The sequence below is a fragment of the Novosphingobium sp. Sphag1I genome (assembly GCF_056279125.1).
Genome location: NZ_JBWBQS010000010.1, coordinates 1 through 210561, shown reverse-complemented (window position 1 = coordinate 210561; position 210561 = coordinate 1). Strand labels below are relative to the sequence as shown.

General features: G+C 61.7%; 182 protein-coding genes, 6 tRNA genes and 2 pseudogenes. 101 read left to right on the top strand and 89 right to left on the bottom strand.

The window, feature by feature from the left end; translation table 11 throughout:
- Positions 1-237: 237 nt before the first annotated feature.
- The 3 genes from ACZ9HU_RS13685 to ACZ9HU_RS13675 all read right to left on the bottom strand — a co-directional run bounded on the left by ACZ9HU_RS13685 (position 238) and on the right by ACZ9HU_RS13675 (position 537).
- Positions 238-312, bottom strand: a tRNA-Gly gene (locus ACZ9HU_RS13685).
- Positions 313-349: 37 nt separating this feature from the next.
- Positions 350-424, bottom strand: a tRNA-Gly gene (locus ACZ9HU_RS13680).
- Positions 425-462: 38 nt separating this feature from the next.
- A tRNA-Gly gene (locus ACZ9HU_RS13675) sits at positions 463-537 on the bottom strand.
- Positions 538-786: 249 nt separating this feature from the next.
- On the opposite strand from ACZ9HU_RS13675, the gene ACZ9HU_RS13670 reads away from it, so the two are divergent.
- Together ACZ9HU_RS13670 and ACZ9HU_RS13665 are read left to right on the top strand one after the other, a co-directional pair.
- Positions 787-1695 carry a tetratricopeptide repeat protein gene (locus ACZ9HU_RS13670; protein WP_476105711.1) on the top strand — a complete coding sequence of 303 codons (909 nt, stop codon included), beginning with the start codon at positions 787-789 and terminating at the stop codon, positions 1693-1695.
- A gap of 3 nt (positions 1696-1698) precedes the next feature.
- Positions 1699-2304 (top strand): LON peptidase substrate-binding domain-containing protein, encoded by a 606-nt coding sequence (locus ACZ9HU_RS13665; protein ID WP_476105710.1) that lies wholly within the window; start codon positions 1699-1701, stop codon positions 2302-2304.
- A 3-nt stretch (positions 2305-2307) separates the two neighbouring features.
- Here ACZ9HU_RS13665 and ACZ9HU_RS13660 read toward each other — a convergent pair whose 3' ends face one another.
- Positions 2308-2715 (bottom strand): hypothetical protein, encoded by a 408-nt coding sequence (locus tag ACZ9HU_RS13660; protein WP_476105708.1) that lies wholly within the window; start codon positions 2713-2715, stop codon positions 2308-2310.
- Positions 2716-2804: 89 nt separating this feature from the next.
- On the bottom strand, positions 2805-3614 hold the full coding sequence (locus ACZ9HU_RS13655) for a metallophosphoesterase family protein (protein ID WP_476105707.1): 810 nt from the start codon (positions 3612-3614) through the stop codon (positions 2805-2807).
- 192 nt (positions 3615-3806) lie between these two features.
- Between ACZ9HU_RS13655 and ACZ9HU_RS13650 the strand changes: the two genes are divergently transcribed.
- Positions 3807-4235: a VOC family protein gene (locus ACZ9HU_RS13650; RefSeq protein ID WP_476105706.1), complete on the top strand. Its 429-nt coding sequence runs from the start codon at positions 3807-3809 to the stop codon at positions 4233-4235.
- A 21-nt stretch (positions 4236-4256) separates the two neighbouring features.
- On the opposite strand, the gene nhaA is transcribed toward ACZ9HU_RS13650, so the two are convergent.
- Positions 4257-5432, bottom strand: a complete 1176-nt coding sequence (gene nhaA, locus ACZ9HU_RS13645; protein ID WP_476105705.1) for a Na+/H+ antiporter NhaA — start codon at positions 5430-5432, stop codon at positions 4257-4259.
- A gap of 88 nt (positions 5433-5520) precedes the next feature.
- Here nhaA and ACZ9HU_RS13640 point away from each other — a divergent pair, with 88 nt between their 5' ends.
- The 5 genes from ACZ9HU_RS13640 (at position 5521) to ACZ9HU_RS13620 (ending at position 11746) form a co-directional block, all read left to right on the top strand.
- A complete protein-coding gene (locus tag ACZ9HU_RS13640) occupies positions 5521-6969 on the top strand; it encodes a glycosyl transferase family protein (protein WP_476105703.1) in 1449 nt (482 codons plus the stop codon).
- Positions 6970-7307: 338 nt separating this feature from the next.
- Positions 7308-8237, top strand: a complete 930-nt coding sequence (locus tag ACZ9HU_RS13635) for a hypothetical protein (protein ID WP_476105702.1) — start codon at positions 7308-7310, stop codon at positions 8235-8237.
- A 70-nt stretch (positions 8238-8307) separates the two neighbouring features.
- On the top strand, positions 8308-9219 hold the full coding sequence (locus tag ACZ9HU_RS13630) for a sulfite exporter TauE/SafE family protein (RefSeq protein ID WP_476105700.1): 912 nt from the start codon (positions 8308-8310) through the stop codon (positions 9217-9219).
- Complete coding sequence (locus ACZ9HU_RS13625; protein ID WP_476105698.1) at positions 9216-9968, top strand: TIGR02186 family protein; 753 nt, start codon at positions 9216-9218, stop codon at positions 9966-9968. The genes ACZ9HU_RS13630 and ACZ9HU_RS13625 overlap by 4 nt, the downstream gene beginning before the upstream one ends.
- A 101-nt stretch (positions 9969-10069) precedes the next feature.
- Positions 10070-11746 carry an ATP-binding protein gene (locus ACZ9HU_RS13620; protein WP_476105728.1) on the top strand — a complete coding sequence of 559 codons (1677 nt, stop codon included), beginning with the start codon at positions 10070-10072 and terminating at the stop codon, positions 11744-11746.
- A 1-nt stretch (position 11747) separates the two neighbouring features.
- Here ACZ9HU_RS13620 and ACZ9HU_RS13615 read toward each other — a convergent pair whose 3' ends face one another.
- The 3 genes from ACZ9HU_RS13615 to ACZ9HU_RS13605 are packed head-to-tail and all read right to left on the bottom strand — an operon-like array spanning position 11748 to position 16608.
- Positions 11748-13172: an MATE family efflux transporter gene (locus tag ACZ9HU_RS13615; RefSeq protein ID WP_476105697.1), complete on the bottom strand. Its 1425-nt coding sequence runs from the start codon at positions 13170-13172 to the stop codon at positions 11748-11750.
- Positions 13169-13909 carry a 7-carboxy-7-deazaguanine synthase QueE gene (locus ACZ9HU_RS13610; protein WP_476105694.1) on the bottom strand — a complete coding sequence of 247 codons (741 nt, stop codon included), beginning with the start codon at positions 13907-13909 and terminating at the stop codon, positions 13169-13171. The genes ACZ9HU_RS13615 and ACZ9HU_RS13610 overlap by 4 nt, the downstream gene beginning before the upstream one ends.
- Entirely contained in the window at positions 13909-16608 is a 2700-nt protein-coding gene (locus ACZ9HU_RS13605; RefSeq protein ID WP_476105692.1) for a valine--tRNA ligase, read from the bottom strand. The genes ACZ9HU_RS13610 and ACZ9HU_RS13605 overlap by 1 nt, the downstream gene beginning before the upstream one ends.
- A 114-nt stretch (positions 16609-16722) precedes the next feature.
- Here ACZ9HU_RS13605 and ACZ9HU_RS13600 point away from each other — a divergent pair, with 114 nt between their 5' ends.
- The 4 genes from ACZ9HU_RS13600 to ACZ9HU_RS13585 are packed head-to-tail and all read left to right on the top strand — an operon-like array spanning position 16723 to position 20186.
- Positions 16723-17835, top strand: a complete 1113-nt coding sequence (locus ACZ9HU_RS13600) for an ABC transporter permease (RefSeq protein WP_476105690.1) — start codon at positions 16723-16725, stop codon at positions 17833-17835.
- Positions 17832-18665: an ABC transporter ATP-binding protein gene (locus ACZ9HU_RS13595; protein ID WP_476105688.1), complete on the top strand. Its 834-nt coding sequence runs from the start codon at positions 17832-17834 to the stop codon at positions 18663-18665. The genes ACZ9HU_RS13600 and ACZ9HU_RS13595 overlap by 4 nt, the downstream gene beginning before the upstream one ends.
- A gap of 7 nt (positions 18666-18672) precedes the next feature.
- Positions 18673-19611: an MlaD family protein gene (locus ACZ9HU_RS13590; RefSeq protein ID WP_476105687.1), complete on the top strand. Its 939-nt coding sequence runs from the start codon at positions 18673-18675 to the stop codon at positions 19609-19611.
- Positions 19608-20186, top strand: a complete 579-nt coding sequence (locus ACZ9HU_RS13585; protein ID WP_476105685.1) for an ABC-type transport auxiliary lipoprotein family protein — start codon at positions 19608-19610, stop codon at positions 20184-20186. Before ACZ9HU_RS13590 ends, ACZ9HU_RS13585 begins: the two co-directional genes overlap by 4 nt.
- A 166-nt stretch (positions 20187-20352) precedes the next feature.
- On the opposite strand, the gene ACZ9HU_RS13580 is transcribed toward ACZ9HU_RS13585, so the two are convergent.
- From ACZ9HU_RS13580 to ACZ9HU_RS13555, 6 genes are all read right to left on the bottom strand, one after another.
- The gene (locus tag ACZ9HU_RS13580; protein ID WP_476105682.1) at positions 20353-20940 is read right to left on the bottom strand and encodes a hypothetical protein; all 588 of its coding nucleotides are present in this window, start codon (positions 20938-20940) and stop codon (positions 20353-20355) included.
- 118 nt (positions 20941-21058) lie between these two features.
- Positions 21059-21754, bottom strand: coding sequence for an ATP12 family chaperone protein (locus ACZ9HU_RS13575; RefSeq protein ID WP_476105681.1), 696 nt, complete (start codon positions 21752-21754; stop codon positions 21059-21061).
- Positions 21751-21975: a hypothetical protein gene (locus tag ACZ9HU_RS13570; protein ID WP_476105680.1), complete on the bottom strand. Its 225-nt coding sequence runs from the start codon at positions 21973-21975 to the stop codon at positions 21751-21753. The genes ACZ9HU_RS13575 and ACZ9HU_RS13570 overlap by 4 nt, the downstream gene beginning before the upstream one ends.
- Positions 21972-22622 carry an HAD-IA family hydrolase gene (locus tag ACZ9HU_RS13565; RefSeq protein WP_476105677.1) on the bottom strand — a complete coding sequence of 217 codons (651 nt, stop codon included), beginning with the start codon at positions 22620-22622 and terminating at the stop codon, positions 21972-21974. Before ACZ9HU_RS13565 ends, ACZ9HU_RS13570 begins: the two co-directional genes overlap by 4 nt.
- Positions 22619-23218, bottom strand: a complete 600-nt coding sequence (locus ACZ9HU_RS13560) for an FMN-binding negative transcriptional regulator (RefSeq protein ID WP_476105676.1) — start codon at positions 23216-23218, stop codon at positions 22619-22621. Before ACZ9HU_RS13560 ends, ACZ9HU_RS13565 begins: the two co-directional genes overlap by 4 nt.
- Complete coding sequence (locus ACZ9HU_RS13555; protein ID WP_476105675.1) at positions 23218-24552, bottom strand: RluA family pseudouridine synthase; 1335 nt, start codon at positions 24550-24552, stop codon at positions 23218-23220. The genes ACZ9HU_RS13560 and ACZ9HU_RS13555 overlap by 1 nt, the downstream gene beginning before the upstream one ends.
- Before the next feature lie 317 nt (positions 24553-24869).
- On the opposite strand from ACZ9HU_RS13555, the gene rpsU reads away from it, so the two are divergent.
- From rpsU to gatB, 5 genes are all read left to right on the top strand, one after another.
- Positions 24870-25076, top strand: a complete 207-nt coding sequence (gene rpsU, locus ACZ9HU_RS13550) for a 30S ribosomal protein S21 (RefSeq protein ID WP_168603737.1) — start codon at positions 24870-24872, stop codon at positions 25074-25076.
- Between the two features lie 231 nt (positions 25077-25307).
- Complete coding sequence (locus tag ACZ9HU_RS13545) at positions 25308-25847, top strand: FKBP-type peptidyl-prolyl cis-trans isomerase (protein ID WP_476105673.1); 540 nt, start codon at positions 25308-25310, stop codon at positions 25845-25847.
- A 123-nt stretch (positions 25848-25970) separates the two neighbouring features.
- Positions 25971-26273 carry an Asp-tRNA(Asn)/Glu-tRNA(Gln) amidotransferase subunit GatC gene (gatC, locus tag ACZ9HU_RS13540; RefSeq protein ID WP_476105671.1) on the top strand — a complete coding sequence of 101 codons (303 nt, stop codon included), beginning with the start codon at positions 25971-25973 and terminating at the stop codon, positions 26271-26273.
- Complete coding sequence (gene gatA / locus ACZ9HU_RS13535; protein ID WP_476105669.1) at positions 26273-27754, top strand: Asp-tRNA(Asn)/Glu-tRNA(Gln) amidotransferase subunit GatA; 1482 nt, start codon at positions 26273-26275, stop codon at positions 27752-27754. Before gatC ends, gatA begins: the two co-directional genes overlap by 1 nt.
- A gap of 1 nt (position 27755) precedes the next feature.
- A complete protein-coding gene (gene gatB / locus ACZ9HU_RS13530; protein ID WP_476105667.1) occupies positions 27756-29255 on the top strand; it encodes an Asp-tRNA(Asn)/Glu-tRNA(Gln) amidotransferase subunit GatB in 1500 nt (499 codons plus the stop codon).
- Between the two features lie 249 nt (positions 29256-29504).
- Here the strand turns inward: gatB and ACZ9HU_RS13525 are convergent, their stop codons facing one another.
- Complete coding sequence (locus tag ACZ9HU_RS13525) at positions 29505-32366, bottom strand: M16 family metallopeptidase (RefSeq protein WP_476105666.1); 2862 nt, start codon at positions 32364-32366, stop codon at positions 29505-29507.
- A 153-nt stretch (positions 32367-32519) separates the two neighbouring features.
- Between ACZ9HU_RS13525 and ACZ9HU_RS13520 the strand changes: the two genes are divergently transcribed.
- The gene (locus tag ACZ9HU_RS13520; protein ID WP_476105664.1) at positions 32520-34286 is read left to right on the top strand and encodes a M28 family metallopeptidase; all 1767 of its coding nucleotides are present in this window, start codon (positions 32520-32522) and stop codon (positions 34284-34286) included.
- Positions 34287-34452: 166 nt separating this feature from the next.
- On the top strand, positions 34453-37032 hold the full coding sequence (gene clpB, locus ACZ9HU_RS13515; protein ID WP_476105662.1) for an ATP-dependent chaperone ClpB: 2580 nt from the start codon (positions 34453-34455) through the stop codon (positions 37030-37032).
- A 38-nt stretch (positions 37033-37070) separates the two neighbouring features.
- Here the strand turns inward: clpB and ACZ9HU_RS13510 are convergent, their stop codons facing one another.
- A complete protein-coding gene (locus ACZ9HU_RS13510; protein ID WP_476105661.1) occupies positions 37071-37697 on the bottom strand; it encodes a glutathione S-transferase family protein in 627 nt (208 codons plus the stop codon).
- A 118-nt stretch (positions 37698-37815) separates the two neighbouring features.
- Here ACZ9HU_RS13510 and mtnP point away from each other — a divergent pair, with 118 nt between their 5' ends.
- On the top strand, positions 37816-38682 hold the full coding sequence (mtnP, locus tag ACZ9HU_RS13505) for an S-methyl-5'-thioadenosine phosphorylase (RefSeq protein WP_476105659.1): 867 nt from the start codon (positions 37816-37818) through the stop codon (positions 38680-38682).
- Positions 38683-38729: 47 nt separating this feature from the next.
- Here mtnP and desA read toward each other — a convergent pair whose 3' ends face one another.
- Positions 38730-40118, bottom strand: coding sequence for a syringate O-demethylase (gene desA / locus ACZ9HU_RS13500; protein ID WP_476105657.1), 1389 nt, complete (start codon positions 40116-40118; stop codon positions 38730-38732).
- 45 nt (positions 40119-40163) lie between these two features.
- Positions 40164-40859: an alpha/beta fold hydrolase gene (locus tag ACZ9HU_RS13495; protein WP_476105654.1), complete on the bottom strand. Its 696-nt coding sequence runs from the start codon at positions 40857-40859 to the stop codon at positions 40164-40166.
- 184 nt (positions 40860-41043) lie between these two features.
- Between ACZ9HU_RS13495 and ACZ9HU_RS13490 the strand changes: the two genes are divergently transcribed.
- From ACZ9HU_RS13490 to ACZ9HU_RS13480, 3 genes are all read left to right on the top strand, one after another.
- Positions 41044-41919 carry a methylenetetrahydrofolate reductase gene (locus tag ACZ9HU_RS13490; RefSeq protein WP_476105651.1) on the top strand — a complete coding sequence of 292 codons (876 nt, stop codon included), beginning with the start codon at positions 41044-41046 and terminating at the stop codon, positions 41917-41919.
- 74 nt (positions 41920-41993) lie between these two features.
- Positions 41994-42866: a formyltetrahydrofolate deformylase gene (gene purU / locus ACZ9HU_RS13485; RefSeq protein WP_476105650.1), complete on the top strand. Its 873-nt coding sequence runs from the start codon at positions 41994-41996 to the stop codon at positions 42864-42866.
- 17 nt (positions 42867-42883) lie between these two features.
- On the top strand, positions 42884-43276 hold the full coding sequence (locus ACZ9HU_RS13480) for a dihydroneopterin aldolase (protein WP_476105649.1): 393 nt from the start codon (positions 42884-42886) through the stop codon (positions 43274-43276).
- 114 nt (positions 43277-43390) lie between these two features.
- On the opposite strand, the gene ACZ9HU_RS13475 is transcribed toward ACZ9HU_RS13480, so the two are convergent.
- Positions 43391-44257 carry a LysR family transcriptional regulator gene (locus tag ACZ9HU_RS13475; RefSeq protein ID WP_476105648.1) on the bottom strand — a complete coding sequence of 289 codons (867 nt, stop codon included), beginning with the start codon at positions 44255-44257 and terminating at the stop codon, positions 43391-43393.
- Between the two features lie 321 nt (positions 44258-44578).
- On the opposite strand from ACZ9HU_RS13475, the gene ACZ9HU_RS13470 reads away from it, so the two are divergent.
- Positions 44579-45283 (top strand): CoA transferase subunit A, encoded by a 705-nt coding sequence (locus ACZ9HU_RS13470; RefSeq protein ID WP_476105647.1) that lies wholly within the window; start codon positions 44579-44581, stop codon positions 45281-45283.
- A gap of 5 nt (positions 45284-45288) precedes the next feature.
- Positions 45289-45924, top strand: coding sequence for a CoA transferase subunit B (locus ACZ9HU_RS13465; RefSeq protein WP_476105645.1), 636 nt, complete (start codon positions 45289-45291; stop codon positions 45922-45924).
- 60 nt (positions 45925-45984) lie between these two features.
- Here ACZ9HU_RS13465 and ACZ9HU_RS13460 read toward each other — a convergent pair whose 3' ends face one another.
- The 7 genes from ACZ9HU_RS13460 to ligK form a co-directional block, all read right to left on the bottom strand.
- Complete coding sequence (locus ACZ9HU_RS13460) at positions 45985-47601, bottom strand: DHA2 family efflux MFS transporter permease subunit (protein ID WP_476105643.1); 1617 nt, start codon at positions 47599-47601, stop codon at positions 45985-45987.
- A 10-nt stretch (positions 47602-47611) separates the two neighbouring features.
- Positions 47612-48808: an EmrA/EmrK family multidrug efflux transporter periplasmic adaptor subunit gene (locus ACZ9HU_RS13455; RefSeq protein WP_476105641.1), complete on the bottom strand. Its 1197-nt coding sequence runs from the start codon at positions 48806-48808 to the stop codon at positions 47612-47614.
- A gap of 4 nt (positions 48809-48812) precedes the next feature.
- Positions 48813-50285 (bottom strand): efflux transporter outer membrane subunit, encoded by a 1473-nt coding sequence (locus ACZ9HU_RS13450; RefSeq protein ID WP_476105639.1) that lies wholly within the window; start codon positions 50283-50285, stop codon positions 48813-48815.
- 185 nt (positions 50286-50470) lie between these two features.
- A complete protein-coding gene (locus tag ACZ9HU_RS13445; protein WP_476105637.1) occupies positions 50471-51400 on the bottom strand; it encodes a LysR family transcriptional regulator in 930 nt (309 codons plus the stop codon).
- A 67-nt stretch (positions 51401-51467) separates the two neighbouring features.
- A complete protein-coding gene (locus ACZ9HU_RS13440) occupies positions 51468-52346 on the bottom strand; it encodes an amidohydrolase family protein (RefSeq protein WP_476105636.1) in 879 nt (292 codons plus the stop codon).
- 70 nt (positions 52347-52416) lie between these two features.
- Positions 52417-53478: a 4-oxalomesaconate tautomerase gene (locus ACZ9HU_RS13435; RefSeq protein ID WP_476105634.1), complete on the bottom strand. Its 1062-nt coding sequence runs from the start codon at positions 53476-53478 to the stop codon at positions 52417-52419.
- A 284-nt stretch (positions 53479-53762) separates the two neighbouring features.
- Positions 53763-54437, bottom strand: a complete 675-nt coding sequence (gene ligK, locus ACZ9HU_RS13430; protein WP_476105633.1) for a 4-carboxy-4-hydroxy-2-oxoadipate aldolase/oxaloacetate decarboxylase — start codon at positions 54435-54437, stop codon at positions 53763-53765.
- A 113-nt stretch (positions 54438-54550) separates the two neighbouring features.
- On the opposite strand from ligK, the gene ACZ9HU_RS13425 reads away from it, so the two are divergent.
- The 7 genes from ACZ9HU_RS13425 (at position 54551) to ACZ9HU_RS13395 (ending at position 61311) form a co-directional block, all read left to right on the top strand.
- Positions 54551-55726 carry a LysR family transcriptional regulator gene (locus tag ACZ9HU_RS13425; protein ID WP_476105632.1) on the top strand — a complete coding sequence of 392 codons (1176 nt, stop codon included), beginning with the start codon at positions 54551-54553 and terminating at the stop codon, positions 55724-55726.
- Between the two features lie 81 nt (positions 55727-55807).
- On the top strand, positions 55808-56647 hold the full coding sequence (locus tag ACZ9HU_RS13420; protein WP_476105631.1) for an NAD(P)-dependent oxidoreductase: 840 nt from the start codon (positions 55808-55810) through the stop codon (positions 56645-56647).
- A gap of 23 nt (positions 56648-56670) precedes the next feature.
- Positions 56671-57696, top strand: coding sequence for an amidohydrolase family protein (locus tag ACZ9HU_RS13415; RefSeq protein WP_476105628.1), 1026 nt, complete (start codon positions 56671-56673; stop codon positions 57694-57696).
- Positions 57697-57752: 56 nt separating this feature from the next.
- Positions 57753-58193 carry a protocatechuate 4,5-dioxygenase subunit alpha gene (gene ligA / locus ACZ9HU_RS13410; protein WP_476105627.1) on the top strand — a complete coding sequence of 147 codons (441 nt, stop codon included), beginning with the start codon at positions 57753-57755 and terminating at the stop codon, positions 58191-58193.
- Positions 58194-58204: 11 nt separating this feature from the next.
- Positions 58205-59047 (top strand): class III extradiol dioxygenase subunit beta, encoded by an 843-nt coding sequence (locus ACZ9HU_RS13405; RefSeq protein ID WP_274175819.1) that lies wholly within the window; start codon positions 58205-58207, stop codon positions 59045-59047.
- Positions 59048-59104: 57 nt separating this feature from the next.
- Positions 59105-60055, top strand: coding sequence for a Gfo/Idh/MocA family oxidoreductase (locus ACZ9HU_RS13400; RefSeq protein ID WP_476105625.1), 951 nt, complete (start codon positions 59105-59107; stop codon positions 60053-60055).
- A 263-nt stretch (positions 60056-60318) separates the two neighbouring features.
- Complete coding sequence (locus ACZ9HU_RS13395; protein ID WP_476105624.1) at positions 60319-61311, top strand: aldo/keto reductase; 993 nt, start codon at positions 60319-60321, stop codon at positions 61309-61311.
- A 37-nt stretch (positions 61312-61348) separates the two neighbouring features.
- On the opposite strand, the gene ACZ9HU_RS13390 is transcribed toward ACZ9HU_RS13395, so the two are convergent.
- The 5 genes from ACZ9HU_RS13390 to ACZ9HU_RS13370 form a co-directional block, all read right to left on the bottom strand.
- Entirely contained in the window at positions 61349-61777 is a 429-nt protein-coding gene (locus tag ACZ9HU_RS13390) for a transcriptional repressor (protein ID WP_172341092.1), read from the bottom strand.
- 121 nt (positions 61778-61898) lie between these two features.
- Positions 61899-62342: a Ros/MucR family transcriptional regulator gene (locus ACZ9HU_RS13385; RefSeq protein WP_476105620.1), complete on the bottom strand. Its 444-nt coding sequence runs from the start codon at positions 62340-62342 to the stop codon at positions 61899-61901.
- 173 nt (positions 62343-62515) lie between these two features.
- The gene (locus ACZ9HU_RS13380; protein WP_476105619.1) at positions 62516-62992 is read right to left on the bottom strand and encodes a GNAT family N-acetyltransferase; all 477 of its coding nucleotides are present in this window, start codon (positions 62990-62992) and stop codon (positions 62516-62518) included.
- A gap of 21 nt (positions 62993-63013) precedes the next feature.
- The gene (gene tsaB / locus ACZ9HU_RS13375; RefSeq protein ID WP_476105727.1) at positions 63014-63706 is read right to left on the bottom strand and encodes a tRNA (adenosine(37)-N6)-threonylcarbamoyltransferase complex dimerization subunit type 1 TsaB; all 693 of its coding nucleotides are present in this window, start codon (positions 63704-63706) and stop codon (positions 63014-63016) included.
- An 11-nt stretch (positions 63707-63717) separates the two neighbouring features.
- A complete protein-coding gene (locus ACZ9HU_RS13370; RefSeq protein ID WP_476105617.1) occupies positions 63718-64293 on the bottom strand; it encodes a NifU family protein in 576 nt (191 codons plus the stop codon).
- A gap of 136 nt (positions 64294-64429) precedes the next feature.
- On the opposite strand from ACZ9HU_RS13370, the gene ACZ9HU_RS13365 reads away from it, so the two are divergent.
- From ACZ9HU_RS13365 to ACZ9HU_RS13350, 4 genes are all read left to right on the top strand, one after another.
- Positions 64430-67315, top strand: coding sequence for a M16 family metallopeptidase (locus tag ACZ9HU_RS13365; protein WP_476105616.1), 2886 nt, complete (start codon positions 64430-64432; stop codon positions 67313-67315).
- A gap of 259 nt (positions 67316-67574) precedes the next feature.
- Positions 67575-68945: a class II 3-deoxy-7-phosphoheptulonate synthase gene (locus ACZ9HU_RS13360; RefSeq protein ID WP_476105614.1), complete on the top strand. Its 1371-nt coding sequence runs from the start codon at positions 67575-67577 to the stop codon at positions 68943-68945.
- Between the two features lie 63 nt (positions 68946-69008).
- Positions 69009-69530: a hypothetical protein gene (locus tag ACZ9HU_RS13355; protein WP_476105613.1), complete on the top strand. Its 522-nt coding sequence runs from the start codon at positions 69009-69011 to the stop codon at positions 69528-69530.
- Positions 69527-70159 (top strand): LysE family translocator, encoded by a 633-nt coding sequence (locus ACZ9HU_RS13350; protein ID WP_476105612.1) that lies wholly within the window; start codon positions 69527-69529, stop codon positions 70157-70159. Before ACZ9HU_RS13355 ends, ACZ9HU_RS13350 begins: the two co-directional genes overlap by 4 nt.
- A gap of 220 nt (positions 70160-70379) precedes the next feature.
- On the opposite strand, the gene ACZ9HU_RS13345 is transcribed toward ACZ9HU_RS13350, so the two are convergent.
- From ACZ9HU_RS13345 to ACZ9HU_RS13325, 5 genes are all read right to left on the bottom strand, one after another.
- Positions 70380-71354, bottom strand: coding sequence for a quinone oxidoreductase family protein (locus ACZ9HU_RS13345; RefSeq protein ID WP_476105611.1), 975 nt, complete (start codon positions 71352-71354; stop codon positions 70380-70382).
- A gap of 116 nt (positions 71355-71470) precedes the next feature.
- Positions 71471-73087: a SulP family inorganic anion transporter gene (locus ACZ9HU_RS13340; protein ID WP_476105610.1), complete on the bottom strand. Its 1617-nt coding sequence runs from the start codon at positions 73085-73087 to the stop codon at positions 71471-71473.
- A 45-nt stretch (positions 73088-73132) separates the two neighbouring features.
- Positions 73133-74017, bottom strand: a complete 885-nt coding sequence (locus ACZ9HU_RS13335) for a transglutaminase family protein (RefSeq protein ID WP_476105609.1) — start codon at positions 74015-74017, stop codon at positions 73133-73135.
- A 7-nt stretch (positions 74018-74024) separates the two neighbouring features.
- Positions 74025-76463 carry a circularly permuted type 2 ATP-grasp protein gene (locus ACZ9HU_RS13330; protein WP_476105725.1) on the bottom strand — a complete coding sequence of 813 codons (2439 nt, stop codon included), beginning with the start codon at positions 76461-76463 and terminating at the stop codon, positions 74025-74027.
- Positions 76464-76509: 46 nt separating this feature from the next.
- On the bottom strand, positions 76510-79869 hold the full coding sequence (locus ACZ9HU_RS13325) for a transglutaminase family protein (protein ID WP_476105607.1): 3360 nt from the start codon (positions 79867-79869) through the stop codon (positions 76510-76512).
- A 132-nt stretch (positions 79870-80001) separates the two neighbouring features.
- On the opposite strand from ACZ9HU_RS13325, the gene alr reads away from it, so the two are divergent.
- Positions 80002-81087: an alanine racemase gene (gene alr / locus ACZ9HU_RS13320; protein WP_476105605.1), complete on the top strand. Its 1086-nt coding sequence runs from the start codon at positions 80002-80004 to the stop codon at positions 81085-81087.
- 48 nt (positions 81088-81135) lie between these two features.
- Here alr and ACZ9HU_RS13315 read toward each other — a convergent pair whose 3' ends face one another.
- On the bottom strand, positions 81136-83586 hold the full coding sequence (locus ACZ9HU_RS13315; protein ID WP_476105603.1) for a TonB-dependent receptor: 2451 nt from the start codon (positions 83584-83586) through the stop codon (positions 81136-81138).
- A gap of 305 nt (positions 83587-83891) precedes the next feature.
- Here ACZ9HU_RS13315 and ACZ9HU_RS13310 point away from each other — a divergent pair, with 305 nt between their 5' ends.
- On the top strand, positions 83892-84923 hold the full coding sequence (locus ACZ9HU_RS13310) for an AI-2E family transporter (protein ID WP_476105601.1): 1032 nt from the start codon (positions 83892-83894) through the stop codon (positions 84921-84923).
- On the opposite strand, the gene ACZ9HU_RS13305 is transcribed toward ACZ9HU_RS13310, so the two are convergent.
- The 5 genes from ACZ9HU_RS13305 to ACZ9HU_RS13285 form a co-directional block, all read right to left on the bottom strand.
- Positions 84914-87223, bottom strand: coding sequence for a putative bifunctional diguanylate cyclase/phosphodiesterase (locus ACZ9HU_RS13305; protein WP_476105600.1), 2310 nt, complete (start codon positions 87221-87223; stop codon positions 84914-84916). The two genes, ACZ9HU_RS13310 and ACZ9HU_RS13305, sit on opposite strands and share 10 nt — an antisense overlap.
- A gap of 140 nt (positions 87224-87363) precedes the next feature.
- Positions 87364-88242, bottom strand: coding sequence for an HpcH/HpaI aldolase/citrate lyase family protein (locus ACZ9HU_RS13300; RefSeq protein WP_476105598.1), 879 nt, complete (start codon positions 88240-88242; stop codon positions 87364-87366).
- Between the two features lie 136 nt (positions 88243-88378).
- Positions 88379-88822 carry a chemotaxis protein CheW gene (locus tag ACZ9HU_RS13295; RefSeq protein ID WP_476105597.1) on the bottom strand — a complete coding sequence of 148 codons (444 nt, stop codon included), beginning with the start codon at positions 88820-88822 and terminating at the stop codon, positions 88379-88381.
- Between the two features lie 104 nt (positions 88823-88926).
- Positions 88927-89415: a flavin reductase family protein gene (locus ACZ9HU_RS13290; protein ID WP_476105595.1), complete on the bottom strand. Its 489-nt coding sequence runs from the start codon at positions 89413-89415 to the stop codon at positions 88927-88929.
- Between the two features lie 119 nt (positions 89416-89534).
- Positions 89535-91832 (bottom strand): ATP-dependent helicase, encoded by a 2298-nt coding sequence (locus ACZ9HU_RS13285; protein WP_476105594.1) that lies wholly within the window; start codon positions 91830-91832, stop codon positions 89535-89537.
- A gap of 142 nt (positions 91833-91974) precedes the next feature.
- Here ACZ9HU_RS13285 and ACZ9HU_RS13280 point away from each other — a divergent pair, with 142 nt between their 5' ends.
- Positions 91975-92316, top strand: coding sequence for a hypothetical protein (locus ACZ9HU_RS13280; protein ID WP_476105592.1), 342 nt, complete (start codon positions 91975-91977; stop codon positions 92314-92316).
- A 121-nt stretch (positions 92317-92437) separates the two neighbouring features.
- Complete coding sequence (locus ACZ9HU_RS13275) at positions 92438-93730, top strand: MFS transporter (RefSeq protein WP_476105591.1); 1293 nt, start codon at positions 92438-92440, stop codon at positions 93728-93730.
- 212 nt (positions 93731-93942) lie between these two features.
- Here ACZ9HU_RS13275 and rsmD read toward each other — a convergent pair whose 3' ends face one another.
- On the bottom strand, positions 93943-94503 hold the full coding sequence (gene rsmD, locus ACZ9HU_RS13270; RefSeq protein ID WP_476105589.1) for a 16S rRNA (guanine(966)-N(2))-methyltransferase RsmD: 561 nt from the start codon (positions 94501-94503) through the stop codon (positions 93943-93945).
- The gene (locus ACZ9HU_RS13265; protein ID WP_476105587.1) at positions 94500-95546 is read right to left on the bottom strand and encodes a pseudouridine synthase; all 1047 of its coding nucleotides are present in this window, start codon (positions 95544-95546) and stop codon (positions 94500-94502) included. The genes rsmD and ACZ9HU_RS13265 overlap by 4 nt, the downstream gene beginning before the upstream one ends.
- A gap of 131 nt (positions 95547-95677) precedes the next feature.
- Between ACZ9HU_RS13265 and ACZ9HU_RS13260 the strand changes: the two genes are divergently transcribed.
- A complete protein-coding gene (locus ACZ9HU_RS13260) occupies positions 95678-97384 on the top strand; it encodes an AmpG family muropeptide MFS transporter (RefSeq protein WP_476105585.1) in 1707 nt (568 codons plus the stop codon).
- A gap of 251 nt (positions 97385-97635) precedes the next feature.
- On the opposite strand, the gene ACZ9HU_RS13255 is transcribed toward ACZ9HU_RS13260, so the two are convergent.
- Genes ACZ9HU_RS13255 through trpB form a run of 4 tightly spaced genes read right to left on the bottom strand, consistent with a single transcriptional unit; the run spans position 97636 to position 101856 of the window.
- Positions 97636-98952 (bottom strand): bifunctional folylpolyglutamate synthase/dihydrofolate synthase, encoded by a 1317-nt coding sequence (locus ACZ9HU_RS13255; RefSeq protein ID WP_476105583.1) that lies wholly within the window; start codon positions 98950-98952, stop codon positions 97636-97638.
- Positions 98953-98975: 23 nt separating this feature from the next.
- A complete protein-coding gene (gene accD / locus ACZ9HU_RS13250; RefSeq protein WP_476105582.1) occupies positions 98976-99830 on the bottom strand; it encodes an acetyl-CoA carboxylase, carboxyltransferase subunit beta in 855 nt (284 codons plus the stop codon).
- Positions 99827-100627, bottom strand: coding sequence for a tryptophan synthase subunit alpha (gene trpA, locus ACZ9HU_RS13245; protein WP_476105580.1), 801 nt, complete (start codon positions 100625-100627; stop codon positions 99827-99829). Before trpA ends, accD begins: the two co-directional genes overlap by 4 nt.
- Positions 100624-101856 carry a tryptophan synthase subunit beta gene (trpB, locus tag ACZ9HU_RS13240; protein ID WP_476105578.1) on the bottom strand — a complete coding sequence of 411 codons (1233 nt, stop codon included), beginning with the start codon at positions 101854-101856 and terminating at the stop codon, positions 100624-100626. Before trpB ends, trpA begins: the two co-directional genes overlap by 4 nt.
- Before the next feature lie 324 nt (positions 101857-102180).
- Here trpB and ACZ9HU_RS13235 point away from each other — a divergent pair, with 324 nt between their 5' ends.
- Both ACZ9HU_RS13235 and ACZ9HU_RS13230 read left to right on the top strand, forming a co-directional pair.
- On the top strand, positions 102181-102654 hold the full coding sequence (locus ACZ9HU_RS13235; RefSeq protein ID WP_476105577.1) for an outer membrane protein: 474 nt from the start codon (positions 102181-102183) through the stop codon (positions 102652-102654).
- Between the two features lie 206 nt (positions 102655-102860).
- Positions 102861-103328, top strand: coding sequence for a hypothetical protein (locus ACZ9HU_RS13230; protein WP_476105575.1), 468 nt, complete (start codon positions 102861-102863; stop codon positions 103326-103328).
- Positions 103329-103348: 20 nt separating this feature from the next.
- Here ACZ9HU_RS13230 and ACZ9HU_RS13225 read toward each other — a convergent pair whose 3' ends face one another.
- From ACZ9HU_RS13225 to radC, 6 genes are all read right to left on the bottom strand, one after another.
- Complete coding sequence (locus ACZ9HU_RS13225) at positions 103349-103993, bottom strand: phosphoribosylanthranilate isomerase (protein WP_476105574.1); 645 nt, start codon at positions 103991-103993, stop codon at positions 103349-103351.
- 4 nt (positions 103994-103997) lie between these two features.
- Positions 103998-104501 carry a GNAT family N-acetyltransferase gene (locus ACZ9HU_RS13220; RefSeq protein ID WP_476105573.1) on the bottom strand — a complete coding sequence of 168 codons (504 nt, stop codon included), beginning with the start codon at positions 104499-104501 and terminating at the stop codon, positions 103998-104000.
- 4 nt (positions 104502-104505) lie between these two features.
- On the bottom strand, positions 104506-105183 hold the full coding sequence (gene pyrF, locus ACZ9HU_RS13215) for an orotidine-5'-phosphate decarboxylase (RefSeq protein ID WP_476105571.1): 678 nt from the start codon (positions 105181-105183) through the stop codon (positions 104506-104508).
- Positions 105184-105193: 10 nt separating this feature from the next.
- Positions 105194-105514 carry a lipopolysaccharide assembly protein LapA domain-containing protein gene (locus ACZ9HU_RS13210; protein WP_476105570.1) on the bottom strand — a complete coding sequence of 107 codons (321 nt, stop codon included), beginning with the start codon at positions 105512-105514 and terminating at the stop codon, positions 105194-105196.
- 90 nt (positions 105515-105604) lie between these two features.
- Positions 105605-106918, bottom strand: coding sequence for an adenylosuccinate lyase (purB, locus tag ACZ9HU_RS13205; protein ID WP_476105569.1), 1314 nt, complete (start codon positions 106916-106918; stop codon positions 105605-105607).
- Positions 106919-106987: 69 nt separating this feature from the next.
- Positions 106988-107701: a RadC family protein gene (gene radC / locus ACZ9HU_RS13200; RefSeq protein ID WP_476105723.1), complete on the bottom strand. Its 714-nt coding sequence runs from the start codon at positions 107699-107701 to the stop codon at positions 106988-106990.
- Positions 107702-107856: 155 nt separating this feature from the next.
- On the opposite strand from radC, the gene ACZ9HU_RS13195 reads away from it, so the two are divergent.
- From ACZ9HU_RS13195 to ACZ9HU_RS13155, 9 genes are all read left to right on the top strand, one after another.
- Positions 107857-111015, top strand: coding sequence for an intermembrane phospholipid transport protein YdbH family protein (locus ACZ9HU_RS13195; RefSeq protein WP_476105567.1), 3159 nt, complete (start codon positions 107857-107859; stop codon positions 111013-111015).
- Positions 111012-111335 (top strand): YnbE family lipoprotein, encoded by a 324-nt coding sequence (locus ACZ9HU_RS13190; protein WP_476105566.1) that lies wholly within the window; start codon positions 111012-111014, stop codon positions 111333-111335. The genes ACZ9HU_RS13195 and ACZ9HU_RS13190 overlap by 4 nt, the downstream gene beginning before the upstream one ends.
- Positions 111335-111730: a YdbL family probable chaperone protein gene (locus tag ACZ9HU_RS13185; protein ID WP_476105564.1), complete on the top strand. Its 396-nt coding sequence runs from the start codon at positions 111335-111337 to the stop codon at positions 111728-111730. Before ACZ9HU_RS13190 ends, ACZ9HU_RS13185 begins: the two co-directional genes overlap by 1 nt.
- Before the next feature lie 323 nt (positions 111731-112053).
- Positions 112054-112374, top strand: coding sequence for an AtpZ/AtpI family protein (locus ACZ9HU_RS13180; protein ID WP_476105563.1), 321 nt, complete (start codon positions 112054-112056; stop codon positions 112372-112374).
- A 101-nt stretch (positions 112375-112475) separates the two neighbouring features.
- Complete coding sequence (locus ACZ9HU_RS13175; RefSeq protein WP_476105721.1) at positions 112476-113237, top strand: F0F1 ATP synthase subunit A; 762 nt, start codon at positions 112476-112478, stop codon at positions 113235-113237.
- 62 nt (positions 113238-113299) lie between these two features.
- The gene (locus ACZ9HU_RS13170) at positions 113300-113527 is read left to right on the top strand and encodes a F0F1 ATP synthase subunit C (RefSeq protein ID WP_168603674.1); all 228 of its coding nucleotides are present in this window, start codon (positions 113300-113302) and stop codon (positions 113525-113527) included.
- Positions 113528-113681: 154 nt separating this feature from the next.
- Positions 113682-114173, top strand: a complete 492-nt coding sequence (locus tag ACZ9HU_RS13165; RefSeq protein ID WP_476105561.1) for a F0F1 ATP synthase subunit B family protein — start codon at positions 113682-113684, stop codon at positions 114171-114173.
- Entirely contained in the window at positions 114166-114732 is a 567-nt protein-coding gene (locus ACZ9HU_RS13160) for a F0F1 ATP synthase subunit B family protein (protein ID WP_476105560.1), read from the top strand. The genes ACZ9HU_RS13165 and ACZ9HU_RS13160 overlap by 8 nt, the downstream gene beginning before the upstream one ends.
- Positions 114733-114812: 80 nt before the next feature.
- Positions 114813-115001, top strand: coding sequence for a DUF4169 family protein (locus ACZ9HU_RS13155; RefSeq protein ID WP_476105558.1), 189 nt, complete (start codon positions 114813-114815; stop codon positions 114999-115001).
- A 10-nt stretch (positions 115002-115011) separates the two neighbouring features.
- On the opposite strand, the gene gloB is transcribed toward ACZ9HU_RS13155, so the two are convergent.
- The 3 genes from gloB to rpsA form a co-directional block, all read right to left on the bottom strand.
- Entirely contained in the window at positions 115012-115770 is a 759-nt protein-coding gene (gloB, locus tag ACZ9HU_RS13150) for a hydroxyacylglutathione hydrolase (RefSeq protein ID WP_476105719.1), read from the bottom strand.
- 28 nt (positions 115771-115798) lie between these two features.
- Positions 115799-115993, bottom strand: a complete 195-nt coding sequence (locus tag ACZ9HU_RS13145; RefSeq protein WP_476105557.1) for a hypothetical protein — start codon at positions 115991-115993, stop codon at positions 115799-115801.
- 156 nt (positions 115994-116149) lie between these two features.
- Entirely contained in the window at positions 116150-117853 is a 1704-nt protein-coding gene (gene rpsA / locus ACZ9HU_RS13140) for a 30S ribosomal protein S1 (protein ID WP_476105556.1), read from the bottom strand.
- A gap of 389 nt (positions 117854-118242) precedes the next feature.
- Here rpsA and ACZ9HU_RS13135 point away from each other — a divergent pair, with 389 nt between their 5' ends.
- The gene (locus ACZ9HU_RS13135) at positions 118243-118686 is read left to right on the top strand and encodes a hypothetical protein (protein WP_476105555.1); all 444 of its coding nucleotides are present in this window, start codon (positions 118243-118245) and stop codon (positions 118684-118686) included.
- A 5-nt stretch (positions 118687-118691) separates the two neighbouring features.
- Here ACZ9HU_RS13135 and ACZ9HU_RS13130 read toward each other — a convergent pair whose 3' ends face one another.
- From ACZ9HU_RS13130 to aroA, 3 genes are read right to left on the bottom strand one after another with little or no spacing between them, the layout of a single operon-like run.
- Positions 118692-119321 carry a (d)CMP kinase gene (locus tag ACZ9HU_RS13130; protein ID WP_476105554.1) on the bottom strand — a complete coding sequence of 210 codons (630 nt, stop codon included), beginning with the start codon at positions 119319-119321 and terminating at the stop codon, positions 118692-118694.
- On the bottom strand, positions 119318-119605 hold the full coding sequence (locus ACZ9HU_RS13125; protein WP_476105553.1) for a CBU_0592 family membrane protein: 288 nt from the start codon (positions 119603-119605) through the stop codon (positions 119318-119320). The genes ACZ9HU_RS13130 and ACZ9HU_RS13125 overlap by 4 nt, the downstream gene beginning before the upstream one ends.
- Positions 119602-120906 carry a 3-phosphoshikimate 1-carboxyvinyltransferase gene (aroA, locus tag ACZ9HU_RS13120; RefSeq protein ID WP_476105718.1) on the bottom strand — a complete coding sequence of 435 codons (1305 nt, stop codon included), beginning with the start codon at positions 120904-120906 and terminating at the stop codon, positions 119602-119604. The genes ACZ9HU_RS13125 and aroA overlap by 4 nt, the downstream gene beginning before the upstream one ends.
- Before the next feature lie 239 nt (positions 120907-121145).
- On the opposite strand from aroA, the gene ACZ9HU_RS13115 reads away from it, so the two are divergent.
- From ACZ9HU_RS13115 to ACZ9HU_RS13060, 12 genes and pseudogenes are all read left to right on the top strand, one after another.
- Positions 121146-121463: an FYDLN acid domain-containing protein gene (locus ACZ9HU_RS13115; RefSeq protein WP_476105551.1), complete on the top strand. Its 318-nt coding sequence runs from the start codon at positions 121146-121148 to the stop codon at positions 121461-121463.
- Positions 121464-121617: 154 nt separating this feature from the next.
- A tRNA-Ala gene (locus ACZ9HU_RS13110) sits at positions 121618-121693 on the top strand.
- A gap of 24 nt (positions 121694-121717) precedes the next feature.
- Positions 121718-121793: transfer RNA gene (locus ACZ9HU_RS13105), tRNA-Ala, on the top strand.
- Positions 121794-121967: 174 nt separating this feature from the next.
- On the top strand, positions 121968-123431 hold the full coding sequence (gene ffh / locus ACZ9HU_RS13100; RefSeq protein ID WP_476105550.1) for a signal recognition particle protein: 1464 nt from the start codon (positions 121968-121970) through the stop codon (positions 123429-123431).
- A 27-nt stretch (positions 123432-123458) separates the two neighbouring features.
- Positions 123459-123818: pseudogene (rpsP, locus tag ACZ9HU_RS13095) on the top strand (30S ribosomal protein S16); the annotation flags it as partial.
- 5 nt (positions 123819-123823) lie between these two features.
- The gene (rimM, locus tag ACZ9HU_RS13090) at positions 123824-124327 is read left to right on the top strand and encodes a ribosome maturation factor RimM (RefSeq protein ID WP_476105548.1); all 504 of its coding nucleotides are present in this window, start codon (positions 123824-123826) and stop codon (positions 124325-124327) included.
- 9 nt (positions 124328-124336) lie between these two features.
- Positions 124337-124507 (top strand): hypothetical protein, encoded by a 171-nt coding sequence (locus ACZ9HU_RS13085; RefSeq protein WP_476105546.1) that lies wholly within the window; start codon positions 124337-124339, stop codon positions 124505-124507.
- A gap of 301 nt (positions 124508-124808) precedes the next feature.
- The gene (locus ACZ9HU_RS13080) at positions 124809-125588 is read left to right on the top strand and encodes a TIGR04222 domain-containing membrane protein (RefSeq protein WP_476105545.1); all 780 of its coding nucleotides are present in this window, start codon (positions 124809-124811) and stop codon (positions 125586-125588) included.
- 52 nt (positions 125589-125640) lie between these two features.
- On the top strand, positions 125641-126390 hold the full coding sequence (trmD, locus tag ACZ9HU_RS13075) for a tRNA (guanosine(37)-N1)-methyltransferase TrmD (protein ID WP_476105544.1): 750 nt from the start codon (positions 125641-125643) through the stop codon (positions 126388-126390).
- Positions 126387-126767 carry a 50S ribosomal protein L19 gene (gene rplS, locus ACZ9HU_RS13070; protein ID WP_476105543.1) on the top strand — a complete coding sequence of 127 codons (381 nt, stop codon included), beginning with the start codon at positions 126387-126389 and terminating at the stop codon, positions 126765-126767. The genes trmD and rplS overlap by 4 nt, the downstream gene beginning before the upstream one ends.
- 142 nt (positions 126768-126909) lie before the next feature.
- Complete coding sequence (locus ACZ9HU_RS13065) at positions 126910-129183, top strand: S9 family peptidase (protein WP_476105541.1); 2274 nt, start codon at positions 126910-126912, stop codon at positions 129181-129183.
- An 84-nt stretch (positions 129184-129267) separates the two neighbouring features.
- Positions 129268-130293, top strand: a complete 1026-nt coding sequence (locus ACZ9HU_RS13060; RefSeq protein WP_476105539.1) for an aspartate-semialdehyde dehydrogenase — start codon at positions 129268-129270, stop codon at positions 130291-130293.
- Positions 130294-130368: 75 nt separating this feature from the next.
- Here ACZ9HU_RS13060 and ACZ9HU_RS13055 read toward each other — a convergent pair whose 3' ends face one another.
- Complete coding sequence (locus tag ACZ9HU_RS13055) at positions 130369-131040, bottom strand: hypothetical protein (protein ID WP_476105537.1); 672 nt, start codon at positions 131038-131040, stop codon at positions 130369-130371.
- A 229-nt stretch (positions 131041-131269) separates the two neighbouring features.
- On the opposite strand from ACZ9HU_RS13055, the gene ACZ9HU_RS13050 reads away from it, so the two are divergent.
- Positions 131270-131569: an EF-hand domain-containing protein gene (locus ACZ9HU_RS13050; RefSeq protein ID WP_476105535.1), complete on the top strand. Its 300-nt coding sequence runs from the start codon at positions 131270-131272 to the stop codon at positions 131567-131569.
- Positions 131570-131751: 182 nt separating this feature from the next.
- Positions 131752-132534 (top strand): alpha/beta fold hydrolase, encoded by a 783-nt coding sequence (locus tag ACZ9HU_RS13045; protein WP_476105716.1) that lies wholly within the window; start codon positions 131752-131754, stop codon positions 132532-132534.
- A gap of 33 nt (positions 132535-132567) precedes the next feature.
- On the opposite strand, the gene ACZ9HU_RS13040 is transcribed toward ACZ9HU_RS13045, so the two are convergent.
- From ACZ9HU_RS13040 to ACZ9HU_RS13005, 8 genes are all read right to left on the bottom strand, one after another.
- A complete protein-coding gene (locus ACZ9HU_RS13040; protein ID WP_476105533.1) occupies positions 132568-133344 on the bottom strand; it encodes an energy transducer TonB in 777 nt (258 codons plus the stop codon).
- Between the two features lie 69 nt (positions 133345-133413).
- Positions 133414-134403: an FAD:protein FMN transferase gene (locus tag ACZ9HU_RS13035; protein WP_476105531.1), complete on the bottom strand. Its 990-nt coding sequence runs from the start codon at positions 134401-134403 to the stop codon at positions 133414-133416.
- A 2-nt stretch (positions 134404-134405) separates the two neighbouring features.
- On the bottom strand, positions 134406-135350 hold the full coding sequence (locus ACZ9HU_RS13030) for a DUF4198 domain-containing protein (protein ID WP_476105529.1): 945 nt from the start codon (positions 135348-135350) through the stop codon (positions 134406-134408).
- Between the two features lie 31 nt (positions 135351-135381).
- Positions 135382-135867 (bottom strand): DUF2271 domain-containing protein, encoded by a 486-nt coding sequence (locus ACZ9HU_RS13025; RefSeq protein WP_476105528.1) that lies wholly within the window; start codon positions 135865-135867, stop codon positions 135382-135384.
- Positions 135868-135879: 12 nt separating this feature from the next.
- On the bottom strand, positions 135880-136503 hold the full coding sequence (locus ACZ9HU_RS13020; RefSeq protein WP_476105527.1) for a PepSY-associated TM helix domain-containing protein: 624 nt from the start codon (positions 136501-136503) through the stop codon (positions 135880-135882).
- The gene (locus ACZ9HU_RS13015) at positions 136500-137243 is read right to left on the bottom strand and encodes a tetratricopeptide repeat protein (RefSeq protein WP_476105525.1); all 744 of its coding nucleotides are present in this window, start codon (positions 137241-137243) and stop codon (positions 136500-136502) included. Before ACZ9HU_RS13015 ends, ACZ9HU_RS13020 begins: the two co-directional genes overlap by 4 nt.
- Before the next feature lie 2 nt (positions 137244-137245).
- Positions 137246-139588, bottom strand: a complete 2343-nt coding sequence (locus ACZ9HU_RS13010; protein ID WP_476105523.1) for a TonB-dependent receptor — start codon at positions 139586-139588, stop codon at positions 137246-137248.
- A 138-nt stretch (positions 139589-139726) separates the two neighbouring features.
- Entirely contained in the window at positions 139727-140791 is a 1065-nt protein-coding gene (locus ACZ9HU_RS13005) for a nucleoside hydrolase (protein ID WP_476105521.1), read from the bottom strand.
- Positions 140792-141036: 245 nt separating this feature from the next.
- Between ACZ9HU_RS13005 and ACZ9HU_RS13000 the strand changes: the two genes are divergently transcribed.
- Positions 141037-142299 carry an HD-GYP domain-containing protein gene (locus ACZ9HU_RS13000; RefSeq protein WP_476105520.1) on the top strand — a complete coding sequence of 421 codons (1263 nt, stop codon included), beginning with the start codon at positions 141037-141039 and terminating at the stop codon, positions 142297-142299.
- A gap of 6 nt (positions 142300-142305) precedes the next feature.
- Here ACZ9HU_RS13000 and ACZ9HU_RS12995 read toward each other — a convergent pair whose 3' ends face one another.
- Positions 142306-143223, bottom strand: coding sequence for a LysR family transcriptional regulator (locus ACZ9HU_RS12995; RefSeq protein WP_476105518.1), 918 nt, complete (start codon positions 143221-143223; stop codon positions 142306-142308).
- Between the two features lie 270 nt (positions 143224-143493).
- On the opposite strand from ACZ9HU_RS12995, the gene ACZ9HU_RS12990 reads away from it, so the two are divergent.
- The 6 genes from ACZ9HU_RS12990 to ACZ9HU_RS12965 all read left to right on the top strand — a co-directional run bounded on the left by ACZ9HU_RS12990 (position 143494) and on the right by ACZ9HU_RS12965 (position 152666).
- Positions 143494-144921, top strand: a complete 1428-nt coding sequence (locus tag ACZ9HU_RS12990; RefSeq protein WP_476105517.1) for an adenosine deaminase family protein — start codon at positions 143494-143496, stop codon at positions 144919-144921.
- Positions 144922-145028: 107 nt separating this feature from the next.
- Positions 145029-147452 (top strand): TonB-dependent siderophore receptor, encoded by a 2424-nt coding sequence (locus ACZ9HU_RS12985; RefSeq protein WP_476105515.1) that lies wholly within the window; start codon positions 145029-145031, stop codon positions 147450-147452.
- 66 nt (positions 147453-147518) lie between these two features.
- The gene (locus ACZ9HU_RS12980; protein WP_476105512.1) at positions 147519-148670 is read left to right on the top strand and encodes a purine nucleoside permease; all 1152 of its coding nucleotides are present in this window, start codon (positions 147519-147521) and stop codon (positions 148668-148670) included.
- A complete protein-coding gene (locus ACZ9HU_RS12975) occupies positions 148667-150025 on the top strand; it encodes an 8-oxoguanine deaminase (protein WP_476105511.1) in 1359 nt (452 codons plus the stop codon). The genes ACZ9HU_RS12980 and ACZ9HU_RS12975 overlap by 4 nt, the downstream gene beginning before the upstream one ends.
- Positions 150022-151383 carry a uracil-xanthine permease family protein gene (locus tag ACZ9HU_RS12970; RefSeq protein ID WP_476105510.1) on the top strand — a complete coding sequence of 454 codons (1362 nt, stop codon included), beginning with the start codon at positions 150022-150024 and terminating at the stop codon, positions 151381-151383. The genes ACZ9HU_RS12975 and ACZ9HU_RS12970 overlap by 4 nt, the downstream gene beginning before the upstream one ends.
- A 59-nt stretch (positions 151384-151442) precedes the next feature.
- Positions 151443-152666 (top strand): NAD(P)/FAD-dependent oxidoreductase, encoded by a 1224-nt coding sequence (locus ACZ9HU_RS12965; protein WP_476105509.1) that lies wholly within the window; start codon positions 151443-151445, stop codon positions 152664-152666.
- 207 nt (positions 152667-152873) lie between these two features.
- On the opposite strand, the gene ACZ9HU_RS12960 is transcribed toward ACZ9HU_RS12965, so the two are convergent.
- Both ACZ9HU_RS12960 and ACZ9HU_RS12955 read right to left on the bottom strand, forming a co-directional pair.
- Entirely contained in the window at positions 152874-153611 is a 738-nt protein-coding gene (locus tag ACZ9HU_RS12960) for an enoyl-CoA hydratase/isomerase family protein (protein ID WP_476105507.1), read from the bottom strand.
- A 51-nt stretch (positions 153612-153662) separates the two neighbouring features.
- The gene (locus ACZ9HU_RS12955; protein ID WP_476105506.1) at positions 153663-154883 is read right to left on the bottom strand and encodes a polyhydroxyalkanoate depolymerase; all 1221 of its coding nucleotides are present in this window, start codon (positions 154881-154883) and stop codon (positions 153663-153665) included.
- A 145-nt stretch (positions 154884-155028) separates the two neighbouring features.
- Between ACZ9HU_RS12955 and ACZ9HU_RS12950 the strand changes: the two genes are divergently transcribed.
- The 3 genes from ACZ9HU_RS12950 to ACZ9HU_RS12940 all read left to right on the top strand — a co-directional run bounded on the left by ACZ9HU_RS12950 (position 155029) and on the right by ACZ9HU_RS12940 (position 158100).
- The gene (locus tag ACZ9HU_RS12950) at positions 155029-155682 is read left to right on the top strand and encodes a glutathione S-transferase (RefSeq protein ID WP_476105504.1); all 654 of its coding nucleotides are present in this window, start codon (positions 155029-155031) and stop codon (positions 155680-155682) included.
- A 104-nt stretch (positions 155683-155786) separates the two neighbouring features.
- A complete protein-coding gene (locus tag ACZ9HU_RS12945) occupies positions 155787-157118 on the top strand; it encodes an alginate export family protein (RefSeq protein ID WP_476105503.1) in 1332 nt (443 codons plus the stop codon).
- Between the two features lie 49 nt (positions 157119-157167).
- Positions 157168-158100, top strand: a complete 933-nt coding sequence (locus ACZ9HU_RS12940) for a DUF808 domain-containing protein (protein ID WP_476105502.1) — start codon at positions 157168-157170, stop codon at positions 158098-158100.
- 29 nt (positions 158101-158129) lie between these two features.
- Here the strand turns inward: ACZ9HU_RS12940 and ACZ9HU_RS12935 are convergent, their stop codons facing one another.
- Both ACZ9HU_RS12935 and ACZ9HU_RS12930 read right to left on the bottom strand, forming a co-directional pair.
- Positions 158130-158525 (bottom strand): PilZ domain-containing protein, encoded by a 396-nt coding sequence (locus ACZ9HU_RS12935; RefSeq protein WP_476105499.1) that lies wholly within the window; start codon positions 158523-158525, stop codon positions 158130-158132.
- A gap of 106 nt (positions 158526-158631) precedes the next feature.
- Entirely contained in the window at positions 158632-160233 is a 1602-nt protein-coding gene (locus ACZ9HU_RS12930; protein ID WP_476105498.1) for a methyl-accepting chemotaxis protein, read from the bottom strand.
- 235 nt (positions 160234-160468) lie between these two features.
- On the opposite strand from ACZ9HU_RS12930, the gene ACZ9HU_RS12925 reads away from it, so the two are divergent.
- Together ACZ9HU_RS12925 and ACZ9HU_RS12920 are read left to right on the top strand one after the other, a co-directional pair.
- A complete protein-coding gene (locus ACZ9HU_RS12925; protein WP_476105497.1) occupies positions 160469-160684 on the top strand; it encodes a hypothetical protein in 216 nt (71 codons plus the stop codon).
- A gap of 13 nt (positions 160685-160697) precedes the next feature.
- Positions 160698-161684, top strand: coding sequence for a DUF6976 family protein (locus ACZ9HU_RS12920; RefSeq protein WP_476105496.1), 987 nt, complete (start codon positions 160698-160700; stop codon positions 161682-161684).
- A gap of 60 nt (positions 161685-161744) precedes the next feature.
- Here ACZ9HU_RS12920 and ACZ9HU_RS12915 read toward each other — a convergent pair whose 3' ends face one another.
- On the bottom strand, positions 161745-163160 hold the full coding sequence (locus ACZ9HU_RS12915; protein WP_476105495.1) for a glutamate ligase domain-containing protein: 1416 nt from the start codon (positions 163158-163160) through the stop codon (positions 161745-161747).
- 55 nt (positions 163161-163215) lie between these two features.
- On the opposite strand from ACZ9HU_RS12915, the gene ACZ9HU_RS12910 reads away from it, so the two are divergent.
- From ACZ9HU_RS12910 to fabG, 3 genes are read left to right on the top strand one after another with little or no spacing between them, the layout of a single operon-like run.
- On the top strand, positions 163216-164028 hold the full coding sequence (locus tag ACZ9HU_RS12910; RefSeq protein ID WP_476105492.1) for an LD-carboxypeptidase: 813 nt from the start codon (positions 163216-163218) through the stop codon (positions 164026-164028).
- Between the two features lie 53 nt (positions 164029-164081).
- Positions 164082-165017 carry an ACP S-malonyltransferase gene (gene fabD, locus ACZ9HU_RS12905; RefSeq protein WP_476105490.1) on the top strand — a complete coding sequence of 312 codons (936 nt, stop codon included), beginning with the start codon at positions 164082-164084 and terminating at the stop codon, positions 165015-165017.
- Between the two features lie 3 nt (positions 165018-165020).
- Positions 165021-165761, top strand: coding sequence for a 3-oxoacyl-[acyl-carrier-protein] reductase (gene fabG / locus ACZ9HU_RS12900; protein WP_476105489.1), 741 nt, complete (start codon positions 165021-165023; stop codon positions 165759-165761).
- A 51-nt stretch (positions 165762-165812) separates the two neighbouring features.
- On the opposite strand, the gene recF is transcribed toward fabG, so the two are convergent.
- Positions 165813-166895 carry a DNA replication/repair protein RecF gene (gene recF, locus ACZ9HU_RS12895; protein WP_476105487.1) on the bottom strand — a complete coding sequence of 361 codons (1083 nt, stop codon included), beginning with the start codon at positions 166893-166895 and terminating at the stop codon, positions 165813-165815.
- 200 nt (positions 166896-167095) lie between these two features.
- Here recF and ACZ9HU_RS12890 point away from each other — a divergent pair, with 200 nt between their 5' ends.
- Entirely contained in the window at positions 167096-167299 is a 204-nt protein-coding gene (locus ACZ9HU_RS12890) for a PspC domain-containing protein (RefSeq protein WP_476105486.1), read from the top strand.
- 226 nt (positions 167300-167525) lie between these two features.
- On the opposite strand, the gene ACZ9HU_RS12885 is transcribed toward ACZ9HU_RS12890, so the two are convergent.
- Together ACZ9HU_RS12885 and ACZ9HU_RS12880 are read right to left on the bottom strand one after the other, a co-directional pair.
- Positions 167526-168272, bottom strand: a complete 747-nt coding sequence (locus ACZ9HU_RS12885) for a queuosine precursor transporter (protein WP_476105484.1) — start codon at positions 168270-168272, stop codon at positions 167526-167528.
- A gap of 91 nt (positions 168273-168363) precedes the next feature.
- Complete coding sequence (locus tag ACZ9HU_RS12880; protein WP_476105483.1) at positions 168364-171180, bottom strand: TonB-dependent receptor; 2817 nt, start codon at positions 171178-171180, stop codon at positions 168364-168366.
- Positions 171181-171419: 239 nt separating this feature from the next.
- Here ACZ9HU_RS12880 and ACZ9HU_RS12875 point away from each other — a divergent pair.
- From ACZ9HU_RS12875 to ACZ9HU_RS12865, 3 genes are all read left to right on the top strand, one after another.
- Positions 171420-171496, top strand: a tRNA-Arg gene (locus ACZ9HU_RS12875).
- Positions 171497-171746: 250 nt separating this feature from the next.
- Positions 171747-172760 carry a Rieske 2Fe-2S domain-containing protein gene (locus ACZ9HU_RS12870; protein ID WP_476105482.1) on the top strand — a complete coding sequence of 338 codons (1014 nt, stop codon included), beginning with the start codon at positions 171747-171749 and terminating at the stop codon, positions 172758-172760.
- Positions 172761-172856: 96 nt separating this feature from the next.
- On the top strand, positions 172857-173867 hold the full coding sequence (locus ACZ9HU_RS12865) for a LysR substrate-binding domain-containing protein (RefSeq protein WP_476105481.1): 1011 nt from the start codon (positions 172857-172859) through the stop codon (positions 173865-173867).
- On the opposite strand, the gene epsC is transcribed toward ACZ9HU_RS12865, so the two are convergent.
- Positions 173864-174835, bottom strand: a complete 972-nt coding sequence (epsC, locus tag ACZ9HU_RS12860) for a serine O-acetyltransferase EpsC (protein WP_476105479.1) — start codon at positions 174833-174835, stop codon at positions 173864-173866. The genes ACZ9HU_RS12865 and epsC overlap by 4 nt on opposite strands.
- A 459-nt stretch (positions 174836-175294) precedes the next feature.
- On the opposite strand from epsC, the gene katG reads away from it, so the two are divergent.
- Positions 175295-177556, top strand: coding sequence for a catalase/peroxidase HPI (katG, locus tag ACZ9HU_RS12855; protein WP_476105477.1), 2262 nt, complete (start codon positions 175295-175297; stop codon positions 177554-177556).
- A gap of 66 nt (positions 177557-177622) precedes the next feature.
- Here katG and ACZ9HU_RS12850 read toward each other — a convergent pair whose 3' ends face one another.
- Positions 177623-179401, bottom strand: coding sequence for an IlvD/Edd family dehydratase (locus tag ACZ9HU_RS12850; RefSeq protein ID WP_476105475.1), 1779 nt, complete (start codon positions 179399-179401; stop codon positions 177623-177625).
- Positions 179402-179587: 186 nt separating this feature from the next.
- Here ACZ9HU_RS12850 and ACZ9HU_RS12845 point away from each other — a divergent pair, with 186 nt between their 5' ends.
- The 4 genes from ACZ9HU_RS12845 to ACZ9HU_RS12830 are packed head-to-tail and all read left to right on the top strand — an operon-like array spanning position 179588 to position 183764.
- Complete coding sequence (locus ACZ9HU_RS12845; RefSeq protein ID WP_476105472.1) at positions 179588-180718, top strand: fumarylacetoacetate hydrolase family protein; 1131 nt, start codon at positions 179588-179590, stop codon at positions 180716-180718.
- Positions 180715-181473: a D-xylose 1-dehydrogenase gene (gene xylB / locus ACZ9HU_RS12840; RefSeq protein ID WP_476105469.1), complete on the top strand. Its 759-nt coding sequence runs from the start codon at positions 180715-180717 to the stop codon at positions 181471-181473. Before ACZ9HU_RS12845 ends, xylB begins: the two co-directional genes overlap by 4 nt.
- Complete coding sequence (locus ACZ9HU_RS12835; protein ID WP_476105467.1) at positions 181473-182330, top strand: SMP-30/gluconolactonase/LRE family protein; 858 nt, start codon at positions 181473-181475, stop codon at positions 182328-182330. The genes xylB and ACZ9HU_RS12835 overlap by 1 nt, the downstream gene beginning before the upstream one ends.
- 21 nt (positions 182331-182351) lie before the next feature.
- A complete protein-coding gene (locus ACZ9HU_RS12830) occupies positions 182352-183764 on the top strand; it encodes a sugar porter family MFS transporter (RefSeq protein ID WP_476105465.1) in 1413 nt (470 codons plus the stop codon).
- A gap of 59 nt (positions 183765-183823) precedes the next feature.
- On the opposite strand, the gene manD is transcribed toward ACZ9HU_RS12830, so the two are convergent.
- Entirely contained in the window at positions 183824-185032 is a 1209-nt protein-coding gene (gene manD, locus ACZ9HU_RS12825) for a D-mannonate dehydratase ManD (protein ID WP_476105464.1), read from the bottom strand.
- 112 nt (positions 185033-185144) lie between these two features.
- Here manD and ACZ9HU_RS12820 point away from each other — a divergent pair, with 112 nt between their 5' ends.
- Positions 185145-185903 carry a FadR/GntR family transcriptional regulator gene (locus tag ACZ9HU_RS12820; protein ID WP_476105463.1) on the top strand — a complete coding sequence of 253 codons (759 nt, stop codon included), beginning with the start codon at positions 185145-185147 and terminating at the stop codon, positions 185901-185903.
- Here ACZ9HU_RS12820 and ACZ9HU_RS12815 read toward each other — a convergent pair.
- The gene (locus ACZ9HU_RS12815) at positions 185900-186682 is read right to left on the bottom strand and encodes an IclR family transcriptional regulator (protein WP_476105462.1); all 783 of its coding nucleotides are present in this window, start codon (positions 186680-186682) and stop codon (positions 185900-185902) included. The genes ACZ9HU_RS12820 and ACZ9HU_RS12815 overlap by 4 nt on opposite strands.
- A gap of 227 nt (positions 186683-186909) precedes the next feature.
- On the opposite strand from ACZ9HU_RS12815, the gene ACZ9HU_RS12810 reads away from it, so the two are divergent.
- Positions 186910-189870 carry a TonB-dependent receptor gene (locus ACZ9HU_RS12810; RefSeq protein ID WP_476105461.1) on the top strand — a complete coding sequence of 987 codons (2961 nt, stop codon included), beginning with the start codon at positions 186910-186912 and terminating at the stop codon, positions 189868-189870.
- Positions 189871-189937: 67 nt separating this feature from the next.
- Here the strand turns inward: ACZ9HU_RS12810 and ACZ9HU_RS12805 are convergent, their stop codons facing one another.
- Positions 189938-191116, bottom strand: coding sequence for a rhamnogalacturonan acetylesterase (locus ACZ9HU_RS12805; RefSeq protein ID WP_476105460.1), 1179 nt, complete (start codon positions 191114-191116; stop codon positions 189938-189940).
- A gap of 120 nt (positions 191117-191236) precedes the next feature.
- Here ACZ9HU_RS12805 and ACZ9HU_RS12800 point away from each other — a divergent pair.
- The 5 genes and pseudogenes from ACZ9HU_RS12800 (at position 191237) to bglB (ending at position 198742) form a co-directional block, all read left to right on the top strand.
- Positions 191237-192807 (top strand): annotated as a pseudogene (locus ACZ9HU_RS12800) (alpha-N-arabinofuranosidase).
- Positions 192807-194234 (top strand): rhamnogalacturonidase, encoded by a 1428-nt coding sequence (locus ACZ9HU_RS12795; protein ID WP_476105714.1) that lies wholly within the window; start codon positions 192807-192809, stop codon positions 194232-194234. The pseudogene ACZ9HU_RS12800 and the gene ACZ9HU_RS12795 overlap by 1 nt, the downstream one beginning before the upstream one ends.
- Before the next feature lie 96 nt (positions 194235-194330).
- Entirely contained in the window at positions 194331-194645 is a 315-nt protein-coding gene (locus ACZ9HU_RS12790) for an L-rhamnose mutarotase (RefSeq protein WP_476105457.1), read from the top strand.
- Between the two features lie 11 nt (positions 194646-194656).
- Entirely contained in the window at positions 194657-197623 is a 2967-nt protein-coding gene (locus ACZ9HU_RS12785; protein ID WP_476105455.1) for a beta-galactosidase, read from the top strand.
- 72 nt (positions 197624-197695) lie between these two features.
- The gene (bglB, locus tag ACZ9HU_RS12780) at positions 197696-198742 is read left to right on the top strand and encodes a beta-galactosidase BglB (protein ID WP_476105713.1); all 1047 of its coding nucleotides are present in this window, start codon (positions 197696-197698) and stop codon (positions 198740-198742) included.
- 64 nt (positions 198743-198806) lie between these two features.
- On the opposite strand, the gene ACZ9HU_RS12775 is transcribed toward bglB, so the two are convergent.
- Together ACZ9HU_RS12775 and ACZ9HU_RS12770 are read right to left on the bottom strand one after the other, a co-directional pair.
- Entirely contained in the window at positions 198807-199595 is a 789-nt protein-coding gene (locus ACZ9HU_RS12775; protein ID WP_476105454.1) for a rhamnogalacturonan acetylesterase, read from the bottom strand.
- Positions 199592-201076 carry an MFS transporter gene (locus tag ACZ9HU_RS12770; RefSeq protein WP_476105452.1) on the bottom strand — a complete coding sequence of 495 codons (1485 nt, stop codon included), beginning with the start codon at positions 201074-201076 and terminating at the stop codon, positions 199592-199594. The genes ACZ9HU_RS12775 and ACZ9HU_RS12770 overlap by 4 nt, the downstream gene beginning before the upstream one ends.
- Positions 201077-201218: 142 nt before the next feature.
- Here ACZ9HU_RS12770 and ACZ9HU_RS12765 point away from each other — a divergent pair, with 142 nt between their 5' ends.
- Entirely contained in the window at positions 201219-202547 is a 1329-nt protein-coding gene (locus tag ACZ9HU_RS12765; protein WP_476105450.1) for an oligogalacturonate lyase family protein, read from the top strand.
- Positions 202544-203767, top strand: coding sequence for an SGNH/GDSL hydrolase family protein (locus tag ACZ9HU_RS12760; RefSeq protein ID WP_476105449.1), 1224 nt, complete (start codon positions 202544-202546; stop codon positions 203765-203767). Before ACZ9HU_RS12765 ends, ACZ9HU_RS12760 begins: the two co-directional genes overlap by 4 nt.
- A gap of 34 nt (positions 203768-203801) precedes the next feature.
- On the opposite strand, the gene ACZ9HU_RS12755 is transcribed toward ACZ9HU_RS12760, so the two are convergent.
- The 3 genes from ACZ9HU_RS12755 to ACZ9HU_RS12745 all read right to left on the bottom strand — a co-directional run bounded on the left by ACZ9HU_RS12755 (position 203802) and on the right by ACZ9HU_RS12745 (position 209921).
- Positions 203802-206477, bottom strand: coding sequence for an exo-rhamnogalacturonan lyase family protein (locus ACZ9HU_RS12755; RefSeq protein ID WP_476105446.1), 2676 nt, complete (start codon positions 206475-206477; stop codon positions 203802-203804).
- A complete protein-coding gene (locus ACZ9HU_RS12750; protein WP_476105443.1) occupies positions 206474-207058 on the bottom strand; it encodes a DUF6250 domain-containing protein in 585 nt (194 codons plus the stop codon). The genes ACZ9HU_RS12755 and ACZ9HU_RS12750 overlap by 4 nt, the downstream gene beginning before the upstream one ends.
- A gap of 64 nt (positions 207059-207122) precedes the next feature.
- Positions 207123-209921, bottom strand: coding sequence for a TonB-dependent receptor (locus ACZ9HU_RS12745; RefSeq protein WP_476105442.1), 2799 nt, complete (start codon positions 209919-209921; stop codon positions 207123-207125).
- 394 nt (positions 209922-210315) lie between these two features.
- Between ACZ9HU_RS12745 and ACZ9HU_RS12740 the strand changes: the two genes are divergently transcribed.
- A partial coding sequence (locus tag ACZ9HU_RS12740; protein WP_476105441.1) for an aldehyde dehydrogenase family protein occupies positions 210316-210561 on the top strand: 246 nt, incomplete at its 3' end.

Sequence of the window (210561 nt, the reverse complement as noted above, 5' to 3'; positions counted from 1 at the left end):
TTCGAACCATTCAGCGGAGCCGCTTGCGGCGCAGCGCATCAAAGATTTCAGAGGGTTCGCCTCGGCGCAGGCCGTGACTAGGCCTGCAATCGCATTGTTGTCGTAAAGGCGGGAGCGGGCGAAGGGATTCGAACCATTCAGCGGAGCCGCTTGCGGCGCAGCGCATCAAAGATTTCAGAGGGTTCGCCTCGGCGCAGGCCGTGACTAGGCCTGCAATCGCATCGTTGTCGTGAAAATTGGAGCGGGCGAAGGGATTCGAACCCTCGACCCCAACCTTGGCAAGGTTGTGCTCTACCCCTGAGCTACGCCCGCTCGGGCGGGTGCGCCAAATGGCAGCACCTTAAAAAACTGGAGCGGGCGAAGGGATTCGAACCCTCGACCCCAACCTTGGCAAGGTTGTGCTCTACCCCTGAGCTACGCCCGCTCGGGCTTGGCCATGCGGACGCATGACCGGGTGAAACTTGGAGCGGGCGAAGGGATTCGAACCCTCGACCCCAACCTTGGCAAGGTTGTGCTCTACCCCTGAGCTACGCCCGCTCTGGCGTTTCGGCAATGGAGCGGGGCGCTCCGTTGCGGGGTGAGGCGGCCCTTTAACGACGCTCTTTCACCTTGCCAAGCACAATCTTTGCATCTTTTCATTTTCATGGCGGAAAATTGAAAATTAGTCGGCCCGCCATCACCTCTGCTATGGTGAGAAAAGCGCTTTATCCCTTCACAAATGACGCGAAAGGTCCACATAGGGGCCAAGGCGTCCGGTCGGGCGCATCACGAATATGGAGTACCCCGGTGGCAAGTCTTGGCCTGAGCATCGAAGAACAGAAAGCCGTTGATCGCTTCCGCAAGGCGGTGGTCGAGCCTTCGATGACGCAATTGGTGATTCTCGATTTCTGGGCCGAATGGTGCGGGCCTTGCAAGGCGCTGACCCCGGTGCTGGAAAAGGTCGCGGCCGAATATGCCGACAAGGGCGTCGTTCTGGCCAAGGTTAATGTGGACGAGGAAGGCTTTATCGCCGGCCAGTTTCAGGTCCGCTCGATCCCGACCGTCTATGCGATTTTTCAGGGGCAGCCGATTGCCGACCTGACCAATGCGCGCGGCGAATCGCAGTTGAAGGCGATGCTGGATCAGTTGCTCAAGCAATTGCCGATCCAGCCTGCGGGCGACCCCAAGCCTGATCTTGAACCGCTGCTGGCCATGGGTGAGGAAGCGCTGGAAGCAGGCGATGGCGAACGTGCCGTCAATATTTTTGCGCAGATCGTTGAAATCGCGCCTGACAGCGCAGCGGCCCATGGCGGGTTGATTCGCGCGCTGGTGCTGGGCGGACAGGTGGAGGAAGCCGAGGGCGTTCTGGCCTCGCTCGATCCGGCCATCGCGGGCGATCCGGCGGTGGAGCGGGCCAAGGCGGCGCTCGAACTGGCCAAGGATGCGCCTGAGGATGGCGAACTGGCCGGTTTGAAGGCGGCGGCTGAAGCTGCGCCCGATGACCATCAGGCAGGCTTTGATTATGCCAGCGCGGCCTTTGCCGCCGGTGATCGCGATGCGGCGGCGGCCACACTGCTGCGTCTGATCGCGGCGGACCGGACGTGGAACGAGGGCGCATCGCGCACCAAATTGCTTCAGATTTTTGAGGCCATCGGTCTTGAGGATCCCTGGGTTTCGGCCCAGCGTCGCAAGCTCTCCACCATCCTGTTCGGTTGATTGATGCGGGTCTCGATCTTTCCTCTTTCGGGGGCGATGCTCTATCCGGGGCTCAGCCTGCCGCTGCATATCTTTGAGCCGCGCTATCGGGCCATGGTGTCCGATGCGCTGGCTCGGGATCGGCGAATCGGCATGATCCAACCGCAAAGGCCGGAGGAGGGCGCCCCGCTCTATGATGTGGGGACGCTGGGACATATTCAGGAGGTCGAGGCGCTGCCCGATGGGCGGTTCAACATTGTGCTGGTGGGCGAGGCGCGTTTTCGCATCCTGCGCGAAATGACGGTTGTGACGCCTTTCCGTCAGGTCGAGGCCGAATTGTTGCCCGACCCCGAACATCAATCGATCAGCGCGGTCGAGCGCGCCATGTTCGAACGTGAGGCGCGCCACTTTGCCGATGCGCAAGGCTATGCGGTCGATTGGGAGCAGGTGACGCGATTGGACGATCAATCGCTGATCAATGGTGTGGCCCAGATCGCGCCTTTTGATGCCGCGTCAAAGCAGGCGCTGCTGGAAAGCCCCGATCTGGCGATGCGCTGTGAATTGCTGGTGCAATTGATGCAATTTTACGGTCGCCGCGATGGTGACGATGGCGCCGCCACGCTTCAGTAGAAATCAGGCCCGAATCAACAGGCGGGTTTCATCCAGTTCGATCACGGGCACTTCCCACGGGTGCGCGGCGATGATGGCCTCCAGCGTTTGATCGACTGCCTGCTGCGGCGCATCATCGGGAATATGGATCGTCAGGATAACAGTGGGCGAGAGACTGCGCGCGCCAGCCGCGCCCAATGTCGGCGTTGCGCCGGCGGTCGGTTCGAAATTTTCCCAACCAGGATGCAATTCGACCACGCCGCGATAGAGGCCGAAATCGCCAAGCGGATTGTCACCCCGCACAATGGCCAGCATCCCACCCAACGCCGGATCATCCTCGACCGATTCCCCGGCCATCAGGCGCGACAAAGTGGACGCGGCAACCGGGCAATAAATCCGCAGGCGTTGAACCTTGCGCAGAGCAAATCCCATGGCGGCCTCTCCATCATCATGGCGTTGAACGTTTGGTCAGAGGCGTCTGCCCAAGCAAGCCTGACGCCCCTTTTTGTGCGCGGAACACATCAACCTGAATAAGAAATGCCGATTTTGCCGTCCTCGACTGTGGTGGAAATCAAGGCTCGCTCGGCTCCCTCCAGCAGGATCGCGGTCAATTGGCCCGATTGATAGGCGCCCGTGTCGATCCCGATCCGGTTTCGACGAAATTCCGGCGCCGGGATAATCGTGTGGCCATGAACCACCGTGCAGCCATGAGACTGCTCGCTCGACAGAAATGGTTCGCGGATCCAGCGCAGGTCGGAAACGGATTGCTCGTCCAGCGGGATGCCGGGACGAATGCCCGCGTGAACAAAGGCATAGTCGCCGATCAGGATGCTCTTTTCAAAGCTTTTGATAAAGTTGACCCATTCATCCGATACGACCTGATTGAGCAGCGCATGCAGTTCTTCCCACGAGGCTTCGGCATAGGCCTTCTCGTCCACGCCAAAGCTGAGAATGGTTTCGCGTCCGCCATGCTGGACAAAATGGCGAAGAACCTCAAGCCGTTCGAGCGAATCCAGCAGCATCTCTTCATGGTTGCCCATCAGGATGTGCATGGCCTTGTTCGCCGCGCGGCGTTCGCTTTGCCATTGCCGCGCCAAGGAAAGGACCCCAAGGCTGGCCGGGCCACGATCGATCAGATCGCCCAACAGAATGATCGTTGTATCGGCGGGGCCGCGTTTTTCGTCTTCGGCTTCGATGGCGCTCATCAGCGCTTCGAACAGGTCGAGCCGACCGTGAATGTCGCCGACGGCAAAGACGCGCTGACCATCTGGAATACGCGACGTGTTGGTCGAGGCGGGGCCGCCGAACAACTTGCGCAACGCACCTAGCATAGTCTTGTTCGCCTCATATTTTGTGAAACTCAGGGCATTAAGGGTGACGCAGGTAAGGGTCAAGTTTATCAAGAGGGCGTGGCAGCCGATCCATCATCTTGGGCGGGGGCGGAATTTACGTCTTGCCCAACGGGTTATCCGACCGGCATGGTCGGATCAGCATGTGATTGGCGATTATTGGAGTTTTGAGCCGTGACCAAATTTTTGCACACGATGATCCGTGTGACCGATCCGGATGCAACCATTGCGATCTTCAATTTGCTGGGGTTGCAGGAAACCCGCCGCTTTTCCAGCGAGCAGGGGCGCTTCACCCTTATCTATCTGGCCTGTCCCGGACAGGATTACGAGGTTGAGCTGACCTATAACTGGCCCGCCGAGGATGGCAGCGCGGAAACCTATACCGGCGGGCGCAATTTTGGCCATTTGGCGTTTCAGGTCGAGGATATTTACGCCACGTGCCAGACGTTGGCCGATGCCGGCGTGATTATCAATCGCCCGCCGCGCGATGGTCACATGGCCTTTGTCAAAACGCCGGACGGCATCAGCATCGAATTGCTTCAGAACGGAAAGCTGCCGCCTCAAGAGCCTTGGGCCAGCATGGGCAATACTGGCACATGGTAAAGGATTCGAGGGCGGCAGGGGTCAATCCTGTCGCCCCAGTTTCAATAGAGCGCCGCCGATCAATCCTGAAACAATCGATCCGGCCAGAATGCCCATCCGTATGGCATTTTCGCGCATGGGATCGGGGGCAAAAGCCAGCGAGCTGATAAACATGCTCATGGTAAAGCCAATGCCGGCAAGATGCCCCGCGCCCAGAGCCTGAAGCCAGCTGACGCCATCGGGCCTGCGCGCGATCCCCAAGCTTTCGGCAAGCCAGATTGCCCCAAAGACACCAATCGGTTTGCCCAATACCAAACCGGCGCCAATGGCCAAAGGCAATGTCAGGTCCGCCCCCAGCAATCCCGCGTCTATCCTGACGCCCGCATTGACGAGGCCAAACAGCGGCACAATGAAAAAGCCGCTCCACGGGGTCAGGGCATGTTCAAGGCGGAGCAGGGGGCTGTCATGCCGTTGATCAAGCGCAATGGGCACGGTCAGCGCGGCCAGAACGCCCGCTACGGTTGCATGAACGCCAGAGTGCAGCACGCACCACCACAAGACGCAGGCCATGATCAGATAGGGCCACACCTTAGTGCAACCCAGCCGATTGAGCGCAAAACCCGCCGCCAGAACCGCAAAACTGATGCCGAGCCACATCAGGTCAACATGCGCGGTATAGGCCAGCGCAATCACAATTACCGCGCCCAGATCGTCGACAACCGCAACAGTCAACAGAAACAGCCGCAGCGAGCGAGGAACGCAGCGCCCCAGCAGTGCGATAACCCCCATGGCAAAGGCAATGTCCGTGGCCGAGGGAATCGCCCAGCCACGTTGCAGATCGGCATGGCCTTGGGAAATGAGCAAATAGACAACCGCAGGCACGGCCATACCTGCGGTTGCGGCCAGCACAGGCAGCCTGCGTTCCTGGGCATGGGCCAGGTTGCCGATTAAAATTTCCCTTTTAACTTCAAGGCCTACGGTAAAAAAGAATATAACCATCAGTCCATCGGCAATCAGATCACGGATGGAGTGAATATGCGGAAAAAAATCACCCAGCCGTGGCTGATTCAAAAATCTCAGCCAATGTTCTGAAAATGGCGAGTTACTTATGGAAATAGCGGAAATGGCCGCAAAGGCCAGCAGGATGCCCGCCGCAATTTCTTGCTGCCTGGAAATATTTTGTACAAATTTCCAAATTTGACTGAAAATAAACTTCAAGCAAGTTCTGCCTTAAGAAATGACATTGCGTGGATTAGAGAATCTAACTAAGTATTTACATATAGTGCCAACGGGGGTTGTCTCTTTGATGTCCTATGCCGCATGGGGTGGCTGGACTTTGGTCGAATGGTTGTTGTTGATCGAACGGGAATTGCTGCTTTTCGCGCTTTTCTGGTTCGTGATCGGCATGGTGGACGAGTTGGCAATCGATGTCATCTGGTTTTGCCTTCGCCTTCGTCCGGGGAACGGTACGCCGCATTTGCCTCGCACCATTTCGAATGGGCGTCTGGATGGACGCATAGCGATCTTTGTCGCCTGTTGGCGCGAGGCTGACGTGATCGGCACAACCGTTGCCAACATGCTGCATAATTGGCGCGAATCCGACTACACGCTGTATGTCGGTTGTTATGCCAATGATCCGGCCACCGTTTCGGCGATCACGGCCGTGGCCGGAACGGATCCGCGGTTGCGTATCGTTATTCACGATAAATTCGGCCCGACGACCAAGGCGGATTGTCTTAATCGCGTTTATCGCGCGATGTGTGCGGACGAACAGCGGTTGGGCTTCCGTTTCAAGGGCATCGTGCTGCACGACAGCGAGGATATGGTCCATCCCCTGGAATTGAAATTGATCGACCGCGCGCTCTGCGATGTGGAATTTGTCCAGTTGCCGGTTCGACCAGAGTTTCCCGCAGGCCCGCATTGGGTGGCGGGCCATTATTGTGATGAATTTACCGAATCCCATACTCGAATGCTTCCGGTACGTGATGCCTTGGGTGCGGGCCTGCCCGCCGCAGGTGTCAGTTGCGGATTTGCCCGCGACATCATTGAAACTATCGGTGAAATAAGGGTTCTTGAGGGTGTCGAAGGACCATTTGCTGCCGATTGCCTGACCGAGGATTACGAGTTGGGCATGCTGATCCCGCAATTGGGCGGGCGCAGTTGCTTTTTGCGATGCCGGGATGCCGATGGCAACCTTATCGGCACGCGGTCCTATTTCCCAAACACCGTGCTGACCTCGGTCCGTCAAAAAACGCGCTGGATGCATGGCATCAGCCTTCAGGGCTGGGACAGGCTGGGCTGGAATGGCCGCTTTGTCGATATCTGGATGTCGATCCGCGATCGTCGCGGCCCGCTGATCGCACTGGTGCTGTTTGTCGCATACTTGCTGGTCGTGCTCGAAGGGACGCTTACAATATTGCGACTGTGGTATGGCAGGGAAATGCCGCAATTGCCGCCTGCTTCGGATGCGATGCGCTACTGTATGCAAATTTGCGCTCTCGGCCTCTTTTGGCGGTCCTTTATGCGGGCCGTGTTTACCGGGCGCGAATACGGGTGGAAACAGGGATTGCTTGCGCCTCTGCGCCTGCCTGTTGCCAATATTGTGATGATATTGGCCGCGCGCCGTGCGGTGCTGGCCTATTGCCGCAGCCTTGCCGGGGCAAAGGTCGTTTGGGACAAGACGGAACATGTTGTCCATCCCGCTCTGGCTTCCACTATCCAAGCGGCCAAGGGCCCTGTTGAGCAGGTTGCCTGATGCCCGAATTTGCCGATTTGCACGGTCGCCTTGCGCAACCCAGAAAGCGTGGGCAACCGCTTGTCATTTTCCTTTCCGTACTGATGGTCTGGATGGGCGTGCGTACGCTTACCTGGCAGCATTTGTCGCTGGCCATTCATGACAGCAAGCCAAGCGTTAAAGCCCCGATCAGGCCCCGTATCAGCCTCAAGCGATGGCAGAATGCACGAAATACGTCGTTGATTGGTCATGCAGCCCCGATTGCCGATGTGCCATGGCATCCGGCTCTATCGCCGCTCCGTATGGATTTGCCGCAGGCGCCCTTGCCGGAACCACAGGCATTGGATTTGCCCGACCCCATGACCGAGGTCACATCTTCGGCAAGAGTAAGAGGGGCCGCCGCCCAGCAAATGCTCTATCTGGCCGTCATGGCCCAATTGCCATTGCCGTTTGATATGCCGCCTAAGCGCAATGAGGCGAAAAAAGACCCCTCGGTCGTCAAACGGCCTCCCTCCGTTTTACGTCTTTCGGCCAATGGCGGGCCGGTGTCGAAAGATGCAGCCATGGTGCCGCCACGCACGCAAGACTTGCTGGCATTAGGACAGCGCCAAACCTTATTGGCGCCCCGGTGGTCGGGCGACGGCTGGTTGTTGATGCGTCAGGGTGGCGCCAGCAACGCACTGTCAAGTGGCGGAGCGCCCTATGGCCCGACCTATGGCGCCAATCAGATCGGCGCTGTTCTGCGATACCGTTTGGTGCCCGGCTCGCCACTTAAGCTGACGGCCTATACACGCGCCTATGGTGCGCTGAACGGAACGGGTGAGAAGGAGGTCGCGGCGGGCCTTTCGCTGCGCCCGGTGCCGTCGGTTCCGATCATTGCCATGGCCGAAATGCGGGCCAGCCAGTTCCAGTCCGGCCAGACACATTTGCGCCCCTCGGTCAGTCTGGTGACGGAAATGCCACCGGTTGCCTTGGGTGGAAAGGTCGAAGCGGAAACCTATGTTCAGGCCGGTTACGTTGGCGGTCTGGCCGCCACGCCCTTTATCGATGGACAGATCCGGGTCGAACATGTCGTCAACCGGCCCGATGGCGCACAGGTCCGATTGGGCGTTGGCGCATGGGGCGGGGCGCAGGAGGGCGCCAATCGTCTGGATGTGGGGCCGACATTGCGGGTCGGCTTGCGCAGTGGCCGGGTGGGCGGACGTCTGGCCATCGATTACCGCTTGCGGGTAAAGGGTAATGCCATGCCCAGTTCCGGCCCCGCCGTGACGCTGTCCGCAGGTTTTTGACGCGCCTGTGCGGACTTGGGTGCGGGCGGGGCTTTCCCCTTTGGCAAACTGGCGCTAGCGTGGGTCTGCCATGGATGTCTATCTTCCCATTGCCAATCTTTCGGTCAACGGTCTGATTATTGTCGGGCTTGGGCTGCTGACGGGTATGCTTTCGGGCATTTTCGGCGTGGGGGGTGGGTTTTTGACCACGCCTCTGCTGATCTTTTACGGCATCCCGCCCACGGTCGCTGCCGCCTCTGCGGCCAGCCAGGTTACCGGGGCCAGTGTTTCGGGCATGCTGGCACATCACAAGCGTGGCGGGGTTGATTATCGGATGGGCGGCGTTCTGGTTGCCGGCGGCATTTTGGGTACGGGTATCGGCGCGTTGCTGTTCAGTTTGCTTCAGGCGCTGGGACAGATCGATACGGTCATCAACCTGCTTTATGTCTCGATGCTGGGCGGGATTGGCGCGATGATGGCGCGTGAAAGCATCCAGACCTTGCGCGCAGGGGCCGAAGGTTCGCGCCCGGTGCGCAGCCGCAGGCATCACCCGATGGTGGCGCGATTGCCGGGGCGTTGGCGGTTTTATCGGTCGGGTCTTTATATTTCGCCGCTGGCACCGCTGTTGCTGGGCGTGTTCACCGGCATTCTGACCATGCTGATGGGGATTGGCGGGGGCTTTGTCCTTGTCCCGGCCATGCTGTATATTCTGGGCATGAGTGCACAGGTCGTGGTCGGAACCAGCCTGTTCCAGATCCTGTTCGTCACGATGGCGACCACGATGATGCATGCGTTGACCACGCGGGCGGTGGATATCGTGCTGGCGGCGCTCTTGCTGATCGGATCGGTGTCGGGGGCGCAACTGGGCGCGCGTTTTGCCACTACGGCCAGCCCTGTTAAGCTGCGCCTCGCTCTGGCTGCCATCGTACTGGCCGTGGCGGCGCGCATGGCGCTGGGCCTGACATGGCGGCCTGATGAGATTTTCACGGTGAGCCTGCTGTGAAGCGTCTGCTTGCCCTTCTTGCCTTCTTCCTGCTGACCGGGGCCAGCGAGCCGGTGTTGGTCACCGACATTTCGCAGCACCGGATCGAATTGCGCCAAGGTTTTACCGGGGCGCAATTGCTCTTGTTCGGGGCGATCATGTCGCCCGACGGGGCCAGCGCGGCGCGGGACTATGACGTCGTTGTCGTTCTGGAAGGGCCGGCGCGCCAGATGGTTTTGCGGGAAAAGCAAAAGGTAGCCGGCATGTGGGTCAACGCCGAATATACAACGCTTCGTTCGGTGCCCAGTTTCTATGCCGTGGTGGCCAATCGTCCGATCCGCGAGATTACCGATCCGCGCACGGCGGCTATTTACCAACTGGGCCTCGATTCGCTGCAACTTTCGCCCAGCGACAGTATTGATCCGGCCCGCGAAACCCATTTTGCCAAGGGCTTGGTGGATCTGATGCAGCGGCAGGGCCTGTTTCATCAGGATGATCATGGCGTGACCATCAATGGTCAGGTGCTTTATTCCGCGCGTATCAACCTGCCTTCCAGCCTTCAGCCCGGCACCTACACGGCCGAAACCTTTGCCGTGCGCAAGGGGCGGGTGGTGGCCTCCGCCACCGCGCGGGTGGAGGTGGGCAAGGAAGGGTTTGAAAAAGCGGTTGCCGATTTCTCGCAAAAAGAATCGCTGGTTTACGGGCTGCTGGCGGTGGCTGTCTCGGTGGCGATGGGATGGATGGCCGGGCGCCTGTTTGCCTTGATTTGAAAAAGGCAAAAACTAAGCTTAATATTAACCTATTGCCCCCATTTTCGAAGCACAATGACAGGGGTTCGCATCTCGACAAAGGCGCGATTGGCATGAATGACATGGCCAATCATGTCTATCACGTGCATCGTACAGATCAGAGCGATCTGGGCGGTGCTGTTTCCGCGCCGGCAAATGCGACACAGCCCATTGGCGTTGTTCTGGAAATTTCAGGGTCCGGCGGTCTGATCGCCTTGGATTTGCAGCGGTTGGGCGAATGTGCATCGGATGCTGACCCCTCGGTCGCTCAATCGGGCCTTGTCGGCAGCCAGATTCGTATCATCACCGGCAATATCTGTCTTTTGGCCAGCGTGCGCGACCAGAAACAAGGGCGGCGCGGCGATGAAGGCATCGTGGCCAGCGTCGATTTTCTGGGTGAGGGGAAGGTTGATCCTGCCTCTGGCGCATTGACCAGTTTCCAGCGCGGGGTGACGCAATATCCCTTGCCGGGCGCCTTGGTCTATCCGGCGGCGACGGCGGATTTGCGGCGCATCTATTCCGGCGATGGCCGCGCCACCGTCGCCATCGGCCGCGTGCATCCCACCCGCGATATCAACGCCAGCCTGTATGTGGACCCATTGCTGGGCAAGCACTTCGCGCTTTTGGGTTCAACCGGCACGGGCAAGTCCACCGCGCTGGCCTTGATCCTGCACCGGATTTGCGAGGCATCGCCCCATGGCCACATTCTGATGATCGACCCGCATGGCGAATATGCCAGCGCGTTTCGCCATACCGGGCTGATCCTTGACGTATCGAACCTGCAATTGCCCTATTGGCTGATGAATTTTGAGGAGCATTGCGAAATCCTCCTCTCCAGCAAGGGCGAGAACCGGCAGATGGATGCTGAGATTCTCGGCAAATGCCTGTTGGCGGCGCGCCAGAAAAACCGTCTGGCCGAAGCTTTGGGCGGGCGGATTACGGTGGATTCGCCAGTGCCCTATCTGATCAGCGATCTTCAGGCGATCCTGCATCAGGAAATGGGCAAGCTGGAGAAATCCACAACGACCGCGCCCTATATTCGACTTAAAACAAGGCTTGAGGAATTGCGGGGCGATCCGCGATTCAACTTCCTGTTTTCGGGCATGCTGGTGGGCGACACGATGGTCGATGTGCTCTCGCGCATGTTCCGCCTGCCTGCCGGTGGACAGCCGATTGCGATTATCGATGTGTCGGGTGTGCCGTCGGAAGTGACCTCGACTGTGGTGGCTTTGCTCTCACGGCTTGTTTTCGACTTTTCGATCTGGGCGCGTGAGGAAGAGACGCGGCCTATCCTGCTGGTCTGTGAAGAGGCGCATCGCTATGTGCCCAATGAAAAGAACGCCGATGGGTCATCGGTAGGGCGCATCCTGTCGCGCATTGCCAAGGAAGGGCGCAAATATGGCGTCTCGCTGGGGTTGGTAACACAGCGCCCCTCCGACCTTGCCGAAGGCGTGTTAAGCCAGTGCGGCACGATTATCGCCATGCGTTTGAACAATGAGCGTGATCAGGCCTTTGTCCGTGCGGCCATGCCAGAAGGCGCGCGCGGTTTTCTGGATTCCATCCCGGCCTTGCGCAACCGCGAATGCATCATCTGCGGCGAAGGCGTGGCGATCCCGATGCGCGTCGCCTTTGACGATCTGGAGGAGGTCAAGCGGCCCGCCTCGTCCGACCCATCCTTCAGCCGGTTGTGGCGCGAAGGGGGCGATGATCACGACATGGTGCGCCGCACCGTCCAGCGCTGGCGCACCCAGGGGCGTTAAATCAGCCTTTCTTTGACGTAATCTTGCGCCAGTTGCCGCGCAGATAGATCGTGCTGGTCATCACCACCGCCACCACGGCGCTGAACGGATAAGCGTACCACAGCGCTTCGGCGCCGAGATAGGGGAACGCCGCGAAGTAAAAGCCCACGCGCGCCGGATACATCGCCACAAACATGATGACGAGCGGGATGATCACCGCGCCATAGGCCCGCATCGTGCCGGTCAGGATCATCATGATGCCGAACAAAACGAAGGATACCGACACGATCGGCTGCATATGCTGGGCAATCGGGATCGAGGGGCTGCCCGGAACAAGGAACATTTCCAGAAGCGGCGCATCGAAAATCACGATCAGCACGGCTAGCGTCACCGTCACGCTTTCATTCACGATCAATCCGCGCATCGTGATCTTGCTGACGCGCTTGTGCAGTCCCGCCCCGACATTTTGCGCCACCATGGCCGAAACCGCGCTGGCAATGGCAAAGGCGGGCATTTGCAGATAGTTCCACAATTGCATCGAGGCGCCATAGGCCGCCGCCGTCGCCACGCCTTCGCGGTTGACCAAGCCCACCATCACCAAACCGGCAGACGACACCAGCAGCATCTGCGCGCCCATGGGCAGGCCCTTGGCGATGATGAAGCGCAATTCCTCCCCACGCGGGCGCAGATAGGCCCATTCGGCCCCGCGCAGGCGCAACGGCAGATCGCGCAGATAGATCCACCCCAGCATCAACGCCGCGCCCGCGAAATTGGCCGCCGCCGTTGACCATGCCGAACCGGCAATGCCCATCGCCGGGATCGGGCCAAACCCGCGAATCAACAACGGATTCATCGTGATGTCGATAATCACCGTCAGGATCATGGCAAACAGCGGCACCTTGGCATCGCCAACCCCGCGCATCCCCATCGACAGCATGATGGAAAGCGACCCGAACGGCATGGTGATGAACACCACGCGCAGATAATCCAAGGCCTCGATCCGGCTTGCCTCTGGCGTGGCCATGAGATGCAGGAGCTTGGGCGCCAACACCGAACCGATCAGGCCGATCAGCACCGAAAGCGCGACGCAAAAGCCAGTGCCGGAACCAAACGTAATGCGCGCCGCATCCATGTTGCGGGCTCCGAAATACTGGCCCACGCGCACGGTCGTCGCCATGCCGAAACCGAACACTGTGGCCATCAACAGGAACATGATGATGTTCACATTGGCCGTCGCGGCCAGCGCGCTTTCACCGATCAGCCGCCCGACCCAGATCGAATTGATCGTACCGTTGAGCGTTTGCAGCAGATTGGACAAAAGCGTCGGGATCGAAAACATCAGCAATGTTTTCAAAATCGGCCCCTGCGTCAGGTCTCCGCGCATGGGGGCACTATGGCCGTGAGGGCGGGTTTCTGTTGCGGGCGCTTCGGTTACAATCTCACTCATGTGCCTCTGGTGTCGCCAGAAAGGTGAATATGCAAGCGGTCTGTCATCGCATAGCCGCGCATCAGACATTGATCAGTAAGCCATACCATTCGTCCGCGAAGGGTATCCGGGTCGCGCCCCTCTGGCATCAGGAAGATGCGGTCGGCGGGCAGGGCGTGTTCGGCGGCCAATGCGGCGACTTCTTCGACATCATCCGGGCGGGCCACCACGAATTTGAAGAAGGCTTTGGGATATTGGGCAAAAAAGCGCAAAGCCTCGGGGCGGATGGCCAGATCGCGCGGGTTGCCGGAATGGCTCAGCTTGGGGCTGACATTGTACTGATGCACCAGCGCGGCGAGCGATTCCGAGGGCACAACCGAGCCATTGGTTTCGATCTCGACATGATATTGGCCCAGCGTCGACAGATGATCGATCATCCGTACAAGGGCCGGGGCCTGAAGCAAAGGCTCGCCGCCGGTGATGACGAGTCGGTTTTGGCCAAAGCTGTGAATCAGCGCCGCGACTTCGGCCTCGGGCAGGGACAGTTGATTGTCGCGGCGGTCAAAGGCGATCCCGTCCTTATGGGGCCGGTTGTCGCCTTCAAAACGCCACGTATAGGCCGTGTCGCACCATTGGCACGCCAGATTGCAGCGCGACAGGCGCAGGAAGACAGAGGGGCGCCCGATGGACGCCCCTTCACCTTGCAAGGCTGCAAAGATTTCCGGTTTACCCGGAGTGATCGTTGCTAAGCTGAGCATTACCCCAACCGTGCCAGCGCGGCGGCAAGGCGGGTGGCCTCGGCGCTGTGATGGGCGTGGTCGGCGCGGGCCTTGTCGATGGCCTCGGGCTTGGCCTTTTCGACAAAGGCCGGGTTCGACAGGCGCTTGTCGAGCGAATCGCGCTCCTTTTCGGACGCGGCCAAAGCCTTGGCCAGACGCGCCTTTTCCGCCGCCACGTCGATCAACCCTTCGAGCGGGACGAGGATATTGGCATCGCCCGCGCCCACCTGCATCGCCGCACCCGCAGGGGCCGGGGCAAAGTGGATCGCATCCAGACGCGCCAGACGGTCAATCGCCACCGGATTGCGGGTGATGATGCCGCGCGTAGCCTCGCTCGGTTCGGGCAGATAGGCCGTCAGGCGCGAACCCGGCGCAAGACCCAGTTCCACCTTGGCGGCGCGCAGATTGCCGATCAGCGCGATCAGCCATTCGACCTCACGCTTGGCCTCGGCGTCCACTTCGGCCTGCGGGGCGGGCCATGCCGCCACGATCAACTCGTTTTCACGCGTGCCCAGTTTACTCCACAGTTCTTCGGTGACAAAGGGCATGAAGGGGTGGAGCATGACCAGAATTTGATCCAGCACCCAACCGGCGACAGCCTTGGTTTCCTCGTCGAACGAACCCTTGATCAGTTCGATGTACCAGTCGCAGAAACCGTCATAGACGAAGCGATAAATCGCATGGGCCGCCGCGTCGAAACGCAGGTCTTCCATCGCCTTGTCCAGAGCGGCGACGGTTTCGACGACTTCGCCGATGATCCATTTGTTGACCGCGCTGGTGGCCTTGGGCGCGGCGATCGAGGTGGACCCGACAATGCCGTTCGACTGACAGAAACGCGCCGCGTTCCAGAGCTTTGTGGCGAAGTTGCGATAACCTTCGACGCGCTTTTCATCCATCTTCACATCGCGGCCCTGCGATTCCATCGCCGCCATGAAAAAGCGCAAAGCGTCCGCGCCATATTTGTCGATCAGGCCCAGCGGGTCGACCACATTGCCCTTGGACTTGGACATTTTCGCGCCATCGGCGGCGCGAACCAGGCCGTGCAGATAGAGCTTCTTCCAAGGCACTTCCTTCATGAAGTGCATTCCCTGCATCGCCATGCGCGCATCCCAGAAGAACAGGATGTCAAAGCCGGAAACGAGCAGGTCGTTGGGGTAATGCTTTTTCAGCAGCGGCGCGTCTTCATCCGGCCAGCCCAGCGTGGCGAAGGGCCACAGGGCCGAGGAGAACCATGTGTCGAGCACGTCGGAATCGCGGGTCAGCGCCTTGTTGCCCGCCAGAGCCTGCGCTTCTTCCTCGGTTTCGGCGACGAAGACCTGACCGTCCTCGGCATACCACGCCGGAATGCGATGGCCCCACCAAAGCTGGCGCGACACGCACCAAGGCTGGATATTTTCCATCCAGTTGAAGAAGGTCTTTTCCCAGCTCTTGGGCACGATTTCGATGGCGCCCGAACGCACCGCCTCGATGGGCTTTTGCGCCAGAACGGCGGCATTCACATACCACTGATCGGTCAGCCAGGGTTCGATCACCACGCCGCCGCGGTCGCCAAAGGGCGTTTGGATGGTGCGCGGTTCGGCGTCGTGCTCGACCTCGTTGCCTTCCTTGTCCTTGGTGACATGGGGAATGAGGAAGCCCAGAGCCTTCATCTGCTCGACCACCATGCGGCGGGCCTCGAAACGCTCCACGCCAAGGTATTGCGCAGGGACCAGTCCGTCGGCGGTCTGCACCACATTGGCATCGGCGTCGAACATGTTGAGCATGTCATTGGCCGCGATCCCGGCGCGCTTGCCCACTTCAAAGTCGTTGAAGTCATGGCCCGGCGTGATCTTGACCGCGCCGCTGCCCAGTTCGGGATCGGCGTGTTCGTCGGCCACGATTTTGAAACGGCGGCCGGTGATGGGCTGGAGGATCTCCTTGCCGATCACGCTTTTGTAACGCTCGTCTTCGGGGTTTACCGCGACGCACATGTCGGCCAGCATGGTTTCGGGGCGCGTGGTGGCGACCTCGATATAATCCAGCCCGTCATCGCGGGTGACGCCATCGGCCAGCGGATATTTGAAATGCCAGAAGCCGCCCTTGACCTCGCGGGTTTCCACCTCAAGATCAGAAATCGCGGTTTTCAGCTTGGGGTCCCAATTGACCAGACGCTTGTCGCGATAGATCAGCCCCTGATTATAGAGATCGACAAAGACCTTCACCACCGCCTTGGTGAAATGCGGGTCCATCGTGAACTGCTCGCGCGACCAGTCCATCGAGCAGCCCAGACGGCGCAACTGGCCGGTGATGGTGCCGCCGCTCTCGGCCTTCCATTCCCAGACCTTTTCGATGAAGCCTTCACGCGTGTAATTGGTGCGCTTGTCGCCCTTGGCCTCCATCTGGCGCTCGACCACCATTTGCGTGGCGATGCCGGCATGGTCGGTGCCCACGACCCACAGCGCATCCTTGCCGCGCAGGCGCTCGTAACGGATAACGATGTCCTGAAGCGTGTTGTCCAGCGCGTGGCCGATATGCAGCGAACCTGTCACGTTGGGCGGCGGGTTCACAATAGTATAGGGCGCCGCATCGGGGCGCTCCGGGCGGAACAGATTGTTCGCTTCCCAATGGCCATACCATTTCGCTTCGATCCCGGCGGGGTCAAAGGTCTTGTCGAGCATGTTGGCGGTTTCGTCGGTCATGTCATATCCAGCTATTTGGCAGCGGCCTTTGCCAGCATGGCCCCCCTTTCGCAAGACTTGGTGCCGTAAAGCCCCCTTGCAGGGGCCGAGTTTTTCGCCCACAAGGTTGAATTCATGGCACCCGATTGCGAATTCCTGTTGGCCACGGATGCCGATGGCACGTCCACTCTGACCCTGTCAGGCGTGTTGACGATTGCCAGTGTGGGCAAGATTGACCACGCGCTGCGCCGGGAAAAGCCCGAATTCAGCCATTTGGATATATCGGCTGTGTCCGAACTGGATACGGCGGGGGCGTGGCTGGTTTGGCGCCTTGCCCGTGATGCCCATGCCGACGTGACGGGCAGCACCGAAAAGGCCGAGCGTTTGATCAACGCGGTCAAATGTTGCAGCGGGGACGCCCCCATCGCGCCGCCGCGCGCGCCGCCCTTGGTGCGAATCGTCGAGACGGTGGGCGTGGTGATGATCGGCCTGTGGCGTGGCACGGGATCCATTCTGGCCTTTCTGGGCGCGCTGGTTTCGGCATTGGGGCATGTGATCCGCCATCCTTCGCGGATGCGCTGGACCGCGCTGGTGCGGCAAACCGAATTGGTGGGCATTGACGCTTTGGCGATTGTCGGCCTGATGAGCTTCCTTGTCGGCGTTGTGATCGCACAGCAGGGCGCGGTCCAGCTTCAGCAATTTGGCGCCGAGATTTACACGGTGAACCTGACGGGGCGTATTTCGCTGCGCGAACTGGGCGTGCTGATGACCGCGATCATGGTCGCGGGCCGTTCCGGCAGCGCCTTTGCCGCGCAGCTTGGCACAATGAAGCTGACCGAGGAAATTGACGCCATGCGCACGATCGGCGTTTCGCCGATGGAGGCGTTGGTGGTGCCGCGCGTGTTGGCGGCGGTATTGATGATGCCTTTGCTGGGGCTTTATTCGGCCTTGGTGGCGATCATCGGCGGCGCAACGATCAGCGCGTTTACTCTCGACATTCCGTTCTTTAACTTCCTGTCCCGCATTCAGGAGGTCGTGCCGTTGATCGACCTGTGGGTGGGCATGATCAAGGGGCCGGTCTTTGGCCTGATCATTGCGATGACAGGCTGCTATCAGGGCATGCAGGTCAGGGGCAGCAGCGAGGAAGTCGGCCTGCGCACCACGCAGGCGGTGGTGCAGGCGATCTTTGCCGTGATCGTGATCGACGCTTTCTTTGCCGTGTTCTTTTCGGAAGTGGGCTGGATATGAACGGGGCCGTTTCCGATTTCGCGATCCGTATCGAGGGTCTGGAAAACCGTTTTGGCGACCATGCGGTCCATCAGGATCTCAGCCTTGATGTGCGCCGGGGGGAAATCATCGGCGTGGTGGGCGGATCGGGCACCGGCAAATCGGTGATGATGCGTTCGATCATCGGGTTGCAGACGCCTAACCACGGCCGGATCGAGGTTCTGGGCCATGAAATGGGCACGCCGCATGAACCGGGCCAAGCCGATATTCGCAGCCGATGGGGCGTTTTGTTTCAGGGCGGTGCGCTGTTTTCCACGCTGACCGTGGCGGAAAATGTCGAGGTGCCGCTCAAAGAATTCTATCCCGACATGGATCCTGAACTGCGCCACGAAATCGCGCGGTATAAGATCAGCCTGACGGGATTGCCCGATGATGCGGCGGCCAAATATCCGTCCGAATTGTCGGGGGGCATGAAAAAGCGTGCCGGTCTGGCCCGCGCTTTGGCGCTGGACCCGGAACTGCTGTTTCTGGACGAACCGACGGCGGGGTTGGACCCGATTGGGGCGGCGGCTTTCGATAATCTGACGCGCGAATTGCATGAAACGCTGGGGTTGACGGTGTTTCTCATCACCCATGACCTTGATACATTGCATGAAATTTGCGACCGCGTGGCGGTGCTGGCGGATAAAAAAGTCATTGCGGTGGGCACGATCCCTGAATTGATGGCCAGCGATCATCCCTGGATTCACGAATATTTTGGCGGGCCGCGTGGCCGCTCTGCGCTGATTTCGCGCGAGGGTGAAGCGACCAAAGACCTTGGGCTAGACAGCCCCAATCCGGCAAAGGCATAGAAGAGCGATGGAAACACGCGCCAATCATATCTGGGTGGGGGTGGTCACGCTGGTCCTGTTGGGGCTGGCGGCGGGATTTGCCCTGTGGCTGGCGCATCTGTCGCGCCATGAACGCAAACCCTATGACATCTTCTTTCGCCAATCGGTGGATGGTTTGGCCAAGGGCACGCCGGTCAATTACAAAGGCGTTCCGGCCGGACAGATCACCGAAATCGAACTGTCGCCCGATGATCCCAGCGTCGTGCGGGTGCGAATCAACATCGACCGCGAAGTGCCTATTCTTCAGGGCACGACCGCGACCATTCAGGGCAGCTTTACCGGCGTTTCGAATATTCAGTTGGCCGGCGGCAAGACCGGGCAGCCCGCCATCACGGCGCCCGGCCCCAATGGCGTGCCGGTGATCCCGACCAAGCTGTCGGGCCTTGGCGATCTGTTGTCCAGCGCACCGCAATTGCTCGAACGCATCGGGACGCTGACGGATCGCCTGTCGAACCTGATGTCGGACAAGAACCAGAAGAATATCGAAGGCATTCTGGCCAATACCAACCGGATGACGGCCAACCTTGCGGACGCGTCACCCCAGATTAAACAGGTCCTCACCGATCTGGATTCGGCCCTGTTGCAGGCCAAGGATTCCATGGCCGAGTTTCAGAAGCTGACCGCCAATTTCAACACGCAGTTGGATGCCAATGGCGATTCTGTGGTGTCGCAGCTCAATAAGACCCTGCGTTCGGCCCAGAGTGCGGCTGATGCGTTGAAATCGACCTTGGGCCAGACCGATCCGGCCATTCGCCGCGTGCGCGAAGAAACGCTGCCGCAGGCCGAAAGCGCGGTGCGTGAATTGCGCGCCACCAGCCGGGCCTTGCGCGAGCTGACCGAAAAAATTGACAATCAGGGCGCCGCAGCTGCGCTCTCACCACCCAAGCTGCCGGAGTATCACCCATGAAGAAGATCGCCGCTCTGATCGGGGTGTTGATGCTGGGCGCCTGCGTCAAGGTGGGGGCAGGGGGCAAGCCGCCCAAGCAGCTCTTCACCCTGCCGCCGGTTTCGGCGCCTGCGGGGGCGCTGGTGACGGCGACGCCGATCACGACGCTGTCCGTGGCGGAGCCGGATACGGAACGTGCCCTAGGCCTGACCCGGATTGCGGTGCGGGTGAATGACAACAGCATCGCCTATATGAAGGAAGGCCTGTGGAGCGAACGCCCCGCGCGCCTCTTGCGCAATCACATCGCCGAAGTGATCCGCGCCCGAGGCTGCCGCCTCGTCCTGATCGACGCCGAGGATGGCGGGCAGGCGGGGCAGCATCTTGGCGGGCGTCTGATCTTCATGGGCTATGACGATAAGACCCGCTCTGCCGTGATCCGCTATGACGCGCTGTTGACCAAGCTGGACGGCACTCTAGCCCAGCGCCGGTTCGAGGCGGTGGAAAAGGGCGTTGCGCCCAAACCGGAAGCAGTCGCCGAGGCTTTGGGCCGGATGTCGGACAAGCTGGCCGCCGAGGTTGCCGATTGGGTTGAGTGAGTGGTTTTCTGGGTTTTCCAGATGCCTCCGGCGGGCAAAGGGCGGGGGCCCTTTGCAATCCCGATATTGTCGGCGTGGCGGGTGGTGGGCTGCGTGGCGGTTGGTTTTTGCGTAGGGTTATTAAGCCGCTTCGCGGGAAGAAAAGAGACGTTCCGGACGCGGTGCCTTAGGAGACGTTCAGGGCTAAAGCATCATGAAGCTTAAAGCTCACTTCCCTCGCGTACAACGTGCCTTCAAGTCCAACATTAGTATCCCAGCAGACTTCGAAATCACCCGGCTGTGGGCCTCCGCAAGTAATCCACTCGCCGAACCTCGACGTAATTCGCCTTATTCCCAATCCTGCAATGCTCGAAGTGGCATCACCCGTCAGGCTCACGCCAGTGACGCCCGAGAGATGAATTTCCACCAGCACGTGCCGATCTAACACGAAATACCCATTTTCATCAATCGCATCGGTCATTCTAAACGCCCTCAGCACGATTGACGCTTGCCCGCCGGCAAGTTCTAATTTTTCCAGAGTGGCGTCATGAAATGACGGGACAAAGCCAAACCAATTGGCCACCTCCCGACCTCCAGCGAGGCCGAGGAAAGTATCGTTGTCGGTTATCCAATAGATCTCATTTGTCGCAGGCATAGCGATGTTTACCGTGGCTTGATCCTCGAGACAACGTCCGCTCCCCCTAACTTTCCGGACTTCCCGCCGCCGCGAAGCGGCTTTAAATATCAGCCATTCCGCGCCCAAGCACATCGCCACAACTGACGCGCAACCAAGACAGTAACGGGATTGCAAAGGGACAAGTCCCTTTGCCCGCCGGAGGCACTTAAACGCACCCGCCGGAGGCATCTTAAAACGCCCGCCAAGGACAAACCCCCTACCCCCGCGCCATCCGTACAAATTCAGCCGACAGGGCAAAGGCTTTAGCCCTCTTTTCGCGGCGTTCCTCGGCTTCCCAATCGCGGCCCCAGAGATCGGCCTGCCATTCTTCCTCAAGGGATGCCGCGGCCCAGAGCGCCTCGATCTCAGCGTCCGCTTCTAAAGCCTCCAACGCGATTAACAGCGAAGCGGCAAGGCTGGACATGTTGCGCAGGGCGGCAAGGGTAAAGGCATCCGCCGCCTCCAACCGGGCGCGCAGGACGGCCAGGCTTTCGGGCGGCTGGGGCTGGTGCATGATCCCGCTGACGCGCTGCATGCGCAGGCCGTGGCGCTGTTCTGCGGCGGTCAGGACCGGCTCCCAAACCTCGTTCTGCTTTTCGAACAGCGCGTCTTCGGGATCGGCGCGATAGCACAGCGTGTCGGTTTCGGCATAGGGCAGCAGCGAGGCAATCGCCTCGTCCCGTTCGCGCCCGATCACGTCCAGCGCATAATCGGCCATATCGCGCAGCACGAAACTGGCCGGATCGATTTCCTCACCCTGCGCCGCCCATTCCGCCGCCAAAGCCTCGGCCAGCGCGCGGGTGGGGACCAGTTGGGGCTTTCCGCCCACGGTCTTGATCGGACGACCATCCAGCGTGACCTGCCATGCGCCATCGCGCTCGGCCACGGAAACTTCCTTGTAAAACCGCTTCATTGCATCCCGTCTTGCTTTTTCCAGCGTTTCACCAAACGGCTGGGGAATATCAGTGCGTAATAGACCCCGCCCAGCAGGATCAGCAGCCCGACCAGTCGCGGCAAATCAACCTTGCCGCCCATGATGGCCGCGCCGACCATGGCCAGCAGCACGCCGACGAAACGCACAATCGTCAAACGCTTAAAGCGCGCCTTGGCCAAGGTTTCCGGGTCGATCCTCATCCCAGTAACTCCCGCAAATGCGCCGGATCGCGGGCCACGGCATCGGCGCCGGCGGCCATCAACTGATCCACGCTGTGATAACCCCAAGCCACGCCCAGCGCCCGCACCCCTGCGGACCGAGCCATGGCAATATCGAAACTGGTGTCGCCGATCATCACGCTGTTTTCCGGCATGGCCGCAGCCTCGAACAGCGCAGCCTCCAGCATGGCCGGATGCGGCTTTGACGGATGGCGGTCGGCGGTTTGCAGGGATACGAAATGATCCGTCAGATCATGCATCGCCAGACAATGCGCCAACCCGCGATCGCTCTTTCCCGTGGCCACGGCCATGGCCCAGCCATCGGCGCGCAATCCGTCGAGCAGGCTGCGAATACCATCATACAAAGGTTCGCCGATCCGCCCCTGATCACGCGCGCTGCGATAGGCGTATTTATATTCCTCGACCAAGGCGGCCTGCTGTTCCGGCTCTGCATCGGGCAAGAGGCGGCGCATGGCCACCGGCAGGCTGAGGCCGACAATCTGGCGCACAGCCTCTCGCGAGGGTGGCGTCAGGTCGAGCCGCGCAAAGGCATCGATCATCGCGGCCTGAATATCATGCTGTCCATCGACCAGCGTGCCGTCGCAATCAAACACGGCCAAACGTGTCATGCCAGCCCCCGCATCATCGCTGCCATGGCGCTGCTACCGGCTTCTTCCAGTCCGGCGGCGACCTGTTCGCGCAATTGCGCCGATTTGTTTTGCGACAGCTTGAAGGTCGGGCGCCATGCCTGCACCTCCATCTCAAAACCGACAATCGCGCCCATCAATTTGTCGATGTAGGCTGGATCGGATTTCTCCATCGTCCATGCCGGTGGGGGCAGTTTGGCCTCTTCCTGCGCCGACAGGTTCTCCAGCAGCCCATACAGCCCATCGCGATCCATCCGGCGAACGCGGCCCTCCATTTCAAGCGCGACATAGTTCCATGTCGGCACCTGATTGGGATCTTCGCCATACCAACGCGGCGAAACATAGGCGTCCGGCCCATTGACCACGGCCAGCGCCACCATGCCATCGATATGGCGCGTCAACGCATTGCCGCGCGCCAGATGGAATTGCACAGCCCCATCGCCCGTTGAAACCAACGGAACATGCGCCACACGCGGCCCATCGGGCGTGGTGGCAAAGATCATGGCAAAACCGATCTCGCGGATCAGTTGTTCGAACAGCACAGGATCATCATGTCGAAAGGCCGCGTTGGGATGCATTAACGACGGCCTCGCGGCGCAGTGGGTTTCCCGGCGGGTTTACCGGCGGGCTTTCCCGCAGGTTTGCCCGCAGGCTTACCCGCCGGGCGCCCGGCGGGCTTGCCGGCCAGTTTGGGCGCAGGCTTGGCGGCCGACTTGACCGTGGGCTTGCTGCCCAGACCTTTTTTGGGGCCGGACTTTTTGGGGGCCACGGGTTTGCCGGGCACCTTGCGCGAATCATTGCGCGCGCGGCCCGTGTCGAGGCGGCCGCGGCGTTCGCCCTTGCGCTCCTTGCGGTAATCCTTGGCATGGGCCTTGGCCGCCGCCTTCTTTTCCTCACGGCTCCATTCGCCGGTCGGATCTGGGATATATTCGCCTTCCGATTCCTCAAAGCCGAGCTGGACAAGGCTGGCCGCCATGTGATCGGGCAGGGGCGCCTCGACATCCAGCGGTGTGCCATCGGGATGATCGATGATCAGGCGGCGCGCATGCAGGTGCAGCTTGCGGCTGATGCTGCCCGAAAGGAAGGCGTCGGGGCCGCCATATTTGCCGTCGCCCACAATCGGGTGGCCAATGGCCGCCATATGGACGCGCAACTGGTGCGTGCGGCCTGTCAGAGGTTGCAGTTCGACCCAGCAGCAGCGATTGCCCGCGCGGTCGATCACGCGATAACGGCTGCGCGAGGGTTGACCATGTTCGGATTGGTCGACCATCATCTTTTCGCCGCCCGATCCGGGCTGTTTGGCCAAAGGCAGGTCGATCAGTCCTTCATCGATCGAAGGTACGCCAACCACCAAGGCCCAATAGACTTTCTTGGCCGTGCGCCCGGAAAAGCGCTTGGAGAAGAAAGCCGCGCTGCCCGGCGTGGCGGCGACCAGCAGCACGCCCGACGTGTCCTTGTCCAGACGGTGGACCAGACGCGGGCGCGGGCCGTTGGGCGCATAGGCGTCGAGCAGGCCATCAACGTGCTCAAACGTCCCGCTGCCGCCTTGGGTGGCAAGGCCGGGCGGCTTGTTGATGACGATGGCGCTGGGGTCGCGATGCAGAACGATGGAATCGGCCAGTTCGAGCTGCGCCTCGGTCAAAGGCTTGCGGGCGCGCACGCCCTTGCCGCCGCCGATACCCACGATGCTGTCGCCGGGTGGCACGCGCAGGGTCTGGCCCTTGGCCACGCGGTCTTCGGGCGCGGCGCGTTTGCCATCGACGCGGATCTGGCCGGTGCGGGCCCAGCGGCTGATCGTGGCAAAGCCGATCTGGGGCAAATGGCGCTTGAACCAGCGGTCGAGGCGGATGCCGTCGTCATCGCGACCAACGACAAATTGGCGGACCTGATTGGATGGTGTTTCTTGACTCATAGGCCGCCCCCTAGCTTATGGAGGCCATCGCGTATAGTCCGAGCCCCGGTATACTGGCTTTTGTCGTACAGGAAATGTGCGTTGGCGGTTGCCATGGCCCTGATTATAGGCCTATGAGCGCGCCGCACGTCGCTATTGGCGAGTCTCGTTTGGTGGATCACAGCTTGCCTTTGGCTTGCGACTCTGCTAGCGGGCCGCAAATCTTGCCGTCCCCACAGGGATTCGGCGCAAGTTTCGTTGCAATCCCTTGGGTGAACCCCCGCTCGATCGAGACTGGGTGGGGCTCTGGCCGACAGATATTTGAGGTGGTTCTTTTTATGCAGATTCTCGTCCGCGAAAACAATGTCGATCAAGCCCTGCGCGCTCTCAAGAAGAAGCTGCAGCGCGAGGGGGTGTACCGCGAGATGAAGCTGCGTCGCCACTATGAAAAGCCCTCGGAAAAGCGCGCTCGCGAAAAGGCCGCTGCTGTACGCCGCGCCCGCAAGCTGGAGCGCAAGCGCGCCGAGCGTGACGGCGCCAAGTAAGGCGACGTTGGCCTGAGACAGGCCGAATCAAAAAAGCCCGCCGGTCCGGTCGCTTTCAGGGCGGCCAAGACCGGCGGGTTTTTTGCTGTCTGCTGTTCGCGGCATCTTTAGGCAATTTCATGGTCTTTAAGACCTGTGTTGCGCTTGCACAGACCAAGGCGCGCCTGTAGGGAGGCGCGCAAGAGTTTTGGCCCCAACAGGCCGATTGATCGCATAGGACAGGATTACACCATGACCGAGATCACCCGCGTTCCCCTGCTGCCGCTGGCCAAGGGTTCGGTTTCGAAGCTGTGGCTGGGCACGCTGGCTGCCGTGCTGGTTGGCGGTACGGTGGCAATCGCCGCCAAGCCGCCGATTGTGGGCGTCAAGACGCTCAAGGCTGGCGAAGGCCCCAATCCCACCGTCGCGGATCTGGTGATGGTCAATTATGTCGGCAAGCTGGATAATGGCACGGTGTTCGACCAGAACAAGAACGTCATCATGCAGATGCAAGGCACGATCCCCGGTTTTGCCAAGGCGCTGGCCCAGACGCAGCGTGGCGGCAAGTATGTCGTGAATATCCCGGCCAAGCTGGCCTATGGCGACAAGGCTGCTGGTCCGATCCCCGCCAATTCGAACCTGACGTTTGAATTGGAAGTCATCGATTTCCGCAACCGTGCCGAGCTGGAAATGCAGCAGCGCATGATGGAACGCATGATGCGCGGTCAGGGCGGCGGTGCCGGTGCGGCTCCTTCGGCAGAAGCCCCTGTGGCTCCGGGCGGGGCGGAATAATCCGGCTTGCTTGAAGCGCCGCGCTTGCGGTGCTAGCGAAGTTACGGCGCGAGGGGCGGAAATGCCCCTCGCTTTGTTTGTGGGCCGGGTTTCCGGTCTGGATTTAATGGCAAAGGTTGTTGCATGTCGGTCGATACCGCCACAGTGGCCCGGATCGCCAGTCTTGCCCGTATCAAGGTAAGCGAAGGCGAATTGGAAGCGATGGTTCCTGAACTCAATGGCATCCTCAATTGGGTGGAACAATTGGGCGAAGTGAATGTCCAAGGGGTTGAGCCGATGACGGCGGTGATCCCCAATACGCTGCGTTTGCGCGAAGATATCGTGAATGCCGATCCGTTGACGGGCGGCGGTATTCGCGATGCGGTGCTGGCCAATGCGCCGGCGGCCGAACATGGATTTTTCGGCGTGCCCAAGGTGATTGAATAATGACTGGTTTGACCGATCTGGGCCTGATCGCGATCCGCGATGGCGTGGCCAAGGGCGAATTTACCGCTGTTGAAGTGGCCCATGCGTTTAACAGCGCTGTTGCCGATGCGCAGGAAGCGTTGAACGCCTTTATCGTGACCACGCCCGATGCGGCGCTGGCGGCGGCCGAAAAGGTCGATGCGACCCGCGCTGCGGGCAAGGAATTGGGCAAGCTGGCGGGCGTGCCCATTGGCATGAAGGATCTGTTCGCCACCAAGGGCGTGCAGACCTCGGCCGCATCGAAGATTCTGGAAGGCTTTAAGCCGCAATACGAATCGACCGTTTCGCAAAAGCTGTGGGACGCGGGCGCGGGTATGTTGGGTAAGCTCAACCTGGACCAGTTCGCGATGGGTTCGAGCAATGAGAGCAGCGCCTTTGGCCCCGCGATCAGCCCGTGGCGCCGCAAGGGCGACACGGCGGCGTTGACGGCGGGAGGTTCTTCGGGCGGTTCCTCGGCGGCGGTGGCAGCGCGTTTGTGTCCTGCGGCGACCGGCACTGACACCGGCGGTTCGATCCGCCAACCTGCGGCCTTCACCGGCATTTCGGGCATCAAGCCGACCTATGGCCGCTGCTCGCGCTGGGGCATTGTGGCTTTCGCGTCCAGCCTCGATCAGGCCGGGCCGATGGCGCATAGCGTTGCCGATTGCGCGCTGATGCTGGAGGCCATGGCCGGGTTCGATCCCAAGGATGCGACCTCGCTCGATATGCCGGTGCCCGATTGGTCGGCGTTGTTGAACGCTGATCTTAAGGGCAAGAAGGTCGGCATTCCGCGCGAATATCGCATCGAGGGCCTGAACGCCGATGTGGCGAAGGCTTGGGATGATGGCATTGCATGGCTCAAGGATGCCGGGGCCGAGGTGGTGGACATCTCGCTGCCGCATTCCAAATATGCGTTGGCGACCTATTACATCATCGCCCCTGCCGAGGCTTCGTCTAACCTCGCGCGTTATGATGGCGTGCGTTATGGCCTGCGCGAACTGCCCGATGGCGCGAACCTTCAGGACATGTATGCCGCCACCCGCGCCGCCGGTTTCGGGGCCGAGGTCAAGCGCCGCATCCTGATCGGCACCTATGTGCTCTCGGCGGGCTTCTATGACGCCTATTACACGCAGGCGCAGAAGGTCCGCACGCTGATTTCGCGCGACTTTGAAGAAGCCTTCAAGCAGTGCGACGTGATCCTTGCGCCCACCGCGCCGACGCCTGCCTTTGCGCTGGGCGAAAAGAGCAATCCGCTCGACCTGTATCTGGGCGACGTGTTCTCGGTGCCCGCTTCACTGGCGGGCCTGCCCGCGATGAGCGTGCCCGCGGGCCTGTCGAGCGATGGCCTGCCGCTGGGCTTGCAGATCATCGGGCGGCCTTTCGATGAACAGGGCGTGCTGAACGCAGGCCTTGCGATTGAACAGCGGGCGCAGTTCTCGGCCAAGCCGGAAAAGTGGTGGTAATATGAGCAATTATCGTATTCAGGGCGCAACGGGCGAATGGGAGGTCGTGATCGGCCTTGAAGTCCATGCGCAGGTCACCAGCAACGCCAAGCTGTTTTCGGGCAGCGCCACGGCTTTTGGCGCCGAGCCGAACAGTCAGGTTTCGCTGGTTGATGCGGCGATGCCCGGCATGTTGCCCGTGCCGAACATGGAGTGCATCCGTCAGGCGGTGCGCACCGGCATGGCGATTGAGGCGGCGATCAACAAGTGGTCGCGCTTTGACCGCAAGAACTACTTCTATGCCGATTTGCCGCAGGGCTATCAGATCAGCCAGCTCTATCACCCGCTGGTGGGCGAGGGATCGCTGACCATCGAGGCGGATGAGAAGGCGGGTATCCCTGAGCCCAAGGTCATCGGCATCGAGCGCATTCACGTCGAGCAGGACGCGGGCAAGCTGATGCATGATCAGCACCCGACCATGTCCTATGTTGACCTCAACCGCAGCGGCGTGGCACTGATGGAAATCGTCAGCCGCCCTGATATGCGTTCGCCCGCAGAAGCAGGGGCTTACCTGTCAAAGCTGCGCCAGATTGTTCGCTATGTCGGTTCGTGCGACGGCAATATGGATCAGGGCTCGATGCGCGCCGACGTCAACGTGTCGGTGCGCCGCCCGGGCGAAGAATTCGGCACGCGCACGGAAACGAAAAACGTCAATTCGGTGCGCTTCGTGATGGCCGTGGTCGAATCGGAAGCCAAGCGTCAGGTCGCGTTGATCGAGGACGGCGGCAAGGTGGTGCAGGAAACGCGCCTCTATGACCCGGACAAGAATGAGACGCGGTCGATGCGGTCCAAGGAAGACGCGCATGACTATCGCTACTTCCCCGATCCTGATCTGCTGCCGCTGGTGCTGGACGATGCCTTCCTTGAGGAATGCCGTGCGTCCTTGCCCGAACTGCCCGATGCCAAGCGGGCGCGTTATGTCGATGGGCTGGGCCTGTCGGCCTATAATGCGGGCGTGCTGACCAATGACGTCGATACGGCGCGTTGGTTCGAGGCGCTGCTGGCGGCCACTGCCGCTGCCCAGAACAAGAGCGAGGCCGATGTTGCCAAGCAGGCGGCCAATTGGCTGCTGTCGGAATTCTTCGGCGCGTTGAACAAGCTGGGCAAGGATCTCTCGACCAGCCCGATTTCGCCCGAAGGTGCGGCCGAACTGCTGGCGCTGGTCGGCAATGGCACGATTTCCGGCTCCATCGCCAAGCAGGTGCTGGAAAAGATGCTGGAAACGGGCGACGCGGCGGGCGTGATTGTCGAGCGCGAAGGCTTGAAGCAAAACTCGGACACCGGCGCGATTGAGGCGGTGATCGCCGAAATCCTGACCAAGAACGCGGATAAGGTCGAGCAATATCGCGGCGGTAAGGAGGCCCTTTTCGGCTTCTTCGTCGGCCAGACCATGAAAGCGATGCAGGGCAAGGCCAATCCGCAGATCATCAATGAACTGCTGAAGAAAGCTTTAGCTTCGTAAAAGGGGTTTGCCGCTGGCGGGTTAAGGGCCTTGGCCCTTAACAATCCCCGTACTGTATGTGTTGCGCTGTAAGTTCGACTGAGGTTGAATGGCGCGACGTTAGAATTTTAAAAGCCTGCGGCGCAGATTAGATGGCGCCGCAGGCTTTTAATATATTAGCTTTGTAAATTGTGCTGGCCCGCAATCAAGGCACTACCTCGTAATCGGGATTGCAAAGGGACCAAGTCCCTTTGCCCGCCGGAGGCAAATTTACTTGCCCCCCGACACCTCCACCGGCAACCCGACATCCTTCAACTGCGCCTCGACCTTGGCCTTGTCGCCCACGACGACGAAGGTCAGACCATCGGGCTGGAGATATTCCGCCGCCTTGGCCTCCAGCGCTTTGGCATCGATGCTGCGATAGAGCGCGGGCAGCTTGCGGTAATAGTCGTCGGGCCGCCCAAGACGTTCATTGGATGCGATCGCGCCCAGCACTTGCCCATTGGTTTCAAACTTGTTGGGCAGGCCGCGGATATTGCCATCGGTCACGCGCTGCAATTCCTCGGCACTGACGGGTTTTGCCCCCGGAAAGGCCTTCATATCGGCAATCATCGCCTTGATGGAATCGCCGGTACGGTCGGTCTGGACCGGCGCGAAGAGGATCATGCTGCGCGCGCCCAGAGGCTGGCGCACGGCGGTCGATACGCCATAGGACCACGCCTTTTCCTCGCGGATGTCGAGGTTGAGGCGCGAGAGGAACCCGCCGCCCAGCACTTCATTGGCAAGGTCGAGCGCCTCCTGACCCGGTGCCCGGCCATCAACCGGCAAGACCTTGCCTGCAACGATCATGGATTGCGGCGAACCGGGGCGGTCGATCAGCACGATGCGCGGACGCGGCGTGGGGGCCGCCGCCGTGATCGCCTTGACCGGCTTGGGGCTGGCCGGAGCCTTCCACGCGCCCAGCGCCGCCTCCAGCTTGGGCAGCAATTCCTCCATCGTGATATCGCCCACCACCGTCACGCGGGCCAGATCAGGGCGAAGCCACTGGTCATGCGCGGCGCGCAAATCCTGCGTGGTCAGCGCCTTGAGCGAGGCCGCATTGCCCAGCCCGTCCGAAGCATGGCCATAGGGATGGCTCGGCCCAAACAGCAACGGATTGATCGCCCGCAGCGCCACACCGCGCGGATTGGCCATGGTCTGGGCCAGCGCCGCCAGACGCTGATCTTTGACCCGCGCCACTTCGGCGGGGTTGAACGCGGGATGCAGCAACACATCGGTCATCAGCGAGAGCGAAGGCGCCAGATTGGCCGACAGCGCCGAAAGCGTGATCGAACTTGTGTCCAGACTGCTGCCCGTCTCGATGCTTGCGCCCAGACGCTCCTCTTCCTCCAGCACCTGCACCGCGCTGCGGTTCACCCCGCCGGTGGCGTCCTTGACGGTCCCTTCCTTCAGGATCGAGAGCATCAACCCCTGCGTGCCCGGCGTGTTGAGCGAGTCGGCGGCAACGCCTGCATCAAACCCGATACTGACCAACACTTTGGGCACGGCGGTGCGGCGGGCCAGCGTGACCGGCATGCCGTTGGACAGCGTTGCGTGCTGAACCGTGGGAAAGGCAAGTTCGCCCACCGGCGCAACCTCGGGCGCTTTGCGCGGGGGGGATTGCGGGACGGGGGGGACGGGCGCCTTGGCGTCGGGCTTGGGCGCGGGGCGCGTCGCCTCATCGCCCCAACCGCCCAGCAATTCGCCCTTCTGCTTGCGCTCGCCCGGCGTAACGGCGATGGCCAGAACGGGGCGCTTCATCCAACGCCCGGTCGCCGCCTTGATCTGCGCCGGGGTCAGGGCGGCCAGTTCGGCCAGATCCTTTTTATACTGCGCCGGATCGCCCGAATACATCAGCCCCTCGGCTAGCGTGGTGCCTTTGCCGCCAAATCCGCCGACAACTTCGAGCGATCCGATTTCGGCGGACACCGACCGGGTGGCGGCCCGCTTGACTTCATCGGCATTCGGTCCGGTGGCAAGAAACCGCGCAATTTCCGCGTCCAGTGCCGCCTCGGCCTTGGCACGCGGCACGCCCGGTTTCACATCCATCGAGATTTCAAGGAAGCTGACCTGTTCATGTGCCTCGAATTCGGCGCTGACCGAAACGGCCACCTGCTTGCCCCGCACCAGCGCATTGTCCAGCCGCGAGGACGCCAGCCCGCCAAGGACGCTCATCCCCACATCCAGCGCGGCGGCATCTTTGTCATTCATGCCCGGCGCGGACCAGATACGCATGATGCGCGTGGTGGCGACCTTGTCCTGCAATTCAATCCGCTTGGGGGCTTTGAGCGTTACCGGCCCTGCGACCACCGGCTTGACCGCCGGACCCGTTGGGATGTCGCCGAAATACCTTTCGACCAACGGGCGGGCCGTCGCCACATCCACATCGCCGGTCAGCACCAGCACCGCATTATTCGGCCCATAGTGATCGGTGAACCAATGGCGCACATCGGTCAGGCTGGCCGCGTCCAGATCGGCCATCGAACCGATGGTCTGGTGGCGATAGGGGTGGCCGACCGGAAACAGCCCGTCGGTTTCGGCATAGCGCAAAAGGCCATAGGGCTGGTTGTCGCCCTGACGCTTTTCGTTCTGAACCACGCCGCGTTGCTTATCCAGCTTGTCCTGCGTCACCGCGCCCAGCAGGTGCCCCATGCGGTCGCTTTCAAGGAAAAGCGCCAGCGGCAAAGCCCCGGTCGGCACGGTTTCGACATAATTGGTGCGATCGTACCATGTGCTGCCATTGGTGCTGGTCGAACCGACCGCCTCCAGAGGCACATCGAAATTGGGGACGTTCTCGCTGCCGCCAAAGAAGAGGTGTTCGTAGAGATGGGCAAAGCCGGTCTTGCCGCGCGGCTCATGCTTGGATCCGACGCGGTAATAGGTGGTCACGCCAATGATCGGCGCCTTGCGGTCGGTATGGACCAGAACCGTCAGGCCGTTCGACAGCTTGAAGCTTTCGTAGGGAATATCGACCTTTTTCACCAGTTCCGAAAGCGGGGCCGGGGCCGGAGCATTTGCGGTCTGGGCAAAAGCGGGCTGAACGCAAAGGGTGAGGGCAAGTGCCAGAAGCGGCGCGGAAATCTGGTGACGCATGGTGTTTCCCATCTTTGGATACACTATGGGTAGTTTCATCCCCGACCTGTCGCAAGGATGAACCTTGCGAATTTTAGGGGCTTTGGGCCGCTTGCCTGTTCAGAATTCGGCCTTATGCTGACATGCATGTCAATTTCCCGAAATGAGAGATGCATGCCTGCTGTTGCGAAGTTTTCCGCCTGCCTGATCCCCGCGCTTTTGTTGGTCAGCCCCGCCCGTGCCATTGAATCGGTCGAGGCCACCGAGGCGATGTATGAAGAAGCCGGTGCCCCGGTTGCCGCCATTCCTGCGGCCAAGCCCGAAGCCCCGATCCGCGCCGAAGCGGACCTGCCGCTCGACCCGCGTTTTTCGGCAGAGCGTATCAAATCCGACATCGCCTTTTTTGCCGATGACCTGCTCGAAGGGCGCGATGTGGGCAGCAAGGGGCATGAGATCGCCGCCCGCTTTGTGGCCCAGCGTTTCGCCTCGCTGGGCCTGACGCCGATGGGGGACATCGGGGCGGATGGCAAGCGTGGTTGGCTGCAACGCATTACGTTCCAGAAGACCTCCTATGCCGATGGCCCCGCAGGCATGGAAATCACCGGCCCCAAGGGCAAAGTGAATTTCGAACATGGCAAGCAGGTGATGGTGTCGGCCAGCGCCAATGAGCCGAAACTTGATATCACCGCGCCTCTGGTATTCGTGGGCTATGGCATCGACAATGATCTGATCGGCATCAATGATTACAAAGGGCTGGACGTAAAGGGCAAGATCGTCGTCGTCCTGCGCGGCTATCCCACCGGCATGGCCAGCGAGGAGGGCGCGCATCTGTCTGCCACCAAGGCGCAGATGGCCCAGGCCCATGGCGCGATTGGCGTGATCACGGTGGCCACCAATGCCTCGGCCAAGGTGCGCCCTTGGGAACGGGCGCTGCAATATGCTTTCTATCCCAATTACGCATGGGTGGGTCAGGACGGCAAAGCCAATGAGGCGGCCCCCGGCATCCGCCTTGCCGGATCGGTGAGCGATGAGGCCGCATCGGCGCTGCTGGCGGGCGGCCCGCGCACGCTGGCGCAAATCCGGGCTGAGGCGGATAAGGTGGGCGGTCGTCCCAAGGGCTTTGCCCTCAAGACCACGCTTCACGCTTTTGTGAACAGCAAGTCCGAGCGCGTCACCAGCCCGAACATCGTCGCCATGCTGCCGGGCAGCGATCTGAAGGATCAGACGGTGGTGCTGTCGGGCCACCTCGATCACCTAGGTATTGCCGCACCCAAGCCGGGCGATGCACCGGACAAGGACCGCATCTATAATGGCGCGATGGATAATGCAGCGGGCAGCGCAACCACGCTTGAGGTTGCCCGCGTCCTGTCCGAGGACAAAAAGGGGCCGCGCCGCTCGGTGGTGTTCCTGATCTCTACGGCCGAGGAAAAGGGCCTGCTGGGCGCGGATTATTACGCCAACCATCCCACCGTTCCGGCTTCCAGCATTGTGGGCAATGTCGATCTGGACATGCCGGTGCTGCTCTATCCCTTTACCGATGTGGTGGCCTATGGCGCGGATCATTCGACGCTGGGGCCGATTGTGGCCAATGCGGTCAAGCCGATGCAGGTGAGCCTCTCGCCCGATCCGATCCCGGCCGAAACGATCTTTGTGCGTTCGGACCACTATCGCTTTGTGCGCAAGGGTGTGCCGGCCGTGTTCCTCGCCACCGGCTATGCCAATGGCGGGGCGGCGGCCAATGAGGCGTTTCTGGCCAAGACCTATCACCAGCCCAACGACGATATGAATCAGGCATGGGACTGGCGCGCGGGCGCCCGTTTTGCCGAGGCCAATTATCGCATCACCCGCGCCATGGCCGATGGCGATACGCCGCCGCTGTGGTTCAAGGGTGACTTCTTTGGCGACACCTATGCGCCGGGTGCGTCGAGGGCCGTCAAGTAAGCCCGCGCGGCGTTTGAGCGTTCGTTGAGCGATGATCTTTCTCATCGCTCAACCGGATTGTTCCGTATCAAGGAACGGAAGAACATGGGGCGGTAATTTCTTGTTGCAAGGGCTTGTGTGGCGATTTTGTCACACTACCTTGTGAGGCAACGGAGGAACCGACCCCATGAACCTCGAAAAGTTTACTGACCGCGCCAAGGGTTTCCTGCAAGCCTCGCAAACCCTGGCGATCCGCCTGAACCATCAGCGCATCACGGCGGAACATATTCTGAAGGCCCTGCTGGAGGACAGCGAGGGCATGGCCAGCGGGCTGTTGCAGCGCGCGGGCGGCAACCCGGCGATTGCCAGCGCCGAGGTGGACAAGGCTTTGGCCAAGATCCCGGCGGTGTCGGGATCGGGCGCGCAAGCGCAACCGGGCCTCGACAATGATGCCGTGCGCGTTCTGGACAGCGCCGAACAGATTGCCACCAAATCGGGCGACAGTTTCGTCACGGTCGAACGCATCCTTGTCGCGCTGGCTCTGGCCACCACCACGGCGGCGGGACAGGCGCTGAAGGCCGCCAATGTGACGCCGCAATCGTTGGAGGCAGCGATCACCCAATTGCGCGGCGGACGCACGGCGGACAGCGCGGGCGCGGAAAACGCCTATGATGCGATGAAGAAATATGCCCGCGATCTGACGCAGGCGGCGCGAGATGGCAAGCTGGACCCGGTGATCGGTCGTGACGAGGAAATTCGCCGCACGGTGCAGATCCTTGCCCGCCGGACCAAGAACAACCCCGCGCTGATCGGTGAACCAGGCGTGGGCAAGACTGCGATTGCCGAAGGGTTGGCGCTGCGCATTGCCAATGGTGATGTGCCCGACAGTTTGAAGCATCGCCGCCTGATGTCGCTCGACATGGGCGCGCTGATCGCGGGTGCCAAATATCGCGGCGAGTTTGAGGAGCGCCTCAAGGCTGTCCTCGACGAGGTGAAGGGCGCGGAAGGCGAGATCATCCTGTTCATCGACGAGATGCACACGCTGATCGGCGCGGGCAAAAGCGAAGGTGCGATGGATGCGGGCAATCTGCTCAAGCCCGCTCTGGCGCGCGGCGAATTGCACTGCATCGGCGCGACCACGCTCGATGAATACCAGAAGTATGTCGAGAAAGACCCAGCGCTCCAGCGCCGGTTCCAGCCCGTTTTCGTGGGCGAACCGACGGTGGAGGATACGATCTCGATCCTGCGGGGCCTCAAGGAAAAGTATGAGCTGCACCATGGTGTGCGGATCGCCGACAATGCGATTGTCGCGGCAGCCACCCTGTCGAACCGCTATATCGCCGACCGATTCCTGCCCGATAAAGCCATCGACCTGATGGATGAGGCCGCCAGCCGCATCCGCATGGAGGTGGAGAGCAAGCCGGAGGAAATCGAGAATCTCGACCGGCGGATCATCCAGTTGAAGATCGAGGAAATGGCGCTGGCCAAGGAATCGGATCAGGCGTCCAAGGATCGGCTGGCCACCTTGCGCGAGGAACTGGCCAATGCCGAGCAGAAGTCGGCCGAACTGACCACCCGTTGGCAGAACGAGCGTGACAAGATTGCCGCCGAGGGCAAGATCAAGGAGCAGCTTGATGCCGCCCGCATCGAGCTGGAACAGGCACAGCGTAAGGGCGATCTGGCCCGCGCGGGTGAGCTGTCCTATGGCCGCATCCCCGAACTGGAGCGGCAATTGGTCGAGGCGCAGTCTCAGGCGCAAAACGCCATGCTGCGTGAGGAAGTGACCGCCGACGACATTGCCGCCGTGGTCAGCAAATGGACCGGCGTGCCCATGGAGCGCATGCTTCAGGGCGAGCGGGAAAAGCTGCTGCGCATGGAAGAGGTGATCGGCAAGCGCGTGATTGGCCAAAAGGATGCGGTCGTGGCCGTCTCCAAAGCCGTCCGCCGTGCCCGCGCCGGTTTGCAGGACCCCAACCGTCCTCTGGGCAGCTTCCTCTTCCTCGGCCCGACGGGCGTGGGCAAGACCGAGCTGACCAAGGCGCTGGCCGGGTTCCTGTTCGACGATGACAGCGCGATGGTGCGCATCGACATGAGCGAGTTCATGGAGAAGCACGCCGTTTCGCGTCTGATCGGCGCCCCTCCGGGCTATGTCGGCTATGATGAAGGCGGTGTGCTGACCGAGGCGGTGCGGCGGCGGCCCTATCAGGTCGTGCTGTTCGACGAGGTGGAAAAGGCGCACAGCGATGTGTTCAATGTGCTGCTTCAGGTTCTCGACGATGGCCGCCTGACCGATGGGCAGGGGCGCGTGGTGGATTTCACCAACACGCTGATCATCCTGACATCGAATCTGGGCAGCCAGTTCCTTGCCAATCTGCCCGATGGGGCCGATGTGGAAAGCGTCGAGCCGCATGTGATGGAAGTGGTGCGCGGCCATTTCCGCCCTGAATTCCTCAACCGCCTGGACGAGATCATCCTCTTCCACCGGCTGGGTCAGGAGCATATGGCGCCCATCGTCGATATTCAGGTGGCGCGGGTGCAGAAGCTGCTCAAGGATCGCAAGATCACGCTCGACCTGACCGAGGCGGCCAAGCGCTGGCTGGGCCGGGTGGGCTATGACCCGATCTATGGCGCGCGGCCGTTGAAGCGCGCCGTTCAGCGCTATGTGCAGGACCCATTGGCCGAAAAGCTGTTGGGCGGCGAAGTGCCCGATGGCAGCACGGTCAACATCGACGAGGGCGATGGCGCACTGAACATGAGCGTGGCGTAATGGGAAAGGGCCGGGGGTTGAATCCCGGCCCTTTTTCGTCAGCTTGGCGGGATGAATTCCTGCTGGATTGCCTGAAATTCGGGGCGGGCCTCGGCGCGGGCGCAATGGGCGGTCAGCGCGGAATAGTCGGCCAGCGATACCAGCCAGCCATAGGCCTCGGACACGAAGCGCCCCACCACCGCGACGGCAATGTCGTCATGGCCCGGCGTTTCGCCATACCACCAATCGCCATCCCGCGCCGCACATTCGGCATCCAATGCGGCCAGCCCATCGCGGATCTGCCCTTCGCTGCGGGTGGAGAAGAAGGGATCGACCCCGCCGCCAAATTTGCGCATGTAGAAATAGGAGACCGCCTTGTCCGCAATCGAGGTGGCCGTGGCGATACGCTTTAACGCCGCGCGCCGCGCCGGGCCGGATGGGGCGATCAACGCCTTGTCGCGGCCGTGGGTTTCGTCGAGATAATCAAGGATCGCCCCGCTCTCGATCAACACCTCGCCATCGTCCAGCACCAGTGTCGGCACCCGCTTCAAGGGGTTGAGGTGGGCGAATTTGTCGCCATCGCCCATCACTGAAAACGGGCTGTGTTCGAACGCCATCCCGTAAATCGTCATCGCAATGCCGACGCGGCGGACAAAGGGGCTGTCGAACTGGCCAATCAAAAGCATATGGGTTTCCTTTCGCGCGCAGACTGCACAGGCGGGCCGTGATTGGCAAGTGCAAGGAATTTTGACGAAAAGCGCAATCCGTCCTAGTCAGCGCGCAGGATACAGGAGTTTGAGCCTTATGAGCGCATGGCATATCGGGGTGATTGGCGGATCGGGTCTGGCCGAGGGGATCGGGCTGGAAAATGCGCAGGAGATCGCCGTCGAAAGCCCGTTCGGCGCGCCCAGCAGCAGCGTCACCACTGGCACACTCGACGGCGTGCGCATGACCTTTCTGCCGCGCCACGGACCCGGCCACGCCATCCCGCCCAGCGAGGTCAATTACCGCGCCAATATCGACGTGCTGAAACGCTGCGGCGTTACGGATCTGGTCTCGCTCTCGGCGGTGGGGTCGCTGCGAGAGGAATATGCGCCGGGCCATTTCGTTTGCGTCGATCAGATGATCGACCGCACCGAAGGCCGCGCGCGCAGCTTTTTTGGCACAGGCATGGTGGCCCATCTGGCGCTGGCCGATCCGGTGTGCCCGCGTCTGGCGGAATTGCTGGCGATTTCGGCCCATCATGCGGGCGGCACCGTGCATCCGCGCGGCACCTATATTGCCATCGAAGGCCCGCAATTTTCCACCCGCGCCGAAAGCCGGATGTATCGCGGATGGGGCGCCGATGTGATCGGCATGACCGGCTTTCCCGAAGTGCGTTTGGCGCGCGAGGCTGAGCTTCCCTATGCGATGCTGGCCATGGTGACCGATTATGACGCCTGGCGCGACGAGGAGGCGGGTGTCGAGGCCCATGAGGTTTTCGCCACGATGAAGGCCAATGCGGCGCTGGCCCGAGCGGCGGTGCGTGAATTGGTCCGCCTCTTGCCCGAAACCCGCGAGGCAAGCCCGATTGATCGCGCGCTGGATGGCGCCTTTGCCACGGCCCCGGCGCAGCGTGATTCGGCTTTGCTGGCGCGGTTGGATGCGGTGGCGGGCCGCGTACTTCGCTAAAAGAAAAACCCCCGGCCTTTGCGGGCCGGGGGTTTCTGCACCAAGCCTTAGGCCTGACGGTTGCGCCAGCTGTCGGCATAGGCGTCACGCGCCACTTCCGAATAGGGCACCGAGGCGACCACGGCCTTGATTTCGGTCTGAACGTGACGCTCGACGGTGGGCTTGCGCGTGCCGCCATCGGGTTCACCCCACAACAGCGTGACCTGCGTGCCGGGCGTGGCGACGCTTTCATCCACCATGGCCAGCGTCAGGAACTTGCCCTCGTTGGCGGTGTAACCGATCCAGGTGGACAGGCCGACCAGCTTGCCGTCCTGAAGCACCTGATCGAACGGGTGCATGGAATAGACTGCGCTGGGATATTCCATATACTTGGCGCGGTCGCCCTTTGACAGGGCCGAGGATTGGACGCGCATAACGTCTTCATTGTCCAGAGCCAGCGTCACCTTGCGGCGGTGCGGACCCGCAGCCTTGGCTTCCAGCGCCTCGCGGCCGATGAAGTCATGGTCGAACTTCACAAACGGGCCATAGCCCAGATCCCACGGGGTCAGGTAATAGCCTTCGATGCTGTCGGGCACATAGGAACCGCCGATCGAGCACTTGGCTTCGTAGCTGTTGGCGCTGGCCCATTCGCGGAAGCCCTTGGAACCTTCGCCGGTGTAGGTGGCGGGCAGCGGCGAGGGGATCCAGCCCGATTCCAGCGTGTTCGACGAATAGGTGCGACCACCGCACAGCGTCAGGCCAAATTCCTTGCCCGCTTCGACCAGCGCGCCGTGGACGGCGGCGTAATCTTCCCACGGACCGAACAGTTCATAGCCCGGCTGACCCGCCATGCCGTGACGCAGCGCGCGCACCTTCGCACCGCCGAATTCCAGCGTGGTCATGTGGAAGAACTTGAGATCCGGCGCGGCATAGCCCAGCGCCTTGGACAGCACGGCCATCGCGTTGGGGCCTTGCAGCTGGAAGCGGTAGCTCTTGCGCTTGCCATCGGTGCGCATGGCCCAGCGTTCGTCGCGCTCGACCTTGACGTCCCACTTGCCGGTGGCGGCGTGATATTCGACCCATTCGATGGCGGGCGCGCGGCCGACCAGATTGAACAGGTTTTCACCCAGATAGAACAGGATCACGTCACCGATCACATAGCCTTCGGGCGTGACGGGCACGAATTGCTTGGCGCGGTCGGGGACAAAGCCCTTGAAGCTGTTGATTCCCAGATAGTTGAGCATGGCAAAAGCATCGGGGCCCGACACTTCCAGATCAACCATGTGGTACGACTGGTTGAACAGCACGGCGGTCTTGGCCCAAGCCTGCTGTTCGGTGCGCCAGTTCGAATATTCAGCCGGAACGCCGGGATAGACGTTGGGGCCAACCTGCGCGTTGCGCAGCATTTCGACAATGTCGCCGCTGGCATCGAGGACTTGTTGCAGGCTTTGGGTCATTCTTCTCTCCTTGGGGTCAATCTTGCAGCGAAGGTTGCGTGTTGGTCAGGCAGGCTGGTGGAGCCAGTCCGCGATGATGTTGTTGAAGGCTTGCGGCCTTTCAATGGGCAGGAAATGGCCAGCCTCGGGCACGATTTCCAGTGTGGCGCCGGGGATGGCGTCGGCAATGGCTTGGGCCTGTTGGGGCGGGCTCCATGCGTCCAGTGCGCCAGTGCAGGACAGGACGGGCATGGATAGCGTCGGCAGGAAATCCTCCAACGCCGGGCGCGAGAGCAAGGCCTCAATCTGCGCTTCGAAGGCGGAAAGGCCCTGTTCCAAGCACATGGTGGTCAGCGGCGCCATCAGGGCCGGGCGATTGTCGGGCGCAATCATCGGGGGCAGCCAGTCGGAAACCAGCGCCGCCATGCCATGCTCACGCCCCTTGTCGCGCAGGGCGTAGCGCTTTTCGGCCTCACCGGCGCCAACGGGATGTGTGCCGGTGGAAACCAGCGCCAGTCGCTCGACGCGGTGCGGGGCAAGGCGGGCAACCTCGATCGCCACGCGCGCGCCCATGGAATGGCCCAGCAGAGCAAAGCGTTCCGGCGCATCGGCCAGCAATTTTTCCGCCATGGTGACCAGCGAGGAAACCGCCCCCCAACCGGTCAAAGCGCGCGCAAACGGAAAAGCGGCGCATTGCGCGGCAAAGACCCGCGAATCGCAGATCAGGCCGGGAACCAGCAGCAAAGGGAGGTTTTCAGACATCGTCACCCGTATTTTTCTCGTCCATGAAAAATTCATCTATACGAAATTATCGGTCGGCGCTAGAGAGTACTTCCATGTTGCACACATTTCGTTTTAGTAAGTGTCGCATACAAAATGGATGGCCGGGATGACGCAGGCGCGAAAGCCTTCATCCGCGGGCGTCAAAGAGAAAGGGCAGAGGACTATGGTGGCCATTTCGCAGATTCATCCCAATTGGGAGCGGGCGCCGAACGGCATTACCGACGGATTTTCCTTGGAAATCACGGCAAAGGATGGCGATTCGCTGCGCGCGGCCGCGCCTAACATTCCTGCCGAGACGCCGATCGCCGTCACCTTCCTTCCCGGCGAAGAAGCCCCGGCGCGAATCGCGGCGGCCAAGGCTGTGCGCGCGTTGGGCTTTGAACCGATGCCGCATTTTTCCGCCCGCCGCATCGCCAGTCAGGCTGAGTTCGAAGATTACCTCAACACCGTCGTTCAGGAAGCGGGCGTAAAGCGCTGCTTCGTTATCGCGGGCGACCCGGAACAGGCCGCTGGCCCCTATAATGACTCCAGTGAACTGATCGCGACCGGCTTGTTTGAAAAGGCCGGGATCAAGGCGATCGGCGTGGGCGGCCACCCGGAAGGGCATCCCAACATGACGCAGGAGCAGTGCTGGGAGGTGCTGGCCCGCAAATGTGTCGATATTGATGCGCGCGGCATGGCGCCTTTGGTGGTGACGCAATTCGGGTTTGATCCCGATGCGGCTCTCAACTGGCTGGAGCAACTGCGGTTGCGCGGGATCACGGCGCCGGTGCGGATCGGCGTTCCGGGGCCGGCGGGCATCAAGACGCTGATGCGCTTTGCCGCGCGTTGCGGGGTGGGCGCCTCGGCCAGTGTTCTGGCCAAATATGGCATTTCGATCACCCAGCTTTTGGGCAGCGCCGGGCCGGACAAGCTGGTCGATGCGCTTGCCAAGGGGCTGGATGAACGGCATGGACCGGTCCGGTTGCATTTCTATCCCTTTGGCGGACTGGAAAAGACCGTGGCGTGGATCAACGGATATCGGGCATCGCGGGGCTAATAAGCGCCTGCACGCGAAGGAATAAGCGCTGGCGCGCGCGACGCGCCGGCGGGAGAGAGAAAGGATCAATGCAAGTGACCACGTCTGACCACGACACTGTTTGTACGCTCAGCCTGTCCTGTGCCGACCAACCCGGCCTTGTGGCCAAGGTGGCGGGCTATCTGGCGGGGCGCGGGGGCAACATCCTTGACGCACAACAGTTCAATGACCGCATCACTGACCGCTTTTTCATGCGCGTTGTCTTTGCCTTGCCGCAGGGCGATTCGGCCGAGGAATGGCGCGCCCATTTCGGCGATCTGGCGGCTGAACATGGCATGGATTGGCGCCTGCGCGTCAATGGCGAAAAGCAGAAGGTCGTGCTGATGGTCAGCAAGTTTGACCACTGCCTTGGCGACCTGCTTTATCGGTGGCGCATCGGCGAAATCGACATGGATGTGGTGGCCATCATCTGCAACCATGATCGCAAGCATATCACGACCAGCCTGATCGGTGATCTGCCTTTCTATCACTTGCCGATTACCAAGGACACGAAACCGCAACAGGAAGCGCAGATCAAGGCCATCGTGACCGAAACGGGGGCCGATCTGGTGGTGCTGGCGCGTTATATGCAGATCCTGAGCGATGATCTGGCAGGGTTCCTGTCGGGTCGTTGCATCAACATCCACCACTCGTTCCTGCCCGGCTTCAAGGGTGCCAAGCCCTATCACCAGGCCTATGAGCGCGGGGTCAAGATGATCGGTGCGACGGCGCATTACGTTACCGCCGACCTTGATGAAGGTCCGATCATTGTGCAGGACGTGGGTAACATCACCCACGCCCACGCGCCCGAAGATCTGGTCCGTCAGGGCCGCGACATCGAACGCCGCGTTCTGGCCGAGGCGGTCAAGGCCCATCTGGAGGACCGCGTGTTCCTCAATGGCCATCGCACCGTGGTTTTTCCGGGCTGATACAGGAGGCGGGGCGTATGGAAAGTGTGATCTCCCTGCGCCCCGCGCAGTCGGCGGCTTCCGAAGTCGCCGAAACGGTGGTGCGCCTGTCGGGTTTTGAGGTGATGGCCGCCGTCGGCGTCAATCATGGCGAAATCGGGCGGCGGCAACCCTTGGTAATCTTTGCCGAACTGGGCCTTGGCGTCGGCGCGATTGATCGTCTGGAGCAGACCGTCGATTACCGCGACGTTGGCGCGGCGGCGGAACATCTGGCGCGCACCCACATCGACCTGATCGAAAGCTTCGCCCGGCAATTGGGTGAGGCTTGTCTGGGGATGGGCAGCGTCCTTTGGGCGCGGATACGGATTGATAAGCCGGAGGCGGTGGACAATGGTATGGCGTCGGTATCGGTGATGGTGCGGGCGGTTTAACGGGGCACATTTGCCTCCGGCGGGTTAAGGGCGGGGGCCCTTAACAATCCCGATAATGAATGGCGCTTGGATCTCGGCCTTGCGTGAGTTTGCCGCGCCGCAGGCAAAACTCCTTTAACGAGGATCAATCCGCAACCCCGCCGCCCGCCTGAACAGTTCCAGCACCAAAGGATCGCTTTCTTCGGCGCGAATGGCGGCCTGAAATTCGATCCCGCGCTTGGGCCGTGGCCAGACCTCTTGCAACCGCCCGCCTGCCACCGCATCACGCGTCATGGTTTCGGGCAGGAGGGCCATACCTTGCCCGGCGATGATGATGTCGATCAACATGCGGGCATTGTTGCAGGTGCGGATCGCGGGCAATGTTTCGCCAGCCAGTGTTTCGAGCATAACCTGATGCAGAGGCGATTGGCGGGGCAAGGACCATATGGGTGGCACCGCACCCTTGCGCATGGCCTGCGCCGTGGCGGGCGAGGCCAGCCATTGCAATTCAACCGCCCCGATGGATGCTGTTTGCAGACCCGGACTGGCCGCAGGGCCAGCCAGAAAGACCAGATCGCTGGTCGCCCCCAACAGGTTTTGCAGCAATTGCGCGGTCAGACTGATCGTGATGTCCAGCGTCAGTGCGGGCATGTCGCGCTCGATTTCGGCCACAAATCCGGGCAGGCACGAAGCCGCCGCGATTTCCCCTGTGCCGATGCGCACCACGCCGCGTGCCCCCGCCAGATTGTCCGAGGCCAGCGTCCGTTCCAGCGCCGCCCACAAAGGTTCGGTATCGCGCACCAATTGCCGACCGCGCACGGTCAGCAACATCCGCCGTCCCTCACGTTGAAACAGGGCATAGCCGATCTGCGCCTCCAATTCGCGCACCCGGGCCGAAATGGTGGGTTGGGTGGTGTTCAACCTTTCCGCCGCCGCCGCGAAAGTGCCGAGGCGGGCGATCCAGAGCAGGGTTTCGAGGTGGTAGAGGGCGATACGGTTCAATTTATGCCTCCGGCGGGCAAAGGGCGGGGGCCCTTTGCAATCCCGTTAATGGGTGGTGCTTTGTTTGCGATGATGTGTCTTTCTGCGGAGCGTTTTATAGCCTGCGGCGCGGCAAGTTCACGCAACGCGCAACCCATGACGCAACAAGGACAGTACCGGGATTGTTAAGGGCCCCCGCCCTTAACCCGCCGGAGGTAACTTATCTTCCTCACCCTAAAACATCACCATCACCTATCAATACCCCAAAAAAAATATCATTAGAACGCATCAATTTCATCCGATACACTCCCCTCGAATTAATCCCGAGAGAGAGGGAGCTGTATGGCAAGCAAGGTTTATCCCAGCGCAGAGGCCGCGCTGGACGGGTTGTTGCGCGATGGTTTGTTGATCGCCAGCGGGGGCTTTGGCCTTTGCGGCATTCCCGAACGTCTGCTCGATGCGATTCAGGCCAGCGGGGTCAAGGATCTGACCTTTGCCAGCAACAATGCGGGCATCGACAATGAGGGCATCGGCAAGCTGCTGCGCACGCGGCAGGTGAAGAAGATGATCTCGTCTTATGTGGGCGAGAACAAGGAATTCGAACGTCAGTATCTGGCGGGCGAACTGGAGGTGGAATTCACTCCGCAAGGCACGCTGGCCGAGCGCCTGCGCGCGGGCGGGGCGGGCATTCCGGGCTTTTACACCAAGACGGGCGTGGGCACGCTGGTGGCCGAGGGCAAGGAAACCAAGGTCTTTGACGGACAGGAATATGTGCTGGAGCAGGGCATTTTCGCTGATCTTGCCATTGTGAAGGGTTGGAAGGCCGACACCACCGGCAATGTGATCTTCCGCAAGACGGCGCGCAATTTCAACGTGCCCGCCGCCACCGCCGGGAAAATCACCGTGGTCGAGGTCGAGGAGATTGTCGAGCCCGGCCAATTGGACCCTGACGCGATCCATCTGCCCGGTGTCTATGTTCAGCGCATCGTGCTGGGCAGCTATGACAAGAAGATCGAATTCCGCACCACCCGTCCGAAGGAGGCCTGAGCACAATGGCTTGGAACCGCAATGAAATGGCCGCCCGCGCCGCGCGCGAACTTCAGGACGGCTTTTATGTGAACCTTGGCATCGGCATCCCGACGCTGGTGGCCAATTACGTGCCCGAAGGGCTGACCGTGACGCTGCAGAGCGAGAACGGCATGCTGGGCATCGGCCCGTTCCCCTATGAGGGCGAGGAAGACGCCGACCTCATCAATGCTGGCAAGCAGACGATCAGCGAACTGCCCCATTCCGCCTATTTCGACAGCGCGCAGAGCTTTGCCATGATCCGTGGCGGTCATATTGACCTCACCGTCCTTGGCGCGATGGAAGTGTCGGAAAATGGCGACATCGCCAACTGGATGATTCCGGGCAAGATGATCAAGGGCATGGGCGGCGCGATGGATCTGGTCGCGGGCGTCAAGAAGATCATCGTGGTGATGGAGCATTGCGCCAAGGATGGCAGCGCCAAGTTCATCCCCTCCTGCACCCTGCCGCTGACGGGGCGCAATGTGGTGGACATGATCGTGACCGATCTGGCCGTGTTTGCCCGCCCCGATCACAACAGCCCGTTCAAGCTGGTCGAACTGGCCCCCGGCGTGACGGCGCAAGAGGTCCGTGAAAAGACCACCGCACATTACGTCGATTAAGGCGCGTCCAAACGCCAAACAAAAAGGCCGGGGTGGATCAAACCGCCCCGGCCTTTTTGTTTAATCGACAACCACCGCGCCACCCTGCGGCGGCGCAGGTTTACGCGTACACCACAAGAGCGCGAGCATGGCCAGACAGCCCATTCCGGCAAACCAGAAGATGTCGAGCGAGGACATCAGGTACGACTGGTTGATCATCTGACCCGTCAGCGATCCGGTGGCTTGCGCCTTGCTCATGCCCATCGTCTGCAAATGGTTCATGGCCTGAACATAGGCGGGATTGCCGTTATTGGCTGCCTCGGCCAGACGGCTTTGGTGCAGCACTTCGCGCCGATCCCAAAAGGTCGTGGTGATCGATGCGGCAAAAGCGCCCCCGGTGATACGGGCAAAATTGGAAATGCCCGTGGCCGAAGGAATGCGATGTGGGCCAAGCCGGTCAAAGGACAGTGTCGTCATCGACATGAAGAACGTGCCCATTGCCGTTCCCTGTACGATCGAGGGCAGGACAAAGTGGAACAGGTCGGTGTCCGGCGCAAATTCGGTCCGCATGAAATAGGACGCCGCAAAGGCAATCAACGCATAGGTCGCAACATAGCGCAGATCGATCGTGCCCGCCGCCCGCGCCACCACCGGCGCAAGGAAAAAGGCCACCATACCGGCCGGCGCCGATACCAGCCCCGCCCATGTCGCCGTATAGCCCTGTTGCGTTTGCAGCCAGAGCGGCATCAGCAGGTTGCTGGCAAAGAAGAAGCCATAGCCCAGACAGAAGCATAGCGTGCCAATGGCAAAGTTGCGGCTCTTAAACAGGGTCAGGTCAACCGCGGGATGTTCCTCGGTCAATTCCCAGATCAACCAGGCGAAGAAACCGACCACCGCCACGACGGCCAGCACGCAGATGAAGGTCGAATTGAACCAGTCCTCGTCCTTGCCAAGGTCGAGCACGACCTGAAGCGAGCCGACCCACAGGATCAACAGCGCCACGCCGCCCCAGTCAAAGGGCAATTTCACCGGCGGCGTATTATACGAGCGCATCCGCGCCATCAGCACGCCCACCGTGATGAAACCCACCGGCACGTTGATCAGAAAGATCCAGCCCCAGTGGTAATTGTCCGAAATATACCCGCCAAGGATCGGCCCCAGCACCGGCCCGACCAGCGCCGTCATCGACCAGATCGACAGGCCCACGGTCCGCTTTTCCGGCGGGAAAATGGCCAGCAGCAATGCCTGACTGCCCGGAATCATCGGGCCGGACACCGCGCCCTGCAATAATCGGAACACGATCAGCGAGGGCAGCGACCACGCAATCCCGCAAAGGAACGAGGCCATCGTAAACAGCGCGACCGAGGCGATAAACGTGTTCACCACCCCAAACCGCCGCATCAGCCAGCCCGTCAGAGGCACGGTGACACCATTGGCCACGGCAAAGGCGGTGATCACCCATGTCGCGGTGCTGCTCGCTTCGCCCAGGTTGCCCGAGATCGTGTTGAGCGCCACATTGGCGATGGTGGAATCCAGCACCTGCATAAATGTGCCCAGCGCCAGCGCAAAGGCCGCGGTAAACAGCGCCGCGCCGTGAAGTGGCGGCGGCGTTGCGGCGATGGGGCCTTCATCGGGTTCGTCGATGGCGAAGTCACTCGCGTCCAGATCCGGCGAATCTGGAGGAAGGGTTTTGCTCATGCTTTTTGCCTCAACGCCCGGCGTTGGCTGCGATGATCTGGCGAATGCGCGCCTCGACCGCAGGGCTGACCGTATCGATGGGTTCGCTGGCTTGCGCCACGGCGGGCAAGGCGGTCACGGGCTGGCCGGTGCCTTGCGAGGTATCGACCTCGACATTGACCGACAGGCCAAGACGCAGCGGGTGCGCGTCCAGTTCCTTGGGGTCAAGCGCGATGCGCACCGGTACGCGCTGAACCACCTTGATCCAGTTGCCGCTGGCATTTTGCGCGGGCAACAGCGCAAAGGCCGCGCCCGAACCCGCCGACAGGCCGATGACCTTGCCGTGATAGGTGACCTTTTTACCATAGGCGTCGGAATGCAGGATTGCCGGTTGGCCAATGCGCAGATCGGCCAGTTGGGTTTCGCGGAAATTGGCGTCTACCCAAACCTTGCGCAGCGGCACGATCGACATCAGCGGCGCGCCCGGCGCAACCTGCTGGCCGACCTGTGCGGCGCGCTGGGCCACAACGCCATCGACCGGCGAGGCCAGTTGCATGTGCGAACGGGCGATGGCGGCGCGCTTGACCGCGGCAATGGCGGCCAAGACGGCCGGATTGTTCGCGACATCCGCCCCGGCCACGGCGCTTTGCGCATCGGCGCGGTGGCTGCGGGCCAGATCGAGATTGGCCTGCGCCATCCGTACGGCTTCGTTGGCGTGGGCGACTTCTTCGGCCGAGATGGCGCCCGAACCCACCGCCTTTTCGCGGCGGACAAGGTCGCTCCTGGCGGCGGCAAGGCGCACTTCGGCCTGGGCAATTTCGGCGTCCGCCGTGCCGACCTTGGTAAAGCCGGAACGCACCGTGCGCGCCGCGCGTGCCAGTTCGGCCTCGGCCGCGGCCAGTTGGGCATCGGCCAGCGCGGGGTCTAGATCGACCAGAACCTGCCCCGCCTTGACCGCCTGCGTGCTTTCCGCGTGAACGGCAATGACGGTGCCGGCGTCACGTGCGGTAATCTGGGTCACGTTGCCCGCCACATAGGCGTCGTCGGTTTCCTCGGTCGCGGCCGACATCATCGTATAGGCGCCGTAACCGGCCGCGCCGATCAGCACGGCCACCCCCAGCAGCAGGAAGCCCTTGCGACGCGACGCGCTCTTGGCTGGGGCGGGGGTGAAATCGTCGGCCATGGTGGAGGCATCGTCCTTGTCGAATGAATGATTTTGCTGGTTCATGGATTTACCTTTTGGCGACAACGGCAGGCGTTGCGCCCGGTTCCTGATCGGGCAACGGGGTGAAACCGCCGCCCAGCGCGACCAGCAATTGAATGCGCTTGATGGCGCCATCGGCGGCCAGATCGACCTGGGCCTGTCGCGCGGAAAGCAGGCGTTCGCCCGCGCTCAACACGTCCAGATTGGTCGACAGGCCCGATTTCAGGCGAACCTTGTCCAGCGAGACGGTCTTTTCCAGCCCGGTGCGAATGTCGGCCTGCTGCATCGCGTCGCGGCGGTTGGTTTCAACACCCGACAGGGCGTCGGCGGCATCACGCACCGCGTCCACCACGGCTTTGTTATATTGCGCGATGGCAACATCCGCCCCGGCGACGGCCTGACGATATTGTGCGCGCAAGGCCCCGCCGGAAAAGATCGGGAGGTGTACCGCCGGACCAAACCCGCCGGTCAGCGCGCTGCCCGTAAACAGCGATCCGATGCCCAGCGCCTGCGCCCCGACAAAGGCGCGCAGGTTGACGTTGGGATAGAATTCGGTCTTGGCGATCCGCTGGCCCACCATGGCCAAATTCACCTGTTCACGCGCGGCCAAAAGGTCGGCGCGGCGGGCCAGAAGATCGGCGGGCAGCGCTTCGGGAACAGGCAAAGCCTTGTCCAGCGCCAGCGTCGGGGTGGTCAGTTTGGCACCATAATCCGGCCCCCGTCCGACCAAAGCGGAGAGCGCGTGCAGCGCCACCAACCTTGCGCCTTCGGCTCGGGTCAACGCCTGTTCCGCCTCGGATTGCAGGGTGCGGGCGCTGGCAATGTCGAATTCATTGCCAAGGCCGGCATCACGGCGGGCCGTAACGATCCGCAGCGATGCGGCGCGCGATTCGACAAATTCGCGGGCGATGCGGGCCTGCGCCTCGGCGCGGGCGAAATTGACATAAGCCTGCGCCACGCTGCCCGAAATGGACACGCGGGCGGCGGCCAGCTGCAATTCATTGGCTTTGGTAAAAGACTTGGCCGCGCGCACCAATTCCCTTTGCCGCCCCGCCAGATCGAGCGACCAGTCCAAATTGGCCTGCGCATTGGAAATCCACGTCCACGATCCGCCCAATGGCGCGGGGTAGATGTATTTGTTCGACAGGCGCTGATCCATGGCCGAAACATCGGCGGACACCTGCGGCATCCGCTGCGCCTTGGCCGACGCGATCAGGCCGCTGGCCATGCGCAGGCGCGCGGCGGCTTCATCAAGCGACGGATTGGCGGCAAGCGCATCGGCCATGATCCGGTCCAATTGCGGATCACCCATCGCCAGCCACCAGTCGGGGGAAACCGGGACCACAGGTGTTTCCGCAGCGTTCAGGCCAAGTTGCGCGCCATCGCGGGGCGCGAGTTGGGGCTTGTCATGAGGCAGGCCGGCGCATCCGGCCAATGTCGACATCGTCAAAGCTGTTGCCAACAAACGCTTGGCCCGCAGCTTTGTGGGGGAAATGGTCATGTGTAGCTTTCGTTTATCTTTCCGACGGCATTCCGGAACCGGCGGAAAGTCTTGCAAGGTGAAGTGAAGGGGGGCTCCACCTGATACTGACAGTTGTGTTATAGTGCGGCGCAGCGTCAAGGATTATCCGCCAATGCGGCATAATAGTGTTTCTGAACTGCGTATAATGAATGTTCATTATGCGCTCACAATCGCGGCACATTGCTCCATTTGGGCAAGGTCAGATGCGGGCGCAGAAAGTCGAGCAGAGCGCGTACCCGCGCCGGGCGTGCACGGCCGGGCGGTGTGACCAGATAGATCGGGCCGGGCGGTGTGCTCCATTCCGGCAGCAGTTCGACCAGCGTGCCGTCGCGCAAATATTCCCAGACGAAATATTCCGCCATCAACCCAATGCCCACCCCGGCCACCAGTGCGGGCACGATCGCTTCGGCATGATTGGCGCGATATCGCCCGTTTACCCGAACGGTGACGGGGTCTTCATCGCCGCGTGCGAATTGCCATTCATGGCTATTGGCGATGTGGCTGGGCAGGACCGCCGGATAGCGCACCAGATCCTGCGGCGTCCGCGGCATGCCCAGCCGTTCGATCAATTCCGGCGCGCCAACCAGCGGGCGGCGCAGCGAGGACAGCCGGACGGCGCGTAAACTGGCGGAATCGCCGTGGATGCCGACCTGGATGGCGGCGTCAAAACCTTCGGCCACCAGGTCGACCCGGTTTTCGGTCAGAACCAGATCGACCTCGATTTCCGGATTGGCCTTCAGGAATTCGGGCAGGACGGGGGCGATGATCTGAACGCCTACCGCGCTGATCGAGGCGATGCGGACAAGGCCACGCGGCGTTGCGGCCTCGTCCAGAATGTCGGCCTCAATCGCGGCACCATCGCCCAGAATGCGCGTGGCCCGTTCGAGCGCCAGACGCCCGGTTTCGGTCAGCGACAATTTGCGGGTGGTGCGATGGAAAAGGCTGGCGCGCATGCGCGCCTCCAACCGGGTGACGGCCTTGGACACGGTGGTCTTGGCCAGGCCCAATTGCTCGCCCGCGCGGCTGAAGCTGCCGCATTCGGCCACTTTGGCGAAAATGGCCCATGCTTCAAGATCTGGGAGCGTTTGCGGCATTCACACTTATTGCCGCAAGGGAGAGGTGGAGGGAAGGGGGCTTTATGGGCCACCTTCCCTCAAAACATCACAGTTCTTCGGGCCAGTACAGGCGCATCGGATTGGTGACGAGCAGCTTTTGCTGAAGCTCTGCCGTGGGCGCAATGCGCGGGATCATGTCGACGATATGGCCATCATCGGGGATCGCCTTTTCCATGTTCGGGTGCGGCCAGTCCGTGCCCCAGATGCAGCGGTCCGAATAATCGGCCACCAGCGGCGCGACCGCGCGGGCGAAATTGTCCCACGGATCGCCCGCGGCCAGATCGAGACGATCCGGGCAGGTCGGCTTGAACCAGATGTCGTCACGGCTGTCGAGCAAAGACCGGAAAGCCTTCATATCGGCGCCATCGGGGCCCTGGGTCACATCGGGGCGGCCCATGTGATCGACCACCACCAGACGCGGCAGGGCGGCGATAAAGGGCCGCATTTCCTCAAGGATATCGGCCTCGAAATAGATGACGATGTGCCAGTCCTTGGGCAGGCGGTGGGCCACCTCTAGGAACTTGTCCTTGGGCGCGTCATCGACGAGGCGCTTGAGGAAGTTGAAACGGATGCCGCGCATCCCGCCTTCATGCAAGGCGGCGATCTCCTCGTCCGAGATGGCCGGATCGACAACGGCAACGCCGCGCGCCTTGCCGCCCGACACGGCAATGCCGTTCAACGTGGCGGCATTGTTGGTGCCGTGGCACGATGCCTGAACGATCACATTGCGCGAAAAGCCCAGATGGTCGCGCAGGGCGAACAGCTTGTCCGGCCCGGCGTCTTCGGGAAGGTACTTCGCCTTGGGGCTGAAAGGGAATTGCGCCATCGGGCCAAACACATGGCAATGCGCGTCAATCGCGCCCGGCGGCGGGGTATAGGTGGGCTTTGACGGGGCCGAATGCCAGCTGGTGATACGTTCAGACATTGATCTCTCCTAATTCAGCCGAAAACGGTGTGAATGAATGCGTTCATCCGAACACCGTCATCAAATGTGTTCATCCGAACACGGTGCCGTCCATCAGTTTGCGGGCAGTGCGCAGCAGGGCGGCGGTTTTTACATCGCCATTTTCGTCAGTTTCCAGAACGCAGGTCATTTCGCCCGTGGGGTGTTCGACGCTCAGGGTCTTGCGCGCACCATCGGGGATCTGCGCGACCTCGGCGGCGGGCGATCCCGGCAGCAGGCATGCCGTGGCCACCGACACCGCACCCAGTACGCCGATCGTGGCATGGGCGCGATGCGGAATAAACGAACGCACCGTCACCGCGCCACCATTCTTGGGCGGGGCCACGAGCATCATCTTGGGGACCGACTTTTCCTTTACATCGCCAAGGTTCATCCGTTCGCCCACGGCCAGACGGATGGCCTCGATCCTGGCCTTGAGTTCGACATTGGCGTCCAGCCAGTCGCGGTCCTCATAGCCGGTGATGCCGACGTCTTGCGCCTTGAACACAACGCAGGGCATACCATTGTCGATCAGCGTGACGGCAACGCCATTGACCACATCCACCGTATTGCCGGTGGGCAAAAGCGCGCCGCAGGACGAACCGGCGGTGTCGCGAAACTCTAAAGGCACGGGGGCGTGGCTGCCGGGAACGCCGTCGATTTTGGCATCACCTTGATAGCTGACCACGCCGCCGGGGGTCTGGACTGTGGCCACGGCTACTTGCCCGGTATTCTCCATAAAGATGGCCACGCGGGTTTCATCGCCGGTGGGCGTGATCAGGCCGCGTTCAATCGCAAAGGGGCCGACACCAGCAAGGATATTGCCGCAATTCTGTGCGTCCGTCACAATCGCCTGATCGACGAAAACCTGAAGGAACAGGTAATCGACATCAATGCCGGGGCGCTCGGACTTGCTGACCACGGCCACCTTGCTGGTCAGCGGATCAGCCCCGCCCATGCCGTCAATCTGCACCGGATCGGGCGATCCCATCACGCCCAGCAAAAACGCATCGCGCGTGGCGGTGTCCGCAGGCAGGTCGGATTTCAGGAAATAGCCGCCCTTGCTGGTGCCGCCGCGCATCCACATACAGGGGGAGGAGAGGTTGGTGGGCATGGGGTTGGTTCCCTTTGAGATTTCTAGAAAGTTTGAAGATGCGGGGGACTAGCCCCTCGCGCTCCCATTACTGTCTTTGTTGCGCCACGGGTTCGGCGTTGGGCGTCAGACGCGGCGTTTGAATTGTAAAGCCTGCGGCGCCAGGCACCGTTAACTCGCCGCGCCGCAGGCTTTCAATATATGTTCAAGCCGCCACCTTGGCCACCAAAGCGCCACCCCAATAACGGGATTGCCAAGGGACGAGTCCCTTGGCCCGCCGGAGGCACCCTTTTGGCGCCCCAAAATCAAACGTACTTCAAACCTTCTTTCTCCAACCGCTCACGCATGTTGTAGATGTCGAGGCCCAGCACGCCCGCCGCCAGCTTTTCGCGCTTGGCCGCTTCGTTGGCTTCGCGGGCCTGCGCGGCCTTCAGCACTTCGGCGGCTTCCTCGCGGCGCACGACGCAGACGCCGTCGTCATCGGCCACGATCACATCGCCCGCGTTGACCAATTGGTTGGCGCAGATGATGGGGACGTTGACGCTGCCCAGCGTATTCTTGACGGTGCCTTGGGCGTAAACAGCCTTGGACCAGACGGGGAAGTTCATGTCGGTCAGGTCGCGCACGTCGCGCACGCCCGCGTCGATGACCAGACCACGGCAACCGCGCGCCTGTGCGCTGGTGGCCAGAAGGTCGCCGAAATAGCCGTCTTCGCAAGGGGAAGTGGGGGCAAGGACGAGGATGTCGCCTTCTTTCAACTGTTCAATGGCGACATGAACCATCCAGTTGTCGCCCGGCGCGGCGCTGATCGTCACGGCGCTGCCGGCGATGCGGGCGCGGGGATAGATCGGGCGCATATAGCTGGCCAGCAGCCCCTTGCGGCCTTGCGCTTCGTGGACGGTGGCGACGCCGCATGCGGCGAGGCCGTCGATGACATCAAGGGGTGCGCGCTCGATGTTCTGAACGACGATGGCGGACATGATGATCCTCTCTGGATGGTCGATAATTGGGTGGCATGCGACATGCGCCGGGGCGCGGCCAGCCTCCAATGCGAAGTTGTCTATGGTCATAAGTTTCTGCTAAAAGCGTGGACATGATTGAAAATGGAATTGGTGACCGACCGCTCAACATCCGCCATTTTGCCGCGCTGGCCGCGACGGTGCGGCATGGCAGTCTGACGCGCGCCGCCCGCGCCGTAAACCTGACCCAGCCCGCGTTGACGCAGGCCATCGCGGGCCTTGAGGCGAGCATCGGCGTGACCCTGTTCGAGCGCAGCGCGCAGGGGATGACGGCGACCGAGCCCGCGCTGCTGATGGCCCCGCGCGCAGAGGCCGCCATCGACCACATCGGCAGCCCGCGCGTTACCGGAACCCAGCTTCGCGCCCTGCTCGCTCTGGCGCGTGCGGGCAGTTATGCGGGGGCGGCGGAGGCGACGGGCCTGTCCTCGGCCTCGCTCCATCGCGCCGTTGCCGATTTGCAGGTGGCGCTGGGGCAAAGGCTGGTGGATCGTCGTGGCCAGCATGTGGCCCTGACCCCGACCGGGCAGCGGCGCGCGCGTGGATTTGGTTTGGCCATGGCCGAATTGCGCGCCGGATTGGCCGAAGTGGCGACGTGGCAGGGCAAGGCGGCGGGGCGCATCATCGTGGGTGCCATGCCTCTGTCCCGTGCCCGTTGGTTGCCAGAAGCGATCAGCCGGTTTGCCCGCGAATATCCCGGTGTCGGCCTGATGGTGGTGGAGGGCAGTCACGGCGAATTGTCCGGTCCGTTGCGTGATGGAGAAATCGACCTGATGTTGGGGGCTCTCCGCGAAGGGGCCGAGGCCGAAGGTCTGGCGGGCGAGGAGGTGTTCGCCGACACGCCCGTACTGGTCATGCGCAAGGGGCATCCGCTGGAAGATGTGGCCGAGCCGGGGGCAAAATTGGCCGAGTATCCGTGGATCTTGCCGGGTTCGGAGACGCCGTTGCGCCGACATTGGCAGGCGATGTTGCGCGACCTTGGCGCCGAGCCGCCGCGCGTGGCGATCGAATGCGGTTCTGTGATGACGATCCGTCAATTGCTTCTCGACAGCGAAAGCCTGACCTTGCTCAGCCGGGCGCAGGTTTCGGTCGAACTGGATGCCGGTGTGTTGATCGCGCGTGAACTGGCATCCGGCTTTTCACGCAATATTGGCATCACCACCCGTGCGGGGTGGCGGCCCACATCGACCCAAGAGGCGTTTTTGGCGATGCTCCGCGATTGCGGCAGGAAGCAGGCGCAGCAGGTTTTGTAAAAACTTATGATGCCGGACGCCTTTCAATTGGCGCGCGCGCGAGGCTTGACGGCATGCCAGTGGGATAAAGGAGATTCGTTCGTGTCACATACTATTTCCCTGATCGGCTATGGCGAGGCTGGCAGCACCTTTGCCCGCGCGGGCGGTTGGGGCGAGGGGAGTGACGGCGCGGGCGGCAATGCGCGCGCAGGCGTGTGGGATTTGCGTGCCGAACGCCTGGCTCTGGCCGCAGACGATGGGTTGATGGTCGCGCGTGATGCGCAAGAGGCTCTGGCCGGGCGTGAGATGGTCCTGTCGCTGGTGACGGCCGACAGCGCCTTGCCCGCGGCGCAGGAATATGCCGCATTCCTGCCCAAAGGCGCGATCTGGGCCGATTGCAATTCGGTGGCGCCGGGCACCAAGCGTGAGGCCGCCGCCGCGATTGAGGCGGCGGGCGGTTGCTATGTCGATGTGGCGGTTCTGGCCCCGGTTGATCCGGCGCGGCTGAATGTGCCGCTGCTGCTGGCCGGGCGCGAGGCGGCGCGGGCCGAGGTTCTGCTGCGCGAGGCAGGTTTCAACAACATCCGCATCGTGGGCGATGAAGTGGGCCGGGCCAGCGCGATCAAGATGATCCGCAGCGTCATGGTCAAGGGGGTCGAGGCGCTGACCGCCGAAATGATGCTGGCGGCGCAGCAAGCGGGCGTGGTGGAAGAAGTCCTCACCAGCCTGGACGCCAGCGAGAAGGCTTGGCCCTGGGCCAGGCGGGCGGCCTATAATATCGAACGCATGGTCACGCATGGCGTGCGCCGCGCCGCCGAAATGGAAGAATCCGTCAAGACCCTTCAGGGGCTTGGCATCGAGCCGATGATGACCAGCAGCACTGTCCTGCGCCAGCGCGATATGGCGGGGCGCAAAGACCGTCTGATCGAAGAACAAGATTGATCGAGGGAAAGGAGTAAATCCCCGTGAGCCTGATTATTGACTGTCATGGCCACTACACCGTTCTGCCCAAGGGGCATGATGCGTGGCGTGAGGAACAGAAGGCCGCCTTCAAGGCTGGCGTGGCGGCACCTGCCTATCCGAAGATCAGCGACGATGAAATCCGCGAGACGATCGAGGCAAACCAGCTTCGTTTGATCAAGGAACGTGGCGCGGATCTGACCATCTTTTCGCCGCGCGCCAGCGCGATGGCCCCCCATGTCGGCGATCAGAGCGTGGCCGTGCCATGGGCGCAGGCCTGCAACGATCTGATCGGGCGCGTGGTCGATCTGTTCCCCGGCGTGTTTGAACCGGTCTGCATGCTGCCCCAGTCGCCTGAAGCCGATCTGACCAACTCGATTGCCGAGCTGGAACGCTGCGTCAACGAGATGGGCTTCATCGGCTGCAACCTGAACCCCGATCCGGGCGGCGGCCATTTCAAGCATCCGCCGCTGACCGATGAATATTGGTTCCCCTTCTATGAAAAGATGGTCGAACTGGACGTTCCGGCGATGATCCACGTTTCGGGTTCGTGTAACCCGGCGATGCATGCCACGGGCGGCTATTACATTGCGGCCGACACAATTGCTTTCATGCAATTGCTCGAAGGCGATCTGTTCAGCCGTTTCCCGACGCTGCGCTTCATCATCCCGCATGGCGGCGGCGCGGTGCCCTATCACTGGGGGCGTTATCGTGGTCTGGCCGACATGCTGAAAAAGCCGTCGCTTGACACCCATCTGATGAACAACATCTTTTTCGACACTTGCGTCTATCACCAGCCCGGCATCAACCTGCTGGCCGATGTGATCGACAATAAGAACATCCTGTTCGGGTCGGAAATGGTGGGCGCGGTGCGCGGGATCGATCCCACCACCGGTTTCTATTTCGACGACACCAAGCGGTATGTCGATGCTCTGGAAATCAGCGACGCCGAGCGTCACGCGATTTTCGAAGGCAATGCCCGCCGTGTGTTCCCGCGTCTGGACGCCAAGCTGAAAGCGCGCGGCCTTTAATCAATGACTTGCCCCCGTTCGGCACACCGAACGGGGGCGGGTTTGGGAGAATGAAGATGGCTGAAAACCCCACACAGAATATTCATGAATATCTGGCCGAATTTGACGATATTCCCGGCACCCGTATCTATACCGCGCAGCGCGCGCGTCGCGGATATTGGATCAACCAGTTCGCCATGAGCATGATGAAGCCGGAAAACCGCGAGCGCTTCAAAAAGGACGAGCGCGCCTATCTGGACGAATGGGACATTTCCGAAGAAGGTAAGCAGGCCCTGCTGCGGCGCGATTATAACGCGCTGCTCGATCTGGGCGGGAATGTCTATTTCCTTTCGAAGCTGTTTTCGGCCGACGGCCTGCCCTTTGCCGAAGCGGTCAGCACGATGACCGACATGACCTGGCCTGAATATCGCCAGATGATGCTGGATGGCGGCCGTTCGCCCGAAGGCAATCGCTCGATCCGTGAAAATCAGGCGGCTGCTGCCGCGTCCAAGAACTAAGGGGCAAGAAAATGGCCAAGATTACCGCCGGTGTCGGCTCCAGCCATGTGCCCTTGTTGGGCGTGGCCGTGGATCAGGGCAAGGACCGCGACGATTACTTCGGCCCGATCTTTTCGGGCTATGACTGGACCCGCGAATGGGAAAAGGAACAGAAGCCCGATGTGATCGTGCTGGTTTACAATGACCATGCCAGCTATTTCGACATGAACATCGTGCCGACCTTCGCCATCGGTTGCGCCGAGCGTTATGGCATCTGCGACGAGGGCTGGGGCCCGCGCCCGGTGCCCGATGTCGAAGGCCATCCCGATCTGGCGTGGCACATTGCCCAGTCGCTGATCCTTGATGATTTCGACATGACGATCATCAACAAGATGGACGTTGACCATGGCCTGACCGTTCCGCTCAGCATGATGTTCGACAAGCCTGCCAAGTGGCCGGTCAAGGTCATCCCGCTGGCGGTCAACGTCGTCACCTATCCGGTCCCCTCGGGCAACCGCTGCTGGGCGCTGGGCGAGGCGATCAAGAAGGCGGTCGAGAGCTTCCCTGAAGACCTGAACGTTCAGATCTGGGGCACGGGCGGCATGAGCCACCAGCTTCAGGGGCCGCGTGCAGGTCTGCTCAACCGCGAATGGGACAACCGCTTCCTTGACCTGCTGGAAAGCGACAATGACGATGTGCGCCACATCCCGCATATCGAATATCTGCGCGAAACCGGCAGCGAAGGCATCGAAATGGTGATGTGGCTGATCATGCGCGGCGCGCTGGGCAAGAAGGTGAAAACCCTTCACCGCCATTACCATATCCCGTGCAGCAACACGGCCATTGGCCATATCGTGCTGGAACCGGCCGATTAATTCGAAACGCCGGGCCGCGCATGTGGCCCGGCGCATTTTTCAATGGAGTATCCTCTCATGCGTATTGCCCTTGCTGGCGCTGGCGCCTTTGGCGAAAAGCACCTCGATGGTCTGAAGAACATCGACGGCGTGGAAATCACCTCGATCATCAGCCGCACCGGCGAACAGGCCGCCGCGGTCGCCGCCAAATATGGCGCCAAACATTCCTCGACCGAGCTGGACGATGCGCTGGCCCGTGACGATGTGGACGCGGTGATCCTTTGCACGCCGACCCAGATGCATGCATCGCAGGCCATCGCCTGCATGAAGGCGGGCAAGCATGTGCAGGTCGAAATCCCGCTGGCCGACAGTTGGGCCGATGCGCAGGAAGTTCTGAAGGTTTCTCAGGAAACCGGCAAGACCTGCATGGTGGGCCACACGCGCCGCTTCAACCCGTCGCACCAGTATGTGCATAACAAGATCACGGCGGGCGAATTCAACATCCAGCAGATGGATGTGCAGACCTATTTCTTCCGCCGCAGCAACATGAACGCCAAGGGCGAGCCGCGTTCGTGGACGGACCACCTGCTGTGGCACCATGCCGCGCATACGGTGGACCTGTTCGCCTATCAGGCGGGCAAGATCGTGGCGGCCAATGCCATCGAAGGGCCTTATCACCCGACGCTGGGCATTGCGATGGATATGTCGATCCAGTTGAAGGCGGAAAGCGGCGCGATCTGCACGCTCTCGCTCTCGTTCAACAATGATGGGCCGCTGGGCACGTTCTTCCGCTATATCGGTGACACCGCGACCTATATCGCGCGCTATGACGATCTGGTCGATGGCCGCGAAAACGCTATCGACGTGTCGAAGGTTGATGTGTCGATGAACGGCATCGAATTGCAGGACCGCGAATTCATCGCCGCCATCCGCGAAGGGCGCGAGCCCAATTCGTCGGTGGGCAAGGTGCTCGATTGCTATCGCGTGCTGGGCGAGTTGGAAGTGCAGTTGAACGCGATGAAGAAGTAAGAAGGAGGATGCGAGGGACTCGTCCCTCGCGCTCCCATGACTGTATTCGTTGCGATTGTGGTTCGGCGTTTTGTGTCGGACGCCATGTTGAATAGGAAAGCCTGCGGCGCCAAAGAGGGCAACCTCGCCGCGCCGCAGGCTTTTTTCATATCCATGCCATTTCCAATGCCGTCCCTTCGACAAACCCGGTAATGGGATTGCAAAGGGACGAGTCCCTTTGCCCGCCGGAGGCATAAAACCCGCCATTGAATAAGGACCCCTCAATGCCCATCACCCGCAAACTTGGTGGCAAGGATCTGAACCCCGTCGGCCTTGGCTGCATGAATGTCAGCTGGGCCTATGCCGCGCCGCCGCCGCCCGAAGAATCGGCCAAGTTGCTGCATCTTGCGCTGGATCTGGGCTATCAGCACCTCGACACCGCGCGTCTTTATGGCGGCGGCAAGAATGAGGAACTGCTGGGCGCGACGCTGAAAGGGCGTCGTGGTGAGTTCTATCTGGCCAGCAAGATGGGCCTGATCGCTGATGGTCAGCGCCGCTATGTCGATTGCAAGCCTGAGACGATCAAGGCCGAAATCGAAAAGAGCCTGAAGGCGCTGCAGACCGATCATATCGATCTCTATTACATGCACCGCCGTGACTTTACGGTTCCGATCGAGGACAGCGCCGGGGCGATGGCTGATCTTATCGCCGAGGGCAAGATCGGCGGCTATGGCCTGTCGGAAATGAGCGCGGAAACGCTGCGCAAGGCCCATGCTGTTTGTCCGGTGACGGCGGTGCAGACGGAATATTCGCTGTGGACGCGTAACCCTGAATTGGGCGTATTGCAGGCTTGCGGTGAATTGGGCGTGGCGCTGGTGGCGTTCAGCCCGTTGGCGCGTGGCACTTTGGCCAATGGTGTGCGCGATCCGGCAGCGCTGGAGGAAAAGGACCTGCGCCGTACCCATCCGCGCTTTAATGGCGATAATTGGCCCAAGAATCTCGCGCTGGTCGACGGTTTCAATGCCATTGCGGAACGGGAAGGGGTGACGCCCGCGCAATTGTCGCTGGCATGGGTGCTCTCGCGCGGAGACCATGTGCATGTGATTCCCGGCACCACCAATCCGGCTCATTTGCGTGAAAACATCGCCCGTCCTGATTGGCGGCCATCGGATGCAACGCTCGCCGAGCTGGATGCACTGATCAATCAGAATACCGTTTCCGGCCCGCGCTACCCCGCCGCGATGCAGGCGACGATGGATACCGAAGAATTTGCCTGAATAAAGAAAGGGCGGGGATTGGACCCCGCCCTCATTCTTACTTTTTGGCTTCGCGTTCCAGCTTGACCCCAAACAATTCCAGTCGGTGATCCACCAGCCGATAGCCCAGCCTCTCGGCGATCTGACGCTGAAGCGCTTCGAGTTCGGGATCGACAAATTCGATCACATGCCCCGTTTCCACATCGATCAGATGGTCATGGTGTGCTTCGGGCGCTGCCTCGTAACGGGCACGACCATCGCCGAAATCGTGACGGTCCAAAATGCCCGCTTCTTCGAAAAGGCGCACGGTGCGATAGACGGTCGCGATCGAGATGCCCGGATCAACCGCCGTCGCGCGCGCGTGCAACTGATCCACATCGGGGTGGTCATCGCTTTCCGACAGCACTTTGGCGATCACACGGCGTTGCTCGGTGATTCGCAGTCCACGCTGCTGGCAAAGGGTTTCGATGTCGATTTGTTGGTGCACTGGGGGTCCGTGTCTTTACAAAAGTAATGCCCTGCCGACTATGGAGCCGACAGGGCAAAACTTCAACCTGCTATGGCGTGATAAACGGGGGCAAAACCGCCGTAATAAGCCATAAGTCCTATCAGGCGGCAACCTTGGGCTTGCGGCCGCGCTTGACGCTGGGCTTGCGGCCCAGACCAATCGACTTGGCCAGCTCGCGACGCTTTTCCGCATAGTTGGGGGCAACCATCGGATAATCGGCGGGCAGGTTCCAACGCGCGCGATACTGTTCCGGCGTCAGGTTGTAATGCGTCGCCAGGTGACGCTTGAGCATCTTGAGCTTCTTGCCGTCTTCGAGACACACAATGTGATCAGGCTTGACCGAGGAGCGGACCGACACAGCCGGTTCGGGCGGCGTTTCCACCGGAGCCGAAGGCTGGCCAAGGCCGGACAGGGCATTGAAAACATTGGTGATCAACGAAGGAAGATCGTCAACAGTGACGTTATTGTTGCTCACATGCGCGGCAACAATGTCCGACGTCAAGGTGATCAGGGTTTCCTTCGAATCGACTTCGATTGTGCTCATGGGATGTAGCCTTCTCTTTTGCTTATGACCCGATTGTCTGTTTTTGCTTGCTTTGTTTATGCAGCTCCATCCCAGCTGCATCAGGTACTATTGGAACTTTTTTGACCGCTATTCAAGATACAGAATTAAGAAATCTGTTTCTTCTTTCAAATGCAATTGCGCATTCGTTTTGGTCAATTGTTCTGTTCATCTGGCAGAAAGGAAAACGTGACGGCATCGATCCTGTTGCCATCTGAACAGCGGTAATACTTAGGTCGAACACCGATGGGTGCGAATCCTGCGGCGCGATAAAGATATTCGGCTGGATTACCTCTGCGCATTTCAAGCATCACCTTGATGACGCCCGATCTTTTCATGTCGGCGATTGTTCTTGATAATAATGTTGCGCCAAGGCCGCGGCGACGCCAGCGCGGGGCAATCGCGAAAAGCAGCAGTTCAGCCTCGTCAAAAACCTGCCGGACCAACGCGAAGCCTGCCGCTTCTTCGCCTTCTTTGGGGTGGGCGCCATCGGGCGCAATCAGCCAGTAATGGGTGTTGCCCACCGCCAGAGCGCCCTCGATCTGCATGCGGTTCCATGCTTCGCCCCAGAACGGGTCGAATGCTGCATCCATTACCTCCATAATGCGGTCAACATCGTCTTTGAGCATCATGGTGGTAGAAATTCCTGCGAATCAGGCTGCTGAAATTTTGGGCTCATCCGGCAAACGCCCACCGGGAAGGCGGGCGTCAGGAGCGCGACCGTAAAGCGGGCTGAGATCAGAAGTAAAATGAATTGAATTTAATCTGTACACTTCGCGCGCGTCGGGCCAGATCTGCAAAGCGTTACCTTGCGCGCCGCCATTGGCCACTCGTCTGGTCAGCAATGCTTCGGCCTGACTTCCCGCGATCAGTGTTTCGCAACATATCGCGGCCGCTTCGGGCTTTTGCGAAAGCAGGCTGTCCAATGCCTGTCCATCAAGGTCGAAGCTCTGGGTGAACCATTCGCCGTGGCCGCCGGTGGTCGCCACGCGCACCGGCCCCTGTTCGCGATGCACAGCCATGGCCGCAATCAGCGCCAATGTGGGATAGCCCAAAACGGGCGCGCCCCATGCCAGGCCCAGCGCCCGCGCCGCAGCAAGGCCGATGCGCAGGCCCGTGAAGCTGCCCGGCCCACGCCCGACGGCAATCACCTCGGCCTGACCGCGATTCGGCAAAGCGGCGATCATCGGCACCAGCGCTTCGGCATGGCCGCGCCCCAATTGGCGATATTCACCCGCAATCAGCGCGCCATCTTCAAACAGGGCCACCGAACAGGCCTCTGTCGTGCATTCAATGGCCAACCAGCGCGCCTGATGAAAATCGGGCGCGTGATGGTCTGGCGACATTGGCGGCAAGGTCACGCTGCGCGTACCTCGGTCACCTCGGGCACATAATATTTGATCAGGCTCTCGATCCCGTTCTTCAGCGTTGCCGAAGACGAGGGGCAGCCCGAGCAGGCGCCCTGCATTTGCAGGAACACCACGCCATCGCGGAAACCGCGATAGGCCACATCGCCGCCATCATTGGCGACAGCAGGGCGGATGCGGGTTTCGATCAGATCCTTGATCTGGTCGATAATGTCGGCGTCTTCTTCACGATCGCCGGGAAAGTCTTCTTCGGCCGGAACGCTGATGCCGGCGGCCGAACCGGCGGCAAACAGCGGGGCTTCGGAAATGAAATGGTCAAGCAGCATGGCCACAACCTGCGGCTTCAGATCGCTCCATGCCACGCCTTGTCCGGCCGTCACCGAAATGAAGTCGCGCCCGAAGAATACGCCCGTCACATCACCCAGGCTGAACAGCGCGGCGGCCAGCGGCGAGGCTTCGGCCTGCTCTTCATCCAGAAATTCGCGGGTGCCGGCCACCATGACCTGCCGACCGGGCAGGAATTTGAGCGTGGCGGGGTTGGGGGTCGCTTCGGTCTCGATAAACATGGTGCCGATTTAGGGACGTTAACGGCCATCCACAAGGGTTGAAAATCTATTTGTCGGTCAAATGCCGAAGTTTTGCCGATCAAAAGCTTTCGCTGTTCACTGGCCTTTAAGGATGGGGCTCCCTATAGCTTGCAATATGAGCCAAATCTCCCGTGCGCCTCGCCTGCTTTCGCTTGTCATCTCTTTGGCGTTGATCGGCGCCCAGCCCGGATTTGCCCGCACCGCTTCGGTCCTGCCGCCTTTGCCGCCACAGGATGCGCCATGGCTGTATAAGGGCAGCGATGTCCCCCATGACCGCGAATGGTATTTTGGCGAACTGGCCAATGGCGTGCGCTGGGCCGTGCGCAACAATCAGGTGCCGCCCGGACAGGTTTCGATCCGCGTTCGTGTCGATGTCGGCGCCATGCATGAAAAGCCGCAGGAAGCAGGCTTTGCCCATCTGATCGAACATCTTGTCTTCCGCCAAAGCCGCTATCTGCCGCAGGCCGCGGCCATTCCCACATGGCAACGCCTTGGCGCGACCTTTGGCAGCGATACCAATGCCGAAACGACGCCGACGGCCACGACTTATAAGATCGACCTGCCCGATGCATCACCGGCAACGCTGGATGAAAGCCTCAAGCTGATTTCGGGCATGGTCTTTGCGCCCAACCTTTCGGAAAGCGATATTCGTATCGAGGCCCCGATCGTTCTGGCCGAAAAGCGGGAGCGTGGGGGCACATCGGAACGCCTGATGATCGCCATGCGCAAACTGATGGCCGAGGGCCAGCCATTGGCCTCGCACGTCACGGTTGGCGATGTCGACACAATCACCGGCGCGCGCCAAAACACGCTGCGCGCCTTTCACCAGCGTTGGTATCGTCCCGAACGGGTGACGGTGGTGGTGGCCGGCGACGCCGATCCGCGTTTGACGGCAGCACTGGTGTCCAAATGGTTCAGCGAATGGAAGGGCGAAGGCCCCGCAACGCCCAGCCCGGATTTCGGTGCGCCCACAACGCCCGCCGGCGCGGACCCCGCCAATCCGGTGGGCGCGGCGCAGGTAATGGTCGAACCCACCGTCCCGCGATCACTGATCTATGCCGTTCTGCGCCCTTGGCATGAAAAGCAGGATACGGTGGTCTATAATCAGGGGCTGATGCTGGACCAGTTGGCTCTGGCCATCCTGAACCGCCGTTTGGAGGCGCGCGCGAGGGCGGGGGGCAATTTCCTGTCCGCCCGTGTGGATCAGGAGAACGAATCGCGGTCGGTCGATGGGACTTTCGTGACCGTTTCGCCCCTTGATGGCGATTGGCGCAAGGCGTTGACCGAGGTGCGCGGCATTATCGCCGATGTTTTGGACCGCGCGCCCAGCGTCGAGGAAATCGCCCGCGAGGCCGCCGAAATGAACGTCGTGTTCGAATCGCAGGTGCAACAGCGCGCCCTTCTGCCCGGTGGCAAACTGGCCGACGATCTGGTGCAGGCGGTCGATATTCATGAAACCGTTGCCTCGCCCGCTGTGGTGCAGGATATTTTCAAGAAATCCCTGCCGCTGTTCACGCCGCAGGCGGTGCTGGACCATGCGCGCAAGCTGTTCACCGGCAAGGTGATCCGCTCGCTCTATGTCACGCCGGAAAGGGGTGAGGCGAGTTCGGAGGAGTTGCGCGCCGCGCTTCTGGCCAAGGCTGTGCCCGATGAGCGCGCGCGCGCCGCGCTCAAACCGATCAGCTTTGCCGATCTGCCCGCCATTGGCGCTCCTTCTGCGCCGCCCGCTATTCGCCCGACCGGGATGCTGGATGTACAGGAATTGACCTTTGCCAATGGCGTAAAGGCGCAATTCTGGCCGACCAAGGATGATCCGGGCCGCGTTATCGTCAAGGTCCGCTTTGGCGCCGGGTGGCAGGCGTTCAAGCCGCAGGATAATGCCTATGCCTTGCTGGGCAATCTGGCGCTGGTCAGTTCGGGCGAGGGGCCGCTGGGTCAGGAAGAGCTGGACCGCATTTCGACCGGGCGCAAGCTGGGCTTTGATTTCCGCATCGATGACGGTTCGTTCCAGTTCACCGGCGAAACCCGCGCCGAGGATCTGGAGGATCAGCTCTATCTGTTTGCCGCCAAATTCGCGATGCCGCGTTGGGATGCGGCGCCTTTGTTGCGCGCGCGGGCCGCAGGCAAGATCCAGTTCTCGTCCTATTCCTCCAGCCCGCAAGGCGTGATGGAGCGTGACCTGCGTTATCTGCAACGCGGCAATGATGGGCGCTTTGCCGTGCCCACGCCCCAGCAATTGGACAAGGTGACGCCCGAAGGTTTCCGTCAGGTATGGGAACCCATTCTGGCGCAAGGTCCGATCGAGGTGCAGGTCTTTGGCGATTTTGAGAGTGAAAAGGGCATAGAGGCGCTGCAAAAGACCTTTGGCGCGCTGGCAGCCCGCATGCCGCTGACGCCCGCTACGACGCAGGGCTATGGTTTCGCCACGCCCAGCATGACGCCCAAGGTGATCACCCATGATGGCGACGCCAATCAGGCCGCCGCCGTCGTGACTTGGCCGACCGCCGGCGGGGTCGAGGGTGTGACCGAAAGCCGCCATCTGGAAGTCCTTAGTCAGGTCTTTGCCAATCGCCTGCTTTCGGCGATGCGTGAAAAGACCGGGGCCTCCTATGCGCCGCAGGTTTCGGCGGATTGGCCGCTCGATCTGCCCAGCGGGGGCACGATGTCGGCCAGCGCGCAGGTGACGCCGCAAATGGTCCCGCTGTTCTTTGAAACGGTGGACAAGATCGCGCAGGATCTGGCCACGCGCAAGATCCCGGCCAGCGAACTGGCGCTGGTGACCGAGCCGTTGCGCCAACAGGTGGCGCGGGCATCATCGAGCACCGCCTTTTTCATGAGCCAGATCGAGGGCGCCACGCAGGACCCGCGCCGGTATAATCAGGTGCGCGGGCTGATGGCCGATTATGTCAATGTGAAGCCGGAGGAGTTGCAGGCCTTGGCTGCGCGCTGGCTGACCAAGGATCGCGCATTCCGTGTGGCCATCATGCCAGAGCGCAAATAAGCGCGAAATTCGCCATGCCGGTGGGGGCAAAAGGCCCTCATCGGCGGAATTTCCGTTCAAACTGATCGAAAAGAGCGGCTTTCTATTCGCCGCATAGACCTGTATGGGCAGCGCCTTGCTTAACGCAGGGCAGAATCGCGCAAGCGTTGGCTCTGATGGTCGGCAGGATCTATTTCGATCCATGTACTAAATGGTACATGTTTTGGCAAATCTGTTTTTGGCAGGGCCGCAAAATGATGCGGCGTGTGGAGTAAGGATAGTGGCAAGCAACTGGACCCCGGAAAGCTGGAAGAACGCCGAAGCACGGCACCTTCCCGTCTATCAGGATGCCGAAGAACTCGGCCGGGTGGAGCAGACGCTGGCCAACTTTCCCCCGCTGGTGTTTGCAGGCGAGGCGCGGGCATTAAAGGCTGATCTGGCCAAGGTGGCGTCGGGCAATGGTTTCCTGCTTCAGGGCGGCGATTGCGCGGAAAGCTTTGCCGAATTCCACCCCAATGCGATCCGCGACACGTTCCGCGTGCTGCTGCAAATGGCGGTTGTGCTGACCTTTGCCAGCAAGCAGCCGGTGGTCAAGGTGGGCCGCATCGCGGGCCAGTTCGCCAAGCCGCGCAGCGCGCCGACGGAAAAACTGGGCGATCTGGAACTGCCCAGCTATTTCGGCGATATCATCAACGGCAGCGATTTCACCCCGGAATCGCGCCGCAATGATCCCCAGCGCATGCTTCAGGCCTATGGCCAGTCGGCGGCCACGCTCAACCTGCTGCGCGCCTTTGCCAGCGGCGGTTATGCCAACCTGCGTCAGGTGCATAAGTGGACGCTGGAACATATCGACCGCAGCCCCTGGGGCGAACGTTTCAGCGCCATGGCCGACAAGATCGGCGAAGCGCTGGACTTCATGGCTGCCTGCGGCGTCGATCCGCAGAGCGTGCCCCAGCTTCAGGGCACCAATTTCTACACCAGCCATGAGGCGCTGCTGCTGCCTTATGAGCAGGCGTTGACTCGTCAGGATTCGCTGACGGGCGAATGGTATGACTGCTCGGCCCATATGTTGTGGATCGGGGATCGCACGCGCTTTGACAATTCGGCGCATGTCGAATTCCTGCGCGGCGTGGGCAATCCGATTGGCGTGAAGTGCGGGCCGTCGCTGGCGCCTGAACTGCTGCTGCGTTTGCTCGATCAGCTCAATCCGTCGCGTGAAGCGGGGCGCATCACGCTGATCGCCCGTTTCGGCCATGACAAGGTCGAGGCCCATCTGCCCGCTCTGGTGCGCGCGGTAAAGGCCGAGGGGCACCCGGTTGTGTGGTCGTCGGACCCGATGCACGGCAATGTCGTGAAATCGGACAGCGGCTACAAGACCCGTCCGTTCGAGCGTATTCTCAAGGAAGTGCGCGACTTCTTTGCCGTGCACCGCGCCGAAGGCACCCATGCCGGCGGCATCCATATCGAGATGACCGGCAAGAATGTGACCGAATGCACCGGCGGCCTGATCGATGTGACCGATGCTGCGCTGGCCGATCGTTATCACACGCATTGCGATCCCCGTCTCAATGGCGCGCAATCGATCGAACTGGCCTTCCTTCTGGCCGAGGAGCTTAACAGCGAGGCGCAAGAGCGCCGCGTGGCAGCCTGATAAAGGGAGAGGGGGCCACAACGGCCCCCTTTCTTTTTGCGGCGTTGACAGTAACGTTTTGGAATGACCGAGACAAAATCCTCTCCGCTTTACGCGGCCTTGATCGTGCTGACCGTGGTTCTGGCCGGGATCGTCCATGTGGCCATGCTCTCTGCGCAAAGAGAGAGCATTCAAGCCGCATTGGCCGCCGCCGAGGCGACCACGATGGTTGAAGCGATGAAGGCGCGTGAAACGGTGCTGATCGCGCAGGCCAATCAGGGCGGGCTGGACGGCGACGTTCGCGCTGGCGCTCTGGGCGAGGCGACGCGTTTGCGTCAGGGCAAGGTCACCGGACAGCCCGGCGCGCCGCAGGAGGCCGGGATCGACGCGATCTCGACTCGCATTTCCGGATTGCGTGATCAGGCGGGCGCGGCATCTTCGCGCAGCGGTTGGCTTGGGCTTGGCGAAAGCGTCATGTTGTTGGCGATCCTGTTGCTGGTCTTGTCGCAGATGATGGCGGCCCCGGTTTTGCTGTGGTCTAGCGCGGTTCTTGGCGCGATGGGTGTGGTTGTTTCGGCGGCGGCCGGATTGGGAGTGTTGACATGACTTTGCATCTTTGGGGCCTCTATTGCGTTACGGTTTTCCTGATCAGCGCCTCGCCCGGCCCCAACATGCTGCATATCATGAGCCGCAGCGTCGAACTGGGTCTGCGCGGTTCCTTTCCGGCAATGGCGGGATGCATGACCGCCCTGTTCGTGATGATGACGGCCAGCGCGCTGGGCCTTACCGCTTTGCTTTTCGCGCTGCCCGGTGCGTTTGAGGTGCTGCGCCTGATTGGCACGGCCTATCTCGTCTATCTGGGCTTTAAGGCATGGCGCGCGCCGGTCAGCGATGACAATCAGGAAGCGGTCGAGTTCGCCCGCCCCGGCCTGTCGCGCTGGGCGGTCTATCGCGGGGGCTTCACCATCGCCATCTCGAACCCCAAGGCGCTGCTTTTTGCCGCCGCCTTCCTGCCCCAATTCATCGACCCGGCCCAGCCCAAGGGCCTGCAACTCTCGATCCTGATCAGCACTTTCGCGGTGATCGAAACCTGCTGCTACTTCACCTATGCCGTGGGCGGGCGCGGCCTTGCCGGTTGGCTGCGTCGCCCCGCGGCCCAGCGCTGGTTCAACCGCGTGACGGGCACGGTGTTCATGGGCTTTGGCGCGATGTTGTTGCGGTCGCAGAAGGCTTGAGTGGGGTTTAGAAAGAGGGATGCCTCCGGCGGGCAAAGGGCGACGGCCCTTTGCAATCCCATTCATGGGTGGTGTTTGATTGGTGGCGCCACTCTAATCCGCGAAGCGGTTTAATGGCCTGCGGCGCGGCGAGCTTGCGCCGGATACCCTGCATCGACAGTATCGGGATTGCAAAGGGACGAGTCCCTTTGCCCGCCGGAGGCATAATCCCCTAAACCCATCAGGGCATTAAAACCGTCGCCCCCACCGTATTCCTCGCCTCCAGCGCCCGGTGCGCTTCGGCGGCATCGGACAGGGCAAAACTCTGCCCCACGGGCACTTTGACCGCGCCGCTTTCCAGCATGTCGAACAGGCGGGCGACCCCGGCCGCGCTTTCCGCCGGCGTGGCGTAATAGTCCCACAGGCGAGGGCGCGTGACATAGAGCGATCCGGCCGAAGCCAATGCGCCAAGGGCCACGCCCGTCACTGGCCCGCTGGCATTGCCAAAGGACAGGATTGTGCCGCGCGGCCGCACCGAAGCCAGCGAGATGGGCCATGATGCCGCACCAACGCCGTCAAAGCTGGCCGCAACCCCGCCGCCCGAGATTTCCCGGATTTCGGCTGCTACATCCCCGGCGCTGGAAATCAGCACAGCTTCGGCGCCAGCCTCGGTTGCGAGGGCCACTTTGCTCTCGCTGCCCACGGTGCCGATGACGCGCACGCCGATGGCCGTCAGCCATTGAACAAGGATTTGGCCGACGCCGCCCGCCGCCGCATGGACCAACGCCCATTCACCCGCCTTGAGCGACACGGCCCGTTCGGCCAGAAATTCGGCGGTGCATCCCTTGAGCATGGCCGCCGCCGCCGTCTGGGCGGAGATGCCATCGGGAATGCGGAACCAACCCGAAGCGGGCGAAATCCGCGCCGTGGCATAGGCGCCCAGCGCCGGGCCAAAGGTGGCCACCCGGTCGCCCGGCTTGAACGCGGCGACATCCGCACCAACCGCCTCGACCACACCGGCCGCCTCGCTGCCCAAACCGGAGGGCAGGGGGCAGGGGTAGAGACCCGAGCGATAATAGGTGTCGATGAAATTCAGCCCAACCGCTTCGTGGCGCACCAGAATTTCGCCAGGGCCGGGTTCGGGCAGGTCGACCTCATGCCAACGGATGACTTCCGGGCCGCCGGTCTGGGCGAAATAGGCTTGCAGCGCTTTCATCGATCAATCGTCCTCTGGGCCGGCAAAGCCCGGTAAATAGGCAACTTTTTGACTATTGGCCAAAATCAGCCTTTTGGCCAGCGCGCCTGTGAAATTTTCCTCGACGGGGCGGCGTTTTATATCGCGCTATCCTGCCACGATGCGCCGCTGCGCGCCACGGCGTCGGCCACGGAAAAGGTCGAATCCTGCGCCAGTTGCGCCATGCCCGCCGCCATCAACACATCACGAACCCGATCATGGGCGCGGGCCAACACGACACGCTGGCCATCTTGCTGACGTCCCAGCACAAATTCGCCAAGAGCATCGATGGCGGTCGCGTCCAGATCATTTGATTCTTCAAGGCTGAGCACCACCACCGGCGCGTTGGAGGCGGCAGCGCGGGCGGCAATGACGCCCAGCACGCTTTCCGCATTGGCGAAAAACAGGGGCGCATTGGGCCTGAACAGCGCAATGCCGCGAGGCGGGGCTGCATCCTCGTGGCGGGCAATATCGACATAGTCATGGCTGTCGCCCACCCGGCCCAGTGTGCTGACCGATGGGTGGGCCAGATCATAAAGCAACATGGCGATTGAAAGCGCGATGGCCGCCAACATGCCGTTCAGCACGCCAAGCGTCAGCACTCCCATGGTGGCCGCCACCGCAACCCAACCATCCCGCCGGATCTGAAACAGCCGCAGGATGGGGGCGGGATTGAGCGCATGGGTCAGCGCCGCAATCACCACCGCGGCCAGCACTGGTTGCGGAATCCGCCCAATCGCGGGCGCGGCATAGATCGCGAGAGTCAGCAGCGCCAAAGCCGCGATCACAGCGGCCCACCGACTTTGCGCACCCGCCGCCGCATTGGCATTGGCCGCCGAAAAGCCCGCGCCCACCGGCATCCCCTGCGCCAAACCGGCCGCCAGATTAGCCAGACCCAGCGCGCCCAATTCGCGATTGGCGCTGATCCGGTCCCCATTTTGCAGCGCCAGCCCTCGCATCGTGCCCCAGCTTTCGGCAAACAGGATCAAGGCAACCGGCGCAGCGATCTGGGCCAGACGGGGCAGCATGGCAACCGGCGGCATTGCGAAATCGGGCCACGTCAGCGCGACTTGTCCCGCCAGCGCAACGCCCCAAGCGGCCGGATCGAACCACCAGCCCAGCATCAGTCCGGAGACGATCACCATTAACGCACCGGGCCAATGCGGCACGCGGCGCAGCGCCAAAAGCGCGCCCAGTGCGGCAAAGCCGAGCACCAGACTGGGCCAATTGGTTTGCGGCAGCGCCAGCGCGATCTCGCCCAGCAAGCGCCACATGGGGGCCTCCGGAACCGCAATACCCAGCAGATGCGGCAATTGCCGCGCAATAATGGTGATCGACAGGCCCAAGGCAAATCCGCGCAACACCGGACGGGAAATAAACCCGGCCAGGCTGCCCAACCGCAGCAGTCCCATCGCAGCAAAGCCAAGGCCGGTCATGATGACAAGAGCGGTTGCCGCCGCGCCTTTGTCGACCACACCTTCGGTGGACAGGCCGATCAGGGCGGCACCCAGAATGGCCGCAGACGAGGAGGTGGGCGCAATCACCGCATAACGGCTGCGGCCCAGCACGGCATAGGCCAGCGCCCCCGCGACCGCCGCGACAATCGCCCGACCCGGCGCCAATCCCGCCATCCCGGCATAGGCGACCGCTTCGGGCAACAGCAGGCCGGCAAGGCCAAGGCCCGTTAACAGATCGCGTTTGGGAAACCTCTCCATCGCGCCATGCATGGCCGCGACAGGGGTTAAGTCAAGCCGGAGGGGTCAATCTTCCACCGGTTCGACATCGACCGATACCGCCAGCCTTTGCCCCGCGCCGCCCATGAAAACGCCGTCGATGGGGGCAATGTCGGAATAATCGCGGCCCATCGCGACAAAAATATGGTCCGTGCCCGCCAAAACGTCATTGGTAGGGTCAAAGCCGACCCAGCCGATTTCCTCGCCACACCACAGCGCCGCCCAGGCATGCATCGCATCGGCCCCGACAAGCCGCGGCTGGCCCGGCGGTGGCAGCGTGCGCAAATAGCCGCTGACATAGGCGGCGGGAATGCCATGGGCGCGTGCCGCCACGATCATGACATGGGCGAAATCCTGACAAACGCCCCGCTTTTGCTCAAAGGCATCCTCGGCCGTCGTGGTCACGCTGGTTGCGGTGCCGTCATAGGCAAAATCGCGATGGATCGCGGCCATTAACGTGTGGCCGGCCATCAGCACGCTGGTATCGGGTTCGAAATGTTCCTCGGCCCATCCGGCGATGGCGCTGGATGGCGGGGCCATGGGCGATGCGAAAAGATAGGAGGCAGGCCCCATGGGCGAGAGGTCTGGCGTGGCGAGCGCTGCTGCGCGAATGCTGGCAATGCTGGGCACGACGGCCATGTCCAGCGCAAAGCCGGGTTCGGCCACTTCGACCTCGAAATGGCTGTCGATGGTCAGTTTGGACAGCGCATTGCGCATGTTCAAACGGTGGCGATGGACGATCCACGGGCCTTCACTTTCCTCGACCTCGGCGGGGGCGGGATCAAAGGTCAGTCGGAAATTTTCCACCTTTTGCCCCGGCCAGTCCGAGGGTTTGAGCCGCAGGTTGAGCCGCGCCAGTCGCACCACGCCGTCATAGCGCAGGCTGGAGGTGTGATGGATGCGATAACGCATGAATGTGTCAGCCTTGCAGCGGCGTACGGCCCGCAACGGCCGCGTCGAATTGCAGGAAATAGCGCGATGAAATCGAATCCGAAAGCGAGAGCAGGCGCGTTTCGATCTCACCCAACTTGGCCTCGTCAAACTGATCGACCGTCTGGCTGATCAATGGGGCCAGAACCGCCCGGACATCGCGAAGGGGCGCTTCGGGCAAGGCGTCTTCACGCAGCGTGGGAAGGGCGGTGATATGCCGCTCGATCGTCAGCACCTGATGGACCAGACTGCGCGGATTGTCCGGGTCGAGCAGAAGCAGGTCATAGACCGGATCGCGCAAGGGCGAGGAGAGATAGCGTGAACGATAGGTGATCTGACTGTCGAAAATGTCGAGCAGCGTGTTGAGTCGGTCGCTCTCCTCCCCCGCACCGGCCAATTGACGCGCCACCCGGCACAGCGAGAGTGCGCGTTCAATGCGCCGCCCCATGTCAAGGAAGCGCCACGCCGGACCACGCACCATATCTTCGGCGCCAAGCCCGGAGAGCGAGGCAAACCGCTCCACCAACTCGCGCGCCACGCGCAGCAAGGCGCCCGGACGATGCGATTCAAGCGGTGGCAAGGGACGGCTGGCGATGCGCCAGAAATCCGGCGCAAAGCGATCGCGCAGCGATTGGCCGACATTGCGCTGTGTATTGAGCAAGGAAGCCACACCGCCGGGCAGGCGATCTTCGGCCAGAGCCGCGCGGCAGGCCAGATTGGGGGCAAGAGCCGAACTGGACGGTGCCAATGCCCCCCAACTGGTCAACAAGTCGACCAGTCTGGCGCGTACCGCAGGGTGCCCACTGGCGCCTGCATCCACTTCGATGCCGCCGCCCAGAATCGAGCGGATGACCCGCACCGTCATTTCCGCCCGTTCACCATAACGGCCAAACCAGAACAGATTATCGGCCGCCTGTGCCGCCAATACGCCGCCATCGCGCCGTATCGGGGGCGTTCCGGTCAGCGTGACGCGGTTGAAACGGTCCTCATCCTCTTCATCCACCACGCAAACATCGGCGGACAAATCGCCTTCGCCCATCAATGTGCTGGCGATTTTGCCCGAAGAGGACAGGCGGGCAAAGCCGCCCGGCATGACCACCCATTGCCCGTCATCGCCCCGCGCGACAAAGGCGCGAAGGGTGAAGGGGCGCGGTTCGAAACGGTCCTCGATCAACGCGGGGGTGGTCGACAGGTTGATGATTTCCTGCGCGCAATAATCCATCGGGCGGCGGGCCATGGCGGCAAGCAAGGCATCGCGCCGCTTTTCCGACAATTGTGCGCCATAGGTGGGCTGGATCCCGGCAAGAGCTTCGACCCTTTGCCCAAAGGCGGGCGTAATCATCAGTTCACCCAGACGCTCGCGCACCAGATCGGCCTCGGCCTCGCCCCCGCACCACCACGTCGCGACATTGGGCAGCAGCGGTTCTTCGTCCAGCAAGGTCTTGAACAGGCGCGGCAGGAAGGCGGCAAAGGCGGGCGCCTCAACCACTTCGACGCCGGGCCAGTTGGCCATGGCGACATGTCCCCCGGTCCAGCAATCGGCCAGATCGGGAACGCCCATCGTCGAGCGGGAATCGAAATTCAGCGGGTCTAGCGAATTGGTGTCGATCCAGCGCCACAGGGCATCGACCCTTTTCGGCCCGCCAATCGTGCGGACATAAAGCTTGCCGTCAATGACCGACAAATCGCGCCCTTCGACCAATGGAAAGCCCAGATAGCGCGCCAGATGCGCCTGTTCGGGATAGGATTGGTTAAAACGCCCCGGCGTCAACAGTGCGATACGCGGCGATTCACGCGGGCAATCGGCCGAAAGCCCCTGACGCAATTGTCCAAAAAAGCCCGCCAGCCGCCGCGCATGAATATCGGACAGGAGCGAACCCGTCCCCCTTGACAAGGCCAGCCGGTTTTCCAGCGCATAACCCACGCCATTGGCCAGACGCAGGCGGTCACCGAGCACGCGCCATTGGCCATGCGGCCCACGCGCCAGATCAACGGCATAGACATGGATATAATGCCCCCGGCGCGGGGTGACCCCGCCCATGGCGCGGGCAAAAAAGCGGCTGCCTGCGACGACGGCGGCGGGAATATGACCGTCGCGGACCAGTTTTTGCGGGCCATAGACATCGGCCACCACGCTTTCGAGCAGGCGTGCCCGCTGGATCAGTCCAGCCTCGACATTGGCCCACTCCTTGGCCCCGATGATCAATGGCATGGGGGTGAGCGGCCAGCTGCGTTCTTCCACATCGCCGGTCATGCGGAAACTCATGCCCATGTCGGCAATCTGACGCGCCAGCAATTCCTGCGCCGAAAGGCCGGAATCCTGCGCCAGATTATGCAGCCCTCCCGCCATGGCGCGCCATTTGGCGGCCACTTCGGGCGGGGCATGGCGGAACAGGTCGCCCGCGTCCACGTCAACCGGATAATCCATCAACCGATCAACCGGCTGGGCCTTCTTGGGTGCTTTGCTGGCCAATTCAGTCCAGCCACCCCGGTCGGCGCAGGTCGAGCGTCATCGGGAATTCACTGGGCCATTCCTTGGCCGGGATGGGCGTGAACCCCGGCGTATGCCCAATGTCGGAGAAGCGAGCCTTGCGGCGCCCTTCGGCCTCATAGGCATTGATCGGCACCGTATCGTAATTGCGCCCGCCCGGATGCGCGACTTCATAGACCGCACCGCCCAGACTGCGCTGGTTCCAGGTGTCATAGATGTCAAAGGTCAGCGGCGCATGGGGCGGCATCATGGGATGGAGACAGTTGGATGGCCACCATGCCTTGTAACGCACCCCGCCAACCCCTTCGCCCGGCGTGCCGGTGGGGTTCATCGGAATGCGGCGCCCGTTACAGGTGATGATATGGCGCCCCGCGACAAGCCCGGTCGCGCGCACCTGAAGCCGCTCGGTCGAGGAATCGACGAAGCGCACCGTCCCGCCAATTGCGCCGGTTTCACCCAACACGTTCCACGGTTCCAAAGCATGGGCGATTTCCAGTTGCACCCCGCCGCCCTCGGTCGTGCCGTGGATGGGGAAACGGAACTGGCGCTGCGCCTCGAACCACACGGGGTCGAAATCATAACCCGCACGGCGCAGGTCCGATAGGACATCGAGGAAATCCGCCCACACGAAATGGCCCAGCATGAAGCGGTCATGCAATTGCGTGCCCCAGCGGACCAGCGGCCCGCCCTGTGGTTCGCGCCAGAACCATGCGGCCAGCGCCCGGATCAGCAATTGCTGGGCAAGGCTCATCTTCGCGTCTGGCGGCATCTCGAAGCCGCGGAATTCGACAAGGCCAAGGCGGCCGGTGGGACCATCGGGGCTGAACAATTTGTCGATACAGATTTCGGTGCGATGGGTGTTGCCCGTCACATCGACCAGCAGGTTGCGGAACAGGCGATCAACCACCCATGCCAAAGGCTGGGGCTGATCCGGTCCGGGCACCTGCGCCAGCGCGATTTCCAGTTCGTAGAGGCCGTCATGGCGCGCCTCGTCGATGCGCGGCGCCTGACTGGTCGGGCCGACGCACAGGCCGGAGAAGAGATAGGAAAGCGAAGGGTGCCGCTGCCAATAAGTGACAAAGCTTTTCAGCATGTCGGGGCGGCGAATGAACGGGCTGTCCAGCAGGCTTGGCCCGCCCAACACGATATGGTTGCCACCGCCCGTGCCCACGGCACGACCATCGACCATAAATTTGTCCGCCGTCAGCCCGACTTCACGCGCCACGTCATAGAGCGTTTCGGTGATATGGACCGATTCCCGCCACGATCCGGCGGGCTGGATATTCACCTCGATAACGCCGGGGTCGGGCGTGACCTTCAACACCATCAGGCGCGGGTCGGAGGGCGGGGGATAGCCCTCGATCCGCACCGGCAGCCCGCTTTCCTCGGCCACGCGTTCCACCGTGGCGATCAGGTCGAGGTAGTCTTCCAGCGTTTCCACCGGCGGGATGAAGACGCAAAGGTGGTCGCGGCGTGCCTCTACCGTGATAGCGGTGCGCACGACGCCTTCGATGGCGACCTGTTCAACATAGCCGGTGTTGAAGGATTGCGGCGGTGTGTCGGATACACGCTGGAACGGACCCTGCGTACGGGCGGCGGCCTCGCGCTCGCCCGCCAGGCCATAGAAATCGGGCAGGGGGGCGCGTTCCTCTGCCGTATCCTGCGGGTTGATGAAGGGATATTGCGCCGCCGTCACATAGGGCAGCGAAGACAGCGGCAGGCGATAACCCAGCGCCGCGTCGCCAGGCACCGCAAACAGCGCCCCGCGCCGCAAACGCCACTTTTCCGAACGCCAACGGCGGATCGGCACCTGCGCGGCCTGCCACCAGCGCTGGATCGGCAGGACATAGCCCACCGGCTTGTTCAGCCCCCGCTGGAACGTGCGCATAAAGCGCGAGCGTTCCTCCGGGTCATCCAGTTCCGGATCATCGGGCGAGAGATTGTCGGGCAGTTGCGCCTCGCGCACGATCCATTCGATCGCGTCTTCATAGACGGGCTGCACAAATTCCTCGTCCACGCCCAGCGTCGTTGCAACCCCGCGCAGCACCACTTCCGCGCTTTCCGGCGCCACATCGGGCAAGGGCGTTTCGCGCGGCAAGGTTTCGCCCGCGATCAGCGAGGCATCGCGCCACACCGGCACGCCATCCTTGCGCCAATAGATCGAATAGCCCCAGCGCGGCAGGCTTTCCCCCGGATACCATTTGCCCTGACCATGGTGCAGCATCGATCCGGGCGCGAATTCATCGCGCAAACGGCGGATCAGGCGGTCGGCATAGGCGGCCTTGGTCGGGCCGACGGCGTCACTGTTCCATTCGGGCGCTTCGAAATCACCATCGGCGATGAAGGTCGGTTCGCCGCCGATCGTCATGCGCATATCCTGCGCGACAATATCCCGGTCCACCTTGTCGCCCAGCGCCATCAGCGCGTCCCAGCGTTCGTCGGTAAAGGGTTTGGTGATGCGCACCGCTTCGTGGATGCGGTGAACATTCATCTCGAAATGGAAATCAACCTCGGCCGGTTCGGCAAGGCCGGAAATGGGCGCGGCGCTGCGGTAATGGGGCGTGGCGCAAAGGGGGATGTGCCCTTCGCCCGCCAACATGCCGCTGGTCGCGTCCATTGCGATCCAGCCCGCGCCCGGCACATAGGCTTCGGCCCATGCGTGGAGGTCGCAAACGTCTTGCGATACGCCCTTTGGCCCGTCGACCGGGATGACATCGGGCGTCATCTGAATCGAATAGCCCGACACGAAACGCGCGGCAAAACCCAGACGCCGCAACAGGTTGACCAGAAGCCATGCCGAATCGCGGCACGAGCCGGAGCCGATTTCCAGCGTTTCCTCTGGCTCCTGAACCCCCGGCTCCATGCGGATGACGTAATTGACCGCCTGATAGACCGCCTGATTGACCTCAACCAGAAAATCGACCGTGCGCAACTTGGTGTCGGCGTAACGTTCATAGAGTTTATCGAACAGCGGCCCTTGCGGTTCGACATCGAAATAGGCGGCCAGATCTTCCTTCAGCGCGTCATCATAGGTGAAGGGGCGTTCTTCGGCATATTCTTCGACAAAGAAATCGAACGGATTGATGACCACCATATCGGCCAGAAGATCGACCTGAATACTGAAATGATCGACCGGATCGGGAAATACCAGCCGCGCCAGCCAATTGCCATGCGGATCCTGTTGCCAATTCAGGAAGTGGTTTTCAGGGCTGATTTTCAGCGAATAGTTCGGGATCTGTGTCCGGCTGTGCGGGGCCGGACGCAGGCGGATCACCTGCGGGCCCAGACGGATCGGTTTGCTGTAGCGATAGCGGGTGAGGTGGTGCAGGCCAGCTGTGATCATGGCAGCGAGTGTGCGCGAAAGGTTTGTGCGCTGCAATATCCAAATGCGCGCACATTAAACATAAACATACGCGGTTGCGCTTTGGTTCCCTCTGGTCCAGCAGGGCGCGATCAAGGCTGGAGTGACAGGCAAGTGCAGGCGCAGATGGCCCCCGCGCCGGGGGTTTTGACGATTGATCTTGGCGCGCTGGTGGAAAACTGGCGCCGTGTGGGCCGCGAAGTCGCGTCGGCAAAGGTCGCAGCGGTGGTTAAGGCCGACGCCTATGGTCTGGGCGCGGCGCGGGTGGTGCCGGCGTTGGTGGCGGCGGGGTGCCAGACATTCTTCGTCGCCAACCTGGTTGAGGCTCTGGCTATCCGCGAACTGGTGCCCGCCGATGCCGTGCTGGGCGTCCTCAATGGTCTGCATCCGGGTGGCGAGGAATTTGCCGCCAAGGCCGCCATTACGCCCGTTTTGAACAGCATGGAGCAGGCGAGGCGCTGGCAGGCATTTGCCGCGCCCGCCTTTCTTCAGGTCGATACCGGTATGGCGCGTCATGGTGTCAGCATGGAGGAGGCCGCCAGTTTGGCGCAGGATGGCGATTTTCGCGCCGCGGTGCCTTTACTGGCCATCATGAGCCATTTGTCCTGTGCCGATGAACCCAACAGGGCGGAAAATGCCGCGCAACTGGCCTGTTTCGAACGGGCGGCGGCGTTCTTCCCCGGTGTGCCGCGCTGTTTCGCCAATTCGGGCGGGGTGCAATTGGGGGCGGCCTATCATGGCGACATGGTGCGTGCGGGCCTTTGCCTTTACGGCGCGGAACCCGGCGATGGGCACGGCGATCCATTCCTGCCGGTGGTCAAGCTGAAGGCGCGTGTCCTGCAAACCCGGATTGTTCCGGCGGGAACGGGGGTGGGTTATGGCCAGACTTGGCATGCGCCGCGCGAAACGCGGCTGGCGTTGCTCTCCATTGGTTATGCCGATGGTTTTGTGCGCAGCCTGTCCGGGCGCGGGGCGGTTTGGGCCAAGGGCGAGCTTTTGCCCATTGTCGGGCGTGTGTCGATGGACGTGACGGTCGTGGACGCTACCGCTTTGCCCGATGGCGCCTTGCAGGAGGGCGATCTGGTCGAAATCATCGGACCCCATCGTCCCATTGAAGCGGTGGCGCAGGAGGCCGGGACGATTGCCTATGAAATCCTGACCCAATTGGGCGGGCGGTATCAGCGCGTCTATCTATCCTGAAAAAATCCGGCGCGGGTGGATCGCCCGCGCCGGACAGTCAGGGTTTGGTTAAAACTCGAACTTCACCGTCGCGCCATAGGTGCGCGGATCGCCCAGATTGGCGGCAATCAGGCCGGTGTTGCCGCTGGCCACGGTCAGCATTTCGACATAATTCGTGCCGGTCGCATTACGCACCCAGCCATAAATGTCCAGCCCGCGATCCTGACGCCAACCAGCGCGGAAATTGTGCAGCGAATAGCCCTTCACCCAAGTGTAGATCGAAGCCGAAGCATTCGAGGACCAGCTGGAGCGATAGGAGGCATCATAGCCGACATAGGCCGAGCCTTCCTTGCCGAACAATTTGGCCGGAATGTTATATTCGCCGCCCCAGCTCAGCGCATATTTCGACACGCCCGGCAGGCGCTGGCCCGAAATGTCGCAGGAGGCCGGGCTGAGCGCGCCGGGGACGCCGGCCGCGCCCGGTGTGCCGGTGGTCGTCGTGCCGCCCGACAATTCCGGCGGGCAGGGGGCGGTGGTGAACTTGCGATATTTCGCGTCGGTCAGCGCCGCGTTCAGGTAAGCGCTGAAGCGGTCACTGGGGCGAACCGAGAAATCGCCTTCGAGGCCCTGCGTGCGTACGGCCTCGGCATTGGCCAGATAGCCGCGCAGCACACCCAGCGCGCCATTGGTCACCTGCGCCTGGAAATTGTCAATGTCGGTGCGGAAGGCGGCAAGGTTGACGGTGACCTTGCGGTCCAGCCACTGGCTCTTGAAGCCCAGTTCGAAATGGTTGACCGTTTCGGGCTTGACCGTCGCGGCGGCCAGAATGGGCTGGCCATTGGCGTCCGAGGGTACGCCGTTCAGGTTGACCCCGCCCGACTTGAACGTCTTGGCATAGGTGGCATAGGCGCGCACATCGCGGCCCAGTTGATAGGCCAGCGTCAGGTCATAGCTGAAATTCCATGCCGAATAGCGCGCCGGGAATTGCTGAGACGACAGCACGCCCGCCTGCGCGCCCAGCAGCGAGTTGGAACCGGTGCCCGAATTAGGGAAAATCTGAGTTCCGGCGGAATTGGTGACGACCGAATTGTACCAGCCCTTCTTCTGGTCATAGTTCAGGCGCACGCCCGGCTGGATGGTGAAACGGTCGGTCACTTTCCAGCTCAACTGGCTGAAAGCGGCAAGGCTGGTGTTGTTGAGCCGGATGTCATTCTTGGCGGTCAGGCCGTTGAGGATATCGGGAACGCAGGTGGCCGACGACCCCGTCGGGCAGATTGCGTTGATCTGTGTGCTGGACAACAGGAAGCGGCTGGCGGCGGTGCCCTGTTGCTGGGTGCCGGTGGTGTGGACGGCCTGATTGAAGGCGAAAAGGCCCACGTTCCAATCGAACTTGTCGGTCGACAGGCTGTAGCGGAATTCCTGCGTGAACTGTTCCTGCTTGGTCGGGTTCTGGCTCAACGTGGTGATGGGCAGGCCGGTGTAATCGCGGTCATTCGACGGGTTCCAGTCCCAGAAACGCCATGCGGTGATGCTGGTCAGCGTGCCGGGGCCGACCTGCGCCTTGACCTTGAGCGAGGCGCCGCCAATGCGGTTGGTGGCGCGAAGTTCGCTGTCCAGATCGGTCAGGCGGGCATAAGGATTGGTGCTGGGCGGGGCATAGTTCAGCGCGGCGGCCAGCGCGGGAAACTGGCGGGCGCTGGAACGCTGGGTGCTGCCATAGCCGTAATAGACCGTGGCGCAGCACGAGGGGTTCTGTTCATTGTAATCGGCGGCCAGCGTGACATCGACAGTACCCGACGGGCGCCACAGGATTTGCCCGCGCAGACCCAGATTGTCCTGCGACTGGACCCAGCTTTTCGTGGTGGTGTTATAGATCGTGCCGTTGCGCCCGGTCGATGACACCGCGATGCGCGCCGCCACCGTGTCGGACAAAGGCCCCGACACGGCCAATTTCAACTGACGATAGCCGTAATTGCCGACAGAGACTTCGCCCCGGCTTTCAAAGTTGAAGGTGGGCGCGCGGCTGGTGATGTTGATCGCGCCGGCGGTGGTGTTCTTGCCATACAGCGTGCCCTGCGGCCCGCGCAAAACTTCGATCTGGCCCGCGTCGAGGAAGTCGAATGTGCTGGCCGCAGCCCGGCTGAAATAGACGTCGTCGACATAGATGCCGACGCCCTGTTCGATGCCGTCATTCGTCAGGCCAAACGGCGCGCCAAGGCCGCGAATATTGGCCGCCGAATTGCGCGGGTTGGACGAATAAAACTGAAGCGTCGGGGCCAGTTGTTGCAGGCGGTTGACGTTGAACGCGCCAGTGCGTTCCAGCGTCAGCCCGCCCAGAACAGAGATGGCAACCGGCACGCTCTGCGCGCTTTCGGTGCGGTGGCGGGCGGTGACGACAATGTCGCCGGGGGCTTCGGCCTGCACCTGATCATCGGCGGGCGCTGTGTCGGCGGCAAGGGCCGGGGTGGCGAAAAATGCGGCGCTGGCCACGCTGGCAAGGAAAATCTGGCGCAGTTTCATACTCGATCCTTTGTCTTGGCAACGCGGCCACCATCAGGCGCGCGTTGTTCAGGCGTTGGTGATCGGGAATGCGCATGGCCGTTATCAGGCCTTGCGAATGTCCCCCCATGTGCTCGTCCAATTAATTTCTATCAATTAGGTAGAGTTGAATCGCTCTTAAACTCAATCATAAAAATAGACATTCAAGGAAATCTGTTCACCGCCCAAGTCTGGCTAAACGTCATCGCGCTGTTGCCCTATGCCTCCAGACCTTTATGCAGAGGCAGGAAGGGCCAAACAGGAGAAGGCTATTGCCACCGGCGCGCATGTTTCTTTTGGGGCTGATTGTGGCCATTTCGCTGGCTTTTGGCTGGCTGGTGGCGCCATTTGCCGGGGCGGTGTTGTGGGCGGTGATTGTCGCGGTGTTGTTTGACCCGCTGCACCAACGGTTCAAGGCATCGATGCCGGGGCATCCCGACCGCTGCGCTGCGATAACATTATGCGTCGTGGTGGCGGTGGTGGTTCTGCCGGCTCTGGCTCTGGGCGTGGCTTTGGTGGAGCAGGGCAGTGCGCTCTATGTCAGCGTCGAGTCGGGGCAGATTGATCCGCTGCGCCTTTTGGCCGGACTGCAAATGCGCATGCCACATTGGCTTCAGGGGCAATTGGGCGTGTCGGGACTGGCCAGTCTTGAGGATATTCGCGATTGGCTGGGGCGACAGATGAGCGACCTTTTGCGCAACATTGGCCCGCAATTGCTCAGCTTTGGCCAGAGCACGCTGGGCCTGTTCCTGCAATTGGGGGTGATGCTTTATCTGGCCTATTTCCTGATCCGTGACGGGCGGGCGCTGGGCGAAAAGATTGCGCGGGCGGTGCCGCTTGACCCCGCGATGACCGATCTGTTGATCAGCAAATTCCTGCAGGCGGTGCGCGCGACAATCAAGGGCAGCCTGATCGTGGCCGTGTTGCAGGGCACGATTGGCGGGCTCAGTTTCTGGATTCTGGGCTTGCCCGGCGCATTGCTGTGGGGCGTGGCGATGGGGGTGTTTTCACTTTTCCCTTCGGTCGGCACGGGCCTCGTCTGGGTGCCGGTTTCTGTCTATCTGCTGGCCAGCGGATCGGTATGGCAGGGCGCGGCGCTGGCGGCGCTGGGCTTTTTCGTGATCAGCAGTGTGGACAATCTGGTGCGGCCCATTCTGGTCGGGCGCGATACGCGTGTGCCCGATTACGTGATCTTGATCACCACGCTGGGCGGGTTTGAACTGATGGGGTTCAATGGCTTTGTCATGGGGCCGGTGATTGCCGCCCTGTTCATTGCCATATGGCAGGTGGTGGGCGAAAGCCGCGCCGATCAGGCCTGACGCATGGCCAGTTGATCGTGTTCCAGCCCATGCTTGTCGAGATATTCGATGACCTGCCGCGCGGGCATGGCGCGGGCATAGAGATAGCCCTGTCCGGTGTCGCACCCCATGTCGATCAGGAACTGCTGCTGCTCAAAGGTTTCAATACCCTCGGCAATCACCTCCAGACCAAGGCAATGGCCCAGATTGACGACGATGGAGGCAATCGCCTCGGCATCATTTTTGGTCCCGATCTGGCCGATAAAGGATCGGTCGATCTTGAGCAGATCCACCGGAAATTGGGTCAGATGCGAAAGCGATGCATAGCCGGTGCCGAAATCATCAAGCGCAATGCGCAATCCGTGCTGGCTCAACCGCTTGAGGGCATTTTCAACGTCAAGTGCGCCCTTGTCGAGGAGCACATCCTCGGTCACTTCGATCTGGAGGCATGATGGCGGCAATCCGCGCGCCTGCAACCGGGTCAGGACCGTCTGGACAATGCCGTCGGGACGGAAATCGGCGCTGGTCACATTGACGGCCACATGGCCGAATGCGACGCCCGCGGCCATCCAGCGCTCGATATCATCCAGCACCATGTCGAGCATAGAATTGCTGAGCGCCGCGCTCAGGATGGGGTCGGCAAAGGCGGCTTTCAACGCATCGGGCGCGCGCAAATTGCCATCCCGGTCCCGCCAGCGCAGCAGGGCTTCAAAACCGATGTGATGCCCGCGGCGCAAACAAACCTTGGGCTGATAATGAGGCACAATCGTTCGGCGTTTCAGCGCAAAGCGTGCGGCCGAAATCATCGCTTGATGGCGTTCGACCTCATCCATCATCGCCGGTTCAAAGATCTTCATCTGCGCGCGCCCGGCCGCCTTGGCGGCGTAAAGCGCGATGTCGGCGGCCTTCATCACTTCGGAACGGGCGGGGCCATCATGAGGGATGAAACTGGCCCCGATGCTGGCGCCGCATTCCAGCACGCGGTCGCCATGCAGGATCGGTTCGCGCAATTCCTCGTAAATACGCGCGGCAATCTGTTCCAATTCACCCGCGCCACGCGCCGCAACAATCATCGCGAATTCATCGCCGCCCGTGCGCGCCACCAGATCGCCCGGATTGACCGCCGCCCGCAATCGCGCCGCCAGTGCGCGCAGCAGAACGTCGCCGCCATCGTGGCCCATTGTGTCATTGATCGCTTTGAAATTGTCGACATCAACAATCATCAACGCGCTGACGGGCTCGGCGCCGTACGGGGGCTTCGCCTTCATCAGGGCGGCATCCAGCCTTTCCTGCAACACGGCGCGGTTGGGCAGGCCCGTTAATGTGTCGTGCTGAGCCATCCAAATCGCGCGTTCTTCGGAATGCTTCTGGCTGGTGATATCGCGGGCCACCACAATCAGCCGCCCCGATGCATCCGAAGTTTCATTGACGATCGTATCGTACCAGAATTTTCCACCATCCGACCGACTGTAGCAAGTGGTGAAGCTGGCCAATTGCCCATGTCTGGCGCGGGCCAGAGCCGCCATGGCGGCGGGGCGATCCTTTTCCTCCAGAATCGACAGGAAGGACCGCCCGACCAGAACCGCTTCACAGCCCAGTTCTTCAGGTTGCCGATTGCTGAAGACGACCTTGTAATCCTTGTCCACGATCAGCGTCAGATCGGGGTTGGATTGCAAAATCGTTTCGTTCAACGCCTTGCTTTGCTTCAGTTCGGCCGTTGTCGTCATCCACGATGCCAGCATCCGGTGCAGTCTGAAAGATGCCGAAAAGATCGCCATCATGAAGATGGGCAACTGGATGGTGATGATGGCCATGATGGCGTCACCGGACAACAAACCGCCAAGCGCACAAGGCGCCAAAGTGGCAAAGGTCATGGTCGCCGCCAGGCGCGGGGTGCCGAAATTGCGCAGGCAAATGCCGCCAACCATCGCCGCCGCTGAAATGCAGGCCACCGTAGCCATGGCCCAATCGCCGCTGGTCAGGCACAACAGGGCACCAAGACCGACCGACGTTGCCCACATCACCGACAGAATGGCGGCAATGCCGTGCAGATGGGTGGGTTTGTCAAAATCCCGATCGCGCGACATCATCAACACGATGATCCGGCCAATCCCGAGCACGATTTCAAACAGCAGCCAGCCAAATACCGGCGCTGACGGTATGCGGAACGCCGCCACCGCCGCCACTGCCACGCTGTTGAGCACGCCGCCAATGAAGATGGCCAGAGATCCGAACAGGCCATTGGCCATTTGCGCAGCAATAGGGGCCGAGACTTTCTCCTCGGTGCTGAGCAGCCAATGAGTGAGTCTGTTGATTGGCACGCTGCGCTAAGCCCATTCTGTTTGATCCCAAGGGAAGGGCTTAGCGTGAAAGTGTTAATACAAAGGTGATGAATGCGTAAGTTTAACCAATCCAAAGAGCGCCTTCAACGGTCGCGATCCTTGAAACTGGTTAAGTTTCCTTACGTTCTTGCCGCTATCCTGCGCGCCTGAGCCAAAAGGCTTTGCGCGGAATCGCGGTGCAGCAATTCCACCATCCGCCCATCAACCTTGATCGCCCCCTTGCCGGCATTTTCGGGCAGATCGAATGCGGCAATGACTTTGCCCGCCCATTCCAGTTCAGCCGCCGATGGGCTGAAAATGGCATTACACGGTTCGATCTGGGCCGGGTGGATCAGGGTCTTGCCATCAAATCCGAACATCAGACCCTGTTCCGCTTCGGTACGAAAGATGTCCAGATCGCGAAATTCATTGCAGACCCCATCAAGGATCGACAGTCCATGCGCCCGCGCCGCCGCCACGGCCAGCGACAGGAACGGCTGAAGAAAGGTCCGTTTGGCATCGGGCCGGGCACGCAATTCCCGCGCCAGATCATTCGGCCCGATCACCCAGAGCGCCAGCCGCGTTTGCCGCGCCAGCGAGGCGATGGCATCCAGCCGCAGCACCGAACCGGCCGTTTCAATCATCGCCCACAATTGCAAATCCGATGGCGCATTGGTCAGAGCCTCGTGATAGCGCAGCACGTCCTGCGGGCTGGAAACCTTGGGCACCAACAGCGCATCGGCCCCGGCCCGCGCCAGCGCGTCCAGATCATCACGCCCCCATTCGGTGTCAAGGCCATTGATCCGCACCGCCACCTCGCGATGGCCAAACCCGCCGGTATAGAGGGCGCGAACCGCGGCCTCGCGTGCTGCTTCCTTTTGGTCGGGGGCGACCGCATCCTCAAGGTCGATAATGACCACATCGGCGTCCACCTCACGCGCCTTGGCCAATGCCTTGGGGTTGGAGGCGGGCATGAACAAGGCGCTGCGGCGCGGGCGGTCGGGGCTGAGAGCGGGCATCAATGATCCTCTGCTGGTTCGGCCATGGCTTGGGTTTATGCCGCGACCTTTCTGGGGCTGAACAGCGGCAATTTTGTTCACAACACTTTGTGCGTCAAGCAAGCTTTAAGTCGCGGATGCAGAGTAACCCATCCGATTACTGACCCGCAGCGCGGATCCAGTCGCGCCCCACCAGTTGATCCAGATTGAGGACCAGCAGCATCCGGTCGCCCACCGGGGCAAGCCCGTCGATAAAGGATGTCATCTCCTCAATCCCCAAGGCGGGGGGCGGTTGCAGCCTGTCCTCCTTTAACGTCAAAAGGTCGGACACGGTTTCGACGATCAACCCGGCCTGTACCGGGCCCACCTGTACCACGATGATGGCGTGCCGTTCGGTGGTCCGTGTCGTGCCCCAACCCAATCGTGCGCCCAGATCGAGTATGGGCAGAATCGCGCCGCGCAGATTGGCCACGCCCGCCAAACAGGATGGTGCGCCCGGCAATCGGGTTACCGGCGACCACGCGCGGATTTCGCGTATCGCGGCAATGTCCAGCCCGAACAATTGACGTGACACTTCAAAGGTTATCAACTCGCGCGTCATAAATCCCTTCACCCGTCCGCTTTCGCGTGTGACGCATCAAGGGTTAACGGCGCAACGCCAGATGGGTTCAAATTGGCGCTGACGCCATGCGCGTGAATTGTGGGTCAGAGCGCGGCGAAACCGCCGTAATTTCCGCGATGAAACAACAGTGGGTCGCCCTCGCGGCCCACATTCAACCGCTGTACCGCGCCCAGAACAAAGTCATGATCGCCCGCATCCAGCGTGGCATGGATCTGCGCCTCGATCGTGATCAGCGCGCCGGAGAGCAAAGGCAGGCCATCGTTCGAGAGCGTGTATTCCACCCCGGCAAATTTATCACCGCGCCCGGCCAGTTGCCCGCAAAGCGCGGCCTGATCGCTGCCCAGAACGTTGACGGCAAACTTGCCCGTCGCCGCAATCGCCTGCCAACTGGCCGAGGTGCGCGTGGGAAGGAAGCCGACCAGCGGCGGATCGAGCGAGACCGAGGTGAATGTTCCCACGACCATGACCAGCGGCGCGCCATCAGCGTCGCTGGACGTGATGGCGGCAACGCCGGTGGGGTAATGGCCCAGCACACGGCGATAATCTGCCGCTTCAATGGCCGCTTGCGTCATGATCTGTCCTTAATCCCACCGTTAATCTCGTTACCCTGCCGTGCCAGAGCGCGCGCGATGCTGCAAGTGCGTGATGGGGCGGGGCCTCATGGAAATTGCTTATAAACGCCTGTCGGAGATCATATGCGTTTGACGAAACTGTCCAGCACGCGCTTGAACCCGCCGCTGTCGAATTCGATCTCCAGCTTGTTGCCTTCCTGCGCCTTGACCGTGCCGTTCCCGAATTTTTCGTGGAACACTTGGTCGCCAATGCGGATGTCAAGGCGCGGGGCGGCGGCAAAACTGGCCGCGCTGCGGGTGCTTTCGGCGACTTTGCGTGCGGGGGCAAAGGTGGTCTGGCTGGCCCGTTGCCAACCGGGACCGCGCGTGTCCATGCGTTGGGGTTTGTTTTGCGCGACATGGGCAAAGGGATCGTCCCGCTCGCTCCATTGCGCGCGCCACAGGCTGGCCCCGCCGGTCATCGTGCTTTCGCTGTTGATATGGGCGGGGGGCAATTCGCCGATGAATCGGCTGGGCAGCGAGGACGTCCATTGCCCATAGATACGCCGGTTGGCCGCGTGCAGGATCGTGCAGAACCGCCGCGCCCGGGTGATCGCCACATAGGCCAGACGCCGCTCCTCCTCCAGACTGGCGAGGCCCCCTTCGTCCAGAGAACGCTGCGACGGAAATACGCCTTCTTCCCATCCAGGCAGGAATATATGGTCAAATTCCAGGCCTTTGGCCGCATGGATGGTCATGATCGTGACCTTTTCGGCGTCATTATTCGCCTCATTGTCCATGACCAGAGAGACATGCTCAAGGAAATCGCCCAGCGTCTCGTAATCTTCCATCGCGCGGGCCAGTTCCGACAGGTTTTCCAGACGCCCCGCGCTTTCCGCGCTGCGGTCGGCCTGAAGCATGGCGGTATAGCCCGATTCGTCCAGCATCACGCGGGCCAGTTCGGCGGGCGTCGCCGTTCTGGCCAGATCGCGCCAGCGCGCCATGTCGCGCATCAGCGCCAGCAGCGTATTGCGCGCCTTGGCCGGTAATTCATCCGTATCGGCCATGGCCAGCGCGGCGGCGGCCAGCGGCATGTCATGTGCGCGGGCAAAACGGTGCAGCTTTTCCAGCGTTTTGTCGCCAAGCCCGCGCTTGGGCGTGTTATAGATCCGTTCAAACGCCAGATCGTCGGCCGGTTGGGTGATGATGCGCAGATAGGCCAGAGCATCGCGGATTTCGGCGCGTTCGTAAAACCGGAAACCGCCGATGATGCGATAGGCAAGGCCGATGGAAATAAACCGGTCTTCAAACTCGCGCGTCTGGAACTGCGCACGCACCAGAATGGCGATCTTGTCGAGCGGCAGGCCCTCGCGCTCCAGCCTTTCGATTTCCTCGCCCACGCGGCGGGCTTCCTCGGGCGCGTCCCACACGCCGATCACGCGGACCTTGTCGCCGCCGGTCGCCTCGGTCCACAATTGCTTGCCAAGACGCTCGCTGTTTTCCTTGATGAGGCCGCTGGCCGCGCCAAGGATATGCGGGGTGGAGCGATAGTTCTGCTCCAGCTTGATGACTTTCGCGCCGGGAAAATCTTTCTCAAAACGCAGGATATTGGCCACCTCGGCCCCGCGCCATGAATAGATCGACTGATCATCGTCGCCTACGACGCAGATGTTGTGCCGCCGGCCTTCAATCCCCTGCGCCAACAGGCGAAGCCAGAGATACTGGACCGAATTGGTGTCCTGATATTCGTCCACCATGATATATTTGAAACGGCGCTGATATTCCTCCAGCACGTCGCGGTGCCGCCGGAAAATGTCGAGCATATGCAGCAGCAGATCGCCAAAGTCGCAGGCGTTGACCGCCTTCAGCCGGTCCTGATACAGCCGATAGAAATGCGCGCCGCGCCCGTTGGCATAGGCTTCATTTTCAACGGCATCCAGATCGCCCGGACCAAAGCCCCGGTTCTTCCAGCGGTCAATGCACCCGGCCAAAGCCTTGGCGGGCCAGCGCTTTTCATCCAGCCCCTCGGCCTGAATCAACTGCTTCAAAAGGCGCAACTGATCATCGGTGTCGATTATCGTGTAATTGCTTTGCAAGCCCGCCAGTTCGGCATGGCGCCGCAGCATCTTGGCCGCAATGGCGTGAAACGTGCCCAGCCACGGCATGCCCTCGACCGCAGGGCCGATCAGATGGCCCACACGTTCACGCATTTCGCGCGCGGCCTTGTTGGTAAAGGTCACGCACAGGATCTCGGATGGCCAAGCCAGCCTTTGTGCAATGATCTGCGCCATGCGCGCGGTCAGCGCCGCCGTCTTGCCCGTGCCGGCCCCCGCCAGCATAAGCACCGGCCCCTCTGTCGTCAGCACGGCTTCGCGCTGGGGCGGGTTCAGTTTGGCCAACCAAGGGGCGTCATGGGCGGGGGCGGAGGGCATGGTCATGCGGAACGCCTAGAGAACATGGCGCCATGGCGCAAGACTATTGCCCTCCATCATGGAACAATTGGCCGCAATCTGCCTTTCAACCATCAGGTGCCGATGATCCCCATCGGTGGACAGGGGGCAAACCGGAAAGGACGCAGTAATGAGCAAGTTCCTGATTTCTGGTCTGGTTGCCGCCATGGCTGCAACCGCCGCAGGCGCCATGCAGCCCGACCAGCCCGCATCGGCCAAGATGCAGCTGGCGCAGGCCGCCCCCGTTGAAATTCAGGCCAATCCGCGTGGTTCATTGGCGGCGGCTGTGAATACTCCCAACCCGGCCACCGCCAATACGCCCGTGGCGCCCGCCCTGCCTGATGATCCCAATTATCATGCGGGGCCCTATGTCGGCGCGCTGACCCCGCCGCCGCCAGAGGCCTTTAACAAGCACTATGCGGTTTGTCGCGGATCGTTGCAGGATAATTGCCGCAACCCCGGCGGCATCTGATCCCCTGGGAAGCAGGCGTCCTGATTGGTCCTCGGGGCGCCTGCGTTTATAAGGTGATGTGATCGATTGCCGGTCACTTTCCAATTGACTTGCGCGGCGCGCATGGCAACGCCTTTCGCCCATGAGCCAGTCCCCTAAGCACCCCATCGTCAAGAACGCTCGAATTCTGACCGCCGCGCTTGTCGGTACATCGGTGGAATTCTACGACTTCTATATCTTTGCCACGGCCACCGCACTGGTCTTTGGCCCGATGTTCTTTCCCGAGGCGGCGCCGGGGCGGCAATTGCTGTTGGCGTTTATGAGCCTTGGCATCGCCTTTGTCGCGCGGCCGGTGGGGGCCATCGCCTTTGGCCATTTCGGGGACCGGATCGGGCGCAAATCGACGCTGGTGGCCTCGCTGATGTTGATGGGCGGATCGACGCTGGCGGTAGGCTTTCTGCCGTCCTATGCGCAGGCGGGCATTCTGGCGCCGATCCTGCTTTGCGTCTGCCGCTTTGGTCAGGGTTTTGGCCTTGGGGGTGAATGGGGCGGGGCGGCTTTGCTGGCGGTGGAAAATGCGCCGCGTGGATGGGAGGCGCGTTTTGGCAGCGCCCCGCAATTGGGCGCGCCGGTCGGGTTCTTGGCGGCCAATGGCCTGTTTCTGATCCTTGGGCTGGTCATGCCAGAGGCCGAATTCAAGGCTTGGGGCTGGCGCATTCCGTTCATGCTGTCGGTCGTGCTGGTTGGCGTTGGCCTGTGGGTACGTTTGAAAATTACCGAAACCGCCGCATTTGCCGAAGCATTGACCCATGAAAAACCGCCAGAAGTGCCGCTGGGCGTCCTGCTGTCGCAACATTGGAAGGCGTTGATCGCGGGCAGCGCGGGCGTGGTGTCGTGCTTCTCGCTGTTTTATCTCTGCACCGCCTTTGCGCTGGCGCAGGGGACCGGGCCGCTGCATTATCCGCGCACGGGTTTCATGGTGGCGCAGTTAGCCGCCAATCTGATGCTGGCGGCGGGCATCATCTATGCCGCAATCTGGTCGGATCGTTTCAGCTCGGCCAAGGTATTGGCGTGGGGCGCGACGCTGGGCGCGGTGATCGGCGCTTTCTATTGGGCTGGCCTGTCTTCGGGCAGCCTGATCGTGGTGTTTATCACGCTGTCGGCTGCGCTCTTTGCCATGGGCATGGCCTATGGCCCGCTATCGGGTTGGCTGTCGGGCCTGTTTCCGGTCGAGGTGCGCTATTCCGGCATTTCCATGGCGTTTAACGCCGGCGGCATCATTGGCGGCGCGCTGACCCCGGTTCTGGCGCAGAGCCTGATCGAGAAAGGCATGGGCAACTGGATCGGGATTATTCCTGCCGTTGCGGGCGTGGTGACGCTGATCGGGATCGGTTGGACGCGGCGGTTGGGGACGCGGCGTGTGATGGCGGTTTGAAGGTTTTGCCTCCGGCGGGCAAAGGGCGGGGGCCCTTTGCAATCCCGTTAATGGGGCGGCGTTTGGTGGTGGATGATAAAATGAAAGCCTGCGGCGCTGTTAAAATGCGCCGCAGGCTTTTAAATTTGCAACGCCGCGTCCGACACAAAAAGCCGAACCTAAAGCGCAACGCAGACAGTACCGGGAGCGCGAGGGTCTAGACCCTCGCATTTTTACCCTTCCTGCTTTTCCTCAACACGGAAGATCGTAATCTTTGCCTTGCCCACTTTACGCTCGGCATCGACCACAAACCCGCGCACCCGCGGATCCTCGGTCGCCGCCGTTTCCAGCGCGACCCATGTGCCTTCACCGATCCAGCCAAGGCGGCGCAGCTTGTCGATCGCCACCTGTCCCGCGCCGGTGTTATAGGGCGGGTCGAGCAGCACGAGATCGAGCGGCTCTTTGGTCGCGGTCAGGGCCATTACGCTCCCTGCGCGCACGTCGCAGCGCGTGTGGGCTTTCAGGTTGGCGATATTGGTGCGGATCGCGCGGATCGCGGGGGCGGCCTGTTCAACGAACAGGCAATGCGCCGCGCCCCGGCTCAACGCCTCAAGGCCCAGCGCGCCCGATCCTGCGAACAGGTCGGCCACGCGCAATTCCTCAAACCCGCCAAGGCGGCTGTTGAGCATCGAGAACAGCGTTTCGCGCGTGCGGTCGGCGGTGGGGCGGGTGTCGTCGCCTTCGGGCGCGGCCAGTTTACGGCCACGCCATTCGCCAGCAATAATCCGGATCATTCCCCGCGCGCCTTTGCGAATTTCAGCCCCTTGCGGAAGCGTTCGACCTGCACCTGCGGGATCTGGATGGCCTGACCACGGGGCAGATCGAGCAATTCGAACGGCCCGTATTTGGTGCGCATCAGGCGGCTGACCTGAAGCCCCAGCGCTTCGAGAACGCGGCGCACTTCGCGGTTCTTGCCTTCGCTCAGCGTCATTTCGATCCACTGGTTGCGGCCCGTGCGGCGCTCCATATTGGCGTCGATGCGGCCATAGCGGATGCCGTCCACCTCGATGCCTTCCATCAGTTCCTCAAGCCGGTCCTGCGAAATGTCGCCAAAGGTACGGGCGCGATAGGTGCGCGGGATACCGCTGCTGGGCAATTCCATGGCCCGCTTCAACTCACCATCATTGGTCAGCAGCAGCAGACCTTCGGTGTTAAGGTCAAGGCGGCCGATCGGCATCAGGCGCGGCGTATCGGCGGGCAAAGCATTGCGCAAAGCCGTATAGATCGTCGGACGCCCCGCCGGATCGCGCTCTGCGGTGATCAGGCCGCTGGGCTTGTGGAAGGCATAGAGACGGGCCGCTTCGGGCGCCTTTACCGGATTGCCATCCACCGTGACGCCCTTGAGCGTGGTGAGCAGCGTGGCGGGCGTGGTGATCGTGATATCACCCACCTTCACGCGGCCCGCCTCGATCAGGCGCTCAACCTCGCGGCGGCTTGCCACGCCCGCGCGGGCCAGCAACTTGGCAACGCGTTCGCCTTCACCTTCCAACTTGTTGATCGGTTCGGGCGCGGGACGGGCGGGGCGGGGGATGCGGGGCGGATAAAGCTTGCTGGAGCTTTGGCCGGTGCCCTGCGGCTTGCCGCCATATTGGCCCGATTTGCCGCCATAGGCAGGCTTTCCGCCACCACTCTGGTATCCGCCGCTCTGGGATTTTTCCCCACGCGACGTCTGCGGTTTCCCGCGGGGGGCGGCGTCGGACGCGCGGCCATTGCGCGCAGAAGGACCGCGCGACGAGGGGCCTTTTGAAGGCCCATTGGGATTCTTGGGATAAGACATGGCGCCGCCTTACTCCTGTTCGGGCAATAGGTCAAAAGCCGGGGAAAGTGCCCAGAATTGCTCTTTCTTTTTCTTCACCAAACCGCCTAATCTGCGCGCTTCATTTTCCGCCTTTTCAGGATGCATTTGCCATGGCCAGCAGCGCCCCGAATACTCCCTCTGCCGCTGCTGAAAAACCGCCGCGGCCCAAGGGGCTGGCGCTGCTTCGCGTCGCGCTTTCCACGCGCAAGGCCGGGTGCATGCTGGGCTTTGGCTTTTCCTCGGGCCTGCCTTTTGCGTTGCTGATCGGCACTTTGAACGCCTGGCTGGGCGAGGTGGGGATCAAGCTGGCGACCATCGGCGTCCTGTCGTGGATCGGCCTGTCCTATTCGTTCAAATTCCTCTGGGCGCCGTTGGTCGACCGGGTAAAGCTGCCGGTTCTTGAAACGCTGGGCCGCCGGCGCAGCTGGATTTTGCTGTGTCAGGTGGTGTTGGCCATCGCGATTGCCGGATTGGCCGTGACCGATCCCACCACGGCTATCGGCACCTTTGCCATCATCGCCTTTGTCGCCGCCTTTGCCAGCGCGACACAGGACATCGCCCTTGACGCTTGGCGCATCGAAAACGCTGATGAGGACACCAGCCTTGAGCTGCTGACCGCGCTTTATCAGTTCGGCTATCGCACGGCCTCCATCGTGGGCGGGGCGCTGGCGCTGATGCTGGCGGCGCGTGTGTCTTGGCCGCAGGTTTTCGGGGCGATGGCGGGATTGATGGGGTTGATGGCGCTGGTCACGCTGCGTGCGCCTGATACAGAGCGGACGATTACCGCACGCCTTCATGTCGATCTGGGGCAACCGGGCGAATTGGCGCCGGGTACCCGCGCGCTGTTGCTGTTCATTGTTTTGGCCAGCTGGATCTGGGCCATTGCCACGATCGCCCATTTTATGGTCACGATGCTGGCGCCGGTGGCTCCGGGTGGCAAATTGCCGTCGGTCGCCGAATTTACGAAAACGCAGGGGCCGTGGATTGTCGCTGCGACGGTTTTTGTTCCGTTGATCGTGGCCAGCGTCGCCAACCATCTCAAAGCCCGCGCGCTGGGCGTTCTTGCGCAAGAGGACCATGCCCATGGGCCGTCGCGCACGATTGCCAACCATATCTACGCGGCGCTGGTCACGCCTCTGGCCGAATTGGCGGGACGGTTGAAGGCGGGCGTGCTGGTCGTCCTCGGTTTCATCCTGACCTATGCGTTTTGTTATAATATCTGGTCCAGCTTCGCCTTTCCCTTCTATCTGGACTACCTGCATTATACCAAGGATCAGGTGGCCTTTGCCTCCAAAATCTTCGGCATTATCATGACGATGTTCGGGATTTCTCTGGGCGGTTATCTGTTCCTGCGGATTGGGCGCTTTCCCACCGTCCTGCTGGGCGCGATGCTGCCGCCGCTGGGCAATCTGCTCTATGCCGACCTTGCCGATGGCGGGCATGTCATTGACGCCTTTGCCGGGGCCATCGGGCTGGACCGCCTTGGCGCGGCGCTGGGGGCGGACGCGCGGATGCTGCGCCTGTTGCTGGCCATCGTCTATGAAAACATCGCCACTGGTCTGGCTGGTACGGCCTTCGTTGCCTATGTTTCCAGTGTCGTTTCCAAGCGCTATACCGCCATCCAATACGCCCTGCTCTCCTCGCTGACGTTTCTTGTCGGCACGTTGGGCCGCGGCGTCGCGGGCGAGGCTTTTGACACCTATGGCTATGGCCCGGTCTTCCGCGCCACCGCTCTGGCGGGCGTGGTCAGCGTCTCCTTTGTGCTGATGGAATGGGTGCGGGTCAGCCGGGCTGAAGCGAAGACGGTTAATGGGTAAGAGTTTGCCTCCGGCGGGCAAAGGGACTTGTCCCTTTGCAATCCCGATAATGGGGTGGCGGGAGGTTGGCCGGGTGGCGTTAGGTCTATCGGGTGAAAGCCTGCGGCGCGGCTATATCAGCCTTAAAGCGCCGCAGGCTTTAAATACCGGCGCATAGTCATTAGAATGTGGCTGCTGGCCCCCGCAACGCCGACAGTAATGGGATTGCAAAGGGACAAGTCCCTTTGCCCGCCGGAGGCATTTTTCTAACCTTAATCCGGAAATTCCAGATTCCGCCGCAACACGTCGCCAGCCAAATAGAGCGACCCGGCAATCAACACATCACCCTCCGCCGACAACGCCCGCAATGCCCGCTCCACATCTTCGAACGGTTGAGCAGGAAGCGCGGTAAAGGGTGCGAAATCCTCGGGCCGGTGGGCATCATGGCCGGGCGCGGGAACGACGCTGAGCGAGAGCAATTTGCCCGCCAGCGGCGCGATGATGGCGCTGGGGTCTTTGTTGGCCAACATGCCCGTAATCAGGTGGAATTTCGGCGCGTCGGCAAAATGGCGGGCGATGGCAAGGCCCGCATCGGGATTATGCCCACCGTCCAGCCATACCGCGCGGCCCCCGGCCAGAGCCGTCAGCGGGCCATCGCCAAGCCTTTGCAATCGCGCGGGCCAGCGGGCGGCAAGGATACCGGCTGCCATGGCTTCGGGGCTGACCGTGACGGCGTCCTGATGCCGGATCAACGCGACGGCCAGCGCCGCATTTTCGGCCTGATGCCGCCCGGCGAGTCGGGGCAGGGGCAGTGAAAGCGCGCCCGCCGCATCGCGATATTCAATCGTTGCGCCGATTTCTGCCGACCATTCGCGCCCGCGCCGGACCCATGGCGCACCTGCCTGTGTGGTCAGCGCGGCGATCTGTTCCTCGGCGACGGCGGGATAATCCAGCGTAACCATCGGTGTGCCTGGGCGCACGATCCCACCTTTTTCCCACGCGATGCGGGCCAGCGGCATTTCCGGCGCGCCTTCTTCGGGGCGCAGCAAAAAGCCTTCGTGGTCGATGCCCAGCGTGGCAATGCCGGTGACCGCGGGGGTGGGGATGACATTGGTCGCGTCCAGCCGCCCACCAAGCCCGACCTCGATCACACAGGCGTCGGCGGGGATGCGCGAAAAGGCGAGAAAGATCGCGGCGGTGGTGACTTCGAAAAAGCTCGGCCCCAGATCCTCGCCCGCGTCATTGGCGTCCAGCACTTCGGCCAGAAGCGAGGCCAGCAGGTCGTCCTCGATCAATTTGCCCGCCAGCCTGATCCGCTCATTATAGCGCACCAGATGCGGCTTGGTGGCCGAATGCACGGTCAGCCCCTGTGCCTCCAGCATCATACGGACATAGGTGCAGGTGCTGCCCTTGCCATTGGTGCCAGCGACGTGGAACACGGGGGGCAGGTGCCTTTCGGGATTACCCAGACGCGCCAGCAATCCTTCGATAATCTCCAGCCCCAGCCGACCCTGCGGCACAGAAAGCTGTTCAAGGCGGGCCAATTGCGCGGCCACGCCGGGGTGGTCCGAGATGGCAAAATCCTTCACCGGATCACCCCATTCGTCGTGCTTCAGGCCGCCTTGGCAGCCGTAAGATAGGAGAGTACCTGCGCCAGTTTTTCGCGCAGGGCATGGCGGTGGACGACCATGTCGACCATGCCGTGATCATGCAGATATTCCGCGCGCTGGAACCCTTCGGGCAGCTTTTCGCGGATCGTGTCCTGAATGACGCGTTGACCGGCAAAGCCGATCAGACAGCCCGGTTCAGCAATCTGCACATCGCCCAGCATGGCGTAGGATGCCGTCACGCCGCCCGTCGTCGGATCGGTCAGCACAACGATATAGGGCAGGCCTGCCGCATTGAGGCGACGCACCGCGACCGTGGTCTTGGGCATCTGCATCAGCGAGAGGATGCCTTCCTGCATACGCGCGCCACCGGCGGCGGTGCAGATCACATAGGCGCACTTTTCCTTGAGCGCGCGCTGTGCGCCCGCCACGAAGGCCGCGCCCACGGCCATGCCCATCGAGCCGCCCATGAAATGGAAGTCCTGAACCCCCAGCACGACCTTGTTGCCCTCAATCTTGCCAAGGGCGTTGGTCAGCGCATCGGGATGCGGATTGGCGGCGCGGGCGGCCTTCATGCGGTCGGGATACTTTTTCGTATCGCGGAATTTCAGCGGGTCGTCCTTGACCTTGGGCGTGGGCAACACGGTGAAGCCGGGATCGAGCAGCTGCGCGAAACGCGCGTCGGTGCCAATACGGCCATGATGATCACAGCGCGGGCAGACCGAGAGTTTCGCCTCATATTCCTGAGCGAACAGCATCTCGTTGCAGTTCTTGCACTTGATCCACAGGTTGTCGGGCGTGTCGTCCTTCTTCGCGGTCAGCGAGGAAAGCGAATTGCGTACTTTGTTAAGCCAGCTCATGCCAGCGCCTTAGCGTTATGAACCGCGTCTGCCAAGGCGGCGGTCAATTCGCGCACCGGGCCTGCGGCATTCGCGCCATGCTGGGCCACCAATTCGACCAGCGCCGAGCCGACGACAACGCCTTCGGCATGTTGGGCAAAGGCGGCGGCTTGTTCGGGCGTGCGCACACCAAAACCAACCGCGATGGGCAGGTCGGTGCCCGCCTTGATACGTTCCATGGCTTCCTTGATCGAATCCACGGCGGCTTGCTGCTTGCCCGTCACGCCCGCGACCGAGACGTAATAGATAAAGCCCGACGAACCTTCGACCACAGCCGGAAGGCGTGCCGGATCAGTCGTGGGCGTAGCAAGGCGGATGAAGCTGATGCCATGCGCGCGCAAGGCCGGGCCGATCTCGGGATCTTCCTCGGACGGGATGTCGACACAGATGATGCCGTCAACGCCTGCCTCGGCGCATTGCGCGGCAAACCATTCGGACCCGCGCGCAATCATCGGATTGGCATAACCCATCAGCACCAGCGGCGTTTCGGGATGGCGGGCGCGGAAATCCCTGGCGATGCGGAAAACGTCCGCCGTCTTGGTCCCGGCGGCAAGGCTGCGCAGATTGGCGGCCTGAATCGCGGGACCATCGGCCATAGGATCGGTAAAGGGCATGCCCAATTCGATCACATCCGCCCCGCCCGCGACCAGCGCATCAAGGATGGCGGGCGTGGCGTCCGGCGTGGGGTCGCCCCCGGTGATGAAGGTGACGAGAGCGGGGCGGCCTTTAGCGAAGGCGGCGGAGAGGCGGGCGCTCACAGCTTGACTCCCAGCTTGTCGGCAACAGTGAAAATGTCCTTGTCGCCGCGGCCGGAGACATTGACGATGATGATCTGATCCTTGCCCATCTTGGGCGCCACTTCGGGCAGCGCGGCAAGGGCATGGGCCGATTCGAGCGCGGGGATGATCCCTTCCAGCTGACAGCAGAGCTGGAACGCTTCCATCGCCTGATCGTCGGTTACGGGCAGATATTTCACCCGGCCAATATCATGCAGCCAGCTATGTTCCGGTCCGATACCGGGATAATCCAGACCCGCCGAAATCGAGTGGGCCTCGGTGATCTGGCCGTCCTCGTCCTGCAGCAGATAGGTCTTGTTGCCATGCAGGATGCCGGGCTTGCCGCCGGTCAGCGAGGCGGCATGTTCCTTGTCCAGCCCGTGGCCGCCGGCCTCGACGCCGATCATCTGAACGTCGGTGTCGTCAAGGAAAGGGTGGAACAGGCCGATGGCGTTCGAACCGCCGCCCACCGCCGCGATCAGCATGTCGGGCAGGCGTCCGGTGCGGTCGAGCAATTGCGCACGTGCCTCGGTGCCGATCACGCTCTGAAAATCGCGGACCAGTTCGGGATAGGGGTGCGGGCCAGCGGCGGTGCCGATGATATAGAACGTGTCATGCACATGCGCGACCCAGTGGCGCAGCGCCTCGTTCATCGCATCCTTCAGCGTGGCCGCGCCGCTGGTGACGGGCACCACTTCTGCGCCCAGCAGCTTCATGCGGAAAACGTTGGGTTGTTGGCGGGCAACGTCCGTCGCGCCCATGAAGATCGTGCAGGGCAGGCCAAAGCGCGCGCAGACCGTCGCGGTCGCCACACCATGCTGGCCCGCGCCGGTTTCGGCGATAATCTTGGTCTTGCCCATGCGGATGGCCAACAGGATCTGGCCGATGCAATTGTTGATCTTGTGCGCGCCGGTGTGGTTCAATTCCTCGCGCTTGAACCAGATCTGTGCGCCCCCGAAGTGCTCCGTCATGCGCGGCGCGAAATAGAGCGGGCTGGGACGGCCCACAAAATGCGCCATCAGATCGTCAAATTCGGCCTTGAACGCGGGGTCAGCCTTGGCGGCCTTATATTCGCGCTCCAGATCGAGGATCAGCGGCATGAGGGTTTCTGCCACATAGCGCCCCCCGAATTGGCCAAAATGGCCACGTTCATCGGGTTGCGTGCGCAATGAATTGGGCAGGGGCGAATTCGGAATGGTGGCGGTGTTCATAGTGGGAATCCGCCTGCCACGGCATGCGCGCCAAGTCCAGTCCCGCCAAAAGGGCAATTGGTGCGCAGGCCCGCCCAAAATGCGGTGAACCGAGATTGTTACATCTTGCGACAAATACGGCGCGTTCATGCCTCAATGCCGGTTTTCTGCGCCAAAATCGCATAGTGACATAGTTTTATGAACGAAATCTGACATTTGCCTGACTTTCCCATTCACCTATGCGTCAGGCGACCAGGCCCAGATGGGCGGCAGGCGCCGATCAACGATGATCGCCACAGTGACGGATGTCGTCGGCGCCCAGGGATAACAAACGGAGTAACAATTATGCGTCTGGTTCTTTTCTCGCTCGCCGCGTCGCTGGCTGTTGCCGCGCCTGCCATGGCTCAGGGCGAAACCAATGGCATGGGGGCCCGTTTTGACGTTCACACCGGCGCGGGCTGGAACGATGGTCAATCTGTGCAGGGCACCGTGGGTGCCACGCTGGGTTATGACATTGCCACTGGCGGCAACACCTTCGTCGGCCTCGAAGAATCGGTCGACAAGGTTCTGACCAGCCAGGACAAGGCTCGCTTCAGCACCACCGCCCGCCTTGGTGTCCGCGCCACCCCGAATGACAAGGTCTATGGCCTGGCCGGTTACACCTATGGCAAGGGCCCGAACGGCGCGCATATCGGCGCCGGTATCGAGCACAGCCTTGGCAAGCAGTATTTCACCAAGGTTGAATATCGCCATACCTTCAACGAAGACAATGCCAAGGACAGCAATGCTGCTCTGGTCGGCGTGGGTATGCGCTTCTGATAAGGTCTGAATAATTTCAGCCTCGAGAGCGGGCGGCTTGCATGGTGCAGGCCGCCCGTTTTCGTTTGTCGGTTATGGAGCGCGGCATTTTGATCATAACGATCTGATTTATTTGTCATATCGTCGCATTTTTATTGATCCCGTATAGACAAATCAGGCGCGATGGCAGAGTTCGGCTCAAATTTGGGAAAATGGGGAACTATTCCATGCGTCGTCTGACATTGACTTTGGCCGCTGCTGCGGCCGCCGCGCTGACCTCCACTGCGGCGCAAGCTGGTGAAATCCGGGTCGAAGGCCGCGCCGGCGTCAGTTGGCAGGGCAGCAGTTCGGTGCGCGGCACCTATGGCGCGGCCGTTGGTTATGACACGTCGCTGGGCGCGCTGGGCAATGGCGTTTTTGCCGGGGTCGAAGAATCGGTTGATCGTTCCGCCGGTGGTAACAGCACGCGCTGGGCAACATCGGGCCGAATCGGGGTCAAGGTGCTGTCATTGGGCGCGCTTTATGGCGTGGCCGGTTATCATTATGGCGCGGGGCCGAATGCGACCTCGATCGGCGCGGGGTATCAGCAGGGCCTTGGCCCGGTTTATGGCAAGCTCGAATATCGCCATTACATGAACGAGGACGCATGGCGTCCGGGTGACGCAGTGACCGTCGGTTTTGGCGTCAAATTCTGATGCCCGAATGGGCGGTGGGTTTAACCCGCCGCCCGCACCGCGTCGCAAAAGGCGGCAATTTTCGCCGCATCCTTGACGCCCGGCGCGCTTTCGACGCCCGAAGATACGTCAACGAAATCCGCGCCCGTTGCGCCAATGGCCTCGCCGACATTGCGCGGGTCCAATCCGCCCGCCAAAATCCATGGCAAGGCATGGCGATAACCCGCCATCAACGACCAATCGATGCGCAGGCCCGTACCGCCGGGAAGGTCGGCCCCCTCGGGCGGCTTGGCGTCATAAAGGATGCGGGCCAGCCCCTGATAAGCGCGCGCCGCATCCAGATCGGCGGTCTTGCGCACACCAATCGCCTTCCACACGGGCAGGCCGTGCGCCGCCTGAATGTGCAGGCTTTGCGCCGGGGTTTCCTTGCCATGCAATTGTATCACGTCCAGCCGGACCGTCTGGCGCAGGCGGTTGAGAAAATCGGCCTCTGGATCGACAAACAGGCCGACAATTCTGGCGCGCCCTGCGGCATGTTCGGCCAGCGCCGCGGCCTGTTCGATCCCGACATTGCGCGGGCTTTTGGCAAAGAACACCAACCCGATATGGTCCGCCCCGGCGGCAATGGCCGCGTCCAGGTTGATCCGGTCGGAAATGCCGCAGATCTTGATGCCGATACGCGCCATGTGATCAGCCCAGCGCCTTTTCCAGAACCACCATCGTCAGATGGTCGAATTCCGGCACGGGAAAGGGGCGAATTTCGCCGGTCTGGGCATAGCCGCGCCTTTCGTAATAGGCGATCAGTTCGGTGCGCGGGGCGACCACGGTCATTTCCATGCGTTTGGCGCCGAAATCTTGACGGGCACGTTCTTCGGCCTGGGCAATCAACATGCGCCCCAATCCGCCGGCCTGAAGCGCGGGATCGACGCAGAGCATGCCCAGATAGGCGACATCATCATTGCGCCGAGTGATCGTCACCGTGCCGATGAAGGCATCACCACGTTGGGCAATCAGCAGGCGGTTGGATGGATCGGCCAGAACCCTTTCCAATTCCGCTACCGACGTCCGGTTGTCATCCAGCAGATCAGCCTCATGCGTCCAACCGCCCCGCGCCGAATCGCCGCGATAGGCGCGTTCAACCAGAGCGTGGAGCGCAGGCAGATCCTGCACCGATGCAACCCGAATGTCGGTCATGGGTTTACAGTGTGCCTTCGATGGAGCGGGCGGCGGCTACCGGGTCTTCGGCCCGCGTGATCGGGCGGCCAATGACCAGAACGCTGGCCCCGGCATCGCGCGCGGCGCGCGGCGTCACCGAACGCTTCTGATCGCCCAGAACGCCATCGGCGGGACGCAGGCCGGGGACGACGAAATAGCCATCCTTCCACTGACGGCGGATATCGCCCACTTCATGGCCCGAACACACGATGCCGTCGACGCCCGCGCTGTGGGCCAGTTCGGCAAGGCGCAGCGCCTGATCGCTGGCGCGGTTGGCGTAACCGATGGCGGACATATCATCATCATCCAGGCTGGTCAGCACGGTCACGGCCACCACCTTGGTATGCTCGCCTGCTGCGGCCTTGGCGTCTTCCATCATCGCACGCCCGCCCGAAGCATGGATCGTCACGATGGCCGGTTGCAGCACATGGATCGCCTGCATCGCGCCCGCCACCGTATTGGGAATGTCGTGCAATTTCAGGTCAAGAAAGATCGGCAACCCCACCTTGGCCAGTTCATGCACGCCGTGGTGACCATGGGCGCAGAAGAATTCCAGCCCCAGCTTGATCCCGCCCACGTGGTCCTTGATCCGCCGTGCCAGCGCTTCGGCGGCATCAAGGCGGGGCAGGTCGAGGGCGACATAGATCGGATTGTGGTTCATCTTTTGCGTCTCAATTCTTGTCGGCTGCGGCGTCAAGTTGGGTGGCGGTGGCGATGGGCGGTGTCGGGGTTGCGGCGCGCAGCGTGTTTTCAAGGCCGGCAATGCGGCGCCTCAGACGCCAGATCTTTGCCTTGGCCACCAGCCACACCGGCACCATACCCGCCACAAAAGCGGCCATGGCGATCAGCCCCACCGGCCAATCGACATGCAGATAGCCATTATCCAGCGGCCACAGATTGATCGAGGTCTTTTGCCAGTTGATCGCCACAAAGGACGAGATTAGCGCAGCGACCAGAACCCAGAGCGCCGTCCGTAAGATCTGCAAGGTCATCCCCTCCTGCGCGGCCATTCATGAACGTTCATGCTAGGCCGTAATGATGCGGATGAAAAGGGGCGCCAATCACGGCGCCCCATCACCAGTTCAGGCGCCGAACACGCGATCAAAGATCGTGTCGACCGCCTTGAAGTGATAGTCGAGGTTGAACTTGTCCTCGAGCTGCTGCGGCGTCAGGGCCGCGGCGACTTCGGGATCGGCTTTCAGCAGTTCGAGCAGCGAAAGCTGTCCGTCCGATTCCCACACCTTCATCGCATTGCGCTGAACCAGACGGTACGAGGCGTCGCGCTCCAGACCCGCCTGCGTCAGGGCCAGCAGCACGCGCTGCGAATGGACCAGACCGCCCATGCGGTCGAGGTTCTTCTGCATGCGTTCGGGATAGATAACCAGCTTGTCCACCACGCCGGTCAGGCGGGCGAGGGCAAAGTCGAGCGTGATCGTCGCATCCGGACCGATGTAACGTTCGACCGAAGAGTGCGAAATATCGCGCTCATGCCACAGCGCCACGTTTTCCAGCGCGGGCGTAACCGCCGAACGAACCACGCGGGCCAGACCCGTCAGGTTTTCGGTCAGCACCGGGTTGCGCTTGTGCGGCATCGCGCTCGACCCCTTCTGGCCGGGCGAGAAATATTCTTCCGCTTCCAGAACCTCGGTGCGCTGAAGGTGGCGGATTTCCACGGCGAGGCGTTCGATCGACGAGGCGATGACGCCCAGCGTTGCAAAGAACATTGCATGGCGGTCGCGCGGGATGACCTGCGTCGAAACGGGTTCCACCGACAGGCCCATCTGCTCGGCCACATAGACTTCGACGCTGGGGTCGATGTTGGCAAAGGTGCCGACGGCGCCCGAGATCGCGCAGGTGGCGATGTCTTCACGTGCCGCCACTAGACGCGCACGGTTGCGGGTGAATTCGGCATAGGCCTCGGCCAGTTTCTTGCCGAAGGTGGTCGGTTCGGCGTGGATGCCGTGGCTGCGCCCGATGGTGGGCGTGTACTTGTGTTCAAACGCGCGGCGCTTGATCGCGGCCAGCAGCGCGTCGATGTCCTCGATCAGGATGTCGGCGGCCTTGGCCAACTGTACCGAAAGGGTGGTGTCCAGCACGTCCGAGGAGGTCATGCCCTGATGCATGAAGCGCGCTTCGGGTCCGACCTGTTCGGCAACCCAGTCGAGGAAGGCGATCACGTCATGCTTGAGGATGGCTTCCTTGGCGTCAATGGCGGCCACGTCGATCTTGGGGTTGGTCGCCCACCAGTCCCACAGCGCCTTGGGGCCGCTTGCGGGCACAACGCCCAACTCGCCCAGCTTTTGCGTGGCATGGGCTTCGATCTCGAACCAGATCTTGTAACGGGCTTCGGGTTCCCAGATCGCGGTCATCGCGGGGCGGGCGTAACGGGGTACCATATGTGTCTCCGGCGCAGATTCTCTTGGGGCCGCCGCTAGGGCCTGATGCGCGCAAAGGCAAGTTTTGCGTTATAACAGCCCCCGCTGGCGCAGCGAAACATGGCCTTCGCGCCCGATGACGACATGATCATGCACCGCAATGCCCAGATGATGTCCCGCATCGGCAATCTTCTGTGTGATCTGAATATCGGCCTTGCTGGGTTCGGGCGAACCCGAAGGGTGATTGTGGACCAGAATCATCGATGCCGCGCCCAGATCCAGCGCCTTGCGGATCACTTCGCGCGGGTGGATCGATGCTTCATCAAGACTGCCATCGCCCAGATGTTCGTCGCGGATCAGGCGAAATTTGGTGTCCAGATAGAGCGCGCGGACCCGCTCAACATTCAAATGGGCCATATCGATGGTCAGATAGGAAATCAGCAATTGCCAGGAATTGAGCACGGGCTGCTCGCTGACCTGATGGCGGGCAAAGCGCCTTGCGGCCAGAGCCACGATGCGGATCGCGGCGGCGCTGGTTTCGCCCATGCCGGGGTGTTGCACCAAAGCGGCCGAATCGGCATTGAACACCCCGGCCAAAGACCCGAACCGGGCCAGCAGGCTTCGCGCCAGCGGTTTGGTATCGCGGCGCGGGATGGCCGTGGTCAGCAGATATTCGATGATCTCATGATCAGCCAGCGCCCCTTCGCCGCCATCCAGCAACCTTTTGCGCAAACGGGCGCGGTGGCCGGTTGCATCATGGGCTGCCCGGTCGAGATTTTCCGCCTCGCGATGGGCGATGCGCATGTCCTGATTATCGAACAATCCCACAACGGCTGCTTCCCGAAGACGGTTTTTGTGGCCCTTGTCACTATCTTTGGTCACACTTGTCCCCCGGCCCATCGCGGCAATTGCGTATAAGCATTGCCTTTCTCGGCCCCCTCGCGCAAGAGTCCTCCACGATGGATGATGTGCCTCCTGATGGTGAACAAGAGCAGAGCGCGCGTGGGCGCGGTCGGCAACTTGCCCTTGCGGGGGCGGGGCTGGTGGCCTTGGCGCTGGGCCTTGGCTGGGCCGAAAGGCTGGAAATTGCCGATGCGATTCTGGGCCGTGAACTAAGGCGGCTGGATCTGGCGGCCTCATACCGGATCGTTGATCTGGATACGCGCCATGCGGTTTTGGCCGATGTGGTGGTGGGCGATCCCAAACACCCCGATGCGGTGATCCCGCGGGTCGAGGTTTGGGCGGGGCTTGCCGGATTTACGCCGGGGATTACGCGGATCGATGTCACATCGCCGCGCGTCTTTGCCGCCATGCGCAATGGGCGGATCAGTTTTGGCGCCATCGACAAATTGATGCAGGGCGGAGGACAGCCGTTCGCGGGCTTGCCCGATATCGATCTGCGGATTGCGGGCGGGGTGATGGCGATCTCCACACCGGCGGGGGGTATTGGCGCCACCCTGTCGGGGCAGGGCAGTCTGGCCGGGGGTTTTGACGGGCCGCTGGCCGTGTCGGCGCCGCATTTGCGGGCGGGCGGCTGTGATGGCGGTGTCCGTCTGATCGGGCGGTTGGGCGTGACGGGCGGGGCGCCCATCATTAATGGCATGACGCATCTGTTGCCGACGACTTGCGGTGGAGTGAAACTGGCCGCTTCCCAGATTGGGGTGAAGGCCAAGATCGCCCCGATGCTGGACGGCGGAGATGTCGAACTGGCGCTCAAGACCGGGGCGCTGACCATGCCGGGTACGCGGCTTGGGGCGATTACCGGGCCGCTGCGATTGGCCATGCGCGATTCGGCGATCAGTGCGATTGGCGATATCACCGCCCATGACATTGCCGCTGGCGGTGTGACGGCCAAGGATGTGAGTGTAGAGGGCCGTTTCCGCGCTCCAATGACGTTGAGTCGTTTGGATGGCGAAGGCAACGTGTCGGGTCATGGCGTCACGCCGGATAAGGCCGCCTATGCTGCCTTGGTCAATGCAAGGCGCGGGGTGGCGGGCACTCTGGCCGAGCCTTTGCTGGCGCGGATCGAACAAAGCCTGCGCAAGGAAACCCCGCGCAGCCGTCTCGAAGGTCGGTTCAATTTGCATGCCAGCGAAGGGCGTTTCAGCCTTGTTGCGCCTTTGATGCGGCTGGTGGGGGCGTCGGGTATGCCCTTGCTGGATGGTGACCGGCTGACGCTGGTGCGGGAAAAGGGCGATGTGCCGCGCTTTACCGGATCCTTGCGCGGGGCTGCGCCGGGGCTGCCGCGCTTTCTGGCGGAAATTCCCAAGAATGGCGGGCCGATTCGCCTGAGCATGGCCGAATATCGCGGTAATCAGGGCGCATCGCTGACCCTGCCCAAGGTGGAGATTTCGACCAAGGGCGGACAAGTCCGCTGGCGTGGTGAGGCTGTGGCGTCGGGCGCTTTGGCCCAGGGCGTGAAGGTCGCCGCGCTGCGCCTGCCGTTGGAAGGTGTGGCGGGCAGGGGTGGCGCGCGTCTGTGGACGGGTTGCACGCCGGTTTCCTTTGCCGGGCTTGAGGCCAATGGCTTGAGCCTGAGCGCGAGCAAACTGTCGGCCTGTCCGCTTGGCGGGCCGCTGCTGGCCGTGGACAAGGGGGGATGGCGGGCCGGGATCCGGCTGGCAGGTCTGGACCTGAACGGCCGGATGGGCGATTCGCCTTTGAAGGTGAACAGTGGACCTTTGGAATTGCGTGCGGGCAACGGGCGCGATTCGGCGTTGAGCGTGGGTCAGGTCGCGGTCCAATTGGGCAAGCCGGGTGAGGCTTCCGTCCTCAAGCTGGCCTCGGTCACGGCGTTGATGGGGGCGGGTTTTTCGGGTGAGTTCAAGGGGCTGACCGGTAATCTGGCCGCGGTGCCTTTGTTGATTCGCGATGGTGCGGGCCATTGGCGCTATGGCGAAGGCACGCTGGCGCTCAGCGATGTGGCGATGCAGGTGGCCGATGTGGAGAAGCAGGAGCGCTTCGCCCCTCTTTCCGCGCGCGGGGCCAGCCTGACCATGGCCAATGGCGTGATTCGCGCCGATGCTTTGTTGCGTGAACCCAAGAGCGATCGACAGATCGTACAGGTCGCCATCACGCATGATTTGGCCGGCGTGAAGGGCCATGCCGATCTGACGCTGGACGGGCTGTCCTTTGACAATGCCCTGCAACCCGATCGGTTGAGCGTTCTGGCGCAGGGCACAATCGCCAATGCGGCCGGCCGATTCGACGGCACGGGCCGCATCGAATGGGCCGATGGCAAGGTGAGCAGTCGCGGCAGGATCACCACGCAGAGCTTTGATTTTGCGGGCATGGCCGGTCCGGTAAAGGGTGTCGCCGGGACGGTGGAGTTCACCGATCTGCTGGGCCTTGTGACGGCACCGCATCAATCCTTGCGCATCGGGTCGATCAATCCGGGCATCGAGGCCACTGATGGCAAGATGCGCTTTACCATGCATCCGGGCTATCTTCTGGAAATTGAGGATGCCCGCTGGCCCTTCCTTGATGGCGAGATGGAGATGCTGCCCACGAAGCTGCAATTGGGCGGGGCGGCGGTGCGCCGATTCGAATTGAAGCTGTCGGGTGTGAATGCCGCCAAGCTGATCACGCATATGGAAGTGTCGAATTTGGCCGCGACGGGTCTGTTCGACGGTCGCATCCCCTTGGTTTTCGACCAGAACGGCGGGCGCGTGTCGAGTGGCGAGCTGATTTCGCGCCCGGGTGGCGGTTCGGTCTCCTATGTGGGCGAATTGAGCTATCGGGATCTGACGCCGATGGCCAATCTGGCCTTTCGCACGTTGCGTGACGTGCAATTTAAGGAAATGCGAATCGGTCTGGACGGCGATCTGGCCGGTGAGGTCGTCACACGCGTTTCGATGAAGGGGTTGAGCCAGGGCAAGGGGGCTTCGAAGAACTTCCTTACCCGACAGGTGGCCAAATTGCCTTTGCAATTCAATGTGAACATCCGCGCACCTTTTTATCAGATGATCGGTTCGCTGCGTTCGCTTTACGATTCGAACTATATCGGCGATCCGCGTGACAAGGGCCTCAGCCTGCCCAATATGCGCGTGATGCCCAATCAGCCTCAGCCCACAAAAACCGCAACCATTCAGCCTTCAGTCAGCGAGCATCGTCCATGAAGCGTATTAGATTGACCCGCCGCCCCGCCGTGGCCAAACATTCCCGTATGGACCAGCGGGAATTTCAACAGGGCAGGGCGAAGGGGCCGGGCGGACGTCTGTTGCCAGCCTTGCGAGTGGATTGGCGCAAACGACCCGCCCGGCTGGGGGTGGCAGCCCTATCGCTTGGCATGATGGCCGCGTTGTCGGGGTGTATTACAGTCAGCGCGCCCGACAAGCCGATCGTGATCGAGCTGAACATCAACATCAAACAGGAAGTCATCTATCGTCTGGCCGCCGATGCGGGCAAAACGATTGATAGCAATAAGGATATCTTCTGATGTCGCGCGTAAAAGCTTCTGTTTCGCCCCTGTTGGCCGCTGTGCTGCTGGTGCCGTTCATGGCGGGCCATGCTTTGGCGCAGGCGCGCGATCCGGCCTATGCCGCCGCGCGTTCGGCCGGACAGGTGGGGGAAATGCCCACCGGCTATCTGGGGATTGTTGGCGCATCGTCGCCCGATCTCAAGCGGCTGGTCGATGACATCAACATCAAGCGCAAGGCGGTCTATGCCGAGCGGGCGCAGGCCCAGCATGCCACGGTGGAGGAATATGCCTTTACCACGGGCTGCAAGCTGGTTTTGTCGACCCAGCCGGGGGAGAAATATCAGACCCCTGATGGCAGTTGGCAGGTGCGCGGGGCCGGGGCTCCGGTGCGCGACAGCCGCTGTCCGGCCTGAACGGTAAGAACAGTTCAAGATGCGGCCGCGCGGGGGCAACCTCGCGCGGCTTTTGTTGAGGTGAATGGCAAGAAGTGATTCGCGGATGGGCGTTTAGATGTCCGACAATTGCGCGATCTTCGTCGGTTCCCACATTTTCTGCGCATACGTACCCGCCTGAAAATGGCCCGAACGGCTTTATGCTACCTTACTACTACCTAGCGACCGGTTGACTTGGGCTAACCCCCCGCCTAAGGGGCAGGCGCCCTGAGCGGACAGCCGTTGCACATGGCTCTTTTTAGCCCCACAGTCCGGTCCAAGGACAAATGAGGCGGGAGAGAGTTTTGAACGACGAGCCGAAGGCACAGGATCAACGCGGTGAGGATGCGCGCCTTGCAGCACTCGATGAACGCCTTAAAGCCGTTCGGGAGCGCGAGGATATGCGTAAAACGCCGAACAAGGGGGCTCAATCGGACGACAGCTATCGTCTGGGCAACCGCGTTCTGGCTGAGCTTATCGCGGGGATCGGTGGCGGCGCGTTTATTGGCTGGACCATAGACCAGTTGATCGGACGCGGCCATTGGGGTCTGTTGGTGGTGATGGGGCTTGGCACCTTCGCCGCTTTCAGGAACATTATCCGGATTTCCACCCGGCGGTCTGAATGATCCTTGAACAGGGTCGCCCCAAAGAAGGGGTTATCAAAGACCGCTAATGATGCATAGGCAAGGGGGCATAAAGCGTGGCCGAACAGGGCAAAGTCGATCCGATGCACCAGTTCATGATCGAGCCGCTTTTTGGCACCGATCAGTGGACCATTGCCGGGCACAACATTGCTTTCACCAATTCGGCGCTGTGGATGCTGATTACTTTTGTCGTGCTTCTCGCGTTTGTCGCGGGCGGCGCCAAGGGTCAGACTGTTCCCGGCCGTTGGCAGGTGATGGTAGAAGGTCTGGTTGGCTTTATTGACAACCTGCTGGCCGCCAATGTTGGCCCCAAGGGCAAGAAGTATGTGCCTTACATCTTCTCGCTGTTCAGCTTCATTCTTTTCTCGAACGTGCTGGGCCTGCTGCCGCTGGGCCTGATCAAGGGCGTTCATCCCTTCACCTCGACCAGCCACTTTACGGTGACCGGCGTTCTGGCGATCCTGTCCTTCTCGATCGTGCTGATCGTGGGCTTTGCCCGCCATGGCCTGCACTTTTTCAGCCTGTTCGTGCCGCATGGCACGCCTGCTTGGCTGCTGTGGCTGATCCCGGTGATCGAACTGATCTCGTTCCTCGTGCGTCCTTTCTCTCTCGCCCTGCGTTTGTTCGTGGCGATGATGGCCGGCCACGTTCTGCTCGAAGTGCTTTCCAGCTTCGTGATCAGCTCGGTTAATTCGGGCGCCCTGTGGGGCACTGTTGTCGGCATCCCCAGCTTTGCGCTGATGATCGCCATCTGCGCTCTGGAAGTGCTGGTTGCCGGCATTCAGGCTTATGTTTTCGCGCTGTTGACCTCGCTGTATCTCAACGACGCTGAAAACCTGCACTAAGTTTTCAAGACGTACTTCAAAGCCTTTCAACCAACGAAATTCGTTCAAAAGGAGTTATGGAAATGGAACCTGCAAGCGCAAAGCTGATCGGTGCTGGTCTGGCCGCTATCGGCGCCGGTGTGGCTGCCCTGGGCGTGGGTAACGTGTTCGGTTCGTTCCTCGAATCCGCTCTTCGCAACCCCGGCGCCGCTGATGGTCAGCAGGGCCGTCTGTTCATCGGCTTCGCGGCTGCTGAACTTCTGGGTCTGCTCTCGTTCGTCGTGGCGATGATCCTGATCTTCGTTGCCTGAACGAATGTTGGTGAACCTGGCCGGGGCATGCGCCCCGGTCGGGATCGCCATTTGAATTTCCTGGCCCGGTTTTTCCCCTTGGGATAATATCGCGGCCTTGCGGTGACACCGTCAGGTCCATCCGGCCCGACGCACAGCGACCGGAACCTAAGTGATGCCTCAGATTGCGCAGCTATCCGCAACCTATGCGTCCCAGATCTTCTGGGCGCTGATCTTCTTCGGATTTGTTTTCTTCGTCATTGGCCGCGGCTTTGTGCCCAAGGTTCAGGCGACGGTGGCAAATCGCGACAAGCAGATCGCTGATGATCTGGCCGCTGCCGAAGCCGCGCGCCGCGCCGCCGAAGCTGATGAAGCCAATTGGGCTGCAACCAGCAACAAGCAGCGCGCCGAAGCACAGGCGTTGATCGCCAAGGCCAAGGCTGATGCCACCAAGGCGAGCGAAGTTCGTCTGGCTCAGGCCGCCTCTGTGGTGGATGGCCGTCTGGCCGAAGCCGATGCGCGTCTTGCCACGGCCCGCGCCGAAGCACTGGCCGAAATCGAAACCGTTGCCAGCGAAGCGGCCAGCGACATTGTCGCCCGCCTTGCCGGCCTGAGCGTGGAAGGCGATGCCGCCCGCGCCGCCGTGAAGGAGGTCCTCCATGGCTGATCTTGCTACTCTGGCCATTCTGGCTGCTGGCGCTGCTGAAGCGGCAGGCGAACATGGCGGCCATGAAGCTGCCGAACCGCTGATGCTGGGCTTTGCCACGGCGCCGCAGATCGTTGCCGCTTCGATGGCGGTGCTGATCCTCGTGGCTCTTGTGCTCAAGGTTCCCTCGGTGCTTACCAAGGGGCTGGACGGCAGCATTGCCGAAATCCGTAAGCAGCTTGACGAAGCCAAGGCGTTGCGCGCCGAAGCGGACAAGTTGCGTGCGGAATATGCCGCCCGTATTGCCGGCGCCGAAAAGGAAGCCGCGCAACTGGTCGAGCATGCCAAGCATGAAGCCCAAGCGATCATCGCCAAGGCTGAAGCTGATACGACCGCTGTGATTGCGCGCCGCGAAAAGATCGCTGGTGACAAGATCGAAGCGGCTGAACGCGCGGCGGTTGCCGAGCTTCAGGCCAAGACGGCGGCGGCCGCTGCTGCTGCGGCTCGCGGTCTGATCGCTGGTCGTTATGGCGTGGATGCTGACAAGGTTCAGGTCGACGCGGCGATTGCCGGTCTCTGATTCGATCATCAGATCTGGTGGAAAGCCCCGCTTCGGCGGGGCTTTTTGCGTTTGGAGCCGGGAATGGCTAAGAGGTGCGCATGGCAGAGATTATAAACTTGCGTTTGGCCCGCAAGGCGAAGGCGCGCAGCGAGGCTGAAAAACAGGCACACGCCAACCGTACGCTGCATGGGCAGACCAAGGCGACCAAAATGGCGGCCAAGGCGGAGAAGCAGCGCGTAGAGCGCCATCTCGAAGGCGTTAAGCGCGACAGCAGCATCGAGCCGTGACAGATAGGGCTCAAAAGCTGTTTTTGGCCTCTCTCAACGCCGCAAAGGCGGTCACAGCGTCCGCTCCCCACCGAGCCTGAATGGCCGCGTCGTCGGCGCGCAGGAACGGATTTGTCACCAATTCGCGATCGAGGGGGAAGGGGACTGTCGGTTCCTCATGTGCCCGCTTACGGGTGATTTCATCGACATAGGCGGCCAAGGTGTCATTGTCCGGATCGGCGTACAATGCGAAACGGGCATTGCTGGCCGTATACTCATGGGCGCAGTAGATGGTCGTTTCGCCCGGCAGCGCCTTCAAACGCTCCAGACTGGCCCAGAATTGCGCCGCCGTCCCTTCAAACATGCGCCCACACCCCAATGCGAACAGCGCGTCCCCAACAAAGGCGATGGACGCGGCGGGCAGGTGATAGGCAATGTGGCCCATCGTATGGCCGCCCACATTGATCACCTGTGCTTCCCAAGCCCCCAGCCAAACCGTGTCGCCCTGATCAACGGTCCGATCCACCCCTTCGATCTTTGCCGCATCGCCCACCGGCGCGGTAATGACGCATTCGGTCGCAGCCTTGATGGCCATATTGCCGCCCGCGTGATCCGCGTGCCAATGGGTGTTCCAGATCTGGGTGATCCGCCAGCCTTTGGCTTCAGCCTGACGCAGATATTCATCGGCATCGGGCGTGTCGATACAGGCGGTTTCGCCCGATTCGGGATCATGGATCAGAAACCCATAATTGTCCGATAGGCAGGGGAATTGGTGGATTTCCAGTGGCATGACGGTTTCAATTTCCATAGCATGAGGGTCAGGGGAAATTGATGTTTCCCAGCCCATAGATCGTTCTGACCATGTGATGTGGCATAAGTCGGCCCAGTTTCCCATGGCCGATGAGGTCTTTGATGGTGTCGATTGAGGTTTCCACATCGGAAAAGTCGAGGCCTTGTGGAGCATCCAGCATCGGGTAATTCCACCATTCAAGAGCAAGCAACCGCTCGACCACGGGTTCCGAAAATCGCCTTCACGAGTTTTCTGGTCCAACCCAGCGCAATTCCAGATGCCGCCAAATTGGTTCCGCCCGCCATTGAGGACACAAAAAACCCGCCCGGATCGCTCCGAGCGGGTCTTTGTTTTCAGGCAACTGCCCGAAGGTTCAAGCTTACTGCTTGGCCTTCAGAGCGGCGCCCAGGATGTCGCCCAGCGAAGCGCCGGCATCCGAGGAACCGTACTGTTCGACGGCTTCCTTTTCTTCGTGCAGCTGACGCGCCTTGATCGAGAAGCTGGGCTTCTTCGAACGGTCGAAACCGGTGACCATGGCGTCGATCTTCTGACCAACCTGGAAGCGGTCGGGGCGCTGTTCGTCGCGGTCACGACCCAGATCCGAACGCTTGATGAAGCCGGTGGCGCCATCGTCGCCAGCCTGCACTTCGAGGCCGCCGTCACGCACTTCGAGCACGGTCACGGTGACAACTTCGTTGCGCTTCAGGTTCGAACCAGCAGCGGTCGAAACGCCGCCAGCGGCCGGGGCGCCCTTTTCGAGCTGCTTGATGCCCAGGCTGATGCGTTCCTTTTCGATGTCCACGTCCAGAACGATCGCCTTGACGCTTTCACCCTTGCGGTGCAGCGCCAGCGCGTCTTCGCCCGAGATGCCCCAAGCGATGTCCGACATGTGGACCATGCCATCGACTTCGCCGTCCAGACCGATGAACAGACCGAATTCGGTGGCGTTCTTGACTTCGCCTTCGACGGTCGAACCAACGGGGTGACGTTCGGCGAAAGCTTCCCAGGGGTTCTGCTGAGCCTGCTTGAGGCCGAGCGAGATGCGGCGCTTGTCCGAATCGACTTCCAGCACCAGCACGTCGACTTCCTGCGAGGTCGAAACGATCTTGCCGGGGTGGACGTTCTTCTTGGTCCACGACATTTCCGAAACGTGGACCAGACCTTCGATGCCGGCTTCCAGTTCGACGAACGCACCATATTCGGTGATGTTGGTCACGGTGCCGCGCAGCTTGGCGCCAACCGGGTACTTGGCGGCAACGCCATCCCACGGATCCGATTCCAGCTGCTTCATGCCGAGGCTGATGCGCTGCGTGTCCTGGTTGATGCGGACGATCTGCACGCGCACGGTGTCGCCGATGGCGATCACTTCGCTCGGGTGGTTCACGCGCTTGTAGCTCATGTCGGTGACGTGCAGCAGGCCGTCGATGCCGCCCAGATCAACGAACGCACCGTAATCGGTGATGTTCTTGACGACGCCGTCGATGATCTGGCCTTCCGACAGGTTCTGGATCAGGCCGCTGCGCTGTTCGGCGCGGGTTTCTTCCAGAACGGCGCGGCGCGACACGACGATGTTGCCACGGCGACGGTCCATCTTGAGGATCTGGAACGGCTGGGGAACGTCGAGCAGCGGGGTGACGTCGCGCACGGGGCGGATGTCGACCTGCGAACCAGGCAGGAAGGCCACGGCGCCGTCGAGGTCGACGGTGAAGCCACCCTTGACGCGGCCGAAGATGACGCCTTCAACGCGCTTGCCTTCGCCAAATTCGTTTTCAAGCTTGTCCCAAGCGGCTTCGCGACGAGCGCGGTCACGCGAGAGCATGGCTTCGCCATCGGCGTTTTCGACGCGGTCGACAAACACTTCGACTTCGTCGCCAACCGACAGACCGTGGGGCTGACCGGCCATGGCGAATTCGCGCAGCGGAACGCGGCCTTCGCTCTTGAGGCCTACGTCGATGACGGCCTTGTCGTTTTCGATGGCGGTGATGGTGCCCTTGACCACGCGGCCTTCAAAGCCGCCGCCGGCGGCGCCGCCGAGCGATTCGTCAAGGAGAGCCGCGAAATCGTCGCGGGTCGGGGTGCTCATAAAAGAGTCCTTCAAATCTAACGTTCTTCCGGCCAGGCGGTTGGGAGCTTCTCTCCGTCCGCCGGTCTTTCCTCCGCCGCCGCACCATGCGAACGTCGGGCCAAAAAGGGCCGAACCGCCATGGAGGCCGGATGCCATCCACAGCACCCACCCATGGCAAGCCACAGGCAGACCGGCGGCGCCTAGTCCAAATGGGGGCTAAAGGCAAGGAAAATGCGGCTGTTGGGCGGCCCTATGTACCGCGGCGTAACGGTCCCTATCGTCAAAACGGTTCGTCTTGCGATTGGGGCAGGCCATCTTGGCTGTACGGATCGTTCATTTTCCGCAAAGGCAGCCGTTGGTTTGAGCAAAATTCCAATGGATGGAAGTCATTTGAAGGAGGTGAACCCATGCGTAAATCTTTGGGTCTGATGGGGGCAAGTCTGGTTGTGGCGTCGCTGGCGCTGTCGGGTTGCGCGACGAAGGGTTCGGTCAAGCGGGCGCAGGCGCGGGCCGATGAGGCCTATGTTTCGGCGCAGGCCGGCAATGGCGCGGCGGCCCGCGCGCAGGGGACGGCGGACAATGCTCTGGCCGCATCGGGCCGGGCACAAGGTTCGGCGGACGCGGCCAATATCGCGGCACAGAACGCGGGCAATTCGGCCAATTCGGCCAATGCCTTGGCGGCGGCCGCGGCGGCGGACGCCCGTGCGGCGCGCGCTCAGGTCGCCATCCTGAAGGCCCGCCTGCACAAGCTGGAGGTCAAGAGCAAGGCGCGCCACCACGCCAAGTCACATGCCAAAAAGAAGACCGTGGCGAAGGAAGCCGAAGTCACGCAGGCCCAATTCCGCCACTAAGGCCATCAATCGTTAGGGCACCGCATTTGTTCGACCAGCGCGATGGCGGCGGCAATCGCCGCCTCGCGCCCAAGGTCGGATGTGTCGAGCGTGATCGCATCGTCCGCCGCGCGCAAAGGCGCCGCGCTGCGGTTGCGGTCACGTTCGTCGCGGGCCGCCAGATCGGCCTCGATTTCGTCAAGCGCGACGTCGCGGCCTTGCGATACCATTTCGGCATGGCGGCGCTGGGCGCGGGCGGCAACGCTGGCGATGACGAACAATTTGGCCTGCGCCTCGGGCGCGATGACGGTGCCGATGTCACGCCCGTCCAGAACCGCGCCGCCCGCCTGTGTGGCAAAGGCGCGTTGGCGTTCGTACAGTGCCTGACGCACGGGCGGGTGGACCGACACGCGTGAGGCAAGGCCGCCGCTGGCCTCGGACCGCAATTCGGGATCGTTCAGCAGGCTGTCGGCAAAGTTGCAAGCCGCCAAAGCATCGCCGGCATCATCAGGATTGCCGCCATTGAGCGCCACCTGACGCCCGACCGCGCGATAAAGCAGGCCGGTGTCGAGATGCGGCAGGCCGTAATGCGCGGCCAAAGCCTTGGCGATTGTGCCCTTGCCCGAAGCGGTGGGGCCATCGACGGCGATAATCATGCGTTTCCTTTTTTGCGGGCCATGATGGCGCGGACCAGACCGACAAAGGCAATGGCCGACCACAGGCTTTCCAACGCCAGCGAGGCCGGATTGGTTTCGACCAACAGCGAGATCACCAGCAAAAGCGCGCCCGCCAGATTGGCCCCATGTTGAATGAAGGGATTCGGCTCACGCGCCTTGCCGGTAAAGGCCGTGGTATAGGCATAGGCAAATACGCAAAGGCCCATGCCCGCAAAGCCGCAGGCATTGGCGACATCGGCGGGAATGCCGGAGACCAGACTCATCGTGCCACCAGATTGGCCAGCAGAGCTTCGAAATTGGGGAAGCTGGTGGCGATCGGGCTGGTGTCGTCGATGGCGACGCCATTCATGCTGTTGAGGCCCGCGATGGCCATGCTCATGGCGATGCGGTGGTCCAGATGCGTTGCGACATGATGCGCGCCCGATGTGCCGGGCAAGGGCGCGCCGCCCGTGCCGTCGATGATCATGCCGTCCTCGGTTTCCTGCACCCTTGCCCCGGCCAGTTCGAGGGCGATGCGCATCACGGTGATGCGGTCGCTTTCCTTGACGCGCAATTCTTCGAGGCCGCGGCAGATGGTGCGGCCCTGCGCCTGAGCGGCGGCGACGAAAAGGACGGGGAATTCATCGACCATGCTGGGCACGATGTCGGGATCAACCTCGATGCCTTGCAGAACGGAATGGCGTACGCGCAGGTCGGCCACAGGTTCGCCGCCCACTTCACGCGGATTTACTCCCTCGATTTGCCCGCCCATCTGGCGCAGCACGGTGACGATCCCGGCGCGGGTGGGGTTGAGGCCGACGTTTTCGATCAGAACATCGCTGTCCGGAACGGTGAGGGCCGCCACGATAAAGAAAGCTGCGGAGGAGGGGTCGCCGGGGACCACGATGGTCTGGCCCTTCAATTCGGCGGGGCCGTGGATCTGGATCGTGCGCGTGCCTTCGGCGTCAACCTCAACGGTCAGATTCGCGCCGAATCCGCGCAGCATCCGTTCGGAATGGTCGCGGGTGGGGACGGGTTCGATGACGGTGGTGATGCCCGGCGTATTCAGCCCCGCCAGCAGCACCGCCGATTTGACCTGAGCCGAGGCCATCGGTAGACGATAGGTGATCGGCACGGCGGGCGATGCGCCGCGCATGGTCAGCGGCAGGCGGCCTTCGGTAGAGGTGAAATCGGCGCCCATGGTGGAGAGCGGATCGATCACGCGGCCCATCGGGCGTTTGGACAGCGAGGCGTCACCGACAAAGGTCGCCGTGATGTCATGCGACGCGACAAGGCCCATCAGCAGACGGGTCGACGTCCCCGAATTGCCCATGTCGAGTGCGGTTTCCGGTTGCAGCAGCCCGCCAACGCCCACGCCATTGATGATCCATTCGCCATCCTCGGTCTTTTCGATTTTGGCGCCCATGGCGCGCATCGCGGCGGCGGTGGACATCACATCTTCACCCTCCAGCAGGCCGGTGACGCGCGTTTCGCCCAGAGCCAAAGCGCCCAGCATGATCGAGCGGTGGCTGATCGACTTGTCGCCGGGCACGCGGATCGTGCCGTTCAGGGCGCCTGCGGGCATGAAACGGCGGGGGCGGGGAGTGGCAGAGGCGCTCACAGACAGGATTCCTTGGTCAATAGATGCGAAAAAGGCTTGCGTCGCGGGCAGGCACCCGCCAGAAGCGCGCGGCTTTTGACAGCGCGAAGGCTCTATGGCAAGGCGCCAGAGCATGGCAGGGCCGGTCAAATGGCTCTTCGCGCCAGTTACGCATAGCAATGGATACGGCCCGCCGTTCTGGTGGGGCAGACATGAGGAATAGCATGGTCAAGCCAGAATGGGGCGCCAAGCATGGTTGCCCGAAGTGCGGCACCCGCTTTTACGATCTGGGCAAGGACGATCCCGTCACTTGCATCGAATGCGGCTATGCCTGGGTGCCGGAACCGGTGCTGAAGAGCAAGCAGCCGATTCCGTTCGAAGAGATCCAGAAGAAGGAGGCCGATGAAGTGGCCGACGTCGATCTGGCCGATGAAGATCTGGACATCGACGATGACGGCGATTCGCCGGACAATGACGTTGACCTGGGCGGCGATGACGACCTGGGCGTGTCGGGCCACGACGAGGAACCCGACGAGGTGTAAGTCCGTCGGGAACCTTGGTTGGGCATTTTTCAGAAAAATGAAATTTCTTGAAAAAAGTTCTTGCCAAGGTTCCGGGGTCGTCCTAGTGGGGCGGCCCGCCGACGAGGCGGAAGCGAAGCAAACCACCCAGGGGTGCCTAGCTTATTGAATGAATGGGGCCTTAGCTCAGCTGGGAGAGCGCCTGCATGGCATGCAGGAGGTCAGCGGTTCGATCCCGCTAGGCTCCACCATTCAAGCACATATCCCATTGGTTCGGGGCCTTAGCTCAGCTGGGAGAGCGCCTGCATGGCATGCAGGAGGTCAGCGGTTCGATCCCGCTAGGCTCCACCAAAGGGAAGTATCGCTTCTTCAAGCGCTACGCTGGCCGACGAGTTTTCGTCCGCCGGCGTTTTTCGCTTGATAGAGATTTTGATGCGCTGATCGGCGAGGTTTCGCCCATCGGCGTTTTTCGCGTGATGGTTTCGGCGTAATGCCGGGCCGGGCGCGCTTGGTAAGGGTTGGCTGATGTTCGACGCTCTGTCTGATCGCCTTGGCTCGGTCTTTGATCGGCTGAAGGGGCGCGGTGCGCTCAAGGAACAGGATGTGCGCGATGCGATGCGTGAAGTGCGCATTGCTCTGCTCGAAGCAGACGTGGCCCTGCCGGTTGTGCGCCGTTTCATCGACGAGGTTACCGAGAAGGCCGTTGGGCAAAATGTGCTCAAGTCGGTTACGCCGGGTCAACAGGTCGTCAAGATCGTCAATGATGCGCTGGTCGAGATGCTGGGCGGGCAGGATGTCCCCGGTCTTGATCTGAATGCGGCCCCGCCGGTCGTCATCATGATGGTCGGCCTTCAGGGTTCGGGTAAGACCACCAGCACGGCGAAACTCGGCAAGCTGCTGAAAGAAAAGCACGGCAAGAAGGTGTTGATGGCGTCGCTGGACGTCAACCGCCCCGCCGCGCAGGAGCAGTTGGCCGTTCTGGGTACGCAGGTGGGCGTTGCCACTCTGCCGATCGTTTCGGGCCAGATGCCGACGGCGATTGCCGAACGCGCGATCAATTCGGCCAAGCTTCAGGCTGTGGACGTGCTGCTGCTGGACACGGCGGGCCGTCTGCACGTCGATTCGGCCTTGATGGAGGAGATGAAGGCGGTTGCCGCTATCTCTCGTCCCAAGGAAACGCTGCTGGTTGTCGATTCGCTGACCGGTCAGGACGCGGTGAACGTTGCGCAGAGCTTTGCGGGTGAAGTCGATCTGACGGGTGTGATCCTCACCCGTATGGATGGTGACGCGCGCGGCGGTGCGGCGCTTTCGATGCGCGCGGTCACGGGCAAGCCGATCAAGTTTGCCGGTATGGGCGAAAAGCTCGACCAGATTGAAGTGTTCAATCCGGGCCGCGTGGCGGGCCGTATTCTGGGCATGGGCGATATCGTCAGCCTGGTGGAAAAGGCAGCCCAAGCGGTTGATGCCGAGGACGCCGAAAAGCTGGCCGAACGCATGGCCAAGGGTCAGTTCGACATGAACGACCTGCGCAGCCAACTCCGCCAGATGCAGAAAATGGGCGGCCTTGGCATGTTGGCCGGTATGCTGCCGGGCATGAAGAAGGCGCAGGCCGCCATGGCCAACAGCGGCATGAATGACCGCACGTTGCTGCGCATGGATGCGATCATCGGTTCGATGACCCCCAAAGAGCGCGCGCGCCCCGAATTGCTCAACGCCAAGCGCAAGATCCGCATCGCCAATGGTTCCGGCACGCAGGTGCAGGAAGTCAACAAGCTCCTGAAAATGCATCAGGAGATGGAAAAGGCGATGAAGCAGATCAAGAAAATGGGCGGGCTCAAGGGCCTCGCTGCCTTGTTCGGCAAGGGTGGTCTTGGCGGGATGGGCGGCGGAATGCCCGGCGGTATGGGCGGTCTTGGAGGCCCCGGCGGCAGTGGCCTTCCCGGTCTTGGTGCCGGGGCGCCGGACTTCACAAAGTTTCTGAAGAAATAATTTCGAATTTATTGGAAAGGTACGAAAATGTCGGTTTCTCTGCGTCTGTCGCGTGGCGGTTCTAAGAAGCGCCCTTACTACAAGATCGTTGTTGCCAATGCCACCGCGCCCCGCGACGGCAAGTTCCTGGAACAGGTTGGCACCTATAACCCGCTGCTCGCCAAGGACAGCGAAGACCGCGTGCGTCTGATCGAAGACCGCGTGAAGTACTGGCTGGGCGTTGGCGCACAGCCGACCGACCGCGTTGCCCGTCTGCTGGACAAGGCCGGTCTGAAGGAACGCGCCCCCACCAACAACCCGCAGCGCGCCGAACCCGGCAAGAAGGCCAAGGAACGCGCTGAAGACAAGGCCAAGAAGGCTGCTGAAGCTGCTGAAGCGGCTGCTGCTGAATAATGAGCGACCGGCCCGTGACTATGGCGGCGGTGGCCGCGGCCCATGGCATCACGGGCGAGGTTCGCCTCAAGCTGTTTGGTGAAGGCGTGGCGGCGCTCAAAAGCTACCGCGCCTTCAACGACGGCAAGCTGACGCTGAAATCGATCAAGGATGACGGCAAGGGTGGTGCGATTGCCCGCTTTGCCGAAGTCCCTGATCGAACGGCGGCGGAAAAATTGCGCGGGACGGCACTGACGGTCCTCCGCTCGGCCATGCCTCCTTTGGCGCCGGGTGAATATTATTACGCCGACCTGTTGGGGCTGGCGGCGCAATCGACCTCTGGCGACATGCTGGGCACGGTGGTTGCGGTCGAGAATTTCGGCGCGGGCGACATTCTGGAAATCGAAACCCCTGCTGGCGAAGATGGCAAGAGCCATCGTTTCATGGTGCCCATGCGCGCCGATGCCGTGCCCGAATGGGATGAAGTTCGGGTGCTGATCGAGGCTGCCTACGCACAGGGATGAGGATGCCGCATGACTGAGCGTGAGGCCGAAATTGTCGCCTTGGCTCAGGATATGTCGGGATTGCGCCGTGTTTGGCCGGATATGGCCATTACACAGGACATTGGCCTCTATGGCGATGACATCACCGAATTTGTGACCACCCTGGCCGAATATTACGGCGAATGGGTGTGGCTTCGTTGAGGATCACGAAGGGATTGGCTGCCTCGCGATCTTCGCGCTTCCATGGGTGATTATAAAATGGCTCTGCGGAGCCAAATTTGCCAGCCATCAGGGCAAGCACGAGTTGGAGCGTTTGGAAATCGCACATATCGCTGCGGTATTGGACAAGGGATTTTGGTTCGACCCTTGAGATTCGCGCCCTTGTCGGCTTTGCGTTCATCGCCAACATCGCACTTTGCAAACCTGTGATTGTACCGAGCCTGCAATAGGTGTTAATCATGAACGGGGGTCTTCGTCGCCGGATGGCAGATGAGGAGGGGGCATGCCCGGTTTTGACCCATTGCTTTTAAGCGGGCGGGATTTTTTGGCGCTATACGCTTTGCTCTTGGTCGGGGCGGTTGCCATGGGGTGGGTTTTGCCGCGCTGGCTGCGCCCCGATGGCAAGGTTCTGGTTTTGCAACATCCTTTTGAATTGGCCTGCCTTTCGGGCGGGCCGACGCGCTATGCCGAAACCTTGGTGGTGGGGTTGATGCAGGCGGGGCATCTGGCCGTGCGCGAGGACAGGAGTTTTGTTCCCCTCCACCCGGTTGCCGGGCAAAGCAGCGCGGAAGTGACGGTGCTGGGTCTGCCTCCGGGGACGGATTGGGACATGCTGATGTGCAGCCTGTGGAATGCGGCCAATTGGGTGGAATTGCGCCTGATTGCGCGGGGCATGTGGGTCAGCCGGGCCGAATGGTGGGAAATTCGCGGTTGGTCCTGCCTGCCTTATGGTTTGGTGCTGGTCTTTGGTGCGATTCGTTGGGAAGTGGGCCTGTTGCATCAACAGCCTGTGCCCTATCTTGGCTCTCTGTTGCTGGTGACGCTGTTGGCGGGGATTGTGCGTTGCGTGACCATCGACCGGCGCACATGCGCCGGGGCCAAGGTTCTGGAAGCTGCGCGCAAGGAGGCAGAGGATCTGCGCCATGATCGCAGGCTGAATCAGGCCAGCATGGCGGTTGCGCTGTTTGGCACATCGGTTCTGGCCGGAACGCCTTATGAAGCGCTCTATCGCCTGCGGTTAGGCCGTAAGCGGCCAGTAGCCACGGTCCTGTCCAGAGCTTGAGTTCTTGCGCTAGGCCCTTGCGGAGCGGCGGCGCAGGGGGCATGGGGGCGCCATGAGCTTTTCCGCCACTGTCCTGACGCTTTACCCTGAAATGTTTCCCGGCCCGCTGGGGATCAGCCTTGCCGGTCGCGCGCGCGAGGATGGCAAGTGGGATATTGACGCGGTGCAGATCCGCGACTTTGCGCAAGACAAGCATCGCACGGTGGATGATACGCCCGCAGGCGGCGGCGCGGGCATGGTGTTGAAAGTTGATGTTCTGGCTCGCGCCATCGATCATGCGCGCGACAATGGCCCGATGGGGCGCCCGGTGATCGCCATGACGCCGCGTGGACGTCCTTTGACGCAGGCACGTGTGCGCGAATTGGCGGCCGGGCCGGGGGTCATCGTACTTTGCGGGCGTTTTGAAGGGTTTGACGAAAGGATTTTCGCCGGGCGCGACGTCGAGGAAGTTTCAATCGGCGATATTATCCTTTCTGGCGGCGAACCGGCCGCTTTAATGCTCTTGGACTCTTGCATTCGGCTGCTTCCCGGCGTAATGGGCGCGGCCTCTAGTGGGGATGATGAGTCGTTCGAAAACGGATTGCTCGAATATCCGCACTATACCCGACCCAATGATTGGGAAGGGCGATTGATCCCTGAAGTGCTGCGATCGGGGGATCATGGAAAGATTGCGGCCTGGCGGAAACAACAGGCTGCAGACGATACTCGGTCACGCAGGCCCGACCTTTGGGAGCGCTACGGTGGTGCTTCGGGTCAGTCTGCCTCTGGCGCGCGGCGCAAAACGAAGGATTTGGGTCAATGAACCTGATTCAGCAGATCGAAGCCGAAGAAATCGCCAAGGCGCTTGCGGCTTCTGGCAAGGAAATTCCGGAATTCCGCGCTGGCGACACGCTGCGCGTCGGTGTGAAGGTTATCGAAGGCGAACGCACCCGCGTTCAGGCCTATGAAGGCGTGGTGATTGCCCGTTCGAACCGCGGCATCAACTCGAACTTCACCGTGCGCAAGATGTCGTTCGGCGAAGGCGTGGAACGCGTATTCCCGCTCTACTCGCCCAACATTGACTCGATTACCGTGGTTCGCCGTGGTGTCGTGCGTCGTGCAAAGCTGTACTATCTGCGCGGCCGCACCGGCAAACGCGCACGTATCGCCGAGCGCCGCGACACCCGCGCGGAAGGCTGAGCCGGAACAAAGGTTCCCCAGCCAACCAGCGGAACACCGTGACAAGGGCGCCTCGGCCAAGACAGCCGGGGCGCCCTTTTGCTTGCGCGCCTTATCCCCGCATGCCCTATTTCCCGCCATTCGACAGGTCTGCCTCCTTGCCATGCGCTTCCCCGTTCTTCTGTTTGCCCCGGCAATCCTGCTCGGTGGGACCATGCTTGCGCCCGTGCCTCTCGCCTTTGCGCAGGGGGCGGCCGTGAACGCCGCGCCTTCGGCCAGTCTCTCGTTTGAGCGGGTCTTTGCCAGCCCTTCGCTCAACGGCCCTGCGCCGCGCGGGGTGAAGCTGTCGCCGGATGGGCGTTACCTGACGCTGCTGCGCAATCGGGCCAATGACCGCGAACGCTATGACCTGTGGGGTTATGACCGCCAAAAGGGCGAGTGGCGGATGCTGGTCGATTCGGAAAAGTTGTCTTCGGGCCGCGCTTTGTCCGAAGCCGAAAAGATGCAGCGTGAGCGTCAGCGCATCGGCGATCTCAAGGGCATCGTTACCTATAGCTGGGCCGCCGATGGCAAGAGCGTGCTGGTGCCGCTTGATGGCGACCTTCTGCTGGCCGGGCTGGACGGTTCGGTGCGCAAGGTTGAAGGGGCAGGGGCCGACGCGCTCAACCCGCGGCTCAGCCCCAAGGGCGGCTTTGTTTCCTTTGTCCGCGACCGCCGTTTCTGGGTGGTGCCGGTCCAAGGCGGCGCGGCGCGCGGCCTGACCCCGGTGGAGGCCAGCCAGACCGTCCATTGGGGCGAGGCGGAGTTTGTCGCTCAGGAAGAAATGGCGCGCCTGACGGGAGCGTGGTGGGCGCCCGATGATGCCCATGTCGCCGTCCAGCGTTTTGACGAGGCCAAGGTGGGCGTCGTTACCCGCGCGGCCATCGGCGCCACCGGCACCAAGACCTTTGATCAACGCTATCCGGCGGCGGGTACGCCCAATGCCGAAGTGGCGCTCTATGTGGTCAGCCCGAACGGCGGCGTTGATAATCAGAAGGGGCCCGTCAAGGTTGATCTGGGGACGGACCCGGACATCTATCTGGCCCGCGTCGATTGGGCGCCCGATGGCAAGACGCTCTATGTCCAGCGCCAGAACCGGGCGCAGACCCGCCTTGACATGCTGCGGGTCGATCCGGCCACGGGCAAGTCGCAGGTGCTGTTCACCGAAACGGCGCGTGACAAGAGCTGGATCAACCTGACCGACAATTACCGTTTCCTGCGCGATGGCAGCCTGATCTGGTGGAGCGAGCGGGATGGTTTCGGCCATCTTTACCGCTTGATCGGAAGCAAGTGGCAGCAGTTGACGAAGGGGCGCTGGATGGTGACCTCGCTGGACGGCGTCGATGAAAAGGGCGGCAAGCTCTATTTCACCGGCACGAAGGACGATGTGCTGGCCCATCAGGTCTATTCGCTGGATTACAACCATCCGGGCGAGCCCAAGCGCTTGACCGATCCGGCCTATATGAACAGCGCCACCATGGACCGCAGCGGGCAAACGCTGGTCGTCACCCGCAGCGCCCAGAACCAGCCGGCCCAGACCTATCTGGCCGATGGCACCGGCAAGCGCATCGCGTGGGTTGAGGAGAACAAGGTCGATGGCGCGCATCCTTATGCGCCCTTCATGGCCGCCCACCGCGCGCCCACTTTCGGCACGATCAAGGCCAAGGATGGCACCGACCTCCATTGGAAGATGATCACGCCGGTGATGGAGCCGGGCAAGCGCTATCCGGTGTTCTTTGAACATTACGGCGGCCCCCATGTTCAGGTGGTCAACAAGGGCTGGGCCGGCGCTCTGGCGCAGGCAATTGTCGCCAAGGGCTATATCTATTTCGAAATCGACAACCGGGGCAGCGCCAACCGGGGCGTCGATTTCGAAAGCCAGATCTGGCAGGCGATGGGCACGGTCGAGGTCGATGACCAGATCGCCGGGGCCGATTACCTGAAGTCTCTGCCTTTCGTGGACGCGCAAAAGATCGCCACCTATGGCTGGTCCTATGGCGGCTATATGACGCTCAAGATGCTCGAAGCGCATCCCGGCATCTTTGCCGCGGGCATTTCGGGCGCGCCGGTGACGAAGTGGGAACTCTATGACACCCACTATACCGAGCGTTACATGGGCGATCCGAGGCTGGTAGCGGCGGCATACAAGGCCTCCAACGCGATTGATAAGTCTGATGCGATCCGTGATCCGCTGTTGCTGATCCACGGTCTGTCGGATGACAATGTGGTGTTTGAAAATTCCTCGGCGCTGATCGCCAAGATGCAGAACGAGGCGACGCCTTTTGAAATGATGCTGTACCCCGGCCATACCCACCGCGTGGGCGGGCCAAAGGTCAGCGTCCATTTGTGGAATACGATTTTCGCTTTCCTGGCACGGCATGGAGTGACGCCGCCGTAATATACTTAGGCCAGTTGTTGTAATGCGGCTTTGCGTCTCAGGTCGCGTGAAACAGGCCCCTTTGGGGCCGCAGGAGTGAATGACATGGGTTATCGGGTTGTCGTCGTTGGCGCCACGGGCAATGTGGGCCGCGAAATGCTCAACATCCTTGCCGAGCGCGAGTTTCCGATTGACGAACTGGCGGCGGTTGCTTCGCCCCGTTCGCAGGGGACCGAAATTGACTTTGGTGAAACCGGCAAGAAGCTGAAGGTTCAGAGCATTGAACACTTCGATTTCACCGGCTGGGACATCGCGCTGTTTTCGGCAGGCTCGGGCCCGACGAAGATCTATGCGCCCAAGGCGGCGGCGGCTGGTTGCGTCGTGATCGACAACTCGTCGCTCTATCGCATGGACCCGGACGTTCCGCTGATCGTGCCCGAAGTGAACCCGGACGCCATCGACGGCTATAAGGCGCGCAACATCATCGCCAACCCCAACTGCTCGACCGCGCAGATGGTGGTGGCTTTGAAGCCGCTGCACGACAAGGCCAAGATCAAGCGCGTCGTCGTCGCCACGTACCAGTCGGTGTCGGGCGCGGGCAAGGAAGGCATGGACGAGCTGTTCGAACAGAGCCGCGCGATCTTTGTCGGCGATCAGGCCGAACCCAAGAAGTTCACCAAGCAGATCGCGTTCAACGTGATCCCGCACATCGACGTTTTCCTTGATGATGGTTCCACCAAGGAAGAATGGAAGATGGTGGCCGAAACCAAGAAGATCCTGGACCCCAAGATCAAGCTGACGGCAACCTGCGTGCGCGTGCCGGTGTTCATCGGTCACTCCGAAGCGCTGAACATCGAATTTGAAGAAGAAATCAGCGCGGCCGAAGCTCAGGACATCCTGCGCGAAGCCCCCGGCGTGATGCTGGTCGACAAGCGCGAAAACGGCGGTTACGTGACCCCGGTTGAATGCGTTGGCGATTATGCCACCTTCATCAGCCGCGTGCGTGAAGACTCGACGGTCGACAACGGCCTGTCGCTGTGGTGCGTGTCGGACAACCTGCGCAAGGGCGCGGCTCTGAACGCGGTGCAGATCGCCGAACTGCTGGGCCGTCGTCACCTCAAGAAGGGCTGAACGGCGCGCCATTGATGGCAAATGAAAAGGGTGGGGCAGGCAAAACCTGTCCCACCCTTTTTGCATGTGCGGGGTTTAGTTAACGCGCTGCGTCACCGTGGTCGTCGTGGTGGCCACAGGGCCGGCCACGCGGGTCGTGGTGTTTGCGGGCTTCTTGACCACGCGGGTCCGCACGACCTTTTTGGCGGCCACACGACCGGTGTTCTGCGTCGTCACTGTCGTTTCAACAGCGGCATTTTGCTCCATCGCGGCCTGAGCGGTGGCGCGGGCGGCCAAGGCTTCCTGCTGGGCGGCCTGCGCGCTTTGCTCGGCGCTGGCGGCGCGTTCATTGGCGGCGGCTACCTGCTGGGCGGCGGCCTGCTGGGTTGCCTCGCTGGCCTGCGCCTGGGCGATGGCGGCATCGGTCTTGGCCGCTTCAACGCGGGCGGCGGTGCGGGCGGCTTTCAAGCGCTGCGCTTCGCCAAGGTTGGCGTCCGCGATCATTGATGCCTGATTGGCGGTCTCAATGGCTTCTTCCTTACGCCCGGCCGACAGGTCTTCGCGCGCATCGGCCAATGCCTGCTTGGCCTTGGCCTGATCCACGGCCAGCATCGTGTCGGCCCCGGCGGTATCGGCGGCGCTGATCTTGGCCTCGGCCACCGCAATGGCCTTCTTGGCGCGGTCTGCCTTGCCCTCGGCCATGGCGGGCGAGGACCACGCAACGGCCAGCATCGTGGCGGTCAAAAGCGTGTTGCGAATGGTGTTCATGATCTACTCCTCTCGAACTTGGTTCCTGTTCAAGGAAGAGTTGGGCACGCCGATGGTTCCAAATAGGCTGTTTCGGGGTGCCCTGTTCGCAAGCCGGAGAGCGGCCATGATGGCCCCCGCTAGGCGTAAAATCCCCGTAAAAACATGGGTAGAAGTGCGCATGTCTGACACTTGTCCAAAAAGCTAGTGCGCGCACCGCGGGGGTGGGGACGTTCGCATAGGAGGAGTTATGAAGATCCGTTTTGGCCTCGCCGTTGCCGTTCTGGCACTGGCCGGCGCCGTCCAGGCCCATGCCGCCGTCAATGCCGAAGGCGACGTGGCTTTGGCCGAAGTTTTGAACCATGTGCCGCGTGACGCCGATGGCAAGGTGAGCCGCGAGACTTTCGTGGCCTACATGGAAAATGCCTTTGACCGCGCCGACACCAACAAGAGCGGTCAGATCGATCCGTCCAAGATCAAGCGCGCCAAGACATGCCAGCGCATGTACGGCCCGCGCTATGTGCCCGGCGCTTCGCTGACGGGCTGCTGAACGGCGATCATCACAGGGCGGGTTGCGGCTGGCTTCCCGCCCTGTTTACTTTCGCGCCATCGGAGCGCCCTTCCTTGATCCATGAATATTTTCAGGCATCGGCTGGAACAAGCCGCTTGCCCCTTTGGCTTTTCCGCGCCTATCGCGAGCTTCTTGCCAACCCGCCCGAAGAGGATCTTGTCATGCCCGAAACCGTAACGACCAGCTATATCCGTGGTTGGGCCGGAACCCGCTTGGCGGTGCATCGCATGGCGCCGGTGTCGGGGGGGCATGGTCGCCCGTTGCTGTTGTTTCACGGGCTGTTTTCGTCGGCGGCGATCAATTGGGTCAAATATGGCCATGCCGAAAGGCTGGCTCAGGCCGGTTTTGACGTCATCATGCCCGACCTGCGCGCCCATGGCATGAGCGAGGCGCCCCATGACGCCACCGCCTATCCCGAAGATGTGCTGGTCACCGACGCGCTGATGCTGGTGCGCGAATTGGGGCTGGAGCCGGGAGAATTTGATCTGGGCGGCTTTTCGTTGGGGTCGCGCACATCGACCCGTGCCGTGCTGGCAGGGCTGGAGCCACGCCGCCTTATTTTGGCGGGCATGGGGCTGGAAGGTCTGGCGGGATGGGCACGGCGCAGCGCATTTTTCCTCGACGCGATTGCGCGTTACGGCACGATCAAACACGGCGACCCCGCCTATGTCGCACAGCAGTTCATGAAGGCGCAGAAGGTTGACTTGCGCGCCGCGGAACTGCTGCTGCAATCGGTCGATGACACGCCGCCGTCGGATCTGGCGCAGGTGATGATGCCCACGCTGGTCCTTTGCGGCGATGTCGATCAGGATAATGGCAGCGCCCCGCGTCTGGCACAGACCTTGCCCAATGCGCGCTATGCCGAAATTCCCGGCACGCATATGAGCAGCGTGACCCAAAAGGAACTGGGCCAGAAAATGGTCGAGTTTTTGAGCGAGGCGTAAGTCAAAAGGGCGCCCTTCGCGGCGCCCTCAATCTTAGCGCTTGAGCGAGAAGGGAATTTTCAGGAACCCGCGCAGCATTACCGCTTCGCCCCCGCGCATCATCGGCGTCCAGCGCCACTTGCGCACAGCGTCCAGCGCCGCCTTGTCCAGACGAGCAAAGCCGCTGCTGTTGGCGACGGAAATTTCCACCACGCGCCCATCGGTGCCAACCAACAGGCCCAGCGTCACGGTGCCTTCCTCCATATTCCGGCGCGATTCCAGCGGATAGGACGGCGGCGTGAAGGAGAGAATGCGCGCGCCCAGATCGCCAACCTCGGCCGGACCAGCAGGCGCCTTGGGCGCGGCGGCCACGGGGGCAGGGGCGGGCGCCGGGGGCGCGGGCGGGGTAACCGGCACGGCGGCGGCTTCCTGACCCACGGGAATGGCAACGGCCAGAGGCGGCACCGGCGCGTCAGGCTGCGGTTGGGCCACCTGTTGCGGCATAGACGGCATATCGACCACCTTGTCCACCGGCTTGCTCTTGGGCGCGGCGGGGGGCGGGGCGGTCAGGTCCATCGTCACCACATGGTGCTGACGCTTGGCATGGGGGGCGACATTCATCCAAACCATCGCCGAAAACAGCGCGCCCACCGCAAGCGCGGAGGCCACCATTGCGGTCCCGCGCGGGCGGCGGGCCTGCTGGGCATAGGAAGCGCTGGGAATAAAGGGAGCCGCAGGCGCCGGGGCCGCAAAGCTGAGTCGCGAATCGCCGAAATGGGCGGAAAACTCGGCTTCGTCGGTCACTCGAAAGGCGTACATGGGCTGCCTCATAGGGTCGTGGGATGCTCGCTATTGCTAACGATTAGCAAAATGGCGCGACCCAAACAAGGCTTATTGCATTTAATTCGCAATCATGTCGCAAAGTGTGGCACTTATGACCTCGGCCCCGTCATCCATCACCCATCGCACCGCCAAGCCCAGCTTTTCGGCCAGTTTTCCGCCTCGCTCCGGCCCCAAAACGCTCATCGCACTGGCCCATCCATCGGCGATCATCGCCTGAGCATGGATGACGCTGCAAGACAGCACGCCGCTTTGTGCTGGACAGCCGGTGTTCGGATCCAGATTGTGGTCGCCGCGGATATAGGTGCCCGATGTCGCCACCGCCAATCCGTGCAGGGCGATTCGAAAGGGTGTCAATGAGGGGCCAACCGGATTTTCCAGATCGACCCACCACGGCTGGCCATCGGGTTGAACGCCCCATCCGGCCAATTCGCCGCCGACCTCGACCAGCCCATGGCGGACGCCCATTGCGCGCAACAGCGCCGACAGCGCATCGACCGCATAGCCTTTGGCAATGCCAGACAAGTCGAGCGATACGCCGCCCGGTTGGCGCAATCGCCCCGTCGAGCTGTCCCATGCCAATCGCGCTACGTTACAAAATGGCATCAATTCGGCCACGTCCTGCGCATTGGGTGCGCGGTCGACCGGGCCGGGTGGGCCAAAACCCCAACGATCGACCAGCCTGCCCATCGCGGGGCTGAACGCGCCGCCGCTGGTGTGGGTCAAGGACAGGGATGCGTCAATGACGCGGGCGAAATCGGGCGAGAGATTGGCCCATGATCCGCCCGTCAACCGATTGAAACGGCACAACTCGCTGTCGGCTTGCCAATGGCTCATCTGGGCGATCAGATCGTCAAGGCGGGCGACAATTGCGACCTCAACCCTGTCCGCATCGCCCCTCGGCCAAACCGCGCGGACCCGCCAGATCGTGCCCATGGTCTGCCCTTGCAGCATCAGCACATCGGCCTTGGGATCAAGGCCGCGCATCGCTTCGGCATCAATGACCGGCGGCAGGGCAACACGCACCTGCATGTCCCCTGCCGCCGCCATGTTTACGGCGCCATCACTTCGAGCGTGGCGGTATAGGACATCCGGCGCTCGGTTGCGCGCGGCGTGCTGGGCTTGTTGTCGGTGGCGGTGACGTTCACCCAATACATGCCGGGACCTGCCCACTTGACGGTGGCCACGCCATTGGCATCGGTGGTGACTTCAAAATCGCCCTCGTCATCGCGATAACGCTTGCCGCCGGGAATGATGGTCAGCTTCAGCCCCTTGGCGGGCTTGCCATCGATCAGGAAGCGGAACTTGCCCGGTTCGTTCGATACCAGATCGGCCGGATGGGTGATGGGCTCGAATTCCAGCCCCTTGCCGGTGGATTTGAACACCGTGTCGGTGGGCGCGCCGCGCGTGACATAGATCTCGTTGCGGCTGATCGCTTCGGTCAGCTTGAGATCGGTGGCATTGGCGGGAATGGCGTCCAGAGCCACGGTTTCAATCGGCGCGCGGCCCGGACCACCCGGACCACCAGGCCCGCCAGGCCCGCCGGGGCCACGACCTTCACCACCCGGACCACCGGGGCCACCCGGACCCATCGCGCCCGGCGGCGGGCCGGGGCGGCGGCCTACGCGCTTTTCAACGCCATCGACCTTGAAACTGCCCATGACGTTAAAGCCTTCGGTGCCGATCTTCCACGTGCCGGGCTGGGTCAGGTGAACGTCAAACGTGCTGCGATAGCGGGCCGTGATGCCATGCTCGATCTTGCCCGGCGTGCCATCGGGGGCGGTCACCTTGATCTGGGCCAGTTGCATCGGGAAGTGGTCGGGAAAGAACAGGTCGTTCGACACGGCGGCGTCTATACTGGCCCACGGATCGTCGCCCGAATAGGTCGTGGCGACGGGCAACAGCCATTGGCGGTGCGCCTGTGCGGTGATCGGCAGCGCCAGCGCCGATGCGCCGGCCAGCAGGGCAAGTGCCTTGGAAATCATCTTATTGGCCATGGAGTGGCTCCTTGATGGACATTTGGGGGCTTTAGGGAAGGGTGACGGCAACCGTGCCGATTTCACCGGCAGCATCCTTGCCCGACGCCTTGCCGCCGGTGCGGGGCAGGGTGAAGGGAACGCTGACCAGTTCGCGCCCGCCGGTTTCACGCGCCGCCTCGACTTTGAGCGTATAGGCGCCCGGCTTGAGATCGGCGGGAAGCGGGATCGTGTGATGGCCCGGCGCGCGGGTCGCGCCCGACATGCCGGCGGGGGGCGTGCCGATATTGCGGCCCGCCACGCGCCACCATCCACGCAGGTCCGACAGCCATTTCGTGCCCGGATCGCCGCGATGGTCGGCATCATACCATACCGCGATGGTGCGCGGTTGAATCCCTGCGCCTTCGACCCAGATGGCGACATAGGGGCGGTGATATTCGGCCACCGACAGGCGCGGCAGATCGACCGAGATCGAACCGGCCATCGCGGCACCCGGCGCCAGAGCCAGAACGGGGGCAATTAAAGTGGAGCGTTTCATCAGTGCTTCCTTCTAGGGAACCAGAAAATGGACAAGCAGCAGCGGCACGATCAGCCCCAGCCCCACCAGCGGCCATGTCGAGGGGCGGCGCTTGGAATGGAGTTGCAGCAGCAGCAGGCCGGTGAGTGTGAAGATCACGCAGGCGACCGCAAAAATGTCGAGGAACCACACCCAAGGCCCGCCCGCATTGCGCCCTTTGTGCAAATCATTGGCCAGCGAGAGCAGGCCACGGTCGGTCAATTCCGACGTGATCGCGCCAGAAACCGGATCAATCGAGACAAAGCCATCACCGCCCGGACGGGGCAGGTTGACCGTGATCGCGTCCTCGGCCCATTCGGCATCACGGTTCGCGACGTTGATGTGAACGGCCTGCTCAACGGCGCTGGCCACCGGGGCGGGCAGGGGGCCGGTGGGCGCCGAATGGCCCTGTAGCAAGGTCAGCGCGCCCGGCGACAACTGACCGCTGGCGGTGACCACTTTGGGGTTGGCGGCAAAGGCGCCGGCATGGTTCAGCGTGATTCCGGTGATCGCGAAAAACAACATGCCGATCAGGCTGATCGCCGCGCTGATCCAGTGCCATGTGTGGAATTGGCGCTGCCAGAATTGGCGGGCGGCGCCATTCTTCTTTCTGGTCATGAAGAGGTCTTATCCGTCGATGCGCTGGCCAGAAGCTCTGCGCCAAAGCTGCGCAATTCTTCTTCCTCGCGTTGATTCAGCCACTGGGCCATTTGCCGACGAAAGCGGGCGTGGCCAAGGCGGGCGGCCTCGACAAGCCAGCGCTTTGCCGCGTCCAATCGACCTTGCGCGATTTCCATGCGGGCATGGTTGAAACAGCCGCGAAAATCGCCACCTTCGGCCGCGCGGGCATAGTGATAGGCCGCCACGTCCAGATTGACGGGAACCTCCCAGCCATCCTCGTGAAAGGACCCGATCATGTTTTGCGATTTGGCATGGCCCATCGCGGCGGCATGGCGGAACAATTCGAGCGCGCGCGCCCGGTCCTGCGCAATGCCGCGGCCCAGCGTCAGGGCGGTGGCATAATTATAGAGGCCCCAGACATCGCCCTTTTCGGCGGCGGCGGCGAACCATTGCGCGGCCATTTTCGGGGTTTCGGCAACGCCCCAGCCTTGGTCGAGGCAACGGCCCACCATATTCATCGCCTCGGCCATGCCCGATTGGGCGGCCTGAATGAACCAGTGAAAGGCGGCTTGGGGATCAGCCTTTACCCCGCGCCCGTCCAGAAGGCATTGGCCGTAATGCAACGCGGCAAGGCGGTCGCCGCCACGCGCCGCCTTGCCCAAAGCGTTGGCGGCGCCGGCGGGTTCCCCCGCCAGCACCGCCTGCCATTCCTCCACCGTCAGCGAGGAATTTTCCATACTCAGTACTTGAAGCTCAGGCTGCCCAGAATGGTGCGGCCTGCGGCCTGATGCGCATAGTGGCTGGCATAGAGCTGGTCGTAGTAGAGCTCGTTGGTCAGGTTAAGCGCCGAGAGCTTGATGCCGACGCGATCGGTAAGCTGATAGGCCGCGTTGGCATCAAAGCGCCAGTAGGACGGCGCATAAACCGCGCGCACCGTCGCCGCGGTGTTGCCATAGGCATAACCGCCATAGACCTTGGCCATATAGATTGCGCCGCCGCCGATGGTGATCTTGGGCGTGACCTTGTACGAGGTGTTGAACGTAACGCTGTCGAGCGGGGTGTTGGGTGCGCGCTTGCCCGTGGTGGCCGAAACAACATAGGCACCGCCCACCGACGAGAAGCCGCTGTTGGTCATGACCGAGGGCATATGTGCCCAGCCGCCAAACACGCTCCATTTGTCGTTGATATTGCCGCTGAAGCCCAGTTCGAAACCGCGCACGCGCTTGTCACCGATAAAGCCGACCGTGCCATTGTCCAGCGTGGCGCGGGCATTGGTGGTGCGCGTCTGGAACAAGGCGGCCGAAAGCATCAGGTTATTGTCGAACAGGGTCCATTTGGTGCCCACTTCATAGGTCGTGGTTTTTTGCACCTTCAGATCGTTGGGATCAATTGTCGTTGCGGTCAGGGCATTGTCTTCCTGACCCTGGGCAAGGAACGAACCGGGGGCGATAGCCGCCGTTGAAGTCGAGATATAGACGCTGCCGTTGGGGCGCGGTTTGTAGACCAGCCCGGCCTGATAGGTGAAGAGGTCGTCCTTGCGGCGCACGGGGCTGCGATTGGCGGTATAGGGCGCAGCGCTGGGCACCAGAACATGGGTCAGGAAGCGGTCATAGCGCCCGCCAAGATTGACCATGAATTTGTCGGACAGGGTGATTGTGTCAAACACATAGGCCGAAAGCGTCGTCCAGTCCGTCGCCGTTTGCGAATTGCCGGGGCCTTTCAGGATCGGGCCGGTAAAGGCGTCAAACGGGTTGGGCGTTGATGCGCTGGTGCAAATTGCGCTGGTGCCGGTCGTGGCGGTCGGGCATGCAATGGCGGTGGCCACAATCGCGCCGGTGCTGGCGTTGGACAGATAAGTGCCAATGGTCGATTTTTGCCAGTTGTATTCGACGCCGGTCGAAAAGCTGTGCTGGATGCCGCCCGTGTTGAATTTGCCGCTCAGGTCGAGCTGATCGACAATGCCGTCCTGGGTGCTGTAGCGCGCATTCACGCGGCGGGAAATCGTCCCGTAGTTGTAAAGGTTGCCGCGCGAGTCATCGGGCAGGGTCCAGAGGTAGTCCTGTTCGGTATTGGTATAGCGCAGCGTGTTGCGCAGCTTCAGATCCTTGGCCAATTGCGTTTCAAAGCGCGCGCCAAAGCCGTCGGTGTTGGTGGTGCGGAAATCGCGGTTGACCAGCCCGTAAAAGGTTCCCCGGCTGCGCTGGACCGTGCCGCCGGTGGCGGTGGTGAAGGGGGCGGTGCTGAGCGGCGCGACTTCGGTATAGCCAGCGCCCAGCGAGGAGGCGATGCGGGTATAGGGGATGCCCTGATCGGGCAATTCGCTCGATTGCATGTGATAGAAGTCGAGCGTCAGGCTGGTCGGGCCGGTCATGCCGATTTTCAGCGAGGGCGCGATGCCCCAGCGGCGCTGCCAGATATAATCGCGGCCTGCGACGCCCTGATCATGGTACATGGCGGCAACGCGCGCGCCGACGAAATCGCTGATCGGTTGATTGATGTCGGCGGTAAAGCGCTTGTAATCCTTGGTGCCATAGGTGGCGTCAACATTGAAGAAGCGGCGCTTTTCGGGGCGCTTGGTGACGATGTTGATCGAACCGCCGGCATTGCCCGAACCATTGGTGATGCCGTCCGAACCGCGGGTGATTTCGATGGCTTCGACGGCAAAGGTTTCGCGGCTGGTGGCGGCAATGTCGCGCACGCCGTCCAGATAGATCGAGTTCGAGCTGTCCGAACCGCGCAGGAAGGGGCGGTCGCCCAGCGGATTGCCGCCTTCGCCCGCGCCCAGCGTGATGCCCGGCACCGTGCGCAGCGCTTCGGCCAGTGTGGTCGAGGAGGTGTCTTCCAGCACCTGACGCGTTACAACAGTGATCGAGCGGGGCGTATCGACCAGATCGGCGGTCGCCTTGGGCGAGGACTGACGATCGGCCTTGTAGGTGCCGGATACGACGACCGTGTCGGTGACGGCAAAGCTGCCCAGATCGGTCTGCTGCGGAGCGGTTTCTGCGGCCATGGCGGGGTTGGCGATGGCGGGGGCGATCAGCGATGCGGCGCCGAGCAAGAGGGGCTTGCTGCCGGAATTCATGGGACCATCCTTATTGCGATTAAGTTGCAAGAGCCTATTGAGCAAATGCGAATGCGTTGCAATAGGAAAATTCCATAAAATTAAACCGCGCCTGAACGGACAGGCGCGGCGTGGCGATTTTGCTACACTTGGGCCGGATTAACGCCCGATCAGGCGCACGAACATCTCATTCAATCGCGCAACATCAACGGCATAGACGATCTCAACATCTCTTTCGCCCAGTCCCGGCCCTTTGCCCGCAGGCCATGTCAATAACGCGCCGTAATTGGCCCCCGGCATCAGATCGACATCCATGGCCAGTTTCCCGCGCCGCGTGATGATCGAAGGATCGATCCACACCGCCGCCTGAATTTCATCCCACAATGGATAGCCCGGCTGGGCAATCGATTTGACATAGCGCGCCGTGGGCGAACCCGACGCCGTCGCGCGGGCCAGAAGATCGGCCGTGCCAAAGGCGTTTTGCGTGGCGTCATTGGTCACCAGCGTCACCTTGGGCCATGGCGCGGCAAAGAAGATATGCGCGGCTTCGGGATCGAAATAATGGTTGAAGGACATGCGCGGCGAAAAGGCCACCTGCATGTCGAATTCATCCTGCTTGCCCGTCAGATCGTGGCCCAAGAGATTGCCGCCTTCGGTAATGACCTCCTTGATTCGCGGGGCAAAGCCATCATCCATTCGTGCGGCCAGCGCCAGATTGGTCAGTGGCCCCATGGCGATAATCGTGATTTGTCCCGGATATTTGCGGCTTTGCGCGCTCAGGAATTCGGCAGCGCTCATGGGAAGGGGTTTTGTCTTGGGACTGCCTTCGGCCATGGGGGGGACGATGTTGGGGGCGTGGGGTTGGCGCCGGGCGATGGTGTTATAGGCCGGCCATTCATCCATCCACGCACCTTTGTAGGGCACCGCGCCGTACAGCGCCTCGCGGCGACGATTGCGCTCCTTGCTGTTGATCAGGGGAAAGGTGGCCCCGGCGATCACCGGAATATCCGTCCGCCCCACCAGTTCAAGCATGCGCAGCGTGGCGGCGGTTTCCTCGGCCTGCCATCCATCGCCGCTGACCGTGGTGATGCCCAAAACCTCGACCGTGGGATCGTTGATCAGCATCAGGATGGGTTGCAAACCCGGCCCTTCAAACGCGTCCTGATCGATGATGACTTTGCGCCTTTCACTCGCGCCTTGCGCGGGCAGGGCGGTGGCCAGCATCAGCAGCGTCAAAATGGCAACCCATGCATGCGCAAACCGATGGAAAAATGCCACGATGGTAAAACTCCGATAACCAGAAAAAGGACCGCATTTTCGGACCGTATATCGGCCATGCCCATACGCGGAAGCGCGAAAGGCGGCGGCCAATAGGGACTCTGCCTAGATACAGCCCTTCCGGATTTTATGACTTTGACGCCATTTGCATGATTTCGCGTCGCAACTCAGACTAAATCCCACCAGGACCCATGCTCAAGCGGATCGATCCCCATCAGGCACAACTCGGCATGTTCATCCATAAATTGGAGGGCAACTGGTTCAGCCACCCCTTCTGGCGCAGCCGGTTTCTGCTGGATGATGAAGAGCGCCTGAGCCGTTTGCGCGCCAGCGATGTGGCCGCCGTCATCATCGACACCGAAAAAGGGCGCGATGTGGCCGATGGCGAAATCATCGCGGCCAGCCCTATTGCCACCCCGCGCCGCCGCCGCCAGATGTTGCTGGACGAACAAAAGGCGGCGCAGCGCCCGCCCTCAGGCTCGCTTTCCCCGCGCAGCATGGCGCGCGAATTTGGCCGCGCCGAACAGGTTGCCGACATGGGCGGCAAAGTCATTTCCCGCGCCTTTATCGAGGCCCGTCTGGGCAAAGCGATCCAGCCCGAAGTTATCGCCCCGGTGGTCGAATCGGTCTTCGCCTCGGTTCAGCGCAATGCCCATGCGTTCAATGGATTGATGCGGTGCAAGCGGGACATGGAATATCTGTTCCGCCATGCCTTGGCGACATCGGCCCTGATGATATCGTTGGGGCGACAGATGAAGTTGCCGCCTGATCAGTTGCACGCCGCCGGTCTGGTTGGCCTGTTGATGGACAGCGGGATCGCGTTGCTGCATCTGCCGACCGGATGGCAGGGGGATATTCAGGATCTGTCCGAAACGGCGTTGCGCGAACATGTCCTGTTCGGGCGCGATTTTGTCGCTCTGGGCGGTTTTGACGATGCGGTGGCGCGCGCATGTTACGAGCATCACGAAAGGATCGACGGCACCGGCTATCCCGAAGGCAGGCAGGGCGCTGAACTCAGCCTGCTGGGCCGGATGGCGGCGATTTGCGATGCTTTTGACGATCTGGCCAATCCGTTCAAGGGAACGCCGGTGTCCGATCCAGCCATCGTGGTGGAAAGCATGTTGGCCGATCATGGCGCCTATGACCCCGACATTCTGCGTCAATTTGTGGTGATGGTGGGGGTCTATCCGGTCGGCTCGATCGTGCTGCTGGCGTCGCACCGTTTGGCGATGGTGGTGGATCAGAACGCCGATGATCCCGCGATGCCGACGGTGCGCTGCTTCTATTCGCTCAAGGTCGGGCGGGCGGTGGCGCAGGAAACGGTGGATCTGAGCAATTGCTATGGCAAGGACCGGATTGTCGGGCCGGTCGATGCCGCCATGCTGGCGCAGGCCGATCTGCCCGATATTGGCCAGATACGGATGAAGCTGCTGGCCGCGGCCTGCGCGGGATAGGTGGCCTCAGCCCGCAGGTTGATAGGCCAGCGCGGAAAAGCCCTGCTGGATTTCGCCAAGCACCAGATCGGCCGCATAGGACAATGTCCGCGACGTCGCCGTGGTCAGCGCCAGAACCAAAGGTTTCAGGATAGGATCGGCCAGAGGGGTAAAACAGAGCGTGCCCGCGCGCACTTCACTGGCCACATCGACCCAGGACAGGACACCGATCCCGACGCCTTCCTGCACCAGGCTGGCGATCATCTGGATATTGTCGGACGTGAATACGCGTGACAGCGGAACCTGCGCCGCCCCTTGCAGGACGGCGACCTGATTATGCACGGCCAGAGGCTTTGCCGGCAGGATGATCGGCAGATCGGCGGCCATTGAAAAGCGTGCGCGGGGCAATTGCCCGATGGGGTGGCCCGGCGGGCTGACAATGCCCAGCGGCACTTCGGCAAAGGCGCGCACGGTCAGGTCGCGGATCGATTGCGGTTCAAACCCGATGCCGAAATCGACGTCCCCCTCGGCCACGGCATCGCGCATCACCGCGCTGTCCAATATGCGCAGCGAAACCGTAATGCCCGGATAGCGCCGGTGCATCGCGGCGATGACCTGCGGAATATAACCTTTGGTCAGGGCATGGATGATGGCGATTTCGACATGCCCGCGCTTCAGCCCGCGCAGATCCTCGATCCGCGCCCGCGCATCGGCCAGAGACTTTTGCCAGTTGCCGCCCGCCGCCATCATGATCTCGCCCGCCGCCGTCAGGCGCAGGCCCGATGGCAGGCGTTCGAACAGGGGCATTCCCAATTCGGCCTCGGCATTAAGAATTTGCCGATCGATGGCCGAGGCCGAAACATGCAATTCATCGGCCGCCTTGCGGATGGAACCGGTGCGGCCCACCACCATGAAATAGCGCAGGAAACGGGAAAAGGCTGGCATGTGCGGCTCCGAATGCGGGGGTGCGCTCATTTTTGCAACGCTGTGTCTAAAACATTGCGATTGATTGCTACACGTCAAGCCTTAAGTGTGAACCCGAAGGGTCAGGGGACCCTTATCGGGGATAAATCTTTGAAAATTTCGGTTGGCACGGGGCGGTTGGGTGTCATGGCTTTGCGCATGCGGTCGCGCGGAGCAAGGGCGTCGGAACGTTCCGCCGGCTTGCTGACCTGTGTTGCCTTGGCCGGCGCTGCGCTCCTCCCTCACGCAGCAATGGCCAAAAGTGCGACCACCGTCGCCCGCGCAGTTCCCTCTCCAATGCGCGAGGCGGCGGTGGCCAGCATGATGGCCGATGCCGCAAAGAACCCCACCGACCTGCGCGTGTTCCTGCGCGCCATGCCCAAGGGCGGCGATCTGCACAACCACCTGTCGGGTGCGATCTGGGCCGAGGACTATCTGCGCTGGGCGCAGGAGGCGGGGTTTTGCGTGACCGCCGATGGTTTGGGCGTGGAACGTCCCGCATCGGGCACCTGTGCGCCGGAACGGCGGATCGACAATATGGATGGTCAGGAATCGCCCGGCTATGCCAAGTTGGTCGACAGTTTTTCGACCCGTGGGTGGCAGGCGGGCGTGGGTCGCAATGACAAATCGGGCCATGCGAAATTCTTTGAAACCTTTGCCCGTTTTGGCCCGATCGCCAATGTTTCGACCGCGCATATGCTGGCCTCGGTGCGCCGCAATGCCGCGCTCAATCAGGTCAGCTATCTGGAACTGGACCATAACACGAACGCCTTTTCGCGCGCCATCATGGCGGCGGGCGACGCGCCGATGGGCGAGGGTGATATTGCCGCCGTGTTCGAGGCCGATCATGCGTTGATCCAGCCCTTGCTGGCGCAGGCCAGCGCCGAATTGACCAAGGACGAGGCCGACGCTGCCAAGGAATTGCAATGCGGCACGCCGCAGGCCGAGGCCGGGTGTCAATTGCGGGTGCATTACCTGTTTCAGGCCCTCCGCGCCTTGCCGCCGCGCATGGTGTTCCGTTCGTTGATTTCGGCCTTCATGCTGGCCGATCACGACCCGCGCTTTGTCGGCATCAACATCGTCATGCCGGAAGATCACCCGCTGGCTTTGCGTGATTACCGTCTGCACATGGCGATGATCCGTTTTCTTGCGGCGCGCTATCCCAAGGTAAAGCGGACGCTGCATGCGGGCGAATTGGGCGCGACGCAGGTGGCCCCGACCGACCGCGCCGACCACATCGCACAGGCCATTGCCGCCGGGGCGCAGCGCATCGGCCACGGCGTTGACATCGCGGGCGAGGAAAATGCCGAAGCCACCATGGCGCGCATGGCCCGCAAAGGCATTGCGGTGGAAATCAACCTGACCAGCAATGACGTGATCCTTGGCGTCAAGGGTGAGGCGCATCCGTTGGGCCTTTACCGCCGCCATGGTGTTCCATTTGTCCTTAGCACCGATGATGCGGGCGTTTTGCGCAGCGACATGACCGCCGAATATGTCCGCGCGGTGCGCGAACAGGGGCTTTCCTATCGCGATCTCAAGCAGGCTTCGCGCAACAGCCTGACCTATTCCTTCCTGCCGCCTGCGGAAAAGGCGCAGGCGCTGGCCCAGCTCGAAGCGCAATGGGATGCGTTCGAGCGTGACCGGCTGGCCACCAAGGGCGCGGCCGCAAAGGGGCCATAATGCGTATCACCACAAGATAAGCCGAAAAGGCATTCTGGAGAGGACAGGGATTTTTGATGCAAAAGACCGGCCGCGCATGCGTGGTTCGGGTCAATATGGGGGCATGTATGATGAATATTCAGGAGAAGTCCGTTCACGGGCTGCGCGCGCCGCGTCGCTCATTGGCTCTGGCGGCGGTTTTGCTGACCAGCTCGATCTTGTCCGCGCCGGCCTTTGCCGCCGACGCACCGGCCGAGGAAAAGAAGGAAATCGTGGTTCAAGGCTCGCTGGGCGCGTTGCCATTGAAGGATGTGGGCACGATTTTCGGGTTCAACAAGAACCTGGTGGAAACGCCGCGTTCGGCCTCGACCATTTCCAAGGAACAGATGGAGCGTTTTGGCGCCACCGAAATCTATGACCTTGTGGCGCAATCGCCGGGCGTGTTCACGAACTCGTTCTTTGGCGTGGGCGGCGCTCTGGATATTCGCGGGACGCCGGGTGAAATCTATTTCCGCGGCATGCGCCGTCTGGATAATCCGGGTAACTATCCCACGCCTCTGGGCGCGTCGGACCGCATCGACATCGTGCGCGGCCCGTCTTCGCCGATCTATGGTCCGTCCAAGACGGGCGGTTACATGAACTTTGTTCCCAAGTCGGCGCGCGCAGGCAAGGGCAAGTTCCTTGATCATGCCGAAGGCGAGATCAACTATACCGGCGGCAGCTGGAGCAAGAATGTCCTGTCCGCCACGATTCGCGGGCCGGGCAAGCTGGGCAGCAAGGAGTTTGGTTACAGCCTTTATGGCGAGGTGGAGGACAGCGGCTCCTATTACGCCAATATGGGGACCAAGCAGACGATCCTTCAGGCCAGCTTCGAAATGGATCTGACCCCCACGCTGCGCCTTGAATTTGGCGGAATGTACCACAATTACAAGGGCCAGCAGAACGGCGGCTGGAACCGCCTGACTCAGGATCTGGTCAACAACGGCACCTATCTGACCGGCTCGGCCAAACCGTTGGACACGACGGGCGATGGTAAACTTCAGGCCGGCGAATTTACCAATGTGGGCAATTTCAACCCGTTCTTTGTAAACCCGGCCAGCGCGACGAATGCCAGCTTTGCTGCATATCCCTGGCTGGCGCTCAGCTCCACCGGGCGGGGCACCACCACGCTCAGTCGCAAGAATGTGTTGACGGGCCCCAATGACAAGCTGTGGAACAAGGCGATCACGCTTTACGCGGATCTGATCTGGAACCCGTCCGACACGCTGGAAATCAAGAACCAGCTTTTCTATGACGGTTATGACAACCTGAACGAGAATGCCTATGGCTTCTCGCAATTCCACAATTCCTATGTCATCGAAGACAAGATCGTCGCGACCAAGACCATCGAAAACAGCGCGGGCAAGTTCCAGATCCAGCTCAGCCCGTCGATCCGTTACACCGACTTCCTGCACGGCGATGACTTTACGTTTGAATATTTCCACCGCGTCGATCTGACGCAGGGCTATAATGCGCTGTCCACCCGCCGTCTTTCGACCCAGTGCAATTGCGAATATTCGAATTATACCCGTGGCTATTACACCGACACGGCCTTTGCCGCTCTGGCTGATCTTGACTTCAAATTCGGTCTCGATGTCACGCTGGGCGGTCGTTTTGACAGCATTGATGTGCGTTCCAGCAACGATTTGAGCAAGCTGCGCGTGGCGACGGGCGTCGCGCCTTCGGCCTCGGCCAACAATGGTATCTGGAGCTGGACGGCCAGCGCCAATTACAAGCTGCCTTTCGGTCTGGTGCCTTATGGTACGATTTCGCGCCAATCGACGGTGATTGCCGGTCAGGGCGCGGAAATCTATACGTCGAACGTTTCGACCAACACCTGGACCACCGCGTCGAAGATGTGGGAACTGGGTATCAAGGGGTCGTGGCTGGGCGGTCGCCTCTATGCCGCGATCGACACCTATAATCAGAAGCGTACCGACTTTTCGATCCAGTCCTCGACTGTCAACCAGTCGGTGGAAACCCGGGGGATCGAAGCCGAAGTCCGCTGGTCGGTGGACCGCCACCTGCTGATTTCGGGCAATTATACCAAGACCAAGGTGTACAATCTGTCCTTCCTGAATGCGGGCAGCACGTTCAGCTTCCTTGGGATCGAGGATCTGAAGGGCGTTGACCCCTATCTGATCCTTGGTGGACAGCCGGGCGGTCTGATTTCGACCAATACGATGGACAAGGCGCGCCGCGCTGGCATTCCGACCAACACCTACTCGGCCACGGCCACCTATGCGTTCGACAATGGTCTGGCCTTTGCCGTCAGCGCGTCGGCCTTTGATTCGGTGTTCTCTGGTCAAAGTCAGGCTGTTCGTCTTCCCGCCTATACGCTGGTTGACCTGTCGGCCAGCTACAAGACCGGCCCCTGGCTGTTCCGTCTGGTCGTGAAGAATGCCACGGATGCGACCTATTTCCGTGCCAACTTTACCGAACTGTTCGGTTCGACCATCGTCCTGCCGGAAAAGCCGCGCAGTGTGCAGGGTTCGGTTGTTTACAAGTTCTGATCTGTGAAAAGGGCGGGGCGCGTCATCACGGCGCGTCCCGTTTTTATGTTTTTAGGGAATGGTTTGATGGTAAAGGCGCGTTACAAGGCTTTGATGCTGGCTCTGGCGGCGGGAATGGCGGGGGCGGCGATGGCCAAGCCTGCGGCGATCAGCCCCCGTGCGGCTCTGGCGGCCATTGCCAAATGCGCGCCCGCCGGGCCTTGTGCCACCCATTTGCCGGTGCGCGCGGTGGTCGTTACCCTGTTTGAAATCGGCAAGGATGAGGGCGACAAGCCCGGCGAATTCCAGCTTTGGAAAGCCCGCGCCAAGCTGACCGAACGGATCGCTTTTCCGCAGGGCTATCACGACCTCTACTACAACCCCGACACGCAGGTTTTGGGCATTGTGACGGGCATGGGCAATATCAAGTCGGCCACGGCCACACTGGCGCTGGGGCTTGATCAACGGCTTGACCTGTCCAAGGCCTACTGGCTGGTGGCGGGCATTGCCGGGATCGATCCGGCCGCGGGCAGCGCGGGCAGCGCGGCCTGGGCTCGCTATCTGGTCGATGGCGATATGGCGCATGAAATTGACGCACGTGAAATTCCCTCTGGCTGGAAATATGGCTATTTCCCGATCCATGGATCGACCAAGGTGGAGGCCGACCCCATGGCCGGCCCCGCGCCAGAGGCCGTCAATGGCGAAATGTTTGCCCTGAACGCAGGGCTGGCCCAATGGGCCTATGGTTTGACCAAGGATATCAAGCTGCCCGACGACGCCTCGATCGCGGCACAGCGTGAGATGTACAAGGATTTCCCCGCGGCCCAGCAGCCGCCCCGCGTGATGATGGGCGATCAATTGGCGGCGATGACCTATTGGCATGGTGAAAAGCTGACCCAATGGGGCCGCGACTGGGTCAAATACTGGACCCATGGCAAGGGCACTTTCGTCACCTCTGCAATGGAGGAGACGGGGATCATGCAGAGCCTTGAATATCTGACCAAGGTGGGCCGTGCGGATCGCAACCGGGTGATGGTCCTGCGTGCGGGATCAAATTTCACCATGCCGCCCAAGGGGATCGCCCCGGCCGAAAACATGGCGCGTGAGAATGGCGGCTATACCGGCATGACGGCGGCGCTCGAGGCGCTCTATGCCGCCGGGTCAAAGGTTGTGGGTGAAATCACCACCAACTGGCCGCGCTATGAAAAGACCGCACCCAAGGCTGATATCGCGCCATGAGCCGGACGGTCATCATCCATGCTGACGTGATCGCCTGTATGGATGATGGCGGCACGGAAATTGCCGATGGCGCGATTGCCTTTGAAAATGGGGTGATTCTCGCTGTCGGTCCTACCGATGCGTTGCAGGAATGGCGCGTCGGGGCCGACGTGATTGACGCGACCGGATGTGTCATTACGCCGGGGTTGGTGAACACGCATCACCACCTTTATCAATCGCTGACGCGGGCGGTGCCGGGATGCGCTTCGACATCGCTGTTCGGCTGGCTCAAGACGCTCTATCCCATCTGGGCGCGCTATAATCCGCAGGATATTTTCAACGCGACGCGGCTGGGGCTGGCCGAACTGGCGCTGTCGGGTTGTACGACCAGCAGCGACCACCTCTATCTTTTTCCCAACGGTTCGCGGCTGGATGATTCCATCGCGGCGGCGGGCGATATCGGGATTCGCCTTCACGCCACGCGGGGTGCGATGAGTGTGGGGGAAAGCGCGGGCGGATTGCCGCCTGACTCTCTGGTCGAGGATGAGGATGCCATTCTGGCCGATTGCATCCGCGTGATCGACCAATTCCACGACGGCAACGATGGCGCGATGGTGCGCGTGGCGGTTGCCCCCTGTTCGCCTTTTTCGGTCAGCCGCGACCTGATGCGCGAGGCCGCCTTGCTGGCCCGTGACAAGGGCGTGATGATGCACACCCATCTGGCCGAGGATGCCGATGATGTGCGCTACAGCCTTGAGAAATTCGGGTGCCGCCCGGGACAATATGCGGAAGGGCTGGGCTGGGTCGGGCCGGATGTGTGGCATGCCCATTGCGTCCAACTGGACGAGGCCGAGATTGCGCTTTTTGCGCAGACGCAGACTGGCGTGGCCCATTGCCCCTGCTCCAATTGCCGTTTGGGCAGCGGGATCGCCCCCTTGCGCGCCATGCTCGACCGCCGCGTCCCGGTGGGCCTTGGCGTCGATGGTTCGGCCAGCAACGACAGCGGCCACTTGCTGAACGAGGCGCGTCAGTCGCTCTTGCTGCAACGGGTCAAACATGGCGCGGAAGCGATGACCCCGCGTGAGGCCCTGCGCCTTGCCACGCGGGGCGGGGCGCAAGTTTTGGGGCGCGGCGATCTGGGACAATTGACGCCCGGCTATCGCGCCGATCTGGCCATCTGGCCGGTCAATGGCATCGCCAGCAGCGGGGCGTGGGACAAGGTGGCGGGCCTGATCCTGTCGCCTCCGGCCGCGCCGCGCGACGTTTTTTGCGAAGGCCGCGCGGTTGTACGCGATTTTGCGCTTTCCCGGATCGATGCGGCCACGATTACTTCTGCTGCTCAATCCTCGCTATCCCGCCTGATGGAGACGCCATGACGACCAAGCCCACGCCAGAGCAATTGCGTGACCCGGACTATTTTCCCGGTTTGGCTTCGGCGATCCCTTTGGGGATCCAGCATGTTCTGGCGATGTTTGTGTCGAACATCACGCCTGCGATCATCGTGGCGGGGGCGGCGGGTTTCGGGTTCGGGTCGGGTGATCCGTCGGAACTCATCTATATGATCCAGATGTCGATGCTGTTTGCCGGCATCGCGACGCTCATGCAGACGATCGGCATGGGGCCAATCGGTGCGCGGCTGCCCTTGGTTCAGGGCACCAGCTTTGCCTATATTTCGGTGATGGTGCCGATTGTCGCAGGGCGCGGCGTTTCGGCCATGTCGGCTTTGATGACCGGAGCTTTGGCATGCGGGGTGGTCCATGCGTGCCTGTCGCGGCTGGTGGGGCGGATCAGGTTTGCCTTGCCGCCGATGGTGACGGGGTTGGTGGTGTTGATGATCGGCCTGTCGCTGATGCGGATTGCGGTGGAATATGCCGCAGGAGGCCCGACCAAAATCGGCACGCCCGATTATGGCGCTTGGCAAAGCTGGTTGCTGGCCGGGACGGTGGTGGTGGCGACCTTTGCGCTTAAATTTTATGGGCGCGGGGTGTGGTCGACGGCATCGGTGCTGATCGGTTTGCTGGTGGGCTATGTGCTGGCCTTTGCTATGGGGCGGGTTTCGCTGGCGCCGGTGGCCGGGGCGGGGTGGTTCATGTTGCCCATGCCGTTCCATTTCGGGCTGAGCTGGTCCACATCGGCGATTATCGGCTTTGTGCTGACGGGCTTTGTCTCCTCCATCGAAACGATTGGCGATGTTGATGCCATTTGCGAAGGCGCGGCGGGGCGTCCGGCCACGGACAAGGAATTGATGGGATCGGTGGGCGCCGATGGCGTCGGGACGGCGCTGGCAGCGGTGTTCGGGGCGATGCCCAACACGACATTTTCGCAAAACGTTGGCCTGATCGCGATGACCGGGATGATGAGCCGCCATGTCGTGACGCTTGGCGCGGCTTTGCTGGTGGTGTCTGGCCTGTTGCCCAAGGTGGGGGCGGTGATTACCACGATCCCTATTGAGGTGCTGGGCGGCGGGGTGATCGTGATGTTTGGCATGGTGGCCTCTTCGGCCCTGTCCATGTTGTCGCGGGTGGAATGGAGTCAGCGCAATATGCTGATCTTCGGCACGGCGCTTTCGCTCAGCCTTGGGTTGCAATTGGAGCCGGGCGCGTTGGCCTATATGGCCGAAACGCCGCGTATCCTGTTGTCGAGCGGGGTTTTGCCGGGGGCGTTGATTGCGCTTCTGCTCAATCTGGTTCTGCCGCAGGAAATCGGCGGGGAAATGGCGCTATCCGCAAAATGACGGCTTGTTGATAGGGCGCGGCGGGGCAAAGGCGGGGGCAGATTGTAATGAGGTTTGCCATGTTTGATCGCCGCCAGTTTCTGACCACTTCGGCCGCAACGATGGCCGCGCCGGGAATGGCGAAGGCGGCGCTGTCCAAGGGATTGCCCGATGTGGCGGTGGTGGGCGCGGGGGTGTTTGGCGCCTTTGCCGCTTTGTCATTGCGCGAGGCGGGCATGTCGGTGGTCAGCCTGGACCAATATGGCCCGGTCAGCCCGCGTGCGTCATCGTCGGGCGAAACGCGTTCCATCCGTTCTGGTTATGGTGATCAGGCGTTCTATTCGGCCTGGTCGGCCAAGGCTCTGGCCAAATGGCGGATGCGGGAGGCCGAATATGGCCGCAAATTGCTCTATCCCAGCGCGCGTATCGAATTGGCCCGTGAATGGTTGCCGGGGATGGTGGCACAGCGGAAGATATTTGACGGGCTGAAACTGCCCTATGAAGTGGCCAACCGCGAGGAATTGCGTCGCCGTTTCCCGCAAATGGCCTTTGATGATGTGGAGTTTGCCTTTGTCGAAACGGCGGCGTCCTCGGTGCTGGTCAAGGCGCGTGAGGCGGTTTTGGCCACGATTGAGGCGTTCGAGAAAAAGGGTGGCCAATCGCGTTTTGCCCGCGCCGTGCCGGGTGAGGCCAAAGGTGGGCGTCTGGTCAATCTGAAGCTGGATGGGGGTGAGAGTCTGTCGGCGGGGGCCTATGTCTTTGCCGTGGGGCCGTGGGGCGGAAAGCTGTTTCCCGAAATCGCCCGTCCGCGCGTCAATGTCTGGCGCAGCGAGTATCTTTATTACGGCACGCCTGCGGGCGATCCGCGCTATAGCTGGCCGCATCAGCCGCTGTGGCACGATCACATTCGCGGCGGCTGGGGTTTTGGCAGCATCGAACGGGGGCTGAAATATTCAGTCGCGCCGGGGCCGCGTGTGGCGGTTGATCCCGATACGGTTGAACGTATGCCGCGCGAAGAACTGATCCGGGCGAGCCGTGAATATATTGCTGCGCGTTTCCCCGGCATGGCGGGTGCGCCGATCATGGAATCCCGCGTGTGTCAGGTGGATGATGCGCGCACGACCAATTTCCTGATCGACCGTCATCCTGATTTCGAAAACGTCTATATAGCTATCGCGGGCGGCGGCCATGGGTTCAAGCATGGGCCGATGGTGGGCGATTATGTCCGCGCCATGGTGGCGGGGCAGGTGGCGGATGCCGATGCCAAGAGGTTGTTTGGGTTGGGGGCGCATCCTGTTGGTTAAGGGTTAGGGGCCTCCGGCGGGCAAAGGGCGGGGGCCCTTTGCAATCCCGATAATGTCTATGGTGCGTAAAGGGTTCAACGTTGCGCAACCTTGATGCGCCGCAGGCTATGAAGCCGCTTTGCGGAATGGCGCTGACTTGGGAATTTGGGCACCACCCCCAAATGGGATCGCAAAGGGGCCGAGCCCCTTTGCCCGCCGGAGGCAAAACTACCCCTTCCGCTTCAAAAACGCCTCGGCTCTTTCGGCAAAATCCGCCCCGTCAAAGGCTGAAGCAAACAGCGCCAGCGACGCTGCATCCTCCTGCTTCTGCCCCGCCAGAACGCGCGAGATCGTGTGCAGTGTGGCACGATGCGTAAAGGCCGAATTGGCGGTGATGGAGGAAAGCAGGTTATGCGCGCTTTCGGCTATTTCCTCGATGAGACCGATGCGCAAGGCTTCTTCGGCACCGATCAATTGGCCGGTCAACATCAACCGCCGCGCTTGCCCCGGCCCGACCAGATCGACCAGCAGCGCGGTGTCATGCAGCGGATAGGCCAAGCCCAACCGCGCGGGCGTAATGCCGAAACGGGCGCGCGGCGTGGCCAGTCGGATATGGCAGGCAAGAATCAGCCCGCATCCTCCGCCAATCGCATCACCATCGACCATTGCGATCAAGGGTTTGGTACATTGCGCCAGCGCCGCCTGCGCCGCGTTGATGGCCGCTTGCGTCGCCATGCGCAGATCCAAATCATCACGCGCGGCCAGCATTTCGCCAATATCGGCCCCGGCACAAAACAGGCCGGGCGTTGCCGACGTCAGGACAATCGCCCGCACATCCTCATCCGCCACGGCCTGCGCCAGCAAAACGGGCAAGGCCCGCCACATGGCGAGGTTCATCGCATTGTGGCGTTCCGGGCGGTCGATCATCAGGCGCGCAACGGCGCCGTCCTTGTCCAGTTTCAGCATGGTGGCGCCTTAACCGATCCTGCGCATGGACGATAGCGCGGCGTTGGTCGATCAGCCCATCGCCAGAACCAGATTGCGGACCTGTGGATAGATCTGCTTTTCCCACTTTGATCCGGAAAACACGCCATAATGGCCAACGCCCGGTTGCAGATGGTGTCGCCGCAAATGGGGGCGCAGCGATGTGCAAAGTTGATGCGCCGCCGCCGTTTGGCCCACGCCGCAAATATCGTCACGCTCGCCCTCAACGGTCAGCAGGGCGGTTTGCCGGATCGCTCCGCAATCGACGCGGCGGCCCCGGTGCATCATCTCGCCCCGCGCCAAAGTGGCCTGTTGAAACACCTGATCGATGGTTTCGAGATAGAATTCGGCCGACAGGTCCAGCACGGCCATATATTCTTCGTAGAAATCAGCGATCTTTTTCGCCTCGTCATCCTGTTTGTCGACCAACGCCTGATAGAGTTTGCGGAACTGGGCAAAATGGCGGCCAAGGTTCATCGACATAAAGGCGGTCAATTGCAGGAAACCGGGATAGACCTTGCGCCCCGCCCCCTTGAAACGCGACGGGACGCGCGAAATAAGGTTGGCTTCGAACCATGCCAGACTGTTGGCATTGGCCAGTTCATTGACCACCGTGGGCGCTTCGCGCACATCAACCGGGCCGCCCATCAAGGTCAGGCTGCGCGGGGTGCAGGGGTCACGCTCGGCGCTCATCACGGCAACCGCGGCCAGCGCCGATACGCAGGGTTGACACACGGCCAGCATATGGCTGCGCGGGCCAAGGTGGCGCAGGAAATAGATCAGGTAATCGGTGTAATCCTCCAGCCCGAAACGCCCTTCGTTCAGGGGAACATCGCGCGCATTGGTCCAATCGGTCAGATAGACGTCGTGATCGCGCAACAACACCTCGATCGTATGGCCCAGCAAGGTGGCATAATGGCCCGACAGAGGGGCCACCACCAACATCTTGGGCTGGGGCGTCATCACCTCATCCTTGGCGAAATGGACCAGATTGCCAAAGGGGCGCTCGATCAGGATTTCTTCGCGCACGGCAACACGTGAATTGCCGACACGCACTTCCTCGATCCCAAAGGACGGGCGCGCATGGGTGATGGCCGACAATGTGTGAGTCGCGCAAAGCGCATGCATCCGCCGCGGCCAGCCCCAGACATCAGCCCCCGGCCAAAAACGGTCGCGCATGTCCAACGCCATGGCCGCCATCCGCCGCGACGGTTCCATCATGTCGCAATAGGTCTGATAGGCCTGATAGAGCATGGTTTCGTTCCGCCAATCTTTGAACCCGATGTTATGATTCGGTATGATGCGCAGCCTGAAATAATGGCGGGATGCTGCGCTGCATCATTGCGCTTGGCAAGAGATTATGCTGCAACAGCGAAATCAACGCAGAAGGGATTGAGAAATGGTCAAGGCAACGCTCACCATCTCGAGCAAGACCTATTCAGCGTGGAGCCTTCGTGGCTGGTTGCTGACCCAACTGGCCGGGCTTGAGGTCGATGAACAGCGGGTGGAAAATGATGCGGCCAACCGCGCTGAACTCCTCCTGCTCAGCCCGTCGGTGCTGGTCCCGCGCCTGACGCATGAAGGGGCCAGTGTGTGGGACACGCTGGCCATCGCCGAATATTTGAACGAATTATATCCCGATGCGCATATGCTGCCCGCCGACCGCATCGCCCGCGCCCATTGCCGTTCGATCAGCGGCGAGATCCATTCCGGTTTTACCAATCTTCGCTCGGCCTTGCCGATGAATTTGAAGGTTCGCCACGAGAAATTCCCGGTTTTTTCCGGCGCGCGGCCCGATATCGAACGGATCGAAGTGATCTGGCAGGAGTGTCTGAGCAAATATGGCGGCCCGTTCCTGTTCGGCGTCCGCCCGACGATTGCCGATGCCATGTATGCGCCCGTTACCACGCGCTTTGTCACCTATGCCGTCACGCTCAGCGCGCCCAGCGCCGCCTATTGCCAGACGGTTGCCGAATGGGGGCCCATGGCGGCATGGCGCGAGGCGGCCTTGGCGGAAGTTGAAGAGATCGAAGATCTGGACGTTGAATTTTGATGGACGCCGACCTGTCACAATTACGCAGACTTGCCCAACCGCGATTTTAGCGTTTCGAAGAGAGAAAATGCCCCCTAAGGAGCGCGCCCAGGGGGAATTGTGACGTGAAGAGATGGGGGTTTTGGGCCGCGTTTGGCCTGATGTGCTGGGCCGGAGAGGCGCGGGCCGAGGATGGGGTCCATGTTTCCGGATCCATCCGCGCGCGTTTCGAAACGATCGAGGGGCAGGCGCGCGCCAGCGTCAATGCCAGTGACCAGCTGCCGGGAATGCGCACCACCTTGCGCGTGGATTGGAAAAGCGGGCCGATCCAGCTTGTCGGCGAAATCTATGACAGCCGCGAATGGAACGCCAATCCGGGCACGCCTTTGACGACCAATGACGTCAATGTGATGGAACCCGCACAGGCCTATATCATGGCCAATTTGGGCGCGGCCTTGGGCAAGGGGACCAAGACCACGGTCCAGGCCGGACGCATGATGGCCGGGATCGGTTCGCGTCGCCTGATCGCATCGGATGATTATCGCAATTCGACCAACAGCTATACCGGGGCCATTGTCACCACGACGATGGCGGGGGGCTATACGTCGACCCTGCTCTATCTGATGCCGCATTTGCGCCTGCCTGACGATGGCGTGTCCTTGCGGGACAATCGCTTTGCGCTGGATTCGGAAAATGTGAACATTGCCCTGACCGGCGGCCTGCTGGCGCATCAACGCAAGGGCAGCCCGTTTCTGTCCGAAATCAGCTATATCCGCTTTGGCGAGCGTGATGCGCCGGGCCGCCCGACGCGCGACCGCTCGCTCAACAATATCGGCCTGCGCGCCAGTTTTGATCCGCGCCCCGGCCATGTCGATGGCGGTGTTGAAGGCATCTATCAATGGGGCAATACCAGCGCCAGCACCGCCGCCAACGCCGCGACATTGCAGGTCAGCGCCTCCTTCCTGCGCGCGCATTTGGGCTACACCTGGGCGGGTAAATGGAAGCCGCATTTGCTGTTCGAATTCGACCGGGCCAGCGGCGATGGAACATCGGGCACCTATGGCCGTTTCGATGGATTGTTCGGTTTCCGTCGCGGCGATCTGGCGCCAAGCGGCCTGTATAATGCCGTTGGCCGCGCCAATATCGCCTCGCCCGGATTGCGGATCGAGGTTACGCCCAGCAACCGCTTCGATGCCTTTGTCGGCTGGCGCGGATTGTGGCTGGCCGATAGCCGTGACAGTTTTTCGACGACGAATGTGCGCGACGTAACGGGCCGTTCGGGCGATTTTGCGGGCCATCAGTTTGACACCCGCCTGCGTTATTGGGTGGTGCCAAAAAGGTTGCGGTTCGAATTTGACGGTATCTATCTGGCGCGTGGACGCTTTTTGGAAAGCGCTCCCAATGGACGGCGGGGCGATACACGCTATGTGTCGTTCAATCTGATCGGATTTTTCTGATTCTGGCGGCATGATTTGGGCCGCCTTGTTCAAGGGGGCTTGATCTTAAATGGCATCGGGACTGATCGCGCTGCTGGATGACGTGGCGGTGATTGCAAAGGCGGCCGCGGCATCGCTGGACGATATGGCCAGCGGCGTCGCGCAGGCGGGCAGCAAGGCGGCGGGCGTTGTCATCGACGATGCCGCCGTGACACCGGCCTATGTCAATGCCTTTACCCCCGACCGTGAATTGCCCGTCATCGCCCGCATCGCGCGGGGCAGCCTGTTTAACAAGCTGATCATTCTGCTGCCGCTGGCGCTGGCTTTATCGGCACTCTTGCCATGGGCGATCACGCCGCTGCTGATGCTGGGTGGTTTGTTCCTGTGTTATGAAGGCGCGGAAAAGCTGCTGGAAAAGCTGGGCGCGGATGATCACGACGAAACGCTCGACGGCCCGATCGGCGATGGCAAGGCGTTTGAGGCCGCCCGCGTCAAGGGCGCGGTGCGCACCGACCTGATCCTCTCGGCGGAAATCATGGCGATTGCCTTGGCCGAGGTCGCGGATAAGCCGCTGGTGGAGCGGGGGATCATTCTGGCGCTTGTCGGCATTGCGATCACGGTGCTGGTTTACGGCGTGGTGGGCCTGATCGTAAAGGCGGATGACATTGGCCTGCACATGGCCAAGGGAGGCACAGGGCTGGGGCGGGCCATTGGGCGCGGTCTGGTCAAGGGAACGCCGCCGCTGTTGACGGTTCTGGCCAATGTCGGAACGGCCGCGATGCTGTGGGTCGGCGGCGGCATCCTGCTGCACGGGGGCGAGCAATTGGGCGTGGCCGCGCCCGCCCATTGGCAACATGGCGTGGCCCATCATGTCGAGGAAGCCGCCGGGTCGGCGCTGGGCTGGTTGTCCGGCGCGGGGATTGCCGGGGTTATTGGTCTTGTGATTGGCATGGTGGTTGTGGGCGCGTTGCACGGTTTGCCCAAATTGCTGGGCCGGGCATGAAAAAGGGGGCCTTTCGCCCCCTCTGCCGTTCAATTTGTCAGTATGTCGACCTCCAGCCGGTCATAGCGGCTTTCGATCTGGGTCAGGCGGTCCGTTTCTGATCTGTCGCGCCGCCTTGCATGGCGCAGGACCAGACTTTCGAAAATATCGGGATGCAGCGGTCGGTCAAATTCCAGCCCTGAACCCAAACCCATCACCCAAACCACGGTCGCTTCCTTGGGCTTGAGCGAGGGGAGGTAGAGCGTAACCTTGTCACCGCAGCGCAAATCCTCGATGCCTTCAACCCGCGCCCCCCCGCAGGTCAGGTTGATCAAAAGGGTCGAGCTGCGCACATCACCCCGGCGATAGCGGACCGGAATGTCAAAGCTGATACGCTCGGCGCGTGGCACATAAACTACTGTATCATTGATGGTATTGAGCAGCATGTCTTGGCTCCGGCGTTTCCTCTCGGCAAAAGTAGAAACGGGGAGCGGGCGGGGAAATTAAGATCTTTGCAAAGAGTTTTTCCAAATTGTTGATGGGTGCGGGGCCTTAAAACTCGGCCCAGTCGTCCGTCTCGCCCGCCGGTTCGGGCGTCGGCTTGATGGCCAATGCGCCCTCATTGCGGGCGACCGCCACCAGTTTGGGGCGCGGCGCGGCGACCGGCACCTTGGGCTCGATCGTGGCCAGATTGCTCGACCCAAAGGGGGTGCCGCTTTCCGTCCGCTCAATTTGAAACCGGGCAACCAATTGCGCCAGTTCCTGCGCTTGCGAGGCAAGGCTGCGGGCGGCGGCGGTGGCTTCTTCGGCCACGGCGGCATTGGCCTGGGTGTTGCGGTCGATATCGCCGACGGATTCGTTGATCTGGACCAGATTGCCTGCCTGTTCGCGGCTCAATTTGGCGATGTTGATGGCAAGATCGGCAATATCGGCAACCTTGCCGGTGATGCGGGTAAAGGCCTGACCCGATTGATCGACCAGTGAAACGCCGCGCGTCACCTGATCAACGCTGGTGCCGATCAGGGCGCGAATGTCCTTGGCGGCCTCGGCGCTGCGCTGGGCAAGGGCGCGCACCTCGTTGGCGACCACGGCAAAACCTTTGCCCGCATCGCCCGCACGTGCGGCCTCGACCCCTGCGTTCAAGGCCAGAAGGTTGGTTTGAAAAGCGATGCCGTCGATCACATTGATGATTTGCGTGATCTCTTTGGCCGAATTTTCGATGCTGGCCATGGCGTCCACGGCCTCACGCACCACTTCGCTGCCTTTTTGCGCTTCTTCCTGCGCCTGGGAAACGCTGGCCTCGACGCGCCCTGCGCCATCGGCGGCCTCGCTGATCCCGTTGGTCAGGCCGTTGAGCGCGGCGGTGGTTTCCTCAACCGTGGCGGCCTGATGTTCGGTGCGGGTGGACAGATTGTCGGATGCGCTGCGGATTTCGGCAGACCCTGCACTGATCGTTTCGACCGCGGAGGTGACGGCGTTGAGCGCGGCATTGACCGAACGACGCATCGCTTCGAAATCGGCCTGAAGCTTGGCATAATCTTCGGGTAGGTCGGTCAGGCCATGGGTCATGTTGCCATTGGCCATGGCTTCAAGCGCGTGGGAAAGGTCATCGACCACCTTTTTACGCTTGGCTTCTTCGGCCCGGAAATAGGCCCCCAGCGCAATGTCCATGTCCATGATGGCCATTTTGACCAGTGTGGAAATCTCCTGTGCCACGGCCTTTCCGCCCAAACGGCCCAGCATGGATTGCTGCATCATGCCCTTGATCACATCCTGAAGGATCGTGGCATAGGCGCCGGTATACCATGTCGGCTGCAATCCGATCCGGGCATGGATGTCGCCAATATGGCTGGCGCGTTGATAATAGGATTGGGACAGCCCGTCGGCATTTCTTTCAAACAGATCGACCCAATGGGCAAATTGCTTGTCGCTGGCACCTTGGGCGGCCGCGCTGGTCGGAAAGAAGCGGGCAATCGCTGGGGTGCGTGCAACCTTGGCGTAAAAGCGGTCAAGCGCGCTGGGCGCAAATTTGCGCAGGGCCTTTGCGATGCGGGGAAAAGCGCCGTAATCTTCTTGCTGGACTTCGAAAAACTGCACCCTCAAACCAAGTGTTGCTGCTTCGCCTTCTTGGTCCCGTGTCTGCGTAGGGTTCATGATTCTTCCTTAAAATCAAACGATTTTAATCTGAATTGTTTTGATTTTTATTTTATATAATATTCGATCTTAATTTGTATCAGATGGAAATTACGTGTATTCACGCATAAATTACGCATGATTTTGGAATTTTATAGAAATACGATGTAATACAGATTTCGCTTTCACCCGAACGTAAAATTAAAAGCGTTAATCACCCCTCGCATCCAGAATGCATATTGCGAGGGGGAACCTGATGGCTCTGCCACCCAAGACGGCGCCATGCTGGCAAAAGCTGGCAAATGGCGGATTAAAGAAATTGCGCACCACCAATCTGGGGGCGCAAATGCTCAGTCAGCGACTGGAAATGAGCAAACTCAGCCCGGCACAAAAAGCTGATGAAGTTTATGATTTCTTTGTAAAATGGGAAAGAGGACTGGCCAATGAAATCGCACAGCTTAGCTCCATCTGATTTTGCTGGCGCGATGGCCGGACGGCTCAATGCGTTGGTGGCGATCGACGATGCCATCGCCCTGATTCGCGCGGGCGCACCTCTGGCCATTGCCGGGCGTAAAGAGGCGCTGGACCAATTGCCCGCCGGTAACTGGATTGGGGGCACGACGCCCTATTTCCTGACCGCCGACGGCGGCGAAATGGTTGATGCGACCCGCGTCTTTGTTACCGACTTTTCCGGTCTGGGCCCTGTCACCTCGCATCATTACAGCGCCGATGCGCTTCAGGATATCACCGAGGAGGCCCCTGAACAGGGTTTTGCTCTGGCCATCCTGCCGTTTCAGTCCAAGGCGCATCAGCGTTTCGCCAAGGAAGCAGGTTCCTATCCGCTGGCCTTCCTGAAACCCACGGTGGGCTGGATCGCGGGCTTTGATCTGGGCGAAGATGGTTCGGCGGCCTATGTCTATGACGGTTCGGGCAAGGGCGCTCTGACCGATGGTGCGGCCGTGCTTCAGATCCATTTGCCCGACGGGATGATGCCGATTGTCGAGATCGTGAACATCTTCTCGTCCGACGGGGTGGACACGCTGCGCTTTGAAGAAGCCAGTTTTTCGCCCACCGATGTGATCGTGAACGGGCAAAAGCGCCTGTTTGCCGATTACATCCGCGAACGCGGATTGGAAGGCGGGCAATTGCCTCTGGTCGGCGACTATTCCGGCGCGCGCATCAACGCTTCGCTGCGTTCCGTGGGTTCGGCCAACGTCGATCTCTACGCCCCGGTGTTTCCCGGCATCGATTACGCCTTTGCCGCACCGGTGGCCGATTACCCCGCCGCCTTTGCTGCCCAGTTTTCGGCCCATGACCATGATGGCGCGATGTGGTCGTGCAATTGCATCCTGAACTATCTGTTCGGCGATCTGGAAGGCAAAACCGTGGGTGGGGTGGCCGGCCCGGTAACCTTTGGCGAAATCGCCTATCAATTGGTCAATCAAACGCTGGTGCAGGTGCGGGTCATCTGATCACCCCCGTTTGACGGAAAAGGGCGCGGGAATGCCTCCTCCCGCGCCCTTTTTTATGGCCTATTGCACCTGAGCCAGCAGGTTTTTGGCGAACAAAGTCAACGTATCATCGCGCGCGCCCATCACGACAATGCGGTCGCCGCTGCGCGCCTCTTGCAGCAAATAGGTCGCCACATCATCGCGCGCGGGGATATAGCGCGCCTTGCCGCCTGCGGCCTCGATCATGTCGATGATGCGCTGCGAACCCTGACTGCGGTCCACCGTGCCGCCGAAGTAGACCGGATCGCACAGGATCACCACATCGTCGGCCCCCATCAGGTTGGCGAATACCTCGGCCAATTCATGCCCCATCTGGCGCAAGGGGCCATAGCCATGGGGCTGAAAAAACGCCAGAATGCGCCCCGGATGGGTTTTGAGCGTCTTGAGCGTGGCGCTGACCTTGTCCGGGTTATGGCCGAAATCGTCGATCACGGTCACGCCGCCCGCGCTGGTGCCGACGATATCGAAACGCCGTGCAAGGCCGTTAAAGCCCTCCAGCGCCGCCACGCCCTGCGCCAAACTCACACCCGCCGCATCCGCTGCGGCCAGCGCCGCCAGTCCGTTGGCCAGATTATGCCGCCCCGGCACGGCCAGATGCAGCGCATGGCTTTCCCCTCTGCGCCTATCAACGATCGTCGCGCTGATCTTTGTCGCTTCTTCGCGGATCGAACCGGGGGCAATGCCGATCATTGCATCGGGATGCGTCAGGCCGAACGTCACCACATCGCGCGCCCGCCCGATCAGCGCGGCGCTTTCCGCATCGTCCAGATTGACCGCCGCCACATCGGCCCGCGCCAGAAAATCGCCAAACAATTCGCGCAATTCTTCAAGGCTCTTGTGATCAAGGCTGACATTGTTCAGCACCGCCACCGTGGGATTATAGAGCGCGATCGAGCCGTCGCTTTCATCCACCTCGGACACGAACACGCCGCCCGAACCAACCCGCGCGCTGGCAAAGGGGGCGTCGGGGGCGACGAAATTTTTCATCACTGCGCCATTCATGATCGTCGGGTCACGCCCCACCTGAGTCAAGATCCACCCGGCCATGCCCGTGACGGTCGATTTGCCGCTGGTGCCGCCAATGGCAATGCGTGCCGGGGCGGCGTTGAACAAGGTGGAGAGCAATTGCGCCCGGCTCATCCGCGCGCATCCCAATTCGCGGGCGCGGATGACTTCGGGTACGGTGTCCTCAACCGCCGCGCTGGCGACCATAACCTGCGCGCCGTCCTGCATCCCGCTGCCATCCTGTGGGAACAGGTCAAAGCCCAGACTTTCCAGCCATGCGAATTTTTCCGGCGTGCGGCCCTGATCCCGGCTGCGGTCCGATCCGGCGACGCGCGCGCCCATGCCGCGCAGGATCAGCGCCAGAGGCAACATGCCCGATCCGCCAATACCGCAAAAGAACCAAGAGGTCGAAATCAGCGCGTCTTTATCCATTTGCGCGGGTTAGGATGTGGCGCGAACAGAAGCAACTGTATATGCCTTCTTTCCCATGACCAAGATTGCCATTTGCGCCCCGGCCTGTCCCATCACGCCTGACGATGTTGCCAAAGCACAGGCGGTGGCGGCCCAATATGATCTGACGCTGGAATTTCACCCGCAATGTTTCGCCAACAGCGGGCATTTCGCGGGCGAGGACGATGTGCGTCTGGCCGCTTTTCTGGATTGCGCCAATGATCCGGGCGTGGACGCGGTGTGGTTCGCCCGCGGCGGTTACGGCAGCAACCGCATCGCCCAGCAGGCCGTGGCCCAGCTTGGCCCGGCTTCGGCCTACAAGACCTATATGGGCTATTCGGACATGGGCTATATGCTGGGCGCGCTCTATCGGGCGCGGGTGGGGCATGTGTGCCATGGCCCGATGGTGGCTGATGGACGCCGTTCGGGCGGAGAGGCTGCCTTGCACCGCGCCCTTGGCTTTTTTGCGGGCGCGCGCGATGGTTTGGAACCGGCGCTGATGGGGGAAAAGCATCCCGTTGTGGCCTTTAACCTCACCACGCTGGCCATGTTGGCGGGGACGCCGATCATGCCGGGGCTGGCGGGCCATGTGGTCATGGTCGAAGAGGTGAGCGAACACCTCTATGCCATTGACCGGTTGATGTTTCATGTGACGGCGCATCTGGGCGGCGTGGCCGGGATACGGTTGGGCAGGGTGTCCGATGTGCCCGAAAATGACCGCGACTTTGGCGCCGATCCGCAACAGATCGTGGCCCAGTGGTGCGCGCGTCACGCCATTCCGTTTCTTGGCGGCGCGGATATTGGCCATGATGCGGCCAACCGCATTGTTCCGTTTGGTCTTGCGTCTTAAGCCTATCCGCAATAACCCGCGCCCACTTTGCATTTATCAGGGATTATCGCGCAATGCGGGCTTTCGTTTTTCCGGGTCAGGGCAGCCAGAAGGTTGGTATGGGCGTCGAACTGGCTGCGGCCAGCGCCGTTGCCCGTGAGGTTTTCGAAGAGGTCGATGATGCGTTGGGCCAGAAATTGTCCGCGATCATGGCGCAAGGCCCCGAAGACGCTCTGACGCTGACCGAGAACGCACAGCCCGCGATCATGGCCAATGCCATTGCGACGCTGCGCGTGCTGGAGGCCGAGGGTGGCATCCGTCTGGCCGACAAGGCCGACTTCGTCGCGGGCCATTCTTTGGGCGAATATACGGCGCTGTGCGCGGCGGGGGCTTTCTCGCTGGCCGATACGGCGCGTTTGCTCAAACTGCGCGGGCAATCGATGCAGGCGGCTGTGCCGGTGGGCGTGGGCGCGATGGCGGCCTTGCTGGGCGCGGATATTGAAAAGGCGTCTGCTCTGGCCGCGGCGGCGGCCGAGGGTGAAGTCTGCACCGTCGCCAATGACAATGATCCGGGTCAGGTCGTGCTGTCGGGCCACAAGGGCGCGATTGACCGCGCCATTGCTCTGGTCAAGGAACATGGCATCAAGCGCGGCGTGGCCTTGCCGGTGTCGGCGCCTTTCCACTGCCCGCTGATGCAGCCTGCTGCCGATGCCATGGCCGAGGCGCTGGCCAAGACCGTGCCGGACGCGCTGTCGGTGGCGTTGTTTGCCAATGTGACCGCCGATGTCGTGACCGATCCGGCCTTGGTGCAAAAGTTGCTGGTCGAACAGGTTTGCGGCCGTGTGCGTTGGCGGGAAAGCGTGATCGCCATGCAGGCCGCGGGCGTGACCGAGTTCGTCGAACTGGGCGGCAAGGTGTTGGGGCCGATGATTGGCCGCACCATCAAGGACGTGAAAATTACCAGCGTGGTGACGATGGCCGACATCGAAGCGCTGCTGAAGGAGATTTGAGCGATGTTTGATCTGACGGGTATGACCGCGCTGGTTACGGGCGCATCGGGTGGCATCGGTTCGTCGGTGGCGCGCGCGCTGGCATCGCAAGGCGCGCGTCTGGCGCTTTCGGGCAGCAATCAGGCCAAGCTGGAGGCGTTTGCTGCCGAACTTGGCGGCGATCATGTGTGTCTGGTGGCCGATCTGTCGGACAAGGACAGCGTTGAAGGTCTGATCCCTGCCGCTATGGCTGGTCTGGGCAAGCTCGATATTCTGGTCAACAATGCCGGGATCACGCGCGATAACCTTGCCATGCGCATGAAGGATGAGGAATGGGAAGCCGTCATCCGCATCAACCTTGAAGGCGCGTTCCGCCTGATGCGTGCCGCGACCAAGCCGATGATGAAGGCCCGTTTTGGCCGCATTATCAACATCACCAGCGTCGTGGGCGCCACGGGCAATCCGGGCCAGATCAACTATGCCGCCGCCAAGGCTGGCCTCGTCGGCGCGTCCAAGTCGCTGGCTCAGGAACTGGCCAGCCGCAATGTGACGGTGAATTGCGTCGCCCCCGGTTTCATCCGCACGGCGATGACCGACGTTCTGCCCGATGCGCAGAAGGATGCGCTCAACAGCCGCATCCCGATGGGCCGCATGGGCGAAGGCGAAGACATTGGCGCGGCGGTTGCCTATCTGGCTTCGAAGGAAGCGGGCTATGTCACCGGCCAGACGCTGCATGTGAACGGCGGGATGGCAATGTTCTCGTAAGAGAGTTCGTTTGCCGAACATTACGGGGCGGGGGCGGTTGCGCTTCCCGCCCTATTCTTTTGTAACGCTGCCCTCGGCCACCCACCAACAGGCCGCCTTGCCGTTCAACGCGTCAAAGGGCGCGACTTCGGTGCCGGTCATCCATACCTGTGCCGCGCCAGCCTCCAGCCGTTCAAACAGCGCCCCGCGCCGGATCGGATCGAGATGGGCCGCAACCTCATCCAGCAGCAGCAGGCGCGGACGGTCTGCATCGCCCGACAATTCGGCATGGGCCAGCGTGATGGCGATCAGCATTGCCTTCTGCTCGCCGGTTGAACATTCGGCGGCGGGTTGGTTCTTGGCCGCCATGGTCACGCCAAGGTCGTCGCGGTGCGGCCCAGTCAATGTGCGCTGCGCCGCGCGATCCCGGCGGCGATTGTCACGCAACGCCTGCGCCAGTTCGGCCACAACAATCGGCCCGCCCGCCTGATAGGAGAGCGCAGGCCGTGCAAAGGGCGAGGGGGGCAGGGTTTCAAGCTTGGCGTTAAGTGCCTCGATCAGCCGCGCTCGCCCGCTGGCCAGCGCGCCCCCCGCCTCGGCAATTTGTACCTCTATGGCGTCGAGCCAGCGCGCATCGGGTTCCTGCGGGGCGGAGAGCAGGCGGTTGCGTTCGCGGATGGCGGCTTCGGTGCGGGCGGCATGGGCGGCATGGGCCGGATCCAGCGCCAGCGCCAGACGGTCAACAAACCGCCGCCGTCCGCCCGGCGAATCCATGAACAAACGGTCCATCGCCGGGGTCAGCCAGAACAGGCCAAGCCATTCCGAAAGCGACAGCGCGCTGGCATCCGCGCCATTGACCCGCACGATGCGGCGGCCCGGTTTATCCGGCGCGGTGCCCGTGCCCAAACGCACCCCGACGCCATCGTGCAACAGGTCGGCCGAAACCGCAAAGGCCCCGTCGCCCGACTGTCCCGCCATATCGGGCAGGGCCGCCCGGCGCAGCCCGCGTCCCGGCGCAAACAGCGAAATGGCCTCAAGGATATTGGTCTTGCCCGCGCCGTTTTCGCCCACCAGAAGGTTGAACTTTCCCGTCCCCTCCAGCGCGGTGGCGCGGTGGTTGCGGAACCAGCCCAGACGGATGCGATCAAGCGCCATGGGCCGCGCTGTAGCGGGATTGTGCGACCCATGCCAGCCTTGGTGAAAAATGCCAAGGGATAGGGATTTACGCCATGCGGCGGCGACGCCTTTGCGCGGGATCGGCAGAATTCCCAGACTTTCCGCATTTGGCACGGGCCATGCAGTTCCATCGGTATCAGCGGCGGCAACCGACCAGCCCCGCGCCAAGGAGAAAACCGATGACCAATTATGACCCCATCCGCCCCACCAATGGCTTTATGCTCGACCGCCGCAATAAGAAGATCTTTGGTGTCTGTTCGGGCATTGCGGCCTATTTCGGTCTCGACGTGACGTTGGTGCGCGTGGCTTTTGCCCTTGGCGCTATTCTGGGGTTTGGGTCGCTCTTTATTGTCTATCTGGCGATTGCGTTGATTGCGGATTGATGGTGAGGGAGGGGGTGCCTCCGGCGGGCAAAGGGCGGGAGCCCTTTGCAATCCCGATACTGTCTGTGTGGCGCGGGATTTCACCCTTGGTGCAACCTTGCAGCGCCGCAGGCTATTAACCCGCTTCGCGGATCAGCGCATATCGACGAACTCAACCACCACCCCATTCATGGGATTGCAAAGGGCCCCCGCCCTTTGCCCGCCGGAGGCCAAACTTCAAACCCCCTTAAACCTCCGCCGCCTTGGCAAAAGGCGAGAAGGACGTGTCCGTATCGAACACCTCAACCCCTTCGCGCTTTTTCAAAAAGCCCACCACCCAATAGGTTGCCGGGGTCAGGATGACTTCCCAACTGACCTTGATGGCCCATTGGGTCCATGCGACCTGCATCACCTGCGCCCCGGTCCAGCCGTCGGCGGCATAGAAGGCGAGGGGGTAGAAGAGCGCGCTGTCCACCGCTTGTCCAAAGATGGTTGAACCGATGGTGCGAGTCCACAGCTTCGATCCGTTGGTAGCGATCTTCATCTTGGCAAGGACAAAGGAATTGACGAATTCCCCCGCCCAGAACGCCGCGACAGAGGCAAAGACGATGCGCGGGGTTTGGCCGAACACGCTTTCATAGGCGGCCTGTCCGGTCCATCCCGCATCGGGCGGCAGCGCCACGACGACCACGCTCATAAACACCATGAAGATCAGCGCCCAGAAGCCGACCCAAATGCAGCGCCGCGCATGGGCATAGCCATAGACCTCGGTCAGAACGTCACCGATGATATAGCTGATAGGAAAGAACATTACGCCCGCGCCAAAAGGCCATGGGCCGATCAGGGGCAGGTCGACCACCGCACGCTTGCCCGCCCCGATCAGGTTGGACAGCAGCAGGATCGTGACAAAGGCCACCATCACATAATCGAAATAGCGAAAGTGGCGACGCGCGCCCGCGCTGCCTTCGATGCGGAAGAGGGGGGATTGGCTCATGGATTTCACGCTAACCCGCAATGGCGTGATGGCGCAAGAAAAAGGGCGCCCCGGATGGAGCGCCCTTTCGTACATCAACCCTGACCCGTCATCAGAAGTTGAAGCGAACACCCCCGGTAAAGCGGCGTCCAAAACGTTCCCATTCGGTGGTGTAGTTCTGGCTGAACGTGGCCGAACCGCCGCTGGCGTTGATCAACCCGCTGGGATCGACAAAGCGGCGACCCGGTTGGTTCAGCAGGTTGGAGGCGTCGAAATAGATCGAGAGGCGCTTGTTGATCTGATAGCGGGCCGAGAAGTCCATTTCATCGTCCGCCGCCCAATAGCTGTCGCCGCCTGCCGACAGGTCATCGCCGATGGCGTCGAGCCATTTCGAACGATACTGATATTGCAGGCGCAGGGTCAGGCCATATTTTTCGTAATAGCCGCCAAGGTTATAGACCATGTCCGAGGTGTTGGGCAGGCGTACCTTGCGCGCGGCATAGGCGCCATAAGCCGCCTTGGTCACCGAACTGTCGTTCAGCATCATGTTGGCGTTGATGCCAAAACCGCCCATCCAGTCGGGCAGGCCCGCCTTTTGTACCCAAGGTTCAAGGCTTTGCTGAAACGCGACTTCCAGACCCATCAGGTGGCCCTTGCCGGCATTGTTGATGCCGGAAAAGAGATAGTTCGAGCGATCCACACCGTTCGCATTGAGCGAGGTCGAGCCGTAGGTGCGCACCGAGGTGTAAAGAACGTCCTCAACCTGTTTGTAATACAGGCCCGCCATCAGGAAGCCGCTGGGGCGCATGTACCATTCGAAATAGGCGTCCACGCCATAGGCGCGCTCTGGCTTGACCGCAGGGTTGCCGCCAGAAATCGCCTGATTGGTGTCGCTGACGACCACGTTGGGGCGCATCTGGTCATAATCGGCGCGCGCCGCGCCGGTGGTGAAGGAGAGGCGCAGCTTCTTGGTCTGATCGACGTTATAGTTGAAATGCAGGCTGGGGAAGGCCAGCAACTGGCTCGATTTGGCCGACAGGTTGCTGGTGGTCGAAACCCCGGCGGAGTTGGTGATCGTGCCCACCGCATTACCGCTGTTGGTCACGTTTTCCAAACGCACACCGGCCAGGATGCTGCCCCAGTCATAGCGCAGGGTGCCCATCAGGAAACCGGCATAGACCTGTTCCTGTACGCGGTAATTGTTGTCGGTGACGGGCGTGCGTGCGTAAAGCTGACGCGCCTTGTCTGATGCTGCGCGCATCTTGGCCGTGTCGAAATAGTGGAACGTATAGCCCATCGCGATCTTGCCCATAAAGGGCTGGTTCGTCGAAAAGCTGCTGTAATCGGCCAGGCCCAGCGCCGCCAGATTCGACGTGCCCGACACCGAAATCTGCATTTCATTGGCGGTTTTGGTGCGCTGGTCGAACTGGAAACCGGCCTTGAGCGTCAGGTTGCCGCCAAGGAATTCGGTCTGTTTGGACAGGACGACGCGGCCGGTATAGGCGCGGGTCATGTCGATGGCGTCCAGCAGATTGAAGGACGACGCAGGTTTGGTGAACGTGTCGATGTCCGTCACGCGCGTGCCCGCCGACAGGACGCCGCCCGAACTGTTGGTCGTATAAAGCGCCAGCGTCGAGAGGTTGGGGTTGGTCAAATCATAGGCCACCGTCGGACGCGCGGTCAGCGTGCTGGGGCTGTCCCAGGTGACTTCGCCCACGACCGAGCGGTCATCCTTGCTTTCGGTATAATTGCCGGTCCAGTTCAGCGCCCAGCCGCCGTCGAATTCATGGCTGCCCTGAAGCGTGTTGGTAAAGATCGACTGGCGATAGGCGCGCAGGGTCGAACGCTGGCGGATGTCGATGCCATAGATCGTGCCCTTGGTGGGCGTGTTGCCTGAACACACATCGGCATAGGCCGAGGTCGCATAGGACGACTTGACCGACGTGTCGCAGGCCGCACTGGCATTGCTCAGCGAGGATTGCTTGTCATCCATGTCGAAGCGGTAATTGTCGCGCGCTTCGTCGTCGGAAAAAATCGTGTAGATCGAGCTGAACGAGATCGTGTTGCGATCGTTCGGCTTGTAATCCAGACGCCCGGACACCGACCAGTTCTTGCGCGTCAGGCGATAGAGCTTGTTTTCGCTTTCGGCCACCCAGATGCGGTTGGCATTGCCGGGGCGCTTGTCCTGGCTGACATTTTCCCAGTCATTTTCGAAATTGTCGGTCACCATGTCGCGCTGGTAATAGCTGCCCGAAAGCAGCACGCCCAATTCGCCTTCGCCCACGTTGAAACGGTCGGACAGGACCAGCGAGCCTTCATATTCCGGGCGGCTGCCATATTCCTGCTGGCCATAACCGGCCTTGCCGTTGATGTGCAGGCCGCTGAAATCAAAGGCCGAGCGAGTGACGACATTGACGTTGCCCGACACGGTTTCGCCCGGCATGTCGGGGGTCACGGCCTTGTTGATGATGATCTTGCCCGCGATGGCCGAAGGCACCGAGTCAAAGCGGCTCTTGCGCCCTTCGGGGCTGACCACATTGACGCCGTCAAAGGACAGGGTGGTCCAGTTCTTGGGGCCGCCACGCAGCGAGATATAGCGCGCCTGACCCTGATCGCGTTCGACTGCCACACCCGGCAGACGCCCTGCGGCCTGCGCAATGTTCTGGTCCGGCAGGCGCCCCACGGCGTCCGATGCCGCCACCGTCACCAGCGAATCGGACAATTGCTGAACCTTGAGCGCGGCGGCTTCGGATTCGGCAATCGGACGCGCGCCCTGAACGACGATGGATTGACCATCATCGGCGGCGGCGGCATCTGCGGCCGCAGGTGCTTCAACAGCATGCGCGGCAAAGGGAAGGAACATGGCCGAGCCAAGCAAGGCAAGGCGCACGCGGCCCACGGCGCGTCGCGCGGCAAAGGAGGATGTCATGGATGTGCCCCGTTCTTAGTCAGTAAACTTGGGGTCGCGCTAGGGATGGAATTTGACAGATCTGTTCCGTTCCTGTGACATGGACTGTCATATTTGGCGATTATATGGATTTTATATGCCGTTGAACTAATGACATTTTTGTTACATTTGACGGGATCTGTCGATCCACCTTTGCGCTATCCCATCATTGTCGCTATGGGGTGGTTCGCCTGTCGGCTTTAGGCCGGTTCACGGCATGCGCGCCCGTAGCTCAGCTGGATAGAGCACGAGCCTTCTAAGCTTGGGGTCACAGGTTCGAACCCTGTCGGGCGCGCCAATTTCCTTTTGAGTAGATGCCAAGGCACGTTGGCATGCTTGACTCGAATCACCGTTCCAATTTATCCATTGCCCCGCCCGCAACGCGGGTACAGCCTGATGATCGGCATGGTCGATCTGGCAAGGCGCCCACGGGCGTCCGCTGCAGGCCCCACAGCTTTTTGGGCGGGACAATCCCGCGTGTGGGTGCGGGCGTGCAGTAATCAACACCATTGGCATGACCCGTTCCCGATTGGAGAGGAGACGTGTCGATGGGGGATTTTGTCCGCAATGCCTGGTACATGGCCGCATGGGCCAATGAAGTGCCGCAGGAGGGATTTCTGGCGCGAACGCTGCTGGATGAACCGTGGTTGATCCTGCGCCATTCGGGCGGTGAATGGGTGATGATGGCGGATAAATGCCCGCACCGCTTTGTTCCGCTCAGCCGGGGCAAGCGGGTGGGGGATACCGTTGCCTGCGGCTATCATGGTTTGACCTTTGGCATGGATGGCGCCTGTGTGTTCAACCCGTTTGGCCGCGAATTGCCGCCACAGGCGCGGGTGGCGACGCGACCGCTGGTGGAACGGCATGGGGCCTTGTGGTTCTGGCCGGGGGATGAAAACCTGGCCGATCCTGCGACGATCCCGGATTTCGGATTTATCGATGATGATCGCGATGCGCGCGACCATCTGTTGATGGATGTGAATTACGAACTGATCGCGGACAATCTGCTCGATCTCAGCCATGCCGAATTTCTTCATGTCGAGACGTTCGGCGTGAATGGCGCGCTGTTCGAATCCGGGCGGCAAACCGTGGAGGGCGATGATACCGGCGCGGTTTGGAACAAGTGGGATATGCCCGGATCGCGCCCGCCCGCATGGGCCGCCGCCATGGTGGGTGATGGCGAGGCGATTGACCAATGGATGCATATTCGCTGGCATGCGCCGGCGTCTCTGGCGCTGTTCATCGGCATGGCGCGTGACGATGGGCAAAGGCGCAACTTTCTGGTCCCGCCCATGGCCAATCCGCATATCCTGACGCCCAAGAGCCAGAGTGAAACCCACTACTTCTTCACCCGCGAACATGGCGATGAGGCCGCCCGCATGGCGCGCAAAGTCTTTCTGGAGGAAGACGAGCCGATGATCCGTGCTCAGCAGGCCGCAATGAACGGGCTTGATTTTTGGGAGATGCGTCCGGTGATCCTGCCGTCTGATGCGGCGGCCATCCGGGCCCGGCGACGTTTGATGCAGATGCGGCGTGAACAGGAGGGTGCCTTGGCGCAATAGCTGGTCTGATGTGCGGCCAAGACTATGTTGTTTGCCTTGGTGGAATATACTCAACTAATGAGATAGACATATCGAGGCAAACATCAGAGGGGCCGCATGAATTTCCAGCAATTGCGCTATGTGCGGGCCGCATTGCACAATGACCTCAACCTGACCGAGGTTGCCAACCAGCTATTTACGTCCCAATCGGGCGTCAGCAAACAGATCCGCGATCTGGAGGCCGAACTGGGCATCGACATCTTTGTCCGGCGCGGCAAAAGGCTGGTCGGCGTGACCAAGGCGGGCGGACAGGTGGCCGATGTGGTCGAACGCCTGTTGCACGAGGCGGACAATCTCAAACGCCTGTCGGCCCAATTCGTGGCGCAGGACAAGGGGCGCCTGACCATTGCGGCGACGCATAATCAGGCCTCCTATGTCCTGCCGCCGGTTCTCTTGCGCTTTGCCCGTGAATTTCCCGATGTAGAGGTCGAAATCCGTCAGGGCACGCCGCGCTATGTCTCGGACATGCTGCTGCGCGGCGAAGCGGACATTGGCCTTGCGACACAGGCGCTGGACGAGGTTTCCGATTTGTCCACCTTTCCCTGTTTCGATTGGGACCATGTGGTGATTGTGCCCGATGGCCATCCTCTGGCGCGTTTGTCGGCGCCCACTCTGGCCGACATCGCCGGTTTTCCGCTGATCACGTACAGCCGGGATTTTGCGGGCGGTTCGGCGGTGGTCGATGCCTTTGCCGCGGCGGGTTTGTCGCCCGATCTGCGGCTGACGGCGATGGATGCCGATGTGATCAAGACCTATGTACGCCTTGGCATGGGGGTGGGCATTGTCGCGCAAATGGCGGTTATCAACGGCCATGGCGAAGGGCTCAAAGTCTTGCCCCAATCGCATCGCCTGTTCCCGCGATCCAGCACCAAGGTGGCGCTGCTCAAAGGATCCTTGCTGCGCAACTATGCCTACAGTCTAATGCAGATGCTGGCGCCGCATGTGCCGCAAAAGGTGCTGACCGGCGCACGGCCCATGCCGCCGCAGGCGGGCAATCTGGCCTGTTTTGCCGAAAGGTCGGACCTGCATTTCGACTGGGGCGCAAAGCCCCGGTCGGTTGCCGCTTAGGGCCAATTTTCCAGCGGGTCGGTTTCGATGGAGATGCTGGGCGTGCCCTGACGCACGACGCTGCGCGGGGCGACGGATTTGGTCAACCAGACATTGCCGCCAATCGCGCTGCCCGCGCCGATGGTGATGCGGCCAAGGATGGTCGCGCCCGCATAGATCACCACATCATCCTCGATCACCGGATGGCGCGGCGTATTCAGCAGGCGCCCGCTTTCATCCGAGGCAAAGCTGCGCGCGCCAAGGGTGACGGCCTGATACAGGCGGACGCGTTTGCCGATGATGGCGGTCTGGCCGATAACGACGCCGGTGCCGTGGTCGATGAAGAAGCTTTCATCAATGGTCGCGCCGGGATGAATGTCGATGCCGGTGCGCGAATGGGCGATTTCGGTGATGATCCGCGCTACCAGCGGCGCGCCCTGACGGTACAGCACATGGGCGATACGATAGTGCAGCATCGCCGTCAGCGACGGATAGCACAGCAACACCTCGTCCACCGTGCGCGCGGCGGGATCACCGGCAAAGGCAGCCTCCAAGTCGGTGTCGAGCAACCGGCGCACATCGGGCAGATTATCGGCCAGCGCCGTGACGATGGCATTGGCCTGTGCGTGGATTTCGGCCTCGTTCTGCGCCCGGCCCGCGTGCAGTTCCATGCGGATCTGCGCCGCCAGATCGGGCAGCGCCCTGCGCAGCGAGGCGATGACAAAGGCGTCCTCTGTATCCAGCGTCAACCCGCGCGGCCCCAACCGCATCGGAAACAGCGCCGAGGCCAGATTGTCCAGAATTTGACCCAGCGCCAAACGCGAGGGAAACCCATGCGCGCCATAGGCCGAGTCATGATCCTGGGACAGGCGCCATTGATGCCGCCGCCCGCGCAATTGATCCGCCAGCGCCGATAGATCGACCAGAGGCGGTTCAAAGCCCGAGGCGTTGCCAGAATTCTGCGGCGCTGATGGGTTGATGTTGGTCATGGCTCAATCCGGTAGGCCGCCACGAGGGATGCGGCAAGGGGGCGCCCGCCGTGTTCGCGCGCAAACGCGGGCGGGCAGGGGACAGGCGGGGGCGGGAAAATGGCGTGGCAATGGGCATGTCTCATACGTCCTATCTGTGCAACAAAGCACGAGACACAGAGCGTGGATGCGCCGCCAGCCTCGTGCCGCTTTAGCCGTTGTTGACGCGGAGCAAGCTGACACGATGGATCAAAAGCCGCGGCCCGACGGAGAGAGGGAAGCATCTCCGTCGGACAGGAAAATCTCTACTTATTAAGTTGAGTATGATCCAGCAACGCTTGTTTGGTACAGGATTAGAAAATCTTGATCGTGGGTTGCGGCTGGCTCTGTGTGTCAAAAATCGGAATTGGCAATTATTGCCACGACTATAATCGATTTAGCCCCGAAAATGGGCGGTGATAATTCCTTGCTCGCCGATGAATGGCCAAGAAGCAGGAGTTTTCAACCATGCCGAACATGCCCTTTTCCCGCGCCGCACGGCTCATGGCGGCCACTGCGCTGCTCTCGCTGTGCGCGCCAGCCTTTGCGCAGACCGACGCATCACCCAGCGCCACCACCAACAAGGATTGGTGGCCTAGCCGTCTGGACATCAGCCCGCTGCGCCAGAATGACGTGGCGTCCAACCCTTACGGCGCCGATTTCGATTATGCGGCGGAATTCAAATCGCTCGACCTCAAGGCGGTCAAGGCCGACCTTGCCAAGGTGCTGACCACCAGCCAGCCGTGGTGGCCCGCCGATTATGGTAATTACGGCCCCTTCTTCATCCGCATGGCCTGGCACAGCGCGGGCACCTATCGCACGGTGGATGGCCGCGGCGGCAGCTCTGGCGGCGAACAGCGCTTTGATCCGCAAAACAGTTGGCCCGACAATGCCAGCCTCGACAAGGCGCGCCGCCTGATCTGGCCGGTGAAGCAAAAATATGGCCGCAAGATCAGCTGGGGCGACCTGATGGTTCTGGCGGGCAATGTCGCGCTGGAGCAAATGGGTTTCAAGACGCTGGGCTTTGCCGGTGGGCGCGTCGATGCGTGGGAACCCGACATGGTGTTCTGGGGCAGCGAGAAGAAGTGGCTGGACGCCAACAATGGCCGCCGCGATGCCAAGGGTGATCTCAAAGGCCCGCTGGCCGCCACGCAGATGGGCCTGATCTATGTAAACCCCGAAGGCCCCAATGGCGTGCCCGACCCGATTGCCGCCGCTGCCGACATCCGCCGCGCCTTTGGCCGCATGGCCATGAATGACGAGGAAACCGCAGCCCTGATCGCTGGCGGCCACACTTTCGGCAAGGCGCATGGCGCGCACAAGCCCGAGGAATGCGTTGCCCCCGAACCGGCCGCCGCCGCGATCGAGGATCAGGGCCTTGGCTGGAAAAACAAATGCGGCAAGGGCAATGCGCAGGACACCGTGACCAGCGGCCTTGAAGGCGCATGGTCGGCCAACCCAATCGCATGGACCAGCCAGTATCTGGACAACTTGTTCAACTTTGAATGGGTCAAGACCAAGAGCCCGGCGGGCGCCACGCAATGGACGCCCAAGAATGCCGATCAGGCCAAGATTGTGCCTGATGCCCATGTCGCGGGTGTGACTCATGCCCCGATCATGTTCACGACCGATATTGCGCTGAAGGAAGATCCGGCTTTCCGCGCGATCCTGACCAAATGGCGCAAGAATCCGCAGGCCTATGCTGATGCATTTGCCCGTGCGTGGTTCAAGCTGACCCACCGCGATATGGGGCCAAAGGCGCGCTATATCGGCAATGAAATCCCGGCCCAGAGCTTCGTCTGGCAGGACCCTCTGCCCAAGGCGGATTATGCGATGGTGGATGCGGCCGATATCGCCGCGCTCAAGGGCAAGCTGCTCTCCAGCGGGCTGGAACAGCGCGAATTGATCCGCGCGGCTTGGGCATCGGCATCGACCTATCGGAATACCGATATGCGGGGCGGCGCGAATGGTGCGCGCATCCGTTTGAACCCGGCGAAGGGCTGGGCGGTCAATGATCCGGCGGAACTGGACAAGGTTCTGGCCAAACTGACCGCGATCCAGACCGAGTTCAACAAGAGCGCGCCCGGTGGCAAGAAGGTCAGCATGGCCGACCTGATTGTTCTGGGCGGCAATGCGGCGGTGGAACAGGCCGCGGCCAAGGCTGGCGTCAAGCTTGACTTGCCTTTTACGCCGGGGCGTGTCGATGCGACGCAGGATCAGACCGATCCGGCCAGCTTTGCCGTGCTGGAGCCCAAGGCCGATCCGTTCCGCAATTATTATGATGCGGCCGGAAACTGGCAGGCCCCTGCCGAGGCGATGATCGACAAGGCCGATCAACTGGGCCTGTCGGTGCCGGAACTGACGGTTCTGGTCGGCGGTATGCGCGCCTTGGACGCCAACACCGGGCACAGCGCCAATGGCGTATTCACGGCGCGTCCCGGCACTTTGACGAATGACTATTTCGTCAACCTGCTGGACATGGGCACGGCGTGGAAAAAGGCCCCCGATGGCGCGACCTATATCGGTTCGGACCGGGCCACGGGCGGGGCCAAGTGGAGTGCAACGCCGGTCGATCTGATCTTTGGATCGAATTCGGAATTGCGCGCCGTGGCCGAGGTCTATGCCAGCAATGATGCAGGCGAAAAATTCGTCCGCGACTTTGCCAAGGCATGGACCAAGGTGATGAACGCGGATCGTTTCTAAGACCCGCAATAATAGCAAAGGTACAAATGCCGCTGTTCCCACAAAGGGTACAGCGGCATTTTTCCATTAGTGGTTATGACGGGGCGTCTTGGCCGTCAGACCGCGATATTTGACCGCCATTTCGAGCACGGCGCCTTCGCCCATCTGCCCGGTCTTTTCGCGGTAGAGCTCCTCCCAAGGCGTATTGCTGGGCGGAACAGGGGGCAGGGGTTCGGCCCGGCGGCGGGCGATTTCCTCGTCCGAAACCAGCGCGTTGCAGGTGCCCTTGACCACATCGATGCGGATGATGTCGCCCGTACGCAGCCATGACAAGCCGCCGCCCACCGCGCTTTCGGGCGAGCAATTGAGGATCGAGGGGCTGTCGGACGTGCCCGACTGACGCCCATCGCCCAGTGTCGGCAACCATTGCACCCCGCGCTGGATGAGGGCGGCGGGGGGCTGCATGTTCACAACCTCCGCGCTGCCCGGCCAGCCTTGTGGGCCAGCGCCGCGCATGACGAGGATGCAGTTTTCGTCGATGTTGAGCGCAGGATCATCGATCCGGTGGTGATAATCATCACCCCCTTCAAACACCACCGCGCGCGCCTCGAATGTGCCGGGGGCATCGGGGTTGGACAGGTACCGGCCCCGGAATTCCTTGGAAATCACGCTGGTCTTCATGATACCGAAATCGAACAGATTGCCCGACAGCACAAGGAAGCCCGCCTTTTCCTTCAGCGGCTCGGCAAAGGGGCGGATAACCTCGCGGTCGCGGGCAGGGCGCAGCGCCACATTTTCCGCCACCGTTTCGCCCGTCACGCTCAGGCAATCGCCGTCCAGCACGCCCTGTTGCAGCAATTCCCACATCACCGAAGGCACGCCGCCCGCACGGTGGAATCGCTCGCCCAGAAAACGCCCGGCAGGCTGCATATCGACGATCAGCGGCAGGTCATAGCCATGCTCCATCCAGTCGGCGGCGGTGATTTCCACGCCCGCATGGCGGGCCATGGCGACGATATGGGGCTGGGCATTGCTGGACCCGCCGATGGCCGTGACCACGCGGATGGCGTTGAGGAAACTCTCACGCGTCAGGATTTTGGACGGGCGCAGGTCTTCATAGGCCATTTCCACGATGCGGCGGCCGGTTTCATAGGCAATCTGGCCGCGCTCGCGATAGGGGGCGGGGATGGCGGCGCATCCGGGAAGAGAAAGGCCCAGCGCCTCGGCCACGGCATTCATGGTCGAGGCCGTGCCCATCGTGTTGCAATGGCCCGCCGAGGGCGCCGAATCGCAGGCGCGCTGAAGGAACTCCTCCTCGTCGATCTCGCCCACGGCCAGCTTGCGGCGGCTGCGCCAGATCACCGTGCCCGAACCGACCAGATCGCCTTCATGCCAGCCATCGAGCATCGGCCCGCCCGAGAGCACAATGGCGGGAATGTCCACCGTGCTTGCCGCCATCACCTGTGAGGGGGTGGTCTTGTCGCAACCCGTGGTCAACACCACCGCGTCGATGGGATAGCCATAAAGGATCTCGACCAGCCCCAGATAGGCCAGATTACGATCCAGCGCAGCGGTGGGGCGTCGGCAGTTTTCAAAGATCGGGTGGACCGGAAATTCCATGCAGATCCCGCCCGCATCACGAATGCCGTCGCGCACCCGCTTGGCCAGTTCGAGGTGGATGCGGTTGCAGGGCGAGAGGTCGCTGCCGCTTTGCGCGATGCCGATGATCGGGCGGCCCGAACGCAATTCATCCGGGGTGATCCCGTAATTCATGAAACGTTCCAGATAGAGCGCCACCATGTCGGAGCGCGCCGGATCGGCAAACCAGTCCTGTGAACGAAAACGGCGGGTGGACTTCTCGGTCATTTCACAACTCTCCCTCGGAACAGCACTAATGCCGCTTTGCCATGATGTCAGCATTTTCCTGTCCGCCCCCGCGCCCGTGGAGCGAAACCACTTGACAGCAGGGGCATTTGCATGATGGTAGCGCTATCAACATAAGTCAACGTCACACCGCAATGTTGGCTGTCGAAAATGCTGTCTGGAGAGAAAATGTCTGGAATTTCTTCCTTCGCGGCTCTGCTGCCCGCCGATTGGCGTGGGGCGCGTTTCCTTGGCCGCGTGCAATTGCCCGAAGGCCCTACGCCCATTCTGGTTGAGGGCGGGATTGCCTATGACATGTCGGGTGTGGCGCCCACGGTTTCGCAATTGGTAGAAGCTTTGCCTCTTAACGCTTCGGCGGGTCGCTCTCTGGGGCCGCTCGATGAACTCGACGCGGCATGGCTCAGCCCGGTTGACCTTCAGGTCATCAAGGCCTGCGGCGTGACCTTCGCCACCAGCACGCTGGAACGCGTGATCGAGGAACGCGCGCGCGGCGATTCGAGCAAGGCTCTGGAAATCCGCGCCCGTATCGAGGAACGTGTGGGCGGCTCGATCCGTTCGGTCGTCCCCGGTTCGGCCGAGGCCGAGGCGCTGAAAGAACTGCTGATCGCCGATGGCCTGTGGTCGCAATATCTCGAAGTTGCCATCGGGCCTTATGCTGAAGTCTTCACCAAGGCACCCGTGCTGGCCACGGTTGGCGCGCTGGCCGATGTCGGCGTGCGCAGCGACAGCACATGGAACAATCCGGAACCCGAAGTCGTGCTGCTGGTCAATGCGGGCGGCGAGGCGGTCGGCGCGATGTTGGGCAATGACGTCAACCTGCGCGACATCGAAGGGCGCAGCGCGCTGCTGCTGGGCAAGGCGAAGGATAATAACGCGTCCTGCTCGCTTGGCCCACTGGTTCGTCTGTTTGATGACAGTTTCTCGATCGACGACGTGCGCAATGCCGAGGTTGATCTGTTGATCGAAGGGCCGGAGGGCTATCGCCTTGAGGGCCATTCTTCCATGCGCGAAATAAGCCGCGATCCGCTCGATCTGGTCCGCCAGACCTTGAGCGAGCATCAGTATCCCGATGGCTTCACGCTGTTCCTTGGCACGTTGTTCGCGCCCACGCAGGATCGTGACGATCCGGGCCGCGGCTTTACGCATAAGGTGGGCGATGTGGTGACGATCTCTACCCCCAAGCTGGGCAAGCTGGTCAACACCGTGGTCACCAGCAAGGAGGCCCAACCCTGGACGCAGGGCATTGCCGCGCTTTACACCAATCTGGCGGCGCGCGGCCTGTTGGGGGCAAAAGCATGAGCGCCGGTACAAATGGGCGCGCCATCTATCCCAGCCTTGCGGGCAAGCGCGTTTTCATCAGCGGCGGCGCCAGCGGCATTGGTGAGGGTTTTGTCGAAGCCTTTGCCGCCCAAGGCGCCAAGGTAGCCTTTTGCGACATCGCCAAGGAAGCCGGTGAAGCGGTTGCGGCGCGTCTGGGCGCGACTTTCTTTGCCTGTGACCTGACCGACTTGGGTGCGGTTCAGGCCATGATGGCGCTGGTCGAGGAAGCGCTGGGCGGCATCGACGTGGTGGTCAACAATGCCGCCAATGACGACCGTCACGGCATTGCCGAAGTCACCCCGGCCTATTGGGACGAGCGTATGGCGGTCAACCTGCGCCACCAGTTCTTTGTCGCACAGGCCGCTGTGCCCTCGATGAAGCGTGCCGGCGGCGGGGCCATCATCAACCTTGGTTCGATCAGCTGGCATCTGGGCCTGCCCGATCTGGTCATCTATCAAACCGCCAAGGCCGCCATTGAGGGCATGACGCGCGGGTTGGCGCGTGAACTGGGCCGCGACAACATTCGCGTCACCAGCATCATCCCCGGCAATGTCAAAACCCCGCGTCAGGAAAAATGGTACACGCCCGAAGGCGAGGCCGAGATCGTCGCCGCGCAATGTCTCGAAGGTCGCCTGTTGCCCCAGGACGTGGCGGCGCTGGCGCTGTTTCTGGCCTCGGACGATGCGCGTTTGATCACCGGCCATGAATATTGGGTCGATGCGGGGTGGCGATAATGGCGCCCGAACCCGTATGGCCTCTGGGCGCCACATTGGGCGAAGGCCCGGTGTGGGTGGAGCGCGACGCGGCGCTGTGGTTCGTCGATATCAAAGCGCCCGCGATCCATCGCTTTAACCCCGCGAGCGGAGAGCAAAAGTCATGGGCCGCACCCGCGCAGGCCGGCTGGGTTTTGCCCAGCGCGCGTGGCGACATGATCGCTGGATTACAGAGCGGCATCCACCGTTTCGATCCCGCGACCGGGGCGTTCACGCTGTTGGTCGCACCTGAAGCGCATCTGCCGGGCAACCGGTTGAATGATGCAACGGTTGCGGGTGATGGCGCGATCTGGCTGGGTTCGATGGATGATGCCGAGGCCGCCGACACGGGCCGCTTCTATCGTCTTGATGGCGCGGGATGCGTTGATACGGGCCTGCCTCCGGTGTCGATCACCAATGGCCCGGCCTTTTCGCCCGATGGCACGGTGCTGTATCACCACGACACGCTGGGCCGCAAAGTCTGGGCCAGCACTCTCGAGGATGGGCGCGTCGTCGCCACACGCCTGTTTGCGGATATTGACGAAGGCTATCCCGATGGCCCCTGCGTCGATGCCGAAGGTTGCCTTTGGGTCAGCCTGTTCGCCGGGTGGGGTGTGCGTCGCTATGATCCGTCGGGCGCGTTGATGCAGACGATCCGCTTTCCGGTGGCCAACATCACCAAGATCGCCTTTGGCGGGCCGGATCTGCGCACCGCCTATGCCACGACGGCGGCCAAGGGGCTTTCGTCCGAAGAACGCACTGCGCAGCCCTTGGCGGGCGCCTTGTTCGCGTTTGATCCCGGTGTTGCCGGGCAGGCGGGCGTTCTGGCCCAAATATAAGAGTTTGCGGGAGAGGGTTGCATGGAAAAAGTTTCAGAAGGCCCGGTCAATTCCGGCCTGATCGCGATGATCGTGGCGGTGGCCACGATCGGCGGTTTCATGTTCGGTTATGACTCGGGCGTCATCAATGGCACGCAAAAAGGGCTGGAGGCCGCCTTTGACCTTGGCAAGGTGGGTATCGGCATCAATGTCGGCGCGATCCTTGTCGGTTCATCGGTCGGGGCGTTCGGGGCGGGGCGCTTGTCCGACCGCATCGGGCGGCGCGGCGTGATGAAACTGTCGGCGGTGCTGTTCCTGATCAGCGCCTTGATCGCGGGTGCGGCGGGTTCTTCGTTGGTCTTCATTCTGGCGCGCATCATCGGCGGCCTAGGCGTCGGTGCGGCCAGCGTCATTTCGCCGGTCTATATCTCCGAAGTCGTGCCCGCCAACGTGCGCGGCCGCCTGTCCAGTGTGCAGCAGGTGATGATTATTACGGGCCTGACCGGGGCCTTTGTCGTCAATTACATTCTGGCGCAGGTGGCGGGCGATTCCACCGCGATCCTGTGGGTCGATCAACCGGCGTGGCGCTGGATGTTCTGGCTTCAGGCGGCACCGGCGGCGATTTATTTTGTCGCTTTGATGTTCATCCCGGAAAGCCCACGCTATCTGGTGGCGCGCGGCGACGATGCCGGGGCGCAGGCGGTTTTGACCCGCCTGTTTGATGAGGCGACTGCGCGCAAGACCGTTGGCGAAATCCGCGACAGCCTTGCCGCCGACCACCATCGCCCGCGTCTTTCCGATCTGATCGACAAGACCACGGGCCGTATTCGCCCTATCGTTTGGACGGGCATCGGCCTTGCTGTGTTTCAGCAATTGGTGGGCATCAACGTCGTGTTCTACTACGGCGCAACCCTGTGGCAGGCGGTTGGCTTTTCGGAAAGCTATGCGCTTCAAATCAATATTATATCGGGTGTGGTGTCGATCGCGGGCTGCCTTGCCACGCTGCTGCTGGTCGACCGTATCGGGCGCAAGCCGCTGCTGCTGATCGGTTCGGCGGGTATGGCTGTGACGCTGGGCATTGTGGCATGGGCCTTTTCGACGGCCATGCACGGCGCCGATGGCGCGGTCAGCTTGCCGGGTCATAACGGCCTGATCGCTCTGTTGGCGGCCAATGCCTATGTGGTGTTCTTCAACATGAGTTGGGGGCCGATCATGTGGGTCATGCTGGGCGAAATGTTCCCCAATCAGATCCGTGGGTCGGGCCTCGCGGTTTCGGGCTTTGCGCAATGGATCGCCAATGCGGCCATCTCGGTCAGCTTCCCCGCTCTGGTGGTTTCGCCGGGGTTGGCCGTTGCCTATACCGGCTATGCTTTGGCGGCGGCGGTTTCCTTCTTCTTTGTCCGCGCCATGGTGCGCGAGACGAAGGGGGTCAGTTTGGAGCAGATGAAAGGTTGAACGGAAAACGGGGGCTGAAAGGCCCCCGTTTCTTTTTGATCAATAGTGGATTATTGGCTTTACCAATTCCACATGGTGCCATCCTCCAGCCTTGCGACGGGGAGGTATGCGGGCTTGTAGGGATACTTGGCGGCGAGCGCCTCGTCGATGTCGACGCCGTGGCCGGGTGTGTCGCCGACATAGAGCATGCCCGCCTCGAACGTGTAATCGTGGGGGAAAACCTCGTCGGTTTCGGGGGTGTGGCGCATGTATTCCTGAATGCCGAAATTGGGCACCCATGTGTCGAAATGCAGCGCGGTGCCCATGGTGACGGGCGACAGATCGGTCGCGCCGTGGCAGCCGGTGCGGATCTGGTACATGCTGGCAAGGTCCGCGATGCGGCGCAGATGGGTGATGCCGCCCGCCCCAACGATGGTGGCGCGGATATAGTCGATGAGCTGGTTCTGGATCAGATCCTTGGCGTCCCAGATCGTGTTGAAGATTTCGCCCACGGCCAGCGGGGTGGTGGTGTGCTGGCGGATCAGCTTGAAGGCTTCCTGATTTTCCGCAGGCGTCACATCCTCCAGCCAGAACAGGCTGTAAGGCTCCAAAGCCTTGCCCAGTTGCGCGGCCTCGGTGGGGCTGTAGCGGTGGTGGCCGTCATGCAGCAGGTGATGGTCGAAACCATAGGTCTCGCGCAGCTTTTCAAACAGTTTCGGCACGTAATTCAGCGCCTTGCGCGTGTCCCACCCCGTCAGGCTGGGCAGCGCGGCATCGGCCGGTTCATAGAACAGCTTGCCCCGGCCCACGCCATAGGCATCCTTGACGCCCGGCACGCCGGTCTGGGCGCGGATCGCCTTGTAACCCATGTCGATATAGGCACCCACCGCATCGACCGTTTCGGCAATGTCCGACCCATTGGCATGACCATAGACCATCACGCCATCGCGGCTGCGCCCGCCCAGAAGTTGGTACAAAGGCATGCCGGCCATCTTGGCCTTGATGTCCCACAGCGCCACGTCAACCGCGGCAATCGCGCGCATCGTCACCGGCCCGCGACGCCAGTACGCCCCGCGATAGAGATATTGCCAGATGTCCTCGGAATTGCGCGGGTCCATGCCGATAAGGCACGGAATCACATGATCTTCCAGATAGGAAACAACCGCCTTTTCGCGGCCGTTCAGCGTGGCGTCGCCAATGCCGTACACGCCCTGATCGGTCTCGATCTTCAGCGTGACGAAATTGCGCCCCGGACAGGTGACAATAACGCGGGCGGAGGTGATTTTCATGGGGGTCAGGTTCCCGAATTGGTCTGCTTGTGTTAGAGAAGACTCTTGACCAATTCGAGTTGGCCTGTCAATTTCTAATTAAGCGGTAAGGCCATTTCGCGGAGATGCCCCAATGAGTGATACCAGTCCCGCGCAGCAAGAGCGGCTTTATCAGGATCTTGCCCGGCGCCTGATGGATGAACTTGTCAGCGGTCGATACGATGTGGGCGACCGCCTGCCGGCCGAACGTGAATTATCGTCGCAATTCAACGTTTCACGCCCCACCGTGCGTGAGGCGGTGATCGCGCTGGAAGTGCAGGGGTTGGTCGAGGTGCGCGTGGGTTCGGGCGCCTATGTCAAGCGCCTGCCCGGCAAGGAGGACATCCCGGGCTTCAACATTTCCGCCTTTGAATTGACCGAAGCGCGCCTGTTGTTCGAAGGCGAGGCGGCGGCTCTGGCTGCAACCACGATCACCGAGGAAGGTCTGGCAGAATTGGCCGCATTGGTCGAGGAGATCGAGCGCGAGAACCGCAATCCGCACGGCACCGAAAAGGCCGATCGCGCGTTCCACCTCGCCATTGCCCGCGCCACCCGCAACGCCGCCGTGGCCGAGGCGGTCGAGCGCTTGTGGAACCTGCGCGCCGATTCCCCGGAAAGCGCGCTGCTGCACGAAAAGGCCCGCAGCGCCAACATCAAGCCGGTGGTCGAGGAACATACTGCCGTTCTCGAAGCCCTGCGCGCCCGCGACCCGGCCGCCGCCCGCGCCGCCATGCGCACCCACCTGGCCAGCGTCCTCGACAGCCTCCTCTTTGCCACCGAGGAAAAGGCCATCGCCGAAGCACGCCGCGCATCCCAGGCCCGCAGGGATCGGTATACGAAAGCGACGAGTTAAACGCGCCAGCCTATTGCCGCGCTGACTTCCTCGGCGCATTGCTTGACCCGCATGGCCAGATCATCGGCAATGTCATCGGTCAGGTAATGCGCCGCGCTGGCGATGCTGATGGCGACACAGATCGCGCCGCGCGCATTGCGAACCGGCGCGGCGATGGAGCGCACGCCGTCGCCCAGTTCGCTGTCATGGCGGACAAGGCCCTCATCCTTGTAACGGCGCATCCGAATAAGGAAATCTTCCAGATCGGCATCGGTGCCGCTGTCAGAATGGGCTTGTTTCCAAAGCTTTTTCCAGCTTGCCTCTGTATCGTCCAGCATCAACGCCTTGCCAAGGCCGGTTTCGGCGATGGGGCGGCGGTCGCCCGGAGCCGTTGCCACACGCAGGCGTTGGCGCCCCGTCACGCGGTCAAGGTGGCGTGACCAATTACCCTCACGATTGCCGATGAAAACGCAAAAGCCGGTCTGGGCCGAAAGCGCCTCCATCCGGGGGCGGGCGATGCGGGTGTAATCTGTCTGCTCGCTGGCCAGAACGCCCAGTTGCAGCAATTTGGGGCCAAGCGCGAAGCCATCGGGTGTGACGGCCAGATAATCGCGCGTCCGCAACGCATGGGCAAGTCGGTGCGCCGTCGTCCGGTTCATGCCCAATTTGCGCGCCAGATCGACCGCGCGGATCGGCCCGTCAATCACCTCGTCCAGAATGTCGAGCGCCCGCATCAGCGTCTGCGCGCCCTTTACCGTGTTGCTGTCCGCAGCGACGTCGTTGGTTTCATCATCGGCCATGGGGCGCTTTTAGATCCTTTTGGGGCGAAATCAATCGATGTGTGCGCAATGTGAAACATGGGGGCGGTGTGGGCAAAATGCAACATCGCCGCAAATCCGCAGGAATTTTTACAATAGTCCCTCAATGTGAAATGCTCGTGCAATATATGCGTTGACGCTGTTCACATCCTGACATATCCATCATGCCAACGCGGCGCCCGCCATCGCGATGACGATGGAAAGAGGCAGTGCCCGCATATGGGATTATGGAGGGTGAATTGGGGCAGTATTCTACAGCACAATTGCGTCTGGCCGCATCCGGTCTGGCCATGATGGTGGCGGGTTTGGCCACGCATGTTCATGCGCAGGCTCCGGTCAATCCGGCCCCGGCAAAGGCCGATGAGCAGACCATTATCGTCACGGGTTTCCGCACCTCGCTGGCCGCGGCGTTGAATGAAAAGCGCAATTCGGCCGCCGCAATCGACACGATCAAGGCCGAGGACGTTGGCAAGTTCCCCGATTCAAATCTGGCGGAATCCATGCAGCGCGTTCCCGGCATCGCCCTTGCACGGGGCGATGGTGGTGAGGGCAAGAATATTTCGGTGCGCGGGCTTGGCGCGGCCTTTACCCGCGTTCGTTTGAACGGGATGGAGGGTACGGCCCAGACCGGTTCGTCCGACATTTACGGCGCGGGCAACACCGGGCGCAGCTTTGACTTCAACGTCTTCCCGACCGAAATTTTTTCCGAACTGGCCGTGCGCAAGACGCCCTCGGCCGATGTCGAGGAAGGTTCGCTGGGCGCCACGGTGGACCTGAAGGCGCCGCATCCGCTGGATTTCAAAAAGAGCTTTGTCGCCACCGTCTCGGCCAAGGGCGTGTGGAATGAGGTGAGCAAGAAGCTCGATCCGCGCTTCTCTGTGCTGTTGTCCAAACAGAATGAGGATGGCACTTTCGGCGTCCTCGCCACCGCCAGCTACAGCCACCGCAATATTCGCGAAGTGGGCTATTCGGCGGTCAACATTCTGCCGACCTATGTGAATGGCGGCTTCTGCTCGCCGCTGGGTTACGCGCCGCAAAACCCGGCGAACAATGCGGCCAAGGGCACCGACGCGGCCAATTGTTCCACCGGCAATCCACGTACCGGCAGCACGGCGGCCTATAACCTCATCCAGTCGATGACCGGCCCGTCGGGTCAGGCGGGCGGCGGGGTCTTCCTGCCGCGCATCCCGCGCTATCTCAATTCGCGTCAGGATGCCGAACGCATGGGCGGATCGCTCGCGCTGCAATGGCGGCCCGATGATGCGACCGAAATCACCTTTGACGCACTCTTCTCGCGCTTCAAGGTCACGCGCTGGGACAATTACATCGACGCGCTATCCTTTGCCCGCAACACCAGCAACAATGGGCAACCGATGGTGTCGGTGGTCGATCTGTCGGTCAAACCCAATGGCTCGCTGCTCTATGGCCTGTTCAACGGGGTCGATCTGCGTTCGGAAAGCCTGCGCGACAAATTCACCACCACCTTTGGTCAGGCGAACCTGAACATCCATCACAAGTTCACCGACAAGCTGGCGATTGACCTGATGGCGGGTTATTCCAAGTCCATCTTTGACAATCCAGAGCGCCTGACGGTCAATCTGGATGCCATCGACACGCCGGGCTATTCGATCGATTTCCGTGGCGGGGGATCGATCCCGGTCATCAAATATGGCGTCGATGTGGCAAACCCGGCCAATTTCAATTACGCGCCGGGCCGTTCGGATGGCACGGTTCTGGGCAATTTTAACACGCGCAATTGGAAGGTGACGACCCAGAACTATACGTTCGAGGCCAATTCCACCTATGAATTCAACGATGCGTTCAAACTGAAGGGCGGGCTGCAATATCGCCAGAGCGCGTTTAAGAACCGCGTTTTGGGCGTGGCGCCGGCCAATCAGGCCACGACCGCGCTGCCGGCGGGATCATCCGTGGCCGACTTCACCTATCAGATCACGGGCCTTAACAATCTGCTGATCCCCGGCGCGCTTTCCAGCTTTACCGCCACCGACATCGACAAATGGAAACAGACGGTCGGCTTTAACAATTTCACCTTCTGCGGCGTGGAATGCGGCAATGGTTCGCCCGAAGTGCGCGAGGAGCAGAAGTCGGCCTTCCTGATGGCGCAGTTCAATCTGCCCGACACTTTGCCGATCCCGATCCGGGGCGACATTGGCGTGCGCTTTGTCAACACAACCCAGCATACCGTCGGCTATGTCCCCACCGCCGCGCCCACCGGTTCGGCCTATCCCACGGTGGCGATCCCGGCGATTGTGGATCGTTCGTATAATGACTGGCTGCCCTCGGCCAATCTGGTGATGGAGTTCACGCCGCATCTGTTGGGCCGCTTGTCCGCCGCCAAGGTGATGAGCCGCCCGGAACTCAGCGTCCTGCCTTCGGGCGGGTCGGTCAATGCCGTGACGCGCACGGCCACCATTGGCAATCCCTATCTCGACCCGATCCGGGCGACGACCTATGACGCCGCACTGGAATGGTATTTCCGCCCCGGCTCGCTGCTCTCCTTTGCCTATTTCCACAAGGATATCAGCACCTATATCCAATCGGTCAGCAGTCTTGTGCCCTATAACACGCTGGGCCTGCCCAATGCGCTGTTGACCACGGCGGGGACGCAGCCGACCGATCTGTTCACCGTGACGCGATCGGTCAACACCAAGGGCGGGCCGCTCAACGGGTTTGAGGTCAATCTGCAACTGCCCTTCACCTTCCTGCGCGGGATTGGCAAGGATTTCGGGCTGCTGGCCAATTACACCCATGTTTCGTCCAAGGTGAATTACGTGCTGCAATCGAGCGGGGGCGTGGCGACACTTTCGACAACGGCCAATCTGGTCAACATGTCGCCCGATACGGCCAGCGGCACGCTCTATTACGAAAACCGCAAGTTCAGCATTCGCGGCACGATCAACTATCGCGGACCTTTCATTCGTCAGATCCCCTCGGGCGCGAATGACAGCGATGTGTTGGGCAACCACGCGACGACCTTTGTCGATGCCGCCTTCAGCTATAATCTGATGAAGGACGTCAAGCTGACCATCGAAGGCCAGAACCTGACCGACGAACACAACATCCTTTATATCGACAGCGGGCGTCAGGACCCTCTGTTCAACACGCGCACGGGCCGCACCTTTACCGTGGGCGTGAACGCCAAGTTCTAAAACTCCACCTCACACGCTCCCCCGCGTGTTCAGGGCCGCCGGACGAGGCATCCGGCGGCCCCTTTTTTTAATTGCCCAATGGGCGTTGGGTTGAGGTGAGGGCGCTGGGGGGAATGTCGACGGGTTCCGGGCGCGCCGGATCGAAACGCTTAGAGGTAACATGCGGGGAAAGGGCAGGGACCTGTGCGTTGATCCCATCGGCAATGATGCGCGCCGTCATCCATGCGCCCCATGTGTTGTAATGGGTGCGGTCGCGGCCACCATCGTTGAACATGGCGGGCGAGCGTTCCGGCCCCAAAGCTTCATAGAGTGTGACACTGGCCCGGTTGAGGTCGATCAGCGGGACGTGCAATTCACCCGCGACCGCGCGCATGGTCGCCGGATAATCGCCCAGGGACAGGGTAATCCGACCCTTTGTATCGAAATTGCGCCTTTCCGGGCTGGTGATCAGAATCGGCGTCGCCCCGCGCCGCCGCGCCTCGGCAATATAAGCGGCCAGATAGGCGCGATAGGTCGTCCCTGCCTCAGCATAGGTCTGGGGCCATTGGGCCTTTTGGTCATTATGGCCGAACTGGATGAACAGATAATCGCCCGGCTTCATCATGCTGAGCGCCTTGTCCAGCCGCAGGTCGGCGAGGAAGGATTTGAGAGTCGCCCCGCTTTCCGCATAATTGGCCACCGCCACCCCATCGTCCAGCATCAGCGGCAGGATTTGCCCCCAACTGGCCGTTGGTTCGCGGGGGTGATCGGCCACCATGGAATCGCCGACAAGGAAGATGGTGGGAACCCGGGCCGGTTCGACCATCACCGTTCGCACCGCAGGGCGGCCCAGAAATTCAAGCGTCAGGCGATCATCCCAATTGCGCTGCGCCGCCTGATCCGGGCGCAATCGGACGTGCGCGCCGCCCGGCGCATTTTCCGGTACCGCGCCCAAATCCGCATTGTGAACATGCACGACAAAGCGGCGGGTCAAGCGCTGTCCCTTGGCCGTGGCGGTGTTCAGCATCATCAGGCGGCGGTTCTCGGCCTTGATGGTGGTCGTGGCCGGGGCATTGTCACTGCCCAATTCCACCGTGACGCGCCAATTGCCTTCACCAACGGGCAGAGACAGCGCGCCATCGCCTTCATAACCGCCCGTGCCAGACACATAGGGCGCGCCGGGCGCAATCATGTTCTCACCCGCGCGGGCCGGGCCATCAAGGCGCCAGACCTGGCCATGGGCCGATGGTGGCAGAAGGGCGGTCATCAGCGCGACCATAGACAATGCCGAGCGTAGCATAAAACAAACATCTCCCGATCCATCTTGATTTTCGATATATGAAATCTACTCTCACAATATACGTAACATAGAGGTCAGGGAGAGACCATGATTCGTCGTTCCATCCGCCTTCTGGCATCGGCCGCGTTGATGCTGGCGGCAACGCCTGCGGTTTATGCCCAAACCCCCGCCGCCCAAACCCCCGCCGCCCAAACCCCCGCCGCCCTGCATGGCGAAACGCCGGGCGCCACCATCGACCCGCGCATCTTCAGCCAGTTTGCCGAACATCTGGGCTATGGCATCTATGGTGGGATCTGGGTCGGGCCGGAATCGAAAATCCCCAATATCAAGGGCTATCGCCGCGATGTAGTCGAGGCGCTGCGGGCGCTGCATGTGCCGCTGGTGCGCTGGCCGGGGGGCTGTTTTGCCGATGAATACCACTGGCGCGACGGCATCGGCCCGCGCGCCAAGCGCCCGGTCAAGATCAACACCCACTGGGGCGGCGTGACCGAGCCCAACACATTCGGCACGCATGAATTCATGGACTTTGCCGAACTGATCGGGGCCGATGCCTATGTTTCGGGCAATGTGGGCAGCGCGCCGGCGGGCGAGATGGAGGAGTGGGTCCAATACATCACCGCCCCGCAACTCTGGCCGATGAACGCGCACGAAACGGGCGCAAGGAGCCGTGGAAGCTGCCCTATTTCGGCATTGGCAATGAACTGTGGGGTTGTGGCGGCAATATGAAGGCCGACTATGCCGCCGACGTGACGCGCCGCTATGCCACCTTTGTCAAGGTTCCCTATGGCACCAAAATCCAGAAGATCGCCAGTGGCGCAAACGGTCCCGACTATAATTGGACTGAGGTGATGATGCGCGAGGCGGGTGGTCTGATTGATGGCGTTGGCCTGCATTATTACACCGTCCCCGGCGATTGGAAGAGCAAGGGTTCGGCAAGTGATTTCACCGAAACCGATTACGCCCGCACCATGGCCAAGACGTGGAAGATGGAAGAATTGCTGACCAAGCACTCCGCCGTGATGGACAAATATGATCCGGCAAAGCGCGTCAATCTGGCGGTGGATGAATGGGGCATCTGGACCGATGTTGAACCGGGCACCAATCCCGGTTTCCTCTATCAGCAGAACAGCTTGCGCGATGCCTTGCTGGCAGGCGTGAATATCAACCTGTTCATCCGCCATGCCGACCGCGTGCGTATGACCAACATCGCCCAGATGGTGAACGTCCTTCAATCGATGATCCTGACGCGCGATGCACAGATGGTTCTGACGCCGACCTATCATGTGTTCGACATGTATCGCGGGTTTCAGGCGGCGAAGGTGTTGCCGCTTGATCTGCCCAAGGTCTGGTACGGGCGCGATGAATGGGTGACGCCTGCGCTGCATGGCGTTGCGGCACGGGGGGGCGATGGCGTGGTCCATGTCGCATTGGTCAACATCGATCCGGGCAAGGGACAGCATCTGGAAATCGCATTATCGGGCGTTCAGGCTGCCTCGGTCAGTGGCCGCATCCTGACCTCGACGCGGGTTCAGGATGTCAATAATTTCGCCAATGTCGCGCGGGTTAAACCCCAGGCCTTTTCCGGCGCATCCATCCGTGATGGTAAGTTAGTGGTCGATCTGCCCGCCAAATCGCTGGTGGTGCTGGATTTGCGGTGATGGAGGCGTTGCGGGCATTTGGTGATGGGCGCGCTCTTGCTCATGGGGCGATCAATGCGGCCATCGCCGATGCCCATGCGCATGGCGGCGGGATGGTGACTCTGCCGCCGGGGCGCTATCTCTGCTTCTCGATCCGTTTGCGCTCGGGCGTCCATCTGTACCTGTCCGAAGGCGCGGTGATTGAGGCGGCTGATCCATCGCGTCACGGTGGCGCCTATGATTTGCCGGAAGATAATGGCGAACAACTCTATCAGGATTTCGGGCACAGCCATTGGTGCAACAGCCTGATCTGGGCCATTGGCGCAACCGACATTGCCATCACCGGAACGGGGCGGATCGAAGGGCGGGGCCTGACCCGCAACGGTCCGGGATCACGCTGGCGTGCGCAGGCGGGCGAGAGGCCGCTATCCATGGCGGCCATGTCCGAGGATGAAGTCGGCGCTTTGGAATTGAACGCCGCCGCCATGCACGGGCTTGGCAACAAGGCGATTGGTCTGCGCGAATGTCGCGGCGTCGAACTGGCGGGTTTCACCATCGATGGCGGCGGGCATTTCGCTATTCTGGCCACCGGGTGTGCGGATATGGTCATTCGCGGCCTGTCCATTGATACAGAGCGGGACGGGATCGATCTGGACTGTGTTTCGCGCTGCCTCGTCGAACATTGCCGCGTGAACAGCCCCAATGATGACGCCATCGTGGTGAAAAGCAGCCTTGCGCTTGGCCGCCCGGTTGTCAGTGAGGACATCACGATCCGCCATTGCACTGTATCGGGCTTTGACCTTGGCACGATGTTGGACGGAACCCGCGCCCGAACGCAACAATTCGCGCCCGATCGAGATAAGGTGACGGGCCGGATCAAGATCGGCACCGAAACCAATGGCGACATCCGCCGCATCCTGATCGAGGATTGCAGGTTCGAGCGCAGCCGCGGTCTGGCCATCGAATGCGTTGATGGGGCGGTGGTCGAACATATCACCGCCCGTCGTCTGAGCATGGAGGAGGTGACCAGTGCCCCCATCTTCCTTCGCCTGGGGGCAAGGCTGCGCGGGCCGGAGGGGGCGAAGATTGGCGTACTTCGCCACGTTGAGATCAGCGACGTAACAGCACGCGGTATTGCGCATGAATATCCCGCGATCGTGGCGGGTCTGTCCGGACATCCGGTTCAACGGGTCGTGCTGCGCAACATCGATCTGGAATTTATCGGCGGCGGCACGGCGGCGGATGCTGCGCAACAACCAGCCCAATTGCCCGACGCCTATCCCGAGCCCAGCATGTTTGGAACCTTGCCGGCGTGGGCGCTGTGGATGCGCGATGTTCATGATGTGAGCATCGAGGCGTTCCATGCCCGCCATGCCGGTGTCGATGCCCGCCCGCCGGTCATAATGCGGGATGTTACGGGTTTGAATTGGCCCGAAATGCCGGTTTGAACCCGGTTTGACCCAATTGGCCAATTGACGCCCATCGGATGACCGTGTATCACAATAAGCAACAAAAGTGCATAATGCGGGATTTTGGAGAGAGCGGTGCAAAGGTTCGCATTCCGGATGCAGCTTAAACCCGGCATGGCGGAAGAATACCGCCAGCGCCATGACGCGATCTGGCCCGAACTGGTCGATCTGCTGCATGAGGCGGGGATCAGCGACTATTCGATCTTTCTGGACGAGGCGACATACGCGCTCTTTGCGGTGCTGCGTCTGGCCGATGAGAACAAGCGCGACAGCCTGCCCGACGATCCGGTGATGAAGCTGTGGTGGGCCGCGATGGCGCCGCTGATGGAGGTCGAGGCCGACAATCGCCCTTGCGAATGGCCGCTGGTGCCTGTGTTTCATCTGGATTGATGGGGGTGGCGATGCGTTCTCTTTTGCTGGCTGGCGCTGCGGCGCTGATTGCCGCCCCGGCCATGGCGCAGGACGCGCGGCCGACGGTCAACCTGAAGGCGCCGGTCAAGACATTTGGCCGCGTATCCTTCGATGGCCGCTCGCTGATGATCGATGGCAAACGCACGCCGATCTGGGCCGCCGAATTCCACCCCTATCGCTTGCCCAGTCCTGATCTGTGGCGCGACATATTGCAAAAGATCAAGGCCAGCGGGTTCAACACTGTCACCTTTTATTTCGACTGGGGCTATCACAGCCCGAAACAGGGCGAACTGGATTTCACCGGCATCCGCGACATGGAACGCGCCATCACCATGGCGGGCGAGGAAGGGCTTTATGTCATCACCCGCGTTGGCCCCTATGTGAACGCGGAATTGGCGCGGGGCGGCTTTCCAGGCTGGCTGAACAACCAGCGGGCGAAGGCGCGCACCGATGATCCGGAATATCTGAAGGCCGCCGATGAATGGCTGGCCGCGATCGACGGCATTGTTGCCCGGCATCAGATCAATGACGGAAAAGGCCCCGTCATCCTGCACCAGATCGAGAACGAACTCTCGCAGACCAGCCGGGCCCACCGCCGTTATATGGACCACCTCTATGCCGTGACGCGCAGCCACGGCATCACCGTGCCGATTTTCCACAATGATCCGGGCCGCAATGGCAATTGGGTGCCCGATGGATCGCCGGTTGCCGGTGTCGTGCATGGGCCGGTCGATATGTATGCCTTTGACGGCTATCCGGGCGGCACATGCAACGCGCAGGGTAAGATTACCCGCAGCAATGGCGCGCCCGATTGGGGTTATTACGGCATTGGCGAGGCAAAGGGCGGCGCGTCCGCATCGCCCGATACGCCGGGATTCTTGGCGGAAATTGGCGGGGGCTGGTTCGACTATTGGGGCTCGGACGGGATCTATGCCTGCAACGCGGGACAGACCGGGCCGGGATATGGCCGACTGTTTTACGGCACGAATTTTGTGAACGGCATAGGGCTGCAAAGCATCTATATGGGCTATGGCGGCACGTCATGGGGCTGGCTGCCCGCACCCGTGGTGTTCACCTCCTATGACTATGGCGCGGCGATTGCCGAGGACCGTTCCCTGCGTGAAAAGGCGTTGGCCCTGAAACCCATCGGCGGGACACTTGCGGCCTTGCCAGAGATTGCCGCGATGGTTCCGGCGGCGAAACTGACGCCTTCAACCGACGCCATCCGCCTCTATCACAATCGCAGCCCGGAAACCGACGCGCGCCTGATCCTTGCTGCGCATCAACCGGGGCATCTGGTTGCGGATACCAATTTCACCTTTTCCGCCGACCTGCCCGACGGCCATTATCAAATGCCGCAGATCCGGCTGAATGGCTATGACGCCAAATGGATCGTGGCCGGGGCCAATGTTGCGGGCCAGCGATTGGTTTACACCACCAGCCAGATCCAGACCGCCCAATCGGGCCAGTTGTTATTGATCGGCCGCGCGGGCGAGGGTGGGCGCACGGTGCTGCGCTATAGCGGCAAACCTGCGATCAAGGCCCCCGATGGCGTGGCGGTATCATGGGACGCCACGCGGGGCGATCTGACGCTGGATTACACCCATGGCGCATTGGCCGCGGTGGAAATCAGCGGCGGCGGGCGGCCTGCACTGACGCTTCTGCTGGGCGATGATGTGGCGGGTGGCGCGTGTTGGGATGCCGATGGCGTATTGGCCTGCGGGCCTGCCCTGTTGCGCCATGCGCGGGCGAAGGGCGGGGTGCTGGCGCTGACCGGCGATACTGTTGCGCCCGCGCCTTTGCGTGTGTGGAGCAAACAATCGCGCATCACATGGAATGGCGCACCGGTGGCGATGCGGCCAGCGGCGGGCGGATCGTTTGAATCCATCGCGCCGCTGCCCGGTCCCGCGCCCATCGTGCTGCCTGCACTCAACAACTGGCGCATGGCCGAGGGTACGCCCGAAGCTGCGCCGACTTTCAACGACAGCGCGTGGCAAGCTATCGACCACCGGGCCGATGCGACGCAAAGCCAGAAGCCCGCAGGCCAGCCTACACTGACCATGGACCCCTATGGTTTTCACGAGGGCGATGTGTGGTATCGCGCCCATTTCGCCGGTTCCCCCGATGCCCAGCGGCTCAGCCTGACCTATGGCGCGGGCGGGGCCGGGATGGTGCAGGTGTTCGTGGATGGACGTCTGGTCGGGCAACAGGATTTGCCCGCCGCCATGCCGCGCCCGATCACCACCGGCAATATCACCATCCCTATGCCCGATGTGGCCCGCATGCCGGGCGACCATGTCATCGCGGTCATGGTGCGCAACAATGGTCATAACTGGGATCTGACCGCGATGGACGAGCATAAGGAGGGGCGGGGTCTGATCGCCGCTTCGCTCGAACCATTGACGGGGCCTGCGTTTGCCGTGCCGCTCAACTGGCGCATTCAGGGCCGCGCCGGGGGCGAGGATTTTGCCGACCGCGCTCGCGGCACGCCCAACAATGGCGGCCAGTATGGCGAACGGATGGGTTGGCACTTGCCGGCCTTCGACGATCGCGCATGGCGCGCCACCGGCGCCGCATTGCCGCAAGGGGCGCCGGGCACCAATTGGTATCGCACGCAAGTCACGCTCAACGTTCCGCGCGGTCAGGACGCCACGATTGGCATCGCCTTTGGCGACACGACCAAGCCGCGTTCATCGGCCCAATATCGCACGCTGATTTTTGTCAACGGATGGAACATGGGGCAATTGATCGCCCATGTCGGGCCGCAACGGATTTTCCCGATCCCCGAAGGCATCCTCAACCATCATGGGGCGAACACCATCGCCCTTGCCGTCACCAGCGACGGCGCACCAGCCAATGCGCCTGAAAATGTGCGCCTCGTCACTTTGCAAAACCGTCGCGGCGGGGTGGAGGTGGCGCAAGTCACCGCGCCCGCCAGCCTGCCGCCTGCCCCTTGATCTATGGAGAACCGAGTGCCCCACAATCCCCTTCCTGCACGCGCCGATCTGATCGGGCTGATCCATCGTTTGATGGACAATCTGGTCTCGATCCATGACGAAACCGGCGAATTCCTGCTGCGGCTTGAAGATGGCCGCGTGATCGACACCAAGGGCTGGAACGGCTGGGAATGGACCCATGGCATTGGCCTGTTCGGCATGTGGCGCTATTATCAGCAGACCGGCGATGACAAGGCGCTGACCATCATCCGCCAGTGGTTTGCCGATCAATTGCCGCGCGGCACGACCAAGAACATCAACACCGTCTCGCCCTTCCTCACGCTCTCCTATCTTTATGAGCGCGAACCGAACGCCGACTGGCTGGCCCAGATTCAGGAATGGGCCGATTGGCTGATGGCGCCCGATGGCTTGCCCAAGACCGAGGAGGGCGGGTTTCAGCACATCGTCTATAATGACGAAAACCCCGGCGAAATGTGGGACGACACGCTGATGATGAGCGTGCTGCCTTTGGCGCGTTTTGGGCTGCTGCTCAATCGCCCCGATTATGTCGAGGAGGCCAAGCGCCAGTTCCTCGTCCATATCAAATATCTGTTCGATACCAAGACCGGCCTGTGGTTCCATGGCTGGGACTTCAACGGGCGGCATAATTTTGCAGGCGCGCTGTGGGCGCGGGGCAATTGCTGGATCACGATTGCGATCCCGGAAATCATCGAATTGCTGGATCTGCCACAGGGCGATGCGTTTCGCACCTTCCTTGTCGATACGCTGGCCGCGCAGGTGAAGACTTTGGCCGCGACCCAGGCGGATAATGGCTTGTGGCATACGCTGGTGATGGACCCGACCTCTTACCTTGAGGCTTCGGCCACGGCAGGCTTTGCCTATGGTATTCTGAAGGCTGTGCGTATGGGGTTGCTTGACACGGCCTATGAGGAAGTGGGCCTGAAGGCCGTGCAGGGCGTGATCGACCATATCAACGCGGATGGCGAATTGACGCAGGTGTCCTTTGGCACGGCGATGGGCGATACGATGCAGTTCTATAAGGATATTGCGCTGACCTCGATGCCCTATGGGCAATCGCTGGCTATCTGCGCGCTGGCCGAGGCGCTGCACCGGCGGTAAGGGGCCGGACGCAAAAAGGGGCGGCAGACCTTGGTTGGTCCGCCGCCCCTTTTCGTTTGGACCATCAATGACAGGCGTATTGGCCCAAAGGCGTCGTCCGCTCCAGATCGGGCCGATTTGCCAGTACCGCGCGCGCGGCGGGCACCGACAGGCCCGACAATTGTTCGGCCACCAGATCGGCCATGGCCCGCGCGCCAAGCTCGGTGAAATGGGTGTCATCCTTCAAACCCGCGGCAAAGGCGGGATAGGCGCCGGGCGCAAGGTTCATGTAATAGACCACCACATTGTCCGCCCCCATCCGGTCGAGCAGGTTGCGCGAGGCGCCTTCAAGGTCGATCAAGGGCGTGGCGGTGGTGGCGGCCAATTCGCGCATGACGGCGGAATATTCGGCAAAATCGGCCCGCGCCTTGCCCGCCGCGTCAAACGATCGTCGCGCCACCGGCGTCACCAGCACCGGAAACGCCCCATGCCCCCGCGTTTCCCAGATGAAGCGCAGCAGATTGTCGCGATACATCGCCGGATCGGCATAGCGTTCGGGCTTGGCCTTGGTGGCGTCATTGTGGCCGAACTGGATCAGCACGGTGTCGCCGGGGCGCACTTCGCCCATCATGCGGTCCCATCGGCCCTCGTTGATAAAGCTCTTGGTCGATCGCCCGCCGATGGCGCGATTGACCACCACGGCATCGGGGGAAAGTCCACAGGCGAGGAATTGCCCCCAGCCGCCTTGCGGATAACGTTCGGGGGCATAGGTCTGAACCGTGGAATCGCCCGCGATCAGGATGCGGGCGGGGGTTTTCGGAGGCGTTGCCGCGACCAACACGCTGGCCGCGGCCAGCAACAGGATAGGCTTCACAATTTTCCTCCCACCGGATTGTTGCCCCACAGGCGAGCGTATTCCCAGCCGGTCAGGTCCTGAACCACTTCGCGCGCGGTTTCCGATGTCGGATCGCGCCCGCCGCCCCGCAGATGTTCGATCTCGCCCATCAGTACGTCATGCGTGGCGCGGCTGAGGCGGAAGCGCGTCGAGATCAACATGCCAAAGCCCAGCATCACCCATGTGCCAATGCCCATGACCAGAACCAGTGTCAGCACCGCGCCATGGCTTTGCACATCGGCCTTGGGCACGAAACCGCCCGCATCCATCAACAGGCCCACCAGTGCCACTGCGGCGGCTTGCGTGGCTTTGCGGATAAAGGTCATCACGCCCGCGAACGATCCTTCGCGGCGGCGGCCCGTGACGATTTCGTCCACGTCCGCCATGTAATTATAGGTGGCCCACGGAATGTAATTAAGCGCCCCGCGCCCAAGGCCCACCAGCCCCATGCCGATCCAGATCCAGCCTGACGTAGCGGGCAGCCCCGCCCACCACAGGCCGATCAGTGCCGCGACGCCCGCCGCAAAACACACCGCCGCCATGCGATAGGCCCGCGCAGGGCTGGAGCGCAGAGCCATGCGGATGGCGATCATTACCGCGCCCAATTGCACTATGTACATCGTGCCCAGCAGACCCGATGCCGCCTGTGTCGATCCGGCCAGCGCGAAGATCACGAAAAAGGTGAATGCCGCGTTGAAAATGTCCTGCGAGATATAGCCCCCCAGATACATGCCCAGATGCAGCCGGAACGCACGGATGCGCAGCGTCGATGACAGGTTGCGCCACAGGTGCAGCAGCGGCGATCCGGCCGTCGGCTTGGGCGGGGTGGGGCGCTGCCGCTCCCAACTGAAGGCATAGAGGAAGCCAGCGGTCATCATAAACAGCGCGGCAAAGATCGCCCCCATAATCAGGAACGTATTCGCACTGTCCCGCCCCAGCCAGTTGATCAGCCAGAGCGGCAGAAATCCCGCCAGAATGGCCGAACCTTGCGCAAACAGGATGCGCACCCCGGCAAGGCGCGCCTTGGTGGCAAAATCGCTGGCCATTTCGGCGGCCAGCGTTTCATAGGGGATGATTTCCAGCGCATAGGTCAGTTCGAACAGCACATAGGAAACAAGGTAATACCAGAAGGTTTGCCCCGGCAGCCACATCAGCGCAAAGGTCGGCAGGAGCGGAATGGCGGCCAGCACGAAAAACCGCCGCCGCCCAAACCGGCGGCCCAGCGCATGCCGGTCGAAATGGTCCGAAATATGCCCGATGGTGGGCGAAACAATCGCGTCCAGAATACGTGCCACGGCAAAGATCAACGCGGCCTGTCCGGCCGACAATCCGCAGAATTTGGTGTAAAAGATCAACACCCACGCCGATATCACCGCCATGGACCCCGCGCCCAGCACGTCATTCGCGCCATAGGCCAGGTAATTGACCAATCGGACCGGTCTTGCCGCCGGTTGCGTCATCACGCCATCCTTTTCCCTTGGGGCCGATGGACGTTTCACCATGCGGCGCAATTATTCATATTGTGGACCATGTTTATACTATGTAAAACCGCATCGACAAGCGGCAATGATAGGGCCGCCACGTTTCATGGGAGAATTCGCGATGCGTTTGCGCCATTTAACCGGCATTCTGGCCGCCACGTTGTTGACCACAGCCGCCGCGGCCAAACCGGTCAAGGAATGGGTCGATCCGGCCACCGGACATCGCATCGTCCGAATCAGCACCCAGGGCGGCACTTCGAACCTCTATTTCACGCAAAGCGCCTTTACCCCCAAAGGCGACAAGATGGTCATCAAGACCCCCGACGGGATCAGTGTTGTCACGCTTTCCGACTGGTCGATCAAGCTTTTGGTGCCGGGGCCGCATCTCAACCTGCTGTTTACCGGGCATATCAGCCGCAACGCCTATTACGCCACCCGCGCGCGCGATGACGCGGGCGGGCCGTTTCAGGTCTGGGCCGTCGATGTTGACACCGGCAAGGCGCGCAAAGTGGCCGACGTTGCGGGCGGATCAATCGGGTCGATCAATGCCGATGAAACGCTGCTGCTGGGCCAATACACGCTGCCCCCGGCCAAGGTGAACCCGGACGGCACGCTGATCCGCCCGGATCAGGGGAATAATGCGGTTCCGGGCGGCAACACCTATGCCGAAAACCGGTCCGATGGCACGCCCTACACCTATGCCGATGCCAAGACGCGCGCGCTGCATCGACGTCTCAAGGCGGGCTATCCGATGGAGGTCTTTACCCACAATCTGAATACGGGCGAACGTCGCGTGATCGTGGCCAGCAATGATTGGCTCAACCATGTGCAATTTTCACCCACGGATCCGGGCCTGATCATGTATTGCCATGAAGGGCCCTGGCATGAGGTGGACCGCATCTGGACCATCCGCACTGATGGATCGAACAAGAAACTGGTCCACAGCCGCACAATGAACAATGAAATCGCGGGGCACGAGTTCTTTAGCCCCGATGGCGAAACGATCTGGTACGACCTGCAAACACCGCGCGGACAGGTGTTCTGGCTGGCGGGCTATAATGTGCGCACCGGCAAACGGACATGGTATCATGTGGAACGCAATCAGTGGTCCGTGCATTACAACCAGTCACCGGACTTCAAATTGTTTTCCGGCGATGGAGGCGACAGCGAAATGGTGGCTCATGCGCCCGATGGCAAATGGCTCTATCTTTTCACGCCGCGCATGATTGGCGATGATGCGGAAATTCCGACCGCCGACGCGGACAAGCTGATCGTACCGGGCACGTTTGATCAGGAAAAATTGGTCGACATGCATGCCAACAATTACAAGACCGAACCCAACATGACCTTTACCCCTGACGGTAAATGGATCATTTTTCGCGCGAATTTCGAAGGCGCGACCCATACTTATGCGGTCGAAACGGCCAAGGCAGCAGGGAGCAAACATTGAAAAAATCGGCTTGGATGATCGCGCTGTTGCTGGCCACGCCCGCCCATGCGGGTGTGGCGCGAAGCTGGGCCGTGGCGATGCAGGCAACTCCGCCTGCCGATAGCCCCGGCGCGCCGCCATCCATTGCGGATGCCACGGTGCGACAGATTGTGCGCTTGTCGGCGGGCGGAACGCGCCTGCGGGTTGCGCTCGACAATTCGGACAGCGCGACCTCCTTGGCCATCAAACATGTGACGGTGGCGATGGTGGATGCCAAGGGCGCGATTGTTCCGGGCACGATGCGCAACATCGCCTTTGGCGGACGCGCGGGGGTCGATATTCCCGCCCATGCTCCGATGATCAGCGATTGGCTGGCCATGCCGGTCAAACCCCTGTCGCGGATCGCGGTGTCCATTCACGTGGCCGAGGGGCAGCCCTTGGGTGCGTTCCATTCCTTTGGCGCGGCGAAAACCCAGATCGCGCCGGGGGATCAGACCGACAAGCCCGAATTAGAGCGCGGCGCCACGGTTGAACGGCGCTTTGTCGTGGCGGGCGTCGATGTGGGGGCCAAGTCCCCCATGCGCACCATTGTCACCTTTGGCGATTCCATCACCGATGGTGTGCGCGCGACCACCGATTCCGATCTGCGCTGGCCCGACCAATTCGCGGCCCGTATACAGCAAGCGGGCTGGGCCGGGGTGGGTGTCGCCAATGTCGGCATTTCGGGCAACAAGCTGTTGCTGAACGGGGCGGGGCGCAATGCATTGGCGCGGTTTGACCGCGACGCTTTGACCATTCCGGGGGTCAGCCATGTGATCGTGCTGGAAGGCGTCAATGACATTGGCGGAGCCACGCGGGAAAAACGGACCGAGAGTTACGATACGGACGGCCTGATCAACGCCTATCGCCAGATGATTGTCCGTGCGCATGATCGTGGCATCAAGCTGATCCTTGCGACCATCCTCCCGTATAAGGGCGCCAATTACTGGTCCGAATGGGGCGAGGCGCAGCGTCAGAAGATCAACACCTGGATACGTACTCAGAAGTTGAGCGACGGCTATGTCGATCTGGACGCGGCGATCCGTGACAAGGCCGACCCCTTGGTTATGAATGCCGACTATGATTCCGGCGATCACCTGCACCCCAATGACCGCGGCTTTGCCATTATGGCCACGGCCGTGCCGCTCAAGCTGGTGGCGCAAGGCAAGGAGGCGGCCCGGAACAACGCGCGCCGACCCTAATTATGGGAAATGCGGCGTTTCGGGCGGTCAGCCTTTAACGCCGCGGTTCTTGCGGACTGTTGCGATGGGCGGGGATATGAGCGGCGTCGATCTCTGGCCCGGCCAAAGCCAGCATCTGGATCGCGGCCAGCCCCCATTGCGCGGCGGCATTGGTGGACAGGCGCGGCCATTCGATCTGATTGCCTATCGCCACGCGTGGGTCATGGTCCCATGTCCCAAGGCCTTCATCGCCGGAGAAAAACTCCTCCACCGCGCGCGCCATCAGTGACCGGTCATGGCGCGCCCGCGCCGCATAGGCGGTCATGCGCGAATAGGCCTCTCGCAAATTGCGCGCGCCAAAGGGCGGGCCGAATTTGGCGAGGAAGTCGGGCTTGGGCGCATTGTACCATTGGCAAAATGTGACCCATGCCTGCGCATAGGATGGTACGTCGATCAGGCTGATGATTTCGGCATTGATCTCGGTCGCGCCGAACACGGAGGACAGGTGGCTGATGCCGATCGTGTCACCCTTGCCAAGGAAACGATGCGTGGCCGGATCATAGGGCGCGCCGCCCGCCAGCCAGCCATATTTCATCGCCCCGATACTCTGCATCCCCGCCGCGATCCGGTTGCGCCATTGCGGGTCGCCGGTGCGCTCCCACTGGGTCAGCCATGCGCCCACAACTGCCGTCCAACTGGGGCCAAAGCCCATGTCGAACGTGCCCTTTGGCCCGGCATAGGGTTTGGCGCCCGGCACCTTGCGCCCGATCTCGACATGGTCCAGCGTGCGGTCGCTGTCCACCAGATCGGCGATCAGGTCGCCCACCCGATCATCGGCGGTCAGGTAGAAATAGATGCGGCGATAGATCGCATTGGACACGCGCGGCTGTTTGGAACTGTCGCCCCAATGCTGCACCCCATGGCGCGTGCCCAAGCCTTTGAAGCGGCCCATGTGATAGGTGTCGACCTCGCTGGTGTGCCGCGTCATCGCCTCGGCCAGACGGAAGGGTTGCGCGGCCCCGGTGCGCAAAGCCTGATACCACAGCCACAGATCGGGCGAGAGTTCGCTGTTGTCCCATGCAAAGCCGCCGATGTCATAGCGCCACTGGTGCCGGTCGGCGTCATAGGTGTGCATGATGTCGCCATGGTTCCAGAAACCATACCATCCGCGCCGGTCCACTTCGCCGGCATAGAAATCGACGAGGCGTTCAAGCTGATCCTCGACAATCGCGCGGTTGCGGCTGGAACGATCGGGCAAGGACCAGTCGCCGAACACGCCCGCCTTGTGCAAATGCTCGGGCGCGGCCATCAGGCGGGGGGAGGCGGCATTGGCGGTGGCCATCGCTTCAATCGCGGCATTTTCGGGCGTCGCCTCACAGGCCCAGAGCGTCAGCTCTTGCGTTTTGGCGATGCCGGTCGCGCTGCCCCAGCCGGGTTCGTAATCCTCATAGGTGATGTCGAGGCCTGCGTTTTGCGCGTCATAACCTTCCATCCCGTTGACCCCGCGCCATGGGCGCAGGTCCATCGGTTCGGCGCGCGGGCTCCACAGCCATGCCGTCAGGTGCGCGGTGTCCGAGGCCGCATCGCGCACCGACAGGGCGCTGGGACAGGTCTGCCAGAACCAGCGCTGGGCGATGGCTGCGCCGCCGCTGGGGCCGCCGACATAGGCAAGGCCCGGCGCGCGATGGCCAGAGGCCGAGGCCACCCATGCCATATCGGCCTGCGTGCGCTTTTCGATGCGGAACCCATCGGCGTTGGGCTGCTCCAACCAGAAGTCGGACCATGTGGGGATGTATTGCAATTTATCGCGCACAACCGCCGCCATTTGCGCGATGGGCGGCGTGGCGCGGCCCTCGACCTGTGCGTGGCGAAAGGCGGCGCCCGGATCGCGGCGCAGGCCGGTCAACGGGCGGACGGCCTCGGCAAACAGAGGGCCATCGCTGGCCATGCGGATGTGGCGGTCATGGGGCGCATCGCGCATCGGCACGGCCACCGAAACCCCAAGCGCGGCAATCGCATCGCGCGCCGGGTCGCCGTCATAGATAAAGCTGTGAACGATGCGCAGATGCCGCGCCCCGGCATAGGCGTAAAAGCGCAAGGTGAAGGGCAGGGCGGCCTCTTGCCCCTGTCGGTGCACGCCCTCAATCTTGACGATGGCGCGCACCGGGCCGCTTTGCTCAAGGGTGAGGCGCGTGACCGTCTCGGCAAAGGCAGCGCCCATCTGGCCGACCAGAGACACCGGCCCCATGACGGTACGCCCGCCGATGGCGGCGCTGCGGATTACGGCATTGCCTGATTTGGCAAAATCCCATGTCACCCCGGCGCAGGTAAGACGAAGGCCATCGGGCGTCTGTTCCACACGGATCGGGTCTGATGGCGCAGGACCGGGCGTGCCGGGTGTAACGGTGATGTCATCTGGCACGGCCTCGCCCAAACCGGCGGGCAGGGCGTGGGCGGTCCATTTGACCGAACCGTCGGGCCAGTAGGCCGTGGGCCAGCTTTGCGCCGGGATGGGCGATCCATGCGCCGCCAGCGAAAAGCCCGAACGCCGCGATACCGCGCCGCGTGGCCATGCCACGCCGAAACTGTGGCCAAGGTCCATCGCGGGGCGGCCCTCCAGCCAACGCGCCGGGGCGGGGGTTGGCGCGGGGGCAGCCTGACCGATACGGGGGGCAAGGGCGGCGGCGGGGATCAGGCTGGCAAGTTTGAGCGCTTCTCGGCGGGTACTCATGATTTGGCCTTTATGCGAATGCGGCGAAAGGCCCAGTGGCTCCAAGTGGAGCGCAGGCCAAACCAGCCGGATGTATAGGGGGCGGGGTCGAAAAGGGTGAAAAGGCGCGCGCCATCGCGATCCACCGCCACGGTCGAACCATCGGCGATCAGCGTGACATGCGTCCATTGGTTGGGGATCAAGGGCGCATCGCCCCGATCATGTTCAGGCAGGAGCGGTCTGACCCCCGGCGTCGCGATGTATCGGCGCAGGCGCGTGGTCGTGTTGCGATTGCCGCCTATGCCAACATAATAGGTTTGCAGCGTGTCATAATCTTCAAACCGGCCCGAACGCGGTGCAGGATCGGCGCCATCGGCCTCCCGCGCCATCCAGAAGGCGTTGAGGTCGCTGACCGTATCGTTTGGGCCGCCATGCGCGATGGGCATGGCGTCAAAACTGATGCGGACGGGCCCGGTCAGGCGGCGGCGATACCACAGGGTCAGGCCCTTGGCCGTGTCAATCTCGATCCGGCCTTTGACGTTGGTGATGCGGGCCGGACCTTCGGCCTCGGGGCGCCAGTCGGCGGGACGGGGCGTTGCCATCCCGCCGCACAGGCAAAGAGCGGCGCAGAGCAGGAGAGGAAGGCTCACGCGCCGCCCGTCCGGCTTACATCTTGGCCCGGATGCCGAAATAGACCCGGCGGCCAAAGGTTTCGACGGTCGACACGCGATAGGTGCTTTCCTCATCCTCTTTGCGTTGAGCATTGGTGATGTTGACCAGATCGACAAAGGCGGTGAAGTGATCGCCGATCTTATAGCTGAGCGAGGCGTCCCACTGGCCATAGGGTTGGCCAAAGGCGTTGAGATTGTCGCGTTCCGGCCCGATATTATAGCGCGAGCGCCAGTTGTACGAGATGCGCGCGTTCAGCTTTCCATCGTCATAGAATGTCGAGATATTATAGCTGTGCCGCGACAGGCCGGGAAAGCCCAGTGCCTGACCGCTGTAATAGCCCAGCGTCGAAAAGCCCTTGTCCTTGGCATAGGTGTAATTGGCCTGAAGCCCCATGTTTTTCAGCGGGCCGGGCAGGAAGTCGAAGCCATAGACAAGGCCCGCTTCAAACCCGTTGATCTGGACCGGGGCGGCGCTGTTGTAATAGGTCGAGATGGTGAAATCGGTGCCGCTGAAATTTTCCGTGCTGGCCGCGCGATAGGGGAAGCCCTGAATATCCTTGCGCCAGAAAGTGGCCGACAGATAATTCACCCGCGAGATGTACCATTCCAGCCCAAGGTCATATTGCTGGGCCGTATAGGGTTTGAGGTTGGGATTGCCCCGCGATCCGGTCAAAGCCACGGTGTTGAGTGACATCGAAGGCGCGATCTTGGACAGATCGGGCGCCGCGGCCACCGAGGTCGCCGTGGCGCGCAGGATCAGCTTGTTGGGGATCAGTTCATAGCGCAGGTTGGCGCTGGGCAGGACAAAGGTGCGGCTGCCGGTAAAGGTGACGGGGGCGAAAGTGCCCGCCGTTGTGTTGATGTTATAGCCCGATGCGATCGTGTCCATCTTGATCACGCGCGCGCCCACCACCACGGCCAGTGCGCGGTCAAACGGGGTGAACCCCCACTTGGTCGAGATGTAGCCCGCCAGGTTCTTTTGCGTGACATCATACGTGTCGCCCGGCGACCAGTTGCTGGTGCCATAGGCCGACGGGATGCCCGCCGCATTGGCGATGGCCATATTCATGTTCAACCAGCGTTGAATATTGGTCGTTCCGATATTGCCGGTTGCAAAGAAGTTATGATCGCCAAGATCGGCATATTTCGCATAGGACTGGATCTGTGACAGGATCGCGGCATTGGTGGACGAGGAGGTGATGGCATCGACCGCCGTACCCGTTGCCCATGTGCGCGTCTTGATATTGCCCTGTCCGGCAACGGTGCTGTACCCTTCATAGGTGACGGTGCCGTCGTGATAGATCGAGTTCAAATTGGTCACGCGGCGCTGAATGCCGACCTTGATCAGTTTGAGGAAGCCGCCGACCTCATAATCGGCGTCGAATTGGAAATTGCGCTCGGTCTGGATGTTCTTGCGCGGTTTGTGCTGAATTTGCAGATAGTTGATGCCCGCCGGATTGGTCGGATCGGTGGACAGACCGATGTTGGGCGCGCCCGCCGCATTGCGATAATCCACCGTGACCGAGGTCAGGCCATATTGCGTGCCCACCACGTCGATTTCATCATTATAGGCACGCGCCCATGAATAGCCGCCCCGCGCACGCAGGGTCAGCTTGGGGCTGACCTTCCATTCCGACCCCAGCGTGCCGGTATAGGTTTGGCGGTCAATGGTGCCGTTGATGTTGCGATAGGATACGCCCAGCGCGTTTGTGCTGTTCGGATTGGCCACCGCCGTTTGCTGAAACTGGACATAGCTGGCCGCGTTGCCCGCGTTGACACTGGTGTCATTCCCAAGCGTCAAAGCCGGCGTCAGGGCCGAAAACGTGTTGATCTGCATCAGCTGGGAATTGAGCGTTTGCAGGCCGCGCGTATAGGTATTGTCGAAGAACAGGCGGAATTTGTCGCTGGGCCGCCATTCGACAATGCCGTTAAAGGCATAGCGTTCGGTGCGCTCGCGATACATGGCATAGCGCGGAATGTCGGGATAGAAATCGCCCATGCCATCGCCATTGCGGTCCACACATCCGGTTTGCACGGTCTGGCTGCATTGCGCCGCCGTCGCGCCCACCTGACGGATCTGGCGCCAACCGGTGGTCTTGGCCTGATCATACCACAGGCTGCGCTTTTCATAGGTGGCCGAGAGCAGCACGCCCAGCGTATCATTGGCAAACAGGCGGCTGCCGATCAGCGCCGCCTTGGGATCGGTGCGATTGCCCAGCGTGCCGTAAACCCCCTGAACCGAACCGGCCAAATAGGGCTTTTTCGTGTCAAATGGGCGGCGGGTTATGATGCGCACCGTACCGCCAAGGCCGCCCTCGGTCATGTCGGCGCTGGCCGATTTGACGACTTCCAGACGGCTGATGAATTCGGCCGGGATGTCGCGGAATTCGACCGCCGGATTGGTGGCCGAACCGGCGGCGGGCCCAGCGGCGGTGGACAGGGTGGATTGCCCATTGATTTCAACGCGGATCAGCCCCGGATCAACCCCGCGAATGGACACCGCCGACCCTTCGCCGCCTGCGCGCTGGATCTGGACCCCGGTGATGCGTTGCAAGGCTTCGCCTACGTTCTTGTCGGGGAATTTGCCCACGTCTTCGGCGGAAATGGCGTCCACCACCTGATCCGAATTACGCTTTGTGTTCAGCGCATTGGCAAGGCTTTGGCGAATGCCGCTGACGATGATGTCGGCATTGGTGGGGGCGGTTTGCGCCCGCGCCAATTGCGGCGAGAACAATGCAAGGCAAAGCGCGGCAGACGCAGATGAGCACCGCCAAAGGTGGGCCTTTGAAGCCATGGTGACAACCTTCCCTGTTTTATATCTTAATGCGTTGCTCAATGTGAACTTATCGAGCGCATTATGAACCTAACGCTATGCGTCGGGCTTGGCAAGTCCTGTTGCGAAATATTGCCAGAAATTGACGGGCGCCGTCATGCCTGAATATATCATATGAAAAACAGTCGGTTGGAAGGGGCCATGTCCCAGCCATCAGGCCAGATACCAAATGCCGATGTTTCAGAATGTGATGATATGATCCATATGTGTAATTATGGATGGGGCGTCACAGGGGGGGGGCTCTCAACCCAACTTGCGATCAAAATGCATATGGGGACGCTTGCGCCGCGCAAAGAGATATAATATTGCTATCAATAATAGCAGAATGTCAGGATGCTTTTGAAAGGCTGAACGGATGGAATTCACACGATTGAACCCGATGACGGGCGATGTTGCCTCCTCGGCGGTGGCGATGCAGGCAGGCGATATGGCGGGCATTGCGGCACGCGCCGCGGCGGCCCAGCCTGCATGGGGCGCGATGGGCCCGAATGCGCGCCGCGCGGTGTTGCAAAAGGCGGCCGATGCTCTGGCGGCCAAGAAGGACGAATTCGTCGCCGCGATGATGGGCGAGATCGGCGCGACCGCCGGTTGGGCGATGTTC

What these genes read in the sequence shown, in the direction of transcription:
- ACZ9HU_RS13665 (WP_476105710.1), top strand. Translation starts at nt 1,699, where the DNA reads ATGCGGGTCTCGATCTTTCCTCTTTCGGGGGCGATGCTCTATCCGGGG.
- ACZ9HU_RS13660 (WP_476105708.1), bottom strand. Translation starts at nt 2,715, where the DNA reads ATGGGATTTGCTCTGCGCAAGGTTCAACGCCTGCGGATTTATTGCCCG.
- ACZ9HU_RS13655 (WP_476105707.1), bottom strand. Translation starts at nt 3,614, where the DNA reads ATGCTAGGTGCGTTGCGCAAGTTGTTCGGCGGCCCCGCCTCGACCAAC.
- ACZ9HU_RS13640 (WP_476105703.1), top strand. Translation starts at nt 5,521, where the DNA reads ATGTCCTATGCCGCATGGGGTGGCTGGACTTTGGTCGAATGGTTGTTG.
- ACZ9HU_RS13635 (WP_476105702.1), top strand. Translation starts at nt 7,308, where the DNA reads ATGACCGAGGTCACATCTTCGGCAAGAGTAAGAGGGGCCGCCGCCCAG.
- ACZ9HU_RS13630 (WP_476105700.1), top strand. Translation starts at nt 8,308, where the DNA reads ATGGATGTCTATCTTCCCATTGCCAATCTTTCGGTCAACGGTCTGATT.
- ACZ9HU_RS13620 (WP_476105728.1), top strand. Translation starts at nt 10,070, where the DNA reads ATGGCCAATCATGTCTATCACGTGCATCGTACAGATCAGAGCGATCTG.
- ACZ9HU_RS13615 (WP_476105697.1), bottom strand. Translation starts at nt 13,172, where the DNA reads ATGAGTGAGATTGTAACCGAAGCGCCCGCAACAGAAACCCGCCCTCAC.
- ACZ9HU_RS13610 (WP_476105694.1), bottom strand. Translation starts at nt 13,909, where the DNA reads ATGCTCAGCTTAGCAACGATCACTCCGGGTAAACCGGAAATCTTTGCA.
- ACZ9HU_RS13605 (WP_476105692.1), bottom strand. Translation starts at nt 16,608, where the DNA reads ATGACCGACGAAACCGCCAACATGCTCGACAAGACCTTTGACCCCGCC.
- ACZ9HU_RS13600 (WP_476105690.1), top strand. Translation starts at nt 16,723, where the DNA reads ATGGCACCCGATTGCGAATTCCTGTTGGCCACGGATGCCGATGGCACG.
- ACZ9HU_RS13595 (WP_476105688.1), top strand. Translation starts at nt 17,832, where the DNA reads ATGAACGGGGCCGTTTCCGATTTCGCGATCCGTATCGAGGGTCTGGAA.
- ACZ9HU_RS13590 (WP_476105687.1), top strand. Translation starts at nt 18,673, where the DNA reads ATGGAAACACGCGCCAATCATATCTGGGTGGGGGTGGTCACGCTGGTC.
- ACZ9HU_RS13585 (WP_476105685.1), top strand. Translation starts at nt 19,608, where the DNA reads ATGAAGAAGATCGCCGCTCTGATCGGGGTGTTGATGCTGGGCGCCTGC.
- ACZ9HU_RS13575 (WP_476105681.1), bottom strand. Translation starts at nt 21,754, where the DNA reads ATGAAGCGGTTTTACAAGGAAGTTTCCGTGGCCGAGCGCGATGGCGCA.
- ACZ9HU_RS13570 (WP_476105680.1), bottom strand. Translation starts at nt 21,975, where the DNA reads ATGAGGATCGACCCGGAAACCTTGGCCAAGGCGCGCTTTAAGCGTTTG.
- ACZ9HU_RS13565 (WP_476105677.1), bottom strand. Translation starts at nt 22,622, where the DNA reads ATGACACGTTTGGCCGTGTTTGATTGCGACGGCACGCTGGTCGATGGA.
- ACZ9HU_RS13560 (WP_476105676.1), bottom strand. Translation starts at nt 23,218, where the DNA reads ATGCATCCCAACGCGGCCTTTCGACATGATGATCCTGTGCTGTTCGAA.
- ACZ9HU_RS13555 (WP_476105675.1), bottom strand. Translation starts at nt 24,552, where the DNA reads ATGAGTCAAGAAACACCATCCAATCAGGTCCGCCAATTTGTCGTTGGT.
- rpsU (WP_168603737.1), top strand. Translation starts at nt 24,870, where the DNA reads ATGCAGATTCTCGTCCGCGAAAACAATGTCGATCAAGCCCTGCGCGCT.
- ACZ9HU_RS13545 (WP_476105673.1), top strand. Translation starts at nt 25,308, where the DNA reads ATGACCGAGATCACCCGCGTTCCCCTGCTGCCGCTGGCCAAGGGTTCG.
- gatC (WP_476105671.1), top strand. Translation starts at nt 25,971, where the DNA reads ATGTCGGTCGATACCGCCACAGTGGCCCGGATCGCCAGTCTTGCCCGT.
- gatA (WP_476105669.1), top strand. Translation starts at nt 26,273, where the DNA reads ATGACTGGTTTGACCGATCTGGGCCTGATCGCGATCCGCGATGGCGTG.
- gatB (WP_476105667.1), top strand. Translation starts at nt 27,756, where the DNA reads ATGAGCAATTATCGTATTCAGGGCGCAACGGGCGAATGGGAGGTCGTG.
- ACZ9HU_RS13525 (WP_476105666.1), bottom strand. Translation starts at nt 32,366, where the DNA reads ATGCGTCACCAGATTTCCGCGCCGCTTCTGGCACTTGCCCTCACCCTT.
- ACZ9HU_RS13520 (WP_476105664.1), top strand. Translation starts at nt 32,520, where the DNA reads ATGCCTGCTGTTGCGAAGTTTTCCGCCTGCCTGATCCCCGCGCTTTTG.
- clpB (WP_476105662.1), top strand. Translation starts at nt 34,453, where the DNA reads ATGAACCTCGAAAAGTTTACTGACCGCGCCAAGGGTTTCCTGCAAGCC.
- ACZ9HU_RS13510 (WP_476105661.1), bottom strand. Translation starts at nt 37,697, where the DNA reads ATGCTTTTGATTGGCCAGTTCGACAGCCCCTTTGTCCGCCGCGTCGGC.
- mtnP (WP_476105659.1), top strand. Translation starts at nt 37,816, where the DNA reads ATGAGCGCATGGCATATCGGGGTGATTGGCGGATCGGGTCTGGCCGAG.
- desA (WP_476105657.1), bottom strand. Translation starts at nt 40,118, where the DNA reads ATGACCCAAAGCCTGCAACAAGTCCTCGATGCCAGCGGCGACATTGTC.
- ACZ9HU_RS13495 (WP_476105654.1), bottom strand. Translation starts at nt 40,859, where the DNA reads ATGTCTGAAAACCTCCCTTTGCTGCTGGTTCCCGGCCTGATCTGCGAT.
- ACZ9HU_RS13490 (WP_476105651.1), top strand. Translation starts at nt 41,044, where the DNA reads ATGGTGGCCATTTCGCAGATTCATCCCAATTGGGAGCGGGCGCCGAAC.
- ACZ9HU_RS13480 (WP_476105649.1), top strand. Translation starts at nt 42,884, where the DNA reads ATGGAAAGTGTGATCTCCCTGCGCCCCGCGCAGTCGGCGGCTTCCGAA.
- ACZ9HU_RS13470 (WP_476105647.1), top strand. Translation starts at nt 44,579, where the DNA reads ATGGCAAGCAAGGTTTATCCCAGCGCAGAGGCCGCGCTGGACGGGTTG.
- ACZ9HU_RS13465 (WP_476105645.1), top strand. Translation starts at nt 45,289, where the DNA reads ATGGCTTGGAACCGCAATGAAATGGCCGCCCGCGCCGCGCGCGAACTT.
- ACZ9HU_RS13460 (WP_476105643.1), bottom strand. Translation starts at nt 47,601, where the DNA reads ATGAGCAAAACCCTTCCTCCAGATTCGCCGGATCTGGACGCGAGTGAC.
- ACZ9HU_RS13455 (WP_476105641.1), bottom strand. Translation starts at nt 48,808, where the DNA reads ATGAACCAGCAAAATCATTCATTCGACAAGGACGATGCCTCCACCATG.
- ACZ9HU_RS13450 (WP_476105639.1), bottom strand. Translation starts at nt 50,285, where the DNA reads ATGACCATTTCCCCCACAAAGCTGCGGGCCAAGCGTTTGTTGGCAACA.
- ACZ9HU_RS13445 (WP_476105637.1), bottom strand. Translation starts at nt 51,400, where the DNA reads ATGCCGCAAACGCTCCCAGATCTTGAAGCATGGGCCATTTTCGCCAAA.
- ACZ9HU_RS13440 (WP_476105636.1), bottom strand. Translation starts at nt 52,346, where the DNA reads ATGTCTGAACGTATCACCAGCTGGCATTCGGCCCCGTCAAAGCCCACC.
- ACZ9HU_RS13435 (WP_476105634.1), bottom strand. Translation starts at nt 53,478, where the DNA reads ATGCCCACCAACCTCTCCTCCCCCTGTATGTGGATGCGCGGCGGCACC.
- ligK (WP_476105633.1), bottom strand. Translation starts at nt 54,437, where the DNA reads ATGTCCGCCATCGTCGTTCAGAACATCGAGCGCGCACCCCTTGATGTC.
- ACZ9HU_RS13425 (WP_476105632.1), top strand. Translation starts at nt 54,551, where the DNA reads ATGATTGAAAATGGAATTGGTGACCGACCGCTCAACATCCGCCATTTT.
- ligA (WP_476105627.1), top strand. Translation starts at nt 57,753, where the DNA reads ATGGCTGAAAACCCCACACAGAATATTCATGAATATCTGGCCGAATTT.
- ACZ9HU_RS13405 (WP_274175819.1), top strand. Translation starts at nt 58,205, where the DNA reads ATGGCCAAGATTACCGCCGGTGTCGGCTCCAGCCATGTGCCCTTGTTG.
- ACZ9HU_RS13400 (WP_476105625.1), top strand. Translation starts at nt 59,105, where the DNA reads ATGCGTATTGCCCTTGCTGGCGCTGGCGCCTTTGGCGAAAAGCACCTC.
- ACZ9HU_RS13395 (WP_476105624.1), top strand. Translation starts at nt 60,319, where the DNA reads ATGCCCATCACCCGCAAACTTGGTGGCAAGGATCTGAACCCCGTCGGC.
- ACZ9HU_RS13385 (WP_476105620.1), bottom strand. Translation starts at nt 62,342, where the DNA reads ATGAGCACAATCGAAGTCGATTCGAAGGAAACCCTGATCACCTTGACG.
- ACZ9HU_RS13380 (WP_476105619.1), bottom strand. Translation starts at nt 62,992, where the DNA reads ATGATGCTCAAAGACGATGTTGACCGCATTATGGAGGTAATGGATGCA.
- tsaB (WP_476105727.1), bottom strand. Translation starts at nt 63,706, where the DNA reads ATGTCGCCAGACCATCACGCGCCCGATTTTCATCAGGCGCGCTGGTTG.
- ACZ9HU_RS13370 (WP_476105617.1), bottom strand. Translation starts at nt 64,293, where the DNA reads ATGTTTATCGAGACCGAAGCGACCCCCAACCCCGCCACGCTCAAATTC.
- ACZ9HU_RS13365 (WP_476105616.1), top strand. Translation starts at nt 64,430, where the DNA reads ATGAGCCAAATCTCCCGTGCGCCTCGCCTGCTTTCGCTTGTCATCTCT.
- ACZ9HU_RS13355 (WP_476105613.1), top strand. Translation starts at nt 69,009, where the DNA reads ATGACCGAGACAAAATCCTCTCCGCTTTACGCGGCCTTGATCGTGCTG.
- ACZ9HU_RS13350 (WP_476105612.1), top strand. Translation starts at nt 69,527, where the DNA reads ATGACTTTGCATCTTTGGGGCCTCTATTGCGTTACGGTTTTCCTGATC.
- ACZ9HU_RS13345 (WP_476105611.1), bottom strand. Translation starts at nt 71,354, where the DNA reads ATGAAAGCGCTGCAAGCCTATTTCGCCCAGACCGGCGGCCCGGAAGTC.
- ACZ9HU_RS13340 (WP_476105610.1), bottom strand. Translation starts at nt 73,087, where the DNA reads ATGGAGAGGTTTCCCAAACGCGATCTGTTAACGGGCCTTGGCCTTGCC.
- ACZ9HU_RS13335 (WP_476105609.1), bottom strand. Translation starts at nt 74,017, where the DNA reads ATGCGTTATCGCATCCATCACACCTCCAGCCTGCGCTATGACGGCGTG.
- ACZ9HU_RS13330 (WP_476105725.1), bottom strand. Translation starts at nt 76,463, where the DNA reads ATGGATTATCCGGTTGACGTGGACGCGGGCGACCTGTTCCGCCATGCC.
- ACZ9HU_RS13325 (WP_476105607.1), bottom strand. Translation starts at nt 79,869, where the DNA reads ATGATCACAGCTGGCCTGCACCACCTCACCCGCTATCGCTACAGCAAA.
- ACZ9HU_RS13315 (WP_476105603.1), bottom strand. Translation starts at nt 83,586, where the DNA reads ATGAAACTGCGCCAGATTTTCCTTGCCAGCGTGGCCAGCGCCGCATTT.
- ACZ9HU_RS13310 (WP_476105601.1), top strand. Translation starts at nt 83,892, where the DNA reads ATGTTTCTTTTGGGGCTGATTGTGGCCATTTCGCTGGCTTTTGGCTGG.
- ACZ9HU_RS13300 (WP_476105598.1), bottom strand. Translation starts at nt 88,242, where the DNA reads ATGCCCGCTCTCAGCCCCGACCGCCCGCGCCGCAGCGCCTTGTTCATG.
- ACZ9HU_RS13295 (WP_476105597.1), bottom strand. Translation starts at nt 88,822, where the DNA reads ATGACGCGCGAGTTGATAACCTTTGAAGTGTCACGTCAATTGTTCGGG.
- ACZ9HU_RS13290 (WP_476105595.1), bottom strand. Translation starts at nt 89,415, where the DNA reads ATGACGCAAGCGGCCATTGAAGCGGCAGATTATCGCCGTGTGCTGGGC.
- ACZ9HU_RS13285 (WP_476105594.1), bottom strand. Translation starts at nt 91,832, where the DNA reads ATGACCATGCCCTCCGCCCCCGCCCATGACGCCCCTTGGTTGGCCAAA.
- ACZ9HU_RS13280 (WP_476105592.1), top strand. Translation starts at nt 91,975, where the DNA reads ATGAGCAAGTTCCTGATTTCTGGTCTGGTTGCCGCCATGGCTGCAACC.
- ACZ9HU_RS13275 (WP_476105591.1), top strand. Translation starts at nt 92,438, where the DNA reads ATGAGCCAGTCCCCTAAGCACCCCATCGTCAAGAACGCTCGAATTCTG.
- rsmD (WP_476105589.1), bottom strand. Translation starts at nt 94,503, where the DNA reads ATGATCCGGATTATTGCTGGCGAATGGCGTGGCCGTAAACTGGCCGCG.
- ACZ9HU_RS13265 (WP_476105587.1), bottom strand. Translation starts at nt 95,546, where the DNA reads ATGTCTTATCCCAAGAATCCCAATGGGCCTTCAAAAGGCCCCTCGTCG.
- ACZ9HU_RS13260 (WP_476105585.1), top strand. Translation starts at nt 95,678, where the DNA reads ATGGCCAGCAGCGCCCCGAATACTCCCTCTGCCGCTGCTGAAAAACCG.
- accD (WP_476105582.1), bottom strand. Translation starts at nt 99,830, where the DNA reads ATGAGCTGGCTTAACAAAGTACGCAATTCGCTTTCCTCGCTGACCGCG.
- trpB (WP_476105578.1), bottom strand. Translation starts at nt 101,856, where the DNA reads ATGAACACCGCCACCATTCCGAATTCGCCCCTGCCCAATTCATTGCGC.
- ACZ9HU_RS13235 (WP_476105577.1), top strand. Translation starts at nt 102,181, where the DNA reads ATGCGTCTGGTTCTTTTCTCGCTCGCCGCGTCGCTGGCTGTTGCCGCG.
- ACZ9HU_RS13230 (WP_476105575.1), top strand. Translation starts at nt 102,861, where the DNA reads ATGCGTCGTCTGACATTGACTTTGGCCGCTGCTGCGGCCGCCGCGCTG.
- ACZ9HU_RS13225 (WP_476105574.1), bottom strand. Translation starts at nt 103,993, where the DNA reads ATGGCGCGTATCGGCATCAAGATCTGCGGCATTTCCGACCGGATCAAC.
- ACZ9HU_RS13220 (WP_476105573.1), bottom strand. Translation starts at nt 104,501, where the DNA reads ATGACCGACATTCGGGTTGCATCGGTGCAGGATCTGCCTGCGCTCCAC.
- pyrF (WP_476105571.1), bottom strand. Translation starts at nt 105,183, where the DNA reads ATGAACCACAATCCGATCTATGTCGCCCTCGACCTGCCCCGCCTTGAT.
- ACZ9HU_RS13210 (WP_476105570.1), bottom strand. Translation starts at nt 105,514, where the DNA reads ATGACCTTGCAGATCTTACGGACGGCGCTCTGGGTTCTGGTCGCTGCG.
- purB (WP_476105569.1), bottom strand. Translation starts at nt 106,918, where the DNA reads ATGGTACCCCGTTACGCCCGCCCCGCGATGACCGCGATCTGGGAACCC.
- radC (WP_476105723.1), bottom strand. Translation starts at nt 107,701, where the DNA reads ATGCGCATCGCCCATCGCGAGGCGGAAAATCTCGACCGGGCAGCCCAT.
- ACZ9HU_RS13195 (WP_476105567.1), top strand. Translation starts at nt 107,857, where the DNA reads ATGGATGATGTGCCTCCTGATGGTGAACAAGAGCAGAGCGCGCGTGGG.
- ACZ9HU_RS13190 (WP_476105566.1), top strand. Translation starts at nt 111,012, where the DNA reads ATGAAGCGTATTAGATTGACCCGCCGCCCCGCCGTGGCCAAACATTCC.
- ACZ9HU_RS13185 (WP_476105564.1), top strand. Translation starts at nt 111,335, where the DNA reads ATGTCGCGCGTAAAAGCTTCTGTTTCGCCCCTGTTGGCCGCTGTGCTG.
- ACZ9HU_RS13175 (WP_476105721.1), top strand. Translation starts at nt 112,476, where the DNA reads ATGCACCAGTTCATGATCGAGCCGCTTTTTGGCACCGATCAGTGGACC.
- ACZ9HU_RS13170 (WP_168603674.1), top strand. Translation starts at nt 113,300, where the DNA reads ATGGAACCTGCAAGCGCAAAGCTGATCGGTGCTGGTCTGGCCGCTATC.
- ACZ9HU_RS13165 (WP_476105561.1), top strand. Translation starts at nt 113,682, where the DNA reads ATGCCTCAGATTGCGCAGCTATCCGCAACCTATGCGTCCCAGATCTTC.
- ACZ9HU_RS13160 (WP_476105560.1), top strand. Translation starts at nt 114,166, where the DNA reads ATGGCTGATCTTGCTACTCTGGCCATTCTGGCTGCTGGCGCTGCTGAA.
- ACZ9HU_RS13155 (WP_476105558.1), top strand. Translation starts at nt 114,813, where the DNA reads ATGGCAGAGATTATAAACTTGCGTTTGGCCCGCAAGGCGAAGGCGCGC.
- gloB (WP_476105719.1), bottom strand. Translation starts at nt 115,770, where the DNA reads ATGCCACTGGAAATCCACCAATTCCCCTGCCTATCGGACAATTATGGG.
- rpsA (WP_476105556.1), bottom strand. Translation starts at nt 117,853, where the DNA reads ATGAGCACCCCGACCCGCGACGATTTCGCGGCTCTCCTTGACGAATCG.
- ACZ9HU_RS13135 (WP_476105555.1), top strand. Translation starts at nt 118,243, where the DNA reads ATGCGTAAATCTTTGGGTCTGATGGGGGCAAGTCTGGTTGTGGCGTCG.
- ACZ9HU_RS13130 (WP_476105554.1), bottom strand. Translation starts at nt 119,321, where the DNA reads ATGATTATCGCCGTCGATGGCCCCACCGCTTCGGGCAAGGGCACAATC.
- ACZ9HU_RS13125 (WP_476105553.1), bottom strand. Translation starts at nt 119,605, where the DNA reads ATGAGTCTGGTCTCCGGCATTCCCGCCGATGTCGCCAATGCCTGCGGC.
- aroA (WP_476105718.1), bottom strand. Translation starts at nt 120,906, where the DNA reads ATGCCCGCAGGCGCCCTGAACGGCACGATCCGCGTGCCCGGCGACAAG.
- ACZ9HU_RS13115 (WP_476105551.1), top strand. Translation starts at nt 121,146, where the DNA reads ATGGTCAAGCCAGAATGGGGCGCCAAGCATGGTTGCCCGAAGTGCGGC.
- ffh (WP_476105550.1), top strand. Translation starts at nt 121,968, where the DNA reads ATGTTCGACGCTCTGTCTGATCGCCTTGGCTCGGTCTTTGATCGGCTG.
- rimM (WP_476105548.1), top strand. Translation starts at nt 123,824, where the DNA reads ATGAGCGACCGGCCCGTGACTATGGCGGCGGTGGCCGCGGCCCATGGC.
- ACZ9HU_RS13085 (WP_476105546.1), top strand. Translation starts at nt 124,337, where the DNA reads ATGACTGAGCGTGAGGCCGAAATTGTCGCCTTGGCTCAGGATATGTCG.
- ACZ9HU_RS13080 (WP_476105545.1), top strand. Translation starts at nt 124,809, where the DNA reads ATGCCCGGTTTTGACCCATTGCTTTTAAGCGGGCGGGATTTTTTGGCG.
- trmD (WP_476105544.1), top strand. Translation starts at nt 125,641, where the DNA reads ATGAGCTTTTCCGCCACTGTCCTGACGCTTTACCCTGAAATGTTTCCC.
- rplS (WP_476105543.1), top strand. Translation starts at nt 126,387, where the DNA reads ATGAACCTGATTCAGCAGATCGAAGCCGAAGAAATCGCCAAGGCGCTT.
- ACZ9HU_RS13065 (WP_476105541.1), top strand. Translation starts at nt 126,910, where the DNA reads ATGCGCTTCCCCGTTCTTCTGTTTGCCCCGGCAATCCTGCTCGGTGGG.
- ACZ9HU_RS13060 (WP_476105539.1), top strand. Translation starts at nt 129,268, where the DNA reads ATGGGTTATCGGGTTGTCGTCGTTGGCGCCACGGGCAATGTGGGCCGC.
- ACZ9HU_RS13055 (WP_476105537.1), bottom strand. Translation starts at nt 131,040, where the DNA reads ATGAACACCATTCGCAACACGCTTTTGACCGCCACGATGCTGGCCGTT.
- ACZ9HU_RS13050 (WP_476105535.1), top strand. Translation starts at nt 131,270, where the DNA reads ATGAAGATCCGTTTTGGCCTCGCCGTTGCCGTTCTGGCACTGGCCGGC.
- ACZ9HU_RS13045 (WP_476105716.1), top strand. Translation starts at nt 131,752, where the DNA reads ATGCCCGAAACCGTAACGACCAGCTATATCCGTGGTTGGGCCGGAACC.
- ACZ9HU_RS13040 (WP_476105533.1), bottom strand. Translation starts at nt 133,344, where the DNA reads ATGAGGCAGCCCATGTACGCCTTTCGAGTGACCGACGAAGCCGAGTTT.
- ACZ9HU_RS13035 (WP_476105531.1), bottom strand. Translation starts at nt 134,403, where the DNA reads ATGGCGGCGGCAGGGGACATGCAGGTGCGTGTTGCCCTGCCGCCGGTC.
- ACZ9HU_RS13030 (WP_476105529.1), bottom strand. Translation starts at nt 135,350, where the DNA reads ATGGCCAATAAGATGATTTCCAAGGCACTTGCCCTGCTGGCCGGCGCA.
- ACZ9HU_RS13025 (WP_476105528.1), bottom strand. Translation starts at nt 135,867, where the DNA reads ATGAAACGCTCCACTTTAATTGCCCCCGTTCTGGCTCTGGCGCCGGGT.
- ACZ9HU_RS13020 (WP_476105527.1), bottom strand. Translation starts at nt 136,503, where the DNA reads ATGACCAGAAAGAAGAATGGCGCCGCCCGCCAATTCTGGCAGCGCCAA.
- ACZ9HU_RS13015 (WP_476105525.1), bottom strand. Translation starts at nt 137,243, where the DNA reads ATGGAAAATTCCTCGCTGACGGTGGAGGAATGGCAGGCGGTGCTGGCG.
- ACZ9HU_RS13010 (WP_476105523.1), bottom strand. Translation starts at nt 139,588, where the DNA reads ATGAATTCCGGCAGCAAGCCCCTCTTGCTCGGCGCCGCATCGCTGATC.
- ACZ9HU_RS13005 (WP_476105521.1), bottom strand. Translation starts at nt 140,791, where the DNA reads ATGCTGGCCACCGCCCTGCCCGCGCAAGGCGCGAGTGAAAGGCGCAAA.
- ACZ9HU_RS13000 (WP_476105520.1), top strand. Translation starts at nt 141,037, where the DNA reads ATGCTCAAGCGGATCGATCCCCATCAGGCACAACTCGGCATGTTCATC.
- ACZ9HU_RS12995 (WP_476105518.1), bottom strand. Translation starts at nt 143,223, where the DNA reads ATGCCAGCCTTTTCCCGTTTCCTGCGCTATTTCATGGTGGTGGGCCGC.
- ACZ9HU_RS12990 (WP_476105517.1), top strand. Translation starts at nt 143,494, where the DNA reads ATGGCCAAAAGTGCGACCACCGTCGCCCGCGCAGTTCCCTCTCCAATG.
- ACZ9HU_RS12985 (WP_476105515.1), top strand. Translation starts at nt 145,029, where the DNA reads ATGATGAATATTCAGGAGAAGTCCGTTCACGGGCTGCGCGCGCCGCGT.
- ACZ9HU_RS12980 (WP_476105512.1), top strand. Translation starts at nt 147,519, where the DNA reads ATGGTAAAGGCGCGTTACAAGGCTTTGATGCTGGCTCTGGCGGCGGGA.
- ACZ9HU_RS12975 (WP_476105511.1), top strand. Translation starts at nt 148,667, where the DNA reads ATGAGCCGGACGGTCATCATCCATGCTGACGTGATCGCCTGTATGGAT.
- ACZ9HU_RS12970 (WP_476105510.1), top strand. Translation starts at nt 150,022, where the DNA reads ATGACGACCAAGCCCACGCCAGAGCAATTGCGTGACCCGGACTATTTT.
- ACZ9HU_RS12965 (WP_476105509.1), top strand. Translation starts at nt 151,443, where the DNA reads ATGTTTGATCGCCGCCAGTTTCTGACCACTTCGGCCGCAACGATGGCC.
- ACZ9HU_RS12960 (WP_476105507.1), bottom strand. Translation starts at nt 153,611, where the DNA reads ATGCTGAAACTGGACAAGGACGGCGCCGTTGCGCGCCTGATGATCGAC.
- ACZ9HU_RS12955 (WP_476105506.1), bottom strand. Translation starts at nt 154,883, where the DNA reads ATGCTCTATCAGGCCTATCAGACCTATTGCGACATGATGGAACCGTCG.
- ACZ9HU_RS12950 (WP_476105504.1), top strand. Translation starts at nt 155,029, where the DNA reads ATGGTCAAGGCAACGCTCACCATCTCGAGCAAGACCTATTCAGCGTGG.
- ACZ9HU_RS12940 (WP_476105502.1), top strand. Translation starts at nt 157,168, where the DNA reads ATGGCATCGGGACTGATCGCGCTGCTGGATGACGTGGCGGTGATTGCA.
- ACZ9HU_RS12935 (WP_476105499.1), bottom strand. Translation starts at nt 158,525, where the DNA reads ATGCTGCTCAATACCATCAATGATACAGTAGTTTATGTGCCACGCGCC.
- ACZ9HU_RS12930 (WP_476105498.1), bottom strand. Translation starts at nt 160,233, where the DNA reads ATGAACCCTACGCAGACACGGGACCAAGAAGGCGAAGCAGCAACACTT.
- ACZ9HU_RS12925 (WP_476105497.1), top strand. Translation starts at nt 160,469, where the DNA reads ATGGCTCTGCCACCCAAGACGGCGCCATGCTGGCAAAAGCTGGCAAAT.
- ACZ9HU_RS12920 (WP_476105496.1), top strand. Translation starts at nt 160,698, where the DNA reads ATGGCCGGACGGCTCAATGCGTTGGTGGCGATCGACGATGCCATCGCC.
- ACZ9HU_RS12915 (WP_476105495.1), bottom strand. Translation starts at nt 163,160, where the DNA reads ATGGATAAAGACGCGCTGATTTCGACCTCTTGGTTCTTTTGCGGTATT.
- ACZ9HU_RS12910 (WP_476105492.1), top strand. Translation starts at nt 163,216, where the DNA reads ATGACCAAGATTGCCATTTGCGCCCCGGCCTGTCCCATCACGCCTGAC.
- fabD (WP_476105490.1), top strand. Translation starts at nt 164,082, where the DNA reads ATGCGGGCTTTCGTTTTTCCGGGTCAGGGCAGCCAGAAGGTTGGTATG.
- fabG (WP_476105489.1), top strand. Translation starts at nt 165,021, where the DNA reads ATGTTTGATCTGACGGGTATGACCGCGCTGGTTACGGGCGCATCGGGT.
- recF (WP_476105487.1), bottom strand. Translation starts at nt 166,895, where the DNA reads ATGGCGCTTGATCGCATCCGTCTGGGCTGGTTCCGCAACCACCGCGCC.
- ACZ9HU_RS12890 (WP_476105486.1), top strand. Translation starts at nt 167,096, where the DNA reads ATGACCAATTATGACCCCATCCGCCCCACCAATGGCTTTATGCTCGAC.
- ACZ9HU_RS12885 (WP_476105484.1), bottom strand. Translation starts at nt 168,272, where the DNA reads ATGAGCCAATCCCCCCTCTTCCGCATCGAAGGCAGCGCGGGCGCGCGT.
- ACZ9HU_RS12880 (WP_476105483.1), bottom strand. Translation starts at nt 171,180, where the DNA reads ATGACATCCTCCTTTGCCGCGCGACGCGCCGTGGGCCGCGTGCGCCTT.
- ACZ9HU_RS12870 (WP_476105482.1), top strand. Translation starts at nt 171,747, where the DNA reads ATGGGGGATTTTGTCCGCAATGCCTGGTACATGGCCGCATGGGCCAAT.
- ACZ9HU_RS12865 (WP_476105481.1), top strand. Translation starts at nt 172,857, where the DNA reads ATGAATTTCCAGCAATTGCGCTATGTGCGGGCCGCATTGCACAATGAC.
- epsC (WP_476105479.1), bottom strand. Translation starts at nt 174,835, where the DNA reads ATGACCAACATCAACCCATCAGCGCCGCAGAATTCTGGCAACGCCTCG.
- katG (WP_476105477.1), top strand. Translation starts at nt 175,295, where the DNA reads ATGGCCAAGAAGCAGGAGTTTTCAACCATGCCGAACATGCCCTTTTCC.
- ACZ9HU_RS12850 (WP_476105475.1), bottom strand. Translation starts at nt 179,401, where the DNA reads ATGACCGAGAAGTCCACCCGCCGTTTTCGTTCACAGGACTGGTTTGCC.
- ACZ9HU_RS12845 (WP_476105472.1), top strand. Translation starts at nt 179,588, where the DNA reads ATGTCTGGAATTTCTTCCTTCGCGGCTCTGCTGCCCGCCGATTGGCGT.
- xylB (WP_476105469.1), top strand. Translation starts at nt 180,715, where the DNA reads ATGAGCGCCGGTACAAATGGGCGCGCCATCTATCCCAGCCTTGCGGGC.
- ACZ9HU_RS12835 (WP_476105467.1), top strand. Translation starts at nt 181,473, where the DNA reads ATGGCGCCCGAACCCGTATGGCCTCTGGGCGCCACATTGGGCGAAGGC.
- ACZ9HU_RS12830 (WP_476105465.1), top strand. Translation starts at nt 182,352, where the DNA reads ATGGAAAAAGTTTCAGAAGGCCCGGTCAATTCCGGCCTGATCGCGATG.
- manD (WP_476105464.1), bottom strand. Translation starts at nt 185,032, where the DNA reads ATGAAAATCACCTCCGCCCGCGTTATTGTCACCTGTCCGGGGCGCAAT.
- ACZ9HU_RS12820 (WP_476105463.1), top strand. Translation starts at nt 185,145, where the DNA reads ATGAGTGATACCAGTCCCGCGCAGCAAGAGCGGCTTTATCAGGATCTT.
- ACZ9HU_RS12815 (WP_476105462.1), bottom strand. Translation starts at nt 186,682, where the DNA reads ATGGCCGATGATGAAACCAACGACGTCGCTGCGGACAGCAACACGGTA.
- ACZ9HU_RS12805 (WP_476105460.1), bottom strand. Translation starts at nt 191,116, where the DNA reads ATGACCGCCCTTCTGCCACCATCGGCCCATGGCCAGGTCTGGCGCCTT.
- ACZ9HU_RS12795 (WP_476105714.1), top strand. Translation starts at nt 192,807, where the DNA reads ATGGAGGCGTTGCGGGCATTTGGTGATGGGCGCGCTCTTGCTCATGGG.
- ACZ9HU_RS12785 (WP_476105455.1), top strand. Translation starts at nt 194,657, where the DNA reads ATGCGTTCTCTTTTGCTGGCTGGCGCTGCGGCGCTGATTGCCGCCCCG.
- bglB (WP_476105713.1), top strand. Translation starts at nt 197,696, where the DNA reads ATGGACAATCTGGTCTCGATCCATGACGAAACCGGCGAATTCCTGCTG.
- ACZ9HU_RS12770 (WP_476105452.1), bottom strand. Translation starts at nt 201,076, where the DNA reads ATGACGCAACCGGCGGCAAGACCGGTCCGATTGGTCAATTACCTGGCC.
- ACZ9HU_RS12765 (WP_476105450.1), top strand. Translation starts at nt 201,219, where the DNA reads ATGCGTTTGCGCCATTTAACCGGCATTCTGGCCGCCACGTTGTTGACC.
- ACZ9HU_RS12755 (WP_476105446.1), bottom strand. Translation starts at nt 206,477, where the DNA reads ATGAGTACCCGCCGAGAAGCGCTCAAACTTGCCAGCCTGATCCCCGCC.
- ACZ9HU_RS12750 (WP_476105443.1), bottom strand. Translation starts at nt 207,058, where the DNA reads ATGGCAACGCCCCGTCCCGCCGACTGGCGCCCCGAGGCCGAAGGTCCG.
- ACZ9HU_RS12745 (WP_476105442.1), bottom strand. Translation starts at nt 209,921, where the DNA reads ATGGCTTCAAAGGCCCACCTTTGGCGGTGCTCATCTGCGTCTGCCGCG.